205 protein-coding genes, 4 tRNA genes and 1 pseudogene (2 of these 210 running past the window's edge) are annotated in these 230,686 nt (G+C 57.2%); 93 read left to right on the forward strand and 117 right to left on the reverse strand.

The features are described from left to right. The 6 genes from HF945_RS07135 to HF945_RS07160 all read right to left on the reverse strand — a co-directional run. Window positions 1-1,538: the 5' portion of an acetoacetate--CoA ligase gene (locus tag HF945_RS07135; protein WP_290525054.1), read on the reverse strand. The gene continues 403 nt to the left of window position 1, outside the view; only the first 1,538 of its 1,941 coding nucleotides appear in the window; the start codon lies at window positions 1,536-1,538; the stop codon falls past the left edge of the window. Window positions 1,539-1,637: 99 nt separating this feature from the next. Then, on the reverse strand, window positions 1,638-3,599 hold the full coding sequence (locus tag HF945_RS07140; protein WP_290525055.1) for a biotin carboxylase N-terminal domain-containing protein: 1,962 nt from the start codon (window positions 3,597-3,599) through the stop codon (window positions 1,638-1,640). Window positions 3,600-3,764: 165 nt separating this feature from the next. Beyond that, entirely contained in the window at window positions 3,765-4,538 is a 774-nt protein-coding gene (locus HF945_RS07145) for an enoyl-CoA hydratase/isomerase family protein (protein ID WP_290525056.1), read from the reverse strand. Window positions 4,539-4,589: 51 nt separating this feature from the next. After that, window positions 4,590-6,197 (reverse strand): carboxyl transferase domain-containing protein, encoded by a 1,608-nt coding sequence (locus HF945_RS07150; RefSeq protein WP_290525057.1) that lies wholly within the window; start codon window positions 6,195-6,197, stop codon window positions 4,590-4,592. 74 nt (window positions 6,198-6,271) lie between these two features. Next, window positions 6,272-7,435: an isovaleryl-CoA dehydrogenase gene (locus tag HF945_RS07155; protein ID WP_290525058.1), complete on the reverse strand. Its 1,164-nt coding sequence runs from the start codon at window positions 7,433-7,435 to the stop codon at window positions 6,272-6,274. Beyond that, window positions 7,435-7,824: a MerR family DNA-binding transcriptional regulator gene (locus tag HF945_RS07160; protein ID WP_290525059.1), complete on the reverse strand. Its 390-nt coding sequence runs from the start codon at window positions 7,822-7,824 to the stop codon at window positions 7,435-7,437. Before HF945_RS07160 ends, HF945_RS07155 begins: the two co-directional genes overlap by 1 nt. 184 nt (window positions 7,825-8,008) lie before the next feature. Between HF945_RS07160 and HF945_RS07165 the strand changes: the two genes are divergently transcribed. Genes HF945_RS07165 through rraA form a run of 4 tightly spaced genes read left to right on the forward strand, consistent with a single transcriptional unit; the run spans window position 8,009 to window position 13,794 of the window. Next, entirely contained in the window at window positions 8,009-10,306 is a 2,298-nt protein-coding gene (locus HF945_RS07165) for an MMPL family transporter (RefSeq protein ID WP_290525060.1), read from the forward strand. Between the two features lie 60 nt (window positions 10,307-10,366). Next, a complete protein-coding gene (locus HF945_RS07170) occupies window positions 10,367-12,577 on the forward strand; it encodes a response regulator (RefSeq protein ID WP_290525061.1) in 2,211 nt (736 codons plus the stop codon). Further along, on the forward strand, window positions 12,577-13,269 hold the full coding sequence (locus tag HF945_RS07175) for an NAD(P)H-binding protein (protein ID WP_290525062.1): 693 nt from the start codon (window positions 12,577-12,579) through the stop codon (window positions 13,267-13,269). The genes HF945_RS07170 and HF945_RS07175 overlap by 1 nt, the downstream gene beginning before the upstream one ends. A 42-nt stretch (window positions 13,270-13,311) precedes the next feature. After that, window positions 13,312-13,794: a ribonuclease E activity regulator RraA gene (gene rraA, locus HF945_RS07180; RefSeq protein WP_290525063.1), complete on the forward strand. Its 483-nt coding sequence runs from the start codon at window positions 13,312-13,314 to the stop codon at window positions 13,792-13,794. A 22-nt stretch (window positions 13,795-13,816) separates the two neighbouring features. Here rraA and HF945_RS07185 read toward each other — a convergent pair whose 3' ends face one another. Then, window positions 13,817-14,032, reverse strand: a complete 216-nt coding sequence (locus HF945_RS07185; protein WP_290525064.1) for a DUF6316 family protein — start codon at window positions 14,030-14,032, stop codon at window positions 13,817-13,819. A 240-nt stretch (window positions 14,033-14,272) separates the two neighbouring features. Here HF945_RS07185 and HF945_RS07190 point away from each other — a divergent pair, with 240 nt between their 5' ends. Both HF945_RS07190 and HF945_RS07195 read left to right on the forward strand, forming a co-directional pair. Next, complete coding sequence (locus HF945_RS07190; protein ID WP_290525065.1) at window positions 14,273-14,680, forward strand: CBS domain-containing protein; 408 nt, start codon at window positions 14,273-14,275, stop codon at window positions 14,678-14,680. A gap of 50 nt (window positions 14,681-14,730) precedes the next feature. Continuing rightward, window positions 14,731-15,312: a DUF805 domain-containing protein gene (locus HF945_RS07195; protein WP_290525066.1), complete on the forward strand. Its 582-nt coding sequence runs from the start codon at window positions 14,731-14,733 to the stop codon at window positions 15,310-15,312. Window positions 15,313-15,423: 111 nt separating this feature from the next. Here HF945_RS07195 and HF945_RS07200 read toward each other — a convergent pair whose 3' ends face one another. Continuing rightward, window positions 15,424-16,404: a malate dehydrogenase gene (locus HF945_RS07200; protein WP_290525067.1), complete on the reverse strand. Its 981-nt coding sequence runs from the start codon at window positions 16,402-16,404 to the stop codon at window positions 15,424-15,426. Between the two features lie 138 nt (window positions 16,405-16,542). Here HF945_RS07200 and HF945_RS07205 point away from each other — a divergent pair, with 138 nt between their 5' ends. Then, a complete protein-coding gene (locus HF945_RS07205; RefSeq protein WP_290525068.1) occupies window positions 16,543-17,625 on the forward strand; it encodes a geranylgeranyl reductase family protein in 1,083 nt (360 codons plus the stop codon). A 54-nt stretch (window positions 17,626-17,679) separates the two neighbouring features. Here the strand turns inward: HF945_RS07205 and HF945_RS07210 are convergent, their stop codons facing one another. Further along, the gene (locus HF945_RS07210) at window positions 17,680-18,729 is read right to left on the reverse strand and encodes an AraC family transcriptional regulator (protein WP_290525069.1); all 1,050 of its coding nucleotides are present in this window, start codon (window positions 18,727-18,729) and stop codon (window positions 17,680-17,682) included. A 135-nt stretch (window positions 18,730-18,864) separates the two neighbouring features. Further along, window positions 18,865-19,224 (reverse strand): phasin family protein, encoded by a 360-nt coding sequence (locus tag HF945_RS07215; RefSeq protein WP_290525070.1) that lies wholly within the window; start codon window positions 19,222-19,224, stop codon window positions 18,865-18,867. A gap of 164 nt (window positions 19,225-19,388) precedes the next feature. On the opposite strand from HF945_RS07215, the gene HF945_RS07220 reads away from it, so the two are divergent. The 6 genes from HF945_RS07220 (at window position 19,389) to modC (ending at window position 24,895) form a co-directional block, all read left to right on the forward strand. Next, window positions 19,389-20,921: a carboxylesterase family protein gene (locus HF945_RS07220; protein WP_290525071.1), complete on the forward strand. Its 1,533-nt coding sequence runs from the start codon at window positions 19,389-19,391 to the stop codon at window positions 20,919-20,921. 95 nt (window positions 20,922-21,016) lie between these two features. Continuing rightward, entirely contained in the window at window positions 21,017-21,352 is a 336-nt protein-coding gene (locus tag HF945_RS07225) for a BolA/IbaG family iron-sulfur metabolism protein (protein WP_290525072.1), read from the forward strand. A 74-nt stretch (window positions 21,353-21,426) separates the two neighbouring features. Beyond that, the gene (locus HF945_RS07230; RefSeq protein ID WP_290525073.1) at window positions 21,427-22,392 is read left to right on the forward strand and encodes a rhodanese-related sulfurtransferase; all 966 of its coding nucleotides are present in this window, start codon (window positions 21,427-21,429) and stop codon (window positions 22,390-22,392) included. Between the two features lie 52 nt (window positions 22,393-22,444). Then, on the forward strand, window positions 22,445-23,170 hold the full coding sequence (modA, locus tag HF945_RS07235; RefSeq protein WP_290525074.1) for a molybdate ABC transporter substrate-binding protein: 726 nt from the start codon (window positions 22,445-22,447) through the stop codon (window positions 23,168-23,170). Further along, a complete protein-coding gene (gene modB / locus HF945_RS07240) occupies window positions 23,160-23,843 on the forward strand; it encodes a molybdate ABC transporter permease subunit (RefSeq protein WP_290525075.1) in 684 nt (227 codons plus the stop codon). Before modA ends, modB begins: the two co-directional genes overlap by 11 nt. A gap of 2 nt (window positions 23,844-23,845) precedes the next feature. Continuing rightward, window positions 23,846-24,895: a molybdenum ABC transporter ATP-binding protein gene (gene modC / locus HF945_RS07245; RefSeq protein ID WP_290525399.1), complete on the forward strand. Its 1,050-nt coding sequence runs from the start codon at window positions 23,846-23,848 to the stop codon at window positions 24,893-24,895. Between the two features lie 175 nt (window positions 24,896-25,070). Here the strand turns inward: modC and HF945_RS07250 are convergent, their stop codons facing one another. After that, the gene (locus HF945_RS07250; RefSeq protein ID WP_290525076.1) at window positions 25,071-26,180 is read right to left on the reverse strand and encodes a prolipoprotein diacylglyceryl transferase family protein; all 1,110 of its coding nucleotides are present in this window, start codon (window positions 26,178-26,180) and stop codon (window positions 25,071-25,073) included. Window positions 26,181-26,281: 101 nt separating this feature from the next. After that, window positions 26,282-26,539: a hypothetical protein gene (locus HF945_RS07255; protein WP_290525077.1), complete on the reverse strand. Its 258-nt coding sequence runs from the start codon at window positions 26,537-26,539 to the stop codon at window positions 26,282-26,284. Between the two features lie 160 nt (window positions 26,540-26,699). On the opposite strand from HF945_RS07255, the gene HF945_RS07260 reads away from it, so the two are divergent. After that, window positions 26,700-28,271 carry a GMC oxidoreductase gene (locus HF945_RS07260; protein WP_290525078.1) on the forward strand — a complete coding sequence of 524 codons (1,572 nt, stop codon included), beginning with the start codon at window positions 26,700-26,702 and terminating at the stop codon, window positions 28,269-28,271. Between the two features lie 47 nt (window positions 28,272-28,318). Then, entirely contained in the window at window positions 28,319-28,924 is a 606-nt protein-coding gene (locus HF945_RS07265; RefSeq protein WP_290525079.1) for a hypothetical protein, read from the forward strand. A 213-nt stretch (window positions 28,925-29,137) separates the two neighbouring features. Here HF945_RS07265 and HF945_RS07270 read toward each other — a convergent pair whose 3' ends face one another. After that, the gene (locus HF945_RS07270) at window positions 29,138-29,680 is read right to left on the reverse strand and encodes a YecA family protein (RefSeq protein WP_290525080.1); all 543 of its coding nucleotides are present in this window, start codon (window positions 29,678-29,680) and stop codon (window positions 29,138-29,140) included. Window positions 29,681-29,747: 67 nt separating this feature from the next. Further along, window positions 29,748-30,773, reverse strand: a complete 1,026-nt coding sequence (locus HF945_RS07275) for a GGDEF domain-containing protein (protein ID WP_290525081.1) — start codon at window positions 30,771-30,773, stop codon at window positions 29,748-29,750. A gap of 278 nt (window positions 30,774-31,051) precedes the next feature. Between HF945_RS07275 and HF945_RS07280 the strand changes: the two genes are divergently transcribed. From HF945_RS07280 to HF945_RS07300, 5 genes are all read left to right on the forward strand, one after another. Continuing rightward, window positions 31,052-32,146: an acyl-CoA dehydrogenase family protein gene (locus tag HF945_RS07280; protein WP_290525082.1), complete on the forward strand. Its 1,095-nt coding sequence runs from the start codon at window positions 31,052-31,054 to the stop codon at window positions 32,144-32,146. A gap of 16 nt (window positions 32,147-32,162) precedes the next feature. Continuing rightward, complete coding sequence (locus tag HF945_RS07285) at window positions 32,163-33,359, forward strand: acyl-CoA dehydrogenase family protein (protein WP_290525083.1); 1,197 nt, start codon at window positions 32,163-32,165, stop codon at window positions 33,357-33,359. A gap of 265 nt (window positions 33,360-33,624) precedes the next feature. After that, window positions 33,625-34,422, forward strand: coding sequence for an SDR family oxidoreductase (locus HF945_RS07290; protein WP_290525084.1), 798 nt, complete (start codon window positions 33,625-33,627; stop codon window positions 34,420-34,422). After that, entirely contained in the window at window positions 34,422-35,276 is an 855-nt protein-coding gene (gene ttcA, locus HF945_RS07295; RefSeq protein WP_290525085.1) for a tRNA 2-thiocytidine(32) synthetase TtcA, read from the forward strand. The genes HF945_RS07290 and ttcA overlap by 1 nt, the downstream gene beginning before the upstream one ends. Window positions 35,277-35,521: 245 nt before the next feature. Next, window positions 35,522-37,690, forward strand: coding sequence for a malate synthase G (locus HF945_RS07300; protein ID WP_290525086.1), 2,169 nt, complete (start codon window positions 35,522-35,524; stop codon window positions 37,688-37,690). 141 nt (window positions 37,691-37,831) lie between these two features. On the opposite strand, the gene HF945_RS07305 is transcribed toward HF945_RS07300, so the two are convergent. Next, a complete protein-coding gene (locus tag HF945_RS07305; RefSeq protein WP_290525087.1) occupies window positions 37,832-38,581 on the reverse strand; it encodes a hypothetical protein in 750 nt (249 codons plus the stop codon). Between the two features lie 83 nt (window positions 38,582-38,664). Here HF945_RS07305 and HF945_RS07310 point away from each other — a divergent pair, with 83 nt between their 5' ends. After that, window positions 38,665-39,396, forward strand: a complete 732-nt coding sequence (locus HF945_RS07310) for a methyltransferase domain-containing protein (RefSeq protein ID WP_290525088.1) — start codon at window positions 38,665-38,667, stop codon at window positions 39,394-39,396. Between the two features lie 641 nt (window positions 39,397-40,037). Here HF945_RS07310 and HF945_RS07315 read toward each other — a convergent pair. The 7 genes from HF945_RS07315 to HF945_RS07345 all read right to left on the reverse strand — a co-directional run bounded on the left by HF945_RS07315 (window position 40,038) and on the right by HF945_RS07345 (window position 46,161). Next, the gene (locus HF945_RS07315) at window positions 40,038-40,541 is read right to left on the reverse strand and encodes a hypothetical protein (RefSeq protein ID WP_290525089.1); all 504 of its coding nucleotides are present in this window, start codon (window positions 40,539-40,541) and stop codon (window positions 40,038-40,040) included. Between the two features lie 5 nt (window positions 40,542-40,546). Then, a complete protein-coding gene (locus tag HF945_RS07320; RefSeq protein ID WP_290525090.1) occupies window positions 40,547-40,972 on the reverse strand; it encodes a GNAT family N-acetyltransferase in 426 nt (141 codons plus the stop codon). 10 nt (window positions 40,973-40,982) lie between these two features. Then, window positions 40,983-42,110, reverse strand: a complete 1,128-nt coding sequence (locus HF945_RS07325; RefSeq protein ID WP_290525091.1) for a cupin domain-containing protein — start codon at window positions 42,108-42,110, stop codon at window positions 40,983-40,985. 52 nt (window positions 42,111-42,162) lie between these two features. Next, entirely contained in the window at window positions 42,163-43,533 is a 1,371-nt protein-coding gene (purB, locus tag HF945_RS07330) for an adenylosuccinate lyase (RefSeq protein WP_290525092.1), read from the reverse strand. Between the two features lie 398 nt (window positions 43,534-43,931). After that, the gene (hflD, locus tag HF945_RS07335) at window positions 43,932-44,564 is read right to left on the reverse strand and encodes a high frequency lysogenization protein HflD (RefSeq protein ID WP_290525093.1); all 633 of its coding nucleotides are present in this window, start codon (window positions 44,562-44,564) and stop codon (window positions 43,932-43,934) included. 17 nt (window positions 44,565-44,581) lie between these two features. Then, entirely contained in the window at window positions 44,582-45,676 is a 1,095-nt protein-coding gene (gene mnmA, locus HF945_RS07340) for a tRNA 2-thiouridine(34) synthase MnmA (RefSeq protein ID WP_290525094.1), read from the reverse strand. A gap of 17 nt (window positions 45,677-45,693) precedes the next feature. Beyond that, the gene (locus HF945_RS07345) at window positions 45,694-46,161 is read right to left on the reverse strand and encodes an NUDIX hydrolase (RefSeq protein WP_290525095.1); all 468 of its coding nucleotides are present in this window, start codon (window positions 46,159-46,161) and stop codon (window positions 45,694-45,696) included. Window positions 46,162-46,271: 110 nt separating this feature from the next. Here HF945_RS07345 and moaC point away from each other — a divergent pair, with 110 nt between their 5' ends. The 3 genes from moaC to HF945_RS07360 are packed head-to-tail and all read left to right on the forward strand — an operon-like array spanning window position 46,272 to window position 47,495. Continuing rightward, window positions 46,272-46,766 (forward strand): cyclic pyranopterin monophosphate synthase MoaC, encoded by a 495-nt coding sequence (gene moaC / locus HF945_RS07350; RefSeq protein WP_290525096.1) that lies wholly within the window; start codon window positions 46,272-46,274, stop codon window positions 46,764-46,766. A gap of 4 nt (window positions 46,767-46,770) precedes the next feature. Further along, window positions 46,771-47,025 (forward strand): molybdopterin converting factor subunit 1, encoded by a 255-nt coding sequence (moaD, locus tag HF945_RS07355; protein WP_290525097.1) that lies wholly within the window; start codon window positions 46,771-46,773, stop codon window positions 47,023-47,025. Further along, complete coding sequence (locus HF945_RS07360) at window positions 47,022-47,495, forward strand: molybdenum cofactor biosynthesis protein MoaE (protein ID WP_290525098.1); 474 nt, start codon at window positions 47,022-47,024, stop codon at window positions 47,493-47,495. The genes moaD and HF945_RS07360 overlap by 4 nt, the downstream gene beginning before the upstream one ends. Here the strand turns inward: HF945_RS07360 and HF945_RS07365 are convergent. Then, entirely contained in the window at window positions 47,398-48,021 is a 624-nt protein-coding gene (locus HF945_RS07365; RefSeq protein ID WP_290525099.1) for a pseudouridine synthase, read from the reverse strand. The genes HF945_RS07360 and HF945_RS07365 overlap by 98 nt on opposite strands. Before the next feature lie 215 nt (window positions 48,022-48,236). On the opposite strand from HF945_RS07365, the gene HF945_RS07370 reads away from it, so the two are divergent. Then, window positions 48,237-50,459, forward strand: a complete 2,223-nt coding sequence (locus HF945_RS07370) for an NADP-dependent isocitrate dehydrogenase (RefSeq protein WP_290525100.1) — start codon at window positions 48,237-48,239, stop codon at window positions 50,457-50,459. 275 nt (window positions 50,460-50,734) lie between these two features. Here the strand turns inward: HF945_RS07370 and HF945_RS07375 are convergent, their stop codons facing one another. Next, window positions 50,735-50,983 (reverse strand): cold-shock protein, encoded by a 249-nt coding sequence (locus HF945_RS07375; RefSeq protein WP_290525101.1) that lies wholly within the window; start codon window positions 50,981-50,983, stop codon window positions 50,735-50,737. Window positions 50,984-51,240: 257 nt separating this feature from the next. On the opposite strand from HF945_RS07375, the gene clpS reads away from it, so the two are divergent. Then, window positions 51,241-51,627: an ATP-dependent Clp protease adapter ClpS gene (gene clpS, locus HF945_RS07380; RefSeq protein WP_290525102.1), complete on the forward strand. Its 387-nt coding sequence runs from the start codon at window positions 51,241-51,243 to the stop codon at window positions 51,625-51,627. A 26-nt stretch (window positions 51,628-51,653) separates the two neighbouring features. Then, window positions 51,654-53,918 (forward strand): ATP-dependent Clp protease ATP-binding subunit ClpA, encoded by a 2,265-nt coding sequence (clpA, locus tag HF945_RS07385; protein WP_290525103.1) that lies wholly within the window; start codon window positions 51,654-51,656, stop codon window positions 53,916-53,918. A 133-nt stretch (window positions 53,919-54,051) separates the two neighbouring features. On the opposite strand, the gene infA is transcribed toward clpA, so the two are convergent. From infA to trxB, 4 genes are all read right to left on the reverse strand, one after another. Next, complete coding sequence (gene infA / locus HF945_RS07390; RefSeq protein WP_022984063.1) at window positions 54,052-54,270, reverse strand: translation initiation factor IF-1; 219 nt, start codon at window positions 54,268-54,270, stop codon at window positions 54,052-54,054. Between the two features lie 99 nt (window positions 54,271-54,369). Further along, window positions 54,370-55,089 (reverse strand): arginyltransferase, encoded by a 720-nt coding sequence (locus tag HF945_RS07395; RefSeq protein ID WP_290525104.1) that lies wholly within the window; start codon window positions 55,087-55,089, stop codon window positions 54,370-54,372. A gap of 53 nt (window positions 55,090-55,142) precedes the next feature. Further along, entirely contained in the window at window positions 55,143-55,871 is a 729-nt protein-coding gene (gene aat, locus HF945_RS07400) for a leucyl/phenylalanyl-tRNA--protein transferase (RefSeq protein WP_290525105.1), read from the reverse strand. A 22-nt stretch (window positions 55,872-55,893) separates the two neighbouring features. Further along, window positions 55,894-56,841, reverse strand: coding sequence for a thioredoxin-disulfide reductase (gene trxB, locus HF945_RS07405; RefSeq protein WP_290525106.1), 948 nt, complete (start codon window positions 56,839-56,841; stop codon window positions 55,894-55,896). Window positions 56,842-57,174: 333 nt separating this feature from the next. Between trxB and HF945_RS07410 the strand changes: the two genes are divergently transcribed. The 6 genes from HF945_RS07410 (at window position 57,175) to cysG (ending at window position 64,841) form a co-directional block, all read left to right on the forward strand. Beyond that, window positions 57,175-59,490, forward strand: coding sequence for a DNA translocase FtsK 4TM domain-containing protein (locus HF945_RS07410; RefSeq protein ID WP_290525107.1), 2,316 nt, complete (start codon window positions 57,175-57,177; stop codon window positions 59,488-59,490). A gap of 21 nt (window positions 59,491-59,511) precedes the next feature. Beyond that, entirely contained in the window at window positions 59,512-60,120 is a 609-nt protein-coding gene (gene lolA / locus HF945_RS07415; protein WP_290525108.1) for an outer membrane lipoprotein chaperone LolA, read from the forward strand. Further along, window positions 60,120-61,466 (forward strand): replication-associated recombination protein A, encoded by a 1,347-nt coding sequence (locus HF945_RS07420; RefSeq protein WP_290525109.1) that lies wholly within the window; start codon window positions 60,120-60,122, stop codon window positions 61,464-61,466. Before lolA ends, HF945_RS07420 begins: the two co-directional genes overlap by 1 nt. Next, the gene (locus HF945_RS07425; RefSeq protein WP_290525110.1) at window positions 61,459-61,851 is read left to right on the forward strand and encodes a CrcB family protein; all 393 of its coding nucleotides are present in this window, start codon (window positions 61,459-61,461) and stop codon (window positions 61,849-61,851) included. Before HF945_RS07420 ends, HF945_RS07425 begins: the two co-directional genes overlap by 8 nt. A gap of 192 nt (window positions 61,852-62,043) precedes the next feature. Further along, window positions 62,044-63,336 (forward strand): serine--tRNA ligase, encoded by a 1,293-nt coding sequence (serS, locus tag HF945_RS07430; RefSeq protein ID WP_290525111.1) that lies wholly within the window; start codon window positions 62,044-62,046, stop codon window positions 63,334-63,336. Between the two features lie 122 nt (window positions 63,337-63,458). After that, on the forward strand, window positions 63,459-64,841 hold the full coding sequence (cysG, locus tag HF945_RS07435) for a siroheme synthase CysG (RefSeq protein ID WP_290525112.1): 1,383 nt from the start codon (window positions 63,459-63,461) through the stop codon (window positions 64,839-64,841). 577 nt (window positions 64,842-65,418) lie between these two features. On the opposite strand, the gene HF945_RS07440 is transcribed toward cysG, so the two are convergent. The 5 genes from HF945_RS07440 to HF945_RS07460 are packed head-to-tail and all read right to left on the reverse strand — an operon-like array spanning window position 65,419 to window position 68,063. Next, window positions 65,419-66,408 carry a glycosyl transferase family protein gene (locus HF945_RS07440; protein ID WP_290525113.1) on the reverse strand — a complete coding sequence of 330 codons (990 nt, stop codon included), beginning with the start codon at window positions 66,406-66,408 and terminating at the stop codon, window positions 65,419-65,421. Between the two features lie 42 nt (window positions 66,409-66,450). Continuing rightward, the gene (locus tag HF945_RS07445; RefSeq protein WP_290525114.1) at window positions 66,451-66,705 is read right to left on the reverse strand and encodes a hypothetical protein; all 255 of its coding nucleotides are present in this window, start codon (window positions 66,703-66,705) and stop codon (window positions 66,451-66,453) included. Between the two features lies 1 nt (window position 66,706). Beyond that, window positions 66,707-67,015: a hypothetical protein gene (locus tag HF945_RS07450; RefSeq protein ID WP_290525115.1), complete on the reverse strand. Its 309-nt coding sequence runs from the start codon at window positions 67,013-67,015 to the stop codon at window positions 66,707-66,709. Next, window positions 67,008-67,379: a DsrE family protein gene (locus HF945_RS07455; protein ID WP_290525116.1), complete on the reverse strand. Its 372-nt coding sequence runs from the start codon at window positions 67,377-67,379 to the stop codon at window positions 67,008-67,010. The genes HF945_RS07450 and HF945_RS07455 overlap by 8 nt, the downstream gene beginning before the upstream one ends. Then, the gene (locus HF945_RS07460) at window positions 67,380-68,063 is read right to left on the reverse strand and encodes a Bax inhibitor-1/YccA family protein (RefSeq protein WP_290525117.1); all 684 of its coding nucleotides are present in this window, start codon (window positions 68,061-68,063) and stop codon (window positions 67,380-67,382) included. It lies immediately after the preceding gene. 208 nt (window positions 68,064-68,271) lie between these two features. Between HF945_RS07460 and HF945_RS07465 the strand changes: the two genes are divergently transcribed. Both HF945_RS07465 and HF945_RS07470 read left to right on the forward strand, forming a co-directional pair. Beyond that, complete coding sequence (locus HF945_RS07465) at window positions 68,272-68,937, forward strand: hypothetical protein (RefSeq protein ID WP_290525118.1); 666 nt, start codon at window positions 68,272-68,274, stop codon at window positions 68,935-68,937. A 96-nt stretch (window positions 68,938-69,033) separates the two neighbouring features. Then, a tRNA-Ser gene (locus HF945_RS07470) sits at window positions 69,034-69,121 on the forward strand. Between the two features lie 198 nt (window positions 69,122-69,319). Here the strand turns inward: HF945_RS07470 and HF945_RS07475 are convergent. The 3 genes from HF945_RS07475 to HF945_RS07485 are packed head-to-tail and all read right to left on the reverse strand — an operon-like array spanning window position 69,320 to window position 72,300. Next, window positions 69,320-70,339 (reverse strand): ArsA family ATPase, encoded by a 1,020-nt coding sequence (locus HF945_RS07475; RefSeq protein ID WP_290525119.1) that lies wholly within the window; start codon window positions 70,337-70,339, stop codon window positions 69,320-69,322. Window positions 70,340-70,354: 15 nt separating this feature from the next. After that, on the reverse strand, window positions 70,355-70,624 hold the full coding sequence (locus HF945_RS07480) for a cory-CC-star protein (RefSeq protein WP_290525120.1): 270 nt from the start codon (window positions 70,622-70,624) through the stop codon (window positions 70,355-70,357). Beyond that, window positions 70,624-72,300, reverse strand: a complete 1,677-nt coding sequence (locus HF945_RS07485) for a carbon starvation protein A (protein WP_290525121.1) — start codon at window positions 72,298-72,300, stop codon at window positions 70,624-70,626. The genes HF945_RS07480 and HF945_RS07485 overlap by 1 nt, the downstream gene beginning before the upstream one ends. Window positions 72,301-72,519: 219 nt before the next feature. On the opposite strand from HF945_RS07485, the gene uvrY reads away from it, so the two are divergent. The 21 genes from uvrY to HF945_RS07590 all read left to right on the forward strand — a co-directional run bounded on the left by uvrY (window position 72,520) and on the right by HF945_RS07590 (window position 92,066). Continuing rightward, complete coding sequence (gene uvrY, locus HF945_RS07490) at window positions 72,520-73,176, forward strand: UvrY/SirA/GacA family response regulator transcription factor (RefSeq protein ID WP_290525122.1); 657 nt, start codon at window positions 72,520-72,522, stop codon at window positions 73,174-73,176. A 69-nt stretch (window positions 73,177-73,245) separates the two neighbouring features. Further along, a complete protein-coding gene (gene uvrC, locus HF945_RS07495) occupies window positions 73,246-75,069 on the forward strand; it encodes an excinuclease ABC subunit UvrC (protein WP_290525123.1) in 1,824 nt (607 codons plus the stop codon). 130 nt (window positions 75,070-75,199) lie between these two features. Further along, the gene (pgsA, locus tag HF945_RS07500; RefSeq protein ID WP_290525124.1) at window positions 75,200-75,805 is read left to right on the forward strand and encodes a CDP-diacylglycerol--glycerol-3-phosphate 3-phosphatidyltransferase; all 606 of its coding nucleotides are present in this window, start codon (window positions 75,200-75,202) and stop codon (window positions 75,803-75,805) included. Between the two features lie 114 nt (window positions 75,806-75,919). Next, window positions 75,920-75,995 (forward strand) — tRNA-Gly (locus HF945_RS07505). A 53-nt stretch (window positions 75,996-76,048) separates the two neighbouring features. Continuing rightward, window positions 76,049-76,122: transfer RNA gene (locus HF945_RS07510), tRNA-Cys, on the forward strand. A gap of 22 nt (window positions 76,123-76,144) precedes the next feature. Beyond that, window positions 76,145-76,230 (forward strand) — tRNA-Leu (locus HF945_RS07515). Between the two features lie 184 nt (window positions 76,231-76,414). After that, window positions 76,415-80,089 (forward strand): response regulator, encoded by a 3,675-nt coding sequence (locus HF945_RS07520; protein WP_290525125.1) that lies wholly within the window; start codon window positions 76,415-76,417, stop codon window positions 80,087-80,089. A gap of 17 nt (window positions 80,090-80,106) precedes the next feature. Then, window positions 80,107-80,967, forward strand: coding sequence for a protein-glutamate O-methyltransferase CheR (locus tag HF945_RS07525; protein WP_290525126.1), 861 nt, complete (start codon window positions 80,107-80,109; stop codon window positions 80,965-80,967). 20 nt (window positions 80,968-80,987) lie between these two features. Then, window positions 80,988-81,470 carry a response regulator gene (locus HF945_RS07530; protein WP_290525127.1) on the forward strand — a complete coding sequence of 161 codons (483 nt, stop codon included), beginning with the start codon at window positions 80,988-80,990 and terminating at the stop codon, window positions 81,468-81,470. A 32-nt stretch (window positions 81,471-81,502) separates the two neighbouring features. Next, window positions 81,503-82,051: a chemotaxis protein CheB gene (locus HF945_RS07535; protein ID WP_290525128.1), complete on the forward strand. Its 549-nt coding sequence runs from the start codon at window positions 81,503-81,505 to the stop codon at window positions 82,049-82,051. A gap of 4 nt (window positions 82,052-82,055) precedes the next feature. Next, window positions 82,056-83,192, forward strand: a complete 1,137-nt coding sequence (locus HF945_RS07540; protein ID WP_290525129.1) for a response regulator — start codon at window positions 82,056-82,058, stop codon at window positions 83,190-83,192. A 2-nt stretch (window positions 83,193-83,194) separates the two neighbouring features. Further along, the gene (gene gspE / locus HF945_RS07545; RefSeq protein WP_290525130.1) at window positions 83,195-84,697 is read left to right on the forward strand and encodes a type II secretion system ATPase GspE; all 1,503 of its coding nucleotides are present in this window, start codon (window positions 83,195-83,197) and stop codon (window positions 84,695-84,697) included. Window positions 84,698-84,711: 14 nt separating this feature from the next. Beyond that, window positions 84,712-85,932 carry a type II secretion system inner membrane protein GspF gene (gene gspF / locus HF945_RS07550; RefSeq protein WP_290525131.1) on the forward strand — a complete coding sequence of 407 codons (1,221 nt, stop codon included), beginning with the start codon at window positions 84,712-84,714 and terminating at the stop codon, window positions 85,930-85,932. Window positions 85,933-85,934: 2 nt separating this feature from the next. Continuing rightward, window positions 85,935-86,369 (forward strand): type II secretion system major pseudopilin GspG, encoded by a 435-nt coding sequence (gene gspG, locus HF945_RS07555; RefSeq protein WP_290525132.1) that lies wholly within the window; start codon window positions 85,935-85,937, stop codon window positions 86,367-86,369. A 2-nt stretch (window positions 86,370-86,371) separates the two neighbouring features. Beyond that, entirely contained in the window at window positions 86,372-87,031 is a 660-nt protein-coding gene (locus HF945_RS07560; RefSeq protein WP_290525133.1) for a prepilin-type N-terminal cleavage/methylation domain-containing protein, read from the forward strand. Then, window positions 87,028-87,414, forward strand: a complete 387-nt coding sequence (gspI, locus tag HF945_RS07565) for a type II secretion system minor pseudopilin GspI (RefSeq protein ID WP_290525134.1) — start codon at window positions 87,028-87,030, stop codon at window positions 87,412-87,414. The genes HF945_RS07560 and gspI overlap by 4 nt, the downstream gene beginning before the upstream one ends. Next, on the forward strand, window positions 87,411-88,046 hold the full coding sequence (gene gspJ / locus HF945_RS07570) for a type II secretion system minor pseudopilin GspJ (RefSeq protein ID WP_290525135.1): 636 nt from the start codon (window positions 87,411-87,413) through the stop codon (window positions 88,044-88,046). The genes gspI and gspJ overlap by 4 nt, the downstream gene beginning before the upstream one ends. A 26-nt stretch (window positions 88,047-88,072) precedes the next feature. Beyond that, the gene (gene gspK, locus HF945_RS07575) at window positions 88,073-89,083 is read left to right on the forward strand and encodes a type II secretion system minor pseudopilin GspK (RefSeq protein ID WP_290525136.1); all 1,011 of its coding nucleotides are present in this window, start codon (window positions 88,073-88,075) and stop codon (window positions 89,081-89,083) included. A 42-nt stretch (window positions 89,084-89,125) separates the two neighbouring features. After that, complete coding sequence (gene gspL, locus HF945_RS07580) at window positions 89,126-90,268, forward strand: type II secretion system protein GspL (RefSeq protein WP_290525137.1); 1,143 nt, start codon at window positions 89,126-89,128, stop codon at window positions 90,266-90,268. Further along, window positions 90,265-90,774, forward strand: a complete 510-nt coding sequence (locus HF945_RS07585; RefSeq protein WP_290525138.1) for a type II secretion system protein M — start codon at window positions 90,265-90,267, stop codon at window positions 90,772-90,774. Before gspL ends, HF945_RS07585 begins: the two co-directional genes overlap by 4 nt. Before the next feature lie 98 nt (window positions 90,775-90,872). Continuing rightward, complete coding sequence (locus HF945_RS07590; protein WP_290525139.1) at window positions 90,873-92,066, forward strand: hypothetical protein; 1,194 nt, start codon at window positions 90,873-90,875, stop codon at window positions 92,064-92,066. A 297-nt stretch (window positions 92,067-92,363) separates the two neighbouring features. Here the strand turns inward: HF945_RS07590 and HF945_RS07595 are convergent, their stop codons facing one another. After that, window positions 92,364-94,121 carry a CocE/NonD family hydrolase gene (locus tag HF945_RS07595; RefSeq protein ID WP_290525140.1) on the reverse strand — a complete coding sequence of 586 codons (1,758 nt, stop codon included), beginning with the start codon at window positions 94,119-94,121 and terminating at the stop codon, window positions 92,364-92,366. A 47-nt stretch (window positions 94,122-94,168) separates the two neighbouring features. Here HF945_RS07595 and HF945_RS07600 point away from each other — a divergent pair, with 47 nt between their 5' ends. From HF945_RS07600 to HF945_RS07610, 3 genes are all read left to right on the forward strand, one after another. Continuing rightward, window positions 94,169-94,921: a DUF1461 domain-containing protein gene (locus HF945_RS07600; protein WP_290525141.1), complete on the forward strand. Its 753-nt coding sequence runs from the start codon at window positions 94,169-94,171 to the stop codon at window positions 94,919-94,921. Continuing rightward, window positions 94,918-96,918 (forward strand): PEP-utilizing enzyme, encoded by a 2,001-nt coding sequence (locus HF945_RS07605; protein WP_290525142.1) that lies wholly within the window; start codon window positions 94,918-94,920, stop codon window positions 96,916-96,918. The genes HF945_RS07600 and HF945_RS07605 overlap by 4 nt, the downstream gene beginning before the upstream one ends. Window positions 96,919-96,994: 76 nt before the next feature. Next, window positions 96,995-97,807: a DUF2189 domain-containing protein gene (locus HF945_RS07610; protein ID WP_290525143.1), complete on the forward strand. Its 813-nt coding sequence runs from the start codon at window positions 96,995-96,997 to the stop codon at window positions 97,805-97,807. Between the two features lie 143 nt (window positions 97,808-97,950). Here the strand turns inward: HF945_RS07610 and metH are convergent, their stop codons facing one another. Beyond that, window positions 97,951-101,652 (reverse strand): methionine synthase, encoded by a 3,702-nt coding sequence (metH, locus tag HF945_RS07615; RefSeq protein WP_290525144.1) that lies wholly within the window; start codon window positions 101,650-101,652, stop codon window positions 97,951-97,953. A 291-nt stretch (window positions 101,653-101,943) separates the two neighbouring features. Here metH and HF945_RS07620 point away from each other — a divergent pair, with 291 nt between their 5' ends. Both HF945_RS07620 and HF945_RS07625 read left to right on the forward strand, forming a co-directional pair. After that, window positions 101,944-102,762 carry a mechanosensitive ion channel domain-containing protein gene (locus tag HF945_RS07620; protein ID WP_290525145.1) on the forward strand — a complete coding sequence of 273 codons (819 nt, stop codon included), beginning with the start codon at window positions 101,944-101,946 and terminating at the stop codon, window positions 102,760-102,762. A gap of 10 nt (window positions 102,763-102,772) precedes the next feature. Then, window positions 102,773-103,543 (forward strand): DUF481 domain-containing protein, encoded by a 771-nt coding sequence (locus HF945_RS07625; protein ID WP_290525146.1) that lies wholly within the window; start codon window positions 102,773-102,775, stop codon window positions 103,541-103,543. 292 nt (window positions 103,544-103,835) lie between these two features. On the opposite strand, the gene HF945_RS07630 is transcribed toward HF945_RS07625, so the two are convergent. The 4 genes from HF945_RS07630 to HF945_RS07645 all read right to left on the reverse strand — a co-directional run bounded on the left by HF945_RS07630 (window position 103,836) and on the right by HF945_RS07645 (window position 108,478). After that, complete coding sequence (locus HF945_RS07630; RefSeq protein WP_290525147.1) at window positions 103,836-105,209, reverse strand: NAD(P)(+) transhydrogenase (Re/Si-specific) subunit beta; 1,374 nt, start codon at window positions 105,207-105,209, stop codon at window positions 103,836-103,838. A gap of 3 nt (window positions 105,210-105,212) precedes the next feature. After that, entirely contained in the window at window positions 105,213-105,488 is a 276-nt protein-coding gene (locus HF945_RS07635; RefSeq protein ID WP_035244439.1) for an NAD(P) transhydrogenase subunit alpha, read from the reverse strand. Then, the gene (locus HF945_RS07640) at window positions 105,488-106,705 is read right to left on the reverse strand and encodes a Re/Si-specific NAD(P)(+) transhydrogenase subunit alpha (protein ID WP_290525148.1); all 1,218 of its coding nucleotides are present in this window, start codon (window positions 106,703-106,705) and stop codon (window positions 105,488-105,490) included. The genes HF945_RS07635 and HF945_RS07640 overlap by 1 nt, the downstream gene beginning before the upstream one ends. Before the next feature lie 345 nt (window positions 106,706-107,050). Beyond that, window positions 107,051-108,478, reverse strand: a complete 1,428-nt coding sequence (locus HF945_RS07645) for an AarF/ABC1/UbiB kinase family protein (protein WP_290525149.1) — start codon at window positions 108,476-108,478, stop codon at window positions 107,051-107,053. A 124-nt stretch (window positions 108,479-108,602) separates the two neighbouring features. Here HF945_RS07645 and HF945_RS07650 point away from each other — a divergent pair, with 124 nt between their 5' ends. Together HF945_RS07650 and HF945_RS07655 are read left to right on the forward strand one after the other, a co-directional pair. Beyond that, window positions 108,603-109,373 (forward strand): alpha/beta hydrolase, encoded by a 771-nt coding sequence (locus HF945_RS07650; RefSeq protein WP_290525150.1) that lies wholly within the window; start codon window positions 108,603-108,605, stop codon window positions 109,371-109,373. A gap of 81 nt (window positions 109,374-109,454) precedes the next feature. Further along, window positions 109,455-110,597: an oxygenase MpaB family protein gene (locus HF945_RS07655; protein WP_290525151.1), complete on the forward strand. Its 1,143-nt coding sequence runs from the start codon at window positions 109,455-109,457 to the stop codon at window positions 110,595-110,597. A 213-nt stretch (window positions 110,598-110,810) separates the two neighbouring features. Here the strand turns inward: HF945_RS07655 and HF945_RS07660 are convergent, their stop codons facing one another. Further along, window positions 110,811-112,916: a carboxy terminal-processing peptidase gene (locus HF945_RS07660; RefSeq protein WP_290525152.1), complete on the reverse strand. Its 2,106-nt coding sequence runs from the start codon at window positions 112,914-112,916 to the stop codon at window positions 110,811-110,813. A gap of 173 nt (window positions 112,917-113,089) precedes the next feature. On the opposite strand from HF945_RS07660, the gene HF945_RS07665 reads away from it, so the two are divergent. Then, window positions 113,090-114,313, forward strand: coding sequence for a nucleoside recognition domain-containing protein (locus tag HF945_RS07665; RefSeq protein WP_290525153.1), 1,224 nt, complete (start codon window positions 113,090-113,092; stop codon window positions 114,311-114,313). Here HF945_RS07665 and HF945_RS07670 read toward each other — a convergent pair. Continuing rightward, window positions 114,295-114,921, reverse strand: coding sequence for an alpha-ketoglutarate-dependent dioxygenase AlkB (locus HF945_RS07670; RefSeq protein ID WP_290525154.1), 627 nt, complete (start codon window positions 114,919-114,921; stop codon window positions 114,295-114,297). The genes HF945_RS07665 and HF945_RS07670 overlap by 19 nt on opposite strands. A gap of 57 nt (window positions 114,922-114,978) precedes the next feature. On the opposite strand from HF945_RS07670, the gene corA reads away from it, so the two are divergent. Further along, complete coding sequence (gene corA, locus HF945_RS07675; protein ID WP_290525155.1) at window positions 114,979-115,935, forward strand: magnesium/cobalt transporter CorA; 957 nt, start codon at window positions 114,979-114,981, stop codon at window positions 115,933-115,935. A 252-nt stretch (window positions 115,936-116,187) separates the two neighbouring features. On the opposite strand, the gene HF945_RS07680 is transcribed toward corA, so the two are convergent. Both HF945_RS07680 and HF945_RS07685 read right to left on the reverse strand, forming a co-directional pair. Continuing rightward, the gene (locus HF945_RS07680; protein ID WP_290525156.1) at window positions 116,188-117,024 is read right to left on the reverse strand and encodes an MBL fold metallo-hydrolase; all 837 of its coding nucleotides are present in this window, start codon (window positions 117,022-117,024) and stop codon (window positions 116,188-116,190) included. A gap of 67 nt (window positions 117,025-117,091) precedes the next feature. After that, window positions 117,092-117,574 (reverse strand): hypothetical protein, encoded by a 483-nt coding sequence (locus HF945_RS07685; RefSeq protein ID WP_290525157.1) that lies wholly within the window; start codon window positions 117,572-117,574, stop codon window positions 117,092-117,094. A 74-nt stretch (window positions 117,575-117,648) separates the two neighbouring features. On the opposite strand from HF945_RS07685, the gene yaaA reads away from it, so the two are divergent. After that, complete coding sequence (yaaA, locus tag HF945_RS07690; protein WP_290525158.1) at window positions 117,649-118,422, forward strand: peroxide stress protein YaaA; 774 nt, start codon at window positions 117,649-117,651, stop codon at window positions 118,420-118,422. A 257-nt stretch (window positions 118,423-118,679) separates the two neighbouring features. On the opposite strand, the gene HF945_RS07695 is transcribed toward yaaA, so the two are convergent. The 25 genes and pseudogenes from HF945_RS07695 to HF945_RS07815 all read right to left on the reverse strand — a co-directional run bounded on the left by HF945_RS07695 (window position 118,680) and on the right by HF945_RS07815 (window position 150,520). Continuing rightward, the gene (locus HF945_RS07695; RefSeq protein WP_290525159.1) at window positions 118,680-118,982 is read right to left on the reverse strand and encodes a hypothetical protein; all 303 of its coding nucleotides are present in this window, start codon (window positions 118,980-118,982) and stop codon (window positions 118,680-118,682) included. Between the two features lie 18 nt (window positions 118,983-119,000). Beyond that, complete coding sequence (locus HF945_RS07700) at window positions 119,001-119,918, reverse strand: universal stress protein (RefSeq protein WP_290525160.1); 918 nt, start codon at window positions 119,916-119,918, stop codon at window positions 119,001-119,003. Further along, on the reverse strand, window positions 119,915-120,625 hold the full coding sequence (gene fnr / locus HF945_RS07705) for a fumarate/nitrate reduction transcriptional regulator Fnr (protein WP_290525161.1): 711 nt from the start codon (window positions 120,623-120,625) through the stop codon (window positions 119,915-119,917). Before fnr ends, HF945_RS07700 begins: the two co-directional genes overlap by 4 nt. 67 nt (window positions 120,626-120,692) lie before the next feature. Further along, a complete protein-coding gene (hemN, locus tag HF945_RS07710) occupies window positions 120,693-122,066 on the reverse strand; it encodes an oxygen-independent coproporphyrinogen III oxidase (RefSeq protein ID WP_290525162.1) in 1,374 nt (457 codons plus the stop codon). Window positions 122,067-122,131: 65 nt separating this feature from the next. Continuing rightward, a complete protein-coding gene (locus HF945_RS07715; RefSeq protein WP_290525163.1) occupies window positions 122,132-122,917 on the reverse strand; it encodes a sulfite exporter TauE/SafE family protein in 786 nt (261 codons plus the stop codon). Beyond that, window positions 122,907-123,107 (reverse strand): cbb3-type cytochrome oxidase assembly protein CcoS, encoded by a 201-nt coding sequence (gene ccoS, locus HF945_RS07720; protein ID WP_290525164.1) that lies wholly within the window; start codon window positions 123,105-123,107, stop codon window positions 122,907-122,909. The genes HF945_RS07715 and ccoS overlap by 11 nt, the downstream gene beginning before the upstream one ends. Then, the gene (locus HF945_RS07725) at window positions 123,086-125,461 is read right to left on the reverse strand and encodes a heavy metal translocating P-type ATPase (RefSeq protein ID WP_290525165.1); all 2,376 of its coding nucleotides are present in this window, start codon (window positions 125,459-125,461) and stop codon (window positions 123,086-123,088) included. The genes ccoS and HF945_RS07725 overlap by 22 nt, the downstream gene beginning before the upstream one ends. Next, window positions 125,458-125,976 (reverse strand): FixH family protein, encoded by a 519-nt coding sequence (locus HF945_RS07730; RefSeq protein WP_290525166.1) that lies wholly within the window; start codon window positions 125,974-125,976, stop codon window positions 125,458-125,460. Before HF945_RS07730 ends, HF945_RS07725 begins: the two co-directional genes overlap by 4 nt. After that, complete coding sequence (gene ccoG / locus HF945_RS07735) at window positions 125,945-127,354, reverse strand: cytochrome c oxidase accessory protein CcoG (RefSeq protein WP_290525167.1); 1,410 nt, start codon at window positions 127,352-127,354, stop codon at window positions 125,945-125,947. Before ccoG ends, HF945_RS07730 begins: the two co-directional genes overlap by 32 nt. An 80-nt stretch (window positions 127,355-127,434) precedes the next feature. After that, a complete protein-coding gene (gene ccoP / locus HF945_RS07740) occupies window positions 127,435-128,343 on the reverse strand; it encodes a cytochrome-c oxidase, cbb3-type subunit III (protein WP_290525168.1) in 909 nt (302 codons plus the stop codon). Further along, window positions 128,340-128,492: a cbb3-type cytochrome c oxidase subunit 3 gene (locus HF945_RS07745; protein ID WP_290525169.1), complete on the reverse strand. Its 153-nt coding sequence runs from the start codon at window positions 128,490-128,492 to the stop codon at window positions 128,340-128,342. Before HF945_RS07745 ends, ccoP begins: the two co-directional genes overlap by 4 nt. Beyond that, window positions 128,489-129,124, reverse strand: coding sequence for a cytochrome-c oxidase, cbb3-type subunit II (gene ccoO / locus HF945_RS07750; protein WP_290525170.1), 636 nt, complete (start codon window positions 129,122-129,124; stop codon window positions 128,489-128,491). Before ccoO ends, HF945_RS07745 begins: the two co-directional genes overlap by 4 nt. Before the next feature lie 10 nt (window positions 129,125-129,134). After that, window positions 129,135-130,565: a cytochrome-c oxidase, cbb3-type subunit I gene (gene ccoN / locus HF945_RS07755; protein ID WP_290525171.1), complete on the reverse strand. Its 1,431-nt coding sequence runs from the start codon at window positions 130,563-130,565 to the stop codon at window positions 129,135-129,137. A gap of 654 nt (window positions 130,566-131,219) precedes the next feature. Then, entirely contained in the window at window positions 131,220-134,330 is a 3,111-nt protein-coding gene (locus HF945_RS07760; RefSeq protein WP_290525172.1) for an efflux RND transporter permease subunit, read from the reverse strand. Then, entirely contained in the window at window positions 134,330-135,013 is a 684-nt protein-coding gene (locus HF945_RS07765) for an efflux RND transporter periplasmic adaptor subunit (protein ID WP_290525173.1), read from the reverse strand. The genes HF945_RS07760 and HF945_RS07765 overlap by 1 nt, the downstream gene beginning before the upstream one ends. A 29-nt stretch (window positions 135,014-135,042) precedes the next feature. Further along, window positions 135,043-135,300 carry a biotin/lipoyl-binding protein gene (locus HF945_RS07770; protein ID WP_290525174.1) on the reverse strand — a complete coding sequence of 86 codons (258 nt, stop codon included), beginning with the start codon at window positions 135,298-135,300 and terminating at the stop codon, window positions 135,043-135,045. A gap of 871 nt (window positions 135,301-136,171) precedes the next feature. Then, window positions 136,172-139,300, reverse strand: coding sequence for an efflux RND transporter permease subunit (locus HF945_RS07775; protein ID WP_290525175.1), 3,129 nt, complete (start codon window positions 139,298-139,300; stop codon window positions 136,172-136,174). Next, window positions 139,297-141,036, reverse strand: coding sequence for an efflux RND transporter periplasmic adaptor subunit (locus tag HF945_RS07780; protein ID WP_035246376.1), 1,740 nt, complete (start codon window positions 141,034-141,036; stop codon window positions 139,297-139,299). The genes HF945_RS07775 and HF945_RS07780 overlap by 4 nt, the downstream gene beginning before the upstream one ends. Further along, window positions 141,026-142,321: a TolC family protein gene (locus tag HF945_RS07785; protein ID WP_035246375.1), complete on the reverse strand. Its 1,296-nt coding sequence runs from the start codon at window positions 142,319-142,321 to the stop codon at window positions 141,026-141,028. The genes HF945_RS07780 and HF945_RS07785 overlap by 11 nt, the downstream gene beginning before the upstream one ends. A 725-nt stretch (window positions 142,322-143,046) precedes the next feature. After that, a pseudogene (locus HF945_RS07790) lies at window positions 143,047-143,181 on the reverse strand (Cd(II)/Pb(II)-responsive transcriptional regulator); the annotation flags it as partial. A 390-nt stretch (window positions 143,182-143,571) separates the two neighbouring features. Beyond that, window positions 143,572-145,881 (reverse strand): heavy metal translocating P-type ATPase, encoded by a 2,310-nt coding sequence (locus HF945_RS07795; protein WP_290525176.1) that lies wholly within the window; start codon window positions 145,879-145,881, stop codon window positions 143,572-143,574. A 30-nt stretch (window positions 145,882-145,911) separates the two neighbouring features. Beyond that, on the reverse strand, window positions 145,912-147,264 hold the full coding sequence (locus tag HF945_RS07800) for an APC family permease (protein WP_081737601.1): 1,353 nt from the start codon (window positions 147,262-147,264) through the stop codon (window positions 145,912-145,914). A gap of 130 nt (window positions 147,265-147,394) precedes the next feature. Continuing rightward, window positions 147,395-148,144, reverse strand: coding sequence for a copper resistance protein B (locus HF945_RS07805; RefSeq protein WP_035460407.1), 750 nt, complete (start codon window positions 148,142-148,144; stop codon window positions 147,395-147,397). Continuing rightward, window positions 148,141-149,898: a copper resistance system multicopper oxidase gene (locus HF945_RS07810; RefSeq protein WP_007150118.1), complete on the reverse strand. Its 1,758-nt coding sequence runs from the start codon at window positions 149,896-149,898 to the stop codon at window positions 148,141-148,143. The genes HF945_RS07805 and HF945_RS07810 overlap by 4 nt, the downstream gene beginning before the upstream one ends. Window positions 149,899-149,986: 88 nt before the next feature. Then, entirely contained in the window at window positions 149,987-150,520 is a 534-nt protein-coding gene (locus HF945_RS07815) for a plastocyanin/azurin family copper-binding protein (protein WP_039926258.1), read from the reverse strand. Window positions 150,521-150,723: 203 nt separating this feature from the next. On the opposite strand from HF945_RS07815, the gene HF945_RS07820 reads away from it, so the two are divergent. Both HF945_RS07820 and HF945_RS07825 read left to right on the forward strand, forming a co-directional pair. After that, window positions 150,724-151,392 carry a response regulator transcription factor gene (locus HF945_RS07820; RefSeq protein WP_007151491.1) on the forward strand — a complete coding sequence of 223 codons (669 nt, stop codon included), beginning with the start codon at window positions 150,724-150,726 and terminating at the stop codon, window positions 151,390-151,392. Window positions 151,393-151,498: 106 nt separating this feature from the next. Next, window positions 151,499-152,746 carry an ATP-binding protein gene (locus HF945_RS07825; RefSeq protein WP_290525177.1) on the forward strand — a complete coding sequence of 416 codons (1,248 nt, stop codon included), beginning with the start codon at window positions 151,499-151,501 and terminating at the stop codon, window positions 152,744-152,746. 466 nt (window positions 152,747-153,212) lie between these two features. Here HF945_RS07825 and cadR read toward each other — a convergent pair whose 3' ends face one another. Then, window positions 153,213-153,620: a Cd(II)/Pb(II)-responsive transcriptional regulator gene (cadR, locus tag HF945_RS07830; protein ID WP_290525178.1), complete on the reverse strand. Its 408-nt coding sequence runs from the start codon at window positions 153,618-153,620 to the stop codon at window positions 153,213-153,215. A 95-nt stretch (window positions 153,621-153,715) separates the two neighbouring features. Between cadR and HF945_RS07835 the strand changes: the two genes are divergently transcribed. Continuing rightward, on the forward strand, window positions 153,716-154,612 hold the full coding sequence (locus HF945_RS07835; RefSeq protein WP_011588649.1) for a cation transporter: 897 nt from the start codon (window positions 153,716-153,718) through the stop codon (window positions 154,610-154,612). A gap of 4 nt (window positions 154,613-154,616) precedes the next feature. Then, window positions 154,617-155,129, forward strand: coding sequence for a signal peptidase II (gene lspA, locus HF945_RS07840; RefSeq protein ID WP_290525179.1), 513 nt, complete (start codon window positions 154,617-154,619; stop codon window positions 155,127-155,129). 309 nt (window positions 155,130-155,438) lie between these two features. Here the strand turns inward: lspA and HF945_RS07845 are convergent, their stop codons facing one another. After that, window positions 155,439-155,654 carry a helix-turn-helix transcriptional regulator gene (locus tag HF945_RS07845; protein WP_011588651.1) on the reverse strand — a complete coding sequence of 72 codons (216 nt, stop codon included), beginning with the start codon at window positions 155,652-155,654 and terminating at the stop codon, window positions 155,439-155,441. 87 nt (window positions 155,655-155,741) lie between these two features. On the opposite strand from HF945_RS07845, the gene HF945_RS17380 reads away from it, so the two are divergent. The 3 genes from HF945_RS17380 to HF945_RS07855 all read left to right on the forward strand — a co-directional run bounded on the left by HF945_RS17380 (window position 155,742) and on the right by HF945_RS07855 (window position 157,149). Continuing rightward, window positions 155,742-156,104, forward strand: a complete 363-nt coding sequence (locus HF945_RS17380; protein ID WP_011588652.1) for an SEC-C metal-binding domain-containing protein — start codon at window positions 155,742-155,744, stop codon at window positions 156,102-156,104. Between the two features lie 74 nt (window positions 156,105-156,178). Further along, complete coding sequence (locus HF945_RS07850; protein WP_031226830.1) at window positions 156,179-156,430, forward strand: AbrB/MazE/SpoVT family DNA-binding domain-containing protein; 252 nt, start codon at window positions 156,179-156,181, stop codon at window positions 156,428-156,430. A 284-nt stretch (window positions 156,431-156,714) separates the two neighbouring features. Further along, window positions 156,715-157,149 carry a thioesterase family protein gene (locus HF945_RS07855; protein WP_290525180.1) on the forward strand — a complete coding sequence of 145 codons (435 nt, stop codon included), beginning with the start codon at window positions 156,715-156,717 and terminating at the stop codon, window positions 157,147-157,149. Between the two features lie 221 nt (window positions 157,150-157,370). On the opposite strand, the gene HF945_RS07860 is transcribed toward HF945_RS07855, so the two are convergent. Beyond that, the gene (locus tag HF945_RS07860) at window positions 157,371-158,567 is read right to left on the reverse strand and encodes a hypothetical protein (protein WP_290525181.1); all 1,197 of its coding nucleotides are present in this window, start codon (window positions 158,565-158,567) and stop codon (window positions 157,371-157,373) included. Window positions 158,568-158,892: 325 nt separating this feature from the next. On the opposite strand from HF945_RS07860, the gene HF945_RS07865 reads away from it, so the two are divergent. Next, entirely contained in the window at window positions 158,893-159,606 is a 714-nt protein-coding gene (locus HF945_RS07865; protein ID WP_290525182.1) for a hypothetical protein, read from the forward strand. Window positions 159,607-159,795: 189 nt separating this feature from the next. Here the strand turns inward: HF945_RS07865 and HF945_RS07870 are convergent, their stop codons facing one another. Together HF945_RS07870 and HF945_RS07875 are read right to left on the reverse strand one after the other, a co-directional pair. After that, window positions 159,796-160,974, reverse strand: coding sequence for a VWA domain-containing protein (locus HF945_RS07870; RefSeq protein ID WP_290525183.1), 1,179 nt, complete (start codon window positions 160,972-160,974; stop codon window positions 159,796-159,798). A 7-nt stretch (window positions 160,975-160,981) separates the two neighbouring features. Then, window positions 160,982-161,824: a MoxR family ATPase gene (locus HF945_RS07875; RefSeq protein WP_290525184.1), complete on the reverse strand. Its 843-nt coding sequence runs from the start codon at window positions 161,822-161,824 to the stop codon at window positions 160,982-160,984. Between the two features lie 127 nt (window positions 161,825-161,951). On the opposite strand from HF945_RS07875, the gene HF945_RS07880 reads away from it, so the two are divergent. Further along, complete coding sequence (locus HF945_RS07880) at window positions 161,952-162,668, forward strand: 16S rRNA (uracil(1498)-N(3))-methyltransferase (protein ID WP_290525185.1); 717 nt, start codon at window positions 161,952-161,954, stop codon at window positions 162,666-162,668. Window positions 162,669-162,995: 327 nt separating this feature from the next. On the opposite strand, the gene rluB is transcribed toward HF945_RS07880, so the two are convergent. The 6 genes from rluB to HF945_RS07910 form a co-directional block, all read right to left on the reverse strand. Beyond that, a complete protein-coding gene (rluB, locus tag HF945_RS07885) occupies window positions 162,996-163,841 on the reverse strand; it encodes a 23S rRNA pseudouridine(2605) synthase RluB (RefSeq protein WP_290525186.1) in 846 nt (281 codons plus the stop codon). After that, window positions 163,834-164,802, reverse strand: coding sequence for an SMC-Scp complex subunit ScpB (scpB, locus tag HF945_RS07890; protein WP_290525187.1), 969 nt, complete (start codon window positions 164,800-164,802; stop codon window positions 163,834-163,836). Before scpB ends, rluB begins: the two co-directional genes overlap by 8 nt. 2 nt (window positions 164,803-164,804) lie before the next feature. After that, a complete protein-coding gene (locus tag HF945_RS07895) occupies window positions 164,805-165,731 on the reverse strand; it encodes a ScpA family protein (RefSeq protein WP_366492822.1) in 927 nt (308 codons plus the stop codon). Window positions 165,732-165,749: 18 nt separating this feature from the next. Continuing rightward, on the reverse strand, window positions 165,750-166,964 hold the full coding sequence (locus HF945_RS07900) for a tryptophan--tRNA ligase (protein ID WP_290525188.1): 1,215 nt from the start codon (window positions 166,962-166,964) through the stop codon (window positions 165,750-165,752). A 273-nt stretch (window positions 166,965-167,237) separates the two neighbouring features. Continuing rightward, complete coding sequence (locus tag HF945_RS07905; RefSeq protein WP_290525189.1) at window positions 167,238-167,861, reverse strand: L-threonylcarbamoyladenylate synthase; 624 nt, start codon at window positions 167,859-167,861, stop codon at window positions 167,238-167,240. Between the two features lie 69 nt (window positions 167,862-167,930). Continuing rightward, a complete protein-coding gene (locus HF945_RS07910; protein ID WP_290525190.1) occupies window positions 167,931-168,782 on the reverse strand; it encodes a PHP domain-containing protein in 852 nt (283 codons plus the stop codon). A gap of 124 nt (window positions 168,783-168,906) precedes the next feature. Here HF945_RS07910 and HF945_RS07915 point away from each other — a divergent pair, with 124 nt between their 5' ends. From HF945_RS07915 to HF945_RS07925, 3 genes are all read left to right on the forward strand, one after another. Next, window positions 168,907-169,632, forward strand: coding sequence for a VC0807 family protein (locus HF945_RS07915; protein WP_290525191.1), 726 nt, complete (start codon window positions 168,907-168,909; stop codon window positions 169,630-169,632). 23 nt (window positions 169,633-169,655) lie between these two features. Continuing rightward, window positions 169,656-169,955: a YciI family protein gene (locus HF945_RS07920; RefSeq protein ID WP_290525192.1), complete on the forward strand. Its 300-nt coding sequence runs from the start codon at window positions 169,656-169,658 to the stop codon at window positions 169,953-169,955. A gap of 121 nt (window positions 169,956-170,076) precedes the next feature. Beyond that, window positions 170,077-170,739: a TIGR04211 family SH3 domain-containing protein gene (locus HF945_RS07925; RefSeq protein ID WP_290525193.1), complete on the forward strand. Its 663-nt coding sequence runs from the start codon at window positions 170,077-170,079 to the stop codon at window positions 170,737-170,739. 40 nt (window positions 170,740-170,779) lie between these two features. Here HF945_RS07925 and HF945_RS07930 read toward each other — a convergent pair whose 3' ends face one another. Further along, entirely contained in the window at window positions 170,780-171,805 is a 1,026-nt protein-coding gene (locus HF945_RS07930; protein ID WP_290525194.1) for a hypothetical protein, read from the reverse strand. Between the two features lie 118 nt (window positions 171,806-171,923). On the opposite strand from HF945_RS07930, the gene HF945_RS07935 reads away from it, so the two are divergent. Genes HF945_RS07935 through HF945_RS07945 form a run of 3 tightly spaced genes read left to right on the forward strand, consistent with a single transcriptional unit; the run spans window position 171,924 to window position 175,905 of the window. Then, window positions 171,924-172,823, forward strand: coding sequence for an acyltransferase (locus tag HF945_RS07935; protein ID WP_290525195.1), 900 nt, complete (start codon window positions 171,924-171,926; stop codon window positions 172,821-172,823). Between the two features lie 51 nt (window positions 172,824-172,874). Continuing rightward, entirely contained in the window at window positions 172,875-175,433 is a 2,559-nt protein-coding gene (locus HF945_RS07940; RefSeq protein ID WP_290525196.1) for a DUF349 domain-containing protein, read from the forward strand. After that, the gene (locus HF945_RS07945) at window positions 175,426-175,905 is read left to right on the forward strand and encodes a DUF4442 domain-containing protein (protein ID WP_290525197.1); all 480 of its coding nucleotides are present in this window, start codon (window positions 175,426-175,428) and stop codon (window positions 175,903-175,905) included. The genes HF945_RS07940 and HF945_RS07945 overlap by 8 nt, the downstream gene beginning before the upstream one ends. A gap of 5 nt (window positions 175,906-175,910) precedes the next feature. Here the strand turns inward: HF945_RS07945 and HF945_RS07950 are convergent, their stop codons facing one another. Both HF945_RS07950 and HF945_RS07955 read right to left on the reverse strand, forming a co-directional pair. Next, window positions 175,911-176,525 carry a DUF924 family protein gene (locus HF945_RS07950; protein ID WP_290525198.1) on the reverse strand — a complete coding sequence of 205 codons (615 nt, stop codon included), beginning with the start codon at window positions 176,523-176,525 and terminating at the stop codon, window positions 175,911-175,913. Then, window positions 176,518-177,201 carry an arylesterase gene (locus HF945_RS07955; protein WP_290525199.1) on the reverse strand — a complete coding sequence of 228 codons (684 nt, stop codon included), beginning with the start codon at window positions 177,199-177,201 and terminating at the stop codon, window positions 176,518-176,520. The genes HF945_RS07950 and HF945_RS07955 overlap by 8 nt, the downstream gene beginning before the upstream one ends. Between HF945_RS07955 and HF945_RS07960 the strand changes: the two genes are divergently transcribed. Together HF945_RS07960 and HF945_RS07965 are read left to right on the forward strand one after the other, a co-directional pair. Continuing rightward, a complete protein-coding gene (locus HF945_RS07960; RefSeq protein ID WP_290525200.1) occupies window positions 177,200-177,877 on the forward strand; it encodes an ABC transporter ATP-binding protein in 678 nt (225 codons plus the stop codon). The two genes, HF945_RS07955 and HF945_RS07960, sit on opposite strands and share 2 nt — an antisense overlap. After that, window positions 177,870-180,269: an FtsX-like permease family protein gene (locus HF945_RS07965; protein WP_290525201.1), complete on the forward strand. Its 2,400-nt coding sequence runs from the start codon at window positions 177,870-177,872 to the stop codon at window positions 180,267-180,269. The genes HF945_RS07960 and HF945_RS07965 overlap by 8 nt, the downstream gene beginning before the upstream one ends. On the opposite strand, the gene HF945_RS07970 is transcribed toward HF945_RS07965, so the two are convergent. Next, window positions 180,263-181,459: a multidrug effflux MFS transporter gene (locus tag HF945_RS07970; RefSeq protein ID WP_290525202.1), complete on the reverse strand. Its 1,197-nt coding sequence runs from the start codon at window positions 181,457-181,459 to the stop codon at window positions 180,263-180,265. The genes HF945_RS07965 and HF945_RS07970 overlap by 7 nt on opposite strands. Window positions 181,460-181,771: 312 nt before the next feature. On the opposite strand from HF945_RS07970, the gene HF945_RS07975 reads away from it, so the two are divergent. Further along, entirely contained in the window at window positions 181,772-183,658 is a 1,887-nt protein-coding gene (locus HF945_RS07975; RefSeq protein WP_290525203.1) for a sodium:proton antiporter, read from the forward strand. 25 nt (window positions 183,659-183,683) lie between these two features. Here HF945_RS07975 and HF945_RS07980 read toward each other — a convergent pair whose 3' ends face one another. From HF945_RS07980 to HF945_RS08005, 6 genes are all read right to left on the reverse strand, one after another. After that, window positions 183,684-184,106, reverse strand: a complete 423-nt coding sequence (locus HF945_RS07980; protein WP_290525204.1) for a MerR family DNA-binding protein — start codon at window positions 184,104-184,106, stop codon at window positions 183,684-183,686. 3 nt (window positions 184,107-184,109) lie between these two features. Beyond that, complete coding sequence (locus tag HF945_RS07985) at window positions 184,110-185,087, reverse strand: hypothetical protein (protein WP_290525205.1); 978 nt, start codon at window positions 185,085-185,087, stop codon at window positions 184,110-184,112. 97 nt (window positions 185,088-185,184) lie between these two features. Continuing rightward, window positions 185,185-186,744 (reverse strand): FGGY-family carbohydrate kinase, encoded by a 1,560-nt coding sequence (locus tag HF945_RS07990; RefSeq protein WP_290525206.1) that lies wholly within the window; start codon window positions 186,742-186,744, stop codon window positions 185,185-185,187. Then, window positions 186,744-188,246 carry a glycerol-3-phosphate dehydrogenase/oxidase gene (locus tag HF945_RS07995; RefSeq protein WP_290525207.1) on the reverse strand — a complete coding sequence of 501 codons (1,503 nt, stop codon included), beginning with the start codon at window positions 188,244-188,246 and terminating at the stop codon, window positions 186,744-186,746. The genes HF945_RS07990 and HF945_RS07995 overlap by 1 nt, the downstream gene beginning before the upstream one ends. 16 nt (window positions 188,247-188,262) lie before the next feature. Continuing rightward, window positions 188,263-189,861 carry an FAD-binding oxidoreductase gene (locus tag HF945_RS08000; RefSeq protein ID WP_290525208.1) on the reverse strand — a complete coding sequence of 533 codons (1,599 nt, stop codon included), beginning with the start codon at window positions 189,859-189,861 and terminating at the stop codon, window positions 188,263-188,265. A 92-nt stretch (window positions 189,862-189,953) separates the two neighbouring features. After that, the gene (locus HF945_RS08005; protein WP_366492832.1) at window positions 189,954-190,796 is read right to left on the reverse strand and encodes a lysophospholipid acyltransferase family protein; all 843 of its coding nucleotides are present in this window, start codon (window positions 190,794-190,796) and stop codon (window positions 189,954-189,956) included. Between the two features lie 132 nt (window positions 190,797-190,928). Here HF945_RS08005 and HF945_RS08010 point away from each other — a divergent pair, with 132 nt between their 5' ends. Then, window positions 190,929-191,594 (forward strand): OmpA family protein, encoded by a 666-nt coding sequence (locus HF945_RS08010; protein WP_290525210.1) that lies wholly within the window; start codon window positions 190,929-190,931, stop codon window positions 191,592-191,594. Window positions 191,595-191,870: 276 nt separating this feature from the next. Then, window positions 191,871-192,941, forward strand: coding sequence for a methylated-DNA--[protein]-cysteine S-methyltransferase (locus tag HF945_RS08015; protein WP_290525211.1), 1,071 nt, complete (start codon window positions 191,871-191,873; stop codon window positions 192,939-192,941). Window positions 192,942-192,982: 41 nt separating this feature from the next. Here HF945_RS08015 and HF945_RS08020 read toward each other — a convergent pair whose 3' ends face one another. Further along, a complete protein-coding gene (locus HF945_RS08020) occupies window positions 192,983-194,218 on the reverse strand; it encodes an MFS transporter (RefSeq protein WP_290525212.1) in 1,236 nt (411 codons plus the stop codon). 17 nt (window positions 194,219-194,235) lie between these two features. On the opposite strand from HF945_RS08020, the gene HF945_RS08025 reads away from it, so the two are divergent. Then, complete coding sequence (locus tag HF945_RS08025; RefSeq protein WP_290525213.1) at window positions 194,236-195,042, forward strand: patatin-like phospholipase family protein; 807 nt, start codon at window positions 194,236-194,238, stop codon at window positions 195,040-195,042. 53 nt (window positions 195,043-195,095) lie between these two features. Here HF945_RS08025 and HF945_RS08030 read toward each other — a convergent pair whose 3' ends face one another. The 4 genes from HF945_RS08030 to HF945_RS08045 all read right to left on the reverse strand — a co-directional run bounded on the left by HF945_RS08030 (window position 195,096) and on the right by HF945_RS08045 (window position 197,590). After that, window positions 195,096-195,818 carry a ferritin-like domain-containing protein gene (locus HF945_RS08030; RefSeq protein WP_290525214.1) on the reverse strand — a complete coding sequence of 241 codons (723 nt, stop codon included), beginning with the start codon at window positions 195,816-195,818 and terminating at the stop codon, window positions 195,096-195,098. A gap of 231 nt (window positions 195,819-196,049) precedes the next feature. Then, window positions 196,050-196,472 (reverse strand): hypothetical protein, encoded by a 423-nt coding sequence (locus HF945_RS08035; RefSeq protein ID WP_290525215.1) that lies wholly within the window; start codon window positions 196,470-196,472, stop codon window positions 196,050-196,052. Between the two features lie 201 nt (window positions 196,473-196,673). Then, window positions 196,674-197,123 (reverse strand): PaaI family thioesterase, encoded by a 450-nt coding sequence (locus tag HF945_RS08040; protein ID WP_290525216.1) that lies wholly within the window; start codon window positions 197,121-197,123, stop codon window positions 196,674-196,676. After that, window positions 197,120-197,590 carry a PaaI family thioesterase gene (locus HF945_RS08045; RefSeq protein ID WP_290525217.1) on the reverse strand — a complete coding sequence of 157 codons (471 nt, stop codon included), beginning with the start codon at window positions 197,588-197,590 and terminating at the stop codon, window positions 197,120-197,122. The genes HF945_RS08040 and HF945_RS08045 overlap by 4 nt, the downstream gene beginning before the upstream one ends. 173 nt (window positions 197,591-197,763) lie before the next feature. Here HF945_RS08045 and HF945_RS08050 point away from each other — a divergent pair, with 173 nt between their 5' ends. Then, entirely contained in the window at window positions 197,764-198,888 is a 1,125-nt protein-coding gene (locus HF945_RS08050) for an alpha/beta fold hydrolase (RefSeq protein ID WP_290525218.1), read from the forward strand. 1,094 nt (window positions 198,889-199,982) lie between these two features. On the opposite strand, the gene HF945_RS08055 is transcribed toward HF945_RS08050, so the two are convergent. The 5 genes from HF945_RS08055 to HF945_RS08075 form a co-directional block, all read right to left on the reverse strand. Continuing rightward, a complete protein-coding gene (locus tag HF945_RS08055; protein WP_290525219.1) occupies window positions 199,983-200,726 on the reverse strand; it encodes a hypothetical protein in 744 nt (247 codons plus the stop codon). 96 nt (window positions 200,727-200,822) lie between these two features. Then, window positions 200,823-201,617 (reverse strand): hypothetical protein, encoded by a 795-nt coding sequence (locus HF945_RS08060; protein ID WP_290525220.1) that lies wholly within the window; start codon window positions 201,615-201,617, stop codon window positions 200,823-200,825. Window positions 201,618-201,771: 154 nt separating this feature from the next. Next, a complete protein-coding gene (locus HF945_RS08065) occupies window positions 201,772-202,359 on the reverse strand; it encodes a DUF805 domain-containing protein (RefSeq protein WP_290525221.1) in 588 nt (195 codons plus the stop codon). Continuing rightward, a complete protein-coding gene (locus HF945_RS08070; RefSeq protein WP_290525222.1) occupies window positions 202,349-202,633 on the reverse strand; it encodes a YkvA family protein in 285 nt (94 codons plus the stop codon). The genes HF945_RS08065 and HF945_RS08070 overlap by 11 nt, the downstream gene beginning before the upstream one ends. Window positions 202,634-202,739: 106 nt before the next feature. Further along, window positions 202,740-203,519, reverse strand: coding sequence for a ParA family protein (locus HF945_RS08075; protein WP_290525223.1), 780 nt, complete (start codon window positions 203,517-203,519; stop codon window positions 202,740-202,742). Between the two features lie 399 nt (window positions 203,520-203,918). Between HF945_RS08075 and HF945_RS08080 the strand changes: the two genes are divergently transcribed. Then, on the forward strand, window positions 203,919-205,262 hold the full coding sequence (locus HF945_RS08080) for a cytochrome P450 (RefSeq protein WP_290525224.1): 1,344 nt from the start codon (window positions 203,919-203,921) through the stop codon (window positions 205,260-205,262). Between the two features lie 561 nt (window positions 205,263-205,823). Here HF945_RS08080 and gorA read toward each other — a convergent pair. Together gorA and HF945_RS08090 are read right to left on the reverse strand one after the other, a co-directional pair. Continuing rightward, a complete protein-coding gene (gorA, locus tag HF945_RS08085) occupies window positions 205,824-207,188 on the reverse strand; it encodes a glutathione-disulfide reductase (RefSeq protein ID WP_290525225.1) in 1,365 nt (454 codons plus the stop codon). Between the two features lie 50 nt (window positions 207,189-207,238). Then, entirely contained in the window at window positions 207,239-208,843 is a 1,605-nt protein-coding gene (locus HF945_RS08090; protein ID WP_290525226.1) for an FMN-binding glutamate synthase family protein, read from the reverse strand. 235 nt (window positions 208,844-209,078) lie between these two features. Between HF945_RS08090 and HF945_RS08095 the strand changes: the two genes are divergently transcribed. Beyond that, window positions 209,079-209,726: a transglycosylase SLT domain-containing protein gene (locus tag HF945_RS08095; RefSeq protein ID WP_290525227.1), complete on the forward strand. Its 648-nt coding sequence runs from the start codon at window positions 209,079-209,081 to the stop codon at window positions 209,724-209,726. A 167-nt stretch (window positions 209,727-209,893) separates the two neighbouring features. On the opposite strand, the gene HF945_RS08100 is transcribed toward HF945_RS08095, so the two are convergent. After that, a complete protein-coding gene (locus HF945_RS08100) occupies window positions 209,894-210,190 on the reverse strand; it encodes a Rieske 2Fe-2S domain-containing protein (RefSeq protein WP_290525228.1) in 297 nt (98 codons plus the stop codon). Between the two features lie 556 nt (window positions 210,191-210,746). Further along, the gene (ppsA, locus tag HF945_RS08105) at window positions 210,747-213,119 is read right to left on the reverse strand and encodes a phosphoenolpyruvate synthase (protein ID WP_290525229.1); all 2,373 of its coding nucleotides are present in this window, start codon (window positions 213,117-213,119) and stop codon (window positions 210,747-210,749) included. Between the two features lie 537 nt (window positions 213,120-213,656). Between ppsA and HF945_RS08110 the strand changes: the two genes are divergently transcribed. From HF945_RS08110 to HF945_RS08120, 3 genes are all read left to right on the forward strand, one after another. Continuing rightward, the gene (locus tag HF945_RS08110) at window positions 213,657-214,475 is read left to right on the forward strand and encodes a pyruvate, water dikinase regulatory protein (protein ID WP_161317645.1); all 819 of its coding nucleotides are present in this window, start codon (window positions 213,657-213,659) and stop codon (window positions 214,473-214,475) included. Window positions 214,476-214,913: 438 nt separating this feature from the next. Beyond that, window positions 214,914-216,200, forward strand: coding sequence for a HipA domain-containing protein (locus HF945_RS08115; protein WP_290525230.1), 1,287 nt, complete (start codon window positions 214,914-214,916; stop codon window positions 216,198-216,200). 3 nt (window positions 216,201-216,203) lie between these two features. Beyond that, on the forward strand, window positions 216,204-216,479 hold the full coding sequence (locus HF945_RS08120; RefSeq protein ID WP_290525231.1) for a helix-turn-helix transcriptional regulator: 276 nt from the start codon (window positions 216,204-216,206) through the stop codon (window positions 216,477-216,479). Window positions 216,480-216,840: 361 nt separating this feature from the next. On the opposite strand, the gene HF945_RS08125 is transcribed toward HF945_RS08120, so the two are convergent. The 11 genes from HF945_RS08125 to acnD form a co-directional block, all read right to left on the reverse strand. Further along, window positions 216,841-217,140 carry a HigA family addiction module antitoxin gene (locus HF945_RS08125; RefSeq protein WP_290525232.1) on the reverse strand — a complete coding sequence of 100 codons (300 nt, stop codon included), beginning with the start codon at window positions 217,138-217,140 and terminating at the stop codon, window positions 216,841-216,843. A gap of 22 nt (window positions 217,141-217,162) precedes the next feature. Next, window positions 217,163-217,441: a type II toxin-antitoxin system RelE/ParE family toxin gene (locus tag HF945_RS08130; protein WP_290525233.1), complete on the reverse strand. Its 279-nt coding sequence runs from the start codon at window positions 217,439-217,441 to the stop codon at window positions 217,163-217,165. Between the two features lie 83 nt (window positions 217,442-217,524). Then, entirely contained in the window at window positions 217,525-218,511 is a 987-nt protein-coding gene (locus tag HF945_RS08135) for a transposase (protein ID WP_290525234.1), read from the reverse strand. 287 nt (window positions 218,512-218,798) lie between these two features. Further along, a complete protein-coding gene (locus HF945_RS08140) occupies window positions 218,799-221,444 on the reverse strand; it encodes a DUF6160 family protein (protein ID WP_290525235.1) in 2,646 nt (881 codons plus the stop codon). A gap of 9 nt (window positions 221,445-221,453) precedes the next feature. Beyond that, complete coding sequence (locus HF945_RS08145; RefSeq protein ID WP_290525236.1) at window positions 221,454-222,953, reverse strand: hypothetical protein; 1,500 nt, start codon at window positions 222,951-222,953, stop codon at window positions 221,454-221,456. Between the two features lie 3 nt (window positions 222,954-222,956). Continuing rightward, window positions 222,957-223,856: a hypothetical protein gene (locus HF945_RS08150; protein WP_290525237.1), complete on the reverse strand. Its 900-nt coding sequence runs from the start codon at window positions 223,854-223,856 to the stop codon at window positions 222,957-222,959. Further along, window positions 223,853-225,457: a hypothetical protein gene (locus HF945_RS08155; protein WP_290525238.1), complete on the reverse strand. Its 1,605-nt coding sequence runs from the start codon at window positions 225,455-225,457 to the stop codon at window positions 223,853-223,855. Before HF945_RS08155 ends, HF945_RS08150 begins: the two co-directional genes overlap by 4 nt. Before the next feature lie 712 nt (window positions 225,458-226,169). Next, window positions 226,170-226,895 (reverse strand): nucleotidyl transferase AbiEii/AbiGii toxin family protein, encoded by a 726-nt coding sequence (locus HF945_RS08160; protein ID WP_290525239.1) that lies wholly within the window; start codon window positions 226,893-226,895, stop codon window positions 226,170-226,172. Further along, window positions 226,889-227,104, reverse strand: coding sequence for a hypothetical protein (locus HF945_RS08165; RefSeq protein WP_290525240.1), 216 nt, complete (start codon window positions 227,102-227,104; stop codon window positions 226,889-226,891). Before HF945_RS08165 ends, HF945_RS08160 begins: the two co-directional genes overlap by 7 nt. Window positions 227,105-227,550: 446 nt before the next feature. Beyond that, on the reverse strand, window positions 227,551-228,729 hold the full coding sequence (gene prpF, locus HF945_RS08170; protein WP_290525241.1) for a 2-methylaconitate cis-trans isomerase PrpF: 1,179 nt from the start codon (window positions 228,727-228,729) through the stop codon (window positions 227,551-227,553). A gap of 262 nt (window positions 228,730-228,991) precedes the next feature. Beyond that, window positions 228,992-230,686: the 3' portion of a Fe/S-dependent 2-methylisocitrate dehydratase AcnD gene (gene acnD / locus HF945_RS08175; protein WP_290525242.1), read on the reverse strand. Its footprint extends 897 nt past the window's final position; 1,695 of the gene's 2,592 nt are visible here — the last part of the coding sequence; the start codon falls outside the window, past its right edge — the gene reads right to left on this strand; the stop codon is at window positions 228,992-228,994.

Consider the following 230,686-nt stretch of genomic DNA (forward strand, 5'->3'; position numbering starts at 1 on the left):
TGGATGATCAGTCCATCATGGTGTTCATGGGCGACCCGCTCTGCATAATCACCGTGGGCCCAGATACCGTCAAAGCGCGAAAAATAAGCGTTATGAAACCGGTTACCGTCGGGGTCATTCCAGAATTTCACCGGGCAGGAGGGGAAAGGTTGCCGGCAGACCAGTTCGCCTTTTCCGGTGGCCACTGGTGCGCCCTGGTCATCAAACACGTCCACGTCCATCCCCAGGCCAAGGCACTGCAATTCACCCCGAAACACCGGCACTAGCGGGTTACCCAGTGCAAAGCAGGAAATGATGTCGGTGCCGCCGGAAATGGAACTGACCAACAGATCCTCCTTGACCTGCTGATAGAGGAAATCATAGCTCTCATGGAGCAAGGGCGAGCCAGTGGAAAACAGGACGCGCAGGCTCGCAAGGTTGTGACTGTCTGCCGGTTTCAGCCCGGACTTTTCCACCGCCTGGATAAATTTGGCACTGGTGCCGAAATGGGTGATGCCCTCCGCATCAATCAGGTCGAACAGCCGCGCTGTATCGGGATAGCCGGGATTGCCATCATAGAGCACCAGGGTGGCGCCAGTATGCAGGCCACAGATCAGCCAATTCCACATCATCCATCCGCAGGTGGTGAAATAGAACAGGGTGTCATCTTTACGGACATCTCCATGGAGCTGGAGCTCTTTGGTCTGTTGCAGCAGGGTGCCGCCGGCCCCGTGAACAATGCATTTGGGCTGGCCGGTGGTGCCTGACGAATAAAGAATGAACAACGGGTGATTAAAGGGCAGGGCGACAAATGCCGGGGCGGGCCCGGCTGCTTCCAGCCAGGCCTGCCAGATCAGAGCCTTCTGGACCCGGCTACTGTCCCCTTTGCCGGGCACCACGATCAGCAGTTCCGGGTTGAGAGAGGCATGCAACTCACTGATCCGCGGTTCCAGGTCGATCCACTTGCCGTTGTAGTGGTAACCATCACAGGCTACCAGCACACGGGGTTCAATCTGGCCGAACCGGTCAAGCACACCAGAGACCCCAAAGTCTGGTGAGCATGAAGACCAGACCGCCCCTATCCAGGTCGCGCCCAGCGCCGCGATCACGGTTTCGATACGATTGGGCATGTAACCGGCTACCCGGTCACCAGGCTGGATGCCTGCCGCCTTCAGCTGGGCGGCCACTTGGCCGGCCGCCACGCGTAACTGGGCATAGCTGATGACCTCACGACGGCCATCTTCCAGCACACTCACCAGAGCGGGATGGTGATCATCCCGCTGCAGCAGGTTTTCCGCGTAGTTAAGGCGTCCCTCTGGGAACCAGCGGGTATCCTGGAAACTGGGTTGCCGGTCCAGCACCGTGGCGCCGGGTTCACCCTGAATGCCACAAAAATCCCATACCTGTTGCCAGAAAGCCTGCGGGTCCTCGGTGGACCAGCGATGCAAGGCGCTATAGTCCGGCAGGGAACGGCCGCTGTTGTCGCGGGCCTGCTGCCAGAAGCTGGCCAGCTGACTGTGTTGTTGTTGTGGGCCGGGCTGCCAAAGAGGGGTCGCCATGGAGAACTCCTGTCTATGGCGGAAATGGGCTTTCGCCCATTTCCGCCCTACGGTGTTTGATTTCTATGCAGGACGGACATTCAAGCTGGAAATGCCCACTTACACTTCGCTGTCTGCTTCGAATTCCACCAGCAGGGTGCCTTCGCTGACGCTGTCACCTGCAGCAACATGGAAGTCATGCACCTGGCCACGGACAGTGGCGCGCAGGGTGTGCTCCATCTTCATGGCTTCCAGTGTAATCACCGCATCACCGGCTTCAACCTTGCTGCCGGGCTCTACATGCAGCGCCACAATGGAGCCACTCATGGGCGCCACAAAGCCGCCGTCATTGCTCTGCTCGCTGCTCTCCCGGGAGGGGTTGCGGGTAACACGGTGGGCAAGACCGTTCACGAATAGCAGCAGGGTATCTGCATCCTGCTGGGTGAAGCGTCCCTGCAGTGAAGAGGATCCCCAGTGAAGCCGGAATTCATGGGCGTTGATGGTCACCCGCAGAGAATGGGTTTGTTCGTCGATACTGGCTGCGCCGTCCTGTTCTCGCACTGTGAGAATGGCTTCCCCTACCTGCAACTGTGTGAGCTGGAAACGCTGTCCAAGCGGACGCCAGCCGGTCAGGGTCTGCCAGGGCGTGTGCTCCGTACGATTTGCCTCCCCAGACAGGAAAATACGACTGGCCGCCAGAGCCAGCAGTGCAGGATCAACGGGGGCGGCATCCATCAGGTGAGGACGATGCTCAAGCAGGCGGGTGTCCAGGTCCGCCTTTGCAAAGGCGTCGTCTTCAAGCACCCGCAACAGAAACGGGGCATTGTGGTGAATACCACTGAGTTCCAAATCCTGTAGCGCGGTGACCAGCTGTTGGCGAGCGCCATCCCGGTCTTCCCCGTAACAGATCAGTTTGGCGATCATTGGGTCGTAGTATTCTTCCACCCGGTCACCGGCCTCGTAACCCGCATCCACGCGGGCCCGTTCATGGGGCCAGCGAAGATGCTGCAAGCGACCCGAGGAGGGCAGAAAGCCCTGTTCCGGGTTTTCTGCATAGAGACGCACTTCCATGGCGTGCCCCTGGCGGTGAATGTCATGTTGCGCCCGAGGCAGGGGCTCACCGGCGGCCACGGCCAGTTGCCAGGCGACCAGATCTTCCCCTGTGATCATCTCAGTCACCGGGTGTTCGACCTGAAGACGTGTATTCATCTCCATGAAGAAAAACTCGCCGCTGGCCGGTGCGTACAGAAACTCAACGGTGCCGGCGCCGCGGTAATCGATGGCCTTTGCTGCCTGTACTGCGGCTTCACCAAAGGCGTGCCGGGTGGCCTCATCCAGTCCCGGCGCCGGTGCTTCCTCGATGATTTTCTGGTGACGGCGCTGCACGGAGCAATCCCGTTCGAAAAGGTGCACGGCGTTGCCATGATTATCCGCGAATACCTGTACTTCCACATGACGGGCTTCAGGCAGGTAGCGTTCAAGCAGAACCCGGTCATCGCCAAAGGCGCTGCGGGCTTCTCGGCGGGCAGAGGCCAGTGCTTCATTGAACTCTTCAGGCTTGTTGACCACCCGCATGCCTTTGCCGCCGCCACCAGCAACGGCCTTGATAAGCAATGGAAAACCCACCGCCGAGCTGGCCTTGATCAGGTCGTCGTCGCTGGCGCCTTCTTCATCGAATCCGGGCAACACCGGTACCTGGTTGGCAGCCATCAGCTGTCGTGCCGCGGCTTTGTCGCCCATGACGTCGATGGCGCGTGCATTGGGGCCCACAAACCGGATGCCGGCTTTTTCACAGGCGGCTGCTAGTTCGGTGTTCTCGGACAGAAAACCATAACCAGGATGGATGGCATCAGCGCCGGTTTCAGTGGCTGCAGCGATGATCTTGTCAATCACCAGATAGCTTTCCCGGGCCGGTGCCGGGCCCAGGCAGATAGCTTGATCCGCTTCCTTCACGTGGGGCAGGGCGACATCGACCTCCGAGTACACTGCCACGGTGGCTATGCCTTGCTGCCGGCAGGTACGAATAATACGACGGGCAATTTCCCCGCGGTTGGCAATCAGGAGTTTTTTTATCTTTGCCATGGTTTAGCTTCAAGCTGCAAGTGCAAGCTACAAGCTACAAGGCGTGCCGGCTTGTCATGTTTTGCATTCGCTGCCCGCGCAAAGCGGTATGGGCGCGTGACTTTAAATGCTGGCATGGGCACAGACCTGGACTCGCGTTGTAGCTTGCAGCTTGTCGCTTGTTGCTTACCTCCAGTTCGGTGTTCGTTTTTCCAGAAAGGCACTCAAGCCCTCCTGGCCTTCGCTGCCGGTGCGCAGGCGGGCGATGCGTTCAGCGGTGTCGTTGAGCATGGCCTGATCAATGGCACCGGTTTTGACCCGTTCGATCAGATTGCGCGCTTCGATCTGTGCCTGTGGTCCACCACTGAGCAGGGCACTGACCAGCTGATCTACGCTCTCGTCCAGCTGCGCTTCGGGGACCACTTCATGGGCAATGCCCAGTTGCATCGCTCGTTGCGCGGGAATGACTTCCGCCGTCATGAAATAACGGTTGGCCTGGCGCGGCCCCAGAGCTCTCACCACATAGGGGCTGATCACTGCCGGGATAATGCCGAGCTTCACTTCACTGAGACAGAAGCGGGCGTTGTCAGCCGCTACGGCCATGTCAGCAGCGCAGATCAGGCCGAGTGCGCCACCAAAGGCGGCACCCTGCACCCGGGCAATTACCGGTTTCGGACACTGGTCAATGCCCTGCATCAGGCGGGCAAGACGCAGGGCATCATCCTGGTTCTGTCGGGCATCCAGCTTGCCCATGGCTCGCATCCAGTTCAGATCCGCGCCAGCAGAAAAGTGTTTGCCGGCAGCCTGCAGCACCACCACGCGAACGCTGTCATCACTCCCAACCGTCTCAAATGCCTCGGTCAGCGAAGCAATAATGCGGTCATCAAACGCATTTCTCTTGTCCGGATTGTCCAGCGTAATGCGCGCCACTTTGGCATCTATCGTTGTCGTAACGCTCATGTTTTGATTCCTGTTTTTCGTCGGGCGTCTGGCATCATGCTTCCGGCGTGGTTACATCCTGAACACGCCATAACGTGTTTCTTCAATGGGAGCGTTCAGGCTGGCGGAAATGGCCAGGCCCAGTACATCCCGGGTATCCGCCGGGTCAATGACGCCGTCATCCCAGAGCCTTGCACTGGCATAGAATGGTTGCGCCATCTGTTCATACCGGGCCGTCATGTCAGACTGAAATTGTGCTGCCTCCTGCTCGCTCCATTGCTCGCCTTTCTTTTTCAGTGAGGCCTGTTTCACCTGTGTCAGTACGCTGGCCGCCTGCTCGCCGCCCATCACGGAGATACGGGCGTTTGGCCACATGAACATGAAGCGGGGATCGTAGGCACGGCCACACATGCCGTAGTTACCGGCACCAAAACTCCCGCCGGTGATCACCGTGAATTTGGGTACGGTGGCACAGGCAACGGCGTTGACCATCTTGGCACCGTGTTTGGCAATGCCTTCGGATTCGTATTTCTTGCCAACCATGAAGCCGGTGATGTTTTGCAGGAACAGCAGCGGTATCTTGCGTTGGTTGCACAGTTCGATGAAATGCGCGCCTTTCTGGGCGGACTCGGAGTAGAGCACGCCATCGTTGGCGAGGATGCCCACCGGGTAGCCATGAATATGGGCAAAGCCACAGACCAGTGTGGTGCCGTAGCGCGCCTTGAACTCATCCAGTTCAGAGCCATCCACTATCCGGGCGATCAATTCCCGTGCAGGCATGGGCTGGCGAGTCGTGGTGGGGATGATCCCATACAGTTCCTGCGGGTCGTAAGCCGGGGGGGTGACTGATTGGCGATTAACCTGGTCTGGCTTGTGCCAGTTGAGATGGGCAATACAATTACGCGCCAAAGCCAGTGCATGGGGTTCATCGTCTGCAAGATGGTCCGCCACACCTGATTGTTCACAGTGCAGGTTGGCGCCACCCAGTTCCTCGGCGGTGACCACTTCGCCGGTGGCGGCCTTCACCAGTGGCGGGCCTGCCAGGAAGATGGTGGCCTGTTCTTTAACCATGATGACTTCGTCGGCCATGGCAGGGACATAGGCGCCGCCGGCGGTGCAGGAGCCAAGCACAACACTGATTTGCGGGATGCCACGGGCGGACATGTTGGCCATGTTGAAGAAGATGCGCCCGAAATGTTCCCGGTCCGGGAAGACTTCATCCTGGCGAGGCAGGTTGGCGCCACCGGAGTCCACCAGATAAACACAGGGCAAACGGTTTTCGGCGGCGATGGCCTGGGCACGCAGGTGTTTCTTTACCGTGAGCGGATAATAGCTGCCGCCTTTTACGGTAGGGTCATTGGCAACGATCATGCACTCGACCCCCTGGATGTGGCCGATGCCTCCCACACAGCCAGCGGCAGGCACGTCCTCGCCATAAACCCCTTCGGCTGCCAGGGCGGAGATTTCCAGAAACGGTGAGCCCGGATCCAGCAGCAGGTTTATCCGCTCGCGCACCGGCAATTTGCCGCGCTCTCGCAGGCGCTGCTCCGCCGCTTCACCGCCACCATGGGCAATATGATTGAGTTTGTCCTGAAGTTGTTCTCGCAGGCCCAGGTTATGTTTCCGGTTGGCCTGAAATTCCGGACTGGCCGGGTTGATCTGACTGTTAATCTTCGGCATGGCATGTCTCGCTGGACGCCAGACGCCTAGCGTCTGACGCCCCATGGTTTTCGTCGGGCATCCTGCGTTTGGCGTCAAGCCGTCTCGTTAAATAACTCGCGGCCGATGAGCATGCGGCGGATTTCGCTGGTGCCGGCGCCGATTTCGTAGAGCTTGGCATCGCGAAGCAGGCGGCCAGTGGGGTACTCGTTGATGTAGCCGTTACCGCCCAGGGTCTGGATGGCTTCCAGTGCCATCTGGGTGGCATTCTCTGCGCAGTAGAGAATCACGCCGGCAGCATCCTTGCGATTGGTTTCGCCACGGTCACAGGCTTTGGCCACGTTGTAGAGATAGCTGCGACTGGCATTGAGGGTCACGTACATATCCGCCAGCTTGCCCTGCATGAGTTGGAATTCACCGATGGCCTGGCCGAACTGCTTGCGTTCATGCACGTAGGGAACTACCACGTCCATGCAGGCCTGCATGATTCCGGTGGCGCCTCCGGACAGTACGGTGCGCTCGTAGTCCAGACCACTCATGAGCACCTTTACGCCTTCATTTTCCTTGCCGAGAATATTTTCGGCAGGGACTTCACAATCTTCGAACACCAGCTCACAGGTGTTGGAGCCGCGCATGCCCAGTTTGTCCAGCTTCTGGGCACGAGAGAAACCAGGGAAATCCCGCTCGACGATAAAAGCGGTGATGCCTCTTGGGCCTGCGGAGGTATCGGTCTTGGCATAGATCACGTAGGTATGGGCGTCAGGACCATTGGTGATCCACATCTTGTTGCCGTTGAGCACGTACCGGTCGCCTTTTTTATCAGCGCGAAGGCTCATGCTGACCACGTCCGAACCGGCTCCCGGCTCGCTCATGGCCAGGGCACCAATGTGGTCGCCACTGACCAGCTTGGGGAGGTACTTGTCTTTCTGGGCGTCGGTGCCGTTCAGGTAGATCTGGTTAACACACAGGTTGGAGTGTGCGCCGTAGGAGAGGCCAATGGATGCAGACGCACGTGAAATCTCTTCCATGACCAGGGTGTGAGCCAGGTAACCCATGTCAGCGCCACCATATTCTTCGCTCACGGTCACACCCAGCACCCCCAGATCACCCAGTTTTTTCCACATGTCCAGGGGGAACTGGTTGCTCTGGTCCACCTCGGCAGCAATAGGGGCGATTTCCTTCTGGGCAAACTGGCGCACACTGTCACGCAGGGCCACCAGGGTCTCATCCAGATCAAAATTGAAGCTGCTGTTGAACATTACTTGGTCTCCAGATCTTTGAGTGATTCCACGCAACGCTGTTCAGCGTCATCCAGCTCTTGCTGGAGGGCATGGATATCCCGTAATTGTTGTTCGAGTTGTTCGCGCCGTTGGCGGATCTTTTCCTGCAAGGCCAGGAGTTGGTGGCGGTTGTCGCCCTGGGGCTGATACATACCTATCAGTTCTCTGGATTCCGCCAGAGAGAACCCCAGCCGCTTGCCCCGCAAGATCAGTTTCAGGGTGACTCTGTCGGCGGGTGAATAAACCCGCGTCTGTCCTCGGCGGCCGGGGGATACCAGACCCTGGTCTTCGTAGAAACGAATGGTCCGGGTGGTCACATCAAATTCCCGCGCCAGCTCGCCAATGCTGTACGTCTGCTTTTTGCTCATGGGTGAAGGGTAGGGGAAGTTTACGTTATCGTAAAGCAGTAAGTTTTTGCCGGTTTTTGGCCTTATCGGTCCGTGACACGCTGTTTACCCCTGAATAGACTTCAGTCTACTTATTGCCTTGTTTGGCCTGTAACAAGGTATGCATATAAGCGCGAAGTGCGTGATCGGTAATCAAGGGGAAGGCATGAAAGACGCTTGGAGTCGCTGGGTGGTCGCTCATCCGGTGTGGGTGTTGCTGGGGTGTATTGCGCTGACTGTGGGGTTGGCCAGTGGGCTGAGCAAGTTCCAGAACAATAATGATCCTCGTATCTTCTTTACAGAAGACAATCCGGATTTCAAACGCTTCATTTCCCTGGAAGACAGCTTCACTGCCAATGAGGTGGTGTTGTTCGTTATTCATCCCAAAGATGATGATCTCTTTACCAATAAAACCCTGACTGCTATCGAATCCCTTACCGAGGATGCCTGGCTGTTGCCCCATGCCACCCGGGTGGATTCGCTCTCCAATTTTCAGCACACCGAAGTGGAAGGGGATGAGCTTTATGTGGCGCCGTTGGTGGAATATGCCGATACGCTCTCCCAACAGGAGCTGACCCGGATCCGCGAGATCGCAGTGAACGAGCCCTCGTTGCTGGGCCGTTTGGTGTCTGAAGAGGGCCATGTGGCCGGGATCGCCGCCACCGTAACCATGGGGGAGGGGAAGACTGAAGCGCCGGAGATTACCGCTGCCGCAAGGGAAATGGCGCAGGAATACAATCAGCGCTACCCGGACATTGAATTCATGGTCACCGGTACCGTGGTGTTCAACCAGGCGTCTGCGGAAGCCACCGAGCAATCCATGTCCACGACCTTGCCGCTGGCTTTTGTGATCATGCTGGTGTGTTTGTGGCTGATCCTGCGTAGCGTGATGTTTGTGGTGGTGACCGTGTTCATCATCAACTTTTCGATTGCTTCTGCCATGGGCGTTGCCATGTGGCTGGGCATCGAATTTTCTCCCATCGTCGGCATGGCGCCGGCCATGATTCTTACCCTGGCAGTGGCGGACTCGGTGCATATCCTTGCCAGTTACCGGCACGAAAGGCTGGAGGGCAAGGAAAAGGCCGCCAGTATTATCGAAAGCCTGCGTATCAACATTCAGCCGGTTTGGCTAACCAGCCTGACCACTGCCATTGGCTTTGCCATCCTCAATTTCTCCGAATCACAGCCGTTCAGGGCGCTGGGTAATGTGGTGCTGATTGGCGTGCTGCTGGCGTTCTTCTTCTCGGTAGTACTGTTGCCTGCCCTGGTGATGATGATTCCCCACAAGATCGAACCGGGCAAACAGCGGGATTTCTCTCCCATGATGGGCGCGCTGGGAAGACACATCACACGGCGTTACCGCGCCTGGCTGATGGGTATGTCCGTGGTGGTGGTGGTGCTGATGGGCTGTATCGGTATGAACCGCATCAACGATGTGTTCAATGAATACTTCGATGAAACCTTCGAGGTAAGGCGGGTGAATGATTTTGCCATGGCCGAGCTCACCGGTATGCACCGGATCGATTATGCCGTGCCGTCGGCGGATTCCGGTGGTGCCATGGAGCCAGAGTATCTGCGTAACCTGGATAAACTGGTGACCTGGCTGGAGCAGCAGGAACACGTGGTCTATGCCACGTCCTATACCAATGTGATCAAGCGACTCAATCGTGACATGCATGGTGGGGATCCCGCGTACTACCGCATTCCCGAGTCCCGGGAACTGATTTCCCAGTACACCTTGCTTTATGAGCTGTCACTGCCCCAGGGGCTTGGTCTTGAAGACCAGTTGGATATCGACAAGTCCCAGGCACGTCTGGTGGTGATGCTGGAGAATATCGGTTCGCGTCCGGTGCTGGAATTCAATCAGAAAGTGGAAGACTGGATGGCGGCGAACTGGCCTGATTACATGCAGGCCAAAGGCACTGGCATGGATGTGCTGTTCGGTCATGTGACCATGCGCAATATCACGAGCATGTTGTCGGGGGCGTTGATTGCACTGATCAGTGTTTCGGTGCTGTTGATCCTGGCGCTGCGTTCCTTCCGCTATGGCATGTTGTCACTGATTCCAAACCTGCTGCCCGCTGGCATGGCATTCGGTCTTTGGGGATTGATCAATGGTGAAATCGGATTGGCCGTGTCGGTGGTGGCGTGTATGACGCTTGGGATCGTGGTAGATGATACTGTTCACTTTTTGAGCAAGTATGTGCGCGCAAAACGCGAGCTGGGTCTCAATACGGAAAAAGCGGTGGAATATGCCCTGCGCACCGTCGGGGTGGCACTGGTCGCCACCTCCGTTGTGCTGGTAGCAAACTTTGCGGTGATCGGGACCAGCCATTTCTACCCAAACGCCAGCATGGGGCTGTTGTCAGCGATCACCATTGCCATGGCATTGATCGTGGACTTCTTCTTTTTTGTTCCCTTGCTGGTGGCGCTGGACCGCCGCCGCAAGAGTGCCCGGGCCTAGCCAGCCCGGGAAAGCAGTGCTAACGTAGCGCCACATAACCGGTTCTACGGAACGGACACTGTGACGTACAAGAAAGATCGCAAAGTACTGAGAAAGGTCGACTACGGGGCCGCCAAGAATTCTCTGATGGGAGTCCTGGCGGCCCTGCTGGTTTATGCCCTGGTGTTTGCCTGGGGGCAGCTGTATCAAAGCCATGAACTGGAGGCGCTGGTCGGCGGTGGCGCTGTGTTGGTCGTCACGGCCTATCGGCTCTGGTTGTTTGCCCGCTTCGATGCGCTTTATGGTGCAGGCCCTGCACGCTGGCGCAAGTTGTTCGGTGTGGGGCTTTCCCTTCATGCATTACTCTGGGGGCTGATTCCCGCCTGGCTGGCCTGGCAGGTCGGCACCGGGTTCAATTTTTTCGCCATCCTGCTTTATAACGTGGGCGTTACCACGGCCTTGGGGTCATCCTGGATGGCAGGCCTGCGCGTTCGACAGGCCTATATTGTGCTCATGTTCCTGCCCACCTTGCTGGTACTGCTGGTCACCGGCGCCTTGCATGACTGGGTGATCGCTATTCTTATCGGCAGTTATGCCTTCTATCTTTTCCGTCTCTATCGCGGCCAGTACGAAACTTTCTGGCATGCGGTCACCCGGGAGCGTCGCAGCCGGGCAGAATTGGCCCAGCAACCCACCCGTACCAATACGGAAATCCAGCTCAGCCTGGTCTATCGGCTGGCCCATGAACTACGCACCCCCATGAATTCCCTGATGGGCATGATGTCCCTGCTGGAAGACACCCGTCTCAATGATGAGCAGAAGGATTACATGCAGGTCGCCGGACGTAGCGGGAAACTGCTACTGACGTTGATCGATGATGTGCTGGACTATTCGCGCATCCTGTCACGGCGGGTGACCCTGAACTCTGAATTTTTCGATTTTCGCAGCGCCATTGAGCAGGCTCTGGAAGCCTTCGGTCCCATGGCCCAAGCTAATGGTCTTGAGCTTACCTGTGTTATTGACCGCATGCTGCCCAAGCGGATCCGGGGGGATCGTGACCGCCTGATGCAGATCCTCAACAATCTGTTCAGCAACGCCATCAAGTTCAGCGACCGGGGCGAGATTCGTCTTGATGTGGATTTCACCGTGGAAAGCGAAGCGTCAGGCGTGCTGCGGGTACGTGTCAGTGATCAAGGCTCCGGCATGGACCCCGAAACCATACGCCACCTGTTTCTCGATCGTTTCATCGAAGATGGGCAGGACGCTTACAGCAGCCACCACACCGGTTTTGGGTTGCTGGTCTGCAAAGGGCTTGTGGATGCCATGGGCGGTCATATCAGTGCCGAAAGTGTCCCGGGTGAAGGCTCTACCTTCTGGTTTACGGTACCGGTGCAGATGCAGCCGGACATGCGCGAAGCCCAGGGGCTGATTCGAGCCCTGAACGGGGCACAGGCCGTGGTTGTTGGTGCGGCCGCAGGGACCGTGGCTTGCCTCCAGGAAGAACTGGAGGCGCTGGACTGTCAGTGCTCCTCTGCAGAAGGGTATGACCATGCGCTGCAGGCATTGCGGGCGGGCCACCGCGAACAAACTGATTTTGACCTGTTGTTTGTGGATACCTGTTCGCGGCCGGAACTGGCGCTGAACCTGTGTCGTAATGTGATGGAGGATCCTTCGCTGCGGCCGGTGCGACTGGTGTTGATGGCGACTATCGAAGAACGGGGTCTGCCGGCCATACAGAAAATGGTGGATAAGCACGATCTGGTGGTGCTGGTGCGTCCCGCGCATCGCTCCAGTATTCGTCAGGCCCTGTCCCGGATGATGGGGTTGCAGCGGCAAGTGCCGGTGGGCGATGCACCCATGCAGACACCGGAGGAACGCCAGCGACGCAAGCGCTTCCGCGTCATGCTGGTGGAGGACAATGAAGTCAATCAGTTGGTCACCCGGGGCATGATGAGCAAGCTCGGCTATCAGGTGAAGACTGTCAGTAATGGCGAAACGGCACTGGCATTACTGGAGCAAGAGCCCTTCGATCTGGTTTTGATGGATTGCATGATGCCAGAGATGGACGGTTTCGAAGCGACACGACAGCTGCGCGAGCTGGAAAAGACCCGTGCGCAAGAGAGGACCCCGGTGGTGGCGATTACGGCCAACACTGCAGAGGGTGTCCAGGCCCGTTGTCTTGCCGCCGGCATGGATGACTTTCTGGCCAAACCGGTTCATCTGGATGCCCTGGAAACCGTATTACGCCGCTGGCTGCCGGAGCAACCCGCGGAGAATGACGAGGACGAATAATGCCAAGAAAAGCCTTGTTGCTGGGGGCCACCGGGCTGGTCGGCCGGTTATGCCTCCAGCAGTTGCTGGATAACGATGCCTACGAAAGCGTGACCGTGCTGTCCCGCCGTGACGGGACACTGTCTCACCCCAAGCTGGATTGGCAGGTGGTCGATCTCGAAAAGATGGAATCCTGTCAAGCCCTTTTCCAGGTTGATGATGTGTTCTGTTGCCTCGGTACCACCATGAAGAAAGCTGGCTCGCGGCAGGCCTTTCGTCATGTGGATCATGATCTGGTGGTGCTCGCCGGCCAGCTGGCAAAGCGGGTAGGCGTGCAACGATTTCTGGTGGTTTCTGCCATCAATGCCAATGCCCGTTCTCCGTTCTTTTACTCGCGGGTAAAAGGACAGATGGAGAGGGCGCTGCAGGCGCTTGAATTACCCTTGCTGGTGCTGGTGCAGCCATCCTTGTTGCGCGGCCAGCGCGATGACAAGCGTCCGGCAGAAGACTGGGGTAACCTGCTTAATCGTGTCATTGAACCCCTGACTCGCTGGACCGATGCCCACTGGCTGCCGGTGGATGCCGAAAAGGTGGCAGAGGGAATGGTGGGGATGGCGCTTGAAGGTCCGGATTCCGGCCTCTACAAACTGCGTTATCGGGATTTCCTGGTGTACTCGGGCAAGTTGCACGAACGCCAGGCAAAGTCCGGTTGATGGATCCGCACCAAGGCGGATGAAAAACACCAAGGAGTAGATATGTCTTTTGTTACCTGCGACCTGTGTGACGACAACGCTGATATCGTATCGGTGGTGACAGGATTCAACTGGTTCAGTTATGGCGGCCGGAAAGCATTTGGTGGCGAAATCGTCACTGTTAAATGCTTTGAGGACAATAGTCGGGTGAAAGAGCACCTGGCCACCGATGGCAAGGGCAAGGTCTTGGTTGTGGATGGTGGAGCCAGTCTTCGCAATGCCCTGATCGGCGACATGATTGCCGAGAATGCCGTGAAGAACGGTTGGGAAGGGGTAATTATCTATGGGGCCTGTCGCGATGTGGATGCGCTGGCCCAACTGGACATCGGCGTAGTGACACTGGGTTGTGTGCCGATCAAGTCAGTGCGGCGCGATGAAGGTCAGCTCAATATCGATATAGCGTTTGGCGGAGTCACATTCCGGCCTGGTGAGTACGTCTATGCTGATAATAATGGCATTATCAGTGCGCCCAAGGCGCTGATCTGAACCTCCGGCTTCAGGATGCCGGTCAATCCGGCATCCTGGCAGGCTGAAGCCCATAGCTCTCCATGGCCTGCATGTCCCGCAAATAGAGCATCAAGCCAGTCTCTGCCTCGGTACGGCTGGCGAATGGGCCCTCCACCGTATTTTCCCGCGTGCTGAAGTACCAGTCGGGACCTTCATTGAAAAAGCGGTCACTCCTGAACCAGGTACGTGATACGTCATCATTACCTCTGCATTCCATGCGTCACCCCAGGTAAAGTTTTGTAAGTGAAATGTTATATTCACAAAATAGCACTACACATTTTCCGGGTGCCATGACCACCTGTCAGATTAGTACCTTAATACTAGTCAGGCCTGAACCTTGGGGTGAGCCGTCCAGGAATTTCAAAATGCGGGCTAATTTACTGGTTTAACAGGCGTTTTCTGCTATAAAGGAGCAAAGGAATAGTGGGCGGTGCCCATTCATCGGCAAGGAAGTGTCATGCTCAAATCAATGTTGGTGGCGGACTACATGAGCCGCCGTGTCATTACCCTTTCTCCTGAACAGTCGGTTCACGATGCCATCAGTGTTTTGCTGGAGCACAAGATATCCGGTGCGCCGGTGGTGGATGAGAACGGCCAGTTGAAGGGGATGTTCTCCGAATCCGATTGCCTGAAGGGGGCGCTCGAAGCCAGCTACCATGGCACCGAGATTGGGCCGGTAAGCGAATACATGACTCTGGACCTACAGACCGTGACCGGGCAGACCTCCATTCTTGATGCCGCAGAAATCTTCCTTGCGGACCATCGCCGGCGGCTGCCGGTGGTGGACGAAGGCAAACTGGTCGGCCAGATCAGTCGCCGTGATTTATTGCGGGCCATGGATGATTTCAGCCGCAATTCTTCCTGATCCACCTTTTTTCATTCTTAATCTACGTTCCAGTAATTTATGGGGGAAACATGAACCAGCCTTACCAGGCACCAGGTGCCGATGTTGCTGTCGCCGGTAACGAAACCTATCAACCAAAATTTATTTCACTCTCTGGTCGTATTGGCCGGATGCGTTACTTCGTTTATGCCACCGGGCTGACCATGCTGTTCTATCTGGTGGTGGGGGTGGTGGCAGCCATTTTGGTGCCCGCCTTTGCCAGCGGTGGAGAGGGGGCTATGGGTATGGTGGCCATTGTGCTGAGCACTGTGGCCCTTGCCGCTTTCGTGGGCATGTTGATCATGACCTGGGGTTATATGGTCCGCCGGCTCAACGATATCAACCTTAGCGGATGGATGAGTCTGCTGATGCTGGTGCCGCTGGCCAACCTGATTCTTGGCCTGGTCCTGATTTTCAAGAAAGGCTCCCAGGGCGGCAATGATTACGGCGCAGCGCCAGTGGCCAATTCCGGTGGTGTGAAGGCAGCGTTTGCGGTGCTGTTGCTGTTGCTCGTGGGTTACTTCGGCGTGTTGATGCCGATCACCCTGCAGCAATATGCCCAGTACGTACAACAGGCTGAGCAGTCCCAGATGCAGTTTGAAAACTTCCAGTGATGGAAGAATAGCTTTACGGTTTTCGCGTGTTGCGTTAAGCGTGATGCAGCCGCGAAGCGGCAAAAAAAAGGCCGATCAGATGATCGGCCTTCTTTGTTTCTGCGCTACGCCTTACGGCAGCAGGTGGGAAACAGCATCACGCTCTTCCGCCAGTTCCTGCTCGGTAGCCTGCATGCGAGCACGGGAGAAGTCGTTGACTTCCAGGTCCTGAACAATGGTCCAGTCGCCGTCCTTGCAGGTGCAGGGGTAGGAGTAGATCAGGCCTTCCTGGATACCGTAGGAGCCATCGCTGTAGATGCCCATGGAAACCCAGTCGCCTTCTTCGGTGCCCAGCGCCCAGGAGCGCATGTGGTCAACAGCAGCGTTCGCCGCGGAAGCGGCTGAAGAAGCACCGCGGGCCTTGATGATGGCGGCGCCACGCTGCTGTACTTCCGGAATGTAGGTGCCTTCGTACCAGTCCTGCTCAACCTGATCTACCGCTACCTTGCCGTCCACTTCGCAGTGGTGCAGGTCAGGGTACTGGGTGGAGGAGTGGTTACCCCAGATGGTCATCTTCTTGATGTCGTTGACGGTTTTGCCCAGTTTGGTGGCCAGTTGCGCCATGCCACGGTTGTGGTCAAGACGGGTCATGGCAGTAAACTGACGCGGGTTGATGTCCGGCGCATTGCGCTGGGCGATCAGGGCGTTGGTGTTGGCCGGGTTGCCGACAACCAGAACCTTGATGTCCTTGCTGGCATTGTCGTTGATGGCCTTGCCCTGGGCAGAGAAGATTGCTGCGTTGGCTTCGAGCAGGTCTTTACGCTCCATGCCCGGACCACGCGGACGTGCACCAACCAGCAGTGCGTAATCGGCGTCCTTGAAGGCCACGTTGGCGTCGTCGGTACCAGAGATGCCGGCAACCAGCGGGAATGCGCAGTCTTCCAGCTCCATGATAACGCCCTTCAGGGCTTCCAGAGCGGGGGTGATTTCGAGCAGCTGCAGGATAACGGGCTGGTCTTTACCGAGCATATCGCCGGAAGCGATACGGAACAGCAGGGAATAGCTGATTTGGCCAGCGGCGCCGGTGACGGCTACGCGTACGGGTGCTTTCATGAACAATCTCCTAGCTTTAATTCGGGAGAGGTGGCAGAACGATGAACCTCTGAACCATGCTGTGCATGGGTCAGAGGTCCGAACGGCGCGCATTATAAAGGAGCCGGCGACTAATCGCACGAACTCCTAAGGAGGAATATGAATACCTGGGATGTAATGGTAGTGGGGGCGGGCCAGGCAGGCTGTGCCGCTGCCTGGGATCTGGCCGCTGCTGGACTGCGTGTGCTGGTGCTGTCCCGGGCGGCGGGTGCGGGGAAACCCTGTGCCGGCGGCGTGACCATGAAGACGCTCAACCGTTACCGGTTTTCCATCGCGCCGGTGGCCCGTGAAACCATCGATACGTTGCACATCAGCCGTTACCCGCGGCAGCCAGGGGCCTTGAAAGCGCCCGATCCGTTTTGCGTGATGACAGAACGCAGCGAACTGGATGCCTACTGTTTGTCCCAGGCGCAAGAGCAGGGGGCTGAATTCAGACTTACCCGGGGTATCGAGCGTGTTCGTCAGGACCACACCGGGGTTTCGGTGACTACCCGTGAGGGGGAGAGCTACCAGGCCGATTACCTGATCGCGGCTGATGGCGCCAACAGTCGGGTTCGCCATCTTCTCGGTGAACGGGCCTGGCAAGGAGCCATGGCCATCGAGGGCCATATCAAGCGAGAGGATCTGACCCATTATCCCGGCATGACCCTGGATTTTCAGGCCATAAAGGGTGGCTACGGCTGGCTGTTTCCCAAGGGAGACCATGTGAATGTGGGGCTCTACATCTGGAAGCATGGTCTCGCAGCCACAGACCGCAAGGCACTGGATCAATACTGTCTGCAGAAACTGGGCGTGAAACCGCACAAGGTCTCCGGTTTCCCCCTGGGCACCTGGTTACCCGGGGTGCGTCTTATGCAGGCACGTATTCTGTTTGCTGGCGACGCGGCGGGTTGCACGGAGGCTTTGCTGGGAGAGGGGATCTACGGTGCGGTGTTGAGCGGTCAGCTTGCGGCCGAGGCAATTCTGTCCGGTTCGCCACAGGATTACCCGGGCTTGCTGGAAGAGTGGCGTGATGAGCTGGCAAGGGTGCGTCAGCTATCAGCGCTGTTCTATGGCTTGCTACCCCTCTCGGTGCCGATACTGAAAGGCTCGCTTGGGGAGACTCTGGTGGAGGGCTTTTCCCGTGGTTACACTCTGGGGCAGTGCAAGCGTCGTTGGCGCGGTGCTGCCAGTCTGGCCTGAGCGAGGGAGGCTTCCAGCACCTCTGTTACCCCACCCAGACTCAGGCTGTGGGCGTCATACCGGGGGTGGGGCGTCGCGCCCCTGTTCCCGATAATTGATGGGCGTAATCCCGAACCAGCGCTTGAAGGCACGGTTGAACGCACTTTGCTCGGAATAACCCAGATCCAGGGCAATCTGGTTCACTGAACGCTGGCTGTGTAGTAGCCAGTCACAGGCAAGGCGACGGCGCTCTTCCTCGAGCAAACTGGAAAAGTCCGTGTTCTCTGCCCGAAGCTGACGGCGTAATGTCCAGGGTTTAACGCCCAACTCATCGGCAATGGGTTCCAGTTGCGGGACCCCTTGCTGAAAGCATTTCTGTATTTCCAGGCGCACCTGATCAAGCAGGTTGTCACGGGCGTGATACTGGGTCACCGCCCGCTGCATGCGTGATCGCGCCAGCTTGTGCACATCCGGGTCCGCATCGCGCAGGGGCAGATCGAGGAGTTCGTTGCTCAGGACAATGGCGTTCTCGGGCTGCTCGAAGGTAACTGTGCAATTGAATATGCGCTCGTATTCGCCGGCATCGCCCTGGGGGGCATGGCGAAAGTGAATGGCTTCAGGATTGTAATTCTGGCCCAGAATCCAGCGCCCGAAAGTAATGGCGGCGGCGAAATTCGCATCGATACGCGTGGGGTAGGTGGGCAGGGATTCCATGTCGCTGTCCCAGATAAGCCACAGGTTGGTGTCCTGCCACTCAAAGCGCATGTTGGCATATTCAGTGGTTACCTTCATGAACGGAATCATCAGTTCAATGGCATCACGGAGGGTGGCGCTGGACATGCTGGCATAGCCCAGTTCACCCATGAAGCGTGGTCGAATGGCTTCGCCCATGTGCAAACCGAACAGGGGATCTTCGCTTTGTTTCAGGGCCAGCCGTATCAGCTGGTCTTCCACTGTCATGGTAATGCGCGATTGGGGGTTTTCCAGATCCTCATTGCTGACGCCCAGCTCGATCAGTGCGGCGCTCAGGTCGACGCCTGCGCGCAGGGCAGCATCCAGCAGGAATTCAAGCCAGAAGGGAGCGACGGTACGTTGTTGGAGAAGTGTTGAGTGACTGCGGGGCATGAGCTCGTGATTTGTTGTTATCCCGAGCAGTAGATAACGAGAGGAGAGCGCTCAAGTCAACCATTGTGTTGTGTTTATCAGCAGGAAGGCGGGGAGCAGAAGCTGCTCCCCACGCCAATCCTTGCCGAGCCGGACTTACTTCGCGTCCTTGGCCAGCTTGTTGACCTTGCGGGTCAGGGAGTTGAGCTTCTTGTTGAGTGCTTCCACGTCGCTCTGGGTCGGCAGGCCCAGCGCTTCAGCCAATTTGCCGCGAAGCTCGTCCAGGGTGGAGGTTTTGTCTGCCGCTTTTTTGGCTGTGGACTTGGTGGCCTTGGTCAGCGCTTTCTGGCGCTTCTCACCACTCTTGACCAGGGTGTCGAAAAATTCAGTGCCGGATTGTTCAACACGCTTGGCAGCGCCACGCAACGCGTTGCCTACTTTTTCAGCGGCTGCGCGGGTTTCGGTATTCAGTTGTTCGTAGCGCTCATTGAACTGTGAAATTACGGTGTTGCTCATTGAAGTATCCCTCCTTAGATTGATTGGCGTGCCACACAGTGGCGACGCAAGTGTAGGCCAGCTCACGGGGGTCAGATTTATTGTTGTCAAACAATAAAACATGAGCTGGATTCAGTTACGAATCAGTAACAAACGCTTAACCCATTTTCCTCTCAGGAGCATCCATGACCGCAGAGATTCGCCAAGGGCACTACGAAGGGCTTCACCACAAGGGTGTTATTGAATACCGGGGTATTCCCTATGCCCAGGCGCCCGTGGGAGAACGGCGTTTCAAGGCTCCGTTGCCGTTACCTGATAGCTGTGACCATTTTCGTGCCGATCAGTTTCCGCTTGCGTCTTTGCAGATGAATAACCCCATTATGGGCGTGAATGAATCCAGCCAGGACTGTCTGTACCTCAATATCTGGCGCCCGGAAGGCGAGGGTCCGTTTCCCGTCATGGTCTGGTTTCATGGCGGAGGTTACCTGTCCGGCTCTATTTCACAGGCGCTGTATAACGGCGCCGCTCTGGCGCGGAGTCAACAGGTTGTTGTGGTCAATGCGGCTTACCGTCTTGGCGCCCTGGGATTTGCTGATTTCAGCTCAGTGGCGCCGGATCTGGAGGCGGTCACCAATGCTGGTCTGCGCGATCAGGTGGCGGCACTGCGATGGGTGTCAGACAATATCGAGGCCTTTGCCGGTGACCCTGATGCAGTAACCGTGTTCGGCGAGTCTGCCGGTGGTTTCAGTGTGTGTTCCCTGCTTGCCTGTCCTGCGGCCAGCGATCTGTTCCATAGCGCCATTGTTCAGTCGGGCGCTGCCGATTTTGCGCTTTGCAGAGAAGAGGCCGCCAAGTTGGCCTCTGCCATGGTGGCGGCACTGCCCGGCGAGGGAAGTGCCCGGTCGCGTCTGCAAGATTGCAGTGACCGTGACTGGATCAGGGCGCAGAACGCCACCGTGAAAGTGTTGGTCAATAGGGGCTTGCGCAGCAGCACACCGCAGTTCGCCATGAATTTCCTGCCCGTGGTGGACGGGGAGCTGCTGCCGGAACTGCCCATCGACGCCATCGCGAAGAGGGCGGCCCGTGACAAGCGGTTACTGGCCGGGGTCTGTGCCGATGAATATACCTTTTTCCAGTATGGGGGGGTGCTGGCCGGGCAAACCACCATGGCGTCCCTGCGCGAGATTGATGAAGCAGAATTGTTACGTCGATTCGAACGGGGCTTGCCGGGGCAGGGGGAGGCCGCGAATACCTATTACCGGGAAACCGTCAGCCCGCATCCGCAACGGTGTGAGCTGGATCGACTGGCGGCGATGGAGTCTGATCGACTGTTCAGGGTGCCTACGCTTCGCCTGCTTGATGCACAAAGTGGGCAGAATGCTGCCTGCTGGGGGTTCCAGTTTACCTGGCCCAGTACCCCCTTCGGCTTGCCACTGGGCGCCTGCCATGTGGTGGATATTCCTTTCGTTTTCGGTGTGACCGATACGCCGGCGGGCGTGTATTTCACCGGTGGCGGTGATGAGGCCAGGGCGTTGTCCGAGCAGGTGATGGCCGTGTGGGGTCGGTTTGCCCACGGAGAGGATCCCGCATGGCCTCGCTGGCAAGACGCTCGTCAGGTACAGCAGTTCGGCCCCGGTGAGGCGCTCTCCCAGCTGCTTGACCCTGCAGGTGAGGCGCTCTGGGAGCGCATCATTCCGTTGCCGCCAGCCGTCGGCTGACATTCCTGTTAAGGCCGAAAAGGCGTAGAATACGCGCCCCGTCTGCTTGTGGCGGGGCGTTGTGGTTTTAATGTTCCAACCCCCAAGGTGAGTCCATGGCTGTCGCTGAGCAGATTGAGAGCAAGATCCGGGATGCTGTACCCGTGGCCCATTTATCCCTGGAAAATGAAAGTTACAAGCACAGTGTGCCGGCCAATTCAGAAACCCATTTCAAGTTGGTGCTGGTCAGTGATGCTTTTGCCGGCATGATGCCGGTGCGACGGCACCAGATGCTGTATCAGCTTCTGGCAGACGAACTGGCCGGCCCAGTGCATGCACTGGCGTTGCATACCCATACCCTGGATGAATGGAAAGCCCTGGGCGGCGAGGTGGCGCAGTCCCCGGATTGTCTGGGTGGTAGCAAGCACGACCCGGAATTTGGCCAACGCTGACGGCTACGCTGTGCCCCCCTGGCCGGTTGGTAATGTGATGATTTGTGATTTCAGATTCGGATTGGAGTTGGCAAGTGAGTAACCGTCATTCTGTGGAAACAGCAGACAGTATTGTCGTGGCAGCCCTGTACAAATTTGTCGGGCTGGACGATTACCAACAGCTCCGCGACCCCCTGCTCGCACTGATGATGAAAGAGGATGTGCGCGGCACCCTGTTGCTGGCCAGTGAGGGGATCAACGGCACGATTTCGGGCCCGCGCTCCGGTATCAACAGGGTTCTGGCGTGGCTGCGAGCAGACCCACGGCTGGCAAATCTGGAACACAAGGAATCTTTCCACGATGAACACCCCTTCCTGCGCACCAAGGTGAAGCTGAAGAAGGAGATCGTCACCATGGGCGTTGAGGGTATTGATCCCAACCGCACTGTCGGTACTTACCTGTCTCCGGAAGAATGGAATGCGGTGATCAGCGACCCGGACACCATCCTTATTGATACGCGCAATGATTATGAAGTGGAGGTGGGCACCTTCAAGGGGGCCATCAATCCCCATACGCAAACCTTTCGCGAGTTCCCGCAATACGTGAAGGACACCCTGGATCCAGCCAGACACAAGAAAGTGGCCATGTTCTGCACCGGTGGCATTCGCTGTGAAAAGTCCACGGCCTATCTCAAGGAGCAGGGTTTTGAAGAGGTCTATCACCTCAAGGGCGGGATCCTCAAGTACCTGGAAGAAACGCCGAAAGAAGCTTCATTGTGGGAGGGGGAGTGCTTCGTATTCGATGAGCGGGTCACTGTGGATCACGATCTCAATCCCGGTGAATACGATCAGTGCCATGCCTGCCGTCGCCCCATCAGCGAAGAAGACCAGCAATCCGATCAGTTTCAACTTGGCGTGTCCTGTCCCCATTGCTTTGATGAATCCAGCCCCGAACAAAAGGCCCGCTTTGCCGAGCGCCAGAAACAGATTGAATTGGCCCGTGCGAGAGGCCAGGCACACCGCGGGCAGAATCCGCGAGATGTGGAATCAGGAAAAGCCTGACACTGCCGGGTGTCTCACCTAGACTGAGCCGATCCGTTCGAGAGAGGTTCTGATGCGTCTGTTGTTGTGTCTTCTGCTGGCCAGCGTGAGCGGGGCCAGCCATGCCACCAGCATTCAGGTTGCGGTGGCAGCCAACTTTGTTCAGCCACTGCGAGCAATGGTCGCCCACTATCAGCAACGCCATCCTGAAACCGACATCGCCCTGACGGTGGCGTCCACCGGAAAACTGGCAGCGCAGATCCGGCAGGGGGCCCCCTATGATGTATTTCTGGCGGCTGATGCCCGTCGACCCCGTGAACTGGCTGAAGAGGCGTTCGGCATCGCCAGCAGTGTGAGAAGCTATGCCCGCGGGGTCCTGGTGCTGTGGTCGCCCCTTGCTGGTCAGGATCTAAGCGCGGCCTCGTTGCGCAGCGGCAAGGTTCAGCCGCTGGCACTGGCGAACCCGCGCACCGCGCCCTATGGGCTTGCTGCCCGTTATGTGCTGGATGAACTGGCACTCCCTGATTCGGTGCGCCTGGTGCAGGCTGAAAATGTTGGCCAGAGCTATCATTTTGCACACAGTGGCGCCGCCGCTGCCGCCTTTGTGGCCTACAGCCAGGTGCGCGAACAGTCTGGGGCACTGTGGCAGATTCCGGTGACGGATTATCCGGGCATCAACCAACAGGCCATTCAGCTCACTGACCATGAGCATGTTGCCCGTTTTTATCAGTTCCTGTTCAGCGAAGAGAGCAGGTCGATTATCAGACAACACGGTTATCTGGTGTCCGATGCTGAGTAATGCGGACTGGCTGGCGCTTTGGGTCAGTGTCCAACTGGCGCTGGTGACAGTGGTCATCCTGCTGCTGATCTGTACGCCGTTGGCCTGGTCCCTGGCCCGTCATCGCTGGCCGGGGCAGTCACTGGTTGAAGCATCCCTGGCACTGCCGCTGGTGCTGCCACCGTCGGTATTGGGATTCTATCTGTTGATCTTCCTTGGCCCCCATGGACCGGGCGGCTGGCTTGGCCAGCTGTCAGGGCTTCGTTCTCTGGCTTTCAGCTTTACAGGGCTGGTGATCGGTTCTGTGGTGTACTCACTGCCCTTTGTATTGCAGCCGTTGAAAAATGCCTTTGCGTCGCTGGACCAGGATCAGCTTTCCATGGCCGCTGTGTGTGGCGCCAGCCCCCGCGACCGGTTTTTCAGTCTGGTATTGCCCCAGGCCCGGCTTGGTTATCTGACGGCCGGGGTGCTCGGCTTTGCCCACACATTGGGAGAATTTGGCGTTGTGCTGATGATCGGCGGCAGTCTGCCCGGAGAAACCCGTGTGGCGTCGGTTGCACTGTATGAGCATGTTGAGGCCGGAGACTATGGCAATGCCCACCGCCTGGCGGGTGTCCTGCTAGTAGTATCCCTGTTGTTGCTGTGGTGGCTGTTTCGCTGGCAGCGGCGCCGTGCCGCAGGAGGCTGGCTGTGAGTATGGCGTTTCAGGTCACCGGCACAGCGGGCAACTTCGTTGTTCAAGCCGCAGGCCAGCTGCCCGCTACGGGTATCACTGTACTGTTCGGTCCCTCCGGTACCGGTAAAAGCACCTTGCTGAACATGCTGGCCGGGCTGACACCCTGTGAAGGGACGATCCGTTTCGACGGTCATTGCTGGCAGGAAGAGCCTGAGGGTCCCCGGGTGCCGGTGTGGCAGCGCCCGCTTGGCATGTTGCTACAACAGCCAACCCTGTTTTCCCATCTCAGCGTGCAGGGCAATCTGGATTATGTCCGCAGACGGCGGGGCGGGGCATCCGATTTGGATGCAATCATCAAGGAGACGCGTATTCAGACGCTGCTGGACCGACATGTGGACACCCTGTCCGGCGGAGAAGCACAGCGGGTTGCCCTGGCCAGGGCTCTGGCTGGTAATCCGGCCCTGTTGCTACTGGATGAGCCGCTTTCTGCGGTGGATCTTGCCCATCGGGAAAGTCTGTTGGCGATGATTCAGTCAGTGTCTCAAAACGTGCCCATTCTCTATGTGACGCACAGCCTGGACGAGCTGCTTTTACTGGCTGATCAGGTGTGGCTGATGGACCAGGGACGACTGGTGTTTCAGGGGCCTGTCAGTCAGGCGCTGTCATCATTAAATGGCCCGCTGGCCCAGCGTAGTGATGCCACTGCCTTGCTACTTGGCCAGTGCGGAGATTTTGATAGCGGAGACCATCTTCAGACTGTGCTGGTAGGGGAGACGGCGGTGTTGGTGCCCACAGCCCATCCCCGTCAATCCGGCAGTTCAGTGAGACTGCGTATAGCCGCCCGGGATGTCAGCCTGTGTCTCCAGCCACCGGGTGGAACCAGTATTCTCAATAGCCTGCCGGTTACCATTGAGGCCCTGAGCCCGTTGGGGGCGGGCCAGCATCTGGTACAGCTGTCCATGGCGTCACAGATCTTGCTGGCCCGGTTGTCTTCTCGCTCTGTGAGGGAACTGGAGCTGACGGTGGGGCAATCCCTGTTTGCACAGGTCAAAGCGGTGGCGTTGGTTTAAGTTCCAGTTATGAGCTGCGGGCTATGAGCTGTGAGATTCAAGCTACAAGTTGCAGCGCGGGTTAAGTGAGGGAGGATTGTGAAAGCGTGGAGGCCGCGCCCAGTCGATGTGCGCGGGTAGCTATGCTTGAACCCGGCAGATTATTGGACGCGTTGTAGCTTGAAGCTTGTTGCTTTCAGGCGGCGGCATTTTCTGTGTGTTTGCAGCTTTTCTCTTCACATCCCGCCTGGGTGCGCCAGTCCTCGGCCAGGCCAAAACGCAGCTCTCCCGTGGTAATGGTGCTGGTGCCGGAGAAGAAGAACATGATTAGTGTCACCAGCTGCAGACTGAGAATCACACCCGGGGACCAGAGGGCGTTCAGGCCGGTGGCCAGATCCGGTGTCAGATCGCCATGGGCCGGCATCATTAGCGTGATGGCAATGCCGTAGACGGCGGCGAACATTGCCATGGCCTGATAGGCAGAAAATACCTTGCTGCCACCACGATAATCTGCGCGCAGGGTTTCCGACCAGGCTCTCCACAGCTGGCTGCCAATCAGTGCCAGAGAAAAGGAAAGTCCAAATTCCCCATGAAAGAACAGCGCGGCGCTGACAAGCGCCAGTGCGGTGTAAACCACACAGGTGACTGCCTGAATGGGAATGACCCTGACGGCCTCCATCTCCCCGGCAAAGGCGATCTTCTTGGTCTTGCCGATAAACACATGGTGCAGGGTGGCAAACCATTGTCTGGCCCAGTGGGGAGATTGCGCCAGGGGTTTGCCATAACAGCAGCCGAAGCTGATACAGGCTAGCCTGCCGATACCTTCACCAATCACATAGGCAATGACCATGGCCGCCAGCATGGGCAATACCGGTAAGGCCAGGCCCCAGTAATGCTGGCACAGAAGGTCAGCAACCCAGAGAAACAGGGGTGCAATGAGAATGCCCACGAAGCTGGCACCGCCGACCGTAAAGCCATGACGGTTCTTTTCTACCACCGTTGCGATGATCTTGGCGGCTGGCAGGCAGATTGAAAGCACTCCGAGCGTGAGCAGGAGGGAGGTGGTCAAGGGTACCGACACGGATGCGGTAAGCAGAATAAAAGTCGCCACCCCGATGCCACCGGCAAGTCCGGTGAACAAGCCATAGAAGGTCAGATTCAGACCTCGCCAGGACCCGTCCGGGTTTTTCTTCAGAGGCAGTGACGCCACAAATTGCCAGCGTTCCTGTGGCAGGTGACGAAACAGAAACCGAAAACAGATAGCGGCAACTACCGCGCAGGCAAGCAGGAACAGATCGGCAGCCATATCGAACCTCCATGGACGATGTATGACCATGCTGCTGTCCCTCCGGTACGGGAAGGTGACAACGGGATGAAAGTGTTATGACGGCAGGATCCGCGGGAGAGTCAGTCGCGATTACGGAGGAAACTTTCTGCTGCCTGGACAATCAGTTCCGTGACGGAGCGGTCTTCCATCAAGGCCTGCATCTTCAGGCGTTTATGAAGGTCCGCAGGGATATCGGCGGTGAGACGGCGATAGCCTTCCCGGGCAGCGCCCTGTCGAGAGGCTTTGCCTGACGGTCCTGTTGCGACACTGACTTTGCTTGCAGCACGTTTACGCGGGCGTTCCTGTTCTTCAGCAGTGACAAAGTCGATCTGTTCCATGGGGCAGGGCAGTAGGCAGCAAGAAGGCGAAAAAATGTGACGCGAAGAGTACTGGAATGTTGCCAAAATAGACAGGATTGAGCGCAGATTTTATAGTGCAAATTGATGATTAAAATCGCTCGGCAATGAAGCGGGCGCAAATAATAAGTTCGGGGAAAACATGGAAAAAGTGGATGTCCTGGTAGTCGGCAGTGGCTTTGGCGGTGCAGTCATGGCCTGCCGACTGGCTGAGAAGGGAAGCAAGGTCGTGGTACTGGAACGGGGGCGACGCTGGTTGTCTTCCGAGTATCCTTCCGTGAGTCAGCAGCATTGGTTGTGGGATGAAAAAGAGCCGGAAAAGCAGAACGGCTGGATCGATTTTCGTTACTTTGGCGATATGAGTGTGGCAATGGGCGCCGGTGTTGGGGGCGGATCATTGATTTATGCCAATGTAAGCATCGAGGCCACCCCCGAGACGTTTGAGCACGGCTGGCCGGAAGCAATCAGCTACCAGGCACTCAAGCCCCATTACGATACTGCCGGTGTGATGATGAATGTGCAGCCGCTGCCGGATAACCAGTGGACCCCTCGCACACGGTTGATGAAAGAGGCAGCAGAAGCGCTGGGAGACGGTCATCGTTTCCGGATGGTTGACCAGGCTGTCACCTTTAATCCGGACTGGTCCACGGATATGGACGATGACCCCTACGATTACCGCCACAGCAAGAGTTGGGTCAATGCCCAGGGCAAGCAGCAGGGCACCTGCACCCATTGTGGCAATTGTGATCTGGGCTGTCCTGTTCAGGCCAAGAATACCCTGGATCTGAACTACCTGGCGGCGGCAGAAAGCGCCGGGGCAGAGATCCGCCCGCTGCATCATGTGCGCACTATCCGTCCGCTGGCCGGCGGGGGTTATGAGGTGCGGGCAAGGGATCTGGACGGTCATTGTTGGCGGGTTTTCCGTGCCGAAAAAGTGGTGGTTGCGGCCGGTTCAGTGGGTTCCACCGAGTTGTTGCTGCGCTGTCGTGACCAGTACCGGACGTTGCCAAAAATGAGTCGAAGGCTGGGTGAGAACTGGACCTGTAACGGGGACTTTGCCACACCGGCCAGCTACGAGGATCGGGTTATTTCTCCCACCCGTGGCCCCACCATTTCCAGCGCAATCGACTATCTGGATGGCAGCGACGGTGGCGCGCGCTATTTTGTGGAGGATGGAGGCATCCCCGATGTGCTTGGCAACTGGCTCGAGGCGATGGGCAAGAGTTCGGTCATTGCCCGGACCCGCCTGGGTAATGCCATGCTGCGGTATGGAGACAGGAGCGATCCGTTTGCCAACATCATGCCCTGGTTTGGTCAGGCCATGGATGAGCCCGGTGGTCGCTTTTATCTGGGCCGACGCTGGTATTGGCCATGGAAAAAGGACACGCTGAAACTGAATTGGGACTATCGGAAGGCGGAGAAGGCGGTACAGGGGCTGGCCGACCGACACCTGGCCCTGACCAAAGCCACCGGCGGGGACCCCACCACACCGGCCACCTGGAAACTGTTCAAGGACTTGATCACGCCGCATCCGCTTGGCGGCTGTAATATGGCCGATACTGTGGAACAGGGCGTTGTGAATTACCGGGGCGAGGTGTTCAACTATCCCAATCTGTTTGTCATTGATGGTGCCATGGTGCCCAGATCCCTGGGATTGAACCCGTCGCGAACCATCCTGGCATTGGCTGAATTCTCCGCCAGTCATATAAATTAATAACCCTGTGTGCCGGTCTTGCCGGCACTGAGTAGAAGGAATCCGTGATGAGCGAAGCCCGTTACCATGTTGTTTTTGCCGGCCAGCTGGTGAAAGGCGCTGACCCGGATACCGTCAAAGCCAATCTGGGGCGGCTGTTCAAAATGGATGCTGCACGCGTGGGGAAGCTGTTTTCCGGACAGCCAGTGGTACTGAAGAAAGATGCCGATCAGGCCACGGCCATGAAGTTCCGTGCCGCCCTGAAACAGGCTGGTGCGGAGTGTGTTCTCAAACCTCTGGGCGAGAATGCTCCATCGGCACCGGTTGCCCCGGCGCCACAAGCCCCTGAGGCACCTTCAGCTGCCCCCTCTGCTGGAAACGCTACAGCAGCAACTGCCGAGCCCACAGAGGCCGCTGGCAACACTGAAGGCGGTGATGATCTGGAAACCGTGGGCACCATTCGTACCGGTGGTACAGGCTTTTCAGGCCCTTACAGTGTGGCGGATGTGGGTGAGGATATGGATAACAGTGAGCATGCGCCACCGCCGCCCGCACCGGACGTGAGTCACCTTTCCATGGCAGGGGTAGGTGAGGATCTTGGTCAGAAGAAAAAGGAGGAGGAAGCCAAGGTGCCGGATATCAGCCACCTTTCCCTGAGTTCAGATAGTGAGTAACGCTGGATGCCTGATGCCTGACGATTAAAACCACAACAACAGGGGATCTCGTACGCTCTTGCTTTCCCGGTCCGTTATCGGGATAACCGTCTGTAGTAGTTCGCTTTGTTCCAGCATCAGGCATCTGGCGTCGAGTGTCTGGCGTGGAGACAGGGGGCTCACCAAGCGGGAAACCCCAAAGGGCGTTGTTTCCCCGCAATTCTGAGTAGCGTATTACTCTGCTTCGTCACCCTGGTCAGGGCCGTGAAACTGCAGGAAGAATTCCTCCAGCAAATCAGGAATGCTCAAGGCCATCTGTCTGACTACCTGGGTGTTCTGCCACAGTTCATCCAGGGCTTCATCATCATCAATGCCTGAAATCAGAATAAAGGGCAGCATCAGGTCCACGGTCTGCTCTTCGTCGTCCCCGTACCAGTCAGCCTCATTTTCGAAAACACCACTCATAAAGCCGGCGCACCAGCTGGCCAGGTCTTGGCCATCATCTTCCTGATAAGGGTCCAGCAGGCAGGGCAGATTGATGGGGTCACCAGACAGCAGCTGGGTGGTCAGCCGCTGACGCAGCTTCTCCATGGCCGTCGCCACGTCTTCAGGGACGTCCATTTCCAGCAGTTCGGCATAATCCACCTGTCTCACCGGACCCACCGCCAGAGCACAAAGTAGGCCGTGGATTTCGGTCCACGTGGGTGCGTCTTCCCCTTGCGATGCGAAGTGGCTGCGCACCGTGTTCTTCAGGCTGGGGTTGGTGATTTCTGACATTGGGCCCTCCTGGCGGGCAAACATATCGGCTGGTCGGCCGGCAGGGTACTGCTTCTGACCGCGTGCGTCAGCCCTTTACCACGCAATTCCTGCCATTAGACTTGGCCAGATACAGGGCTTCATCGGCACGGCGAGTAAAATCCCGGGCGGATTCGTTCTGATGATATTCAACCACACCGGCAGAGAAGGTGTTGCGCAGTGTCTCCGCGAAGGGATATTTCTGGGTGGCGAATTCTTCACGCAGGCGGTCCAGTGCTGCTACGCAGGCTTTACTGGAAACGTGGGGAAATAGCACCACGAACTCTTCGCCACCATAGCGCGCCAGAATATCGGAACGGCGCAGGCCCACGCTGGCAACCGCACTGAAACGGCGTATGACTTCGTCGCCAGCCGGGTGCCCGTAGGTATCGTTGACCTGTTTGAAGTGATCCAGGTCGATAATGGCCAGATGCAGACTGGAGCCACTCCTGGAGGCCAGGGACATTTCTTCTTCAAGACGACCGAGAAAGTATCGGCGGTTATACAGGCCTGTTAGCTCATCCCGCACGGCTATGGCAAAGAGCCGGTCATGCGCTTCGCGCAGATGCTCTCGCTGTTCCCGCACACGGCTCTGAAGATTGTGTATATAGCCGCCAACGTATACGAACGACGCCAGCACCAGCCCCAGGATGAACCAGTGCCCCAGTTGATAGGAGAAGATCACCTGTTGCGGTGCAAAGATGCCTTCACCGATCAGTAGCAGGGTAAAGCTGACCTGGATAAAAACGGCCATCCACAACAGCCGCCTGCGGTCCAGAGAAATGACCCCAAATGTCATGACCATCAGATAGATGCTAAGCATGGCACCACGCAGCTCACGGGAAAAATAGAGCACTGCGGTCACTGCCAAAATGCCGGTAATCATCTGGGCCACGGTCAGACTGGGATCGCGGAAGCGTTCACTATAACCCGTCCGCAGCAGTACATAGAAAACCACATTCACGCCAAACAGCAGACAGAAGATGCTCACATGGGGCGTCGCAGGGTCGAACGCGGTGAGCTCAACACCCATGAAGGTGCCGAACCAGAGCAGGCAGTAGGAATACAGCGCCATGAATTGTCGGCGGAGGCGGACAGCGCGGTCATGGGGTTGCTCTGGTATCAGGGTAAACACGAATGTTTTTTGCCTTGTTGATTTTTTGATAGAGGCATCAAGAGTCTATCTTAACTCCTTTATGAATTCAGTTCCTGACAGGGAGTAGTGACATCAGGTGACACAGTGTAGACATTTGATGATGATGAAGTGATGCTTCAAACAAACGTTTGATTGGTGGTCCGTCCGGTGATCCGGGGAGCGCGCCTACCGCAAGACAACTTCAGGAAGAGGGTGCCATGTCGACAGAGCTTTTTGACCTTACGCTGAATGAAGAACAACGCATTACCCGCGAGAACATGCAGCGCTTTATACGCGATTCGCTAATGCCACAGGCCAGAGAGGCTGATGACGCAGCCCGGTTGGAGCCCACGCTGGTCAATGCCATTCATGACTTCGGGCTGTCATTGATGCCTGTGCCAGAAGCGCTGGGTGGGGTGGGGTTGCCACGTTCCCCGCTCTCCAATGCATTGGCCTGTGAAGACCTGGGCAGTGGAGACCTGTCCCATGCGCTGGCGGCACTCCAGCCCATGGCCGTGGTCAATGCGCTGATGGATTTTGGCAATGAAGACCAGCAAGAGCAGTGGTTGCCCGGGCTGGCCGGTGAGCAATGGCAGGGGGCGGCCATCGCCCTGGTTGAGCCTCGGGCAACCTTTGAGCCGGGGCAGCTGGAAACGACCGCGAGTACCAAGGGGGACACCGTGGAAATTACCGGTGTGAAGAGTCTGGTGCCCGCCGGTCAATCTGCCCAATGTTTCCTTGTGATTGCCGGAACCGGGGAAGGGCCGGGTGCGTTCATGGTGCCTGCCGATACAGCGGGTGTGACCGTCAGTCCCGAGCCGACTATGGGCTTGCGCAGTGCAGGGCTTTGCACGCTGACTCTGGAAAACGTAATGGTACCTGCCTCCAGCCGTTTGCCCGGATTTGATCTGGGTCGATTACTTGGGTTGTCCTGGATCGGGCAATGCGCTCTGGCAGTGGGCTGCTGCCAGGCGGTGCTCGACTACGCCATCCCCTATGTGAAGGAGAGGAAGGCCTTCGGGGAACCCATTGCATGGCGGCAATCGGTGGCGTTCATGGTGGCAGATATCGCCATCGAGATTGAAGGGATGCGGCTGATGATGCTGCGCGCCGCCAGTCGCGCAGAACAAGGGCTTCCATTCTATCAGGAAGCCTATCTGGCCCATCTGCAGTGCATGGAAAAGGCCATGATCATCGGAACCAATGGTATCCAGCTGTTTGGTGGCGCGGGTTTTGTCCGCGATTACCCGCTGGAAATGTGGTACCGCAATCTGCGCAGCCTGGCTGTGCTCAACGGCAGCCTGATGGTGTAAGGAGAGGACTCGTATCATGATTAATCTGGAACTTCCGCAAAAACTGACCCAGGTCCAACAGATGGCACAACAGCTGGCCAGCGGCGTATTTCGTCCCATTTCCCGTAAATACGATGCCATTGAGCATTGTGATACTCCGGAAGAACTGAAACCGGTGGCACAGATGATGGCCTCCATGGGCCGCGGACCGAAAGACAAGGCCGGTGCCTCTGATGAGATACGCAACGGGGCAAACATGATGGGCATCATGGGCGTGGAAGCCATGTGTTGGGGCGATGTTGGCCTGATGCTCTCCATTCCCGGCAGTGGCCTGGGCAATGCGGCTGTGACAGCCGTTGGGACAGCTGAGCAGAAAGAAAAGTACGGCAAATTGTATTGCGCAATGGCAATCACCGAACCTGGCGCCGGCTCTGACTCTGCCGCCATTAGCACCACTGCACGTCTGGAAGGTGATGAGTGGGTGCTCAACGGGGAAAAAATCTACTGTACCGGCGGGCAACGTTGCGACGCCGTGGTGGTCTGGGCAACGCTGGACAAAAAACTGGGCAAGGCGGCAATCAAATCCTTCATTGTGCCTCGCGACAATCCGGGCATGGCGCTGGTACGTGTTGAGGACAAAATGGGGCTGCGGGTGTCGGATACCGCTGCGCTTTCCCTGAATGAGTGCCGCATTCCCAAGGATCATATCCTTGGCTCCCCGGACATTGCCGACAGCGAGGAGGCCCGCAAGAAAGCCTTTGGCGGGGTGATGCAGACTTTTGACAACACGCGCCCGCAGGTGGCGGCCATGGCGCTGGGTGTGGCTCGTGCTGCGCTGGAAATAACCCGGGAAATATATGAAAAAGAAGGGGTTAAGGCTGATTTCTCGAAACAGCCTTATAACTCCACCGCCCGGGAGTTGGAGCTCTATCGGCTGGAGGCCGAGCTGGAAGCGGCCCGTCTGATGACCCTGAAAGCGGCCTGGATGGCGGACAATGGCCAGCCCAATTCCAAAGAGGCATCCATGTGCAAGGCCAAGGCCGGACGCATGGGCAATGATGTCACACTCAAGTGTGTGGCCCTGTGCGGTGAGCTGGGCTATTCCGAGCGTACCTTGCTGGAAAAACTGGCCCGGGATTCCAAGATCATCGATATCTTCGAAGGGACACAGCAGATCCAGCAACTGATCATTGCGCGGCATCTGCTGGGGCTGTCGTCGCGGGAGCTCAAGTAACAAGCCCCCAAGGCTGTTTTAACCACAGAGGGCACAGAGTTCACGGAGAAGACCCGGGTGAAAGAGCCGTAGGAGCTTGCCAGCAAGCGATCATCGCCAGCAGGCTGGCTCCTACGGGAGCCAGTCTGCATTTCCTCAGTGAACCCTGTGTTCTCTGTGGAAAAACCGCCTTTGAACTTGGATTCGCGTGATCGGCTGCTAACCCTTTGATTCCCCCTGGATTCCCATTACTCTCTGCGATATTCGCAATCAGGGAGAGAGCAGCATGTCCAAGAGCCTGGCTGGCAACGTGGTCTGGATTACCGGTGCATCGTCCGGGATTGGTGAAGCTGTGGCGAAATCCTTTGCCCGGCGTGGGGCGCTGCTGGTGTTGTCCGCCCGACGTGAAGCGGAGCTGGAACGGGTCCGTGACGGGCTGGTGAATGCCACAGAGCACCTTATTCTGCCACTGGACCTGGTGGACAGTGAGGCCATGCCGGCAGCGGTGCAAGCCGTGCGGGAACGTTTCGGGCGGCTGGATCTGATGATCCATAATGGCGGTATCTCCCAGCGCTCTCTGGTGGCAGATACCGCTCTGGCAGTGGACCGGCGTATCATGGAAGTGAACTTCTTTGGCACTGTGGCTTTGACCAAGGCAGTGCTGCCCTGGATGAGAGAGCAGGGCGGAGGTCGTTTTGTGGTGATTACTTCCCTGGTGGGGGAGCTGCCGACGCCGCTGCGTAGCGTGTACAGCGCCAGCAAGCATGCTCTGCACGGTTTCTTCGAATCCCTGCGTGCAGAGGAGTTTGATAGCGGTATCCGTGTGACCCTGGTGATGCCCGGCTTTGTCCGAACCCAGGTCTCCGTGAATGCGCTCACAGCGGATGGCTCTGCTCAAGGCACCATGGATGACGCCCAGCAGAGTGCCATGCCGGCAGAGGAATGCGCTGAACGGTTGCTCAAGGCCGTGCAGCGGGGGCGTGATCAGGTTATCATCGCCGGCCGCGAAAAGGCTGGCATCTATCTAAAACGCTGGTCTCCCGCTCTGTACCGCCGACTGATCCGCAACATGAAGGTCACCTGATGTCTGACAGCGTCGAAGCCAAGAAAAAGACCCGTCTCAACAAGTTGCAGAAGAAATTGCGACGTGAAGTGGGGCGTGCCATTGCCGATTTCAACATGATCAGCGAGGGCGACAAGGTCATGGTGTGCCTGTCCGGTGGCAAGGATTCCTACACCATGCTGGAAATCCTTCGCAATCTGCAGCATTCGGCACCGGTGAACTTCGAGCTGGTTGCGGTGAACCTGGATCAGAAACAGCCCGGTTTCCCTGAGCATGTCCTGCCTGAGTATCTGGAAAGGGAAGGGGTGGCGTACCACATCCTTGAGAAAGATACCTATTCCATCGTCAAGGAGAAGGTGCCTGAGGGCAAGACCACCTGTGGCCTGTGTTCCCGCCTGCGGCGTGGCAGCCTGTATGGGTTTGCCGAGGAAATCGGTGCTACCAAGATAGCCCTGGGGCATCACCGCGATGACATCGTCGAAACCCTGTTCCTGAACATGTTCTATGGTGGCAAGATGAAAGCCATGCCACCAAAGCTGCGCAGCGATGACAACCGCAATATCGTTATTCGTCCACTGGCCTACTGCCGGGAAAAGGACATTATCGAATTCTCCGGGTTCAAGGATTTCCCCATTATTCCCTGCAACCTGTGTGGCTCCCAGGAGAACCTGCAGCGCCAGGTGATCAAGGACATGCTTCAGAAATGGGACCGTGAACAGCCGGGACGGATCGAGAATATCTTTGCGGCCGTGCAGAACATCGCGCCGTCCCAATTGGCTGATACCCGCCTGTTTGACTTCGAAAATCTGGAAGACGGCCAGCAACGTGGTGGGGAGCAGGCACACCGCCTGGATGTGGTCAACCTCTTTGGTTGATCAAAGACCACACAGTCACGCTAATTTTTGTCACTAAACATGATTCGTGGCCGCGTTTCGGCTAGAATACCCACCGTTTTTTTGCGAGCGACTGATCTCGGTCGTCTCGCCGCAGTCGTACTTCCCGGGCTTGATGTGATGGCTTGACCCGCTTTCTGATTGTGGGTCGCACGGCGGTTATAACCGCTCTCACGGACAGTGCCGATATACTGAAGACTTCTCTGGACCAGAAGGGTAGGAGCACCATGACCGATCGTATTCAGAAGGGTAGCCTCGAAATCGCTACCGAACTCCATGATCTGGTAGTCAACGAGATTGCGCCGGGTACCGGCGTGGACCCGGAGCACTTCTGGGCCGAGCTGGAAGCCATCCTCAAGGACCTGGCACCCAAGAACAAGGCACTGCTGGAAAAGCGTGAAGCAATCCAGGCGCAGCTGGACGAGTGGTACAAAGCGCGCAAGGGCCAGTCCATCGACATGGCTGAATACAAGCAGTTCCTGACCGAGATCGGTTACCTGCTGCCGGAAGGCGAAGACTTCAAAGTCACCACAGACAACGTGGACGAGGAAATCGGTCGCATTGCTGGTCCGCAGCTGGTAGTGCCGGTGAAGAATGCCCGTTTTGCCCTGAATGCGGCCAACGCCCGCTGGGGTAGCTTGTACGATGCCCTGTACGGCACCGACGTGATTTCCGACGAAGGCGGCGCCGAGAAAGGCGGTGCCTACAACCCGAAACGTGGCGCCAAGGTAATTGCCTGGGCTCGCGATTTCCTGGACAACTACTTCCCGCTGGCCAGCGGTTCCCACAAGGACAGCACCGGTTATGCCATCGTTGACGGCAAGTTGGAAGTGTCCCTGGGCGAAGAGAAGACCGGCCTCAAAGACGAATCCCAGCTGAAAGGCTACCTGGGCGATGCTGCGGCTCCCAGCGGTGTTCTGGTCAAGCACAACAACCTGCATGCTGAAATCCAGTTCGATGCCAGCCACCCAATCGGTGCCGACGACGCGGCCAACATGAAAGATGTGCTGCTGGAATCCGCCATTACCACCATCCAGGATTGTGAAGATTCCGTGGCTGCCGTGGATGCGGAAGACAAGGTAGAGGTTTACCGCAACTGGGCTGGCCTGATGAAGGGCGACCTGCAGGAAAGCTTCGAGAAGGGTGGCAAGACCATGACCCGTGCCATGAACGGTGACCGTGAGTACACCGCGCTGGACGGCTCCACCCTGACCCTGCACGGCCGCTCCCTGCTGCTGGTGCGTAACGTGGGTCACCTGATGACCAACCCGGCCATCCTCATGAACGGTGAGGAAACCCCGGAAGGCATCATGGACGGCATGGTCACCGTACTGGCGGCCATGCACGATCTGAAGAAGATCAACAAGCTCAGCAACAGCCGTACCGGCTCCGTGTACATTGTGAAGCCGAAGATGCATGGTCCGGAAGAAGTGGCCTTTGCCGTTGAGCTGTTCGGTCGCGTCGAGAAGGCCCTGGGCCTGGCAGACAAGACCCTTAAAATCGGCATCATGGATGAAGAGCGTCGCACCACCGTGAACCTGAAGGAGTGTATCCGTCAGGCCAGCGACCGGGTGATCTTCATCAACACCGGTTTCCTTGACCGTACCGGTGATGAGATGCACACCTCCATGGAAGCCGGTCCGTTCGCACGCAAGGGCGATATGAAAGGCATGGCCTGGATCAAGGCCTACGAAGACTGGAACGTGGATATTGGTCTGGAATGCGGCCTGCCGGGCCACGCCCAGATTGGTAAGGGCATGTGGGCCATGCCGGACGAAATGGCAGCCATGATGGCTAACAAGGCCGGTCACCCCAACGCGGGCGCCAACTGCGCCTGGGTACCGTCTCCGACCGCTGCCACCCTGCACGTGACCCACTACCACGAAGTGGATGTGGCCGCAGTACAGGCCAAGCTGGCCAGCCGTGAGCGAGCCTCACTGGACGATATCCTGACCCTGCCGCTTCTGGACCGTGAGCTGAGCGCTGACGAAATCCAGCAGGAGTTGGATAACAATGCCCAGGGTATCCTGGGTTACATGGTGCGCTGGATTGATCAGGGCGTGGGCTGTTCCAAGGTGCCGGACATCAACGATGTGGGCCTGATGGAAGACCGTGCCACCCTGCGTATTTCCAGCCAGCACGTGACCAACTGGCTGCACCACGGCATCACCAACAAAGACCAGGTGATGGAAACCCTGAAGCGCATGGCCGAAGTGGTAGATCGCCAGAACGCCAACGATCCGCTGTACACGCCCATGGCCAAGGACTTCGACGGCTCTGTTGCCTTCCAGGCTGCGGTTGAGCTGGTCTTTGAAGGCTGCTCCCAGCCGAGCGGCTACACCGAGCCGGTTCTGCACCGTCGTCGCCGAGAGCTGAAGAAGGCAATTAATAATTAATAGTTAATAATTAATAGCGGCGCGCTCGCGAGTCGCTAATTGCCCGAAAGCAAAGAGGCCGCGCCCAATTGTTGGGCGCGGCCTCTTGCGTTTGTAAAAACATGAAAGCTGCTCGCGTAGCTATTCATTATTCATTATTAACTATTCATTAACTTCCACCATCACCTCTATCGGCAACGTAACCGTCTGCCGTGCGCTCTGATAGCGGCCTATGCCTTGTTGTGTGGTCTGGTTGACGGTGTTGATCGTGCCCATCTGCTGCCACTGGCCGGGTTGCAGGCGCAGGGTGGAGGCGCTGTGTTGGGTGTCGGCAATTCCAGGGCCGCCGGGCTGGTCGTGGCGTTGCTGGATCTGCAGTGTCACGGTGCCGTCCATGTTGACCTGCGGGGTAACCTGAATACCCCGTTCCAGTGCGTGCAGATAAGTGCCGTTATCGCCACCGCTGAGTGCCAGCAGGGTGCCCTGGTTGATCCCTGCGGAATAGCCGCTCAGGGTTCTGACCTGATAATCGCTGTGTCGCTTGGCGTATCGTTGTTGCTGCTGTACCTGCACAGCGGCGTTGGTGCCGGAAAATGTCTTGCGGGACAGTTCTATATCCGCACCGAAACGTTGTTCATGGCTGCCACCCGCACGACGCAGAAAGACTGTCACGGCCTTGGGTTTACTGTTCAGTTCACCCAGTACCGACTGTAATTCCTGGAAGTTGCTGCTGGTGGTGCGGATGATGAGCTTGCCCTGATAGGCATTAACGGTACCGCCATCCGGGAGGAGAGGGCCAATTACCGGTACCAGGGCAGCAGCATCCGGTCGTGAGATGACATGCAGGCTCATGTCCTGTGCAGTGACAGAAAGGGAAAGCCCCAGTAACAAGATCGCGAGTATCCGTCTCATGGCGCTCCTTGCTGAAATCGGTGACTCGGGCGGTATCATTATTTCATCACTCTAACCTGCATCTGGTTGATCTGACAGGCATAATGGCCGCCTGGTTCAATCAGAGAGATTCCGTGCCCATGTTTGCCAACAGTCGAGCGGTCCAGTCCAACCAGGACGGTGTGCATCCTGATCTGGAAAAGGTGGTCCGCCGCCACCTGGATAGCGCCTGGCAGGCGCCCCTGGCTGACTTCGACCGTGCCGCATTTGCCCGGGCACAGGAATGGCGCAATCGGCAAGGTGAAACACGGCCCCTGATGCTGGACAGCGGCTGCGGTACAGGGCGCTCCTCGGTGCATCTGGCCAAGGCTAATCCGAAGGCTCTTGTGATCGGGGTGGATCAGTCAGAGGACCGGCTAGCCAGAGCGCAGCGTCGCTTCGCTCCTTTGCCGGAGAACCTTTTGCTATTACGTAGCGATTGTGCCGGGCTGTGGCGATTGATGGTAGAAGCCGGCTGGCAGCTGGCCCGTCATCAGATTCTCTATCCCAATCCCTGGCCCAAAAGCGCTCATCTTAAACGCCGCTGGCATGGCCATCCGGTGTGGCCCTCGGTGCTGGCCCTGGGTGGTGAACTGGAGCTGCGGAGCAACTGGCCTGTCTATCTGCAGGAAGTCCAGTCAGCCCTGCTGCTGAGCGGCCATTGCGCACAGATTGACCCATTGCCGGAAGGTCACGAGCCGGTGACAGACTTCGAGGAGAAGTATCAGGCCAGTGGGCAGGTGAATTGGCAACTGTTGGCGAGGCTGAGTGAGTCGTTAATAGTTAATAATGAATAGTTAATAGCGAAGCGGGATGGTGGAGCGGGTGCTGCCCGGCGGGTGGCCGCATTTTTTTTTCAGGGGAGATCCCTGACATTAAAGTCATTCAATGATTCCGGGAATGATTGGCTATTTGCAAGGAGCGGCGTTTGCTATGCCCTTCGGGGGCGGCCGCGACCCGCACGGCGCTTGTGTTTTTCGCACCGCGACTGGCGTTTCGACAAAACAGGAAGCCCTTTCCTTTGTGGGAGCTTGCCTGCAATTGGTGGGCGTCGCCGACCGTATTATCGTCTGCAGGCAGACTCCCACAGAACTAATCTCAAATTCCTCTGTGGGAGCGGTGGTTCCACCGCGAGGGTCTTGAGCTGAGCTTTTTGGGTCGCGGTCGGACGACCGCTCCTGCGACATACTCCCTCACACGGCTGTGGGAGCTTGCTTGCAAGCGAATCCCCCCGCCTCCTTCGCGTGCAGGCTCTCTCTCATTGCTATTGAGGGGGACGACAGTGCTTTATTGGTAACGTACAAGCAGCGCCTGAAGTGCTTGCCGAACGAAATGGGCTGGATTTGTCTGCCGAAACTCGCCCCCGAAACGCGCTTTGCGCGATTTAAGATACAGTCTGCGCTCCCGGATCAGATGTCTTCTCGCAGCGCGACGCTGTCTAAAGCCTCAACTCCCTGAGCTCGGGGCTCCCCGATGACCGTTCCCAGAGTGTCTGGAAATCCCGTGCCAGGCGTGGCGCGTGGGGCAGGCGATGGGCGCAGAGGTGAACTCTCGCCGGGCGTGGCCAGCCCTGTGCGTCAAGCAGGCCTGTCCCATCGCCAATGGCATGACAGGCCTGTGCATCACGGTCGTCAGGCTGGGTCTGGCGAAGGTGAATGCGCGAGGGCAGGCGCCGGGCCAGGTGGATCAGCCGATGGCCGTCGCGGACGGCGGCCTCCTGATCATCATAGAGGATCCGGATATCGACACGCTCACTGCTGATGGCGAGGGCCTTGATAGCATCACAGACCTGGCTGTGCGCAGTGAGTTCATCGAGCACCGGGACACGTATCCAGAGAGTGCGGCGACAAGCAGAAACCAGTAAGGCCAGCGCTTGGCTGGCCTCACTGGGCGACAGGCTGTGAAGCGTGTCATTTTTGCCGATTTCCAGCTCGATGGGCATGCCAGTCAGAGCAGGGGTTTGAACATCTGACGGTGGGGGATGTTGGCGTCCATGAAGATGCCCCCGGTTACGGAGAAACCGGCAGCTTCATAAAAGCTGGTGGCATGGGTCTGGGCATGCAGAAAGATTTCTTCCATGCCTTTGGCTCTGGCGGCTTCCTCGGCGGCCACCAGCAGGGAACTGCCAACACCGTTGTTGCGGTGTTCAGAGAGCACACACAGGCGACTGATCTGGCCAGTGGGTAGCAGGCGAATACAGCCAGCCGGTTGCTGATCGGCGTCCAGGGCCAGGAAATGGATGGCGTTATTGTCTTCGCCGTCCCATTCCAGCTCTTCCGGAACACGCTGTTCCTCGATGAATACCTTCTGACGCAGCGAGCGCAGTGCTGCTTCATGCTCGCCCCAGCGGGTTTCGATGATGCTGATAGCCATGGGGGTCTCGTTATAGCGGGGCGAAATAGCCCTGTTCAATCCATTCATGTAGCAATTCCTGGGCGGCCTCTGTCATGACCGCTTCCAGCTCGTTATGGGTGTAGCGACGTTGGCTGGCGAGAAGATGCACCAGAGGACGTTGTTTGTCTGTGAGCGAGTGCGCTTCTCCGTTAAGCCAGACCCGTTTTCCCTGCATCAGCAGGCGAGTGCTGCCATGACGAACCAGCTTGATCTGCGCATCGCGGGAGCGAATATGGTGGTCATCCACCGCAAATTCAAGCCCATCCTGCCGAGGGGTGGAGAGCCAGCGATAAACCGCATTTTCAATGGCCTCGGGGCGTAACAGATCCAGGGCGCCACGTACCAGCTGTTGACGATCGGCATCGGCAAGAACGGCGGGATTGTCGGTGGCCACCCGGTCAGGATCGCTGAACAGTTCGCTGTCCGCTTCTGCCAGGCACTCCCCCGCAATTTCCGCCATCAACATCTGATAATCCGGGGCCCTGAATCCCACTGACCAGGTGAGGCAGTCACTGTCTTCAGCCACCCCGTGATGTGCCACCCCGGGTGGCAGGTAAAGTACGTCCCCGGGACGGGCCACGAATTCTTCCCGCACGGACATGTCAGCCAGCAACTTCAAGTCCGGGTGGGGCTGACGAGGGCTGCTGTCATCACAGACATCGCCAATCTGCCAGCGGCGGGTCCCCGCGGCCTGGATCAGGAAGACGTCATAACGGTCAAAATGGGGCCCGACGCTGCCGCCTTTGGCCGCGTAGCTCATCATGATGTCTTCAAGCCGCCAGTTAGGCAGGAAGCTGAAGCTGTCCAGCAGCAGGGAGGTATCGGTGAGGAAGTGATCCACCGATTGCACCAGCAGGGTCCAGTTCTCTTCCCCCAACCGGTCAAACACGGATTCTTCCAGTGGCCCTTGCTGCAGCTGCCAGGGGCCATTGCCGGCACCTTGAATGATGCGTGCTTCAACCCCTTCTTCCAGCGCCAGTCCCGCCAGGGTGTCAGCGTCCGGGTTGTCCAGGCCTGTGGCGGCCCCCGGCATAAACAGCGGGGTCTTCTGCCAGTGTTTGCACAGAAAGTCGTCGGCAGGCAGGGGAAGCTGGAATCGGGGGAGGGAGGCGGTCATGGGCATTCCGGGGAATAACAGGAGCAGCCCGGCTGCTCCTGTCTGGGTCCAGTTAGATGCTGCGGGCCTGGGACGCGGCGGAGCCCACATAGCTGGCAGGAGTCATGGCCAGCAACAGTTCCTTGGCGTCATCGGGGATCGCCAGGTCGTTGATGAAGGCCGTCAGGGTTTCCTGGTTGATACCGTCTTTGCCGCGGGTCAGCGCCTTGAGTTTTTCGTAGGGCTTCTCGATGCCATAGCGACGCATCACCGTCTGAATGGGCTCGGCCAGCACTTCCCAGGCGGCATCCAGATCGGCATCCAGACGGGCCGGATTCACTTCCAGCTTGCCAATGCCTTTCAGGCTGGCTTCGAAGGCGATCAGGCTGTGTGCAAGCCCCACGCCCACGTTGCGCAGCACAGTGGAATCGGTCAGGTCGCGCTGCCAGCGGGAGATGGGCAGCTTGGCGGCCAGATGATCCATGATGGCATTGGCCAGGCCCAGGTTGCCTTCGGAGTTCTCGAAGTCGATGGGATTGACCTTGTGGGGCATGGTAGAAGAGCCTACTTCGCCTTCCACCGTTTTCTGTTTGAAGTACCCCAGCGAGATATAACCCCACACATCACGGTCAAAGTCCAGCAAGACGGTGTTGAAACGCATCAGGGCATGGAAGTATTCGGCTACGCAGTCATGGGGCTCGATCTGGGTAGTGAACGGGTTGAAGGTCAGCCCCAGGCTCTCCACGAAGCGACGGGCAAACGTTTCCCAGTCCACTTCCGGGTAGGCGGACAGGTGGGCGTTGTAGTTACCCACAGCACCATTGATTTTGCCCAGCAGTTCCACGGCGGCGAACTGGTCACGCTGACGCTGCAGGCGCGCTGCCACATTGGCCATTTCCTTGCCCACGGTGGTGGGAGAGGCGGACTGGCCGTGGGTACGTGACAACATGGGCTGATCGGCAAGGCTGTGCGCCTGACGGCGGATAGCACTGATTACTTGATCCATGGTTGGCAGCAGTACCTCGCGGGCTTCCTTCAGCATCAGGGAGTAGGAGAGGTTGTTGATGTCCTCGCTGGTGCAGGCAAAATGAACGAATTCACTCATGCCGGCCAGTTCCTCGTGCTCAGCCATCTGTTCCTTGATGAAGTATTCCACCGCCTTCACGTCATGATTGGTGGTGGCTTCGATCTCCTTGATGCGCTCCGCATGGCCGGTTTCAAAATCACGGGTGATACCGCGCAGGTGCCAGGCGGCCTGGCCGCTCATGAGCGGAACTTCGGGAATATTCTTGTCGTGGGCGAGTTGCTCCAGCCAGCTCACTTCCACATGCACGCGGAAGCGGATCAGACCGTATTCACTGGTGGTATTACGCAGGGCATCGACCTTGCCGGCATAGCGGCCGTCGACCGGTGAAATGGCGGTAAGTGTGTTCAGGCTGGACATGAGTCAGGCTCCGCAAATCATCCAATTAGGGTTTTAAAGCGGCGCAATGATACAGCAAAAAGGGCGCGGTTGCGTGTTTGATTATGGCGGGACATGGAGCGCTTTGTGCTTGTCCGGGAAAGCCGCTGTAGGAGCTCCCTTCCAGGGGCGAACCGTGCGCAGCACGGAATCGACAGAAGGGCGATCACGGCGTTTGCCGGCTTGATGTTGCGTATTTGAGAAGTAGGGTGGGCGGCAATCCTTGCCCTGGCCAAGGCCCGGGTTCGCACCTGGACAGGTGTTATTCGCTGCGATCACCCTTCGGGCCGTACTTCGTACGTTACTCCGCTTCGCTGCGTTTCTACAACGGCTTTGTAGAGATGCGCATGCGAATAAAGTACTTTAATAAATATCTTTAACTAGTTGATATTAATAGATTCAAGCGTGGCGAGAATTTGCTTTCGCTTGAACAGCAGGTGCCACCGCTTGCCTCCCAGCTGCTGCCAGAGGAAGGCTGCACGGACCCCGGAAAGAAACAGGGTGCGGATACGGGCAGCCTTATCCTCATCCTGCAGGTGTGAAGGGTCTCCCTTGACCTGGATGCGGAAACGGAAGGTGCCCAGGGTGTCCACATAGATGCTGGCAAGGCGGTGACAGAAGGCGTCATCCGCCATATCGCTGAAATGGGCCTGCTGGCCGTTCAGGGCCATCAACCGGTGGCGAAGGATATTGGTGGTATCGGTATTCCTGGCAAGTTTGGCCGCCAGGTGCAGCAGTGCCAGGCCATAATTCAACGGACGCAGGGCCGCGCCGCCGCTATTACGGTTCAGGCTCAACTTGAGTAGCGCAACGCCTTCACGAAACAGTTCGGGACGTGGGTAGATGCTGTCAAAATTGTCAGCATCCAGTGCCATGACCCCCTCTATCAGGGGGCGCAGGGCGCGGGGGTCGCAGTCGCCACGCAGGGCGATATCGTCAGCCAGCTGCGCAGCCTGAAACACGGCTGCAAGCGCCAGTACCTGCTGCTGTTCTGGCGTAAATCGTTCGCTCATAGGCTCTCCTGGCTCGCTCATGCAGTGTGCTGAATGGGGGCGCCGCCCAAGCAGACCGGACCATCATAGAACACCACCGATTGCCCGGGGGTCACGGCTCGCTGGGGTTGATCAAATACCACGTGGACACGTCCCTGCCCGGCATCGCTGACCGTACAGGCCTGATCCGGCTGGCGATAGCGGGTCTTGGCGGTCAGTCTGGTGGGCAGTTGTGGGGGCTGCAACGCTACCCATTGCATGGCCGCGCTGGTCAGCTCACGGCTGTAGAGCATGGGGTGCTCGGTACCCTGAACAGCCACCAGTACATTGCGATCCAGGTCCTTGCCGGCCACATACCAGGGGGCGTCACTGGCGTCAGCCCGGCCGCCGATACCGAGGCCCTGGCGTTGGCCAAGGGTGTAGTACATGAGCCCATCGTGATCGCCGATCACGTTGCCATGATCATCTTCGATCCTGCCGGGCTGCGCCGGCAGATACTGCTCGAGGAAATCCTTGAAACGACGCTCACCGATGAAGCAGATCCCGGTTGAGTCCTTCTTCTTGTGATTGGCAAAGCCTTTCTCTTCGGCAATGCGCCGCACGGCGGGCTTTTCCAGGTCCCCCAGTGGAAACAGGGTCTGGTCGAACTTGCGGTAATCCACCGCATGCAGGAAGTAGGTCTGGTCCTTGTTGGTGTCCACGGCACGGAGCAGACGGGCAGGGCCGTTGTGATCCACCTGGGCGTAATGGCCGGTGGCAATATAATCGGCTCCGAGGGTGACCGCATGATCAAGAAAGGCCTGAAACTTGATTTCCTTGTTGCAGAGGATATCGGGATTGGGTGTACGCCCGGCCCGGTATTCCTCAAGGAAATGTTCGAAAACCCGGTCCCAGTACTCGGCAGCGAAATTGGCGGTATGCAGCTCGATGCCCAGTACACCGGCGACTTGCATGGCGTCCAGCAGGTCTTCACGGGCCGTACAGTATTCAGTGCCGTCGTCCTCATTCCAGTTCTTCATGAACAGGCCTTCCACCTGGTAACCCGCATCAATCAGGCGGGCGGCGGCCACGGAAGAGTCCACACCGCCGGACATGCCGACGATGACTCGGGTATCTTGAGGGGCTTTCGTCATCTTGCTGCCTTTGACCATCAGCCGCGCTGTAGCGGCCAGGGATGCTGATAAATGGTGTCCAGTGGCAGGCGACGGCCGGACAGATAATCGTCCAGACAGCGCTCCACCAGGGCGCTGCGGTGGTGCTCGCGTTGCGCGCGCAGTTCCTCCGGGGTCAGCCAGAGAGCTTCCAGAATGCCGGTATCCAACTTCTGGCGGGGATCATGGCTCACCGGGCGGGCCACGAAACACGTACGATAATAGACCCCGCCACCTTTCTGCGGCTGGAAGATATACCAGCCCAGCAAATCTGTGATCTCAACCTGCCAGGCGGTCTCTTCCAGTGTTTCACGATAGGCGGCCTGCACCAGGGTTTCACCGAATTCAGCATGACCGGCTGGCTGGTTGAGTACTTCCTTGCCTTTGCTCATTTCGCGAACGAAGAGGAAGCGACCGTCTTGTTCCACCACGCAGGCCACAGTAATGTGCGGCTCGAAGCTGTTCATAGCGATTCTGCCAATACGGGTGCCGGATAATGCTCAATCAGGCACGATGCTGTATGGAAAGGCGGGAATGGTAGCGCAGCCAGCGCTTCGACAACAGGCCGGGAGTAACCATGTCAGAGCAACCCTTTACCCATCTCGATGCCCATGGGCAGGCGCAGATGGTGGATGTGACAGAAAAGGCGGTGACACAGCGAACTGCAGTGGCGCAGGCCCACGTGAGAATGCAGCCCGAGACCCTGGCCATGATCCTGGATCAGCGCCATCCCAAGGGCGACGTGCTTGCGACAGCTCGTATCGCCGGTATTCAGGCCGCGAAAAAGACCTGGGACCTGATTCCACTTTGTCACCCGTTGTTGCTGACCAAGGTCAATGTGCATATCGAAGCGGAAGGTGAGGACTGCCTCAGGATCGAGACACTTTGCCGCCTAAGCGGCACCACCGGGGTTGAGATGGAGGCGCTCACGGCTGCATCCGTGGCTGCCCTGACACTTTATGACATGTGCAAGGCTGTGGACCGCGGCATGGTAATTGAAAGTGTGTGTCTGCTCGAAAAGGCGGGAGGGCGCAGTGGTCACTTCCGCAGGGATCAATCCGGTAAAGGGTAACAGAATGATTCAGGTGCGATTGTTTGCCGCGTTGCGGGAACGGGCAGGGCAAGAGCTGCTGGAACTGGCGCTTCCCGATGGGGTGAGCACCGTGGCGCAACTTGTCGTCTGGCTGGAGAACAGCGATGAAACCCTGGCCAGGGCCTTTGCCGCAACGCCATGCCGCATGGTGGCAGTGAATGAGGTTCTGGCCAGCGATGAGTCAGATATCGAGGACGGCGATGTGATTGCCCTGTTCCCGCCGGTGACAGGCGGATGAAGCGGCATATCCATATCCAGGAGGCTGCGCTGGACAGTGCCGCGCCCCTTGCCTGGCTCCATGATCAGGGGCTGAGCGGCGCTATTGTGCAGTTTTCCGGCCATGTGCGGGATGAGGACGGCCGGGTAGAAGCGTTGCACCTGGAGCATTACCCCGGCATGACGGAGCGTCTGCTGGGCACCATTGTTGATCACAGTTTGTCAAAATGGCCCCTCAATGGTGCCTGGGTGGTGCACAGGGTTGGCACCATGACGCGCGGGGACGAAATCGTTCAGGTGGCGGTGAGCGCAGAACATCGCCAGGCGGCCTTCGAGGCGTGCAGCTACATCATGGATATCCTGAAGACCCGTGCCCCGTTCTGGAAAAAAGAGCTTATCGGCGGCCATTGGCACTGGGTCGAGGCCCGCGAGCGCGACGCCCTTGCGGCTTCTTCCTGGCTGGCCGACGGGCCGGAGCATGAACCTCGGTAGCCCGCCACTGGCCTGGCTCAAGCCCATCCAGCGTCCAGTCACCGATCTGCCAGCGCACCAGCCGCAGGGTAGGGCAGCCAATGGCGGCGGTCATGCGCCTTACCTGTCGGTTTCGACCTTCGTCTATGGTGAGTCTCAGCCAGCTATCCGCTACCGTTTTGCGTGAGCGTACCGGCGGGTTACGTGGCCACAGATTGGGCGCGGCGATGTGCTCAACCTGGGCAGGCCGCGTGGGCCCGTCCTTGAGCGTAATCCCCTGGCGTAATTTTTGCAGCTCCGGGGCCCCGGGTTTACCTTCAACCTGAACCAGATAGGTCTTGGGTAAATGAAACCGGGGGCTGCTGATTCTGGCCTGGAGGCTACCGTCATCGGTCAGCAACAACAGGCCTTCAGAATCCCAGTCCAGACGGCCTGCCGGGTAAACACCGGGGACTGGTATGAATTCACTCAGGGTCCGACGTCCCTGGTCGTCCTGAAACTGGGATAAAACCTGAAAGGGTTTGTTTAACAAGATCAATTTCGCCATGGGAAATGACAATCCTGATAGGGCTTATTGATAATTTGAGTCGTGTTGCTGGCCGGCCACGCTAACAAGGCTATACGGTCAGTGCTATACTCGCCAGCGCATGCGGAATACGATTTTTAAAGGATTCGTCCTTTTTAGACCCGCTGATCTGACGGTCAAAAGCCGGCTCGTGTCAGGCGGGAAGCTCTGCCAATACAATTGGGACCTGTAATTCTATGACCACGCCTAAAATTATTTATACGATGACAGACGAGGCGCCAGCCCTCGCGACCTACTCCTTTTTGCCTATTATTGAGAAATTTACTTCGATCGCCGGGATCGAAGTTGAAAGCAGCGACATCTCACTGGCTGCACGTATTCTGGCCTCCTTCCCTGACTATCTTTCCGACGACCAGAAGGTCAGCGACAACCTCGCCGAGCTGGGCGAACTGACCCAGAACCCCGAAGCGAATATCATCAAGCTTCCCAATATCAGTGCCTCCATTCCGCAGCTCCGAGCGGCCATCGCCGAGTTGAATGAACACGGTTACAAGGTTCCTGAATACCCGGATGAGCCCAGCAACGAGAAGGAAGAAGACATCCAGGCTCGCTATGCCAAGGTGCTTGGTTCCGCAGTGAATCCGGTGCTGCGTGAAGGTAACTCGGACCGTCGCGCGCCCCAGGCAGTAAAGAATTATGCCCGCAAGAACCCGCATAGCATGGGCTACTGGAGCCCGGCATCACGGACCCATGTGGCCCACATGCGGGGAGGCGACTTCTTCTCCCACGAGACCTCCACCACCATCGAAAAGGGCTGCAAGGTCCGTATCGAGTTTGTCGACAAGAACGGCAAGGTATCTCTCAAGAAGCCCGAATTGCCGCTGCTTGATGGCGAAGTCATCGATGCCATGTACATGAGCAAGAAGGCCCTGTGCCAGTTTTTTGACGAACAGATCGAAGACGCCAAGAACACGGGCATTCTGTTCTCATTGCACGTCAAAGCCACCATGATGAAGGTCTCCCACCCCATTGTGTTTGGTCACGCAGTTCGCTGTTTCTACAAGGAGCTGTTTGAAAAACATGGCGATGTTCTGGAAGAGATTGGCGCCAATCCCAACAATGGCCTGAGCAACATCTACCAGAAAATCGAGGAATTGCCGATCTCCCAGCGTCTGGAGATTGAATCCACCATCCGTGCCTGCTATCTGCACCGCCCGGAACTGGCCATGGTCGACTCTGACCGCGGCATCTCCAATCTGCATGTGCCGTCCGATGTGATCGTGGATGCGTCAATGCCAGCCATGATCCGTCAGGGTGGCAAGATGTATGGTGCCGACGGCAAGCTCAAGGACACCAAGGCGGTGATTCCGGAAAGCACTTACGCCACCATCTACCAGGAAGTGATCAACTTCTGCAAAACCCATGGTGCCTTTGACCCGGTTACCTGCGGTTCGGTCCCCAATGTGGGGCTGATGGCCCAGAAAGCTGAAGAATACGGCTCCCATGACAAGACCTTCGAAATGAAGGACGCGGGCACCATGCGGGTGGTCCGTGAGGATGGTGAGGTTCTACTCAGCCATGAGGTGGAAGAAGGCGATATCTGGCGCATGTGTCAGGCCAAGGATCTGCCTATCCGTGACTGGGTGAAGCTGGCCGTAGTCCGTGCCCGGCAGAGCAATACCCCGGCCATTTTCTGGTTGGACAAGGAACGCGCCCATGACGCGCAACTGATCCTCAAGGTCAAGAAATACCTCAAAGAGCATGACACCGAAGGCCTGGATATCCGCATCATGTCCCCGGTACAGGCCATTCGCTACACCATGGAGCGGATGATTCGAGGCAAGGATACGATTTCCGTTACCGGTAATGTGTTGCGTGATTATCTCACCGACCTGTTCCCGATCCTGGAGCTGGGCACCAGTGCCAAGATGCTGTCCATTGTGCCGCTGATGGCCGGTGGTGGCCTGTATGAAACCGGTGCCGGTGGATCTGCCCCCAAGCATGTGCAGCAATTCCTGGAGGAGAACCACCTGCGCTGGGATTCACTGGGTGAATTCCTTGCGCTGGCCGTATCCATTGAGGAGCTGGGCGAGAAATATGGAAATGAGACCGCCCGGGTGATTGCCGCCGCACTGGACAAGGCCAATGAGCGCTATCTGGAAGAGAACAAGGCGCCGTCACGAAAGGTGGGTGAACCGGATAACCGGGTAAGCCATTTCTACGTGGCCATGTACTGGGCCCAGGCATTGGCCGCCCAGGACGAGAATGCCGAACTGAAAGAGAAGTTCGCGCCTATTGCCTCGGCGTTGACGGAAAACGAGGAGAAGATTGTCGCTGAAATGATTGCCGTGCAGGGTTCGCCCACTGATATCGGCGGGTACTATAACCCGGACTTCAGCAAGGCCTCTGCCGCCATGCGCCCCAGTGCCACCTTCAACAAGATCATGGACAAGGTCTGAGTTGAGCGGTGAAACAGAAAAGCCGGCGCATGCCGGCTTTTTTGTGTCTGTCGATCTGCAGGGCCGGACAACGGTGAGTGCGCTGCCTGTTAGCGAGGCTGGCAGGGCAGAGAGGCAGAGAGGATCGAACTATCGCAGTCGATGCTTTTCCCGTCGAAACGGTGCGCTTGGGTAAAAGAGACAGGGGGGCATCAGACGTGCCGCAGGAGGCCGGATCGGAGACCCGGCTCCTTTAGCGGAGTTCAGAGGAGAGAAAACAGCCGTGACGATGAAGGTCAGTCGGTGCTGCTTTCCTCGTTGGTGGCTTCGTTGCTGGCCTCGCCATTGGCCCGCAGGTTAACGGCGTGGAACCCCTTGTTGGCGGGCTGGACTTCATACTCCACCGGCTGGCCTGCCTTGAGGCTTTTATAACCGTCCATCTGGATGTAGGAGTAATGAACGAACAGGTCCTCACCCCCTTCATCAGGCCTGACAAAACCGTACCCTTTGGCGTTGTTAAACCACTTTACTCTTCCCGTTGCCATGGTCCTTCCCTCTGCCTATCCAATGGCTTGAAAAGCCTGAAGGCTTTCCGTTTCTTTTTATTCAACGGTATCCGCTGCGTTACACTGTAGGCACCGGTATCGATACCGGTCACTATTGTGCAACTTTTAAACATGCGTCGCAGGGTGTCAACCCCGTGACAAATCCATGGGAATGGGGGGCTTGAAAAAAGGATGACCGCCCATCATTTCATCATTGCCTGTTGACGCCAGCAGGGTTACAACGGTTTAAACGACTTATGAATTGGCAATATCAGTGGCAACCGGAAATGAATGAGCTGAAAGGCGGGCCTGTGTACGGCCCCTCGGATTCACCCTCAGAACCGGACCGCCATGGAGACCTGGCCGTCGAAGAGGCCAAACCCAAGCTCAAGCCGCCGTCCATGTACAAGGTGTGGATGCTGAACGATGACTACACCCCGATGGATTTCGTGGTGGAGGTGCTTGAGGACTTCTTCAATATGGGGCGCGAGCAGGCCACCCGAGTCATGCTGGCGGTGCATACGGAAGGAAAGGCAGTGTGCGGGATTTACCCCCAGGACATCGCCGAAACCAAGGCCACTCAGGTGGTCGAATATGCCCGGGAAAATCAGCATCCGCTGATGTGTCAGGTGGATCAAGCCTGATCGGGTACTGGCAGTGAGGTAGCCTTATGCTCAGTAAAGAACTGGAAATCACGCTGAACGAAGCGTTCCGTCATGCACGCAGCCACCGTCATGAGTTCATGACCGTGGAACATCTGCTGCTGGCATTACTGGAAAACGAGGCAGCCGTAGAAGTGCTGCGCGCCTGTGGCGCGGATCTGGAAGACCTGCGGGATTCACTGAGCCAGTTTATCGAAGATTCTACGCCACTGTTGCCGGAGAGCGATCCTGACCGTGACACCCAGCCCACGCTGGGTTTCCAGCGAGTGCTGCAGCGCGCGGTATTCAGTGTCCAGTCTTCTGGCAAGAAAGAGGTGACCGGTGCCAATGTGCTGGTGGCCATTTTCAATGAACAGGAAAGTCAGGCGGTGTACTTCCTGAACTGTCAGGACATCCACCGCCTTGACGTGGTCAACTTCATTGCCCACGGCATTTCCCAGCTGCAGGACTCCACTCCGCCGCCGGAAATGGAGCAGGAAGCAGAAGGCGGCGAGACGGCCAGCCAGGCCTCAGCACTGGAAAACTACGCCTCTAACCTGAATGAGCTGGCCCGGGAAGATCGTATCGATCCGCTGGTCGGGCGCGCGTTCGAGATCGAACGGGCTGCCCAGATTCTCTGCCGCCGGCGCAAGAACAACCCCTTGCTGGTCGGGGAGCCCGGCGTGGGCAAGACAGCCATTGCCGAAGGTCTCGCTCGCATGATCGTGGAAGAGAAGGTGCCCGAGCCCTTGCTGGATGCCACGGTCTATTCGCTGGATCTGGGCGCCTTACTGGCGGGGACCAAGTACCGTGGCGACTTCGAGAAACGTCTGAAAACCCTGCTGGCTGACCTGAAGAAAGAGCCCAACGCGATTCTCTTCATCGATGAAATTCACACCATCATTGGTGCCGGGGCTGCGTCAGGCGGTGTCATGGATGCCTCTAACCTGCTCAAGCCGTTGTTGGCCAATGGCGAACTGAAATGCATGGGATCCACGACCTTCCAGGAATACCGGGGAGTATTCGAGAAGGACCGGGCTTTGTCCCGCCGCTTCCAGAAAATCGATGTGGTGGAGCCCTCAGTAGAAGACACCGTGGGTATTCTCAAGGGGCTCAAATCCCGCTTTGAGAAGCACCATGATGTGGAGTACAGCAACGCGGCCCTGAAAGCGGCGGCTGAGCTGAGCGCCCGTTATATCAACGATCGCTACCTGCCGGACAAGGCTATCGATGTGATTGACGAGGTGGGGGCCTGGCAACGGCTACGCCCTGAAGAGCAGCGCAAGCACACCATCGATGAGGGTGACGTGGAAGACATGGTCGCCAAGATCGCCCGGATTCCACCCAAGCAGGTCTCGTCTTCTGACAAGGAGCTGCTGCGGAATCTGGAGCGGGACCTGAAGATGACCGTTTTCGGCCAGGATGACGCCATCGACACCATTTCTGCTGCCATCAAATTGTCCCGGGCGGGTCTCAAGGGCGAAAACAAGCCGATCGGTAGCTTCATGTTTGCCGGCCCCACCGGGGTGGGCAAGACCGAAGTCAGCCGGCAGCTGGCCCGCGCCCTGGGTGTGGAGCTGGTGCGTTTCGATATGTCTGAATACATGGAGCGGCACACCGTTAGCCGATTGATCGGCGCACCTCCCGGGTATGTGGGTTACGACCAGGGCGGTCTGCTGACCGAGGCGATCACCAAGACGCCACATTGTGTACTGCTGCTGGATGAGATCGAGAAGGCTCATCCGGAGGTGTTCAACATCTTGCTGCAGGTGATGGATAACGCCACTCTCACGGATAACAATGGTCGCAAGGCGGATTTCCGCAACGTGATCCTGATCATGACCACCAATGCGGGTGCCGAGGTACTGAACAAACGTTCCATTGGCTTCACCGAACAGGACAACAGCACCGACGGCATGGAGATGCTCAAGAAGGTGTTCACTCCCGAGTTCCGCAATCGTCTGGATGGCATTGTCCAGTTCGCGCCGCTCAATACCGAGGTGATCCTGGGTGTGGTGGACAAGTTCCTGGTGGAGCTGCAGGCCCAGCTGGACGAAAAGGGTGTGGTCCTGCACGTGGACGATTCAGCCCGCCGCTGGCTGGCCGAGAAAGGCTACGACAAGGACATGGGCGCACGCCCGATGGCTCGCCTGATCCAGGAGCAGCTGAAGAAACCGCTGGCCGAAAAGCTGTTGTTTGGCGAACTGGCCGAGCAGGGTGGACAGGTGGATGTGGCCGAGAAAGACGGCAAACTCGACCTGACCATCAAATCCGCGGAGGCGGAGCCGGCGTGATTCAGTGAACAGTTAACAGTGAATAGTTAACAGCGATAAACCCTAAACAAAAATACCCCCGGCTCACAGAGGCGGGGGTATTTTTTTGCCTTTCTGCATGCAGCGTGGTGCGTGTTGCGTGCAGCGGCCTTTCTTATTTCATGCGGAAAGTGATTCGACCCTTGGTCAGGTCGTAGGGGGACATTTCCACCTTTACACGGTCACCGGTGAGGATGCGGATATAGAATTTGCGCATCTTTCCGGAGATGTGGGCCGTGATCACGTGACCGTTATCCAGCTTCACACGAAACATCGTGTTGGGCAGGGTTTCAACAATCACACCTTCAAGTTCAATCTGTTCTTCTTTCGCCATCCAACAAATACCTTGGGTTACCGGCTATGAGCGAGGGCGCAATTATGCCTACAAAGCGGGCCGGCTGCAAAACCTGTTGAACTTTGGTGGGACAAGGGGCTATTTGTCCCGCTCGGGGAGGTCCTTCCAGGCGCCGCTGCGCAATATTTCCAGGGGCTGGTACTGGTTTTTGTAGCTCATTTTCTGGCACTGATCGATCCAGTAACCCAGATACAGGTAGGGCAGGTTGAGGCGCTGGCATTGCTCAATCTGCCATAGCAGGGCCATAACGCCCAGGCTACGTTCATGACGATTGGGGTCGAAGAAGGTATAGACCGCGGAGAGGCCATCCTCCAGCTGGTCGGTGACGGCTACGGCCCGCAACTTGCCCTGTTCCCGAAAACAGTAGAAGTGGGTATCTGCCCAGTCACAGGTCAGGAAGTTGGTAAACTGCTCCTCGGAGGGCGGATACATGTCACCATCACCATGGCGCTGATTGATGTAATCGGCATACAGGCTGTACAGCTCACGGGTGAAGCGTGCCGGTTCACGGCTGACCACCAGATCCTGGTTGATTTTGCGGATACGGCGGTGCCGCCGTCGCGGCTGGAAATCGCTGACCCGCACCCTGGCCGGGATGCAGGCAGAGCAGTCTTCACAATGCGGGCGGTACAGGTAGTCGCCGCTACGACGAAACCCCAGCAGGCTCAGTTCGCTGTAGAGCGCCGGTGACATTGTGGCCTGGGGGTCCACAAACAGGGTTGAAGCCTGCCGGTCTTCCAGATAACTGCAGGCATGGGCCGGGGTCCGGAAAAAACGCAGGGTGGAAAGATCTGTCATGGCTTCAGTTTAGCCAACCCGTCGGGCACTGAAAATCCTTCCCTGATGACCGGTCAGGTAGGTTTTTTGTAATCCAGCAGTTCTGAGCCGTGCCAGTGGGTCTGGGGCCAGATGGACGGCTCCGGGGCAGCGGGGATCCAGTGCGCCAGATGCTGACGAAAGGTGTCCCGGTCAATCATGCTGGCACCCATGCGGGTCAGGTGGTCGTTTTCTACCTGGGCATCCAGCAGGGCGATGTCCAGGGTCGAGGCCAGCTGCTTCAGGGCTACCAGGGCCATTTTTGAGCCATTGAGCCGGGGGGACACCATGGACTCCCCAAAGAAGACCCGGCCAAGCTGGATACCATAGATCCCGCCAGCTATCTGGCCTTCTTGCCAGATTTCAAGGCTATGCGCATAGCCCATCTGATGAAGTCGCAGATAAGCACTGATCATTTCTGAACTGATCCAGGTACCGCCACCGTCACGGCGTGGCCCTGCACACAGGGTCATCACCGATGAAAACGCCTGATTCAGCGTTACGGTGAATTCTGTCTTGTTGATGTGCCGTTTCAGACTGCGGCTGACATGGATCTGGTCGGGATAGAAGACACAACGGGGGGCGGGGGACCACCACAGGATGGGCTGATAATCCGCATCATACCAGGGGAAGATGCCGGCAGAATAAGCCCGGATCAGCGTGCCTGGGCTCAGGTCCGCCCCGGCGGCCAACAGGCCGTCCGGGTCGGTGAGGGCGTCACGGGTATCGGGAAAGGGAGCTCCCGGTTCAAGCCATGGCACCATGGTCTACACCTGCAGTAGCTGATCAGCCTTTCAGGTTGTCGAGATAGCGTTCGGCGTCCAGCGCGGCCATACACCCGGAACCGGCAGAGGTCACAGCCTGACGGTAGATGTGATCAGCCACATCACCGGCAGCGAAGACACCCTCAATGCTTGTCTGGGTGGCGTTGCCTTCGGTACCGCTGTTGATCTTGATATAGCCATCTTTCATGTTCAGCTGGCCTGCGAAGATATCGGTATTGGGCTTGTGGCCAATCGCAATGAACACACCCTGCAACTCGACATCCTTGCTCCCTTCTCCTTTGGTGGATGTAATGCGCATGCCGGTCACGCCGCTATCATCACCCAGTACTTCTTCCAGGGTGTGATCCCACTCTACCGAGATATTGTCCTTGGCGAGGAGCTTGTCCTGCAGGATCTTCTCTGCACGGAGGCTGTCGCGGCGGTGCACCAGGGTGACGTGTTCGGCGATGTGTGAGAGGTACAGAGCCTCTTCTACAGCGGTGTTACCGCCACCAATCACTGCCACGCGCTGGCCCTTGTAGAAGAAACCGTCACAGGTGGCACAGGCAGACACGCCCTTGCCCATGAAGGCTTCCTCAGACTCCAGACCCAGGTACATAGCAGAGGCACCCGTGGCGATGATCAGGGCATCGCAGGTATAGGTGCCGGAATCGCCCTTGAGGGTGAAGGGGCGGTTGTTGAGATCCACCTCGTTGATGTGGTCGTACACCATCTCGGTGTCAAAACGCTCAGCATGTTGCTGCATACGGACCATCAGATCCGGCCCCTGCAGGCCTTCCACGTCCCCCGGCCAGTTATCCACTTCGGTGGTGGTGGTGAGCTGGCCACCGGGCTGGATACCAGTGATGACCACGGGTTTGAGGTTGGCACGTGCTGCGTAAACGGCGGCGGTATAACCCGCTGGGCCGGAACCAAGGATAATCAGTCGGTGGTGCTGCACGTCGCTCATCAGGGACTCCAGAGTCAAGAAAGTGGTTGGCAGTGAAAACGTTCCACGGCTTAGATAGGGGCGAAAAACGCCTTTTCAAGGCGAGAGAAACTACAGTAAAAGCCGGCCTCCGTGAAGCCTGTCAGTGCCATAGCCTGTGCTTATCTCCATGCCATGGCAGGCAGTGTCAGGCCGCTATGGTGGTCCATAATCTGTGATATTCTTCCTGCGCTGTCCCAAAGGGGTCTTCCGACGCTGGCCGGCACCGTGCTGTTTGACTACAATCGCAATAATTTCAATTTGTTATCGTCACTTTTTGATAAAGTGTCTTGAACATCATTATAGGGGCAAGGCGTGAGCAAAACCGTAGCCGGGCAAGGAGAGTCCGGGTTTACCCGTCATCTCAAGCGCGGATTGGTAGAAGGCATGGTCATTACCCTGATCGCTTTCTCTGCATATCTGTTGCTGGCTCTGGTTACCTTTGACAGTAAGGATCCGGGTTGGACCTTCGTTGGCAACGTGAACGCCGTGCAGAATGCGGCCGGGCGCGCCGGTGCTTTCAGCGCTGACTTGCTGCTGAGCCTGTTCGGTTTCATGGCGTACCTGTTTCCGGTGCTCGTTGGCTTCTGGGCCGGCAAGGTGCTCAAGGAGCGGCATGCCGGACTGCCCAACAGCTGGCCCCTTTTCAGCCTGCGGCTGGTGGGCTTCATCCTGACCATGCTGGCAGGAACCGCGCTTTCCTATATGCATTTCACGGTTGGCGCGCATCTGCCTGAGGGGGCGGGTGGTATTCTTGGCCATGGCATGGGGCAGGCCGCACTGGACGGCTTCAACCCGCTGGGCGGTACCTTGATCATGGTGGCCCTGTTTCTGATCGGGGTGACCATTTTTACCGATCTTTCCTGGATTGCGCTGGCAGAGGGGCTGGGTGGCCTGGTCCTGGCTGCCGTCGAGAAGGTGCCGGCCTGGTGGCGGGCCAGGAAGGAAAAGCGTGAGGCGCAGAAACAGAAGAAAGAAGCGCATGAGAAGCGCGCCAAGGTCATCAGTGAAGCAAAGAAGAAAGCGGAAACCCGCAAACCGGTGAAAATCGCCGAGCCCGCCAAGCCCGTTGAAAAAAGCGTACGGGTGCAGAAGGAAAAGCAGCAGAAACTGTTCACCACGGAAGTTACCGGCGAGCTGCCACCCATCGGGTTGCTGGATCAGGTCGAAGAATCCAAGGGCGGTTATTCGGAAGAGGCCCTGGAAGGCATGTCCCGACTTCTGGAGATCAAGCTCAAGGACTTCAATATCGAGGCAGAAGTGGTGGCGGTCCAGCCCGGTCCGGTGATCACCCGTTTCGAGATCCAGCCGGCGCCCGGCATCAAGGTTTCCAAGATCACCAACCTGGCCAAGGATCTTGCCCGTTCATTGGCGGTGATCAGTGTGCGTGTGGTGGAAGTGATTCCCGGCAAGACCACAGTGGGCATCGAAATTCCCAACGAACAGCGTGAAATGATTCGCTTTACCGAAGTGGTCGGCACGCAGATGTTCGACCAGTCCCCGTCACCGCTGACCATGGCGCTGGGCAAGGATATTTCCGGTAATCCCGTGATGGCGGATCTGGCCAAGATGCCCCACCTGCTGGTTGCCGGTACTACCGGTTCCGGTAAGTCCGTGGGCGTGAACGCCATGCTGCTGTCCATGTTGTTCAAATCCAACCCGGAAGATGTGCGCCTGATCCTCATCGATCCCAAGATGCTGGAACTGGCCGTCTATGACGGCATCCCCCACCTGCTGACCCCGGTGGTTACCGACATGAAGGAAGCGGCGGGTGCATTACGCTGGGGGGTAGGGGAGATGGAGCGTCGCTACCGCCTGATGGCCGCCATGGGGGTGCGTAACATCTCTGGCTACAACCGCAAGGTAGACGATGCCAAAAAGAAGGGCGAGCCATTGAAGGACCCTCTCTGGAAACCGGAAGACCCCATGAATCTGGAGGAAGAGGCGCCCCTGGCCGAGCATCTTCCCTATATCGTTATCGTGATTGATGAATTTGCCGACATGATGATGATCGTCGGCAAGAAGGTGGAAGAGCTGATTGCCCGGATTGCCCAGAAAGCAAGGGCTGCCGGGATTCACCTGATTCTGGCAACCCAGCGTCCTTCTGTGGATGTGATCACCGGCCTGATCAAGGCTAATGTGCCGTCGCGTATCGGCTTCCAGGTATCGTCCAAGATTGATTCCCGTACGGTGCTGGATCAGGGCGGCGCAGAACAGCTGCTGGGCCATGGCGACATGCTTTATTTGCCGGGCGGCACCAGTGTTCCGGAACGAGTCCACGGCGCCTTTGTCTCAGATGAAGAGGTGCACCGGGTTTGTGACGATTGGCGCAAGCGCGGCGAGCCGAATTATCTTGAAGAGATTCTCGATGGTGGAGCCGACCTCAGTGCTCCGATGCCAGGCATGGAAAGTGCTGGCGGCGGGGACGACGAAAACGATCCGCTCTACGATGAAGCGGTGGCCTATGTGACGCAATCCCGTCGCGCCTCCATTTCATCGGTACAGCGAAAACTGAAAATCGGCTACAACCGTGCCGCCAGAATGGTGGAAGCCATGGAGATGGCGGGTGTAGTGACCGAAGCGGGGAATAACGGCCAGCGTGAGGTGATTGCGCCTCCGCCGGTGGAATAAGCCCCGTAACAAGGAGTATCGATGCGTAAGTTGTTGATGGCTGCATTATTGGCCCCCTCCATGGTGTGGGCGGGGGCCACGGACGAACTACTGTCTCGTCTGCAGAAACTGGAATCGCTAAAGGGTGACTTCGAGCAGATGGTGCTCGACAAGGGTGGCACCCACATGCAACAGGCAGAGGGCACTTTTCAGGTGGCCCGTGGCAACCGTTTCTATTGGTCCACCACCAGCCCGTTTGCCCAGTTGGCTGTGTCTGATGGTGTCACGGTTTGGGTCTACGATGAGGATTTGGAACAGGTCGTCATTCGCCCTCTGAGCCAGGATCTGGGTGAAACGCCGGCGCTGTTGTTCAGTGGCAAGCCGTCCGATGTGGCTGCCGCCTTTACCATTGTGGAACAGGACCGCAATGGGGCGGAGGTGACCTATCGCCTGACCCCGCGGGGCGACGATCCGCTGTTCGACCAACTGGATGTGAGTTTCCAGGGAGATCTGCCCCTGTCCATGCGACTGCAGGATGCCCTGGGCCAGAAAACCATTATCGATTTTCGTGACTTGACCCTCAACAAGGGGATTGATGCTGCGCTGTTCCGGTTTGAACCGCCGGAAGGGACAGACATTATCCAGCAGTAATGAACGATCTGTTTGCCGCCGACAATGCCCAGCAAGCGCAGCCTCTGGCTGCGCGCCTGCGTCCTGCCAGTCTGGATGACTATGTCGGGCAGCAGCACCTTGTCGGCCCGGGCAAACCCTTGCGACAGGCTCTGGAGCGCGGCCAACTGCACTCCATGATTCTCTGGGGCCCACCGGGCACCGGCAAGACTACCCTGGCGCTGATTCTTGCCCAGGCGGTGGATGCCGCCTTTGTTACTCTCTCTGCCGTACTGTCCGGGGTAAAGGATATTCGCTCGGAAGTGGAGCAGGCGCAGATCCGACTTGCCCAGGGCCGCCGCACCGTCCTGTTCGTTGACGAAGTCCACCGTTTCAACAAGTCCCAGCAGGATGCTTTTCTGCCCCATGTTGAAGACGGCACCATCACCTTTATTGGCGCTACCACCGAGAATCCGTCCTTTGAACTTAACAACGCCCTGTTGTCACGGGCGCGGGTCTACCGGTTGCGTTCGCTGGCCGCGGAGGATCTCTCGGGGCTGCTTGCCCGGGCTCTCAAGGAGCCGCGCCTGAATGGCATGACGGTTCAGGAGGACGCAGCAGAGCTGTTACTGAATTACGCCGATGGGGATGCCCGCCGATTGCTGAACATGCTGGAAGTGGCGGCGGATCTGGCAGAAGGGGATTCCCCGGAAATCGATGCGGAGCTGATGCGCGAGGTACTGCGTGATGCGGTGCGGCGCTTCGACAAGGGCGGAGACCTGTTCTACGACCAGATCAGTGCCTTGCACAAATCCGTCAGAGGTTCGGACCCGGATGCGGCGTTGTACTGGTTCGCCCGCATGCTTGATGGCGGTTGCGATCCTCTTTACCTGGCGCGGCGGGTAGTGCGCATGGCCAGCGAGGATATTGGTAATGCCGACCCGCGAGCCTTGACGCTGTGCCTGCAAGCCTGGGATGTACAGGAGCGGCTGGGTAGTCCGGAAGGAGAGCTGGCCATCGCCCAGGCGATTGCCTATCTGGCCGTGGCACCCAAGAGCAATGCGGTCTACATGGCCTATAATCGAGCTCGTGCGCTGGTGAGGGAAAAACCCACCAATGAGGTGCCGCTTCATCTGCGTAATGCGCCTACCCAGCTAATGAAAGACGAAGGGTACGGGGCCGAGTATCATTACGCTCACGATTTCCCCGATGCATTCGTGGATGGTGAGAATTATTTTCCCGCCAGCCTGCGCGAGACCCGGCTCTACGAGCCCGTAAAGCGGGGGTTGGAGATCAAGGTGGCCGACAAGCTGGCGCGTTTGCGCCAGCGTAACGCCGACAGTGACTGGCACCGCTATCCATCGGCAGGGGGAGAGAGCGATGACTGAAGCAAGTCTGCTTCCCTGGCTTGCCGTGGCGGGCGGTGGAGCGCTGGGAGCCTGTCTGCGTTTTGGCACCACCTTGTGGCTGGGGGTGCCGACCATGCCGTCCTGGCCCTGGGCGACCTTCTCGGTGAATCTGCTGGGCAGTTTCCTGTTTGGGCTGCTCACGGTAGCGCTGGCGACCATGACCCAGAGCGAAACCTTGCGCCTTGCCATCATGACCGGCATGCTCGGCGCGCTGACCACCTTCTCTACCTTCTCCTTCGAGCTGGTGAGGATGGTAGAAGTCAAAGCACTGGGGCTGGCCGCGGGCTATGCGATAACGTCAGTGCTGGCCTGTCTGACTCTTGCGGGAGCCGGGCTGATGCTGGGACGGCTGATTTTTGAATAGTTAGAGAGAGTTGAAAGTTTAAAGTTAAAAGTTGAAACGCGATCTGGGATGGTTGTGTGCTTTACCGCCTCCGCCCGCGCGAAAATGTTATTTCGCGGGCAGGGCAATTCAAAACGGGAATCCTCCCCCGCGCTTTTGAACTTTAAACTTTAAACTTTCAACTCGCCTTTTTGATTTTGGAGTAAGTAAGACATGCTGGATATTCGTGCCCTGCGTCAGGATGGCGAGGCGATTAAGGCGGCATTGGCCAAACGTGGTTACGAACTGGACCTGGAGGCCTTTGCGGCGCTGGATGCCAAGCGCAAGCAGGCAGATGTCCGCTCCCAGGATCTGCAGGCTGAGCGCAAGAAGGCGTCCAAGCAGATTGGCCAGTTGATCCAGTCCGGCATGAATGTGGATGAGGCCAAGGCCCAGGTGGCGGAAACCCTGAAGACCCTTGATGCCGAGCTGGATCAGGAAGTCGCCAATGCCAAGGCTATCCATGATGAGATCACCGAATTTCTCATGGGGGTCCCTAACGTTCCCCAGGACGCGGTACCGGAAGGTGCTGACGAAGAGGATAACGTGGAAGTCAGCACCTGGGGCGAGCCCAAGACCTTCGACTTCGAACCCAGTGATCATGTGGATGTGGGTGAAGGGCTGGCCAGTGGTGCTCTGGATTTCGAGAACGCCGCCAAGCTGTCTGGCGCCCGTTTCGCAGTCATGAGCGGTGGTGTGGCTCGTCTTCATCGAGCGCTGGTGGATTTCATGCTTGATATCCATAGCAGCGAGCATGGCTATGAAGAGGTTTATGTTCCTTATCTGGTCGGACCGGAAGCCTTGCGTGGCACCGGTCAGCTTCCCAAGTTCGCGGAAGATCTGTTCAAGATGGAAGGTGAGCGCGAGCTCTACCTGATTCCCACTGCCGAAGTGCCGGTCACCAACCTGGTGGCCAACGAGATCCTGGAGGCAGAAAGCCTGCCCCGTCGCTTCACCTGCCACACCCCCTGTTTCCGTTCCGAAGCGGGTAGCCATGGCAAGGACACCCGCGGCCTGATCCGTCAGCACCAGTTCGAAAAGGTAGAGCTGGTTCAGATGGTGCGTCCGCAAGACTCCGATGAAGCGCTGGAGCAGCTCACCGGCCACGCTGAGGCCATTCTCCAGAAGCTGGTACTGCCTTACCGCAAGGTCATCCTGTGCGGCGGCGACCTGGGCTTCTCTTCCACCAAAACCTATGATCTGGAAGTGTGGTTGCCCAGCCAGAAGAAATACCGCGAAATCTCCTCCTGCTCCAATTTCCGGGACTATCAGGCGCGCCGTATGCAGGCTCGCTGGCGTAACCCGGAAACCGGCAAACCGGAATTGGTACATACCTTGAATGGGTCTGGTCTTGCAGTAGGGCGTACACTGGTAGCCATTCTTGAGAATTACCAGAATGCGGATGGCTCTGTCACAGTGCCGGAAGCATTGCGTCCTTATATGAGAGGTCTGGACACCCTGAAGTAGGCCCTTTTCTGCGCAACAGTCCAACTGCCGGCGTTCCGGCAGGAAGCTAAGCCTTTTGGCACTGCTGCTGTTCGCGTCAGGCTTGGGGCATCAGGCATCCAGCGATCACCCGGGGAGCAGTCATGGAATTCCTACCCATCAGTTGGCGACTGCAGGGCAAACAGGCTCTGTTAGTCGGCGGCGGTGAAGTGGCCTTGCGCAAAGGTCGTCTTTTGCACCGATCAGGTGCGTTATTGCGTGTTGTTGCTCCTGATGTGTGCGCCGAGCTGCGCCACATTGTGGCAGAAGGGACAGGGCAGCTTGTTGAGCGCAGCTTTGAAGCGGCGGATCTGGCAGGGGCAGCCATGGTGGTCTGTGCTACCGATGATTCAGCCCTCAACGCACGGATCGCCGAACTGGCCACACAGCAAAATATTCCTGTGAATGTGGTGGATAACCCCGCGCTGGGCGATTTTATCTTTCCCGCGATTGTGGATCGTTCGCCCGTTCTGATCAGTATCAGCTCCTCTGGCGCCTCACCGGTGCTGGCGCGAAAGCTGCGTAGCCAGATTGAATCCAGCTTGCCGGCCCGCTGGGGTCGCCTGGCTGATCTGATGGCCAAATTCCGTCAACCGCTCAAGCAGAAACTGGATAACGTGGGGGCCCGGCGCCTGTTCTGGGAGCAGACTCTGGACAGCCCTGTTGTGGAAAAGGTGTTGGCAGGCAAGGACAGTGAAGCAGAGTCCATGCTTGCAGAGGCTATTGCCAGCGCCGACAGTGAGCAGCTCAGTCAGGGTGAGGTGTATTTGGTGGGAGCCGGGCCCGGTGATCCGGATCTGCTCACCTTCCGAGCCTTGCGCTTGTTGCAGAAGGCGGATGTGGTGCTTTACGACCGTCTGGTAGGGAAGGGGATCGTGGATCTGGCCCGCCGTGATGCGGAACTGGTCTATGTGGGCAAGGCCCGCGACAAGCACGCCTTGCCCCAGGACAACATCAACGAGCTGTTGGTCCACTACGCAAAACAGGGCAAGAAAGTTTGCCGACTGAAAGGCGGAGACCCGTTTATTTTTGGACGTGGCGGGGAAGAGATCGACCTGATTGTCCAGCAAGGCATCAATTTCCAGGTGGTTCCCGGCATTACCGCGGCAAGCGGCTGTGCTGCCTACGGCGGTATTCCGCTGACGCACCGTGATCACGCCCAGTCTGTGCGCTTTGTTACCGGCCACCGTAAGGATGGCACGGTGACACTGGACTGGGAGCATCTGGTCAGTGAAACCGAGACGGTGGTGTTTTACATGGGGCTGGTGGGGCTACGGCAGATCTGCCAGCAGCTCATGGCCCATGGTCGCAAGGGGGATACCCCCATCGCACTGGTATCTCGGGGCACCACGAACCTTCAGGAAGTCATCACCGGCACACTGGACAGCCTGCCTGACGAAATCGAAGGGCGCGAGATCCATGCGCCGACCCTGATCATCGTTGGCAGCGTTGTCAGTTTGCATCCCAAGTTTGAATGGTTCAGATAGAGCAATTAACAGTTAATAATTAATAGTTAATAGCTAAAATCAAAAACGGGTAGTCACCGTAGTGGGGAAATGCCGAAGGCATCGCCACTGCTGCCCTGGATTTTTAGGCCCGTCTTTGGGGCAGGCCTACCTTCCCCTGTGGGGGCTTGCTTGCAAGCGAATTCGGCCCTTGCGAACAGGTCTTCGCCTGCAAGCTGACGCCAGCCCAGTAAGAAACTACACAAGTTGGGTGCGGCATCGGAAAATTGGCTTGTCGCCAATTCATGTCTTCATATCACAAAAGGCCGTGCCGGAATGTCAGCCCGCAGAGCCCAGTCAAGCAGATACAAACTGTAGGACATCAGTGAAGGCATCTCCGCTTTTTTGTGGCTCATCGCGCAATTGTGGGAAGTTGCTTCTACGGCATGGGTCGTGCTGCGAGCCATTCCCTTAAATCCGCGATGAACCTTTTTTGTGGGGCAGGGAGAACAGAGCAGGAAGACGCCGACGATAGTCTGGTCGCGGCCTTTTGCTTGCAGGGCGTGATGACGCATTCCGCGCCGTTATTAATTATTCATTATTAACTGTTCATTGCTCTCTACAGGCGCGCCGTATCCCGGTCCTGCCACAACGCTTTCGCCTGTTCCCGCGCTTCTTCCAGTGAAGCCGCCTTGTCCAGGCCCCAGAGTGCGACCGCTACGGTCTGGATGACGGCGTTTTCCCCATACTCATCCTGCTGTTCGCCTCGCCAAACGTGCTTGAGGGTGTCCGCATCAGGGGTGCCCGGCGGGGTGGCGCGGGGCATGAGATTATCCACTACCGCGCCTTCGAGGGGCTCGCCGTGACGAATCCCCATGATGCTGGTGCGGGCGTCAGGGCGAACCTCCAGCTCGCCCCCTTCGCCCTTGAACAGCAACAAATCCTGATCGCCACACAGTTCAGCGGCCCCCTGGTGCAGGGCGATGTAGGCCGGGTGGAACACGCTCTGCATGGATAGTGGCGCGCGGGCAGGATTGAGGCTGCGTGCCAGCGTATTGATCGGGGATCGCAGCCCCAGGTAATAACGGAGTGTGAGCAAGTCAGAAAGCGGGGCGCAGAACTGGTCGATGGGCAGGTAAGCCAGGCCCTGCTGTTCCAGGTGCTCTGCGGCTTCGCTGACACCGGTGGCCACCTTGAGACCAAGTTCGGCCAGCAGCGTATCCGTATAAACACGATGCGGGGTGTGTGCCGGACCGCCATGCAGCAAGGTGCGGATACCCATTCCTGCAAGAAGCACGGTTGCCAGCAGATACCAGGGATGATGTTTCTTCTTTCCGGCGTAACTTGGCCAGTCCAGATGCACCTTGGGAAAGTCTTTCAGGGCGTCATCACACTGCTTTCGGCATGCGTCCAGGAAGCCGGCCAACTCCTCCGGGGTTTCTTCCTTGACCCGCAAAAGCATAAGAAAGGCGCCAAGCTGTACCTCTTCCACCTTGCCATCCAGAATCAGCTGCATGGCATTTCGGGCTTCTTCCCGGGTCAGGCTGCGACGGGCTCGTTTTCCGCGTCCCAGTGTGCGCACGTATTCAGCAAAAACATGTTCGGTCATGGGTAAGATCTCTACCGGTCTTCCGGGTTGCGTGTTACGTAGCTAATACCAGCTGGTAGAGGGGCCATGTGTAGCCACCAGATCCAGAAGTGTTGAATGATCAATTGTCTCGAGATGGCTGGTTGGCACCTGAATGTGCGGGTGCTCCAGCAGGTAGGCTTGGCCATCCAGCGGCAGTGTGGATGCAAGCAGCAGGCCAGCATCCGTGAACACACAGATGTCTTCAGGCTGGTAAAGTGTGAAGAAATTATCGATGCCGTCCTGGTCGCCGGGCTTGAGTCCGATCAGATGAAGCATTTCAGAACACCAGTACCTGTTGGCTTTCGTGGCGCAGGCTTCGCAAGGCGTCCGCACTCAGGATTTCCAGCTGCAAATGCTCCTGAGCCATGCCTTCTTGGCTGCCCGCTACGCAACGAACACCGAAATCCGCCAGCTGTGAAAGGCTGTCGTTGACTGGTAAAGCGGACAGGACGCTCAGGCAGCCATCGGTAAGCCACAGGGTAGTGGGGAGGCCGAAAGCCGCTCCGGTCATGAGCATATCCAGCATTTCCTGGAACCGGTCACTGAGCGGGGCGTTGGCCGTGGCGATGAAGAATTGACTAGCCAAACTGTAGCACCCGTTCCGCATTGATCATGGCATCTGCCCATTGGCCAAGCCCGACCAGGCTGAATCCTTTAGCCAGAGTACTGCCGTGCTCGCCATCCATGATGCCGCGGCGTTGAGCTGCGCCCACGCAAACCTCTGCCGCAATACCGTTCTGCTGGACCCACTGCTGCCATTGCTGGGCGGTAGTGGCATTCTCGGCATCACCGCGCCAGGCATGACGATTGGCTAGCTGGACAGCGTCAGAATACAAGAAGAGGCGGTAGAGCTGATGGTCGGGGTGAGTATGGAGTGCCTTGACGGTGTTAAGTGCAGTCATTGCGGCGGGGGAATCCGCCGCCGCATTGACCAGAACCGCAAACTGCATTTAGTCGTTGCCGTTCAGTGCAGTGAGCAGGTTAAGCAGGGACAGGAACAGGTTGTAAAGAGACACAAACAGGGTCACGGTGGCGAGGATATAGTTGGTTTCACCGCCGTGAATGATGGCGCTGGTCTGCCACATGATCAACAGGGAGGACAGCATCACAAAGGCAGCGGAAACCGCCAGGTTGAGTGCCGGAATTTCCAGAAAGATATTGGCCAGGCTGGCAACGAACGCCACAAGGATGCCAATCATGATGAAATTGGTCATGAAGCTGAAGTCCTTGCGGGTCACCAGGGCGATGGCAGACATGGCCACAAAGATGAACGCAGTCCCGCCAAGTGCGGTGGTCACAATCTCCATGCCGCCGGGGACTTGGGCGTACATGTTAATGATTGGGCCTGTGGTGAAGCCCAGCCAACCTGTCAGGCCGAATACAGCCAGAATGCCCCAGGCGCTGTTACGCAGCATGTTGGTCGCCACCAGCAGGCCGATGTACACACCCAGGGTCAGGAAGACGTTGATGAAGCCGATGTTGTTGGCCATGGCAAACCAGGACGCACCGGTGGCCACGATCAGGGACAGCCCCAGCAGCATGTAGGTGTTCTTCAGTACCTGGGCTGCGCGCTCCCCGGTCACGGCCATACCGTGCTGCTGGGGGCTGGAATAGGGGTTGGTCTGGTTGTTCATAGTCTCGATCATCCTTTTGAATGGTACCTGTGATGATAAGGGCGCCCGCGCCAAAATCAAGGGAAACCGGTACAGCTAAGCCCCTGTTTTTCTAGGGGTAATGCTTTTGTTTGGTGGAACACCAAAATTAATGCTTTGTGACCCGAATCTCGGGACTGGAAACGGATATTTAATACTATATTCGTAGTCTTGAGGGGGCTAAATCACAATGACAACATTATCCATCGCTCCACGTGAGGAGCAGATAGAGCTGCAGGGGGTCTCCGGGACGCTGGACCCGGCACAATTTGTGGCCATTCCTGAAGAGGGCGACCGCAAGGTCGAATTCGTCTTTGCCCCTGGGCGTGGCGGGGCCTGCAGCCTGACCCTGTTTAATCATCGCTATGTGGAATACCGGCGGTCCGGCCGCAGGGGGCGCTGTGCAGTGTTTAATTTGGCCTTTGTTGATCCCCAGCCAGTCCATGACGTGAACCGGGCAGCCGTGCAGTGGTGTCTATGCATATTGGGGGTGATTGCAGTAGTTGCCGGAGCGGCCTACGGGATGTGGCCGGCTGCCGTTGCTGGAGCGGGGTTGGCAGTGGTATTCGCTGTGATAGCGCGTGGCCAACAGCACAATCGCTGGACCTATTACAGTCGTCACGGACGCATTGCCCTGTTCGAGCTGAATCAGACCCGGTCAGATGAAGACCGGTTGCAGAAGCTCATCGGCATTCTGGCCAGGCGTAGTCAACTGGCCTGGGGAAGCCTCCCTCCTGGGAAGGAAAGGCTGGCCGTCGAAGTGGCAGAGCATCGCCGCCTGATGGACAGTGCGACCATCAGCCAGGCACGTTATGAGCGCGCCAAGCGCAGAATATTCGGCCGCTACAAAGGTTGAACGGGGCCCGGTGATCAAGATTCCAGCAGTTATTGAACATCGGTACGTCGGGTCGTTGACTGGCCAACGTGCTCATGTATTATTGCTGGCCTGTCAGGAGGGGTGGCAGAGTGGCCGAATGCACCGGTCTTGAAAACCGGCGACGGGAGACCGTCCGTGGGTTCAAATCCCACCCCCTCCGCCATACAAAAAGCCCGCGCTCATTGAGCGCGGGTTTTTTTTGGCCGCTCTGCGGCCGCAGCATGCATCCCGCATCACGCATCACGCTAAAAGATGAAAGGCGTTGTTCACCACAGAGAGCACAGAGTTCACTGAGAAACCCCGCTTTCCTCGGTGCACTCTGTGCTCTCTGTGGTGAAACTGTTTTTGATCCTGCTTTAGCTTATGGCTGGGACAGCATTTTCGAGAATAGCCTGATCGCCGCCATCCCCTGAACATCATCTTCCTGCAAAGGGATCCTCAGGGTGTGAAAGCTGCTGAACAGGGTGTTGATTTCGTCAAGATGACGTTGTTGGGTTTTCAGTCGGGCGGCGAAGAAGGCGCCGTCTACGTGGTCGGGGAGTACCCGGTTGAGAATGATGCCCGAAACCGGAATGCCGGACTCCGTAAGGCTGTCCACGGCGCGGCGGGTTTCCAGTATGGGCAGTTTTTCCGGGGTCATCACAAACAGGAATCCGGTCTTGTCCGCATCGGATAACTGACGCCGGGCGCGATGGAACAGGCGCTGGCGCGCCAGCAGCGTATCGGCAATCTGCTGGCTTCTCGGATCCAGATCCTGGTTGGCATGTGTCGCTGGGTCTTGCAGGGGGCTGTCCAGATCCTTGCCGGGGCTGAGATGGTCCAGCACTTTGCCCAGTTGCTGTGCCTTGTGATTGTGCTTGAGCAGCCCGCTGGTCCAGGCGGCCATGACTTCCGGCAGGCTCAGTAGCCGCAGGGTATGGCCCGTGGGGGCAGTGTCGAAGATGACCAGGTCGTATTCCCGGGTTTCCTGATCAATTATCTGTGACAGCCGTTCCAGCAGGGCAGCTTCCTGGGCACCGGGTGACTGCCGGCTGAGCCTGAGCTGCTTCTCCAGTTCACGAAACTGGTCCGGACCGGCAAACCGCCGCATTTGGCTGCTTACCTTGTCCAGATAACGTTCCACTTCCTCATCAGGATCCAGCTCCATGGCATAGAGATTGGATTCCATGCAGCGCACCCGGTTACCAATGGAGCAACCGAAGGCATCACCAAGGCTGTGGGCGGGATCCGTTGAAACAAGCAGCACCTTACGGTCCATCTGCGCAGCGCGGCAGGCAATGGCGGCAGAAGTGGTGGTCTTGCCCACGCCGCCCTTGCCGCCCACCATCAACAGACGGTGGTTCTGTATCAGAGCATCGATATCAAGGGTGAGGGCGTTCATCGGCAGTATGGCCTGTTAACAGCAGCGGAAATGGTCAAGTGGCGAGCGTTCCATGCACATGCGGGTATGCCACTCATGGAACCGGTCCATGAGCAGCGGCTGTAATTCCAGCGTGCTCCATGCCGCCGGGTTGGGGATACCCATCATTTCCGAAAACACCAACAGCATGAACAGGTCTTCCTCGTCTCGCCGGGCACGGGCAATGGCCGCACGATAGGGCGCATTGTAGTACTGGGTGCCCAGCTCATTGAGCCGGCGCAACGCGCCCAGGATACGCCCGGCCATCAACCTTGCTCCGCTGGTTCCTGGCTGAAGGCTTTCCTGAGGGCAGCAGCACACTCCAGGGTAACCAGAAGGGCCGCTACCAGCACCACCAGATCCAGCCCCAGCAGGAACCAGTCCTGCTTGTCATAGAAGCTCTTGAGCTGAATCAGCAGCGCCAGCAGGGTCATTACAAGCAGGAAAACCAGTGGGCCCAGTGTATAAATGGCAGGGCGGCCACGGCGTACCAGCATGATGGTTATGACCAGCAGGGTAAGCCCGGCCAGCAGTTGGTTGGTGGTGCCAAATAATGGCCAGATCAGCAGGCCGCCGCTGCCATCGGCGCCGCCGGCACCGAAAGCCAGCAAAAGACAGGTGGCCACAGAAAGCAAGGTGGCGGGGAGCGGTCGGGTCAGCCATTTCTGCTGATAGATCTCGCCCCATTCCTGGAAAATATAGCGCTGCAGGCGCAGCCCGGTGTCCATGGTGGTCCCGGCGAACAGGGCAGCCATCACCGTGAGCAGGGTGGCTGCAACGCCTGCATCCATGCCCATACCGCCGGCAAGGATGGCCGCACCGCCATCCACAAAAGCGGTCAGGCTGCCCTGACCGAAAGCGGTGTAGACCGCCTGCCAGTCCGCCAGAGTGGCGAAACCGGCGGTGGCTGCAATGATGGCCGCCAGCGCCAGTGACCCTTCGCCCACCGCGCCGAAATAACCCACAAAGCGGGCATCGGTTTCCTGGTTAAGCTGTTTGGAGCTGGTGCCGGACGCGACCAGGCCATGAAAGCCGGAAATGGCACCGCAGGCGATGGTCACGAAGAGCAGAGGGAGCAGTGAGGGCGTGCCAGCCGGCACATCCACATTGATCATGGGGGCGACCACGGTGGGGTTGCCAATCAGCACGGCGCCATAAAGCAGAATCAGGCCCACGAACAGCTGCAGGCCGTTGATGTAGTCGCGGGGTTGAAGCAGTACCCAGACGGGCAGCAGGGAGGCAATGGCCGCGTAGGCGAATAACAGCAAAATCCAACTGGCACTGGCAGACAGCCCCATCACCTGATCAGGCAGTGCCACAGGTACCTGCGGACCGATGTAAATCAGGGAATAGAGGGCAAGCACCCCCACGACAGAAACCACACCCAGCCCGATGATTCGCCGATAGATAAGCTGACCGATTATCAGCGCCACAGCGATGGCTCCCCACACCGGCACTACAGCACCCGGGTTATTGATCAGCAAGTTCGCAATGACCACCCCGAACACGGCATTGACCATGAGCAAGACCAGGAATATCACGATCATGAAGATGGTGCGTGCGCGATGCCCCACGACTTCGCCAGTCAGGGCACCCACCGATTTTGCCCGGTTGCGGACGCTGGCCCAGAGGGCGCCACTGTCATGAACGCCGGCAAAAAAGATGGTGCCGAGCACGACCCAAACGAACGCCGGCAGCCAGCCCCAGATGACCGCGATGGCGGGTCCCACAATCGGAGCGGCCCCTGCTACGGAGGTAAAATGGTGCCCCCAGAGCACATACCGGTTTGTTGGCACAAAGTCCACGCCATCTTCATATTCGTGGGCTGGAGTTCGGAAATTTGGGTCAAGGCGGAAGATGCGATCGGCGATGAACCGGGAGTAGAATAGGTATCCGGCGGCCATGCCACCCAGCCCCAGCAGGAGCAAAACGATTGCGCTCATGGATGTTGCCCTTGGGTCGTTTCCTGTTTGGCTTTACGCTAAAGGATTAGTGTCTCACGCTTGAATCGCTGGTCAACGCGACCTAAGGCTAATATACAGTTTGCCGTGGTGATGACGATCAATGTTTACCGAAAATGTGCTATGAAACATTAAGGGTAATGCGTATGGTTGCCGCTTCTTTATGCATGGCGGGTAAAGGATCTACCCGGAGGTAAAAGAATGATCAAAGTACTGGTGGTGGATGACCATGATCTGGTCAGAACCGGCATCGCAAGGATGCTGGATGAAGTCGATGGCATCAGGGTGGTCGGCAAGGCCTGTTCCGGAGAAGAGGCGATACAGCTGACCCGGGACATGTCCCCGGATGTGGTCTTGATGGACATTAAAATGCCTGGCATTGGTGGATTGGAAGCCACCCGTAAATTGCTGCGAGTCGATGATGCACTGCGAGTGATCGCCGTGACCATGTGTGAGGAAGAGCCGTTCCCGTCCCGCCTGATGAAAGCCGGCGCTGCAGGCTACATGACCAAGGGCGCAGGCCTGGAAGAGATGGTCCGCGCCATCAAGATTGTGACCACTGGCCAGCGATACATCAGCCCCGAAATTGCCCAGGCCATGGCGCTCAAACCCTATGTGGGGGAAGAGGCCAATCAGCTGGACATGCTCTCCGAGAGGGAGTTGCAGATCATGATGATGATCGTCAACTGCCATAAGGTTCAGGATGTGGCTGACAAGTTGTGTCTTTCACCCAAAACCGTGAACACCTATCGATACCGGATCTTCGACAAGCTGGGGGTTTCCAGTGATGTGGAGATGGCTCTGCTGGCCGTTAGGCATGGCATGCTGGATGCGGTTGATCAACCGCTGCCGGGCTAGGCATGAGCGCCGGGTAAGGACGGTCTCTTTCGGCGCTGCTATAATGGGCGTAACACTGGAGACACCGAATTGCCTGAGTTTGACCACAAGCACTTTTTGGACCATTGCGCCCGTAAACCCGGCGTCTATCGCATGCTCAATGCGGACGGTGATGTGCTCTATGTGGGCAAGGCACGCAATCTTCAGGCCCGTCTGAGCAGTTACTTCCAGAAAAACGTTTCTAGCGTGAAGACCCGCGCCATGGTCGCCCGCATCGCAAACGTCCAGACCACGGTAACCAGCAGTGAGGCTGAGGCCTTGTTGCTGGAGCAATCCCTGATCAAGTCGCTTCGCCCGCCCTACAATATCCTGCTGCGCGACGACAAGAGCTACCCTTATATCCGTATCACCACCAGGGACACCTTCCCGCGTATTACCTTTCACCGGGGCACCCGCCGCAAGGGCAGTCATTACTTCGGGCCCTATCCTGGCGGCGGAGCCGTGCGCGAAGCTATTTCTCTGGTGGAGAAGGTCTTCCAGGTGCGCAATTGTAGCGACAGTTACTTTCGTAACCGGACCCGTCCCTGTCTTCAGCATCAAATCCAGCGCTGCACTGCACCCTGTGTGGGGCTGGTGTCAGAACAGGATTATGCCCAGCAAGTGAAGCTGGCCATGGATTTTCTCGATGGCAGAAGCCGGGATGTGGTTGAGCATCTCAGTGGCAAAATGGAGGAGGCGTCCCGCAATCTGGAATTTGAGGAAGCGGCCATACTGCGCGACAAACTGGCGGCTATCCAGTCGGTACAACAGAAACAATATGCCGAGACCGGACAGGGCGACTTGGATGTGGTCGCGGTAGAAGGGCGCCATGGTCTGGCAGTGGTAGATGTGTTGATGATTCGGGGAGGCCGGATTCTCGGTCACCGTACTTTCCGGCCCGATACTCGTGGTGAGGAAGATCCAGGCGAGATTCTCGAGGCCTTTGTGGGGCAATACTATCTCGGCGACCGTGAGGATCCGGTAGACCCGCCTGAAATTCTTCTCAGTCACGAGATCGGGGGCAGTGAGCCCTTGCAGCAGGCCCTGACGGAGAAGTGGAAGAAGAAGGTGAGAGTGGCCTGGCGGGTACGTGGAAACCGCGCCGCCTGGGTCACCATGGCGCAAACCAACGCCAGCCAGTCTCTGGCCACTGAGCTGGCGGCACGTGAACATATGGAAAAGCGCTTTGTGGCGCTGGAATCCATGCTGGAAAGCGACACCCCAGTCCGCTGGATCGAATGTTTCGATATCAGTCACACCCAGGGTGAGAAAGCCGTGGCGTCGTGCGTGGTATTCGACCAACAGGGGGCCCGCAAGCCGGATTACCGGCATTTCAACGTGACGCCAGCCAAAGCGGGTGATGACTATGCCGCCCTGGAAGAAGCCATACGCCGGCGCTATCAACGGGTATTGAACGAGGAGGGCAGGCTCCCGGATCTTCTGTTGATTGACGGTGGCAAAGGGCAGTTGCAAAGAGGCTGGGAGGTGATGGGAGAGCTTGGCCTGCAGGGGCGAATGCAAGTGATGGGTATCGGCAAGGGGCCCAGCCGGCGCCCGGGCTTCGAAGTGCTGTATCTTCCGGATGGCCGCGAGATTACCCCGGGACCGGCGCATTCAGCTTTGCATCTGTTGCAGCAGGTACGTGATGAGGCGCATCGCTTTGCGCTTACAGGACACCGTGCACGGCGAGGCAAGGCCCGCAAGACTTCCTCACTGGACGAGATTCCGGGTATTGGTCCAAAGCGGCGCAAGGCACTGTTGACCCACTTCGGTGGCCTCAAGCAACTCAAGAACGCCTCAGCAGCTGAACTGGCACGCGTTCCGGGCATCAATGCACAGATGGCAGAAACGCTCTACGACTGGTTTCATGAATAGTGCAGGGGCTGTACTTCCCGGGTTTCAGAGCGCCATTCTCTTCAATTTGTCAGGCTCCGGGCAAATTCGCCCATGAGTCCGGGCCTCATTTTCGCTATACTGGCCGCTTAACCAATGAGCGGTAGGCGTTATGCAGAAGAATCACCCGGTACTCAATTTGCCCAACATTCTTACCCTGATCCGGGTAGTGGCAATCCCTGTACTGGTGCTGGTTTTTTATCTGCCATTCAAGTGGAGTGACATGGTGGCTGCCGGTTTGTTTCTCGCCGCAGGTATCACCGATTGGCTCGACGGCTACCTGGCGCGCAAGCTGAATCAGACCAGTCCTTTTGGGGCCTTTCTCGACCCCGTTGCTGACAAACTGATTGTCGGTGTGGCATTGGTGGTATTGGTCCAGGTGCATGCCACCGCCTGGCTTGCTGTCCCTGCCATGGTGATCGTGTCCCGGGAAATCACGGTATCCGCCCTGCGGGAATGGATGGCGGAGCTGGGGCAGCGGGCAAAAGTGGCGGTGAGCCAGCTGGGCAAGATCAAGACGGTCACCCAGATGACCGCCATCACCTTGCTGCTGGCGCAGAAGCCCGAGTTTGATGCCCTGGGTGATATCATGATGACGCCATGGCTCTGGCTCAGTTATGGATTGCTTTACCTGGCGACGGCGCTCACGTTGTGGTCAATGATGTCGTATCTGCGTGCAGCGGCCCCCCAATTGCTCAAAAGTCAGTCAAAGTCCTGAAATATCAGAAAAAATGCTTTGCTGCGGGTTGACACCCAGAGGGTGATGAGTAGAATTCTTTCCCGCAACGAAGCACACTGACCACATAGTGGTGGTAACGCTTCTGGCAACAATGCGGGAATAGCTCAGTTGGTAGAGCACGACCTTGCCAAGGTCGGGGTCGCGAGTTCGAATCTCGTTTCCCGCTCCAGATTCAAAAAAAACCTCGGTTCAACCGAGGTTTTTTCTTGTAAGCAGTTTAAAGGCGCGGTGGCAGAGTGGTTATGCAGCGGACTGCAACTCCGTGTACGCCGGTTCGATTCCGACCCGCGCCTCCAATTACCGACCCGCACGGTCACCGCCCGGGTGGCGAAATTGGTAGACGCAACGGACTTAAAATCCGTTGACCTTTGGTCGTGCGGGTTCAAGTCCCGCCCCGGGCACCATCAGTTTCCCCCCCTTTCATCGCTCCCTTGTCATCAAAGATCAGTAAAATCAACAGGATGGTAAATCCTGTTAAGGCTGTTTATTGCCGTTCTGTGCGCCTTTCTGTTAGCCTCACACTTTAGTCTTAGTCCGTTTCAGCGGACATCAGAACAACAAGGCCGGCAAGGCTAGAGGGACATCAGAATGAACTGGTTTCAGAACCTCTCTGTCAGGTTGAAGATCCTGTCAGTGGCGGGGCTCGGTATTGCGCTTTTCGTGGTCTATGCAGCCTACAGCTACTACATCGCTGAAACGAATATTGATCACCTTGAACGCATCGAAGACCAGGACTTGCCTGTCCTGGAGCTGGTCAATGCCAATAATGTGGACTTTATCGCCATTGGAGAGTCGTTCATTGCGGCCATTACCCAGGCAGACCCCGACTTGCTCCAGGAGGCCCTTGACCGCGCCGACAAGTTCAGTGACCGACTGGAAGACATCCGTCGCACTGACCCGCAATTGTCCGCCGCAGTGGGTGAGCTAAAACAGAATTTTGAAGATTACATCGACGCGGCCAACAGTCTTGCCCGTGGGCTGATCAACGAAACCGCTGCCGATGAAGACCTGTATCAGCGCATTACCCATGTGCGGGAGCTGCAGAACAGCTATGAACAGGCCCAGAAGTCATTCGAGAATCAGCGCTACGAAGCCTTCCGGGAGACCCTCAACACGAGTCGCAGTGACAACCAGGGCACGCAAAAGATTGGTTTGTTCCTGGGATTGGTCGCGTTTTCAGCGCTTGCGCTAATTGCGCTACGTGTGACGCGAGCCATCACCCTGCCGCTGGAAGGGGCGGTCACCGCCGCAGACAACATTGCTGACGGCAAATGGGACACCCCCATCGAGTCCTCCGCCCGTGACGAAACCGGCAAGTTGCTGTTTGCCATTCGCAAGATGCGCGATGCGCTGGTGAAACGCCATCAGGAGGATCGCCGCCAGGAAACGGTCAAGAATCACCTGGCCGAACTCAACAGCCGCATGCGTGGCGACATGAACTACGAACAGCTGGGCAACAACATGCTCAGCTTCCTTGTGCCGGTACTGGACGCCCAGGTTGGGGCCTTCTACAGCTTCAATCCGGACACCCAGCGTCTTGCCCTGAGTAGCTCCTACGCCATGCAGCGTCGCAAACATCTGGGCAACGACTTTGGCCTGGGGGAATCTCTGGTCGGCCAGTGTGCGCTGGAGCGCAAGACCATTCTTCTTGAGCAAGTGCCTGAAGGCTATATCAGCATCAGCTCCGGTACAGGGGCCGGCGAGGCGCGCAATGTGGTGGTCATGCCAATCATCCACGAGGACGAACTAAAAGGAGTGCTGGAGATCGGCGCTTTCCGGCAGTTTGGCGATGAGGACCTGGCGTTCCTTGATCAGTGTTCTGAAGTGATTGCCATCTCCGTGAGTAGCGCCCTCAGCCGTATGCGTCTTGCCGAAATGCTTGAGCAGACCCGTGAACAGGCGCTGGAGCTCGAAAAGCAGAAAGAGGAAATGGCCCAGGTCAATAACGACCTGGAAGAACAAGCCATGGAGCTCTCGGCATCTGAATCCCGACTTCAGCAACAACAGGAAGAGCTCAAGGCAATCAATGAAGAGCTCGAGTCCCAGACACAGGCGCTGCGGGCCTCAGAGGAAAGCCTGCAGGCGCAGCAGGAAGAGCTGCGGGTTACCAATGAAGAATTGGAGGCACAGGCCCGCTTGCTCACCGAGCAGAAATCCGAGATGGCCCAGAAAAACGACGAGCTGGAGCTTCTCCATCATGAACTGGAGGACAAGATCCGCGAGCTGGAGCTGTCCTCCAAATACAAGTCAGAGTTCCTCTCTACCATGAGTCACGAGCTGCGGACGCCGCTCAATTCCATTCTTATCCTTTCCAATGCGCTGGGGCAGAACAAGAAGGGCAATCTGGAAGACAAGCAGGTCGAGCATGCTCAGGTGATTCATTCAGCCGGTTCGGATCTGCTCAGCCTGATCAACGATATCCTCGACATTTCCAAGATCGAGGAAGGCAAGATGGATGTGGTTATCGACGATTTGTCGCCGATGGAGCTGGGCGATCATTTCCGTCGACATTTCGCCCATGTGGCAGAAAACCGTGGGCTGGACTTCCACGTCAATGTGGGCGAAGACGTCCCTGCGCATTTCTACACCGACCGTCAGCGCCTGGAGCAGATCATCAAGAATCTGCTTTCCAATGCCCTGAAGTTTACCGACCAGGGCTCGGTCACCCTCAGCATCGTGCGGCCTGAGAGTAGCGATCCATTGCCTCGCCATCTCACCGCCGACAAGACGGTAAAATTGGCGGTTACCGATACAGGTGCCGGGATCCCCGCTGAAAAGCAGAAGCTGATCTTCGAAGCCTTCCAGCAGGCAGACGGCACTACCAGCCGCAAGTACGGCGGGACCGGCCTGGGACTGACCATTTCCCGGGAGCTTGCCCGTCTGCTCGGGGGCGAGATCGGCCTGCACAGTGATGGCGAAGGGCAGGGGGCCACGTTCTTCCTGTACCTGCCTGAAGGTAGCCCGGATGCCGTTGAAGTCGTCGAGCAGGATGGCAACGATGATGGTGACATCGGCATCAACGCCGAGGCACATACTGCCGCCATGGTGCCCGAGCAGGCCGGCGATGACGACTTCGTGGTCCGCGAAAAGACTGTGCTGATCGTGGAAGACGATGAAGAGTTTGGCGGCGTGCTAATGGAGCTGGCCGCGGACTACGGGCTTGAGGGGCATATCTGTCACGATGGCGAAGCAGGGCTGGAATACGCCAGCCATTACCGCCCCAGTGCCATCATCCTTGATATCGGCCTGCCCGGAATCGATGGCTGGGAAGTGATGGAAAAACTCAAGGCGGACCCGCGCACCAAGGATATTCCGGTTCACTTCCTGTCTGGCCGGGATGAGCGCAAGAAAGCGCTGGATCTCGGCGCTCTTGATCTGCTTACCAAACCGGTCAATCAACAGGATATCCTGGCGGCGTTTGCCAAGATTGAGGGGGCTATCGAGACCAATGTTCGACGTTTGCTGGTGGTGGAAGACAGTGAAATCCAGCACGAGAGCATCCGTGAGCTATTCGACCAGAAAGGCGTGGAAATCACCGCCGCCACCAGTGGCCAGGAAGCCCTGGAGGCACTGCGTGGCACGGTCTTCGATTGCATGATTCTTGATCTGACCCTGCCGGATATGAGTGGTTTCGAACTGCTTGAAGTGATCAACACCAGTGATGATTACGACAGCGTTCCAGTGGTGATCTACACGGGCAAGGATCTGACTCGGGACGAGGAAGCGAAACTGCGCAAGTACGCGGACCGCATCATTCTCAAGACCGAGCGCTCCCACGAGCGACTGTTGAACGAAGCTTCCCTGTTTCTGCACTGGCTGGAATCCACCCTGCCGGGCACTCGCACTGCGGCCCCCAAGGATGCGTCCATCGAGCACCGGGATGACATTTTCGAAGGCAAGCAGCTACTGCTGGTGGACGATGACATGCGCAACATTTATGCCTTGTCCGCACAACTGGAAGAACTGGGCTTCGAAATCACCATTGCCAATAACGGCAAGGAAGCGCTTTCCGCGCTGGATGAGAACCCGGCCATGGACATTGTCCTCATGGATATCATGATGCCCGAGATGGATGGTTATGAAGCCATGGGCTTAATACGCGAGCAAAGCCGGTTCAAGAAACTCCCCATGCTTGCCCTGACCGCCAAGGCCATGAAGGATGACAGAGCCAAGTGCATAGAAGCAGGCGCCAATGATTACTGCTCCAAACCCATTGATATGGCAAAGCTGACATCGCTGCTGCGCGTCTGGCTGCACAAATAAGAACCCGGAGAAGGTGAATGGCGGAGTCATTTCCGATTGATGATGATGAGATCGATGTGGAAGACATCGAGATCCGCTTGCTGTTGGAAGCGATTTTCCAGATGTACGGCTATGATTTCCGCTCCTACAGCAAGGCCTCCATCCGGCGAAGGATCATGCACCGCCTGGGCATGTCCAACTTTGCCAGCATCATGGAGATGACAGACAAGGTCCTCAGAGATCGCCGCTTTTTTGTGACCCTGCTCAACGACCTGACGGTGAACGTGACCGAGATGTACCGGGACCCGGAGTTCTACCGTGCGTTCCGTGAAGATGTGGTTCCCGTCCTCAAGACCTATCCATTCATCAAGATTTGGCATGCCGGGTGCTCCACCGGAGAAGAAATCTACTCCATGGCCATTCTTCTGGAAGAGGAGGGGTTGTACGATCGTGCAATGATTTATGCGACGGACATTGACAAGAATGTTCTCGCTGCAGCCAAGAAAGGCATTTACTCCATCGAAGCAGTGAAGCAATACGGCGACAATTACCGGCGGGCAGGCGGGAGGCACTCCCTATCTGACTATTTTACGGCCCGTTATGACAGCGTCATCATGGACCAGCGGCTCAAACGCAATATAGTGTTTGCGGATCATGATCTGGCCACGGACCAGGTATTTGGCGAGATGCACGTGATTCTCTGTCGCAATGTACTGATCTATTTTGACCGGGCACTGCAGGAACGCGTGATACGGCTATTTGTCGACAGTCTGGATATGGGGGGGTACCTCTGTCTTGGTACCAAGGAAAGTTTGAAGTTTACTGGCCAGGAAGAGGCCTTTGACATGATTAACCCGTCGCTGAGAATCTTCAGAAAGCGACAGATTCGACACTCCTGACGATTGATTAGAGAATTTTGATGATTGAGCAGAAGCTGCTGTTAGTCGACGATCAACCCGCGAATCTGGTTTCCCTTGAGGCGGTACTGGAAGGGGAGGGGCGTACCCTGATCAAGGCTCATTCTGGCCAGGAAGCACTGAAGGTGCTGCTCAAGGAAGACATTGCACTGGTATTGCTGGATGTGCAGATGCCGGGCATGGATGGCTTTGAAGTGGCTGAGCTGATGCGTCAGCGAAAAGATACCCAGACCATACCGATTATTTTTGTTACCGCCATCAGCAAGGAAAAGAAATACGTCTTCAAGGGTTATCAGGCGGGGGCGGTGGATTATCTTTTCAAACCCCTGGATCCGCTGATCCTGAAAAGCAAGGTGGATTTCTTCCTCGGGCTGGATCGTCAACGTCGCGAATTGCAGGAAAAGCTCAAGCAGGCACAAGCACACCGCGCTGCCTATGAAGCCGGTAAAGCAGGCCGTGACGGAGGTGAAGGCAGTAATTCGTGAGGGAAAACATGGGGCCAGTGAAGGCTGTTGTCATGGGAGCATCCTGGGGAGGGCTGAATGCCTATACCCAGATACTGGCGGCACTGCCAGCAGACTTCCCGGCGGCAGTGCTACTGGTCCAGCACCAACATGCCAGTTCAGAGAACCGGCTGCCCTGGTTGCTTGGCAGGTATTGCTCTCTCCCGGTGATCGCACCGGATGACAAGGAGCCCATTCTTGGCGGCCATGTCTATGTGGCTCCGCCGGGCTACCATATGCTGGTAGATCAGGGCGAAACAGTGGCATTCTCTGTCGCTCGGCCTGTACATTATTCACGGCCGTCGGTAGATGAACTTTTTTATTCTGCTGGCGTGGTTTATGGCGACCGTCTGGCCGCCGTGATTCTCACAGGGGCCAATGAAGATGGTGCCGCAGGAATGGAATATATCCATCGGCGCGGAGGCTTTACCATCGCTCAGTCTCCGGTCAGTTCAGAAGCACCCACGATGCCCGAAGCGGCAATAAAAACAGGTGCAATTTCAAAGGTCCTCGATCTGGAACAGATCGGTCCTTATTTGGCGGAAAGGTTGCAGGGTAGTTAATGCAATGAAGCAGAATATTCTGGTTGTGGATGACCATAGGGAAAACCTGATAGCGCTAGAAGCAATTCTGGAAGGGGATAGCCGTAATCTGGTCATGGCCCAGTCCGGTAATGAAGCCCTGAATCTTGCGCTCAAGCATGATTTTGCTCTGGCACTGCTGGATGTGCAGATGCCGGACATGGATGGTTTTGAAGTCGCAGAGCTGATGCGACAGAACAAGAAGACCCGCAATATCCCCATCATCTTCGTCACCGCTATTTCCAAGGAACAGAAATACGTGTTCCGGGGCTATGAGTGCGGGGCAGTGGATTACCTGTTCAAGCCCATTGACCAGAAAATCCTCGAAGCCAAGGTCAACGTTTTTCTTGAACTGGATATGCAACGCCGAAAGTTGCAGAAGGCTGTCGTCCAGATGAAGCGCCTCAAGGACGAAAACGAACGTCTTCTGCATGCTCTCGGCGAGGCCCTGGTGGGCGCCAATGCCCGGGGGCAGATTACTTTCTGTAACGAAGCGGCTTGCGCCTTGATCAATCGTGACCGTGACAGCCTGGTGGGCCAGGATATCTCTGCCTTGTTGTTCAATGATGATGCGGGCAAGCAACGCTGGCAGTGGAAGGACAATCCTCTGCGTCTTGCCTGCGAAAAAGGGGAAGGGTGGAAGAACGAACACTCCCTCTATGCAGATGATGGCAACGGTCTGGTCTCCCTAGCATTGCGTGCCAATGCTATCAACGATGACAACGGCGACTTTACCGGCGTCATTGTGGTGGTTCGGCAGGCTGAGGATGAGAACGACGTTCGGGACAGTCGCAAAGACCATCGCCGCCACCCACGCAAGAAATTGTTCCGGGAAATGGTGGTGTTCGATCGCAGCACCGGTGGTAATGTGGGCCGCCTGATGAATTTGAGCCCGGATGGTTTCAAGCTGTTTGCCCGTCGAGATATCAAACCCGGTGAACAGCTCCATCTGGGCATGGTGCTCCCTGACCAGATTGCCGGCGTTAACACAATCAGCTTTGATGCGAAGTCCGTCTGGTGTGAGAATCTGGACGCCCCCGGGGAATTTCAGGCCGGATTCCAGTTTGTGGACCTGAACCCGGTGACCCGGCAAGTGATTGAGAACCTGATGGACAAGTATTGAACATGACGGATCACGCGCAACACAATGAAGAACAAGCCCTGGCGCCGTATTTGTTGCCCTACGGCTTTGCCCGTCGCTTTGGCGTACTGCTGCGTGAACGTGAAGGCAGCCGGGAGCTTTGCTACCGGGATGATTTGCCGGTATCCGCCCTGAGTGAGGTGCAGCGGAAGATTGGCACCTTGCCAAAACTGGTAGCCATGGACGATGCCGGGTTTACCGCCGCCATGGCACTGGCCTATGAGCAGCAGCGGGGGGCCGCCGCTGAAGCCGCCGATGATCTTGAAGGCCTGGATCTGGCCAGCCTGGCCGATTCTCTGCCGGAAACCTCAGACTTGTTGGAGCAAGAGGATGATGCGCCCATCATTCGTCTGATTAACGCGCTGCTCCAGGAAGCTATTCGTGAGGATGCCTCTGATATCCACATTGAAACCTTCGAGCGCAAACTGGTAGTGCGTCTGCGCGTGGATGGGGTTCTCAGGGAGGTTCTTGCACCGAAACGGGAGCTGGCCCCCTTGCTGGTATCCCGAATCAAGGTAATGGCCCGCCTGGATATTGCCGAAAAACGGATTCCCCAGGATGGCCGTATTTCCCTGCGTATTGGCGGGCGGGATGTGGACGTGCGGGTTTCCACCATGCCGTCCAGTAACGGTGAGCGGGTAGTGCTGCGTCTGCTGGACAAGCAGGCAGGGCGCCTGGACCTTGCCCACCTGGGTATGGAAGAGCAGAACGACAAATTGATGCGTGAGCTGATCAGCAAGCCCCACGGCATCATTCTGGTCACCGGGCCTACTGGTTCGGGGAAGACCACCACACTGTATGCGTCGCTGACCGAGCTCAACGACAGTTCCCGCAATATTCTCACGGTGGAAGACCCCATCGAATACCAGCTGGAGGGTATTGGCCAGACCCAGGTAAACAGCAAGGTGGACATGACCTTTGCCCGAGGTCTGCGTGCCATCTTGCGCCAGGATCCTGATGTGGTAATGGTGGGTGAGATCCGCGATCTGGAAACCGCGGAAATTGCGGTTCAGGCCTCTCTGACCGGGCACCTGGTTCTGTCCACCCTGCATACCAACACCGCCGTTGGGGCGGTGACCCGTCTTCAGGATATGGGGATTGAGCCTTTCCTGCTGTCCAGCTCCTTGCTTGGGGCCCTGGCACAGCGTCTGGTGCGGGTTCTGTGTGATGATTGCAAAACGCCTTATCAAGCCTCTGCCAGTGAATTACGCATGATGGGCCTGCCTGAAGACCAGTCTCATACCCTGTATCACCCCAATGGTTGCGAACATTGTAATAACCAGGGGTACCGGGGCCGTACCGGTATCTACGAGCTGGTGTTGATTGATGAAACCATGCGGCAGCTGATTCACGATCAGGCAGGGGAACTGGCGCTTACCCGTCATGCCCGCAGCCTGACCGGCAGCATTCGTGAAGATGGCTGGCGCAAGGTACTGGCAGGTCACACCAGTGTGGAAGAAGTGCTGCGCGTAACCCGCGAAGACTGACGGGACAACTCCTTATGCCAGCTTTTGAGTATCGCTCCCTCGACCACAAGGGCAAGATCCGCAAGGGAACCCTGGAGGCTGACAGTGCCCGGCTGGTGCGCCAGCAGCTCCGCGACAAGGGCTGGGTGCCCATCGAGGTGAATGAAACCCGGGATACCGATACGGAAGGCGGTATCCGGCTGTTTTCTGCTTCAGGCAAGCTGAAGGGCGCTGAACAGGCCCTGGTGACCCGTCAGCTTGCCACACTGCTCAAATCCGGCTTGCCGGTGGAGCAGGCGCTTTCTGCGGTAGCCAAGCAGGCGGCCAACGACCGCATCGAACGGATCATGCTTGCCGTTCGCGCCAAGGTCCGTGAGGGCTACAGTCTGGCGAAAAGCTTCGAATCCTTTCCCCGAGCCTTCCCGGAGATGTACCGGGCGACGGTCTCTGCCGGCGAACAGAGCGGACACCTGGAGCAGGTTCTGGAGCAATTGGCGGATTATCTCGAGACCCGCCACGATACCGGCCGCTCGGTGGCCCAGGCGATGATATACCCGGTGTTCATCATGGTGTTTGCCTCGGTTGTGATCGGGCTGATGATGACCTTCGTGGTGCCCAAACTGGTGGAGGTCTTTGAAGGTGGCAGTCAGGAATTGCCACTGTTGACCCGAATCGTCATGGTGCTCAGTGATTTCACCCGGGACTGGGGCTGGTTGGTGGTACTGGTGGTTATTCTGGCGATTATTGCCTTTGGCCGTGCCATGCAGGTTCCGATGTTCCGCATGAGGGTGCACCGCCGCCTGGCTGCAATGCCCCTGGTGGGCACCATGTTGCGCGCTTCCGACAGTGCGCGGTTGGCCAGTACACTGGGCATTCTTGGCCGTTCAGGGGTCCCCTTGGTGGATGCCCTGTTTATTGCGGCACAGGTGGTAGGCAACCTGGCCATTCGCGATGCGGTGAAGCATGCTGCGGTGAAAGTTCGCGAAGGCGGCAATCTCAGTCGTGCCCTGGATGCCAGCGGCTATTTTCCCCCCATGCTGGTACAGATGATTGCCAGTGGCGAGGCCAGTGGCGAACTTGATCACATGCTGACTCGGGCGGCGGACTATCAGGAACGGGAACTCACCAGCACGGTCAATACCATGGTGGGCCTGCTTGGCCCGATCATGCTGCTGGTGATGGCGGGAATCGTGGTTTTAATCGTGCTTTCGGTGATGATGCCGATCATGCAAATGAACAACATGTTAGGTGGATAACAATGAAGACCCTGAAACATCGCAAGGCTATGACAGGTTTTACCCTGCTGGAAATCATGGTGGTGGTTGCCATTATTGGCCTGCTGGCCGCGGTGATCGTTCCCAATGTGATCGGCCAGGGCGAAGCGGCCAAGGTGGACCTCACCAAGGCCAACATGGGCAAAATTGTTCAACAGCTGGACCTGTACAAGTTCAATAACGGCAGCTACCCGACCACCGAAGAGGGGCTCAATGGGCTGGTTGAGCGTCCCGCCTCCGCCACCAAGTGGCCTGATGGTGGCTATTTGCCGAAGGTTCCCCAGGACCCGTGGAACAATGACTACATCTATCTGAGCCCGGGTGTGGATGGCCCCTTCGATCTCCTTTCCCTGGGCGCAGATGGTGCTGAAGGCGGTGAGGGCAGCGACGCCGACATCAACTGGCGTGACGTCCAGTAATCATGCCTTTCCGGCTCCGTCAGGCAGGCTTCACACTGCTGGAAATTCTGGTGGTGGTAATGCTGATCGGCCTGCTCACTGCGGTGATTGCCAGTCAGGGTAACTGGACGCTCAGTGAGGACGGGCTGGACGAGGAGGCCGCACGGCTTTATGACACCCTGGAGCTGCTCAACGAGCGAAGTCTGTTTTCGGGTCAACTATTGGCCTTGCGGCTGAAAAGCAATGGCTGGGTCCCTCTGGCCTATGATCGCAATGAGCGTGACTTTCTTCCCATTGACGATGCTTCCCTCAAATCCCGCGCATTGGCAGCCAATCTGTCACTGGAATGGCAGGTGGATTCGCTGGAGGGTGATCAGGTTTCCCTGTCCGATGTGGCCGAGAATCTGGTCAAGAAAGACGTGATGGCTGCACCAGAAGGGCTCAGTGATCAAGCCGATGAGGACGGAAGTGAAACCCGCAGCGAGGATGAACGAGACGACCCCTTGCCCCAGGTATTCTTCTTTCCCAGTGGCGAAGTCACCCCCGTGACCCTGTCCATGCTCTCCAATGATGATCTGGATCGCTTTCAGCGTTGGCAGATCAGTGCCCTGGGGCAGGTGTCTGACCCGGACAACGCTGACCAGGAAGACAACGAGGGCAGTGTCTTCGAGGAGGCGCGGTGAACGGGCTGCAACGTAACCGCGGCTTCACTCTTCTGGAGGTGCTGGTCGCTGTATCCGTGCTGGCTCTGGTGATGGTGACCCTGGGCCAGACCCTGGGCGCCAGTGCACGCGCCTATACCAATATCCACGATACCCATCTTGGCTTCCTGGTGGCCTCAGACAAGCTGGTGGAGATGCAGGTCTACCAGCAATGGCCTCCCACCGGGCAGTCTGATACCGAGGTGACCCGTAATGGGCGCGATTGGTGGGTGGAAACCATTGTGTCCGAAGGGCCTTACGGGGATACCCGTCGTGTGGATATCAACGTGGGGCCATTGCGGGGGGACGTCAAGGAAGGGCTTACCTATCACCTGGCCAGTCTGATCGGGAAACCGGCCTCATGAGTGTATTCCGCCGGGTTCACGGTTTTACGCTGCTGGAAATGCTGGTGACCATCGCCATTTTCGCCTTTATCTATGTGTGGGCGTCGTCTTTTCTCAGCAGTGCACTCAGTGGTCGGGAGCAGCTCACCGAACGCGCCGACAAGATGGAGCGCAGCCAGCGGGCCATGACGTTCCTGACCCTGGACTTCGAGCAATTGGTCAGCCGTCCGGTGCGGGATCCTTACGGTGACCCGCAGCCTGCCATTGTCGGGCGGGACAACTACGTGGAATTTACCCGCCTGGGTTGGTCCAACCCCTTTGGCTTGCGCAAACGCAGTGAGATGCAGCGGGTTATCTATACCCTGGAAAACGGAGACCTTTACCGTCGTTACTGGCCGGTCCTCGATACCACCGTGGCCACCCGCTATCAGCAGGATGTGCTGTTGGAAAATGTGGCCCGCTTCACTGTGCGCTATCTGGATCTTACTCCGCAGGGGGACTGGCAATGGCTTGAGTTATGGCCTGACGCTGCCCTCGCTGCTCAGCCTGTCTGGTCGCAACGCCTGCCCAAGAGCATCGAGATAGAGATCGAACTGGACAACGGCGACATCATTCATCGTTTCTATCGCACGGTGGTGAACCCGTGGGCATAAGGAGAATCCGTGGCAAGCAAGGGGGAATGGCGTTGATTATCGTGCTGATGCTGTTTGCCATCCTTTCTGTTCTGATGACAGAGATCCAGTTCAGACAGAACCGCTTCCTCAAGCGGGCAGACAACCTGCTGCAATGGGACAAGCGCCACCAATACGCCATGGCGGCGGAGGTAGTCGCCCAGCAAGGTCTCATTGATGACCTACAAGATGACATTAAAAACAACGCACAACTTGATGATTGTGTTGAAGAACAGTGGGCGGTTCAGTTGCCACCTACGCCCTATGAAGACGCCTTTCTGAGCGCCAGTGTTCAGGACCTTCAGGGGCGATACAACCTCAACTGGCTAATCTCGCCAGAGGCCGAAGGCTTTGTTCGCCAACCTGACAGAATCAGGGAGCTGGAACAGCTACTGACGGAGATATTACCGGATCAGAGCAATCCGGGGCGTCTCGCCTATGAAATGGCCGATTGGCTGGACAGCAACAACATTGTCGATGATGCACAGGGGGCTGAAGACCCCGAGTACCGCGACCGACGCACCCCGAACATGCCGGCGGCCCACGAAAGTGAGCTGCGCGCACTGCTGGGGTTTCAGGCCACTGACATGCCGGAAGACCCCATGAGCTGGGGACTGCTGACGGCATTGCCGCCGGGCACCACCCTAAATGTCAATACCGCGCCGCAACAGGTGCTCAATGCTGTGGTAGGCTCATTGGCTGGGCAGGAAGGGGTACAGGCGATTATGGATACTCGCAAAGAAGAGCCCATTTCCGATATCGGAACGCTGCTGGCCATGCCAGCCTTTTCCGAACTTGAAGAAGAGGATCAGGATCTTCTTCGCAGCCGCCTTGGGGTGGGCAGTGAGTATTTCCAGGTGATGGTGGATGTGGAAGTGGATGGCCAGCTCAGCCGTCTGGTAACCCGTTTATTCCGTGGGGGAGGCGAGGGCGAGTCCACTGCCGTGATCAGTCGCCAGGTCAGCCCGTTGCTGACACCCCTCGAGCCAGCCTGTAATCCTTTCTACAAGGTGGAATAACGGCTATTGTGGCCAACAATAACGAATGAAGGATCGGATTCAGTGTCTCAAGCTCCATTGATCTATCTCTACGACATTGATGCGCTGCCCCTGACCGCATCCAGTCAGGTGCTATACCAGGCGGATGCAGGGGAATCAGTGGCTTCCCTGAGCCTTCAGGAAGCCTGTGCGGCTGCGAGTGAATCAGGCTCTCTGCGAGTGGTGTTGTGTGCCGCCATGGTGCGCCTTACGCAGGTGTCACTGAGTCGCAAGCAGGCCCGTCATCTGGATCGGGTGATGCCCTATCTGCTGGAAGAGCATCTGCTGGACGCCCCGGAAACACTGTTTTTTTCGACCCGCAAGGGCGACGGTGAGGAGTATCTTGTTACCGCACTGGACCAGGGCCTGCTAGCCTCTCTCCGCCATATCGCCACCGAGGCAGGGGCCCACCTGCAGTCGGTTGAAGTCGATATCGAATGTCTTGCCAGCAACCTTCCTGTTGTTATCAATCTCCCCGATGATCGGTGTCTGGTTGCCAGCGGGCGTGACGCCTATCTGGTGGTGGATCATAGCGAGCGGGATGCTCTCGCTCCCCTGTTCGGGGTGTCGCTGCTGGATGCCATGGAGATTGATGCCGACAACAGCCTGTTTGAACTGCTGCGTCAGCACCCCGGCCAACAGTTGCTCACCGGTGCCCATGCTCCCCGCAAGAAACAGGGTGAGCCGGGGCTGCTGGCTGAATGGCGTCCACTGCTGATACTGGCAGCATCTGTGCTGGTGCTGGCCGTAATCGGGCTGCGTGTTCAGGAGTGGCGGTATAATCAGGCGGCCCAGGCCGCTCTGGCCGATGCCAAAGGGCAATACGAGCAACTTTTCCCGGGCGACAAGGCTACGTCGGCACTGATTCGCCAGTTTCAGGGGCGTCTGGCACGGTTGTCTTCCGGTGGCGGAGGCAGCGGCGGGGCCTTTTTCCCCATGTTGGTGCCGGTGGCTGAGGTGCTGAAGAAAAGCGAAGTGGAGCCCAAGCGGCTGCAATATGACCAGCGACAGAACAGTCTGCTGCTGGATGTGGGGGCCAAGGATTACGCACAGCTTGAAGCCTTACAGAACGCCTTGCGAAAACAAGGGGCCAAGGCGTCCATCGCCAATTACCGCAATGCCGCTCAGGGCGTGAATGCCAGAATCAAAGTGGAGCAGCCAGGATGAGTCGTGCCAGCTATCAAAAACAGATTCAGCAGCGGCTGGCACCGGTGGTGGAGTGGTATCAGACCAGAGAACCCCGTGAGCAGAAGGTTCTTCAGTTACTGGCCGCCGTCTTTGTTGCGGTACTGATTTACTGGCTGGTGTGGGCGCCATCGGTCAATGCCCGCAATCAGGCGGTACAGCGCTATGTGTCGAACATGCAGACCCTTGAGTGGATTTCCACCAACGCAGCGGCGGTGAAGGCGGCGTCACGGGGTAAAACGAGCTCCTTGCCGCGCAACTGGGTGGGGGAAGTGAGCCGGAGCGCCAATGCTTTCGGCCTGACGCTGAAGAACTTTACACCGGACGGCAATACCTCGGTGCGGATTCAAATGGAAGAACAGCCAGCAGGGCAAAGTATTCTCTGGCTACAATCCCTTCAGGAAAAAGGGGTGCAAATCACCAATCTGGAAATGACACCCGGTGATAAATCAGGGACAGCCACCGTTCGTGCTACCTTGCAACAATAATGACAACAAACAACATCCTGTCTTTTTTAACACTGTTGCTGTTGAGCGCCGGCAGCACTGCGCAATGCCTGTTTGATCCCCTTGATCAAGGCAAAGTCATGCAATTGTCGGCCTCCCAGCTCGATGCTGCCAGGGGGCTGCCCCTGGCAGACCTGTCGCTGATGCGGGTGGAGCAGGGGATGCTGGTACCGGTGGCCTACCAGTTCGACGAGATGTCTGATCACGAGATGGTCTGGTTCGAAGAATCAGGCTTTGATCGTCTTGGCGAGCCCAACGTGCTGGACGGCGAGGATCGGCTGCTGGCCATGCTCACCGATGCCGGCCCGAAAAAACCGGCAACACTCACACCTGCAGAAGGCAAAGTCCTCGCCGAACTGGAAGTGGCCAATGAGTGCCACTTCTATCTGGTGAAGGGCAACCGCCAGCGCAGCAAGAATTATTATGTGTCCCATGACACCGCTACTGGGCAAACCCGCACGGCCCTATACCAACTGGATGTGGATCCAGACAACGAGCTCAACTGGCGATACCTGGGCTATCGCACCTACCAGGGTAACGGTTCCATCATCGATACCCTGAAGATGCGCATGAGCGCAGGAGTGCTGTCCAGATTCACCCGCATGACCCTGGACAATCATAACCTTCGTCCCCAGATGGTGGGCCACCGGGTCGGTCCTATCCGGTCAGTCATGCATCTTCGTACCCGGGTGGTTCTGGCGGGAATTCCGGTCATGACCATTCAGGTTCAGGCCATGCGCTATGCCGCCCACTACGAAGCTCATACCTATGCCAAGGTACCCGAGCTTTACCGCGCCACGCTGAAGGAACCGGAAGTCTCCGTTACTGTGGACGGCAACAACCAGCAAGGCGCCACTGTCTACACCCATAATTTCGCCACTGACCCTGTAACCGTCAACGGTGTGCCGGATGATGCATCTTTCGCCGGACAGCCCATCAGCATGGCCGAGAACTGGATACTGTTTGACAGCAACAAGGACTTTACTCTGCTCACTGAGCTCACGGTCCCCCCGGCATTGATGTCGGTGCCGCTACAGCTGATATATGAGGATGATCGTGAGCGGGTAGTGGAACCGGAACAGTTCCAAGGCCAGTTGCCGAATCTTGGCTATATGCTCAAGGGGTGGCCGGAGCAACGAGAGTTGCGTTTTACCGTAAGCCTGTACTTCGATAGTGGTATGCGCGGCTTCCCGGCAGACCGCTACGCCGATGAGAGGGCCCGGGACGTGAAAATCCAGGTCCACCCCTACAGACTGCGCCCTGAGAATACCTGACGAGCTCAGCGTGTCCTGAACCTTCAGCTGTGACGGGGGATTCCCTTTCCAGGACGAAAGCGCCGCAGATGTCAGCTTGAGGGCGCTTCCCTTCGGATCTTCCTGGCAGCCTTTCACTGGTTGTTTCGCATTCGTTAAAGAGCGGGGCGAGGTACACGCTTCACAAATGAGTGACTGCCTACCTTGTGAGCCTGGTAAGGCCCAGGCTAAGAGACGGTCTGCGTCAGTATTATTATGAGGCTTACCGGGACTGGGCGCTGCCGTTAATTCGGCAGCGCAGCGTGGAAGGCCATCAGATCAGAACGGCCGTTCCGGGGCCAGAGCCACATCCTCTTCCCGGGCAAGCGGCAACCACACATTGCCTTTCACCGTGGCATTACGCGCCAGAAAGGCAGAATTGAGCGGGAACTGGGCCGTGTAGCCATAAACCACCACACCCACCCGGTCGCCCGGCTTCAGGGGCTGACTGACAGCGGCCAATTCCTGGCGATGGATCCCTTTTTCAGTGATCGGCGTCAGCTGCTCGCTGGCAACCCGCACACGGCGGCGGTTGGCATGTTGCACGCCAATACCCACAAACATGGGCATGCTGTCGCCACTGCTTGAGCCGGCGATACGCAGGTCAATGCGGGGCTTGCCCAACAAGAGCTCATCGTCCCCACGGGCGATGTAAAGCGGAATAAACTTGGGGCGTCCAAATCCACCATCCGGCTCCAGATCCCGCAGATCAGCACCGGGCCACATGGCTCGTAGCATGTCCGTCCCCGCATCCACAGGCACCATCAACCATTCAAAGGCACCTGCCAGCGGCACCGTGACTTTCTCGCGAGGTACGGCGAACTGGTTAGCCGGTGGCAGTTCGTCATTGATGGCCAGACCGCGGTCTTCAGTGATATTCACACAATAGGGCGGCACCGTGGCTTCGGCCCCGCGCAGTTTCTCGTCCCACCAGCCGAGCACGGTGTCCACTGTCGTTTCCTTGTATTCGCCACAATGGACCATGTCATCGGTATGGAAAAACGGCAGCCCCCCACGCATTTTCTGTACCGGCCAGGGCATGGCGTGGCCGCTTTGCAGGCCGATCACCCGGGCATCCCGGCCCGCATTGCGCCAGCATTCATAGTTTTTCTCTGCTTCCTGAAAAGGGAAAATGGTGTCTGAAAAGCCCTGGATGAAGAGGGCGTCGGCATGGGGTGCCAATCCCTTGTCACAGAAACTGGCCGGGCTGCGCTCATACATCAGGGTAGACATATCCGAACTGATGGTGCCGTCGAATGCGCTGTTCCAGGGGGAGGCAAACATTTCGCCCACATCAAACCCGCTGGTAATGCCCCCGGCACTCAGCAGGACCGCGCCCCAGGCCGTCCGGAATTCACCATTGGGTGCAAGGCTGTTCAAGTCGTGCCAGCTGGCCAGCGGAACAATGGCTTTAAGCCTCGGCTCATTGAACGACGCAATACTCTGCAAGCCGCCGCCATAGGACTCACCAATCATGCCGATGGCCGGGCTGCCATCCTCCAGCCGCGAGATCCCGGGGAGGTGTGACAGAGACCAGTCGATCACATTACTGAGATCGGCCACCTCGAACTCCGGATCCATCATGTGAACTTTGCCCTGGGATTGGCCCCAGCCGCGCTGATCGTAGAATACGACCCAATAGCCGGCCTTCCAGGCAGCAATCGCGGCTTCACCGGTGAGCATGGCCTGACCGTAAATGGAAAGGGGCCGTTTTGCGCGGAAGCCGCCAAACCCGTGAGTAGCAATAATCAGCGGCGCGCTCTGTCCGGCTTGCAACTCGGGCTGATAGACCGTGGCAGCCAGTTTCTTGCCATCCCGGGTGAGAATGCGCACCTGAAAATAGTCTGCCTCCTGCGCAGCCGTGGTGAGCCGGGCGTCGGTGACCGGCAGCTGGGTGGTCGAACAACCGGTGAGTGCCAGGGAGGCAGACAGGATCAGTAGAGACAGAAGATGCAATACCGGATTGAACGATAAGGACGAAGACGGAGTATGTCGATTGACACAAATGATGCCACAGTTATTGGAGAGCGTTCGCATGACGCAACATCCTCTTTTATTATTCTGTTCGTATTCGAGGGGGTGAAATGACAAACACGGCAATCAAGCGCCAGCGTCCGGCCACTTTAGTGTGGTTTGCATATGCTGTCATCTCCGTATTGCTCGCTGTACTGACCAGTTGGGCCTTGTACAGCAAGGCTGATTATGGCTATCCGTTCTGGTACCAGCAGCTCGCCATTGGCGAGCATATACAGCAATACGGCCCACAGAATCGCTTTAAATCCGGACTTGAGCTATTGCCTCCCGAACAGCACTGGCAGGCGTTTGAGCAAATACGCGATGCGGTTCATGACCATGGCCAGGGCCTGGACACCATTCTTTACCAGCCACCGGGTTCCAGCCCCCGTAAACTGCTGCATGCTGCGGAGGTGCAACATCTTCAGGATGTGGCCGACCTGATTAACCGGGGCAGGGTGCTTTTCTGGGTTCTGCTGGCGCTCTGGCTTCCCGCTGCTTATGCGACCTGTCTGCTGGGCCGGCCTTCCGTGCGGCATCGCCTGCTGGTGTCTGTCATCGCCACGGGCGCTGTGTTAGCGTGGCTTGGCATTGCAGGTCCCACCGAGGTGTTTTACCAGTTTCATTTGTGGTTATTCCCGGCAGATCACCAATGGTTTTTCTATTGGCAGGACTCCCTGATGAGCACCCTGATGAAAGCGCCGATGCTGTTTGGGGGCATCGCTGTGGTCATTGCCGCGGGGGCACTGGCACTGCTGCCGGCCTTTTACTTCCTGGGCCTGTATACAGCGACGACACTACAACGATATAAGAAACATTCATGAGCATAGAAGTACTGACGGCAGACGAGCAGGGCACCGAGAACCTGCAACGCTGGGCCGCGATGGGGCTGCCTGTGCCTCCCAGCTGGCGCCTGCACCGTGATGATGTGCTGGAACTGGACACCGAAGAGCTTGTTCAGAAATTGCGCGCGTTGCCTCGCATGTTTGGTGAAGACCGCTACTGGGTTCTTCAACAGGGCCCAATGAACCCGGCCTCCTGCCGTGAAAGCTTGCTGAATCTGGATTCTGATAACGCCTTGGCGGCAGCCTTGCAGACCATATTTCGCCGCGAGCAGGCCCCCAATCAACTGATCATTCAGGCGTTGCCCCGGCAGTGTGCCGCGGGAGTGCTGTTTACCCGACATCCGTTACGGCAAGATCTTCCGCATTTGGTGGTGGAAGGGGTGGCCGATGGCAACAGCGAACGCCAACGGATTATCTTTGATGACCAGGGACGCCTGGTTCATGCCAGTCATGCCAGTCACTCATTGGCCGACTCCGTGGGGCATGACCAGATTCTCGCCCTTCATCAACTCCTGAAGACAAATTTTGACCGCCCCCAGGCGGGTGAATGGGTGTATGACGGCGACCAATTGTGGCTGCTGCAAACACTCCCCGTGGGTTCCTTGCCTGCACCCAGGGAAGCCTGGACCCGGCGTGCCGGCACGGGCCTGTTTGTGCAGGCAGAAAGCCCGCTGTGGTACACCCTGGCCGCGCGTTGGTTCAAATCGTCGTTCTGGGAGCCGCTGGTTGCCAGGCATGGCTGGGACAAGCTGAACAAGGTGGAGCCCTACCGGCGCCAGCACAGCCACATCTATACCAACTGTGCCTACTTCATGGCCCTGCAGGACAGTCACCCGGGCACGTTCCGTCGAGTGCCGCCCGCCTGGCAACGGCTGCAGCCCGCTGAACATGTGCCTCCCTACAGCAAGCTGCAGCACGCACGGGATGCCATGGCGCTGTCTCGCATTGCCCAGGAAATCCGTGGCTGGAAAACACCACAGGCTACTCAGGAAGGCCTCTGGCACAGCTTCATGCACCTGGACGGGCTGGGCGAGCGCCTTAGCAAGATCGAAGGGCGGTTGTCCTATCTGGTGGTGCCGGACGAGCTAAACTGCGAGCAGGCACCACTACCACTTCAGGCCCTTACCACCGGCACTGAGCTTGACTTGATTCTGGACCTGGCCGCCGGCAGCACCACACTTGCAGAGCAGTCTCCGCTGCGCCCCGGCAGCGATCCGGTCCATGCCGGCCTCACCGAAAAGCCAGCCCAGGCGGGCAGTCTGCGTGCCGCGCCACGTCAGCGTCGTGAGCTGGCCGGCAACAGGGAGGTGAGCGCGCCGGTGGCGCTGCTTCGCCAGGCGCGGGCGTTGCGCATAGCTCTGGGCAACCGGTTCAGGGTTCTGCTACGCGATATGGGCGCGCTGGTCGTCAATGATGGGCTATTGCAGCATCCTGACGATATCTATTTCCTGTATTTCGATGAGCTCTGGCAGCTGTGGATGGGCCTGCGTTTGCCAGCCAGCGCCAGCCACGATGTGATTGCTGATCGTAAGCTGCGTTATCTGGATGACAGCCTGCAAGGGGCCCCGGACTGGAAGATGGACCAGATCGGCTATGGCTTTGGTGGGGGGCAGCGTGTCAGCCCGTTGTTACGCGGTCAGTCGCTGGTCAGTGGCAACGCGGAAGGCCCCATACGGCGGGTCTGCAGCGCCTGGACCCTGAACCGGATCACTCCCGGGGACATTGTGATAGTAGACCAGGTGGACCCGTCCTGGTTGCCCTGGCTGCTGCAGGCGGGCGGCATCGTGATCAGTGAGCAGGATCCTTCCAACGGCGCTGCCAGCCTGGCGGTGGAGTTCGGTATTCCCGCCATCTGGGCGGCCAGCGATGTGATGCACGGCGTGCAGGACGATCGCCAGGCCGTACTGGACGCAGGGCAGGGCACGCTGGAAGTTCTCCCTGTTGTTGAAGATGAAGACGGGGACGCAGGCTCCTAGGCCGGAGCTGTTACAATGATGGGCGAAAAGCTGATCTGGATCAGTGTGTCGTTTGCTGGCTGGGCGAGAATGCATCATGGACGAGAAACCCCCACGCACCAAGGCTAACGGGCTGCCGGAAGATACCCGCCCGTTTGTCGCTCCCTGTCGGCCCATTTCCAGCACGGCCCCCCTGCGCTGGTTGCAAAAGGGGTGGCATGATTTCCGCGCGGCCCCTCGTGTGAGCCTGATCTATGGCGTGATCATGGTCGTCCTGAGCTATCTCATCACCGCCGCCGCTTGGGCATTTGGCAATATGGGGCTCTATCTGTCGCTGATATCCGGTTTTGTCTTCCTGGGGCCCATTCTTGCCCTGAATCTCTATGGCATCAGTATTCAATTGCAGCAGGGCAAAACCCCGTCATTGCGGGTCAGCCTCAATCAGGTAAAGGCCTGTATCGGGGATGCACTGACATTCACGGTGATCATGGTGGTGGTGTTTCTGGTCTGGGCCCGTGCCGCCAACCTGATCTACATCTTTTACCCGGTGAATGAGTGGCGAATGGAGGATATGTTGCTGTTCTTTGGAGTGGGCAGCAGTGTGGGAGCCTTGTTCTGTGCCATTGTCTTTACTGCCAGTGCCTTCTCGCTGCCCATGATCATGGACCGCGAAACTGACATGGTTACTGGCGTCATCACCAGTGCCAATGCGGTGTTGCGAAACAAGATGGCGTTGTTTGTCTGGGCCTGCCTGATCGGCATCTCCCTGCTGATAGGCCTCCTCACTGCCTACCTGGGGCTGGTGATATTGCTACCTGTCCTTGGCTTTGCCACCTGGCATGCCTATCGGGAATCCATCGACGCGTCGGAGTGGGATGGGCGGTTCGAGTTGCCACCGGAAGACAGTTAACAGTGAATAGTTAACAGTGCGCGTGAGCGCTCTGGTTGTTTCCTAAACGCAAGAGGCCGCGTCCATCTTCCGGGCGCGGCCTCTTGCGTTTCAGATCAATACAATGCGCTTGCGCGCACTGTTCACTGTTAACTGTTACTTGTTCACTGCTCCTCAACGTACCCCAGCAAATGCGGCACCATCCGCTCGATTTCCTTGCGAGTCATGCCTTTGCGGGCGGCGTAGTCGTCCATCTGATCCTTGGCCAGCTTGCCGGTGCCGAAGTACTTGGCCTCCGGGTGGGAGAAATACCAGCCGGACACGGCGGCGGCGGGAAGCATGGCGTAGCTTTCGGTAATCGACATACCGGCGTTTTTCTCCGGCTCCAGCAACTCCCACAACAATGCCTTCTCGGTGTGGTCGGGGCAGGCAGGATAACCAGGGGCAGGGCGGATGCCCCGGTACTTCTCGCTGATCATGTCCTGATTACTGAGCGCTTCATCGTTGGCGTAGCCCCAGTATTCCTTGCGCACCTTCTCATGCATGCGCTCGGCGAAGGCTTCAGCCAGGCGGTCGGCCAGGGCCTTCAGCATGATGGCGGAGTAATCATCGTGGTCAGCTTCGAAGCGAGCCACATGCTCATCGATGCCGATGCCAGCCGTGACGGCAAAACCGCCAAGCCAATCAGTGAGGCCGGTTTCTTTCGGGGCGATGAAGTCGCTCAGGCAGTAGTCGGGCTTGTCATTCTTGCTCCGATCCAGCTGCTGGCGCAGGTGATGGAGGGTCATGAAGGCCTCTTTGTCACCCGGGTTCCGGTATAGCTCGATGTCGTCCATGTTGGAGTTGGCCGGCCAAAAACCGATTACCCCACGGGCACTTAGCCACTTTTCTTCAACTATTTTCTCGAGCATGGCCTGGGCGTCACGGTAAAGCCGCGTGGCCTCTTTGCCCACCACCTTATCATCCAGGATGTTGGGAAATTTGCCCGCCAGCTCCCAGGAGCGGAAGAACGGCGTCCAGTCGATGCGCTGTACCAGGTCCTCAAGCGGGTAGTTATCAAAAACCTTGAGCCCTTTCACCTTCGGTTCCGGCGGCGTGTAGCCGCTCCAGTCCGGCTGGAAGCGGTGCTCGCGAGCCTGCTCGATAGAAATCAGGCTGCGGTCAACTTGCTGCTGCTGACGACGCACACGCAGGCCGTCGTAGGTGTCTTTCAGCTCGGCCACATAATCGCCCCTGGATTCTTTGGAAAGCAGTTTGGAGGCGACCCCAACCGCACGGGAGGCATCGGCCACATGCACGACGGCATGCTCATAGGCGGGGTCGATCTTTACGGCGGTGTGGATCCGGCTGGTGGTCGCACCACCGATCATCAAGGGAAGGTCCATGCCGAGGCGCTGCATCTCGCTGGCCACATGGACCATCTCATCCAGGGACGGGGTAATCAGGCCTGACAGGCCGATGATATCCACGTTTTCCTTCCTGGCGGTGTCCAGAATGGTTTCGCAGGGCACCATCACCCCCAGGTCGATAACCTCATAGCCGTTACATTGCAGCACCACGCCCACAATGTTCTTGCCGATATCGTGCACATCGCCTTTCACCGTGGCCATGAGGATTTTGCCATTGGACTCATCCTGGGTGCCCAGCTCTTCTTTCTCCTTCTCCATGAAGGGCATCAGGTAGGCGACGGCTTTCTTCATTACCCGCGCAGATTTGACCACCTGAGGCAGGAACATCTTGCCTTCACCAAAGAGGTCGCCCACCACGTTCATGCCGTCCATCAGCGGCCCTTCGATCACGTGTAGCGGACGGGCGGCATTCTGGCGGGCCAGTTCGGTATCTTCTTCAACATAATCGGCAATGCCCTTTACCAGCGCATGCTCGAGGCGCTTTTCCACCGGCCATTCCCGCCAGGCGAGATCTTCTTTCTTGCTCTTCTCTGCACCGGAGCCCCGGTATTTCTCAGCCAGCTCCAGCAATACCTCGGTGCCTTCCTCGTGCCGGTTGAGCACCACGTCTTCCACCGCATTGCGCAGCTCTTCGGGAATGTCCGAGTAGACCGCCAGCATGGAAGGATTAACGATGCCCATGTCCATGCCGTTCTTGATGGCGTAGTAGAGAAACACCGCATGAATGGCTTCACGAACCGGGTCGTTTCCCCGGAACGAGAAGCTCACGTTGGACACACCGCCGGAAATCATGGCGTGGGGCAGGGTGCGCTTGATATCCGCCACAGCCTCGATGAAATCCACGGCGTAGTTGTTGTGCTCTTCGATACCGGTGGCGATGGCAAAGATGTTGGGGTCGAAGATGATGTCTTCCGGCGGGAAGCCCACTTCTTCGGTGAGCAACTTGTATGCCCGGGTACAGATCTCCACCTTGCGCTCACGGGTCTCTGCCTGGCCCACCTCATCGAATGCCATCACGATCACAGCGGCCCCATAGCGACGCAGCAGGCGTGCCTGGTGGAGAAAGGCCTCTTCCCCCTCCTTCATGGAGATGGAATTGACCACCCCCTTGCCCTGGATGCACTTAAGGCCAGCCTCGATCACCTCCCATTTGGAGGAATCGATCATGATAGGCACCTTGGCAATCTCTGGCTCAGAGGCCACCAGATTGAGGAACTTGACCATGCACTCGGCAGATTCAAGCATCCCCTCGTCCATGTTGATGTCGATGATCTGCGCCCCGTTTTCCACCTGGTCACGAGCCACATCCAGCGCCGCATCGTAGTCCTGTTCCTTGATCAGGCGCAGGAAACGCTTGGAACCGGTCACGTTGGTACGCTCGCCCACATTCACGAACAGGGAGTCCTTGTCGATGGTGCAGGGCTCCAGGCCGGAAAGGCGGCAGGCCACCTCAATCTCTGGGAGGCGGCGTGGTGCCAGGTCCTCTACAGCTTCGGCCATGGCTGCGATGTGCTCCGGGGTGGTGCCACAGCAGCCGCCGATGATATTGAGGAAGCCCTTTTCGGCCCAACCACGGATTTCTTTGGCCATGGTGTCCGGATCCAGATCATATTCACCCATCTCGTTGGGCAGCCCAGCGTTGGGGTGTGCGGACACAAAGGTTTCTGAAATCCGCGACAATTCTTCGATATAAGGGCGCAGTTCCATCGGCCCGAGGGCGCAATTGAGACCGAAGCTGAGAGGGCGGGCATGACGCAGGGAATTGTAGAAGGCTTCGGTGGTCTGGCCGGTGAGGGTGCGGCCAGATGCATCCGTAATGGTGCCGGAAATCATCACCGGCAAATCCAGATTGTTCTCGTAGCAATATTGGTCAACCGCAAAGACGGCCGCCTTGGCGTTCAGGGTGTCGAAGATGGTTTCGACCAGGATCATGTCGATACCGCCTTCCACCAGGCCGTCCAGCGCCTCCAGGTAGGCCTCCACCAGGGTGTCGAAATTGGTGTTGCGGTAGCCGGGATCATTCACATCCGGGCTGATGCTGGCCGTACGGTTGGTGGGGCCAAGAACCCCGGCCACATAGCGGGGCTTGTCTGGCGTTGATGCCTCGTCAGCCGCTTCCCGGGCCACACGGGCAGCGGCCACATTGATCTCCCGCGCCAGATCCTGCATGTCGTAATCAGCCATGGCGATGGACGTGGCATTGAAGGAGTTGGTCTCGATAATGTCGGCACCGGCATCCAGGTAGCCCTTGTGCAGGGCCTTGATGCGCTCTGGCTGTGTGATGCAGAGCAGGTCGTTGTTCCCTTTCAGATCTGAAGGCCAGTCTGCATATTGGCTGCCCCGATAGTCTTCCTCGCTGAATTTGCAGCGCTGAATCATGGTACCCATGCCACCATCCAGGATCAGGATGCGTTCTTGCAGCTTGGCAGTGAGCGAGGCGCGCAGGGTTGACGTCATGGAAGGCTCCGACAGGGACAACAAAAAGTAAGGGCAGGCATTATACCGATGACGCCATGAGATACCCAACAATGGGTGGAATAAGTGTTATAAATCGGTGATTTAGCCGCAGATATACTGGCCAACACAGGAGGAACAACGCATCATGGTGCGGCAATCGGGCTTGGGAGGCCCGATCTGACTCGCTGAAGTGAAACATTTGTAAAATCCACGGCCATAGCCCGACCTGGCCCGTTCGGATTACCGCAAATCGAGGCATAATCCGCGCTCACAGGAAGAGGAGTACGTTAAATGGATCAATATCTGGATCAGATTCAGACCTTTGCCAATGAAAACCTGATGCCCTACGCATGGAACATCGTGGCGGCGCTGGTGATCTTCATCATCGGTAAATGGATTGTCTCAAAAGTCGCCCAGGGCGTTAACCGCATGATGGACAAGCGAATTGACCATACGGTGGCCAAATTCGTCGGCAACATTGTCCACATTGTGCTGTTTGCCTTTGTGATCATTGCCGCACTGGACCAGCTGGGCGTTGAAACCACCTCTCTTGTCGCCATTCTGGGTGCCGCCGGCCTGGCTGTGGGTCTGGCATTGAAGGATTCTCTCGGCAACTTCGCTGCTGGCGTCATGCTGATCATGTTCAAGCCTTTCCGCGTTGGCCATTATGTGGAAGCGGGCGGTACAGCTGGCACTGTCAAGGAGATCAAGATCTTTGCCACCATCATGGGCACCCCCGATAACAAGGTGATTACGGTACCCAATGGGGCGATCATGGGCGGAAATATCGTCAATTATTCCGAAATGCCCACTCGGCGAGTGGACATGAAGTTTGGCGTTTCCTACGATTCCGACCTGTCTGAGGTCAAACGAGTTCTTGAAGAGATCCTCGCTGCTGATGAGCGTGTTCTCAAGGATCCTGCGCCGGTCATTGCCGTTGCAGAACTGGCTGACAGCTCAGTGAACCTGCTGTGCCGCCCCTGGGTAAACAGCGCCGATTACTGGGCAGTACTGTGGGATACCACCGAAACCGTGAAACGTCGTTTCGATGACGCCGGCATTGGTATTCCGTTCCCGCAGATGGACGTACATCTGGACAAGAGTGAGTAAGGAGAGATTCATGCGCAGCAAGTATTTGGCTGCCATGCTGATTGCTGCCGGCCTGCCGGCAGTATCAGCAGCCGCTGAAGAAGCAGAGGGGGCCACCAAGTGGTCTGGAGATATCGGGGTAGGGCTGCTGTTCAAACGCGGTAATACCAACTCTGACTCCACCAACGCCAACGCCAACATGTCCCGTGAGAGCAGCAAGTGGCGCCATACATTCAAGGCGGATGCGAACAACGAACAGGAAGAAGATCCGGTTACGGAAGACTATGTTCGTACCGATGAGAACTACTTTGCGTCTTACAAGCTCGACCGCAAACTGGGCGAAGGATCAAAGAATTATCTCTTTAATGTATTGACCTACCAGAAAGACAACTTTTCTGGATACCACTATGAGGCCAGCTATGCGATCGGTCTTGGTCGGCGCTGGGTTTCCACTGATCGCCAGACCCTGGATGCTGAATTCGGTCCGGGTTATCGCGTCAAGTGTCTTGATCCCCAAGACACCTATTTCAGCTGCGGAGATTCTGAAGAAGACGCCATTGCCCGTGTTGGTATCAAGTATGAGCTGAAAGTCAGTGAGAACACCGTCTTCCGCGAAGATTTCTCCACAGAAGTGGGCGATGAAGGCGCTGATACCCGTGCAGAGACATCGCTGACCACGGCGATCAACTCCAAGTTCTCCCTGCGTCTTCGCCACCTTCTGGAGCACGATTCCAAGGCACCGGACGGCACAAGCGAATCCGACCACACCTTCTCGGTTGGTGTGGTTTATACCCTGAAGTAAGCTATTCAGGCATCCCAAAAGCCCCGGCTCGAGAGAGACCGGGGCTTTTTTGTGCCGCTTCGCAGCGGCATCACGCTTCATGCAACATGCTGCACGTAGAGATCAAAAGGCGTTACACCACAGAGATCACTGAAGAAAGACGGTTTGTCTCTGTGAACTCTGTGCCCTCTGTGGTGAAAGAGGGGTTGGTTTCAGCTCTTAGCGTCAAGCGTCAGGCATCCAGCGTCTGGCGGCCGCGAAGCGGCCAAAAAAAAGGCGCCCCATGTGGGGCGCCTTTTTTTCAGGCCAGCAATCAGCCTTCTTTCAGGGCAGTGGTAATGTCCAGCACTGCACCCTTACCGTCACCGAACAACATCAGGGTGTTGTCCTTGGCAAACAGCGGGTTGGGCAGCCCGGCAAAACCGGCGCTCAGGGAGCGCTTGACGACGACAACGGTCTTGGCCTTGTCCACGTTGAGGATCGGCATACCGTAGATCGGGCTGCCTTTATCTTCACGTGCCATGGGGTTGGTTACGTCGTTGGCACCCAGAACAATTGCCACATCGGTCTGCTCGAAGGTGGGGTTGATCGCATCCATATCCTTGAGCTGGTCATAGGGTACTTCGGCTTCCGCCAGCAGTACGTTCATGTGGCCAGGCATACGACCCGCAACCGGGTGAATGGCGTATGCCACTTCGATGCCAGCGGCTTCCAGGGTATCAGCCAGGTCACGGACAGCGTGCTGCGCTTGTGCCATGGCCAGACCGAAACCGGGAACGATCACCACGCGCTGAGCAGTTTCCAGCAGCATGGCCACTTCGTCAGCAGAGGTGGATTTCACCTTGCCGGCGTAGACTTCGTCTTCGTCCATGGCTTCGCCAGCTTCCGCCATTACACCGAACAGTACGTTGGTGAGTGAGCGGTTCATGGCTTTACACATGATGCTGGTCAGGATCAGACCAGAGGCGCCTACCAGGGAACCGGTAATAATCAGCGCGCTGTTGCCCATCACAAAACCGGCAGCAGAGGCCGCCACACCGGAATAAGAGTTCAGCAGAGCGATAACCACCGGCATGTCCGCACCACCAATCGGCAGCACCAGGAACAGACCGAGAACGGCTGCAGCCGCAACCAGAGCCCAGAATACGGTTTCGTTGCCCGGATTCATGACCAGGTAGCCGATACCGGCCAGGGAACCGACAAACAGAACGGCGTTAACCAGTTTCATGCCCGGGAAGCCCATGGGCTTCCCGTCAATCAGTTCCTGCAGCTTGGCAAACGCGACCAGGGAACCTGTGAGGGTCACCGCGCCGATCAGTACAGCCGCACCGGTAGCAATAATGGACACCACATCTGTGGCCTGACCGCGGAAAAACTCCGCTGCAGCAACAGAGAAGGAGGCACCGCCACCAAAACCGTTGAGCAGAGCGATCATCTGCGGCATGGCCGTCATCTGTACCTTCTTGGCCATAACAGCACCAATCAGGCCACCGACAACAACACCGGCGATGATGATCTCATAGGTGACAATATGCTCGTTGAGCAGGGTCACAACAGCCGCTACACCCATACCGGTAGCAGCCAGCAGGTTGCCGCGCACAGCGGTCTTAGGCTTGGTCAGCCCCTTGATGCCCACCACAAAGAGGCAGGCGGCGATCAAGTAGGCGATATCAATCCAGTTCTGCATGAATTACTTCCTCTTGAACATCGCCAGCATTCGATTGGTGACCATAAAGCCGCCAATCACGTTGATGGTCGCCAGTACCACCGCGATAAAGCCCAGCACATTGATCAGCATGCCGGAATCAGAGCCGGCTGCGATAAGTGCACCCACCACGGTAATCCCGGAAATGGCATTGGAACCGGACATCAGCGGGGTGTGCAGGGTCGGCGGAACCTTGGTGATCAGTTCAACACCGAGGAAAATCGCCAGCACGAACAGGGTCAGTTGAGCTACGAAATCCATTATTTTTCCTCCTTGCTGTCGTCCGCTTCCTCAGTAGCCGGCGCTTCTGGCTTGGCCAGAGCGGGCAGGCCGAGAATGTCACGCAGGCGAGCCTGGGGCACATCGCCATCGTGACTGATCACGGTTTCAGCAACGATCTCGTCTTCAAAGTCCAGCTGCAGGTCGCCATTGTCGTCGAGCAGCAGGTTGAGGAGGTTTTCCATGTTCTTGCCGAACATCTGGCTGGCATGGAAAGCCACGGAAGAGGGCACGTTCTCGGGACCAATGATGGTCACACCGTGCTGGACAACGGTCTTGCCAGCTTCAGTGAGATCACAGTTGCCGCCACGCTCTGCGGCCAGATCCACGATGATGGAACCGGGCTTCATGGCCTTGACCATATCTTCGGTAACCAGGATCGGGCTCTTGGCGCCGGGTACGGCAGCAGTGGTGATAATCACGTCCATGTCCTTGACGACTTCAGTCATCAATTCACGCTGACGCTTGAGGAAATCTTCACCCTGGGCCTTGGCGTAACCGCCGGAGCCTTCAGCTTCACCGGTGTCCAGATCCAGTTCGACCGGCTTGGCACCCACAGACAGGATCTGTTCACGTGCAGCTGGACGCACGTCATAGGCTTCCACTACTGCGCCGAGACGCTTGGCCGTGGCACAGGCCTGGAGGCCAGCAACACCGGCACCCATGACGAAAACACGGGAAGCGTTGAGAGTGCCCGCTGCGGTCATGTTCATGGGGAACATGCGCTGGGATTCAGTGGCAGCCAGCAGCACGCACTTGTAACCGGCGATCATGGCCATGGAAGACAGTACATCCATGGCCTGGGCGCGGGTAATACGCGGTACCAGTTCCAGTGCCAGACCAGACACCTTCTTCTCGGCCAGGGTCTGGGCAAACTGCGGATTGGCCAGCGGGTCGGTCATGCCAACCAGAATCTGTCCTTCATTCAGCTTGTCCAGGTCTTCGTTGCCATTGGCAGTGTTGCTACCGGGCGTCTGTACCTGAAGAACAACCTGGGAAGAAGAGAAAATCTCGTCACGATCAACCAGTTTGGCTCCGGCCGCTTCAAAAGCGCTGTCCGGGTAACCGGCAATATCACCGGCGCCACGCTCGACCTTGATCTCGACACCTTGTTTTTTCAGCAATGCGCTGACATTGGCAGGCGTCAAAGCAACGCGCTGCTCGCCAGGGCAGATTTCTTTGGGAACACCGATAATCACCTGCGTTACCCCCGTCTGTGGTTCGCAAATAATCGACTTCCGGAGGGGAATGAAGGGCAACCCAATTCCCTGAAAGCCGCGTAAAGTAAGGCCTGCAGATTGCTGACAAGCTTGTCAGACAAGGATGCAGGGCCTCAGCAGGGTGCTAACCATATTGCGCGTCTACCAGCTTGGCAAATGACAAATGGTTATCGTACCGATAAGCGCTTAACGAACGGATAACGTCCGGTCACGCATTATGGGTTCTGTTGCTGGCCTGTAATGACCGCAATGGCACCGGCTCCGGGGGTTTAATCACTATCCGGGAGGCGGTGCCGGCCATCCTGAGGCCGGGGTCTGTCAGCGTCAATCCACCGGACTGATGGTTTTCTGGTCGACCAGCAGGATATCTTCCTGCTCCTGCATACTGATAAAGGGGTCCAGAATGTGATTCCCGCGCACTTCCGCGTCGATCACGTGCAGGAAAGTGTAGGCTCCCAGCAGTTTTCGGAACAAAAAGATAAATTCCTTCGGTGGTACATCAAAATGGACCGAAAGGGCGTTCTTGCCGGCCTTGTTCATGATCCGGGAAGGCAGATTGCTTTTCCCCCAGCGATATTCCAGCTGGTCATTGAGCAGATCAGCGGGTGGAGGAAAGCGCTCGGGATCCTGCAACACTTCCACGGCTTCAAAACATAACGCCGCGAAATCATCCAGAATTCGCCTCGGGGTTCCCCGTGCAAGGAAATCCAGAGCGTTGAGGGCTCGAACCAGGCGATCAGCGTCATGATGGTAGGAGGCACGGATCATTTCGCGGCCGGGACCAAGTACATCATTGCCGAAATCACGGATAGCGCCAAAATCCAACAGTACGATCTGGTCTTGTTCAGGCTCGGCACCAATTCTGAGCAGATAATTGCCAAAATTGGGGTCGGTCTGCATCTTGTTCCACTCAAAGACTTCCCGACAGCACAGCTCCATGATGGCGCGGCCAATAAAGTTGCGGCGAGTCTGTGATAATTCCAGGACGGCTGGATCCGTTACACCGATGCCTTCTTCAAAAGTCATGCACATGATGTTGTGGCTGGAGAACTCCGGGATGATTTCCGGCACCACGAAGCGGGGATCATCCGCCAGAATCTGGCGGAAATGTCGGGTGGTGTGAGCTTCAAGATCGTAATCCACCTCACGGCGCAACATTTCCCGCACTTCGTCCAGCCACATGTTGAACTGTTCAGTAATCGGTACCAGGCGGCTGAGCTTGAGCAGGCGGACCAGGGCGCGCATGTCGGAATCGATGGCATCCGCCACACCGGGGTACTGAATCTTGAGTACCAGCTGGCGTCCGTCGGATTTGCGGGTTGCACGGTGCACTTGCGCCAGTGACGCCGCGCCCAGCGGGGTAGGGTCCACGTCCAGTTCGGCCAGTTTTACTTCACCCAGCTGACGCTGCAGATGCTTTTCTATGGAGGACCATTCGAGGGCCGTGGTCTGGTTTTCCAGGGTATGCAGAGCAGTGGTCACTTCTTCAGGCAGGAAGTGCTCTCCGAAGAGCGCCATCATCTGACCAATCTTGACCACGGACCCTTTGAGTTTGCCCAGTTCTTCCACCAGCTCCTGGGCACGGGCAGTCAGAATTTCCTTGCGACGCTCTTCGCGCTTGTCCTTGTTGGTAAAAAACGTACCGGCACTGGCGGTCGCATACTTGGCACCCGCCATAAAACCGGCTTTGGCCATGGAAAAGCGACGCTCAACAGAGCCTGTTTTTACTCGTTTTACCGTTTTTCGTGTCATCGGCGAGGAAACTCCATTTGCCATCCAGAATGCCGGTGGCATTCTAGCGGGTAAACCCGGGCGGGTCATTGTCCAAACCGCCGGGGTTACCGTCGGGAAACCACAACGCAAAGGATAACAGCGAATGGCAAGAACCTGGGTGTTACTCAGAGGCCTGGTCCGTGAAAAGAAGCATTGGGAAGATTTTCCGGCCAAAATGCAGGCCGCGCTACCACAGGACCGGGTCATTACTCTGGATCTGCCCGGCAACGGTGAGTTCTTTAATGATCCCAGCCCCACACGAATTGGTGGCATGGTTGTTCATGCCCGACATCAATTGAAACAGATGGGGCTGGAAGGGCCGTATCACCTTGTGGCGCTATCACTTGGCGCCATGACGGCGGTGCAATGGCTCTCCCAGGCTCCGAAGGAGGTTGCCTTCGCCGCCCTGATCAACACCTCTTCCAGCCGCTTCAGCCCGTTCTGGAAACGCCTGAGACCCGCCAATTATGTACGCCTGATCCGCGACGGCATTCTTAACCGGGACAAGGTGAGCAAAGAGCAGGCCATCCTGGAGATCACCTCCAACCTCCACGGCCGGGAATACCTGCACCAGCTAGCCGAAAAATGGGCGGAATATGCCCGGATGCAGCCCGTCTCCGTAGCCAACAGCCTTCGGCAATTGCTGGCTGCAATGCGCTTTCACGCTCCGGCGTCACTGCCGGCCAGTGTGCCGGCCCTGATCATCAATGGAGGCGGCGACAGGCTGGTGAGCCCGGATTGCTCACAGCGCATGGCGGATGCCTGGCAATTACCCATCAAGGTTCACCCCCAGGCGGGCCATGATCTGCCTCTGGACGCCCCCCAGTGGCTGATCAACAGTCTGATTGAGGGGGTAACAGAAAGCGGCAAATAGTGTATTGACCCTCTTCTCACGTGGCCTTACCTTTGAGTCAGAACTCACTGGTTCTGAAAACAATAATACAGAGAGGTATCTATGGCCACGCCCCAGGAGCTTGCCCGTTACCAGAAGGGGCCACAGAGCCCGCAGGAGCGGATCTGGTGGGACCGCTACTCCCACGACAACCTGAATCGCTGGCGCCAGATCCAGGACCCGCTGGCAGATCGCTGTGCGGCCCAGATCAAGTTCAGCCGCCCTTCCGGGCTGCTGGATGAGGTGGAACGGCGGGCGAAAGAGGAGGGCGGGGATTTCCAGGCCTTCCTGGACCATTGCCATACCGTGCCCTCATGGGTGGACTTCGAGGAGATGGAGCTGGGGCGCCGCATGTACCGGCGTAATGGTGCGCTGCAGGGGCTGGTGTTGATGTGTTCCAGCCTGGTTGAAGGCTATGCACATAACAAACCCTCCCAGGTATTGGTTGCCACAGGGCGGTTACAGAAGGACGTCTCACGCCGGATCTACGAAACCGGGCAGATGCTGCACAACATTGTTGGCGATGATGGCCTGAAGCCTGGCGGATTGGGGCATCGCACTCTGATGGAAGTCCGGTTGCTCCATGCCGCAGTGCGCCAGTTCCTGCGTAACAACCCCCGCTGGGATGTGGAAAAGTACGATATGCCCATCAATCAGGAAGACATGGCGGGCACGATTCTGGAATTCGACTTCATGGTAGTGCGCGGGCTGAAGCGACTGGGGGTCAATATCAACCGCCGCGAACATGAATCCATGCACTATTTCTGGCGCTATGCCGGCTACCTGCTCGGTGTGGATGAAGCCTTACTGACTACCACCCTGGAAGAGCAGGAAATCCTGGCTCTTCAGCTTACTTCGCACCTTTATGATCCGACCCCAGACAGTGAGTCCTTGGCCAAGGCGCTGCTCAAGGACATGTCTGGCAAACCACCGTTCAATCTGCCCTATGATGTGCTACTTGCCTTCAGTCGATATCTGATAGGGGACAGGGTGGCTGATGATCTGAACATTTACAGCTCGGTGCCTGCCAGCTCCGCAGTGCATATCGTCAAGACCGCCATTCGTGCCGCCAGTATCAGCATGCGCATCCTGCCAGACCCTGCCAAGCGCCTGGTGGAAGGCTTCAATCACAATCTGGGCCGCCGCACACTGCAGCTGGGGCTGGGAGACAACCCCGCACGCTGGGGGTTCAAGTCGTTGGCGTAGGGCGGCTTGATGCTCGAACCCTGAGGGACCTTCTCGTGCAAGCACGCTCCCATGGGACAGGCATCTGCGAGAGTCAAAATGCGGCGGTGAAATCCTGTTCCCCTAAACAGAGAAACCCGCCGGCTTGCCAGCCTGACGGGTTTCGGACTTCGCTAAATCAAACTGTGGGATAGCTGTGGCGTGTCGCCGGCTTTGTGAGAGCGAGAGAATCTTTCAGCCTTTGCGTGCCACCTGGTTGTCACGAATCAGGTCGATGAGATCCACCAGGATTTCCCCGGTTTCGCGCACGTAAGGGTCCTCGTCCATGGCTTCCTCATGACTTTGCGGGTCCAGGGCCCGCTGCTCCTCAAGGTCGCGCAGGGCCTTGATATCGGCAAGAGGCTCTTCATCCCGGGCTTCACGGCGAGCATTCTCGATGGCCAGCCGCTGGGCATCAAAATCTTCCTGCATGGACGCCCGCTGCTCCATGTTCAGCGAGAGCTCATCCCGGTTGCGGTTATGGTCGAGCAGGGTGCGCAGTGATTCCACGTAGACAAATTCCGGGTCTTTCTCGATGCGGCTGTCGTGGCGCTCTCTCAGCATGGGCAGGTAGGGCACCATGTCACTGACGCGTTGATAGTTGGCCGACTCGATCTCATCCCAGGGCATGGCGTTGGGCAGAGAGCTTTCTCCCACATCCCCCTTGTCGATCAGCGAGGGCATATCCACATCCGGGACAATGCCGAGGTTCTGGTTACTGGATCCAGATACTCGATAGAACTTGGCATTGGTCATTTTCAATTTGCCGTGGTTCAGATCCAGCAGGGTCTGCACGGTGCCTTTGCCGTAAGTCTGATCACCAACGATCAGGGCCCGGCCATAATCCTGCATGGCTCCGGCGAAAATTTCGGAGGCGGAAGCGCTGTAGCGGTTTACGATCACCGCCATGGGGCCGGCGTAGAGCACCCCGGGAAACTTGTCCGCTTCTACACTGACCCGACCACTGGATTCACGCACCTGGACCGTGGGGCCGCGGTTGATGAACAGGCTAACCAGCTTGTTCACTTCCAGCAGGGAGCCGCCGCCGTTGTTGCGCAGGTCGATGACGAGACCATCGATATTTTCCTTGCGCAGCTCTACCAGGAGCTTGGCCACATCGCTGGTGGTGCTGGTGTAATCCGGGTCGCCACGGTGGAAAGCGGCAAAGTCCAGATAGAATGCCGGAATCTCGATCACGCCCAGCTTGCGGGTTTCGCCCTCACGCTGGATTTCGATAATGTCTTTCTTCGCCGCTTGTTCCTCAAGCACCACTTTATTACGAATGATGCTGATCACACGGGTGTCGTGCTCGCTGTTGGTGCCGGCCGGGATGATTTCCAGATTGACCTTGGTGCCCTTGGGGCCACGAATCTGATCCACCACCTCGTCAAGACGCAGACCGATCACCGGGACAGGGGAGGCGTCCTCCTGTGAAACGCCCACGATACGATCTGCCGGCTTCAATTGACCGCTCTTGGCCGCCGGACCGCCGGGCACCAGACGCACCACCTTGGTATAGCCGTCTTCGTACTGCAGTACAGCCCCGATGCCTTCCAGGGATCGGCTCATGCTGATATCGAAGTTCTCGGAGTTGTGCGGGGTAAAGTAGGTGGTGTGTGGATCGAACGTCTGGGTCAGGGCATTGATGTAGACCTGAAACACGTCCTCAGGGGTGTTTTGCTTGATACGCTTTAGCTGGCTCTCGTAGCGGCGGGTCAGGCGTGTCTTGATGTCCTCATCAGCAGTGCCATTGAGACGCATGGTCAAGACCGCATTCTTGAACTGGCGCTCCCAGATGTCGGCGAGGGCGGCTTCGTCTTTGGCCCAGTCGGCCTCTTCCCGATCCACACGAACGGTGTCAGCGCCATCGAACGTCAGTTCTGACAGGTCGCCATTGACCATTTCCAGCATGGCATCGAGGCGCTCCTCGATACGGCTCTGGAAACGGTTGAAGATGGTATAGCCTGCTTCGAGCTCGCCATCCTTGAGTTGATCATCCAGCACTTTGCGGTAACGCTCGAATTCGTCGATATCGCTGGCCACAAAGTAGAGACGGTTGGGATCCAGATCCTTCAGATACTGGTCCAGTACGCGGCTGGAAAGCGCATCATTGAAGTCCAGCTTGCGGTAGTGGTACTTGAGCTTGTCCGAAATTTCCTCGGCTGCATCCCTTTGCTCGCTGGTCGGTTTCAGGGCGCCTTCAATCTCTGGCGCAGCACGCAGGCTGCCAGTGACTTGAAGTGTGCCGCCCAGAAGCAGCACCGCCAGACCGACTGGAAACATTTTACGGACTAATGACATGCGTTTTCTCAATGGTTTACCTTGTTTGTGACCGGAAAGCGGCTGACCATATTCAAGCCGGCTATATTGCTAGACCCGATCAGCTCTTTGGTGTTCCCGTGGACGCAATATGGCAACACCAACTACCAGAATTTCATACACTTAGATGTAAACCCTAGCGCAAGGGGGAAGGTTTGCACAGACTCTTCAGCCTGTTTTTCCTCGCGGGCGTCGCCGGCGCCTGTATTCAGTTGCTTATGGGGGATATGGAGGCTCCCGGGCGATTAGTCAATGCGCTGTGGGCCGCCGCGGACCTGGCCGTGGAGGTGTCCCTTGGACTGATCGGCGTACTTGCGCTGTGGAGTGGCCTGTTCCGGCTGGCCGAAGCCAGTCGTCTGGCAGACCGGCTTTCAGCCTGGTTAACACCGCTGCTGGGCAAGCTGATGCCAGGCCTGCAAAACAACCGGGCCGCCACTGCACCGGTCACCATGAACCTGGCCGCCAATATGCTGGGCCTGGACAACGCCGCCACCCCATTGGGACTCAAGGCCATGGAGGCGCTTCAGGCCAATAATCCCAGGCCAAAGGTGGCCACAGACAGCCAGATCATGTTTCTGGTATTGAATACGTCCTCTGTCACGCTGGTGCCCGTCACCGTGCTGCTTTTTCGCGCCCAGCAGGGCGCAGAAGATCCTGCAGCCATTTACTTGCCGTTGCTGATGGCCACCACCGTATCCACATTTGTGGGGGTATGGGTCACCAGCCGGGTGCAGAGAATTTCCCTGTTTCAGCCCCTGCTTTTGCTGGTGGCAGGCTTGTGGCTGGCGCTGCTGGGCGCACTGGGGCTGCTGGTCTGGTTTGCACCGACAGACGCGGCCAATACCTTGTCCAGCTTGCTGGGCAACGGGATCCTGCTGGTGGTACTCGCTGCATTCTTCATTGCCGCGTGGCGTACCCGTCTGGACAGTTATGATGTCTTCGTTGAGGGGGCCAAGGAGGGCTTTACCACGGCTGTTCGCATTATCCCTTATCTGGTTGCCATGCTGGCGGCCATCGCCATGCTCAGGGCGGGCGGGGTACTGGAATTATTTCTCGGCGGGCTTCACTGGCTTGCTGCCGCCATGGGCATGGATACCCGTTTTGTGGAAGCCCTGCCAGTGGCGCTCATGAAGCCTCTCAGTGGTTCTGGTGCCCGGGCTGCCATGATCGATGTAATGCAGACCCAGGGAGTGGATTCCCTTGCCGGTCGGATGGCGGCAGTGATGCAGGGCTCCACGGAAACCACGTTCTATGTACTGGCGGTGTATTTTGGCAGCGTGGGCATTCGTGATTTCCGCTATGCCCTGTGGTGCGGCCTTGCGGCAGATGCGGCCGGGTTGCTGGCCGCCATACTGATCAGTTATGCGTTCTGGGGCTGAATGATCTTTCTGAAGGTAAGGTTGATCCGGCCTTCATGAACCCGGGCGCGGCGGGGCAGAGCGTGCTGAAAACGTGCCTGGACAGCCGGACTCATCAACAACAGGGAATTGTGTCTCAATTCCAGGCTGGCGCACTGCTTGCGGTTGCCATAGCGTGGACGGAAAACAAAATCCCGACTGACGCCGAGGCTGAGTGACGCGATCCAGGGCGTGGTGCCCAGCTCCGGTTCGTCATCACTGTGATAGCCCATACAGTCGTTACCGTCCCGGTAGAGGTTACCCAGCACACTGTTGAAGCGTTGCCCGGTGAGTGATTCCACATGCTCGAGAACCGGGCGCAGTACATCAGGCCAGCCGCTGGCGCGTTCTGTCAATCCGGAATATCGGTAGCTCACCCCCTGTTCACCTTCCCAGACTGTCAGTCTTGGTGTGGAGTAAGACCTGCCAAACACCGTCACTTGAGGCTGATGCCAGTCAAGTGCCTGTTCAAGCCGGCCATACAGGTTTCGCTCCACACCGTCGGGCAACGCCGTCTGCCACAGCCACAGTCTGGCCTCGTCGTCGAGCGTAACAATTTCAGGTTGGCAAGCACCGGGGTTGGCGGTCATGATCAGCTTCTATGGCAATGGGTGCCGAAGTAACAATTCGCGATACAAGGACGCATCATGCTGCATCTTTTCAACATTGAAAACGGTGTACTTCGAGAAAAAGACAGCGCCTCTCATCCTGCTGACGGCGCCCTGATTGGCCAGGCCAGCTGGCTGGACGTGGTTGAACCGGACGATGCCGAGCGGGGACTGGTGCAATCGTTCTTCGAGGACGCCTTGCCCTCGGACGACAAGGAAGAGATCGAATCCTCTGCCCGTTATTTCAGTGATGAGCACGGGCTGCATGTCCACTCCCTGTTTCTGATGCAATCCGATGGCCGCTCCCGGACCTCCTCGGTGGCGTTTGTGGTGCAGGATGACCGGCTGATTTCCTTCCGTGATGATACCCGCATGGCGGATTTCCGCCTGATGCGCATGCGTATACGCCGGGGCTGGGTAAAGGCCTCCCAGCCAATGGACATTCTGCTCAGCATTCTGGATCAAAAGGTGGAAAATCTGGCGGACGCCATTGAGGACGTGCACCGTGATCTGGAACAGGTGGGCTACAGTGTACTGGAAGAAGAAAATGGCGAGCTGGACCAGGACATCGAACGTCTTGCACGGCTTGAGGACACCAACGGCAAAATCCGATTGTGTCTGATGGACACCCAGCGCTCCATTTCCTTTATTCAGCGCTATGTGCGCTCAGACAAGTCCCGCCGCCGGACCTGCTCCGAAATCCAGCATGACCTGGATACCCTGATGTCGCACACCACATTTCTGTTCGACAAGATCAACTTCCTGATGGATGCCGCCCAGGGGTTCATCAACATCCAGCAGAACCAGATCATCAAGATTTTTTCCATAGCCGCGGTGGTGTTTCTGCCCCCCACCATGATCGCCAGTATTTACGGCATGAATTTCCGGGTCATGCCGGAATTGGCACTGGAATTTGGTTACCCCATGGCGATTGGTTTGATGATCCTGTCGGGAATCGCGCCGTACTGGTATTTCAAGCGCAAGGGGTGGCTGTGAAGAGCAGTTAATAGTTAACAGTTAACAGTTAATAGCTAAGTCAAAAGCAAAGACTGCGACGCTGCGGCGAGTTGGAATTTTACTGTAGGAGCACCACTTGAGGTGCGAACCTTGCGCAGCAAGGGCCGGCATTAACCGGCGATTGGAGGGTGATTAAATACGAAAACCCCGCCGCTGCGGTTTTTTTTGGTTTTCGTAACTCGTAACTCGTAACTCGTAACTCGTAACTCGTAACTCGCTTCTCATCCGTCGTTACTCGTTTCTGCGCCATCCGCCTTCAGATTCTTCCGCCTTGCCATCCTCGGCCAGCTTGATCAGGTGGGCGAGCAGGGAGAATTCGGCGACGCCGTGGAGGAAGGCGGGGACGTCGTTGTAGACGCTTTTTACCAGCTGGTTCACCGGTGCTGCTTCTGGCAAGAGGCAATCGAGCACCTTGTCTTCCCGTTTCTGTCGATGGGCGAGGGTATGGCTGAGCGCGGTTTCAGGGTCGTCGATCACGTCTCCGTGGCCCGGTGCCATCATGGTAATGCCGCGTCCCTGGAGCTTTCGCAGCGAGGCGAAATAGGCACCCATGGAACCGGAAGGCGGGGCGATTACCACGGTAGAGCCCTGGATCAGGTGATCACCAGTAAACAGCAGACCGCTGTCACTGAGAAAACACAGATGATTGGAGACATGGCCCGGTGTCTCTATCACTTCCAGCGTTGTACCGCCGCAATCAATCTGATCACCTTCCGCAAGCAGGGTATCTGCCTGCCAGCTCTCATCCTGCAGGCCATCATCGGGCACAAAGGGGCCAAGACATCGCGCGCCCGTTGCCGCAACCAGAGCCAGAGCCCCCGGGGAATGATCCCGGTGGGTGTGGGTGACAATCACCTGGGAAATGGGCTTGCCCAGGTCTTTCGCTGCATGGAGCAGCGCCTGCAAGTGGTCATGATCCTCCGGGCCGGGATCAATAACAGTGAGGCTATCCTTGCCATACAGGTAACTGTTGGTGCCAGGGCCGGTCATCATACCCGGGTTGCGTGCCAGCACTCGCCACGCATTTGGACCGATGGGCGTGGCCTGGCCTGGGATCAAGGACGCCATAGAGACTCCAGGGTGTCAGGAACGCGAATTGTGACCATTATCACCCCATCTTGCCAGTCCAGTCCGCTCAGGGCGAAGGGTAGGCGAGTCTGGATACCGGCGACACCTCCCATTTATCTGCCTGTTTATTCCCTGGTGGGTGGCGGGTCACCATTGCAAACGGGTAATGCCGGCCAGCGGGAATAAACAGCAACAAGGTGTCTTCCTGCTGGTCCAGAATGACGCAATCCGCCTGACTGTCCGGGCAGGAGAGCGCTGTAGCGCGCAGTGTCACCCCGGCCAGATCTAGCTCACTGTCGTTGAAAAGCGTCCCGGTGAAGCGCACACCGGATTCAGAGCGCACTGGTTCGTCAACCTGTATCCGCAGCTGCTCCGGTGGCAGGGTGACCTGGTCATTCTTGCCCTGTTTGATGACACCGTAAGCGAGAATGGCCACTGCAACTGCCGTGACTGTGGCAGTGACGGCAAAAACCCGCTTTCCTCTTTGCCAGCTGGCCATAAGCAGGGCAATTACCGCGATAACCACAGTCAATATCAGCAATAGGCGCATTTCACCTCCTCTTTTGCAGACCTGCGCTGCTTAGATTCTTATAATTCCGCCAGAGACATGTAAAGGAGAACATCATGCTGATCGTGGTATCCCCGGCGAAAACGCTGGATTATGAAAGCCCGCTCCCCCCGCTGAAGACCACCCAACCCCGTCTTCTTGATGACAGCGAGGTACTGATTGAGCGTGCCCGGCAGCTTTCCCCGGCGGATGTGGGCAGCCTGATGAAAGTCAGCGACAAGATCGCTCATCTCAACGTTGAGCGTTTTGCCCAATGGCAGCGCCCGTTCAACAAGACCAATGCCCGTCCGGCTGCGTTTGCCTTCAAGGGCGACGTCTATACCGGCCTGGAAATCGCGTCCTTTACCGACAAACAACTGGAGCGGGCACAGCAGGAATTTCGCATGTTGTCAGGACTCTACGGTGTATTGCGACCGCTGGACCTGATGCAACCCTACCGGCTCGAAATGGGCACAAAGCTGGACAACGAGCGCGGCAAGGACCTCTATGCCTTCTGGGGCCATACCATCACGGATCAGCTGAATGCCGATATGAAAGCACAAAAAACGGATGTGCTGATCAATCTGGCGTCTAACGAGTATTTCAAGTCCGTCAAGAAAAAGGACATCAACGGCCGTATCATCGAACCGGTTTTCCAGGACGAAAAGAACGGCAAATACAAGGTAATCAGCTTCTACGCGAAGAAAGCGCGAGGACTGATGGCTGCATGGATTTTGAAAAAGGGCATCAAGGATCCAGACAAATTGGTCAATTTCGATGTGGCAGGCTATCGCTACTGTGAATCAGAATCCACCGCTGACAAGCCGGTGTTTCGTCGCGAAGAGCAGTAAAAGGCGGGTTTACCACAGAGGCCACAGAGTTCACTGAGGAAAACAAGGTTTTTGCCGTGTCTTGGCGGGTTCTGTGGTGAAAGTAGAGAAAGGTTTCTTTGCGAGCACCCTTTGACCGATGTTTCAGGAAGGGATGTCACCGAACTGCCGGGTAATTCCGTTCGTTGGTCATCGCGGCAGTTGCCCAGAGGCACAGAGCGAGCCGAGTGAAAGGTTTTTACTCAGTGAACTCTGTGACCTCTGTGGTGAAACCGCGTTTAATCTTTTTTCTTGTCTTCGAACTCGCTGCGTGCTGCCAGCAGGCCAGTCTTCAGGCCGTCCCAGGCGAGCTCAATACCATCCTTGATGTCTTGCCAGGCGTCTTCGCTGCGCGATTCCAGCACGTCCAGTTTGGCTTCCAGGTCCTTGCGCTGTTCCTTGAAGTCAGCCAGCTTTTCTTCGGCTTCTTCACGCCATTCATGGCTGAGATCATCAATGCGTGCAACCAGGCGATCACGCTGATAATCCCAGTCTTCCAGTTTCTGGCGAACCGATTCAACAAAATCCTTTTTCTCTGACATGGGTTTGCTTCTCCGAAATCAGGATTTCCAGGAGGTCTGGAAATCATCGGGTTTTACCACCAGCACATCACAGCTGGCACGGGTAATAACGGCCTCGGCAGTGGCGCCCAGCAACAGCCGCTCTGGCAGCTTGCGATGCACCGTACCGACAATCAGTAAATCTACGTCGTTATCCTTGCAGTAATGGGACAGAGTAGGGGCGACAGGTCCCTCCAGTAGCACCACCTGATCTGCAGACAGCCCTTCACGGCTGGCAAACCGTTTGAATGACGTCTTCTGGGTTTCCTTGATGTCATTGAGGCTGCCACTGAAATCCGACAGCGTTTCTCCCATCAACAGCACCAGGCTGTCATCCACCGCGTCCATCACGTGACAGGCCTTCAGCGAACCCTGCACCTGCTCCGACAGTGTTCTGGCCATGCCGGTTACCTTAACGGACAGGTCATCAGAACCGTCATTACCGGTATCAGGGTCAACCGCCAGCAACAGGGAGGGCGGGGTGTGCCAAGGTTGGCTGTGGATACACATCACATCGCAGGGCGCCTTGCGAATCAGTTGCCAGTCCCGAGGGGTAAACAGGTGGCGCTTCAAACCACTGTCCGAGCTGGTGTGTACAACCACCATGGATGGCTTGTAGTCCAGAATGATTTTTTGCAGCGCATCGATTTCACGCTTCTCCCACAGCACATGGGCACTGCAAGTCATCCCGCTGGCCAGAGAGGCAATACGTTGCTCCCAGGCATGGCGAATCTGAGTAGTGGCGGCTTCCAGTCTCTGCTTGTCATAGCCCACGGCACGGACCATGGGGGAGGAATAGCCGTTTACCGCCACGACCAGAGAGGTATTCCGAGCGACGGCCAGTTGTTTGGCCTTTTCGAATGCTGGCTGCGGCGCCTTGAGGACCGGATCCAACACAACCATGACGGGCGGTTTCACAACGAATCCTCCAGCGCATCGTTACCACATAATTTCTGACGATCCAGTATTTCCACTTCACGGCCTTCGGCGCGTATCCAGCCGTTTTGCTGAAACCGGGTAAAAATCCGGCTCACGGTTTCCACCGCCAGCCCCAGGTAATTGGCGATATCATAGCGGGACATGGGCAAGCGGAATGACCGGTGACTCAGCCCACGGCGTTGATGACGCGCAGACAAGGAAAGCAGCAGTGATGCTACCCGGTCATCCGCATTCTTCTTGCTAAGCAGCATGTGTAATTCACGGTCAGCACGGATTTCATTACTCATCAGGCTGAAGAAATGGTGCTGAAGGGACGGAATCTTTTGGGAGAGGCCTTCAAGCTGGGAGAAGGGGATCTCACAGACGGTGGCCGTTTCCAGTGCCTTGGCATTGGAAATGTGGTGTGCAGTACTGATGCCATCCATGCCCAGTACTTCACCGGGCAGATAGAAACCGGTGACTTGCTCATCGCCCTGATCGCTAAGCACATAGGTCTTGATGGCACCGGAACGCACCGCATAGACCGATTCGAAATCATCCGAGGCTCGAAACAGATGCTCACCGCGTTTCAGCGGGCGACCACGGTGGATGATATTGTCCAGTTGGTCGAGCTGGGCGGGGGCTACTGCCAGCGGCAGACAAACCGGGCTCAGGCTGCATTCGCTACAGGAAACATGCTGTGACACGGGGAACTCCCATATTTATCGCTGCGTATCGACTCTACCAGTGGAGAGCCAGAACACCGGAACTGGCCTACAGAATTCGGCTATATTTTACCGCTGTCTGTTGGGCCATGTAACGGTCAAAAGGTTGCACCAGGGCCCGGCTGACAAGGCGACCCTGTTCGGTGATTTGTAAATGCTCCGCAGAGAGGGTCACCAGGCCCTGATCGGCGAAAAAGTGCCAACGCTCAAGTGCATCAGCAAAAGTCTGGGCAAAATTTACGCCCCAACGCTGCTCAAAGCTGGGGATCTCCAGGTGCAGGTCACAGAGCAGGCGCATGATAAGCTCCTTGCGCATCTGATCGTCCTGGCTTAGCAGATAGCCTTTATCTATAGGGATCTGGTCACTCTCAATTCTGGCCTGCCACTGCTGGATATTTTTTTCATTCTGGACATAGAGATTACCAATCTCGCTGATGGCGCTCACACCCATGGCGATCAGGTCGGCATCACCATGCAGGCTGTAGCCCTGAAAATTACGATGCAACAGACCGTTCTTCTGGGCGACCGCCATTTCATCACTTTCCAGCGCAAAATGATCCATGCCGATGAAACGGTAACCGGCACTTTGCAACATCTCGCCGGCGCGGGCATACATGCGCACTTTCTCCTCGGGGGAGGGCAGGTCCGCGCTGTTGATCTGCCGCTGAACCTTGAAGCGATCCGGTAGATGGGCGTAGTTGTACAGCGAGATCCGTTCCGGCTTCAGCGGAATGATCTTTTCCAGCGTGCGCATCATGGATGCTTCGGACTGGCGCGGCAGGCCGCTGATCAGGTCCAGATTGATGGAGCGGAAACCGAAATCCCGGGCCCAGTGCATGGTGTCGCGAATCATTTCCCAGGACTGGATCCGGTTAACCGCTTCCTGGACGTCATGGTCCAGATCCTGCACTCCGAGACTGACCCGGTTGAACCCCAGACCCCGTAACAATCCCAGTCGGGACCGATCCACCGTGCGAGGGTCGATCTCGATAGCGTAATCACCCCGATCATCCTCACGCAGATTGAAATGCCGAGCCATGTCATAGACCAGCTCGGTCATCTGCGCGTCGCTCAGATAGGTGGGGGTGCCGCCACCCCAGTGGATCTGGGTGACCTGACGGCGATCATCGATCATGGCCGCACGCATACGGATTTCATGCTTGAGGTGCTTGAGGTATTCCGCCGCCCGCGAGCGATTGGCAGTGATAATGCGGTTACAGCCACAGTAATAGCAGACTGAGCTGCAGAACGGGATATGGAAGTACAGCGACAGGGGGCGGCGGGCCGCATTTCCTTCCTCCATCGCGGCAAGCAGGTCATCCTGAGTGATTCCAGCATGGAAATTGGGCGCCGTAGGGTAGGAGGTATAGCGCGGACCCGGTCCACCATATTGATGGATCAGTGTTTCATTCCATTCGACCACAACAGTTCCTCCCAAACAGACAGGCGTATTATCACGGCCATGCCTGTCTGCTTTCTTGATGTGGATCAATGGTGTTGGTGATGCTGGTGGGTTTGCTGCATGTTCTCCCGCATCTCGGCGGCGGGTGTGGAACCATGCTGATGACTACCATGGCCTTTACCGGATGCCATTTGCCAGGCCATGACCAGGAAACCCAGCGCCAGCAGCAGGGTCAGCAATACCGCCAACTTGCGCGCCCGGGGGCTGCGAAATCCCTGCAGTTGCGATGCAACCACCCCGGTGGTGGCCACGGGGATCACCGTAATGGCACCAAACACAGCCATGATCAGCCCACCTGAGAGCGCCTGCCCGCTGGTGGCAGCCAGTGCCAGAGCGGTGTACACCAGTCCACAGGGGAGAAACCCCCACAGTATTCCCAGTGCGTAGGCCTTGATCGGGTGATCCAGTGGCAGCAGCTTTTTGGTTAGCGGTTGAAGCTTGCGCCACAGGCCCTGACCGATGCGCTCCAGGTGGGCCAGCATCCCCCCCTTGCCGGCCAGATGCAGGGCGAGCAGCAACATCAGCACGCCGGACAACGCGAGGCCCAGTGCCATGGCGGGGCCGGGCAGCAGGTTGAGGAGTCGCTCACCGAGAGCACCGGCCAACAGTCCCAGCAAGGCATAGGTGCTGACACGGCCCAAGCCGAGCACGGCTTGCCACAACCACAGGGATTTACCCTTGCGCTGTTGCTCGGGGATGGTAAAGGTCAGGGCACTGCTGATGCCGCCACACATCCCGACACAGTGGATGCTGCCCGTGGCGGCGAGCAGGGCACTGCTGGCCAGCAACGCGAGCAGGGATTCAGGCGTCATCGTTGTCGTTCTCCTTTGCCTCACCTTGGGGATTTTTCTCCCTGCGTTGCTCGCGATCATCAAACACCACCCGCCAGGAGGCATTGTCCAGATCATCGAACTGGTCCTTGCGCAGGGCCCAGAACAAAAAGGCGATGGCGCCGGCCAGAAAGATCAGGGCCAGGGGGATCAGGAGGATGACAATTTCCATCGGCTTATCCGTGAGGCGTTAAAGGTAACCAGCAAGGAGCTGGCAGACATGCCGATTGCGGCCGCCCAGGGCGGAATCAGGCCGGCCACGGCGAAGGGCACGGCAACCACATTATAGAGCAGGGCCCAGGTCAGATTCTGGTGGATAAGGCGCCGGCAGAAGCACGCCAGGGCAGGCAGTTCGGGTACCGCATCCAGTTTGTCCTGGAGGAGATAGAGACCTGCTGCGCGCTGGGTCAGGCTGGTGGCATTGGCCGTGGCTACAGACACCGAGGCGGTCAGCATAGCGTTGGCGTCATTGATGCCATCGCCAACAATCATCTGCGGGGAAACCTGCTCCAGTTCGGCCACCCATTGCTGTTTTTCCTCAGCCGTCATGCCCGCGTGCCATTCTGTAATGCCGGTGGCGACGGCCACCTTGCTGGCGGCTTCCGTATTGTCACCCGTGGCCATGCGGCTGCTGATACCCTGATCACGAAGACGCTCGACGACATGGGCAGATTCCGGTCGCGGGCCATCCTCCAGCCACAGCCGCAATCGCAGTTGTTCTTCGCAATAGAGCGCCAGGCAAGTCATGCCGTCACGGGCGCTCGCGGGGTCGCCACCGATGCGCCATTGCTGGCCGTTGCGTTTGCCCTGTACGCCGTGCCGGGAGGGCTGAATCTCGCTGAGTGCAGGGTCCCGGGCCATCATCTGGAATGGCCGCGCCAACGGGTGCGGGTTCTGCCACTCCAGCGCTGCAGCAATAGCCAGCAGTGCATCTGCGTCCAGCACACCGTCTTCTGTTACTGGCATCTCACGTTCGACGATACGGAACTGCCCGGTGGTCAGGGTGCCCGTCTTGTCGAAAATGACGCCGGCTATTCGCGGCAGGCGCAACAGTTGCCGCGGTGAGGCCACCAGCACGCCGTTGTTCAGGGCAGAGCCCAGCGTGGCGGAGAGTGTCAGCGGTACCGCCAGCGCCAGCGCACAGGGGCAGGTCACGACCAGTACCGCGAGCATATGCTCAAAGGCCACAGCAGGCCCGGAAGACCAGTGCCATGCCAGAGTGACAGTAGCGAGGATCAGCACGCCGACAGTGAACAGGGGTGCCACTTGCTGCCAGTCGCGAACCACCTCGACCCGCTCCTGTTGGGCCCGGTCCACCTGCTCACCGATCTGTGCCATCAGGCTGCTGGCAACGGTGCTGGTGGATTCGATCACCAGGTTGCCTTCTGCCACCCGGGTGCCGGCATGGACTGACTCGCCGATCTGGCGCTGGACGGGTAGTGACTCCCCGGTAAAGGCGGATTCATCCAGGGCAGCCTCGCCGTCACGGATCAAGCCATCCACCGGCACGGTATCCCCCTGAATCAACTGTAGATGATGCCCGGCCGTAACCTGGCGGACACTGATCCACTGTGGCTGGTTGTCAGTATCAAGACGGCGTACCGCCTGTGGCAAGGTCTCGCCCAGATGCTGATAGCTTTCATGGATTGCGCGGCGCTGGCGTTGTTCCAGCCAGCGACTGGTGAGCAGGAAGAACACGAACATGGCAGCGGAATCGAAATACACATGGCGTCCGCCGGTAGCCATGACCATGATGCTGCCACCCCAGGCTAATAAAAGGGCCAGGGCAATGGGGACATCCATGGTCAGGCGGGCTTTTTTCAGACCGCGCCAGGCACCCTGAAAGAAAGGCCAGCCGGAATAGAACACCACCGGTGTCGCCACCACCAGACTGGCAATACGGAATACCCACTCGTAAACCGCATCCTTGCCTTCAAAGGCGCCAATGTAGAGAGCGGTGGAGTACATCATCGCCTGCATGGCACCGAGTCCGGCCAGGGCCAGCCTACCCACCAGTCGGCGCTGTTCCCGGCGTTGCTCTTCATTGCTCGCTGGATCACCGGGCAAGGTGACGCTGTAGCCCAGTCGCAACACCCTGTTGGCAGTGTCTTCGGCACTGGCCGGGCCATCATAGTCCACCAGCAGGGTCATGCCGGCCAGATTCACTGATGCGGAAGTGACGTGCGGCTGCTCGCGGACCGCCTTTTCAATCAGCCAGCTACAGGCGGCGCAAGTGAGTCCGCCCAGTTGCAATTTCAGCCTCTGCCCTCCGGGGATATCGGTGATGTGTGGGGCTACCAGCTCAGGCACCCGGAACAGGGCCCGGTTGAGGGCGGTGCGGGTTTCATCCGGCATCGGCGCCTGGCTTTCCCGGACGGTGTAATAATCATCCAGGCCAAGGCCATAAATGGTTTCTATGGCGGCAGCACAACCTGGACAACAGGCATCACGGGGGCCTTCGGGAGTGCGCGCCTGAAACGCCCCGGCGGGCGCCGGGTTACCACAATGCCAGCAAGATTCGGTCATGAAGCAGGGATGGCTCCCAGCTGCAGAACATCCTTGCTGGTCATGACAGTCTGGTACAAGCGCCAATGACTGCCTTGCGACGTCACCGTGACATTGCGACGGCCATCATCGGGTAGCACGCCATCACCGCGGTAATGGTTGCCATCCAGATTGACCAGTTCGATGACCACGTCACGGTCTGCCAGAGTGGGGTGACGCAGGGCCACGGTGATACGGGCCGGCATGGGAATCGCTGTGGCCGCCAACAGGCGCGCCTGTACGCCGGCGCCCACCTGGGATAACTCCAGCCCGATACCTAATCGTTGCGCCAATTGCTCCTGCTCGGCAGAACGATTGATCGACTTGCCTTCCTTATACCATTCATCCACAACCGGATCGTCGGCATTCACAATGGCGATGTAGAGCGTAATAAGGCCAGCGACAACCGCCGATGCCGGTAACAGTATGGCCAGCCACAGGAACGGGTGGCGGTACCAGGCCTTTTCAGCGTCCGGGTGCAATGAATCGTGATTCATGACGCTTCTCCAGATCAGGGTTATCCAGCGACCTGACAGTAAACCAGATCGTGGAGGAGGGCACTTCCACTTCATAGGGGTCGTAGCTGACCGTGACAGGCAGGCTCAGCGTCTGCCCGCCCTGAAGGGTGAATTGCTCGCGACTCTCCATTGAAAGCCCCTCCGGGCCTTCCAGTTTCAGTTCGTAACGTTCCGCATCCTGGCTCTTGTTGAGGATCACCAGACGGTAAATGTTTTCGATTTCTCCGCTGCTGGTGGTTCGATAGAGCTGGTTCCGATCACGGATCACATCGACCTGCAGTGGCACACGACCATAGAGGCTGGCCATGAACAGGGTAGCCATGACGAGCAGTGCAGCCCCATAGCCGATAAGTCGTGGGCGAATCACGCTGGAGGCTTTGTGCTCAAGGGCATTTTCGGTGGTATAGCGTACCAGCCCCTTGGGTTTGCCAATATGCTCCATGACATCGTCGCAGGCATCGATACAGGCGGCACAGGTGATGCACTCGTACTGCAAGCCATCACGGATATCGATACCGGTGGGGCAGACCTGTACACACAGGCCGCAATCGATGCAGTCGCCCAGTGGATTATCGGTATCCGCCTTTTTCTTTTTTGCCCCCTTGCCACGGGGTTCACCGCGCTCTTCATCGTAGGAAACGATCAGTGTGTTGCGATCGAACATGACGCTCTGGAAACGGGCATAGGGACACATGTAGAGGCACACCTGCTCACGCATGAAACCGGCGTTGCCGTAGGTGGCCACCGTGAAGAACCCCACCCAGAACATTTCCCAGCCGCCCCAGCCCAGGCTGAAAATCCGCGCGGTGAGATCCGTGATCGGGGAGAAGTAGCCAACAAAAGTGAGGCCGGTCATGAACGCCAGAAACAGCCATAAAACATGCTTGCTGCCGCGGCGCAGCAGTTTGCTCGCCGTCCAGGGCGCGTTGTCCATCTTTATGCGGCTGTGGCGGTCACCTTCAAGCCATTGCTCGATCCACTGGAAGAAACGAGTCCAGGTCGTCTGCGGACAGACATAACCGCAATACACCCGGCCGGCCAGCACAGTGAAAAAGAACAACGCAAAGGCCGCAATAATCAATGACCAGGAAAGGAACAGAAAATCCTGTGGCCAGAAGGTCAGTCCAAAGATGCGGAATTGGCGACCGGGCAGGTCAAACAACACCGCTTGCTGTCCGTCCCAGCGGACCCAGGGGAGCAACAGATAGAGGCCCATGGTGCCAAGGATGGTGATATTGCGAATGGTCTGGAAACGGCCGGCAATGGATTTAACTTGAATGCGCTCGCGTTTGCTGTAAAGACTGACAGCACCATCGGGGCTGGCGTCATTGACCTCGATGCGTCGAGGATCTGACATGGCTGACCTCCTGTAGTTACCCCTCAAGTCTGCCGCAGTGCAGCCTGGCTGACACTGCGACAGATTGTCCTACCCGCCAGTTAGTTAGCCGGCTGAGAGAGGCTGTACACGTAGGCGGCAAGCACATGAATGCGCTCAGGAGAAAGCAGCGATTCATGCGCCGGCATATTGCCGCTGCGGCCCTGCTTGATGGTGTGCTCGATATCCTCGATGCGGGGCCCATACAGCCAGACGGCGTCGGTGAGGTTGGGTGCCCCCAGCATCTGGTTACCACTGCCGTCCGGGCCGTGACAGGCCGCGCAGACCATGAATTTGGGTTTGGCACGCTCGATAGCGGCGGCCTTGCCGGCATCCTTCGCCAGGTCCGGGCGACTCAGGCTCTGTACGTAGATAGCCATATCCCGCACGGCCTCATCCGTGTTGCCGATGGCGGCGGCCATGGGAGGCATCATGCCTTTGCGGCCAGCTGAAATGCTGGTCACGATCTGCTCGGGCGTGCCGCCATACAGCCAGCTTTCGTCGGTCAGATTCGGGTAGCCCTTGGCGCCGCGTGCATCAGAGCCATGGCAAATGGCGCAGTTATTGGCAAACAGCCGACCGCCCACCGCCAACGCCTCCGGGTAGGCCACCAATTCCTCAATGGGCACCTGGGCATACTGTTCGAACAGCGGTCCGGTCTGACGCTCAACCAGCGCCACTTCCTTTTCATACTGATTGCTGCTGGTCCAGCCCAGCACACCATCAAACTTGCCCAGGCCCGGATAGAGCACAAGGTAGACACAGGCAAAAATCAGGGTGCCGATGAACAGGCCCAGCCACCAGCGGGGCAGGGGTGAATTACGCTCGACAATGCCGTCAAAGGTGTGGCCTGTGGTTTCCTTTGCTGCCTCTTCCGGAGAAATGGACTTGTTCCACAACAACAGACCGGCGCAACCAAGCAGGTTGAAGACAACAATTACGATAATGAACCAACTCCAGAAATCGCTCATTGTTCACCCCCTTGGTGATTGCGATCCTTTTCCAGTGCAATCTCACCCAGTTTTTCATAATCCTGCTTGCGGCCGGGACGGTATACCCAGCCTACCATGACGATGAACGCCACAAAGAACACCAGAGTCAGTAACGCGTGATAGCTCATTGGGTGATCTCCTTGCGTTCCTGCCCCAGGGAAAGCAGATAGGCTACCAATGCATCTTCTTCGGTAGCGTCAGCCCACTCGCCCTCAATTTTGGCCAGTTGCTCGTTCAGGTCATCCTCGCTGTAGGGCACACCGAACATATCCTTGAAAACACGCAGCTTGCGCTCGGTGTGCTTCCAGTTGACGGGGGTGGTTTCCAGCCAGGGATAAGCAGGCATGTTGGATTCCGGGACCACCTGACGGGGGGCACGCAGGTGTTCGCGATGCCATTGTTCGGTAATCGGGCGGATCCCCACCCGTGCCAGATCCGGACCGGTACGCTTGGAGCCCCACAGGAAGGGATGCTCCCAGACATCTTCACCGGCCACAGAATAGGCACCGTAACGCTCGGTTTCTGCACGCAGTGGCCGCACCATCTGGGTGTGGCAGACATGGCAGCCCTCGCGGATGTAGATATCCCGGCCCTCAAGCTCGAGTGCGGAATAGGGGCGCAGGGTTTCCAGCGGCTCGGTGGTCGCTTTCTGCCAGAACAGGGGAACGATTTCCGCCAGACCCCCGAAACTCACTGCAATCAGTGTCAGCACGATCATGAGGCCGACATTCTTTTCCACTTTTTCATGTGCGTTGGACATGTCGCTCTCCTCAGGCAGCCTGCATTACATTATCGGCGCCGCTCACATCGCGGTTGCCAAGGATGGTCTTGTAGACATTGACTGCCATCAACACCATGCCGGCCAGGAAGATCACACCGCCCAGCAAACGGATGATGTAGAAGGGCTGACGCTCTACCAGTTCCTGCACGAAGTTGTAGGTCAACGTGCCGTCGGTATTCACCGCGCGCCACATCAGGCCCTGCATGATGCCGGACACCCACATGGAAGCGATATAAAGCACCGTACCGATGGTACTCAACCAGAAGTGCGCGTTGATCCAGCCCACGGAGTACATCTGCTTGCGATCAAACAGCCGCGGAATCATCACATAGATTGCACCGATGGTGATCATGGCAACCCAGCCCAGGGCACCGGAGTGCACGTGGCCGATGGTCCAATCGGTGTTATGGCTGAGCGCATTTACGGTCTTGATGGACATCATCGGCCCTTCAAACGTACTCATGCCATAGAAGGAAAGCGCCACAATCATGAAGCGAATGATTGGGTCTGTTCGCAGTTTGTGCCACGCACCTGAGAGCGTCATCATCCCGTTGATCATGCCGCCCCAGCTGGGTGCCAACAGCACAATGGAAAACACCATGCCCACGGATTGCGCCCAGTCGGGCAGGGAAGAGTAGTGCAGGTGGTGCGGACCCGCCCACATGTAAACGGCAATCAGTGCCCAGAAATGCACGATGGAAAGCCGATAGGAATATACCGGCCGCTGGGCCTGGACCGGGATGTAGTAATACATCATCCCCAGGAAACCAGCGGTGAGGAAAAAGCCCACCGCATTGTGGCCGTACCACCACTGCACCATGGCGTCGATAGCCCCGGAATACACCGAATAGGACTTCATGGCCGACACCGGGATTTCCAGGTTATTCACCACATGCAGCAAGGCAATGGCAATGATAAAGGCGCCATAGAACCAGTTTGCCACATAGATATGTGCCTGGGTGCGCCGGGCAATCGTGGCAAAGAAAACAATGGCGTAGGCCACCCAGACCAGAGTGATCAGGATGTCGATGGGCCATTCCAGCTCGGCATATTCCTTGGCGCTGGTAAAACCCAGCGGCAGGGAAATGGCTGCGGCCACGATGACCGCCTGCCAGCCCCAGAAGGTAAAAGCCGCCAGCTTAGGGAACGCCAACACGGTCCCACAGGTGCGCTGAACCACATAATAGGAGGTCCCCATCAGGGCGCAGCCGCCGAAGGCGAAAATCACCGCGTTGGTGTGCAACGGTCGCAGGCGCCCAAAGGTGAGCCAGGGCACTTCAAAGTTCAGGGCAGGCCAGGCCAGCTGGGCGGCAATCAGCACCCCCACCAGCATGCCGACAATCCCCCACACCACCGACATGATGGTGAACTGTCGGACTACCCTGTAATTGTAGGGTGGCGAAGCAACAGCGTTTTCCATTTGCGTTTCCTTCCGGTTGATTCTGCCCGCGACTCTAGCAGGCACTTCTCTGGCTCTTTTTGATACAGATCAAGGGTTTTTGTGAGCTGTTCGCCCCTTGATCATTATTCGCCCCTCCAGGACACCCAAGGCTAGCGGGACCATGTGAACATATCGCTATACTATTTTGCTATAAGCCCAAAGGCGATAGTAAATACACAGATATTGCATGGACATTTTGTCCCGGTGCAGCCATATGGAGAGCGCTGATGCCCAGCGTGGCACTGTTTTATCCGTCAATCTGTGCAGCATGCACGGCAGCAGCCATCCGCCCGGGAAGAAAGATAAAGGCCCGGATCGAAAAAGGGGCCGCGACCGATATAGGGTATATAGAAGAAGGGGTAGGCAATCCCTGGGCTGGGCCGCCTGAGACTCATTGGGCACGGTGGCTGTGCGATAGCCGGACACCGGGGAATAGCGGTTTGCTCTCAAAACCTGTCTGGTCACAAGGGCACAGGGCCGGCCGGCATAGCCGGTGGCCTGTCTGAAACCCTTTACCTTCAATCTGGATTCGCCCCTGACCGGCATATCCCACCCCTGGTGATGCCATTGAAGATGCTATTGATACTGCCACAGGCACCCGCCAAGGGTGAAGGTTACCCGCACACTAAATCATCAGGTTGCGACGGACGCCTTTTGTGACGTCCTCAGCACCAGCGCCGTCAGGGCGGCAAGGAAGGTTACTGTTACAATCGCGCTCCCCAACAGGCCAAACAATACGATCGCACCCACACCCCGATAGAGCTCTGTGCCCTCACCAGGTATCAATACCAGCGGGGCAAGCCCGCACACAGTGGTGATGGTGGTCATGGCAATGGGCCGCAAACGGGTGGCCACCGCATCACTTACGGCCTGGGCCGGTGCGCTGCCAGCGCGCAGATTCTCCGTGGATTGGTGAACAATAAGGATCGGGTTGTTGACCACCGTGCCCATCAGGATCAGGAAGCCCAGCATGGTGATCATGTCGAAGGGCTGACTGATGCCGGCCGCATTCATCAGTGCCAGGCCCAGCAAGCCACTGGCGATCCCCAGTGGAATGGTAGTCATGATCAGCAGGGGATAGCCCCAGTGACGAAAGATCGCCACCAGCAACAGATAGACCAGCAACAAGGCAACCACGTAATTGCCACTGAGTGACTGCTGGGTGGCCTGCAACTGATCACTGGCGCCGGACAGTGAAATGCTGATGCTGTCCGGGATGGCCCCCTGGTCACGCAGCCGCTGCACCATGGCCCGCACTTCCTGCACGCCGGTTTCCAGCGCCACAGCACGCGGCGGGATGATATTCAGCGTCACCGTACGGCGCCCGTTGACCCGTCGGACCACACTGGTATCCACCGTTTCTTGCAGATCTGCCAGTGAAGAAAGGGGTACCGTAGCGCCAATGGGCGTGTGTACCGGCAGGCCGGGGAGGGCGGTCAGGTTGGGAGCCGTACCGGATTGCTGGCTATAGGCATAGATGTCGATCTTGTCGTCACCCATGAAGAACTCATCCAGAAAGGCACCATCGGTCAGGGCCGCCACGGTGTAGCCCAGGTCCTGGGTAGTGAACCTGACTTCTGCCGCGCGCGCCCAATCCGGGCGAATTTCCAACAATGGTTGTGCCAGAGACAGACTGGCCGGCTGTGACTGGATGCGCGGGTTTTCGAAGACCGTTTCCGCTTCACGATACAGGGTTCTTGCCACCTCATAGATCTGTGCCAGGTCTGCACCGGCAATATCCAGGGTCACACTGCGGGTGCCGCCATCATTGCTGGAGATGATCGACCCCCGGGCCGCAAAGGCACGCATGCCGGGATACTGCCGGTACACCCGGGTCAGCCCATCCATTAACGGCTCCATGTGAGCAGGATCCAGCGGTTCGGCGATGATGCGCATGTTCTCGGCACTGACCCCCATATTGATGTACTTCATGGGCGGGATGGCCAGCTCACCGCGTTCGAAGGCCTCAGGATCCGCACCGACCAGAGGCAGTAGTTGCGCCTCCACCTCGGTCGCAATCTTCGTCATGGTTTCCAGGTTATAGCCGGGCGGCGCATTCATGCTGGCAAAGGTTTTGGGCTCCTCCCCCTCGGGCAGATATTCCGCCGGTGGGGTAAGAAACACCACGATTGCCGCAGCGGACAACAGTGTGACCAAGAGCGTGGCGCTTTGTCGTTGACGATTGGCAGAAAGCCAGGATGCCCCTTTGTGAATAACCGCCATCCAGCGACTATGGCCGCCGTCGTGATCCATGACCGCTGAAAAATCCAGACGGGCAGAGAGGGTGGGGATCACTGTCATGGCAACCAGCATGGACACCAGAATGGACGCCGACACGGCAATGGCAATATCCGAGTACAGCTGGCCAGCTTCTTCCTGAATGAACACCACCGGCAAGAACACCAGCACCGTGGTCATGGTTGACGCAAAGACCGCAGGCCAGACCTTCTGGATCCCGTTTACTGCAGCCTTGATGCGATCCAGCCCTCGGCGCCGCTCCATTTCGATGCTTTCCAGAACCACAATGGAATTGTCCAGGGTCATGCCAATGGCAAAGGCGATGCCGGCCATGGAAATGGCATTGATGGTGCGCCCGGCAATCAGCAGGCCCAGGAAAGCCGCAATGGTACAGATGGGAATCCCGATCACCCCTACGGCGGTGATACGCACCGAACGCAGAAACAGGAACATGACCAGGGTGGCAAATGCCGCGCCGATAGCGAGGTTTGTCCACACATTGGCCACCGACGCTTCCACGTAGCGAACATCATCGGAAATAAGTGACAGGGTCATCCCGGCAGGTTTCAGCACCTCTTCACGAATCAGCTCGACCTGATCGAGCATGGCATACTTGATGTCGATCACATTGGAGCCGGTCTCCCTGCGCACCGCCAGGGTAATCACCGGGTTACCATTGAAACGGGATATCTGACGCACAGGGGAGTGGTCCAGGGTCACAGAAGCCACATCCTCAAGCCTGACAACAGAATCCCCCTGGCGCAGCAGGATCAGGTTGTTGAGTTCTTCCAGTGTGCCAAACCGACCCACCGTGCGAAGCAGATAACGCCGCTTGCCACTATCCAGTTCGCCCCCGGAGACATCCCGGTTGCGTGCCCGCAAGGCGTCACGGACATCCACCACCGTCAGCCCGAACTGGGCCAGCGACTGGGCATCCAGGTGCACCTGGATCTGCCGTTGCGCGCCACCGCGCATCTGCACCATGGAGACACCAGGCACACTTTCCATGCGCGCTCGTACTTCGTCATCAATAAAGTCGCGCATCATATCCATGTCCAGACCGCGAGGGTTGCCGGGCAGGGGATAGACGCTGAAATACATGAAGGAGTTACTGGAGAACGAGGTGGAAAGAATCTGCGGCTGATCCACCGTGTCGGGGTAGGAGGGCGCCTGGCTGAGCGCATTATTTACGCGGATCAGTGCATCCGTGATATCCACCCCAAAGGGAAATTCCAGCTCGATTTCCGCCTCACCACTGTAGGCCGTGGCCGTGAGCCTGCGGAGATTCGGAAGATTGCGCAGAAACTCCTCCTGCTCAATGAGAATTTCCTTTTCCACATCCTGCGGCGTTGCCCCGGGCCACTGCGTCAGCACAGTGATGGTGCGAACTTCCAGATCGGGAATCATCTGCACAGGAATGCGCAGAGCCGCCAGGATGCCGAGCAGGGTGATGATCAGCACAATCACCGTCATCAGGGTGCCGTTACGAACGATACGCTCAAACATTAGCGAGCCACCTGAATCAGATCGCCGTCACGAAGGCTCTCGTTTCCTCTTATTACAACCCTGTCACCGGCGCTCAGGCCGTCAGTGACAATCACAGGATCAGACTGCCCTGGGCGGATCCGGATAACCTTGCGCCGCGCGACCAAGCCCTCGTCAGCCTCTTCAGCCACCCACACGGAGACATTCCCCTGGGCATTCCGTAGCAGTGAGTCACGGGGGATCACCGGTTGCTTTTCCGATGATTGAATAGCGAGGGAACCGAACACGGCCATGCCCGGCGTCAGGCCTTTGGCTGGCACGCTGGCGCGAATCACGAACGTTCTGGCTGAAGGGTCGCTCACAGGGACGATGGTAGTGATATCGGCGGCAATAGCACTATTTTGCAAGCTATTGGTGGGGCTGTTCTCTACCCGTATTGTCAGTGGCGTTGCCAGAGAGAGCTGTGAAAAATAACGTTGTGGGACGGCGAAATCGGCATGCAGATCCGTACTGCCCACCAGCTCGAAAACGGCCATCCCCGGGCTGACCCATTCACCGGCCTCGGTGAGTTTGGCGCTGATCACGCCAGCAAACGGCGCGTTCAGGGTATGGCGCTCCAGTAATGCCTGCTGTCGACCCACGTCAGCATGACTGGCTGCGAGGGCGGCCTTGGCAGCTTCAACCTCGGACTCCAGACTGCGCACTTCACTGGCAGCGATACTGCGGCGGGCAATCAGGCTGCTGGCTCCTCAAGCCGGCGCTGGGCGTCGTTTAATGCTGATTGTTGTTGCCGACGGGTGGCCTGTGCCTGCTGCAAGGCAAGGCGGTTCAATTCCGGATCCAGCTCAAGCAAGACATCGCCTGTATCCACCACATCACCGATATCAACACGAACCCGGCTGACCAGGCCGGCAACAGCCGCAGACAGGCGGGCAGACTGATCGGCCGACAAGGTCCCGTTGATCATCAGCTCGCGCACAGGCTGCTGCATTTCAACCTTTGCGAGACTAACCGGCGTGGCGGCGTTCACCAAAGCAGGCAGCAGCGATGAAAGAGTCAAGATGATGATGCGGAAGGCGAACATAGACAGAGCCGTCTCCAGGGAAGCGTGAATGGAACCCGATGGGAGGATTTAACGTTTATGTACAATTGGATGCAAATCCGAATCGTTCATAGTTACGGGTTTTACGAAGCAGAGTGTTTAAGCTGTCCGACCCAGGCAAGGAACAATCATAGATCCGCATAATGTATATTATGTTAAATACAGTATTTGAGATAATTCAGTGGGTCATGTCAGCTGGCCGACCAACTAAAGATCTAAACTATTTCAAGACAAGGGCTAAACTTACAACTGAAGGCCTAAAGTCGTCGTAACATCCACGTAAAGCCCTAAAGTCGTCACACTGCTCTGGGGGCTCTTCTCCTGCCCTCTGTTCTAATGAGCCCTGACCAAGGCCCGATGACATAAGGCTTTGCTTGCCCTACTTGCCCTTGGAATGCGGAACGAGAACCTCGGCAGAACCGAAGCCTACATTACCGTTTTCGTCCGTTGCACGATAAGTGATTGTGTAAACTCGTCCATCTCCGCCGCCACTTCGTTCAGCCCGGAGGTAAATGGTGCCATCTTGAGGGTTGGCAGACAAACGTGCAAAATCCCCCAAAAACATCGTAACCTATTGTTCTATAGAGAAATAAGTTATTACCCCTGTGACTCTCTACCACAACCAGCCATCCATAGGGCATCTGGACATGACTATTCGTTTCGGGGGGGGGTATCGCAGCCCCCCCTCAATTATCAGTGCCGGATCAGCAGCTGATCCGGCGCCAAGACTAGGAGATTACCACCCAAGCTTTAAGCTTGGTCAATCCGGATTCCTATCACGTCGTTGCATCAGCAGATAGGCTGCGGGCAGTACGAAAAGTGATAACAAAGGTGCTGTTACCATCCCTCCTACCATGGGCGCAGCAATGCGGCTCATGATCTCGCTACCTGTACCTCCCCCCCAGAAAATCGGAAGAAGGCCGGCAATAATAACAGCTACAGTCATCGCCTTAGGTCGAACACGTAATACCGCGCCATCACGGATAGCACCCATCAAGGCAGCTTCACCCTTTTGGCCCTGCTCCTGTCTCTCCTGCCACGCCTGCTTTAGGTACAGCAACATGATTACGCCAAACTCGGCAGCGACACCCGCCAGGGCGATGAAGCCGACACCAGTAGCCACCGACAAGTTGTAGTCCAGCAGATACAAGAACCAGATACCGCCGGTCACCGCAAACGGTAACGTCGCCATAATCAGCAAGGCTTCACCTACACGGCGAAAGGTCAGGAATAACAGTACGAAAATGATCAGCAAGGTCGCCGGCACCACCACTTTCAGTCTCGCATTGGCCCGCTCCAGGAACTCAAACTGACCGGCAAAGGACAAGCTGACCCCCTCTGGCAGCCTGACTCCATCATTCACTGAGACACGTAGATCATCCACTACCGAGGCCAGGTCACGCCCCCGCACATCGATATACACCCACCCAGACAGTCGGCCATTCTCACTTTTTAACATCGGTGGCCCATCGGTAATCTTGATATCCGCCACAGTTCCTAGGGTAATTTGTTTTCCTTCGGGAGTGACTATGGGCAAATCGCGTAAGCGATGCACCGTGTCGCGCCACTCGCGAGGATAACGAAGGCTGATCGGGTAACGCTCCAGCCCTTCCACTGTCTCACCGATGTTTTCACCACCAATCAAACCACTGACCACCGACTGAATATCCGCGATGTTGAGGCCATACTGAGCCGCAATGCCACGCCGAATATCGATATCCACATAACGACCACCAGTCAACCGTTCAGCCAATGCTGAGGAGACACCGGGTACTTGTTTGGCTACCTGTTCGATTTGACGGCTCACCTGGTCAATGATCTCTAGGTCATTACCCGCTACTTTGATGCCAATTGGGCTCTTGATGCCAGTGGCAAGCATGTCGATACGATTGCGTATCGGAGGAATCCAGATATTTGCCAGTCCAGGCACGCGTACAATACGGTCCAGCTCTTCGACAAGCTTCTCCGTTGTCATGCCTTCACGCCATTGGTCCTTGGGCTTGAAACGGATGGTGGTTTCAAACATCGTCAATGGTGCAGGGTCAGTCGCTGTCCGCGCACGCCCCGCCTTGCCGAACACCTGCTCCACCTCAGGCACCGTTTTGATCAACCGATCGGTCTGCTGTAGAAGCTCGGTAGCTTTTTGTGCTGACAAGCCTGGTAAGGCACTTGGCATATACAGCAAATCGCCCTCATCCAGCGGTGGCAAAAATTCACCACCAAGCTGACTTAGCGGCCAAAAGGCGGTAACAAAAACTAAACCGGCAACCAGCAAGGTGGTTTTCGGCCACGCCAAGACTCGCTCTAGTACGGGTTGATAACAACTAATCAAAAAGCGACTGATTGGATTACTTTCCTCGGAAGGTATCTTTCCCCGAATCCAGTACCCCATTAACAGTGGAACCAATGTCACCGATAGGCCGGCTGCCGCCGCCATAGCCCAGGTTTTGGTAAATGCCAGTGGGCCAAATAGCCGCCCTTCCTGTGCTTCCAAGGTAAAGACAGGAATAAACGACAAGGTAATAATTAGCAACGAGAAGAACAGCGCCGGCCCCACTTCGACAGCTGCTTGCTCTATGACTCGCCAATGCGCATTACCAGTCAGAGATTGCCCTGGGTTATCCCGATGCCAAATCTCAATTTTCTTGTGGGCGTTCTCGATTAACACCACTGCTGCATCCACCATCGCGCCGATAGCGATAGCAATGCCGCCAAGCGACATGATATTGGCATTGATGCCCTGGTAACGCATCACAATAAAGGCAGCAAGGATTCCCAGCGGTAGGGAAATGATGGCCACCAGTGACGAACGCAAATGGCCAAGAAACAATACGCACACCAGTGCGACTACAATGAACTCTTCAATCAATTTGTAACTTAGGTTTGTGACTGCTCGATCAATCAGCTCACTTCGATCATAGGTAGTGACGATTTCAACCCCTTCCGGCAAGCTTTCCCGCAGTGTCTCAAGTCGCTCATGCACGGCAGATAGCACAGCGCGGGCGTTCTTGCCCGAACGCAGAATGACGACCCCGCCGACGACTTCCCCTTCTCCGTCCAGCTCGGCAATACCACGCCGCATCTCCGGACCAAGGCGAATCTGCGCTACATCTCCAAGTTGTACTGGCACCCCATCAACCAGTTTTAGTGGGATTTTTCGGAAATCTTCGAGTGATTGAAGGTAGCCACTGGAGCGCACCATGAACTCCGCTTCGCCCAGCGTCAGCACTGCTCCCCCGGTTTCTTGGTTAGCTTGTTCTATCGCCTTGCGTACTTGTTGATGACTAATCCCATGGCTGGCGAGTTTGACCGGGTCAGGGACTACCTGATATTCACGTACCATGCCACCGATGGTTGCCACTTCTGCAACGTCAGGCAGAGTCTGCAGCTCGTATTTTAGAAACCAGTCCTGTATCGAGGTTAGCTGCGATTGATCATGCTGGCCGGTGCGATCGATCAATGCGTACTGATAAATCCAGCCGACACCGGTAGCGTCTGGCCCAAGTGATGGTCGTGCTGTACGCGGCAATTCAGACTGGACCTGACTAAGGTATTCCAACACCCGTGAGCGTGCCCAATACAAGTCGGTACCATCTTCAAACAACACGTAAACATAACTATCACCGAAGAACGAGTAACCACGTACTGTGCGCGCACCTGGCACGGCCAGCATGGTGGTGGCAAGTGGATAGGTAACCTGTTTTTCCACCAGCTGCGGTGCCTGACCTGGGTAACTGGTGCGGATAATCACCTGTACATCGGACAGATCCGGTAAAGCATCTACGGGGGTATTGTTGATAGACCAGATTCCCCACGCACTCATGAACAGCGTCGCCAGCAGCACCAAAAATCGGTTAGCCAACGACCAGCGAATCAGGGTAGCGATCATGGTGCAACCTCCTGTTTGTCGAGAGACACCACAGTCAAGCCATTATCGGTATCTTTGACGCCGACGCGCACACGATCGCCCACTGCTATATCGCTGGCCACCTGTTCGCTGGCAAGACGAAAGCGCATGGTCATGCCAGGCATACCGAGCGTCTTAAAAGGACCGTGTTTAAGCTTGACCTTGCCGTCGGATAGCCCCTCGATAACCCCCTCGGCGTAATGCAACGAATTCACTTGGGTGTCTTTTTGTTCCGCCACCTGCTTTTCTAGGCGCTCCACAATCAACCCTTTGTCTGTATCACGAATGCCAATGCGCACGCGATCACCTACCGATATCCCTTTGCCTACTTGTTCATTCGCCAGGTTAAAACGCATGGTCATGGCAGGCATGGACAAGCTCTTGAAAGGGCCATGGTCCAGCATTATTTTGCTGCCATTCAGTTGCTCGACAACACCTTCGGCATAGTGCAGTGCGTTCATCATTTCCGTCTCATCTGACATAGCCAGCTCCTGAACGGCAATGCCTTGCAGGCTGGCTTCGGAATCGAGCAGGAACTGACCACTGACAACCACCTTCTGGTCTTCCTTCAGCCCTGCCAGGATCAGCGTTTGGTCTCCCAGCTCGCCCCCCGGCAACACTGCCTGCGGACGATATCGGCCCTCCCCCTCATCAAGCATCACCAGGCTGCGCTTTCCTGTATGCAATAAGGCTGCGGTTGGTACGGCCAATGCTTTCTGTGTGGCTTCGCCATGAATGCGTACCTGAGCGCTCATGCCCGGACGCAGATCACCCTCGTCATTGGACAAGGTCACTCGCACCGGCACAGTTCGGCTGGACTGATCCACCAGAGGCAGAATGTCGGCAACTTGCCCCTCACGCAGTGCTGGCTTCACTCCTTGAACGGTCACGTCAACAGCGTTACCACTACTGACTTGCCCCAATTGGCGTTCCGGGACTGCTATCTCCACCCACACGGGGTTGAGTGACTGAATCTCCGCCACGGGAGCACCGGCCGACAGCGTCATGCCAGCACGAGCATTGAGACTGCGTATCACGCCATCATGCGGAGCTGTCACCGTCCAGGTTTCCAGCGGTTTACGTTGGCGTTCAATACTTCGGATCAGGGATGCAGGCATGCCCAATGACAACAGGCGCTCCCGCCCGGCGACGATCAGTTCGTTGTTGCCGCTGCCGAGCACGGCCAGCCATTCATGCTGAGCTCCAGTCCAGGCCGGAACTCTCAATTGCATCAGCGGCTGACCACTGGAGATAGTGTCGCCCTCAGCCAGAGGCCAGACCTTGTCTACGAAGGAAGGCGCGGGGCTTTGCAGGCGTGTCAGGGCGCGGTCGTTGTAAGCAATCAACCCCGTGACATCAAGCTGAGATTGTGACTGAGCCACGACCACCGAGGCACTGCGAATTCCCAGATTTTGTACCATGGCTGCATCAATACGGACCGTTGGCTGATCGCTATCATCACCACCATTGGCATAACGGGGCACCAACTCCATATCCATGAAAGGTGAGGGCCCGGGCTCGTCAAAGTGCTGCTGGGGATACATAGGGTCATACCAGTACAGCACTTCCTTTTCATCCGCTTTGCTGTTGGTTTCACCGCTGTCCATCGCCATCGATATACTGCTCTGCGAAGGGGTGACGTAACGGCCCAAATATATTCCGGCTAGCAACAACAGCGAGGCAGCCAAACCGATCAAGGCATTGCGTTTAATGTTCATTATCTTGCTCCTCGCCCACCATGCCGTGGTGGTCGTAGGTAAAATGGAGGGCGGCTGCCTGCTGGTCATACTGCCCGCTGAGATCAATCTCCTTCAGTTTGGCGTCCAGCCATTCGCTACGTGCCCGTACAAGATCGGCCAAACTGCCATCACCGCCGCGCCAAGCGGCCCTAGCCAATCCCACTTTCTCTTTTGCCAGAGGCACCAGTCGCTCCCGTTGCCGGGCAAGCGTGCGTTCCTGGCGTTCATATTCGGCCAGATCGCTCTGCAGCATCGCTTCATGTTCGCGACGTACCGCCTCTGCACGAGATTCCAGTGCTTGCCACTCAGCTTCCGCCGAGGCAATGCGAGGCCCCTGGCGCGACCGGCTGAACAATGGCAGGTCCACATTGACCTGTAGCATCGCCATGTCACTGAATTCTTCACGATTCATATAAGCCAGAGTTAAAGCCCAGTCCGGCTTCTTGGCGGCACGAGCCTCGTCCGCGTTAGCCTGGGCGACAGAAGCCTGACGCGACGCTATCTCAAGTTCAGGGTGCTTATGCAGGCTATTCAGTAACTGTTCAGCATTGATGGCGAAATCAGGTGCTTGGCCAGCCGGTGATTGCCGGCCGGCTTCCCCCAGCCAGCGTATTAAACGAGCCTTAGCCTGGCGTTGCCTGGCCAGAAGAGCATCTCGCCGATCCAGTAATGTCACGGCTTCCTGCCTGGGTGCCACGCTATCAATAGCCTTTCCTTGACCCGATGAAAGCCGGGCACGCACTGCCTTGTCGAACAAACGATTTTCAGCAATGAGTTCTTCCAGCAGGACTAGTTGACGGTCCAGAGTGTGGAGCTCAATCCAGGCTTGAGCGGTCTGACGCAGCACGGCCAGACGAGTGGCCTCTTTCGTGGCCTCCGTTAAGCCGATTTGCTGTCTGGCACCTTCTGCCCTTGCTGTGCGTTTGCTGCGATTGGGGAAACGCTGGGTTACACCAATACGCTGCATGGTCATGAAATCACTCGACAGGCTGTAACGATCGGCGCCATCCACAGGTACATTGTCGAGGCCAAGAATCAGGGTGGGATCGGGCAAAGCATCGGCAGGCCCTTCTGCCTGCTGAGCGGCCTCGACGCGGGCCGATTCCGCCCGCAATTCCGGTGATTGACGTAAGGCGAGCTGTAGCGCCTGATTAAAAGTCAGGCCTTCTGCCCCAAACGCCTGGACACTAGCTAGCAGCAGGGAGGGCGCTAGCCAGCCGAGTGCGCGCCGATACCGGCCGGCGCTCAGAAATATCCAATACATGTGTCACTCCAACACGGATCATGGCGCGCAACGCGCCCTCAGTGGGCCCAGACCAGGCCGGACCCCGAAAAGATCAGTGAGAAAGTGCTAGAGGCGGTCGCCAGATGGTAGATAAGGCAAGGGGGAGATAGAGAGGGTTAGAAAAATGAGGGGTAGCCGGATTTGCTGCCTGAAAAGAAACCGCCGGAGCCGTATTCATGATCGAGAGCTGCCCAGCATGGCACTCCTGGCCAGGCTTGCAAACCGGGCCGCTGTGCGTGTTGGATTCACCATCCAGACAACAATCGTTTTGTGGCATGGCGGACATCATGCTGCAACGGTCATCCATGTCTGCCTGCATCATGGTTTGTTCCATGGGGCAAGGCTGCGCCAATTGCACCGCTGCCATCCCCTGCAAGGAGATGCTAAGCAGAAATAGGCAACTAATGAAAAACCGAGCAATAAACATATGGTGTCAGCATAGTCCGAAGCAATGTGCTATTAACAACATAAACCTTGGGGTAGCCCCCATGTCAATGTTTAATATTGAGCTATGTAACTATTGATCGCCAGCTCTGCTCCCTCTGGCATGCTCTTCTGCTACGCCACAGCCTTCAATAGCATTACTTGATGAAGCGTGAAAGTGTCTCTCGATGCCATTCCAGGCGCCTGTTGGCATGCTGGGTACCGAGGCTTATGTCGACAGGTGGCGGCGTGGTTAAGAACTATAAAATCGACACTTTGATCTATTGCGGTTGTACGATGCCTTCGCTGATGCCTGCAAGAACCCCGCAAGCATCAACTTCACGGCCATCGTTGCACCTCGCTCTCAGGGAAACGAGTTGCTTCTCAAGCGATTGCAAAGCCGTTATCTGCGACCGCGCATCAGCAGACTTCCTGTTATAAGCAACCTGTTGGCTTTACACACCTAGAGAGTTAATCACAATGAGTTGGATTAAAGTTGAACGGGCTGAGCAAACCCCGTGGAACTTGATCACGGTCAACAGATCACGGATGAAGTCGCTTAAGGCGCCAGCTATGGCAAAATAGCCCCTACTCGAGGCTCCACGCCGATGGCCTAGGATTGCATGCCCAAAGATCCGGTAGGCAGGTATTTCCGTGCCCAGCTTCTCCTTCATCGTGGTTTTGACGTCGATTTCGATCAGCACCCCGAAGCAGTTATCCGTGAGAGACTGACGCGCTCGTTTGTCAATCGCCTCAAAATCAGCATCTTCTATGGTTCGATCAATAGTGTACGGCACCAGCGATTATTACTTAGGGCCAAGCTTGATAACTCGCAGGCGCAATGCATTCACAATCACGCTGAAAGACGACAGCGACATTGCAGCAGCCGCGAAGATCGGTGAAAGCAGTATCCCGAAGAACGGGTACAAAACCCCCGCCGCAATCGGAACGCCCGCGGAGTTGTACACAAAAGCAAAGAACAGGTTCTGTCGGATATTGCGCATGGTCGCCAGCGACAGACGACGCGCTTCTACAATACCCATCAAGTCGCCGCGCAGCAGCGTAATGCCCGCGCTTTCGATGGCCACATCTGTGCCGGTGCCCATGGCCACCCCCACGTCCGCCGTTGCTAATGCAGGCGCGTCGTTAACGCCATCACCCGCCATCACGACAACACCCCCTTCATCTTTCAGACGCTGGACGATCTTGCCCTTATCTTCCGGCAGTACCTCCGCTTCCACTTCATCGATATGCAATTTGCGAGCAACCGCCTCGGCCGAGGTGTAGTTATCGCCAGTCAGCATGACCACTCGAATGCCGTCTTTTTGCAGCGCGACAATAGCAGCGTGGGTCGTTCTCTTGATGGGATCGGAGATGGCCAACAGCCCAGCGATTTTTCCATCGACGGCGGCAAAAATCACGGTAGCACCATCTTTGCGATGCTCGTCGGCATCGCTGTCAAATCTAGTGGTGTCGACATTCTCCGACTCCATGAGAAGACGATTACCAAGCAGCACCCGCTTGCCGTCGATTTTTCCTGTTACCCCTTTACCGTTGGGAGAATCGAAGTCTTCCGCATCCGGCAGCTTCAGCTCCATGTCCTTGGCTTTGTCCAGAATGGCGTGGGCCAGTGGATGCTCACTGCCTTTCTCGAGTCCGCCCGCAAAACGCATCAAAGCATCGTCATCGTACCCATTCGCTGTAACAATTCGGGTGATTTGTGGCTGCCCCTCTGTCAACGTGCCGGTCTTATCCACTACCACCGTATCTACCTTTTCCATGCGTTCAAGGGCTTCCGCATCGCGGATCAGCACACCACTTTGGGCGCCGCGGCCAACACCTACCATGATCGACATCGGCGTTGCCAGACCCAGTGCGCAAGGGCAGGCAATGATCAGAACACTGACCGCCGCAATCAGCCCGAACGCCATGGGCGGTGTCGGCCCAAGGAATGACCAGGCTATAAAGGCAACAATGGCAATTAGGATCACGGTGGGCACAAACCAGCTCGCCACCTTATCGGCAAGCCCCTGGATCGGTGCGCGGCTGCGTTGGGCGCTGGCCACCATCTGCACGATTTGGGAAAGCATGGTGTCCCGGCCAACCTTGTCGGCCCGCATGATAAAGCTGCCCTGTTGGTTAATACTGCCGCCAATCACTTGGTCGCCAGACTTTTTGCTGACTGCAAGAGGCTCACCGGTCACCATGGACTCATCCACGTTGGAGCTGCCTTCAAGTAACTCACCGTCCAGCGGCACCTTGTCCCCCGGGCGCACTCGCAGGCGATCACCCACCTTGACCTGATCCAGCGACACATCGGACTCGTCGCCCTGGTCATCCAGCTTTCGGGCCGTCGCCGGTGCCAGATCCAGCAGCGCCTTGATCGCGCCCGAGGTTTTCTCCCGGGCCCGCAGTTCAAGCACCTGGCCTAACAGAACCAGCACCACGATGACCGCAGCCGCCTCGAAGTAGACGGCGACAGAACCGTCTTCCTGCCGAAAGGCGTCGGGGAAAATCTGGGGCGCCAGTGTCGCCACCAGGCTGTAGATCAGCGCCACGCCAGTACCAATGGCAATGAGCGTGAACATGTTCAGATTGCGGCTGACGACGGACTTCCAGCCTCTGACAAAGAAAGGCCAGCCACACCAGGCCACTACTGGCGTCGCCAACACCAGTTGAATCCAGTTGGACATTTGTGGGGCAACGATCTGGTCAAGGCCGGTGAGATGTCCGCCCATTTCCAGCACCAATACCGGCAGGGCCAGCACCAGGCCAATCCAAAATCGACGGGTCATGTCTTTGAGCTCTGCCGAGGGCCCGTCATCCAGACTTACCTGCTCGGGCTCCAGGGCCATACCACAGATAGGGCAATCTCCGGGGCCCTGCTGGCGAATTTCCGGATGCATCGGGCAGGTGTACATGGTGCCCGGAGCCACGGGTTCGTCCTGTTTCTGTTCTCCACTGAGGTAGTGTCCCGGGTCGCCGTCAAACTTCGATTTGCACCCCGAAGAACAGAAATACCAGGTTTTCCCGCCATGCTCGCTGCGATGTTCCGCCGAGTGTGGATTCACCGACATGCCGCAAACAGGATCTTTGACCGTGTGCTCAGCCGTCATGGCCGATCCCTCCCTATCGAGTTCTGGTGATTAGTGATGATGAGCATGAGATTCTTTGTGTCCCGCTTCTTCGGCTTCTGTGGCCTTTTTCAGGAACAGTTGCTCGGCCACTGCGATAACAATCATGGTGACAACCGCCACGCCAATAACAAACAGGTCAGTATTCAGTTTGACCCAAACGAAGCCACCAAGAGCGAGCAAATCCAGAACAATTGCCACCGTGGGCACCCACACATTCGCCTTCACATCCTCCCGTAAATAGCGCAGAACGCCCCAATGGATAGCAATGTCCATGATCAGGTAAAAAATGATGCCCAGCGCTGCAATTCGGGACAGGTCGAAGAAGGCCGTGAGGATAAGCCCAAGCACCACGGTATAAACCAGCGTGTGCTTCTGGATGCTACCGGGCATGCCGAAATGACTGTGGGGGACCAGCTTCATTTCAGTCAGCATGGCCAACATGCGTGAGACGGCGAAAATACTGGCCAGAATGCCACCGGCGGTGGCCATCATCGCAATGGCGACGGTAAACCAGACGCCGTAGTCGCCCAATGCGGGACGCGCAGCGGCCGCCAGAGAGTAGTCCTGCGTTTTGATGATTTCCGCCAGGGACAGGTTACTGGCAACGGCGAAACCGACCAGGGTGTAGATCACCACGCAGGCTGCGATGGAAATAATAATCGCTCGCCCCACGTTTCTCTTGGGGTCTATGACTTCCGAGCCGCTGTTGGTGATGGTGGTAAAACCTTTGAAGGCCAGAATGCCAAGGGCCGTTGCCCCCAGGAAATTGCCAAAGGTTCCAGCCTCACCGGGGCTAGAGAAATCAACAGAAACACTGTCGGCAATCCAGATACCCACCAGCCCGAAAACCAGAATGCCTCCGATCTTCAGGATACCTATAAAGGAAGCCACGCCCTGAATCATTCGGTTGCCCAACAGATTGATCAGAAACGCGGCCAGAATTAGTGAGACGCCAAGAATGGGCACCATGCGGCCACTTTCATCGCCATCGAACAGTTGCATGGTGTAAGAACCGAAGGTTCGCGCAAGAAAGCTCTGGGCAATCACCATCGAGAAATACATCAGCAAAGCATTGAAAGCCGTCGGTAACCGATTGCCATAGGCTTTGTGCAGGTACATGCCTATGCCCCCGGCTGACGGGTAGGCATTGGAAATTTTGATGTAGGAATAGGCACTGAAGCTTACGATTACCGCCGCGGCCAGAAACGCCAACGGGAAAAGAACGCCAGTCATCTGCGCCATCTGCCCGGTAAGGGCGAAGATACCGGCGCCAATCATGACACCGGTGCCCAGCATAACAGTTCCCGGAAGTGTAAGACTGCCTTTCTGATAGCGCGTGGTTCTGTCGTGCGTGCTGCTCATACAACCTCCTGTTGTTTTGAACGGCGTTTGATACTCAATAAATAGCCAATGCTGGCTTGGGTAGATCTCACATTGCATCAATGTCGAGAAAAACGGGCCAAAGAAATATCTTTAGCCCCTAAGTACCTGATCAGAGTGCGATGCGCGCTCCAATCACAGCAAACCAATCTGCTGTACTGCCGCCGTCCGCTTCGGCAAAGTCGGCACTATCGCCGTATTTGCGCTCATGCACCACGCCCACATAAGGCGAGAACGCACGGTCGATCAGATCATAGCTCAACCTGAGTCCGGTTTCGGTAGAAACCAGTCCTTTACCAACGCCAATTTCCCGGTCCTCGCTAAACGCAACCGTGGCATCCAGCGTTGCCGCCAGAATCCAGTAGTTGGTGAGAAGCAGCTCGTACTCTGCATCCAGTTCGGCTGACGTATCGCCATCCTTACTGACATACAGGTTTGCATCGATCTCAAACCATTGGGGAGCCAGCCCGGCTACACCGAGAACGGCATATGTACGGTCCGGCCCCTCGGGCGTATCGAAACGTACGCCCGCTTTGGCGTCGAAGAACTTGGAGATGGGGATCTGGCCGACCAGCTGGTTTTCCAGTGTTTCGTAGGCCTGCTCCTCTATCTCGTACTCCCCGGTTGTGAGCAACCGGACTTTGAACTCGTCGGTGCCATAGAAAGCATCCGCATTCCAGACGCCCAGTTCCTCGTCATCGTCGCTGTAGCGGTATTCAAACTCCTCGAATTGAACACCCCAGGTTGTGAGCGGCTGTTTACGAGCGGTGGTGTCGGAGATCATTTCCTGAGCTGTCACCGCCGTTGAGAATCCGATAGAGGCAAAGAAACTGACCGCAACAAGTGATCGAATACAACTCATGCCTCACCTCCTTCTTCAGCAGCCGCGTCTGTTTTGGCCTGCGTCGACTCTGGCCCACCTTCAACAATCACCTTACGGAACATACCAGCGGCCGCGTGGTAAGAGAGGTGGCAGTGGAACGCCCATTGGCCTGGCTCGTCGACTTCGGTTTCCATGTAAACGGTGGTGCCGGGCTGCACACTGACCGTGTGTTTGATCGGATTCCACTGGTCTGCGCCAACATCTAGAATGGACCACATACCGTGCAAGTGCATGGGGTGAGTCATCATGGTTTCGTTGACAAACTTGAAGCGGACCCGCTCACCATATTTCAGGCGGATCGGATCGGCATCTTCGTACTTAACGCCATTGATACTCCAGGTGTACCGCTCCATATTGCCGGTCAAACGAAGCTCTATTTCTCGAGTCGGTTCGCGGTCTTCATACAGTGGATCTTGGGCCTTGAGGTCAGCGTAGGACAGGAACTTGCCGCCATTGGCTGCCGTGGGGACGAGGCCACTTCCCTTCGCATAGAAGGGGTCGCTTGGACCTTCTTTTCCCATCGCCATGGAACCATGGTCCATGCCGGACGTGCCCGAATGATCCATTCCTTTCATATTTGAGTGGTCCATGTTGCTCATGTTTGCGTGATCCATTCCCTCCATCGAAGAATGATCCATTCCGGACATCCCTTCTGAGCTATTCATATCCATGTCGCCATGGTCCATACCGGACATACCGCCCATATCAGCCATAGTCAGGCGGGCCGGTTCACGCAGTTGCGGCACGAACGCTTCCATACCCTCTTCTGGGGCCAGTGTCGCTCTGGCATAGCCCGAACGCCCCATGGATTCGGCGAAGATGGTGTAGGCCTGCTCACCTTTCGGGCGGACGATCACATCGTAGGTTTCCGCCACACCGATCCGGAACTCGTCCACACTAACCGGCTGAACGTTGTTGCCATCAGCCTGCACAACGGTCATGTCCAGACCGGGGATCCGGATATCAAAGTAAGTCATCGCCGAGGAGTTGATGAAACGCAGCCGAATGCGTTCGCCCGGCTCAAAAAGCCCAGTCCAGTTCTGATCCGGCCCTTTACCGTTGATCAGCCCTGTAAAACCCTGCAAGTCCTCGACATCCGCTTTCATCATCCGCATGCCACCCCAGGCCATACGGTCCCGAACGGTGTTCATCAGGCCGTTCTCGGACACGTCAGAGAAAAACTCTCCGACAGTCTGCTGCTCGCGGTTGTAGTAGTCCGGCATCATCTTCAGGTTACGCATGATGCGATCACCGGAGTGCGGGTGCTTATCGGTTAGCTGAACTACGTATTCGCGATCGTAGCGGAACGGTTCACGTCCCTCAGGTTCGATAACGATGGAACCGTAGGCGCCATCCGGCTCCTGAAAACCGGAGTGGCTGTGAAACCAATAAGTACCAGCCTGCTGGATGGGAAATTCGTAGGTGAAGGTTTCACCCGGCTTGATGCCTGGAAAGCTGATACCAGGCACACCGTCCTGATCAAAAGGAAGGATCAGGCCGTGCCAGTGAATGGAAGTCATCTCATCCAGGTTGTTGGTCACGTTGATCTTGACGTTTTCGCCTTCCTTGAAGCGCATCACCGGCCCGGGAGATGCACCGTTATAACCGATGCCGTCTTTCACGAAATCGCCGGTGTCAATTTCGACCCGATCAACCGTGAGATTATATTCGCCAGCCATGACCGATGCAGACATCAGCAGGCTTAACAACACTGAACCTAAACGGCTGTTCATACTTTTTGCTCCAAATCGCTCTTCACTAAGAACCCTCAAAATAAATACCTACAAGCCCACTGGATCAACGCCCCATTAGTGAACTCAGTTACTGGACCTTGACGTCACCGTACATCCCTGCCTGGTAATGACCCGGCACGTTGCAGGCGAACTCGATATTGCTGTTATCGGAAAACTTCCAAATAACTTCCTGCCTCTGGCCCGGTTCCAGCAGGACGCTGTTAGGGTCGTCGTGTTTCATGGACTGGCCGTTCCCCATGTCCATTTCCATCATGTCGTGGTTGAGCTTTCCGCCCTGGATGACGCCATGTTCGACCATCATCATCATTTCCTCCTGATGCCCCTCATGCATCTCAGGTGTGCCGATGTTGAACTCGTGAACGAGGTTCCCCTTGTTCTCCACCACGAACCGCACCGTTTCCCCGGGGCTTACGATGATTGATCCCGGTTCATAGTAATTGTCGTACATTTCGACTGTTATGGTTCGGCTGGCCTCTGAGGCTTTGCCGGGCTCACCACTCGCAGCGCCGTGATCATGTCCTCCACCATGGGTTCCAGCGGCAAAGGTGGTCGCCGACAATAAGATAGTTGCGGCAGCAACGAGGAATTTTGATACGGTCATATATCTTCTCCTTTGAACAGCTTTGGCCCTGAGGGCCGGGTTGTCTCACTCAAAACTTGAGCAATATCCAGAAGCGGTTGCTACCATCGCTCAGCAACCTGAATCCAGGCTGAAAATCGGAATTATTTTTTGTTCTGGCACAATTCAGCTTGGGCAGCGACACTGACGGACTCTGATGCTCAATTTAGAAAGGCAGTTCAGGAATGAGATTACTTCTGGTGGAAGATGACTACCTGCTGACAAATGGGCTAAGCGCCCAACTGGAAAAGGCCGGTTTCAGCGTGGATACCGCCCGTACAGCGCGGGAAGCCCGGCACCTCGGGCAGCAGGAAAGTTACCGCGCCGGTATTCTTGACCTGGGCCTGCCCGACGGCAACGGCCTGGACGTACTGAAACAGTGGCGGACGCATAAGGTCAGTTTCCCGGTGTTGATCCTGACCGCCAGGGGAGACTGGCAGGACAAGGTCAATGGCTTGAAGGCCGGCGCCGATGATTACCTCGCGAAGCCTTTCCAGACCGAAGAGCTGATTGCCCGACTTCACGCCATCGTCCGGCGAAGCGAAGGCAGAATAATGGATACCCTGACAGCGGGCCGGTTCGAGCTGGACGAAAATCGCCAGACGTTAAGGGCCGGTGACGAGACCGAACATAGCCTGACCGGTACGGAGTTCCGTTTGCTCCGATGTCTGATGAGTCGTCCCGGGCAGGTTTTCTCGAAAGAACAGCTTCTCGACCAGCTATACAGCATCGACGACATACCCAGCGAGAACGTGATCGAAGCGTATGTGCGGCGGCTCAGGAAGCTGGTGGGACCGGACACCATCAAGACCCGACGTGGTCAAGGGTACCTGTTCGATGCCGATAGCCGCTAGACCTCGCTCAGTCAGGGGGATGCTCCTGATTCTGCTACTTCCGGCCGGTATTGGTCTGATGGCACTGGCTTGGATCATCCATGGGGCCTTGCTGGAGAGGATGACCATGGACTTAGTAGAACGCCGCTTGAAAGATGAGGTAGCTTTTCTGGAACACCAGATCCGCCAATCCGGTGGCCAGATTGATACACTCCAGACCGGCGACTATTTTCAGGAAGTGCTCCTCCACGCCTTCGCCATCGCCATCGCTTCTCCGTCTGGGCAGTCCATCTCACCGGAGACCTGGACTCCGATTCTGAGGCCGTTGCTCACCTCCGGGCAGGAGGGAGCCGTGAGAGCCAGGGATGCTGAGGTACCATCTGCGCCTTCCCAAATGCTTGGGTATCGCCGTGCCTTCACGGTCGACGGAAACCCCTTCGTGATCATTGTTGCCGAGGATATGGAGGCGCTTCATCGGAGCCAGGCCAAACTCCATATCTGGACTGCCGTCGTCTCGGTTTTACTGGTCATTCTGATGATCGGGAGCATATGGCTGGGAATCACTCTGGCCCTGCGGTCAATAGCGGGCCTTCAGATGAACCTGAAAAAACTTCAGTCAGGCGAGCTCTCCCGTATTAACGCAGACGGCCCGGAGGAGTTCCAGCCCCTCGTCCGGCAACTCAATCGACTGCTGGATTCACTGGATGACCGGCTGGAACGCTCCCGTGACGCACTTGCCAACCTTTCCCACAGCGTGAAAACCCCCATAGCGGCTGTCAGACAGATCCTGGAAGACACCAGTCGCCCGCTCGATGAGAAGCTGAGATGGGAAATGGCGGCGCGCCTCGACGACATAGATGCTCAGCTTGAGGCCGAAATGCGGCGAAGCCGGTTTGCGGGTCCACAGGTCGGCCAAAGTGTATGTCCGATCAAACAGGCCCGGGATCTGCTGTGGATGCTTGGCCGCCTCTACCCCGATAAATCTTTTGAATTGTCAACGGATCTGCCTGAAAACCATCGCTGGCCTGTCGAGGAGCATGATCTGAACGAAATCCTTGGCAACTTGCTGGATAACGCAGGCAAATGGTCATCCCGCTGGGTGGAGCTCACGCTGAGTGAAGATCAAGAGCAGTTAAAAATTATCATCAGCGACGACGGAGCGGGCGTATCAGAAACAGCCCACTCACAATTGGGCAAGCGAGGATTGAGGCTGGACGAGCAAACACCCGGTCATGGATTGGGGCTGGCTATTGTCCACGCAATAGTTGAGCGTTATCAGGGACAGGTTCATTACACGTCCAGTAAGGTAGGAGGCCTTACTGCAGTTGTTGTAATCCCTGGTTCTGATCGATTCGGCGACCTGTCAGACAACTGACACCTTCACCCTCCATTCTCTATGCTTCAAGTCAAATTCATCAATAGTTGGGATGATGATTTGGAGTCTCGTCCAGCCTGTTCAATCTCGACCGCTCTATAATGAGCTTTTCCTGAAGGATACTGAATCTACACCCACTAACACTACTTGCTCTACTTGCAACCCAAAACAGCAAACCGATGCTTTTGATCATGAATTTTACACTCCCCCCCCCTTTCACTGCATGCCAGAGCCCGCCTTGTGCGGGCTTTTTCATGCCGTTTTGGAGTTTCTATGGATATTCGAGCGAGCTGGGCCTGTACCACGTACAGGGCTACGTTAAGCCTGAGGAGATTATCAGTACGGCGGCCACCATTTTGTATGGCTGAAAGGTGTCTAGCAAACCGGTGGCGATTCAGTTGATCTTACCTTTGCATGAGAGTGAGACAGACCGGCATCTCATCGAATTATCTGGTTGATGCTTCACCTACTGCTGGTGCATGTTTCCTTCGTTAATTCCAGCAAGAACCCCACACGCCTCAACTTCCCGGTCATCGTTGCAACTCGCTCTCAGTGAAACGAGTTGTTTCTCAAGCGCTTGCAGAGCGGTTATCTGCGACCGCACATGAGAGATGTGATCATCGAGCAAGGCGTTGACGGCGGTACAAGGCTGATGAGGGTCGTCCTGATAGCTCTGTAGTTCGTGAATCTCAGCCAGTGACAGGCCCAGGATTCTGCAGCGACGGATGAAGGCCAGCCCCTCACCATGCTTCTCGGTATAGACACGGTAACCGTTGTCCTGCCGATCAGGCGGCGGCAACAAGCCCTGCTGTTCATAGAAGCGGATCGTCTGTGTTTCGACCCCTACCAACTGCGCCAACTGACCAATGCGCATCAGCCTCCTCCCCAACGGATTCTTTACTCTATTGACCTTATAGTAGCTTTATAGTTTTAAATGGTACCACAACATTGTTCAAGTGGAGTCGTATCATGAGCAAATCCTGTGGTGGCGCCTGTGGCGGTGATGCAACGTCCGCAGCGGATACCGATATACAGGCCTCCTCCGAGGCGCCAGGGAGATGGGTCAGTGTTTATGCCGTGCCGAAGATGGACTGTCCATCAGAAGAACGAATGATTCGCCTAGCCCTGAACGGCTTTGAGGAGATTCGGGCGCTGTCCTTCGACTTGTCGAACCGCCGGCTGAAGGTCGTGCATGACGGCGAGGTCGAGCCCGTCACCTCGAAACTGAAGACCTTGGGGCTAGGCGCCTCGCTTCAGGAAACCGTCGCTGCAAATCCGGAGACCATCAAGGCCGCCGAGTTTTCGGCAGCTTCTGCTAAGCAAGAATCCGGGACCCTGCGCTGGTTGCTCGGCATCAATGCACTTCTGTTCGTGGTGGAAATGACTGCCGGTCTGATCGCCCAGTCCACCGGCCTGATTGGAGAATCCCTGGACAATTTTGCCGATGCGGCGGTGTACGGGCTTGCCCTTTATGCGGTTGGACATAGCGTGAAAATGCAGGTACGTGCCGCGCATCTTGCTGGTGTACTGCAACTGATCTTGGCTGTGGGCGTGCTCGTAGAGGTGGTGAGACGCTTTGTATTCGGTAGTGAGCCTGAATCGCTGGTGATGATGGCTATCGCATTCGTCGCATTGATTGCCAATACCAGTTGTCTGCTGCTCATATCCAAACATCGGGAAGGCGGGGCGCACATGAAGGCAAGCTGGATATTCTCGGCCAACGACGTGGTGATCAACCTGGGGGTCATCACCGCCGGCGCCCTGGTCGCGTGGACCGGGTCCAATTATCCGGATCTGATTATCGGCACCATATCGGGAGTCATTGTACTTAACGGGGCCAGGCGTATTCTGGCGTTGAAGGGTTAAATAATTGCTCATTATTGGCAACAAGCACTCGTCGTATGCCCTGTTTTCCATATCGAGCCTGCTGGCAGCGTCAGATCAGGCTGCAAAGTGGCTGGTGCAGCAATCAATGGCCTATGGCGAGTCTATTTCAGTGACCCCGTTCTTTAACTGGGTGCACGTATGGAACACCGGTGCCGCATTCAGTCTTTTTGCGAATGGCGGAGGCTGGCAGCGCTATTTTTTAATCGGAATCGCGGTGGTGGTCTCGGTTTTCCTGATCAAGCTGATTCTTGAAAATCGTCATAAAGGAGAAGCCTTCGCTTACAGTCTTATCCTCGGTGGCGCCATGGGCAACCTGATTGACCGAATATTTCGCGGCTACGTTGTGGATTCCTTTGATTTCTATTGGCGGGACTGGCACTGGCCGGCCTTTAATCTGGCTGATATTGCTATTGTCACCGGTGCCTTGCTTTTCTTTTCCGGCAGTTTGTTGGGCGAAAAAACAAACACCAATACAAACCCAGATAGGCAAGGCTGACGTTACAGCTATGAACGCCATTGGGAAGAATGTGCGGTTCGCTAAGCGTGGGCTTCTTATCGTGTTTTGCTCAGACCCGGCAAGCGGGTCATCCTGTAGATAGTCCATCGCAAGTTCATTTGCCAGGTCTAAAACCTTGAAGGCAAGCGATCGGAGAATGCGGAGGCCTTCCGTATCGCGCAGCGGCTAGATGAGTTCTTGGAGAATGAATTCAACCTCCCCTCCCCCCTACAACTTCCTGACGACACAAAACCGCTTGAACGAAAATAGTGAATTAAAGCCTGATACCGGTTCTACATGATAGGAATATCATTCATCGGTTAGAAAAATAGCAGCAGGAAGCGAGAGAGCGTCGCTAATCTGGTAGATTTTGAGCAGAGTAATGTTCTTTTCGCCACGCTCAATGTGACCCATATAGCTGCGGTCCAAGCCTGCTAAACTTGCAAGCTCCTCTTGGGATAGGCCTTTCTGCTTTCGCATTGCTCTAACCTTTGCGCCAAATGCCTGAAGACGAGCATTGCTCATGGAAGTCTCACCTAAAAGTGAGAACTATCATTTTTTGATGCCTGAGCATCCACGGACTATAATACCCATTTTCCGTTTGGGTGGAGAATGTCTCACCTGCAAAGAAATGCGCCATGCCCATGTGGTAGCGGGGTTAAATACAAGAAGTGCTGCTTGCCAAGGCAGGAAGCAGAGCTGCACGCCACGAACCAAGGGCAGGTATATGCGTTATTGAACCAGATTATTCCAGACACAATTGGCTCGCCCGACGAAAACAGCAAGGAGTTCCAGCGACTTGAGGAGTGGGCTAATCGCTATTTATCAGGGATTGATCGCCGGCACCCTCTATTTGAGCCTCTGTCCGATCATTTGTGCACACACAGTGAAATCATTGCAATCGCCAAACAACAGAAGATCCATAGTTATTTGTCCGTGGCCGAACCTCTATATATTGCATGGCTAAATTCTTGACCATCACTACCACATGGTTGTTACGGGTGATTTATCTATTTAAATTGAGGTTACACCCAATGTGTGAGGTGCTTATGAAATTGAAAGTGCAGAAAATTAGTAATGGCGCAGGACTTCGAGTCCCTAAAACTGTCTTGCAGCATCTTGGTCTTGATGTGGGAAGTATCGTTGATATGGAACTGACTGATGAGCAGTTGATCATTCGCCCAAAGCCCATGCCGACCTTGGAAGAGATGTTGGCAGCTTGTACACCAGAGAATACCGCACTGAGCGAGGAAGACCGCGAGTGGCTTAGCGATGGTCCGGTCGGTAAAGAGATTTTGTGATCCCCTGCCCGGCGCCACCAATAATGTAACAGGGATGCAGCGGTTGCGTCGCGCACAGTTGACACGGCATTCGTGCTACCCGATTGATTATCATAATAAAATACACCACTTGGTGTGCATACATGTTAAATTGAGTATTTGAGATGATTCAGTGAGTCATGCCAGCGGACAATATGTGGATCCCCTCCTGTATCATCACACCCGCCTGGCCACATATTGGCGTACGCCTGTGGCTACACGAGTATTAAACAACACTTTTCCCGCAACCCAGCCCGAGAACCGGCATGCGAGTGAATATCCAGTTTCCTGACAATCCGATCTTTCACTACAGCATGGTCATCAGCAAAGACCACGAGAACATTGCCGGCCACCTCGCCCACGACAAGGTGGTCACCATCATTGGTGATTGCCGCGACGCCTGGTTTGCTAGCCTGGGCTTTCCGGGATGCGTGGTGGATGGCATCAGCATCGTCAATTCCGACCTGATGCTGATGTATATTGCCGAAGCCTTTCATGGTGACGAACTGAACCTGGAGCTCGCCATGGCGGATATCAATAAATATGGCGGTGACATGCTGCTGCGGGCTACCCGGCAGCAGGATGGTTCTGAGGTCTTTCGTGCCAAATCGGGGTTTGTGTTTTTTGACTACTCAACACGCAAGGTGACTCCCAGGCCTAAAGGATTCGATGCCAGCCTGGGACTCGATGATACTGAATAGCTGGGGGCTCGGTCAGACGCCCTTGTGTGGATAGTATTGGTGCGTGGATGGTTCTGATCAGCTCCAGTATCGCCAGCAGGCTGACTCCTACGGTGGCTGGATTATTCTCTTCTGCGGGAGTCTGCCTGCAGACGATGGTGCGGTTTGAGATACCTCATCGCGTGCAGGCACGCTCCCACAAGTGTGTTTGAGCGGTGTCTTGGTCCTGGGACCGGCACTGATCAGTTGCGATTCTCGTGCAGGAACCGGTAGGTGAAGTTGAGCTGAACACGGGGAACCTCCGCCCGCTTTCCTGCCTGATTGTCACGCATGCCATAGGAAGCTTCCGCACCATAACTCAGCCTTGGGGTGTGCTGGTACACCAGTGACAACGTGCCATAGCGGGTACGGCGCATAGCTTCATCTGGCAGGCGATCATCGGATTCAATGTCGATCTGCCCAGCCACGGAGGCCAGTGTCCAGTCCTGGGCCATCTGCCATTCTGCACCGAGATAGCCGCCGGCGGTTTCCAGGGCTTCCAGGCCATCAGCAAAGACATAGCCGTCCATGCCGCCATCACCGAATCCGGACAGGTCATTGTAGTAATGGGCAAAGCCCTTGCCGGCACTTGCGCTGGCCAGCAGTCGGACGTTTTCGGCGGCGCTCAGTGAGCCACTCAGCACCGCCCCGCCCGCCTGAGCGAACTCCTGATCACCGTTGGCGAATTCCACACCGATCTCTCGGCTGACCATTCCCAGCCGGACATGACCGGCTGACATGGCCTGTTGCCAGCCCACGATTACATCGGGACGACGGCCCGCGGCACTGCTCAGGTTTTGCGGGTCATAGACTTCGCTATTGGGATCTTCAACGGCAACAAACACATTGTCGCCCTGCCAGCTGACACCCGCCTGACGGGCAAAGATGGCGCTATTGGGGCCCTGTGCATCAAGAGTGAGCGGCCAGGCAGCGCCATCAAGCAATTTTGTGAAGCCATAACCAGCCTGAAAGCCGCCCTGCTTGAAGTAAAAATCCCGGATTCGCAACTCGTATCTATCAATGCTGCCGAAAAGATCAGCAGCAAACACCATGTGCGGACCGTTCTTCTCCCCTACCCGCACGCCCAGTTGGCTGTTCTTGCCATGGAGCACGAAGTTCTGCTGGTCATTATCGCCAGTGGGGATGGTACTGGGGATGAGCAATTCATCGAGACCTGCATTACGGTCATCGTAGATGGCATCAACACTGACCTTGCCGAAGACCGCCAGCGAAGGCAGAGAGAGGCGACGGGCAGACTCGCTAGCTGTGGCGGCCTTGAGTGAGTTGATTTGTTCCTGAAGACGACGGATTTCGGCCTGGGTATTGTCAGCCAGGGCCGGTGTGGCCACGCATGCCACTGTCAGTGCCGCCATCCAGAAGGTGGATTGCACCCTGGACATTGCATTCTCCTGGTCGCTGCCGGATTACGGCAGAGTTGGGGAGCTCCGCTATCCCTGATGTGTCGTTATTGGTTGCCTTGTGGGCGTTTATTCATGCCTGCGGAGCGCGAAAGGCGCGCACTATAATGATGCAGGGGTAAACAGGCCATGGGAGAACCAGAACAAGGTTCAGAAGTGTTGTTAAAGACGACGAACGGTGCGCAAAAGAGCGAATTCAATTGTCACAACGCAACATTCGGGAATATTTTGCGTCATTGTCTCACTGTATACCTGCTGCCTATGCTTCCTGCATAGCCGTTTCTTTTACAGACCCCGAGGGACAACCATGACACAGCCATTTGTGGCCTTCCCCTGCTCCGCCGAACTGCGCAGTGAAACCGAGAAGTTAATCATCAACCTGCACATGGGTGTGTCCGAGCCGCAGAACAAACTGGCCATGTCCACCATCGAGCTGCTGATTGAGGACCTGCTGGATGGCTTCCTGCTCAAGCTGATTGATGTGCTGGAAATGCAGAATTTCATGGCCAAAATGGTTCGCAGCACCGCAGGCACCATCAACAAGGCGGGCTCCTCCATTGCCAGCGCCTCCCTGAAAAAGATGGACAACAAGCAACTCCGCCCCATGGGAGAGCACGTTGCCGGCCTGATGCTGGATGTTGAGGTTGAAGGTGAGATTCAGCCCTGGATGGGGGTGCCGGTTACCGATGACCTGTCCAGCGATATTGATGGTCTGCTGGTGGGCTTGCGTGGTGATAACCCGAAGGAATATGTTCCGGTGGCCATGGACGTGCTGGACAAGCTCACTGACCAGGCTGTTGAGGTCTACATCAATGAGTCCGTGCGACTGCTGCAGGTAGGCATCGTACTGCGCAAGATGGCCAGCGCGGCGACGTCCGCCGTGAAAGGCGCCATGCGCCTGATGCTGAAGAAAACCCTGCCGGACCTGGACGACAACCAGCTTCGCGCCCTCGCCGACTATATTGATCACCTGCATATCACCGATGGTGAGCCAGTGAAGATCATCGACAACGCGGCGTGAATGTATGCCGGATGCCGGACGCTTGATGCCGGACGGAAAAAGCAAAAAGGCCGGACATTTGTCCGGCCTTTTGGTTTTTGGCGATGTTACTCATCAAACCGCTGTGGGAGCGTGCTTGCACGCGAATGACGGATACCAAACCCTTCGCGTGCAAGCACGCTCCCACAAGGTGTGGCATCAGGAGCAAGTTCACTTGCTCAAGTGCCTCATGGCCTTTTCCAGGCCTTCCAGGGTCAGCGGGAACATATTGTGTTCCACCAGCTGCTTGATCCACTGGGTTGAGGTGGTCATCTGCCAGGCGCGCTCGGGTTCCGGGTTCAACCACACCACCTTCTCGTAGGTCTCCATGATGCGCTGGAACCAGACCGCCCCGGCCTCATCGTTCCAGTGCTCCACGCTGCCGCCCACAGAATTCACCTCGTAGGGGCTCATGGCGGCATCGCCCACAAAGATCACCTTGTAGTCGCTGCCGTACTTGTGGAGCACGTCCCAGGTGGACATCTTCTCGTCCCAGCGACGGCGATTATCCTTCCACACGTATTCGTAGACGAAGTTATGGAAGTAGAAGTACTCCATGTGCTTGAACTCTACCCGGGCGGCAGAGAACAGCTCTTCGCAGATCTTGATGAAGGGATCCATGGAACCGCCCACATCGAAGAACAGCAGCACCTTGGCGCGGTTCTCCTGCTCGCGACGCATCTTGATGTCGAGCAGGCCGGCATTGGCGGCGGTGGAGCGGATGGTGTCGTCCAGATCCAGTTCTTCCTGGTTGCTGGTGCGGGCAAACTTGCGCAGACGCCGCAGGGCCAGCTTGATGTTACGGGTACCCAGCTCCACGGAGTCATCCAGATTACGGAATTCCCGCTTCTCCCAAACCTTCACCGCCTTCTTGTTCCGGGAAGGGCCGGTCATGCGAACCCCTTCCGGGTTGGCACCATGGCCACCAAAGGGGCTGGTACCGCCGGTACCCACCCACTTGTTACCACCCTGATGGCGCTTTTCCTGCTCTTCCAGGCGCTTGCGCAGTTCGTCGAGGATCTTTTCCAGGCTACCCAGCCCTTGCAGTTTCTCTAACTCTTCCTGGCTCAGGTTCTTTTCCAGTTCCTTGCGCAGCCATTCGTCCGGAATCACCTTGCTGAGCCAGTCCGGTTCCAGTTCTTCCAGCCCTTCAAAGTAACTGGCGAAGGCTTGATCGAAGCGGTCATAGAACTTCTCATCCTTGACCATCACCGCCCGGCTGAGCATGTAGAAATCTTCTACAGAGCCAAACGCCACATGGGCCTGCAGGGCTGAACAGAGATCCAGCAACTCACGCAGCGTTACCGGAACCCGGTAGCGGCGCAGATTTTCAAAGAAACCAATCAGCATGGAGTTATCAGCTTTCGCGACGATTCATGAAGGCCAACCGCTCAAGCAGCTGCACGTCCGATTCGTTCTTGAGCAGTGCGCCGTACAGCGGCGGCACCGCGCTCTTGGTATCCCGGTTGCGCAGCACGTCTTCCGGAATATCGTCGGCCATCAACAACTTCAGCCAGTCGATCAGCTCACTGGTGGACGGCTTCTTCTTCAGGCCCGGCACCTTGCGCAGGTCGAAGAAGATCTGTAGGGCTTCAGTGACCAGGTTCTTCTTGATCTCGGGATAATGCACATCAACGATGGCCTGCATGGTCTCGGCATCAGGGAAGTTGATGTAGTGGAAGAAGCAGCGACGCAGGAAGGCGTCCGGCAGCTCCTTCTCGTTGTTGGAGGTGATGATCACAATGGGGCGCTGCTTGGCCTTGATCAGCTCACCGGTTTCATAGACGAAGAACTCCATGCGATCCAGCTCCTGGAGCAGATCGTTGGGGAATTCGATGTCGGCCTTGTCGATCTCGTCGATCAGCAATACCACCTGCCCTTCGTGGGTGAAGGCCTCCCACAGCTTGCCTTTCTTCAGGTAGTTGGACACGTCTTCCACACCCTCTGCACCCAGCTGGGAATCACGCAGGCGGGAGACCGCATCGTACTCATACAAGCCCTGCTGGGCCTTGGTGGTAGATTTCACATTCCAGGAAAGCAGGGGCAAGCCCAGGGATTCGGCCACCTGTTCGGCGAGCAAGGTCTTGCCGGTGCCGGGTTCGCCCTTGATCAGCAAGGGGCGCTTTAGCGCGATGGCGGCGTTGACCGCCATTTTGAGGTCATCAGTGGCGACGTATTGGTCGGTACCCTGAAACTGCATGAATTTCTCCACTCTTTGGTGCTTCCGAGACAAGTGTGCAACTCTAACAATCTGATTTCCGGGCGCAAAGGGCCGTTTGAGCCAAGGAAACAGTGATTTACGTCAGGGCTGTGCCATAATCCGCGCCATGAATCTGCTACTTCTCACACCAGAACAGCACCTTGCAGGGGCCCGATGGCGGCTGACACCCCGACAGGCGCAGCATGTCCTGACAGTCCTCAATGGGGTGCCGGGTCAGCAAATACGCGCAGGACTACTGAATGGTGACGTGGGATTAGCCACAATAGAAACCATTAAAAACAGTGAGATAGAGGTATTTTTTAAAGCAGATTCGCAGCCCGTGTCTCCTCCGGGACTCTCCCTGTTGCTCGCCCTTCCCCGCCCGAAGATGCTCAAACGCCTGCTCATCGACGCCACCAGCCTGGGGATTAAACAGATTGTGCTGATCAACAGCTGGAAGGTGGACAAGAGCTACTGGCAGACCCCCAATCTCAAGGCTGATCTGCTTCGTGAAAAGATGTTGCTGGGGCTTGAGCAGGCTCGCGATACGGTGCTCCCGACCCTGACCCTGGCCCCCCGCTTTCGACCGTTTGTGGAAGATAACCTGGATAGCTGGGCGGGCAACAGCCAACGCATTCTTGCCCACCCCGGCGACCATCCCCCCATGCCGCACAGCCAGACCTCACCAACCACCCTGGCCATTGGCCCCGAAGGCGGTTGGACCGATTATGAGGTGGAGATGCTGCAGAAGCAGGGATTCAGCTGTTTCAGCTTCGGCTCGCGCATATTACGGGTAGAAACTGCCCTGCCCGCCCTGGTGGGACGGTTAATGCAACTGCCCTGAAAGCCTTGTTTTACCACAGAGATCACGGCGTTCACTGAGCAAAACATAGTCAGCGTTAACGCATGCTTGGGCTGTAGGAGCGCCACTTGGGGCGCGAATCGAGCGCCAGCGAGTAACGCAAAGCGAAAGGCTATAACACCGCCAAACACGAGTGTTTTGCTCTTCGTAACACGCTTCTCGCAACGCTCATACAAGCTGTTCGCGGCTCGAGCGCCGCTCCTACGGTAAGGCTGTGCAACCAAGGAGCACAGAGATCACTGCTTCACCAAGGCATTTCCTCAGTAAACGCTGTGATCGCTGTGGTGGTAAAAACCGTCTTACAGGATTTTAACGACGGTAGGGTCCGCGGCGGGCTTTGCGGGGGGGCTTGCTGCCTTTCTGGTGGCGCAGGCGGGCTCGACCGTACAGGCCGGTATATTTTTTACCCTTCAGCTCAACCTTGTCGATCAGGCCCTGAATCTGCTGGGGCTCCAGCTCCATCCAGCGCCCCTGACGGAGCTGCGGAGGAAGACGCAGATCGCCAAAACGAATCCGCATCAAGCGCGCCACATCCAGGTCCTGTGACTGAAACAGGCGCCGGACTTCACGGTATTTACCGCCTACCAGCGTGACCTTGTACCAGTGGTTGGCACCCTCTTCCGCACCACCGGCATCCTCGATGGTCTCGAATTTGGACACCCCGTCTTCCAGCAGCACACCGTCCAGCATGGCTTGCCGTTTTTCCGCGGTGAGCTCACCACGCACACGCACGGCATATTCGCGCACGAAGCCATTGGAGGGATGCATCAGGCGGTGAGCCAGCTCCCCATCCGTAGTGAACAGCAGCAGGCCGGTGGTACTGATATCAAGACGCCCCACCTGTACCCAGCGCAGGCCATTCAAACGCGGCAGATTATCAAACACCGTGGGTCGACCTTCCGGGTCGTTGCGTGAACACACCTCGCCCGGAGGCTTGTGGTACATGATCACACGCTGTTCGATGTCTTCTTCTGGCTTCACTTTGATTGTCCTGCCATCCACTCGGAGCACATCTTCAGGGCCAACCCGGTCACCCAGAGTGGCGATATTGCCATTGACGGAAACCCGACCTGCCTCGATCCAGGTTTCCAGTTCCCGGCGTGAACCCAGGCCCGCCCGGGCCAGGACCTTCTGCAATTTTTCCGTTTCACTCATGACGATTCGGGCTGTCCTCGGTATTGGCAGCCTCAGCGGCTGTCACGTCAGCGAAGTGCTCTTCACTGCTCTCATTACGGTCTTCACTGTTGCCCTGTTCGTCCTCGACGGGCGCTTGATCCCTGTTTTCTTCTGCAGTGCCTTGTGATGTGTCTTCGCCATCATTGTCTGCCTGCCGAGCAGGCTTGCGGCGGAATTCATCCTCGAAACTGGCCAGCACGGCATCCACGTTATCCATGCTCATCAGGTCCGCTTCATCCACATCCGGTTCTTGCTCCAGCCCCGGGAAGCTCTCCTGGTCGCTGGGCAGCCGGGCTTCGTGCTCCTCTTCCAGCAACCCCTGACCATCTTCACCTTGCGGCGCTTCATCATGGTCACCGGGGGCGGCGTTTACCGGGGGAACATCGGTGAGTTCAAGTTCTTCGTTGACCTTGTCCAGATCACGGATTTCCGAGAGCGGCGGCAAATCCTCAAGACTTTTCAGGTCGAAATAATCCAGGAACTGCCGTGTGGTGGCGAACATGGCAGGTCGGCCAGGCACATCGCGATGCCCCACCACACGCACCCAGTTTCGCTCCAGCAAACTTTTGACGATATGCGAGCTTACCGAAACGCCACGAATCTCTTCGATTTCGCCACGGGTAATGGGCTGGCGATAAGCGATCAGGGCCAGGGTTTCCAAAATGGCCCGGCTGTAGCGGGGCGGTTTTTCCTGCCACAGCCGGCTGACCCACTGCCCCAGCTCGGGACGTGCCTGAAAGCGGAACCCGGACGCCACCTCGCGCAGATAAATACCGCGATCGGCATAGTCTTCCGCCAGTGACTCCAGCAGCTTGGCCAACTCCGGTTTGCTGGGCTGATCTTCTTCGTCGAACAGCATCAGCATGGCATCGCGATCCAGCGGCCCTTCAGCAACCAGGATAGCGGCTTCAATCACTTTCTTGATCTTGTCAGCGTCCACGCTTACCCCTCGGTACCGTCATGGGCGTCATTCTCCGTTTCCGGCTCGTCTTCCAGCTCCAGCTGGGCAAGCACGTCTGATTCTTCCATCACCAGGGTCTTGGCCTTTACATGGATCGGCGCAAAGGGTTCGTTTTGAACCAGTTCGATCAGGGCCCCCTTGACCAGTTCCAGTACGGCCAGAAAGCTCACTACCACCCCAAGCCTGCCCTCTTCCGGGTTGAACAGCTCGATGAAGGGAACGAATTCTCGACCCTTGAGCTTGTCGAGCACATTGGCCATGCGCTCACGGGTGGACAGCTTCTCGCGGGAGACCTGGTGACTTTCGAACATGTCTGCCCGGTGCATGACCTCCTTGAGGGCCAGCAACAGTTCGCGCATGTCCACATCCGGCTGGGCTTTCTCCCGGGTGTATTCTGGACGTTTGGCTGCCGCCGGGAACACGTCCCGTTCCAGCCGTGGCAGCTCGTCGATGTCTTCGGCCGCCTTCTTGAAGCGTTCATATTCCTGGAGACGACGAATCAACTCAGCGCGCGGATCTTCGCCTTCCTCGTCATCGTCTTCGGACTGGCGCGGAAGCAGCATGCGCGACTTGATCTCGCCCAGCATGGCGGCCATGACCAGATACTCCGCCGCCAGCTCGAAGTTCATGGCCTTCATCAGCTCCACATACTCCATGTACTGCACGGTGATGGTGGCCACCGGCACATCGAGGATGTCCAGATTCTGGCGTTTGATCAGGTAAAGCAACAGATCCAGCGGTCCCTCGAACGCTTCCAGGAACACTTCCAGTGCATCCGGCGGGATGTACAGATCATCCGGCAGCTTGGTAATTGCCTTGCCGTAGACCAGCCCGAACGGCATCTCCGCCTGCTGGGCGTGCTGCCCATCAGGGGGGGGCTGCGTTGTCGGTTCTGCCGTTTCCGTCATCGTCGTTCCCTGGCCGCGTTAGCGGTAGTTCAGGCCCATGCTGACACGCACTTCTTCCAGCGTGGCGCGTGCGGCTTCACGAGCCTCTTCACAGCCCTCTGCCACAATGGTGCGCACCAGATCCGGGTTACGCAAATGCTCCTCGGCACGCTTGCGAATGGGCTCCAACTCTTCCTGAACTGCCTCGATAATCGGTTTTTTGCAATCCAGGCAACCGATACCCGCGCTGGTGCAACCGTCACGCACCCAGTCCCGGGTGGGTTCGTCGGAATACACCATGTGGAACTGCCACACCGGACAGTTATCAGGATTGCCCGCATCGGTGCGACGAACCCTGGCGGGATCGGTGGGCATACGGCGGATCTTGCTTTCCACTTCCGCCGGCTCTTCACGCATGCTGATAAAATTGCCGTAGGACTTGGACATCTTCTGCCCATCCAGCCCGGGCATTTTGGACGCCGGCGTTAACAATGCCTGGGGCTCCGGCAGGATGACCTTGCCGCCCCCTTCCAGATCGCCCAGCAGGCGCTCCTTGTCACCCAGAGTGATGTTCTGTTGGGCGTCGACCAGTGCGCGCGCGGTTTCCAACGCGGTTTCGTCGCCTTTTTCCTGATACTGACGACGATGATTCACATAGATCTTCGACTGTTTCTTGCCCATTTTCTTGATGGCCGCTTCCACCGCTTCCTCGAAGCCCGGCTCGCGCCCGTACAGGTGATTGAAACGGCGGGCCACTTCGCGGGTCAATTCCACATGGGCAACCTGATCGGCACCCACCGGCACCTGACCGGCCCGGTAGGCAAGAATGTCGGCGGATTGCAGCAGCGGATAGCCCAGGAAACCGTAAGTGCTGAGATCTTTTTCGCGCAGTTTTTCCTGCTGATCCTTGTAGGTGGGAACCCGCTCCAGCCAGGACAAGGGTGTCATCATCGACAGCAGCAGATGCAACTCCGCATGCTCGGGCACCTGGCTCTGGATAAACAGGGTGGCGGAGCCCGGGTTGACCCCGGCGGCCAGCCAGTCGATGACCAGATCCCACACATGGCGCTCGATATTCTGGGGATTTTCGTATTCCGTGGTCAGCCCATGCCAGTCAGCCACAAAGAAAAAGCATTCGAATTCATGCTGCAGACGCACCCAGTTCTTGAGCACGCCATGGTAGTGCCCCAGGTGCAGGCGGCCAGTGGCTCGCATGCCGGAAACAACGCGCTGGGAAGAAACCACGGAACTCAAAATCAACTCCTTATGCCCGATCAGTGCCACCACCCTCGATCAGGCGCCAGCAAAGCAAGCGATTATACGGTGAACAAGGGGATCAGGGACAGCATAATGCCGTCCCGACGGGCGTCACTGGCTAAATCTTCGCCAATGGACCAAATAAATGGTTAACCGCAAAGCTGACTGAACATCAGGGTCAGCAAACATTGCTCCGATTCTCACATCAAAACCGAAATCACCTCCGTCCACTCCTGGAAAGATGTGTTATGCCGCAATTCCGCGATAAACCTAATAAATGCTGTCGAGGGGGCCAGCACCTTCACGAATCACCTCTGGTCCCCCGCCATCTACCAGGGAGATCACCGTGGTCTCCTGAACCCCGCCAAAGCCTCCATCGATGACCAGATCCACCTGCCCCTGCAGGAAATCACGGACGTCCTGAGGGTCGGTCAACGGAAACTCGTCATCCGGCAAGTGGCAGGTGGAGGTCATGATCGGCTGGCCATGCTCAGCCAGCAGCGCCTGACAGATGGGATGGTCCGGCACACGGATACCGATGGTGCGCTTCTTGGCATCCATCAGCCGGCGCGGCACTTCAGTGGTGCCATTGAGGATAAAGGTATAGGGCCCAGGGGTATGCGCCTTGATCAGGCGATAATCCGGGTTTTCCACCTTGGCATAGGTCGCCAGTGCAGAGAGGTCCTCGCACAACAGGGTAAACTGGTGCTTCTTGTCGAGACGGCGCAGCCGGATCAGTCGATTGAGGGCATTCTTTTCCCCGATACAGCAGCCCAGTGCATAAGTAGTGTCCGTCGGGTAGGCAATCAGCCCGCCTTTGCGGATCACGTCCACCGCCTGACGTATCAGCCGCGGCTGGGGTGTTTCCGGATGAATATAGAGCACTTCAGTCATGCTGATTCCGCTTTCGTTCTGTCTCTTGAATGATATGCAGCTTTAACTTTGAGCTTCAACATTTTGTTTTTATTGATTAAAGCTCTGCCAAACCGGTGTGGCTCCACGGGGGATATCTGGAAGACGGCCCAATGCCAGCCACTTCTGTTCTGGCGAGTGGAAGTCGGAGCCCGCGGACACCTTCAAGTCAAAATGCTGCCAGCATTCATTAAGCAGTTCCTGCTGCTGACGGGTGAGACCGGGCATGGCCACCTCCAATCCGTCCCCCCCCTGCGCCTTGAATGCGGTGAGTAATTGCCTCAGTTTCTTGCGGGTAAGGCCGTAGCCATGGGGATGCGCCACTACCGCCTGTCCGCCCGCTGCGTGTATATCCTCGATGGCCTCTTCCATGCTGCACCAGGGGGTGGCCACAAAGGCAGACTGGCCCTGCTTGAGAAACCGGTTGAACGCATGACGGCCGTTGCGAACCCGCCCAGCCTGCTCCAGGTATTTGGCAAACCAGGGGCGACCTGGTGCCTGGCTGTCAGCCAATTCGCAGGTGCGCTCATAGCTGTTCGCCAGTCCTGCCGCCTTGTCCAGGCGTCGGCCAATTTCACGGGCGCGGTTCACCCGGGCCTGTTGCTGACTGGCCACCCGCTCACACAACTGGGGATTGTCGCTATCCAGCCCCAGGCCGAGTATGTGGTATTCCCGATTGTCATGTCGCACCGAGAACTCGATCCCGTTGATCAACCGGATACCACGCTCTTTCGCAGCCTGGCGAGCTTCAGGCAAGCCCGCCAGGGTGTCGTGATCCGTCAACGCCAGGGCAGTTACGCCATAGTCAGCCGCCCGATTCACCAGGTCCGCAGGCGACAGCGCACCGTCCGAGGCCAGACTGTGGCTATGCAGATCGAAACACTCTGAATGCTGAATTGACATGGAACCGGGCACCTTTAACAAGGTCGACAACCTATCATATTGCAGGGTGAATTGCTGCGCCGATGTGGTTAACATCTGCGCCTGCGCTGCCCTTATTCACAAGCCAAGGTAAAATTCGTCCCGCATGACCAACTCAACCGACACAGAACGCGCCAGCGCACCGCCTGCGAAGAAAGAAAGCCTGCTCGCCAATCTGCTGCTGAACATCATCATTCCCACCCTGATTCTCAGCAAGCTGTCCAGCGACGAGTACCTGGGCACCAAGCTGGCCATTGTGGTCGCACTGGCGTTTCCCTTTGCCTACGGCCTCAAGGACCTGATCGGCAACGGCAAGGTCAACTTCTATTCAGCACTGGGCATTGTCAGCATCATGCTCACCGGCGGGATCGGGCTGCTGGAACTGGATGCCGAATACATGGCCATCAAGGAAGCGACCATCCCCGGCATTCTGGGTATCGCCACGGTAGGGTCGCTCTACACCCGCTGGCCGTTGGTGCGCACCTTTGTCTATAACGACAAGATCTTTGCCACCGAAAAAATCGCGGCAGGCCTGGCTTTCAAGGGCACCGAGACTGATTTCGAGCGCACACTGACCACCGCTTCGTGGATGATTGCGGGCTCGTTCTTTGTATCATCAGTCCTGAATTACGTTCTGGCCAAGGTGATTCTGCAAAGCCCGCCCGGCACGGTGGCCTTCAACGAAGAACTGGCCAAAATGACCGCATTGAGCTATCCGGTCATCGTCATACCGTCCATGATCATTTTCGCAGCCGCCCTGTTCTATCTAATACGCCGACTTACCCGGCTCACCGGGCTGAGCTTTGAAGAAATGCTGGAACAACACAAGTAATTACCACCTGAAAGGATTCTGACATGCTGTACGCCATCATCAGCCAGGACGTTGCGGATTCACTGCCGTTACGCAAACAAGCCCGCGCTGACCACCTTGCCCGATTGGAATCCCTGCGTGACCAGGGGCGTCTGGTGCTGGCTGGCCCCCACCCAGCCATCGACAGTGACGACCCCGGGGAAGCGGGCTTTACCGGTTCTCTGGTCGTGGCAGAATTCGACTCCCTGGAAGCCGCGCAGCAATGGGCAGACGCCGACCCCTATATCGCGGCCGGCGTTTACGCCGGGGTGGTGGTCAAACCGTTCAAGAAAGTGCTGCCCTGACACATCGCTTTGCGATTTTTTACAAAGCCAACAGGGTAAGCCACCCGAATTGTGATTATTGTTGCGCCGTAGCCTGCTCCCGTGCAGTAGACTGCGCCGCTTGAACAAAGGAGCCCCTCCAATGCTTAAACGTCTGACTCTCGCGTTGTTCCTGGCTGCCAGCTGGGGCAACACCCATGCTGCGGCGGCCTGGGTAGACGACAGTATCTATGTGCCCATTCGGGCAGCGGCCAATCCTGGTGGGCGCATTGTTCACCGCGGTATCAAAAGCGGTACCCGGGTCGAGTTTTTCGGTTTCGATGGCGACTGGGCCAAGATTCAGTATGGCGATATCGAGGGGTATATCGGCAAGCAGTACCTGAGCCAGTCTCCCACTGCCGCCATTCTGCTGGAGCGGGCCCGCAGTGACAGTGAGGCAGCCAAGGCCGAAGCCGCCAAGCTGCGCACCCAACTTGCCGAGATCAAGGGCGAGCGGGATGCCCTGGCCGAACAGTCCCAGACGCTAAAGGATTCACTGACCTCCCGGAGCGATGAACTGGAACAGCTCCAGGAAGTGGCCTCTGACCCCATTCGTCTCGACCAGGCAAACCGTCGCCTCAATGAAGAGCTGAGCCTGCTGCGTTCTGAACTGGATCAGGTTAAGGCTGAAAACGTGATGCTGCGCAGCAGTAATCGCTATCGCGAGTGGCTCACAGGCCTGGCCATCCTCGGTGCCGGCCTGGTGATCGGCTTGATCATGCGCTCCCGCTCAGGTCGTCGCCGCACCAGCGGCTGGGCGAACTAGTTCGTCTGCTCCCGGGCATGCAGGCCATGCCCGGGCGCCATCAGTGGTAAGGAAGGCCGGCCTGAACCTCGAGCCGCAACACCACCCCGGAAACACCCTTGTAATTCTCTTCCCTGGGCCAGAATACATAGGGCTCGACCTCATAGAAGAACCATGGTCGCCAGACACTGCGACGGAATCGCACGCTGGTTCGCCAGGTCTTTACCGCAGAAACCGGGCTGGTGAAACCATCAAAGCCGGCACTGGCGCCAATACCACTCTGATCGCCAAGACGAAAATAGACACTGGCGGACTGATTGAAATACCAGCCCCGCTCCATTTCGTTGAACTCTTCACTGATCTCCCATTCGCTGGCCAGGCGCACCGTGGAGCGTTCGGTGAATGGCCGGTCAATCTCGAACAGGCTGTTGGCCCCGAATCCATCCGGGTCTTCCCAGTACATTTTCTCCGTAAAACGAAAGGTGGCCAGGGTATTACCTACCGGGGTCGTGAAGCGGTAGCGTCCCCTGACAAAAGCCGTGAGCTCTGAGCGGACGCCGGCATCCAGATCCACATCCATGCGGTCAGGCATATTGACCATCCAGCGAAGGGCAGCACGATACCCGGTATTGTTTTCCCCCACTTCCTCTGGCCGGCTGTCCAGATCGTTGCGCAATTCGTCACTGGTGTCGTCATCATTGCGGAACATCAAGCTGAGGCGGTGCTGTGCATTGGGCAATTCCACACGGGCGCGCACCTTCAATTCGCTCTCGTCACCATCATGCTCCTGGAAACGGGACGCTCCGATTACGCGCAGCTGGGTGCCGGGCTCTTCGCTGTAGACCTCGTTGGGACCACCAAAAAAACCATCGACCCAGCGACTTGGTCCGCAGACCGTCCGGGACATCCAGCTATGGGTGCGATCTACCCAGCCATTGCGGTCACTATGGTGGGTACAGGGATGCGCACTCTTCCCCACCACTTCAGCCGGTGCCGGATCGGTGTCTTGTTCTGTTTCTGCATACACCCCGGGCACCAGGAAAATCCCCGCAACAAGCCAGAAAGACTGGCAAAACTTCCTGTTCATTGTCACAGAATAGCCCTACCGTAAAGCCTTCTACCAACAGTTTTTGACCGAAACCGAATGGGACTTATGAGCGGTCATTGGGTAGCATTCCCGAAGGCATTTAGATTAAGACTCGACTATGAATAACTGGCATAAAATTCGTGGCATCGCCGCTCTCATCGGCATCGTCATCAACACCCTTATCCTCTGCCCTGTCCTTTACCTGTTTGTGCTGCTTCGATTGGTACTGCGTTTTGAAAAGGCCCAAGTCATGCTCTCCAGGGTGCTTGTCGCCATTGCAGAGACCTGGATTGCCATCAATAACCTGATCGTTGCCGGCACCAGCCGGATCAAATGGCAGGTTTCCGGAATGGATCGTCTGGACCGGGACCAGTGGTATCTGGTCACCTGCAATCACCAGAGCTGGGCAGACATTCTGGTTCTCCAGCGTATTTCCAACCGCCGGATTCCGTTCCTCAAATTCTTTCTCAAGCAGGAGCTGATCAAGGTGCCGGTTCTGGGGCTGGCATGGTGGGGGCTGGATTTCCCCTTTATGAAGCGCTACACCAAAGAGGAAATTGCGAAGAACCCGGAACTCAAGGGCAAGGATCTGGAAACCACACGCAAGGCCTGTGAGAAGTTTGCCTACTTCCCTACCTCGGTGATGAACTTTTTTGAAGGTACCCGCTTCACCCAGGCCAAACATGATCAACAGCAGTCCCCCTACCAGTACTTGCTCAAACCCAAGGCCGGTGGCGCCGCGTTCACCCTGGGGGCCATGTCCGGGCATTTGCGAAATCTGCTTGATGTGACCATTATTTACCCCCCGGAAGCCCCCCGCTCCCTGCTTGCCTATCTGGGTGGCGCCATGGAGAACGTTGAGGTAGTTGTGACCCAACGTGTGATTCCGGCTTGGGCTTCAGAGGGTAACTATGAAGCCGATCCTGCCTTCCGGGAACGATTTCAACAATGGATTGCTGAACTCTGGGAAGAAAAGGACACCCTTATTGCATCAAGACTGGAGCAGCAGCAACGCTGACAGACTCCATTACAGAACAGGATGCCCGGCAAAGACCGGGCCTGGAATTCTATGTTTGGTCGATTTCTCAAACCGCGCTGGCAACACACCAACCCCGACATACGCCTGAAGGCCATCGAAAGGATGTCCGCTGTTGCAGAAGGCGACGCTCTTGCCCAGCTGGCACGTGGCGACGCCAGTGATCTGGTCAGGGCGGCAGCAACCACCAGAATCACCGATTTAAACCTGCTCGACGACATCCTGAATCAGGATAGCGCCCCTTCCGTGCGGGAATCCGCCTCCATGCGAATCATGGCGCTACTGGCCGGCACCTGCGAGGAAGCCCCGCCCCATGACACCCGTCTGCGCCTGGTTCGACTGACCAACAACCCGGATGTCCTTGCCCATGTGGCCAGACACAGCCCTGACGAACGCTGCCAGCAGGCAGCCATTGAACGCCTCGATAACCCGGCGTTGCTGATGACGCTGGCCGTGGATGGCCCCAGTGAACCCGTGCGCGTCAGTGCCGCCCAGCGCATTAACACACTGCCCGATCTGAAACGCCTGGCACGGGAAGGCCGAGACAAGCGGGTTGTGCGAATCGCCCGTGATGCCGCCAAGGCATTACAGGAACAACAACAGCAACAGAACGCGGAATCAGCGCGGGTTATCCAGCTGGCTGATCGTTTTGAGCAGCATGCCCGCCGCCGTGTGGATGCCCTCTACGGGCCACGCCTTGAGCAACTGGAGCAGCAATGGCAGGAGTCTGCCAGTGTGGCCACTCCAGAGCTTGCCTCCCGGGTTAATCAGGCGCTCAATCGCTGTCGCTCTCAACTGGCAGAATTGCAGGAAGAACACCGCCGAAAAGCCCTGGCTGAAACGGCTGAAATGGAAAGAAATGCAGCGTGCCGAACACTCTATCAGTTGCTGGGTGAAGCCAGTGGCGAGACCTGGGAACATCAGCTGGGAGAGTTGCGTTCTGCGCTTGCCACCCAACAGCGGCGCTGGCAGGGGGCCAGCCAGCAAAGCGAACCGGCCACTCATGAACGGGATGCCTTCGATAACCTGACAGCGGCCTTCCAGGCCATGCTGGACCTGGCGGCAGAGGCCAACGACAACCGGGACAACCCGGAAAAACTGGCCAGCCTGGCACAGCAATGGCCGGCGGAATACGCCCGCCCTCCTCTGCTCGATGCCATTGTCGAGAGCACCGGAAAGGAACCGGCCCCGGACAAGAAAACCACCAACCCGCACCGGGGGCTACTGATCGCCCTGAAACGGGAACTGAGCAAAGGCAACCTGCGGCATGCCAACCGGCTATGGCACAAGGCCGAAGCCGTAATCGCCGAAGGGGACGCCCCGCAACTGGCCCGCGAGCTTGAAAAGCTCACCCCCAGACGCGCCGAACTACAGGACTGGCACCGTTTTGCAGCCGAACCCAAGAAAGTGGAACTGTGCGAGAAGATGGAATTGCTCGCAGACAGCACCATGGATGCGCCACAACTGGCCAGCGCCATACAGGCACTGCATGAGGAATGGCGCAGCCTGATGAGCTCGGATCAAGATGAAGATCAGGCCTTGTGGGATCGCTTCAAGGCCGCCACCGACGTGGCTTACGAACCCTGCAAGGCCCACTTTGCTGAACAGGATGCCCAACGCAAGGCCAACCTGGCGAAACGGATTGAACTCCTTGAACAGCTGGAAGGCTTTATCAATCTGCAAGACTGGAGCAAGGCCGACTGGGAGGGGATCTGGCAGATTCGCCAGCAGGCCCCGAGAGACTGGCAGCGTCATCACCCGGTACGCTTTACCGATGCCCGTGATGCCCAGAAACGGTTTTCTGCCGCGTTATCCACCCTTGATGAGCAACTGGAAGCGCATAGCAAGGAAGCAGAGAACGAGCGCAACGCATTGATCGCCAATGCGGAGAAAATCTCACTGGACGGTGACGATCTGCGCAATGCCATCCAGCAGGCCCTGGATATCCAGAAACAGTGGCGCAACACCGCCTGGCTACCGCCCGCACGCCACCGCCCACTGCAAAAAAAGTTTCGCAAAGCGATTGACCGCGTTTTCAAGGCCAGAGACAAGCAAAAAGAGGCAGAGAAGACCGCCCAGTCTCAACGCCAGGCGGTGATTGGCGAGCACCTGGACGCACTGGAGCAGGCACTGGTTGCCGAATTTTCAGACGCCAATGCCGCCACGCTGAAACACACCCTGTCAGAGCTCGATGCGGCCAGTGATGGCCGGCTACCTGCCGGACTCAACAAGAAAGTGCAGCAATTGCGTCGCCGCGCCCAGGAGCGCCTTGCCCGACTGGACGACTGGCAGGACTGGCATCGCCTCCAGGAGCAGGTCCTGGCTCTGCCCGCTGAAGACGCCAGTAACGACGCCATGCTGGTGATGGCCGTGGCGTTTGAAGCCCTTGCAGGGGTGCCCTCACCGGAGGCCGAGCGGCAACGTCGCCTGGCGTGGCAGCTGGAAACGCTCCCCTCTGCAATGAAGAAGCAGGGCTTTGCGGTGATGGATGAAATGCGCAAGCTGCTCAAGGAGCATGTTGGCGGTATCAGCGAAACCGAGCGCAAGCGGCTGCTTGATGCTCTGGCAGTGTTGGAGCCTGGCAATGCGTAAGTTACTCGGTCGTTTTGCCCGCAGCCCTGCGGGGTTGCGCTGGTTTCTCAATCTTTATGGCCCCTATCTGGGGGCCGGCGTCCGGGTGGATTACCTGGCGGAAGACTTCCGTGAACTCAAGGTTTCCATGGGCCTGCACTGGTACAACCGCAATTATGTGGGCACGCATTTTGGCGGCAGCCTGTACTCCATGATCGACCCGTTCTACATGCTGATGGTCATGAATGTGCTTGGGCCAGACTATGTTGTCTGGGACAAGTCAGCCAGCATAGACTTCATTCGACCCGGCAAGGGCCGCGTGTGCGCCCACTTCCATCTCTCGGATGAAACCATCGACCGGATCAGAAAGCACACAGCGTCAGGGGATAAATATCTCCCTCAATGGGATATCGACATTGTCGATGAACAGGGTCAGTGCGTGGCCCGGGTCAGCAAGACGCTGTATATCCGCCGTAAGCCCAGCCAGTCCTGAAAACGTTATTGCCCAAAACGCCCACTCTCATCCAGAAAGCTCAGCTCCTCCCTGGTGCTTTCCCGCCCCAGCACCTTGTTACGGTGCGGGAAACGCTGAAAACGGCGAATGATTTCGGCGTGGTGTCGAGCAGATGCCAAGTGCAGTTTCACATGACTGGCAGCAAAGTCGGGGGCCTGTTTTTCCACGTCCATCAGCGTCTGGATACACAGGTCCTGTAGATCAGGATCCTCGGCGTGCATTAACGGCATCACGAAAAACACCTGCCCGCACACCGGCAGCTGTGTATTCATGCGCCGTGACAGCCCTTCCACAGCCAGTGTGGCAGCACGGTGATCGCCGGCAAAGGCATTGGCGCTTCCGCGATAGATATGGCGAGTGAACTGATCGAGAAGCAGAATCAGGGCCAGCCTTGATTCAGGGTGCCGCTCCCACTCCACCAGCTCCTGCTGCAGGGCCGCGCTGACCGCATCACCAAAGCGGTGTTCGATTTCAGCATCATCGCCCTTGGTCGCTCGAAACCACTTGCGGGTGGCGGGATCACTGGGCCAGCCACGGCTCATGCCGTCCTCGAACCAATAATCCAGAATACTTTCCCAGGGCGACATGAGATCAAACATGTTCATCCCCCTGATCAACCCCTTCGTTCCCGGCATAGCAATCGGGAAGCACTGGCCCGAGTACGGATTCTGCATTGCGCAACAACAGTGATTGCGCCTCTACCGTGGGGTGAATGCCATCCTCCTGAAAGCCTCCGTTGTCGAGAATCCCTTCCAGAAAGAAAGGCAGGAAGGCAACCCCCTGCTGACTGGCAACCTGGCGAAACTGTTGCTCGAACAAGCGAGTGTACTGTGGCCCGTAATTGGGCGGAATCCGCATGCCCAACAGTACCGGGGTGGCACCACTGTCACGACTCAGGGCAATCATGGCTTCCAGGTTGTTGCGCATGGCAATGGGGGACAGCCCACGCAAACCATCGTTGCCACCCAGCTCAATCACCACGATGTCCGGCTTGTGGGTACCCAGCAATTCAGGCAGCCGGGATTTTCCACCGGCGGTGGTTTCCCCGCTTACTGACGCATTGATCACCCGTGCATTGCTGCAATAGGGTTTCAGCTTCTGTTCGAACATATGTACCCAGCCCTGGGACTTTTCCATCCCGTAGGCGGCACTGATACTATCGCCAAGAATCAATACAGACTGTGCCTGGACAGAACCCGAGACCAGAATTGCGGTCACAAACATCAGCACAGCCATTACCTGACGACGCTGCAACATGAGTAGCCTGACAAACATGAATGACACTTCTCCGGTATTAAGCGCACAGCACCTTGGTAAAGAGGTTAACGGCCCGGAAGGGAACCTGAAACTCCTGCAGAATATCACGTTCGACGTCTTCCCCGGAGATAGCGTTGCCATTACCGGGCCTTCAGGCTCTGGCAAGTCCACATTGCTATCGTTGCTGGCAGGCCTGGATACCCCCACTTCCGGTTTAGTCACTCTCAAGGGCGAATCGTTCAGTGATCTGAATGAAGACCAGCGTGCACGCCGCAGGGGACAACACTGTGGCTTCGTTTTTCAGCAATTCCAGTTGGTGGCCGATTTGACGGCCATTGAGAATGTGATGTTGCCCCTGGAGATTCTTGGCCGTTCAGGCCCACGGAAGACTGCACAGCAGTGGCTCGAGCAGGTGGGACTGGGCAAACGCCAACATCACTATCCTGCCCAGCTATCCGGCGGGGAACAGCAACGCGTTGCGCTGGCCAGGGCATTTGCCGTCTCCCCTGCCCTGCTGTTTGCTGACGAGCCCACCGGCAGTCTGGATTATGCCAACGGCCAGCACGTGGCAGATCTGCTTTTCCAGCTGAACAAGGAACAAGGTACTGCGCTGGTGCTGGTGACCCATGACCCGGCGCTGGCCGAACGGTGTCAGCACGCGTTCACGCTGAATGAGGGGCAGCTCAGTGATTAAAGCCTGGCGCTCCAACGCATTCCGGTTACAGGCACTGGCTATTTTCATCGCCGCGCTGGCGATGACCACCATGCTGGTACTGCGTAACAGTGTTGATGATCGCTTTAACCAGCGCACCGCAGTGGCACTTGGGGGTGACCTGGTTCTGGAAGGTACCCGTCTTCCTGAACCCGAACAGCGAGAATTATTGTTGTCGCTGCCTCACACTGAAACCGCCAACTTCGCCAGCGTACTCATGCATGACGAGCAGTTCCTGCTGGCCAGCGTGCGAGCTGTCTCACAGAGCTACCCGCTCTACGGTGATCTGCAAATCAGTAACGACCGATTTTCTTCCCCTTACATCGCCCCGTCCGGGCCAACCTCTGGCCATATCTGGCTGGCAGGTCAGGCGCTGGACCGCTTGCAGCTTTCTGTGGGAGATACGCTTTCTCTGGGTGAGCGCGAGTTGGTGATTGAGCGGGTAATTATTCAGGAGCCTGATCAGCAATCCGGTTTCTACAGTATGAACCCGCGGGCCCTGATCGCCCTGTCCGATCTGGAGAGCACTGGCGTGCTTGGCGCGGGCAGTCGCTATCGCCATCATCTGCTGGTTGCCGCAGACGACACTCAACGGGAATCCCTCCAGGCCGCATTGCAACCCACCCTGCGCCCCGACCAGGAAGTGGAGACCGTTGCCAACACGCAGTTGCGGGAACGGGGCCCCATCCAGCAGCTGTTCCTGTGGTCGCAGCTGGCCATCATGCTGGTGGTACTACTTTGCGCTGCCGCCATTTTTCTCACCTCCCGCTACCGGGCTCGCCAACAACAGACGCTTTGTGCCGTCATGAAAACGGTGGGCGCCTCTCAACGACAAATAGCACAACGGCTACTGGGTAGTGATGCGCTTGCCCTGCTGGTCCCGGCAATACTGGGCGTGGCAGTAGCATCCCTACTGGGCGCATTCATTGCCGAACGGCTCGACAGCCACATCGGTAACCAGTGGCCGGCGGCGTTTCAGGGCCTGACCGGGCCGGTCCTGCTTTGGCTGGGGTTTGCAGCCCCCACCCTGTGGCAACAACTGTCATTGTCTCCCCTTTCCTTACTGCGCAGCGCGGACGAACAGGCATCCAGAGCCCCCCTGGTAATTGCCCTGCTGACCCCCATCCCACTGGCGTTGTTGCTCACCGGCTCCCTCACCACCCTTTGGCCTCTGCTTCTGCTCACCTGTGCCGTGGCTATCGGCCTGCCGGCGCTGCTCTGGCCACTGGTCATGCTGGTGGACCGGCTGCTACGAAACAGTTCGCTGCCAGTAAGGCTGGCATTCCGTCGGCTCAGTCGTCGCAAGGCCACCACCCTGCCCCTGTTGGCCGCACTGATTATTTCCTTGTCCGTCCTGGCCATGTCCATGCAGGCGGGTCGACAATTGCTGGATGACTGGCAGAGCACCTTGCCTGAGCAGGCGCCTAACTATTTCGTGATCAACCTGTTCGACCAGGACCTGGACGGATTCAGAAAATGGCTGGACCAGCATGGCAGCGAATCCCAGCCCCTCTACCCTGTAGTGCGTGCCCGTCTCACCGCCATCAACGGCGAATCCGTACGGGACGCTGTGACAAAGGAAGAAGATCGCGCTGAAAGAGCACTCAACCGTGACCTGTCTCTGACCGAAAGTAATAGCCTGCCGGACAGCAACGTGATGAGCGAAGGCCATCTTGCCGGGCAGCCCGGTGAAGTCACTGTGGAAACCAAGCTGGCCGAATCACTGGGGCTGGCCCTGGGTGACGAGCTCACCTTCACCGGATCAGCCACGCCGATCACGGCCACCGTCACCGGGTTGCGGGAGGTTGACTGGGAAAGCTTCGCGCCCAACTTCTATTTCATGTTTGCCGAAGGGACCCTGGATTCACAGAATCGGACCTGGATTACGAGCTTCTACATGCCCGTGGAAAACAGTGCGGAGCTGGGCGAGCTTGTCGCGCTTTATCCGCAAATCAGCCTGCTTGATGTGAATGCCATTCTTGAGAATCTGCAGGAGATTGTGGCCCAGGCCAGCCAGGCTGCGTTTATGGTCGGCGCCTTGCTGATGATCGCAGCCCTGCTGGTGCTGGGGGCGGCATTGCTGACCACCGCTGAACAATTGCGTCGTGACAACCGTCTGTTGGTAACGTTGGGCGCAGACAACCGCTTGCTTCGCAAGACGGCCGCTTTTCAGGCGCTGTTCATGGCGGGCGGAGCCGCTCTGCTGGCCACCCTGATTCACGCTGTTGCCCTGTGGCCCCTGGGTGAGCGGCTATTTGATGGTGAACTGCCGCTAAGCGCCTGGCTTGCCCTGCCCTGGCTGTTACCCCTGGTATTGACGTTGCTGGCGATCGCCCTGCCTCCCTTGAAGGAGAAACAGCACAACCGTCAGTGACGTGGCGCGCTGTGTTTTTCAGGCGTCAACAACAGGAACAATGCCAGCGCAGCGACGCTGGCAATCACCATCAACAGGGTCATGGGCAGCGGTGTGCCATTGTGCAAGGTCCCCAGCACGGTCCCCACAATGCCTGCCAGCAGAAATTGCAGTGCGCCATTGAGCCCTGTGGCCGCCCCGCTGTCACGCTCAAACAAGCTCAGGAAGCAGGCAATGCCGTTGGGCATCACCAGTGCCATCATTCCGCACACCACCATGATCAGCGGAATAACCATCCACAGCGTCAAGAATCCGGTCACGGCCAGCGCCAGCAGGATCACTGCGGCGCTGCTCTGAATCATCAGCCCCACCCGCATGATTGCTGCCGTGTCGTAGTACCTCAGCAACACCACATTCAGCCGGTTCATTGCCAGCATGGTGACCACATTGGCGCCAAACGCGATGGGAAACTGTGCGGCACTGAGCCCGAAGTAGTCCATATACAGAAAGGCTGCATCGGTAATGAAAGTGAACATGGCACTAAAAGACAGACCGTTGGCCAGAATAAAGCCCATGGCCCGACGCTGGCGGATTACCCGGCCATAGGACGTGAACAGCCTTTTGCGAAGGGGCTCCTCGCCGCCCTGTGAGGGCACCTTTGGCAACAGAAACGCGACCACCAGCGCCAGTAGCAGGCCGTACAGTGCCAGCATGAAGAAAATACTTTCCCAGCCCGCCAGATGCAGTAGAAAGGAGCCAATCGCCGGGGCCAAAAGAGGCGCAAGCAGCATCACAAGGCCAATGGAAGTGAGTACCCTGGCGGCCTCCTTGCCGGAGAAGTGATCACGCACAGAGGCCGCGGCGATGACCGCTGTGGCGCCCCCGCCCAGGGCCTGAAGGAAACGTAGCAGGTAGAGTTGTTCCACATCCGAAGCAAAGGGAATCAGCAGACTGCCCGCCACAAACATGACCAGTCCGATATAGGCAACCGGCTTGCGGCCAAACTGGTCGGAGAAGGGACCGCCCAACCACTGCCCTGCAGCCACGCCGAGCACATAGACGCTCACGGAAATCTCCACATCATGGATCGGTACCTGAAAATGGCCGGCCATGGTCACCAGTGCAGGTAGATAGGTGTCAATCGCCAGGGGCCCCAATGCGATCAGGGTGCCAAGAATGATGGCAAGACGTCCGGGGCTGATGGTTGGCATAAATCACTTCCGTCAGGAGAAAAGAGCGGCAAGTCTAGCCCAGCCAAACCGCCGCTTCACCAAGATTTGAACCGGATTCATGAATTGATCATGAAGCAAGCACCTGAACCCCTCAAAACGTAAAAGGGCCCAGAAAGCAGTTGCCAGTGGCTGAACAGGCTGTGACTATTAGCCCGAACCATTATGAGTGTACTGCATGCTTTCTGCGTCAACCGAATGGCGCGCCGGCGATGTCTGCCCGGCTGCCACCTTTTTCTGCCTGATCCCCGCCCAATCCTGTTCCCAGACACCTGACCGTTACCGGGGGGATGTATGGATCTAGATATCGCGTTTCAGTTGGCCATCATCACGGTTGTCGCCTTTGCCTGCCAGTGGCTGGCGTGGCGTATCAAACTGCCAGCCATTCTTCCCTTGCTGCTCACCGGGCTGGCGCTGGGCCCTCTCACCGGCATCGTTGATCCCCAGGGCCTGTTTGGCGACCTGCTGCTACCCGGGGTCTCGCTGGCGGTTTCCATCATTCTTTTTGAAGGGGCAATGACGCTCCGCTTCGACGAAATCCGGGGTCTTGAAAAGACGGTCCGGCGACTGGTGACCTGGGGTGCCCTGATTACCTGGTCCGTGGTAACCCTGTCCGCCTGGTGGCTGCTGGAACTGCCACTGGGCCTGGCATTGCTGTTTGGCGCCCTGGTGGTGGTCACCGGCCCCACCGTTATCGTTCCGCTGTTGCGAAGTGTCCGCCCGGTTAGCAGCGTATCTCGCCTGCTGCGCTGGGAAGGCATCGTGATTGATCCCATCGGTGCCATCCTCGCCGTACTGGCCTACGAGCTGGTGGTGGCCACCGGTCAGGACGGAGCGGTTCTTCATTCCCTGTGGTTATTCGTCCAGGCCCTCCTGGTGGGTGGCGTGATTGGTACCGTGGTGGCGCTGGGCCTTGCGGAACTGCTGCGGCGCCATTTGATTCCGGAATATCTCCGTAGCTTCCTGGTACTTTCTCTGGTGATAGGCGAATTTGTGCTCGCCAACGGCCTGAGTGAAGAATCCGGTCTGGTCGCGGTCACCGCCACGGGCATTGTGCTGGCCAACCGCAAGGGGGTGCGCACCGATGACATTCTCCACTTCAAGGAGAATCTGTCGGTCATGTTGATCTCGGTGCTCTTTATTGTGCTGGCCGCCCGGCTGGAAATGGAAGAGCTGAGCCAGCTGAGTGCCACCGCACTGGCGGTACTGGTGATTATCCAGCTGGTAGCGCGACCGCTGTCGGTGCTGGTTTCCACCATGGGGTCCACCCTCAACTGGCGGGAAAAATCCCTGCTGGCCTGGATTGCCCCGCGGGGGATTGTGGCTGCAGCGATCTCTGCCCTGTTTGCAGAACGGCTCCAGCAAAATGGGGTAGAAGGGGCAGAGATGCTGGTCCCCCTCACCTTCATGGTGATCATCGGCACGGTAGCACTGCAGAGCCTTACCGCCCGCCCACTGGCCCGATTGCTTAAAGTCGCCGAACCGGCCCCGCGTGGCTTCCTGATTATTGGCGCCAACCCGGTTGCCCGCGCCATCGGGGCGGCGCTGCAAAAGAACCAGTTTCCGGTCACGGTGACAGATTCCAGCTGGGAATCCATTCGCGCAGCTCGCATGGAAGGCCTGGGAACCTTCTACGGTAACCCGGTTTCGCAACATGCTGACCAATACCTGGACCTTATCGGTTTGGGCAAGCTACTGGGCCTGAGCCCACGTCGTGAGCTGAACACCATGTCCACCATGCGTTACCGGATTGAATTTGGTGAACAGAACATATTCAGCCTGCCCACGCAGAAAAGCGAAAAGGAAGTCAAACACGAGGTTGCCCCGGAACACCGCGGGGCCACACTGTTTGGACCAGACATGAGTTATGCGCGACTGGCCAGCTTGCTCAGCCAGGGTGCAGAGATTCGCAAGACCCGTCTCACCGAGGAATTCGACTTCGAGGCCTATCGCAATACAGCCGGGCGCCAGGTGTGGCCTCTATTCGCCATTGATCCCCGCGACCGGGTGCAGGTGTTTACGGCTGAAACGCAACCGGAGCCCAAGGCCGGCTGGCATGTGCTGGGGCTGGTGAAGGAAGATGTGGCCAAGGAAGAAGCCAAGGCGGAAGCACGGGCAGAAGCGGCGGCTGAAAAAGTGGCTGCCGATAAAGACAAGGAAAAGACCAAGAACCCGAAATAAAGGGTCCCTGCGACGAAGCCGGCGTTCAACGTCCGGCTTCGTCCTCCCCCACCACCGCATCTATCAGACCGCATACACGCCCGTCATCCAGATGGCAGTCCGGCTTGCCTTGCCAGTCGTTCATGGCAGAGCGCATACGCTGGCTCAAGGCCTGCAATTCTTCGATACGTGCTTCCACCTCTGCCAGACGTACTTCGATCAGATTCCGGACCTGCCCGCAGGGAGTCTCACCCTGTTCTGAGGCTGCTGCCAGCGCCAGAATATCCGCCAGGGTAAAGCCCAGTGACCGTGCCTTGAGGGCAAAGCGGAGCAGACGCAGATCAGCAAGATCATAATGCCGATAGCCATTTCCCGGATCCCTCCGGGGTTTGAGCAAGCCGATATCCGTGTAGTGACGTACGGTTTCGCCGGTGGTGTCAGCCTGCCGTGCCATATCGGAAACGCGCATGGTTTACTCCTTTCTGGAGGCCGCGGTCCATGCCTGTAGCGCGGCAGGCTGCGGATGTGGATACTGCCGGTAATATTCGGAAATTGCCCGTGCCAGGTTGTCCCGGCCTATCTGCTGTGACAGCCGTTGCATAAAAGCAGTTCCCTGATCATCGAGCTCCTGCTGCTCAGGATCAAGAGTAGCCAGGGTGCACTGTAACGTCGTGTCTGCCAGCGGTGTGTTGTCCGGATGTTCCATCCAGCCGCGCTGCATCTCATCCAGAACCCACTGACAATGCCCGTACTGGTGGGCCTGTAGCCCCAGGGTACGCCACAGCCAGGGGTCATCGCCCAGCGCCCGATGCAGTTCAACGATGCTATCGGCAACCTGCTCCTGATCCCCTGCCATAAAGCCTCGCTGCACGTGCGAAAACGCAGGACTATCGGTCGGTATCTGGGCGGTCAGAGCCGTGTTTTCACAGGGCCGGCCCATGCATTGCGCCAGCCACAATGCCAGCGCTGCCGGTCTACCCCGGGCAAGCGGCGCCAGAGCCGTGTTATCCGGTTGTTGAGACAGCATGGCAAGGAAGGCCTTGCCCTCCCCTGACAGCAACCATGCCTTTTCTGCTTCCAGTGCCGCCAGATCGAGGCCGCTGGCGTAATCGTGAAACTGGTCAATTCGGTAGCTGGATCCAGGCGTGCCGCTCACCCGAATAAAGGTCACAGTCGGCAAGGCATCTTCATGATCATCACTGATCAAATGCAGGCGAATCCGTGCCGCAAAGCGTTGCCCGTTTTCATTGAATCCGGTCACTGCAAAGGAACGGAACGGGCTGTCTGCCAGCCATTGCTCCTGTAATGCATCAGGGATCTCAATGATACGCTGGCGGTCCAGCAAGGGGCGTAAAGACCCGCTCGACAAATCAGCGCGCAGAGCCGTCAGTGTGGCCGAATCTTCAGCCTGAACTGACAGCGCAGGCAGCAAGGCCAAGAGGCTGGTCATCAAGGTGACTCGCAGACGCATCAACCATTCTCACAACAAAACGGTGAGCCTACCACAGGCGTGCCGGCCACAGGTCACGATCGTCAAAGAGTGCCCGTCAACGAGCGGGATAGCCGGTAATTTCACGGATGGAGCGGTATAGCGGCGCCAATCGGGGGTACAACCGCTGGTAAACCTGACGGTATAGCCGGTCATACGTGGTGTTGTATTCCTGTCGCGGCATGAAACGCGCCCCGGGCCGGGTCATGGCAGACACCGCCATTTCATGGTCGGCATGGACGCCCATGGTCACGGCGATATTGATGGCCGCGCCCAGCCCGGACGTTTCCGTGGTATGCGGGCGCTCCGCCGGCAGGCCAAAGATATCCGCGGTAATCTGCATGATGGCATCACTCTGAGAGCCACCCCCTGAAACTTTCAGATGTGTGATCGGCACACCATTGCGCTTTTCAAGCCGCTCCTTGCCTTCACGCAAGGCGTAGGCGATGCCTTCGATGATGGCGCGGTAAAGGTGTGCACGGGTATGAACATCCCCAAAGCCGACGATCGCCCCCTTGGCTTCCGGTCCCGGAATACGAACACCGGGATTCCAGAACGGTTGCAAGGTAAGCCCCATCGCCCCCGGCGGAGTCTGCTCCAAAAATGCCTCAAACAGTGATTCGGCAGGCACCCCCAGTTGTTCAGCCCGATCCATTTCCTCACGGGCAAACTCCCGCTTGAACCAGTTCACCATCCAGTAGCCCCGCTGAACGATGATCTCGGAGTTGTACCGGTTTGGTATCGCAGCTCCGTAGGCAGGAACAAAGGGAATCGGCTCCACATAGCGAGCATTGCAGGTGTTGAAGGTGGCCGTGGTGCCGTAACTCAGGTTACCCACCTCCGGGGAAAAGGCACCGGCGCCCAGCACTTCGCAGGCCTTGTCTGCCCCACTGGCGATCACAGGCAGGCCTTCAGGGATCCCGGTATGCCGACTGGCAGCTGCACTCACCTTGCCCAGGGTTTCACCCGGCGCCACCAGCTCAGGCAGCTGCTTGCGATTAACCCGCAGCGCTTTCCACTTGAGATCGTGACCGGCTGCCCATTGGTGGCGTTTATAATCGTAAGGGATATAGCCCACCTGGGAAGCGGTACAGTCACGCAGTTCCCCGGTAAGACGGTAATTGAGATAACCGGACAGCAGCAGAAAGTGCGCGGTGCGCGACCACAGCTCCGGCTCATCATCAGCCAGCCAGTTGCATTCTGCCTTGGCTTTGAACTGTCTCAGGGTTTCCCCCTGCCCCAGCAGCTTGACCGGTGCAGCGAGCCAGAATGGCAGCGCGGGCGGCGTGGCAGTACGTCGCTGGTCCAGCCAGATAATAGCCGGTCGCAACGGTTTCATGCGTGTATCCAGACACACCACCGAGGCACGTTGAGTCGTGAGCGACATGCCGATAACACGGGACTTCAGCTCGGGATGATCCAGCCAGAGAGACTGGCAAGCCTGCCCCAGCTCTTCCCAGAAATAATCTGCATCCTGTTCCGCCCAGCCGGGTTGAGGGGCCACATAGGGCTCGATATGCCGCTGGGATTTGGCGACCAGCTCACCGGCCTCATCAAACAGCATGGCTCGGGCGCTCTGGGTACCCTGATCCAGAGCCAGTAACAAAGGGCCTGACATCAGCTGGCCCTGCGTGTGGCAGTAAGCTCCGCCGGCACACCGTAATACTGCTGGTGAATCTGCAGATAACGTGTCATTTCTTCCTGCCAGCGAGAATCATCCCAATCGAGGGCCTGCTGGATCTGCTCACGTCGGCGCGTGAGCACCGCTTCGCCGGCATTGGGTCGTGTAAGCCCCAGTCGGGTGCGGCGCAGCATCAGATCATCCAGATGGACCACTGCTTCCTCCTCCAGCAGCCATTGGATGAAGGCCTCGTCATCCTGTTCGGCATGGAGAAAATCCTCCACCGGGGCTGGCGCCGCAGCCAGTGACTGGTACATGGGCTCGCGGGTTTTCTGGCCGCGACGATGCGCCGCCTCATCAATCAGTCCGGTCGCCAGCAGCGCATCCAGTGCAATCAGACGGAAGGTGGTGAGCTTGCCACCACTCACGGTGACGACGCCATTATCTCCCCAGACGGCGTGGTCACGACGTTCTTTGGATGGATCCACGCCCTTGCCGGAGGCGATCACAGGCCGCACACCTGCGATGGTGGCAAAAATATCCTCTCGGGTAATGTCCCGCCCGGGGAATTGACTGTTGATGAGCGTTAACAGGTAATCCACTTCCTTGCTTGAGGCACTGGCTTCGATATCCATGTCCTGGGGATGGTCCAGATCCGTTGTACCCACGCAGGTGACGCCCTCCCAGGGAAAAACGAAGACCGGACGACCGTCATCCGGGTGCATGACTGTCAGGCAGTCCGTGGCGGGCAAGCGCTGGGGATCCACGAAAAGGTGACTGCCTCGCAAGGGGCGCACCCGGGACTCGCTGCCAGAGAAACGGTCTGCCCAGGCACCGGTGGCATTGATAACCTGGCTCGCCTTGATGGTGCCCTGCTGGTCGTTGACCTGATCATGAAGAGTAACCGCGAACCCGCTTCCCTGATTGTCCACACCGGTGACCTTGAGATAGTTGCAAGCCACACCGCCATGGCGGCCCGCTTCCAGCAAAGTGCGCATGACCAGGCGGCAATCGTCTGTCAGGGCATCGGTGTAACTCATGGCACCGGTTAGCCCTTCGGTGTTCAACGCGGGGGCCCGCTCCTTGACCTGCTGCAATGAGAGATAGCGATGATCACGAATACCGGCAAGAAAGTCATAAAGCCACAGCACCGCTTTCATGGGCCAGCGCCCGGGAAACACCCCTTTCCTGAGTGGGAACAAGTAGGTTGCGCGCTCTACCAGGCCAGGCAATTCTTTTAACAGACGCTCACGCTCCAGCAGGGAGTGGCGTGTCAGTTTCACATCACCCTGGGCAATGTAACGCAAACCACCATGGACCATCTTGGAAGAGCGACTGGAGGTACCCCAGGCGTAATCGCGCTGCTCCACGAGCAAAACGTTGAGCCCGCGGCGGGCAGCCTCAAGCAGCACCCCTGCACCGGTAATGCCGCCACCAATGACCAGCAAATCCCACTGCTGATCCCCCAGTTCCTTGATCTCTTGCCGTTTGCCTAGCATCACTCTTTCCCTGTTCTCAGTCCTGGTCCCGGATCAGACAGCCCGGATTGAGCTGCTGATGTGGGTCCATGGCATGGATCAGCTCGCTGAGGATCTGCATTCCCTGTTCACCTTTCTCATGGTGAAGCCAGGGGGCATGATCACGGCCAACGCCATGCTGGTGGCTGACAGTCCCGCCATGGGCAACAATCGCTTCACTGGCGGCGTTTTTCATGGCTTGCCAGCGTTGCAAGGTCTTGTCGTAGCTGTCCGAGCAACGGAACACATACGTGGTATAGATACTGGAACCTTGCGGATAAAGGTGTGACAAATGGGTAAATACATGCACCTGCTCACCATCACCCGCATGATCCCTGACAGCCTGCTCCATGGCGGTCATGGCACCGGTTACCCGGTTCCAGTTCACTGCAGTCTCAAACGTATCCACCACATAACCATGTTCCCACAGGCCATGACGAAGGTACGGTGACCGGAAGCGGGACTCTTCCCACTTTTTTCCCAGTAGTTCGCCCACCATCACACCACCCGCGTCCTTGATGCGACGTTTGCAGGTGGCAAGTACATGGCGGGTTTGCGCCTTCTCGCCGGTAACACCAAAGGTGATCATGCACTTCTGGTCACCACAGCCTCGCAGTGAAAGATAGCGATGCAACAGGGATACCAGTTTTTCATGACCGGCCAACATCAGGTGGGTGCGCGTCTCTTCCGCATTGGACACACGCAACATGGATAACGGCAGGCGGGACTGTGTCAGCCCCCTCACCAGTTCCACCGCAACATCCCAATTCGGGGCAAACGCTACCTGAAAGGTTTCGGTTTCCGGTAATGGCGTGACTCTGACCTTAACTTCGGTAATGACACCCAGTCGCCCTTCGGAGCCAAGCACAATTTCCCTGATATCCGGCCCGGCTGAAGACGCCGGAATGGCCGGGATGTCCAGGCTGCCTCGGGGCGTCTCGATACGGCCGCCGGCGAACATTTGCTCGATACGACCATAGCGCATGGATTGCTGCCCACTGGAACGACTGGCCACCCAGCCTCCCACCGTGGACAGCTCCCAGGATTGCGGGAAATGCCCAAGGGTATAGCCCTGGGCCTTGAGCTGTTGCTCAACCAGAGGCCCCGGTGTTCCTGCCCCGAAGGTAGCGATCTGGCTCTCTCGATCCAGTTCGAGCAGGCGATTCATCCGCGCAAGGGAAAGGGTCAGGATGGGTTTATCGCTGGGCTGCGGATTAATGTGTCCAGCCACGGAGGTGCCGCCACCATAGGGAATCACGGTCACACCGTTGCTGGCCGCCCAGTCCAGCAATTCTCTCACCTGATCAGAGGTTTCCGGTTCAGCCACCCCATCGGGGAAATGGCCAAAATCGCCTGAACGCATGGCGAGCCAGTCAGGCAGGCTTTGTCCACGGGCATGGCGTACGCGGATTTCTGCAGAGGTATCCAGCAGGGGGTGGTGATCAAGCCGGCTTGGCGGCACCTGGGCAAGTACCGTGGCCAGCTCGGCATCCTGCAGCGGGGTGGCACTGCCCAGACGGGACTGCAGAAACTGTAATCCGGACGATTTGAGGGGGTACTCGTTGGCGCTATCGCCCCAGCCATTCCAGCGTCGCATGGAAATTCTCCTGATTTTTTCGCATGTTAGCGCTGAATCAGGGGACTTTCACTGGCGTTGCGGGACAGCGAATGGACTTATTCGGACACGGCTCAGCGGCCGTCCCTGTCCTTCAGCAACCACTTGCGCCACCCCTTTTTCCGCGCAGCGGCCCGGTCCTTCTCCAGCCCTGCCAACATGCTCTCAATAGAGGATGCCACCTCCTCGCGTAACGCCCAGCATGCCTCCTTGTCATCAGCACGGCCAGCCCACCGTTGCGTGGTAATGGGCTTGCCAATCTCGAACCAGAGAGGCTCGGGCCTGGGTAGCAACGTAGGTCCCACCCCACGAGATACCGGCATGAACAAGTCGCCATCGCGCAAAACGCGATTCACCTTCGCATTGTTCAGCACCCGTTTACCCAGGCGGGAATGCTTGAAACCCTCACCGTCAAAAAGAATGTCATAGGTGTAATCACAGCCTGCAGAGGCAAAGGGAATGATGTCATAGCCATGAGAAATGGCCATGCGGGCGAACCCGGTACGCTTTTTCCACACCAGCTTGTGTGCCTCATCCTTGCGCATGGCCACCTCCCGGGCGCCGCCGGGGAAAACCAGAACATGTTGGCCGCTTTCCATCAGCGCCTTGCAGTTTTCCGGCGTGCCATCCACGGCGCCAAAACGGGTCAGCAGGGGCCCCCAACCCGGCACCTGAAAATGAAAGTGATCGCCCAACGCCCTGGGATACACGCCGGTCTCACGATACAGTTCAGCCATGAAAAGCGGTGAATCAATCAGCCCGTAGAGTCCATGATTACCGACAAACAGCGCAGGACGTTGTGGATCCACGTTCCCGGCACCTCGCAACCTTGGCGCAAAATACCAGCGCGACACGCGCAGGCGTTTGTCCAGTGCCTTGAGGGGGGGCGGTGTAAACGTCGAACTTATCACTGTCACTGCGGTCCTTTATGGGTAAGGTTGGCAAATTATGGTGGCGGGACTTTACCAGCTTTTACACCGTCGCTATGGTTAAAACGTGCCTAAACCATTAAAAAAACCAAATACATTTTTATCCTCCAAGGAGCTTCAATGAAACGTTTTGCGGGTTCTCTGGTGCTTGCCAGTGCTGTGGTCATCACCGGCTGCAGCACCATCAATCCCTACACCGGGGAGAAACAAACCTCCAAAGCCACTTCCGGTGCGGCCATTGGTGCGGTTGCTGGTGCACTGATCGGTATCGCCACCTCTGACAGCGCCAAGGAACGTAAAGAACGCGCGCTCGCCGGTGCCGGCATTGGCGCTGTCACAGGCGGTGGTGTGGGTTACTACATGGACGTTCAGGAAGCCAAGCTGCGCCAGAAAATGGAAGGCGCCGGCGTGTCTGTTACCCGTGATGGTGAGAATATCATTCTCAATATGCCGGGCAACCTGACCTTTGATACGGACAGCAGCTCCGTGAAGCCCAGCTTCACCCCCGTGCTGGACGCAGTTGCCGAAGTGCTCAACGAGTATGAATCCACCATGATCCAGGTGGCGGGCCATACTGACAGCACCGGTGGCGATCGCTACAACCTGCTGCTTTCCCAGCAACGCGCCCAGTCTGTTGCCAACAAGCTTGGCGGCTTTGGCGTGCAGCAAGTGCGTATGGACGTGGTAGGTTTCGGTGAAACCCAGCCTATTGCCAGCAACGGTACCGCCAGCGGCCGTGAGCAGAACCGCCGGGTTGAACTGACACTGATGCCCTACACCAAATAATCTTTCCCGGGTTAATCCTCTCCGGGTGAATGGAACGGCAGGCTTCGGCCTGCCGTTTTTGTTTAACCAGACGCTTCACCCGCTCTCTGCTGCTTTCCCGTTCTCCCTGCCTCGACAATAGAGCGTTCTATGCTGCCCGAGGTCCAACGATGCGGACTAGGCCCGCTCCCCTCCTCACCCCCTCGCCCCCTGTTTCCTGAATGTGATCACAGGATCCCGGATGCAGTGATCACGGGATGAAGGCATGATTAGAGCGAGTAATCAGTGAGTACGGTGATGAGAACACAGCACGCCCATGCCCCCCAACAGGACAGCCTGCGATGGCAGCTACTCTGTGCCCGACAACCCCAGGCACAGTCGCCATTCTTCTACGGCGTCATCACCACCGGTATTGTCTGCAAGCCAGGCTGCCCCTCGCGTTTGCCCAAGCGGGAAAATGTGCGTTTCTTCAATTGCTGTAACGAGGCCCTGAGACAGGGTTATCGCCCGTGCAAACGCTGCCGCCCTCTCGACAAAGTCCCTCAGGCCCCGTCTTTGGTGGCACGGATCTGTGAATGGATAGCCGAGCACCCGGACAACTCGAGTCTTGAGGCCATGGCCAGTGCCATGCAGTACTCCATCGCCCATTTGCAGAAAACGTTCACCCGTATCACTGGCATAACGCCATTTGAATACGCCAAGGCATTACGGCAGCAACGCCTCTATCCCGCCCTGGCGACCAGTCGCACCGCCAGCGAAGCCATGGAAAAAACCGGATACCGGTCCAGCAGCCAGTTCTATGAAGAATTCCGACAATTCAGCAGCCTGCCCCCCGGCAGTCACCGGCAAGCCGGCCGTGGCGAGGTAATTACTTTTGCCGTGGCAGCAACCGCCCTCGGCGCCATGGTCGTGGCGGCAACCAGTAAGGGACTTTGCTGGATCTCGTTAGGCGAAGATGCAGAAGCCCAACTGGAGGACCTTCAGCGCCATTTTTCCCGTGCCGAGCTCTGCCCGCCGGATGCTGACTTCAATATCTGGGTCAGTCAGGTGATTGGTCTTGTTGATAATCCATCCCAATCCCTGGATCTGCCACTGGATATCCGCGGGACCGTGTTTCAACAGCAGGTCTGGGAAGCCCTGCGCCACATCCCGGTGGGGAGCACCCTGGATTACCAGGCGCTGGCGGAGCAGCTTGGCAAGCGGGGCGGGGCTCGGGCCGTGGCAGGCGCCTGTGCAGCCAATGTGCTCGCCCTTGCGGTGCCTTGCCACCGGATCATCCGTCGCGATGGAAGCCTCTCCGGCTATCGCTGGGGGGTGGAGCGCAAGGCCGCCCTGCTGGCAAGGGAGAAGGCTTCAATCACCCGCTAAATGCACCCGTCTATCGTTATCGCGAGGTAACACGGATCGTGTTACTCCACCGGGGTTGCGGAACTTCTCACCAGCCGCCAGGCGAGCAGGGACAGAGGCAGCAACAACACCATGACCAGCAGATAGGGCCAGCGGTGATCCAGCGTGTAGAGACCGGTGCCCACCAGGGGGCCCAGGATAAAGCCCAGCGCAGGACAGGCACTGGCCAGCCCGGCCACCCTGCCCTGTTCTTCATGCCCCACCCGCAGACTGGCCAGCGACATGATGGCAGGCATGCCGAAGCCCAGCCCCAGTCCCACCAGCAGCACAGCCGCACTCATCACCAGCTGAGATTGGGCCAACCACAGCAGCAGCGCCCCGCCCCCAATGGCAGGCACCGCCATGGCGATGAGCAGCGTGGCGGGTGCCCGCAACCACTGAACCACGATGATCTGCCCGGACAGGGAGGTAATGGCGGCAGCCATCATGGTCATGCCAAGCGTGCGCGCAGCAGCCTGGGGAGACATGTGAAAATGATCCTGGAACAGGAAGCCGAGGGTCTGCTGAATCAGCGCGAAGCTCATGAACAGCATGACCCCGGTCATCAACAGATCCCGCAGACGAGGGTCCGCATAGGCCCCCAGTCCTTTTTTGAGTGTTTGCACCAGCCCCAGGGTATGACGGGTTCTCACCTGGGGTGAAGGCGGCAGAAAAATGGCGGTACCCACCGCCATCAGTGCAGTGAGCACGGACACCGCATAAAGCGGAAACACCAGTGTCACCGCCGCCAGGATGCCGCCGGACACGGGCCCCACCACGGTGCCCAGATTATTGGCCGCCCCGATTCGCCCCATACCCTGGGTTCGCTGCGCCGGGGTGGTGATATCGGCGGTATAGGCCGCCGCTGCCGCGGGGGTGGCTGCCATGATGGCCGCCTGCAACATGCGACTGAGCACCAGCCCGGCGAGCAACAAGCCGCCAGTCATCCAACCCTTCAGCCCGGCCTGAAAGACCAGAGCAAACATGAGCGTGCCTAGTGAGTAACCTGTCAGGCCAATCACCAATACCGTTTTTCGGCCCAGTGATTCACTCATTGTGCCCCACACCGGGCTGGCAAGAGCAAAGATCAGGGCGGAGCAGCTGATAATCAGCCCCACTTCCATCTCCGCCATCCCGGTGGCCCTGCCCAGGGACGGCAACAGGGTGAAAACCAGTGTCTGGCCCAGCGCGGTGGCAGCAACGGCCATCAGCAAGATTGAGTGTTGCAGGGTGCTCGCGGTACGCTTGCTACTGTTCATTCCTAAGGATTCGCCTTGTGTCACTGCCTGCCCCGCTTTTCATGGACTGGCTCGCCAGCCGCCCATTCACCCTGGGGATGTCGTCCGGCTTTTTTGGTTTCTTTGCCCACTTTGGGGTTGTCAAAGCCCTGCATGAGAACGGCATTACGCCTGCGCGTTTTACCGGTTCCAGTGCCGGCGCCCTGGTAGGAGCCTGTGTCGCCGCCGGTTGCCCGCTGGACCGTCTTGAAGCGCGGCTATTGTCGCTGACAAAACAGGATTTCTGGGACCCTTCCCCGGGTATGGGGCTGCTCAGAGGCGCTCATTTTCGCGCCATGCTGGCATCATTACTGCCCATATCGGATCTGTCCCAGGCCCCCACCCCGGTTGCGGTGTCTGCCTGGCACGGGCGCACCCGACGCACCAGAGTGTTACGCAGTGGCGCTGCCGTGGAAGCCATCTACGCCTCCTGCGCCGTGCCCGGTCTGTTCCAGCCAGCAAGCATCGACGGCCAGCGTTACTGGGATGGCGGCATCGCCGACCGTCATGGGCTGGCAAGTAGCTGGCCCGGAGAGCGGGTACTGTATCATCACCTGCAGTCCCGCTCCCCGTGGCGATCACGCCAAAGTGCAGCGCTGGAGCCGCCGCAACGTACCAATCTGGTCACACTGACGATCGATGGACTGCCCCGCAGTGGCCCCAACCGTCTCGAACAGGGCTATCAAGCCTTGGAGCATGCCTACCTGGCCACACAACAGGCACTGGCGCAGCCTGTTACTGTGGGCCGCGTACACGTATTTGCCAATGACAAGTTGGGTGCTGGATGCCAGATGCCTGACGCCTGACGCTCTACAGACACCAGGCTTTAGGTTTTTCAGCCTTTCTGGCAGATCTTTGTTCACGATGACTCATAGAGAGGCCGAGACAGCTCTGCCCAGTCCACCTCTCCGTCATCCACCAGATTTTCGAACTGCAGCAGTCCCAGGGATTCGAAACGGGGACGCACGGATTCAGTAAGCAGACCAATCCGCTTCAGGTTAGGCATGATGCGGGTGAACAACAGGTTGCGGAACTGGCCCATGATCGTCGATGAGAGTACCTGTTCACGGGCAGCGTCCACGTCCCAGCCGAAATGCTCGAACACTTCGGTACTGATCAAACGCTCGCGCATGACCACGCATGCCTCATAGGCAAAGTGCGCCCGGTCCTCCCTTTCCTCATGAGAAAGTGATTTAACAAAGTCCTCCAAGTAATTGACACCAAAGGTTACATGACGAGCCTCGTCGCGAATCACCAGATGCACCAACTGCTTGAGAAGCGGGTCTTTCGCGGTCATCTTCAGCGTATTGAAAGCAGCCAGTGCCAGCCCCTCAATGATGATCTGCATGCCAATGAATTTCAGATCCCAGCGAGGGTCAGAAAGGATCTTGTCCAGCAGTGACTTGAGGTTGGGATTGACTGGATACAGGATCCCCACTTTTTCCTGCAGGTAACGAGTGAAAGCCTCAACATGGCGCGCCTCATCAAAGGTCTGGCTGGCGGCATACAGTTTGGCATCATAGGTAGGAGCACAACTGGCCAATTGTGATGCCACCAGCAAGGCACCCTGTTCTCCATGCATGAACTGGGAAGGGAGCCTCTTAATAACGCCTTGCGTGCTCAGCGTGGCCTGAAGCGTGCAGCTGTTGTGTCTTGTCTCGCTGGTCAGGGTGTTTCCCTTTCCGAGAGGCAAGGCACAACAGATGGGCGCTTCAGGCCTCGCCCTCCGGGTCTTCCAGGCTGATCCACACTCGTTGTTGCACTTTCTCGACAGGCAACCAGCATGCCTTCAAAAGTGCGCCTAGATTGTGAATCAGTCTGAAAGACTGAGCATGCAAGGCGTTATTAAGAGGCTCCCAGGCATCCAGGCCAGGTTGTGCCAACCGAACCGCAGTTTTTCATCGTCGCCCATTGCCTCGAACGGGGCCCAGCCGTTGAAGGGATTGAACGATTCATCCATGGGGATTTCACTGCGGGGAAAATCCTGGCTCCAGTCCAGATCCAGGTCCGCATTCCAGTTCAGCGCCTTGCCAAGCCGATACAGCTTGCGGATGCGACCATCAGCGGAGGCATAATCCCAGTTGTAATGTCCTGTCAGTGGTGTCTGAAAGATCTCCACCACATCCTCGACATGTTGTGGCGAAAGCTTCTCCTCTATGTCCTCGGCGCCGGGACCATCCCAGTTATGGTAGATGCTGATATGGGTAGGCGGGGTGGTCACTCTGGTTATTTTCATTCGGACACCTGCTCGCGTTGTTATGGGTATCTCTCCACGCTAACGCTGACACAAGGTCTGGGAAATGGGTTTGAGTGACATTCGGTCGGATTCATGGCGCGAAAGCACAATTGCACGCCGGATGCTTGACGCCGAACGCCCGACGCTAATAACAGTCCCCGGGATCTGTAGCGTCAGGCGTCAGGCGTCAGGCGTCGGGCATCAGGCGTTATCTTCTGAAAGCAGGAAATGGGCGCGGGCGATGGTGATGGGTTCCTGGCGGTTCTTTTGCCAGGCACTGATGTGCACATTGGCTATTCGCCGCCCCAGCCGGGTGACGCTGCACTCGGCGTAGGTATCGCGGAAATGGCCAGCACGCAGATAATCGATGGTGAAATCGATGGTTTTGGGCACCCTGGGCTCGCCCATCTGCAACAGAATGAAGATAATGGCAGCCTGCTCCATGAACCCGGCCACGGCCCCACCATGCAAGGCGGGCAAGGTAGGGTTACCAATCACGTTGTCATGCTTGGGAAGCACGAAAGTAAGCTCGTCCCCCTGGGCGATAACCTTGATGCCCAGAAACCGGGCGTAGGGAACTCGATCGACCAGTTCCTGATAATCTGTTTCACCACTGCGGCATTCTTCAATCAGGTTCTTCAGTGCTTTCATTGGCCCACCACCTTGCCCGCAGTATCGATCTTGAGTCGTGTATAGGTTGCCAGCCCGGTTGCGATGGGCTCGTCCTCATTACCCTCTTCCCAGCTGGTCAGGCGCACGAACGCCACGTGGTCAGTCAATCGATAGCAGCTGGCCTCGCAGATCACCGATGCCCCTTTGGCCGGACCGCGAAGATGATCCAGTCTGAAGTCGATAGTGGGGGTGATTTCGAAGGTCGGAAAAGTACGACATGTCACCGCCATTCCTCCGGCCTGGTCCATCATGGCGAAAATGGCACCACCATGCATGACCCCGTTTTCCGGGTTGCCGACAAGGTCTTCGCGCCACGGCAATACGGTGCGGACCGCATATTCTTCGGCGCTGAGCACCTCCATGCCAAGTACCTTCGAATGACGCACGGAATCCAGGAATCGGTTACAGATATCCAGGCGAGTAAACGGGGAAGCGCTTTCTGTCACGGCGGCCAATGCCTCCTTAACGGTGATAACGGTACATTCCGGCCTGAGTGCCTGCCGGGTCGGTAATTATACCGATTTGCGCCCATCATAGGCGGGGCACTGTTACTTTTTTACTCTGGCATTACGCTGGCCATGGAATACTCTGGCCTTTAACGCATCAGGGAGATGTCCCGTTGGCAACGTCATCAAAACTCCAGACAGGTCTGCGTGCCGTTGGCCACATTGTGGAACGGCGCCGACACCCGCAGCGTTTCATTCAGGTGGACAAGACCCCCTGGGATGAAATCTACCGGGACGGCATTATGGCTGTGCGCCACTATAGCCTGCCACCCGGTGACAGCATCCCGGTGAATGATGAAACCCTGCCCGTAGAACGCGATCGTCACCGTATCCCCCTGCTGCTGATACCCGCGCTGGGGATACATTGCTGGACTTACGACCTGATGCCCCACCGCTCCATGGTGCTCTACCTCATGGCCCGCGGCTATGATGTGTACCTGGTGGACTGGGGCAAGCCCTCCCAGGCGGAGCGTGGACTTGACCTGGACACCTACGTGAACCGCTGGCTCCCCAATGCAGTGACGGCAGTCACCGCCCATGCGGAAGCTGATCAGGTCAATCTGATGGGGTATTGCATGGGGGGGCTGCTGTCCTTGATGTATCTGGGCGGTCACCCGGATGCACCAGTTCGCAGCCTGATCACCATTGCCAGCCCGGTGAACTTCCACAAGAGCGGCCCCTTTGGCAAGGTAGCAGGCTTGGCGGCCATTCCGGCCATGAAGGTGCATGACTGGTTCAAGGTGCGTCTCTCGCCACTGGACGACAAACTCTTCCACATTCCGGCCAGCCTGCTCACATTCGGTTTCAAGATGACCAATCCCCCCGGCGTGGTTCAGGCGTACATGGACCTGATACGCAACCTGGCGGACCGGGAATATGTCACCGATTACATGACCATGGGGCAGTGGTTCAACGATATGGTGGACTACCCCGGGGCCGTGGTACGGGAAGTGATCGAGAAAATGATTTTTGCCAACAGTCTGGCCCAGGGGCGTATCCGGATTGGTGGCCGGGAAGTGGACTTTGCGTCCATCAAACAGGACTTGCTGGCCTTTGCCGGCACCACTGACAACATTGTCAGCCTTCGCGCCGCGCGGGACATCATGAAACTGGTGGGTAGCCAGGACAAGCGCTTCGAAGAAGTGCCAGGAGGACACGCCGGGGTCTTTTCAGGTTCCAAGGCACCGGGTCATGCCTGGCGGATCAGTGCGGACTGGCTCTCTACTCGTTCGGATTGAAGTACCACAAGTCAACCGATGATCGCTTTGCCGGAAACAGGGGCTTCTTCACCCTCTGCCTCGTAGGGCGGAAACTGGCGTAAGCCAGTCTCCGCCATCCGCACCAACAAAAAGGCGGAGATCGGCCATGCCGATTTTCCGCCCTACGTTCCGCAGCCACAACAACCCCGGACTTTACCTCCCACGCCCTGTAGGAGTGGTCCTTCGACCACGAAAGCCTTACGCGGTGGAACCACCGCTCCTACACAGCCACAGCCTGGCATGGGCGCCAAACCACCAGCTCCCGTGCTCACCGTGATCTCTGAGAGAAAAACCCTGCCTGCACCAACCCGACTCGTAGGGCGGAAATTGGCGAAAGCCAATCTCCGCCATCCGTACCAACAAAAAGGCGGAGATCGGCCACGCCGATTTCCGCCCTACGTTCCGAAGCCACAACAGCCCCGGACTTTACCTCCCACGCTCTGTAGGAGTGGTCGTTCGACCACGAAAGCCTTTCGCGGTGGAACCACCGCTCCTACACAGCCACAGCCTGGCATGGGCGCCAAACCACCAGCTCCCGTGCTCACCGTGATCTCTGAGAGAAAAACCCTGCCTGCACCAACCCGACTCGTAGGGCGGAAATTGGCGAAAGCCAATCTCCGCCATCCGTACCAACAAAAAGGCGGAGATCGGCCACGCCGATTTCCGCCCTACGTTCCGAAGCCACAACAGCCCCGGACTTTACCTCCCACGCTCTGTAGGAGTGGTCGTTCGACCACGAAAGCCTTTCGCGGTGGAACCACCGCTCCTACACAGCCACAGCCTGGCATGGGCGCCAAACCACCAGCTCCCCTGCTCACCGTGATCTCTGAGACAAAAACCCTGCCTGCACCAACCCGACTCGTAGGGCGGAAATTGGCGAAAGCCAATCTCCGCCATCCGCACCAACAAAAAGGCGGAGATCGGCCATGCCGATTTCCGCCCTACGTTCCGAAGCCACAACAACCCCGGACTTTACCTCCCACGCCCTGTAGGAGTGGTCCTTCGACCACGAAAGCCTTTCGCGGTGGAAACACCACTCCTACAGCCGGTACTGGCTGTAGCTATTTATATAACTACTGCCCTGCCACCAGTGCTTCCACCCGCTCAGCCACCTGGGTGGCATAGCGATAGAACAGATACGGAACCTTGCTGCTGTCCGCATCATTCATCTTGGGTACGCTACCGCGTACGAACGCCCAGCGTTGACCGACAAACGCCAGCACCTCGCTGGCAGGAGTGTCGCCCTGATATTTCTTTTTGAGGGCCGCAAGACTGTCATCGATCTGCTTGGCTTCCATGGCGAAATCCATGGGCTCAAGACCGGTACCAGTAGGCAGTCCGGCGGAAGGAAAGGCTGCCAGAGCCACGTACTCACTGGCAACACGCTGCATGGCAACGGAAAGGTCCACGATATCCAGGTAGTCCGACGAGGCACTCTGTCCAGTTTCCGCCAGCTCGACCACATGCAGCGTGGTGGTGTTCATTTCACTCATGGCTTCGTAATCGGCATAGCCCAGTGAGGCCAGAGGGTTATCCAGCGCTCTCGCAGAAAGGGCCTGCCAGGCCGATTCCAGATCCGCAGCGGTTTTCTCCTGTTTGGGGTCCGCGTCACTTTTCAGTGCTGCGGTCTCCTGCCCCCCTTCCGCCAACAGCACACGCAACGCTTCCCGGTCTTCCGGGTTGTCACCACGAATGGCCAGCAGGTGGAACCCCATTCTCGCCCGCCACGCGTTCGCTTCGACAACCGCCAGTTCCGTGGCGCTGATTGCAGCATGGCCGCTGGTCACCAACGCCAGAAGCCCCCCCGTGATTGTCATCCATAACGATCTTTTCACCCGATACCCCTGTTTTCTCTTTTGCTAACAAAAACCCCCGCCGGAAGCGGGGGCATCAGTACCTGTTTCGGACCAGTATTACTCCACCGGGCCGAATGTCGGCATCTCCACTTCGGTGGAGGCCAGGTTAATGGCTTGATCCATGGTGTCTACCATCTGCTTGGTATAGCGGTACACCAGGAAAGGCACCGCATTTTCATAGAATTTGACCATGGATTCACGGATGAAGGTCCACTTGAGGGAAACCTGCCCCAGGGCACGACTCATGGCCTCATCATCACCATGATTCTTGCGGGCTTTCTCCAGCATGGATTCAAACTTGGGGACCGCATCCTTGAATTCCAGACGGCCTTCATCGGTACCGGTTGCCATGCCCCCCATGGGGTCTGCGGCCAGATTCAGGTATTCAGACGACATACGCTGCAGGAAAGCAGACAATTCTCGAACATCGTCGTATTGTCCCTCCACACCACCTTCAAATGCCTCCATCCGCTCAAGCATCATGGCAGGCATCACGTTTACATCCTGGATGGTGTAGGTATCGGTGTAACCCTGCTCAGCCATGGTGTTGCCGCTGGCTGCTTCAGCAAAGACCTTCCAGTCACGAGAAAGCTCTGTGACCAGTGCACGCTCTTCGCTGCCTTCCGCATCCGATTCCAGTCGCTTCATGGCACGGCGAGCCCGGTCGATGGATTTGTCCAGATCCGAGGCGTACTTGTCACCACCGGTCATGATGGTAAGCATGTGGAAATCAGAACGGACCTGCCACAGTCCCAGTTCAAACTCTTCCAGATCGGCATTGGTAATGGCAGCCATGCCGCTCAGTGGAAAGATGGCGAGTGCCACAAGGCTCCCCAGCAAACGCTTTGCCATCAGCTTCTCCCTTTTCCGTCGTCTTTTTCTTTGTGGAACCCTGGCAGGCTCCCGAGTTTATTGTTAGTGCTTCGCCAAAAAGCATACCGGGCGAATCAATAAGCAAACACTATCACAAAAAACCTCAAAATGAGGAATACGGCACAGCGATCTGTTACCTCACCACCGGCCATGGCTCTGAAGGCACGTTGAACGGCACCGATTGCATGATTTCCTGTAGCTGTTCCGGGAATTGCCATGCCATCAGCATCAGCGTCAGTCCGAACAGCAAACCGACTACATTTACCGTCCAGAAAAGACCTCCGGCAAACAGCACCAGCGGCCCGGGGGGCGGATTCGGGGTGCCGTAACGGTTCACATAACAGCTGCCTGCCCCGAGCAACAGATACAGCATCAGTAGCAGGTTGACAGCAGGTATCAGGCTCGCAAGTGCCCACCAGCCGCTGTTATCCATGTCATGGAGGCGACGAACCATCAAACCCACCAGATAAATGGAAAGCATAATGATGACTATCCCACTACCAATCTGCCCTGCCAGGGGCGGTATCATGCGTTGTGCCAGCAACATGATCAGTGCCAGCATCAGCATGGCAATCAGGTTGGCTATAAGCTGATAACAGGCAAAGCGCAATCGTCCCAGGCGCTGGGTCAGGCTGAGCGCAGACAAGGGCTCATAGACAATGGTGCCCTTGCCCAGGTAGCCGGGCCGCAACGATTCAGCCTGATCGCGTTCATTGACCACCGTCGGCCCCCTCATTGTTACGCCGCCAGGCTTCATACTGCAGGATATCCGCCCGGCACTGCTGCCAGACCCTGGCCAACACCCCCAGATCATCCATCAGGCCCAGCGCGAGAATGGGATCCGGAATGGCATCCAGCGGCATCATGAAGTACACCAGCGCGCCGGCAACGGAAAGGAGCGTGGCACCGGGTAAATCCGGATAGCGTCCAGTGGCCCAGTCGTACAGCATGGCTGCCAGCAGCTTGAGCTGCGCGGCCCCTTCTCCCAGCCGCACGGAAAGCTTTTCACTGCGACGTCCGGCCAGCGTTGCAAGCCAGCGAGTGGCCGAAACAGAGCGGACGATGCGCCCTGCCCTTGCCAGTGCCTGCCTGCGGAAAGGATTAATGTGACAGCTCCTGGAACAGCGCCCGGTACTCCTCTGTGAGTTTGTGACGAGGCTGCAGGTTCACCAACGGGGTGGCGCGCTCATGGGATTCGCGCATGACCACACTGGAAGACAGTTTGCTTTCCAGAATAGGCAGCCCCTCTTCCTGCAGCGACGCCACCAGCTCCTGGGGTAACCGTGCACGGGGCTGATACTGGTTAACAATGATGCCTTCCACTTTCAGTTCATCATTGTGATCTTCCCGTGCTTCCTGGATGTTTTCCAGAAGCGTGTAGAGAGCCTTGCGGGAAAAGGCGTCACAATCGAACGGAATCAGCACCCGGTCAGCCGCTATCAGTGCAGACAAGGTATAAAAATTGTAGGCGGGAGGAGTATCCACAAAGATGGTGTCGAAGTCCCGTGACAGGGTCTTCAGCAAGCCACGCAGTTTGTAGATCTTGTGCTTGGACTCCAGCATGTGCTCGATTTCGCCCAGCTCACCATCGGATGGCAAAACGTACAGGTTCTCGAAAGGCGTGGCGTGCACATAGTCACGAGGCTCTTTCTCCTTGAGTCTGAAGGAGAGCGTCTGGGCAAAGAAGGTACCGATATTGGGCTTGGGTCCTTCCCCATGGCTGTAGGCATCCATTCCCAGCAAGTACTGGCTGGCGTTACACTGCGGATCCAGATCCACCACCAGGGTCCGGTTACCCTCGGCAGCACTGATAGCCGCCAGATTCACCGTGATACTCGACTTGCCTACCCCCCCTTTCTGGTTAAACACCACACGACGCATTCCTTGTTCTCCTTAAACAGCTCGGATGAGGGCCGCGGCCTGGCCGCAACAGACCGCAGGCGCAGTGCTGCACAGGCAGCAAACAGATGCTGAATCATACACAGCTCCCCAGCTGACTCACAGTGCCCACAAGGACACCCGTTATTCACAGAAGCTGTGGATAACCCACTTGATAACCTCTTGAAGAGTCGCCAAAGCGCGGGCCTGACTGTCGCCGGGCAAAACTGCTCAAAAATCGCTCCGCCACTGCCGGTTTTTCACGCGTTTCACGTTCTTGGTGATCATATCAGGCCGTTTTTGCGCCGTGAGTAAACACATATTCAAATTTCATCTCGGCACTATTGCCTGGACCGGGAATACAGCGCTAATAGTAAACACAGTGTTGACCGGAGAATAACAATGTTGCAGCCCTACAGCAGTGTGCCCGCCACCAGTCACCTCAAGGCCATTCCCGGTAATCGCGGCTGGCCCGTTGTCGGCTCCACCCTGGCGTTAATGAAAGACCCCATTGGTATCATGCGTCGTCGCTACCAGCGCTACGGCCCTATCTCCTGGACCAGTGCCTTTGGACTGCGCATGGTCTACATGATGGGCCCTGAGGCAAACCAGTTCGTGATGCTTAATCGGGGCGAGTTGTTCTCCAATCACGATGGTTGGGACTACTTCATCGGTAAATTCTTCCATCGCGGCATCATGCTACTGGACTTCGATGAGCACAAATGGCATCGCAAGATCATGCAGCAGGCATTCAACCGGGATGTGCTCAAAGGCTACCTTGAGCGCATGGGACCGCACATTCAATCCGGCATCGAAGACTGGCATACCGTACCGGACTTTCATGTGCTCAATGCGGTGAAACAGTTGACCCTGGATCTGGCCACAGATGTGTTCATGGGCTATGAGCTGGGCCCCGAGGCGGACTCCATCAACACCGCATTCATAGATACGGTGCGGGCAGGCACCGCGCTGGTTCGCGCCAATGTACCCGGCGGACGCTGGTCAAAAGGTCTCAAGGGACGCAAGGTGCTGGAAAAATTCTTCCGCAAGGAACTGCCAGCCAAGCGCGCCAGCAAGGATTCAGATCTGTTCAGTGTGCTATGCCATGCCAGCACCGAAGACGGTCAACAGTTCTCTGACGATGATGTGGTCAACCACATGATTTTCCTGATGATGGCGGCCCATGATACCTCCACCATCACCCTCTCTACCCTGTTCTACTACCTGGCCAAAAACCCGCAATGGCAGGAACGCCTGCGGGAAGAAAGCCGGGCATTGAACAAGACCTGTATCGACTACGAGGACCTGGCCAGCCTGACGGGGATCGGTATGGCCATGAAGGAAGCGCTGCGACTTTGCGCGCCTGTTCCTTCCATGCCCAGGCGGACAGTGAAAGATGTGGAATTTCAGGGCTATCTGATCCCCAAGGGCAGCTTCATTACTATCAGCCCTTACTTTACCCATTACATGGAAGAACTGTGGCCGGAACCGGAGAAATTCGACCCGGAGCGCTTCAGTGAAGAACGCCGGGAGGACAAGGTGCATCCCTATGCCTGGGTGCCCTTTGGCGGCGGAGCCCACAAATGTATCGGGCTGCATTTTGCGGAAATGCAGGTAAAGGCCATCCTGCACCAGGTGCTGTTGAAATACCGTTGGAGCGTACCCGCTGGCTACGAAATGCCGGTAGACCTGACCAGCCTGCCCGTGCCCGGCGATGGGCTTCCGGTGAAGCTGGAAAGGATTTGAGAGTTGAAAGTTGAAAAGATCAAAAGGCTAAACACCGGTAGACTTCAAGGTATGCCTTTCGAAACTCGCTTCTCGTGACTCGCCACTTTTCCATTGCCCTGACAGATCGCTTGCAGGCATACCCTGAGGGCACACAGGGTTCCTACCGCGCTAGCGATCTAACAGGCCCTTGCCTCACCCCAACGCGTAGGGCGGAAATTGGCGAGGGCCAATCTCCGCCATCCGTACCAACAAAAAGGCGGAGATCGGCTATCGCCGATTTCCGCCCTACGTTTCACAGTGATAGGCGCCTGCAGGAGTGGTCCTTGGACCACGAAAGCGCTTCGCAGTGGAGCCACCGCTCCTGCAAGTGCGTGTATCTCGTCATTTGGCGACAGCCGGTTTCTGTCTTACCGGCCAATCACAGGCTCTCTTGTGAGAAGAAATTCTGTGGGAGCTTGCTTGCAAGCGAATCTACCCCATCGCGTGCAGGCCCGCTCCCACAACAATACATTCCATCATTGGTGTGAACCGTTTTTCCCTCTGTGCTCTCCGTGACCTCTGTGGTGAAACAGGCGTTGATCACACGGTAATCCGTTCGCCCTGCCGCAGGGTCACCAGTTCTTCCGCCGCCGTGGGATGAATCCCCACGGTGGCGTCGAAGTCCGCCTTGGTAGCGCCCATCTTGATGGCGACCGCAAAACCCTGGGTGATTTCAGCTGCGTCTTCACCGGCCATGTGCAACCCAACGACCCGGTCGGAGGCATCATCCACGATGAGTTTCAGCATGGAACGCACCTGCCGGTCGCCAAGGGTATAGCGCATGGGACGGAAGCTACTCTTGTACACCCGGACGGCACCGGAGTGAGCCAGCGCTTCTTCCTGTGTCATCCCCACCGTACCGATGTTGGGGTGACTGAACACGGCCGTCGCCACATTGCGATAATCCAGCGGCGCCAGGGGCTTGTCTTTGCCATACAGGTACGCCGCCAGCCACATGCCCTCGGCCAGGGCCACCGGAGTAAGCTGAAGGCGATCAATCACGTCACCCAGCGCAAACACCCCTTTGATACTGGTCTCATAGTGCTCATCCACCATAATCGCCCCGCCAGGGGTTAACGCCGGCATGGCTGAATCGGCAAAAAGATTGTCCAGCAAGGGTATCCGCCCGGTGGCGTAGAACACCTCATCAAATATCAGCTGCTCACCACTGTCCGTAAAGACCTGCTTGCCTCCCGGTCCCGGCTCAATGCGGACCACATCGGTGTTGAAACGCAGCGTAGTGCCATGTTCCGCCATCTGTTCGGCAACAAACTCACGGATGTCAGTATCAAAGCCGCGCAGGAAAAGCTCTCCACGGTAAATCTGGGTTACCTGGCAACCCAGCCCCTGAAGAATCCCGGCAAACTCTGTGGCGATGTAGCCGCCCCCCACCACGGCCACGCGTTTGGGTAGCTGCTCCAGATAGAAGAGGTCATCGGAGATGCGCACATGCTCCCTGCCGGGAAAGTCCGGCACGAAGGGCTTGCCACCCACGGCCACCAGAATCTTGTCCGTGCGGATCAACCGGTCGCCCACGGAAACCGTTCCCGGGCCTTCTATTCGGCCATGGCCTTCTATAATGGTGACACCCGCCTGATCAAGGATGCGCTTGTAGATACTGTTCAGCCGTTCGATTTCGCGGGTCTTGTTGTTGCGCAGAGTATTCCAGTCGAACGTCCAGTCAGAAACGCGATATCCGAAATCTTCCGCCAGTGCGAACTCATCCGGAAAGTGGGCACCGTAGGAGAACAGTTTCTTGGGCACACAGCCCACATTCACACAGGTACCGCCAAAAAAACGCTCTTCCACAATGGCGACCCGGGCACCGTGGCCGGCGGCCATACGCGCAGCCCGTACCCCTCCAGAGCCTGCACCAATTACCACCAGATCGAATTCGCTAGTCACTCGCTACTCCCTGAATACTCGTGTTAATAATGACTGGCCAATAGCCATCCCTATGGACGTTCATTGGATGCCGTTGAGGCGGATACGTTACGCATTCCTGTCTGCCAACGCACCTGTACAGGCTGTTCACTGGGTCGACCATGTTCCAGGTGGTGCCCTGGCGCGACCCCGGGCCAGAGATAATCCAGCGGGATGGATTCACCATTACTGCTCAGCATGCGCGCATGGTGGCGTTGCAACTGGCGAGGTTCGGAGACACCACAGGAATGGGCGATGGTTTCCACCTCCTTGACCAAATTGTCATGGAAGTACGCCACCCGCTGGGCCTTATCCTCCGGCACCAGTCCCCGCTGTAGCCGTGGATTATGGGTGGTCACCCCCGTCGGACAGGTATTGCGATTGCACTGCAGGGCCTGAATGCAACCCAGCGCAAACATGTAGCCACGGGCAGAAACACAGAAATCGGCGCCTGCCGCAATCGCCCAGGCCACCATGCTGGGGTTGATCAACTTACCGGAAGCAATGATGCGAATGCGGTCCTTGAGCCCGTAGCCGTCGCGAAGATCCACCACCAGCGGCAGGGATTCAGCCAGGTAAAGCCCAACATCATCCATCAACGACATGGGCGCCGCGCCGGTACCGCCATCACCGCTGTCGATGGTCATGAAATCCGGCGCGGACTCAGGGCCGCGCTCATGGATGGCCAAAAACAGCTCCTCCAGCCACGCCCAGGCGCCCAAAACGAACTTGATGCCTGTGGGCTTGCCAGTCACCTGTCGGACGTGATCGATCAGATCCAGTAGCGAGTGGGCATCATGCACCGACGGCTGGGCATTCGGGCTGATGGAGGCCTCGCCAGCCGCAATGCCTCGAATCGCAGCAATTTCGTCAGTGACCTTGTCAGCCGGCAGAATACCGCCTTTACCGGGCTTAGCGCCCTGGCTGAGTTTGATCTCGAACATCTTCACCTGCTGATGAGAGGCCACCTCTCGCAGCTTGTCATCATCCAGGTTGCCATCCTTGTCCCGCACGCCATAACGGGCCGTGCCAATCTGCATGACGATGTCACAGCCACCCTCCAGATGGTATGGCGACAGCCCCCCTTCGCCGGTGTTCATCCAGCAATTGGCCATGGCAGCCCCTCGCGACAATGCCTGCACCGCCGGACGGGAAAGCGCCCCGTAACTCATTCCTGAAATATTGAAGATGCTGCGCGCCACATAGGGCTGATCACAATGGGGGCCGATCATGGTCGGCAGGGTTTCGGCCGCATTGCGCTCCAGGGTGGGATACGGGCAGTTCATGAAGATCACCCGCCCAGCCCCGATCTGCTTGGTGGACCCGAACGCCGAGGTGTTGCTGAGATTCTTTGCGGCCCGGTATACCCAGCTCCGTTGAGCCCGGTTGAACGGTAGCTCCTCACGGTCCATGGCAAAGAAATACTGGCGGAAGAATTCCCCCATATGCTCGAAGAAATAGCGAAAACGCCCCACCAGCGGGAAGTTACGCCTGATCGCATGGGTCTTCTGAAAGTACCGGTCCTGCACCCATAACCCCAGAGCAATCAGGCTGAGCACCAACACCAACACCAGAAATCCCAGCGCCAGCCAGGCGATGATTCCTGCCAGCCAGGGTTGCAGTTGTTCCGGAAACATACACGCTCCTTGTGAGATCACAGTGGTGAAAAAATGATCACCGGTATTGGGCCCTGAGCACCAGGGTTGTATGATGGTAGGCCGTCTTCATGAACGTTGAGTCAGCTATCTTGCCATTCTATCGGGCAAGACTGGGCCATCAATATCAGGAAGACCACAATAAGGGGGCTCGTCCGCTTGTCACGGGCGAAATATAACGAAAGGCTTCGGCCGAAAAAAACCGGGTACGGGAATAATGAGAAAAGGCGCTATGCTGGCATTGTGTGTCAGCGGCACTCTCTGTCTGTCCAGTCTGGCAGGCACTGTCTACGCCAGCGATATCTACAAATATCGTGCAGCTGACGGCACCATCCTGTTCACTGACCAACCCCAGGAGCGGGTAGGCAGTGGTCATACCCTGTTGTCCGTTCGCAAGGGCTGGAGCTACACTCCTCGCGCCCTCACCGCCACCGAGCGGGACCGTTACGACAGCCTGATCTCCCTCGCGGCCACCCGGTTCGATGTTGAGCCGGCATTGGTCAAGGCTGTTATTCATGCAGAATCCCTGTTTGATCCCCAGGCCGTCTCCCGGGTGGGCGCCCAGGGCCTGATGCAGCTGATGCCGGAAACCGCCAACTACCTGGAAGTCAGCAACCCCTTTGACGCTCGCCAGAATATCCTCGGCGGCACGCGCTTTCTCGCCTATCTGAAAGGCAAATTCAGCGAACTGGATAATATTCTGGCCGCCTACAACGCCGGCGAAGGCAACGTACGGCGCTACGGCGGCATCCCACCGTTCAAGGAAACCCAGGCCTATGTCCGCAAGGTGAAGCAGCTGAAGCAACGCTATGCCGGCCACTTCTCGAAAGGCATGGGTGAAGAAGAAGTCGTCGCGGCTCGGTAAACCCAGTTTAAAGTTGAAAGTTCAAAGTTTAAAAGCGCGGCCAAACTACTCGTGCTCTGCTGTCCCGTGCCCGCGATTTTTGGATTTCAACCGCGAGGCACCTAAACATGAAACGCTGCAAGCCTTTCACGCGTTTCAACTTTGAACTTTCAACTTTAAACTCGTTCCTAGGCTTCCACCCCCAACCAGGGCCCATCATAATCAATCCGATACTGCTCAAGCCGGTAATTGGCGGTCATGCACTGCCCTGTTCGCAGGGAGAATTCCATGCCGTGGCCTGGGCAGCGCAGCTGGCTGCCGGTGACCGTGCAACGATCAAGGGGGAAGTCCGCATGGGGGCAACGGCGCTGTACCAGCCAGGTCTGGCCGTCTTCGTGAATCAGCAATAGCTCCTCACGCCCTAACCGCACCGGCATGCGCAAACCGTCATACAGATCCATGGTTCTTACCAGACGATGAAACATGCACACCCTCCCGTAAATGGAATTAGCTTCGAGTCGATTTGCAGCCCCGCGCCATTCGCTTACTGGCAAGTCCGCCCCGCAACAACGTCAGACCCGTGCTGTAGGAGCTCCCTTCCAGGGGGCGAAACTCGCTTCTCGTGACTCCCCACTATCCCATTACCCTTTAAGATCGCTTGCAGGCATACCCTGAAGGGCACAGAGAGCTCCTACAGCATCCTGCCACAACGTAAAAAGCCCGCTTATGCGGGCTTTTTACTGTGCGATGAAGCACTGGACGGGTCAAGCCAGGGAGCCTCTGAATAACTCCTTGCATGCTCAGTCTTTCAGGCTGGTTTGCAATCTAGGCGCGCTTTTGAAGGTGTATGTCCATCCATCAAAAAAGCGCAACAACGAGTGCGGGCCAGCATGAAAGACCCGGAGGGCGCGGCCTGGAGCGCACATCTGCTGCGCCTTGTCTCTCGGAAAGGGAACCACCCTGACCATCGAGACAAGACACAACAGCTGTACGCTCCAGACCACGCTGAGTACGCAAGGAGTTGTTCAAAGGCTCCCTAGGTTATTCGCCGTGCTTTTCCGCCAGGTAGAACCAGGTATCGAGCACCGAGTCCGGGTTCAGGGACACAGAGGAAATACCCTGCTCCATGAGCCACTTGGCCAGATCCGGGTGATCAGAGGGGCCCTGACCACAGATACCGATGTACTTGCCCTGCGCATTACAGGCATCGATGGCCATCTTCAGCAGCTTCTTCACCGCCGGGTCACGCTCATCGAACAGGTGGCTCACGATACCGGAGTCACGGTCCAGGCCCAGGGTCAGCTGGGTCAGATCGTTGGAACCGATAGAGAAGCCGTCAAAGTTCTCCAGGAACTCGTCCGCCAACAGGGCGTTGGTGGGCAGCTCACACATCATGATCACACGCAGTTCGTTCTCGCCACGCTTCAGGCCGTTCTTGCCGAGGAGCTCAATCACCTGCTCTGCTTCGCCAACGGTACGCACGAAGGGCACCATCAGTTCCACGTTGGTGAAGCCCATCTCGTCGCGCACTTTCTTCATGGCGCGACATTCCAGCTCAAAGCAGTCGCGGAAGTTTTCGCTGATGTAGCGGCTGGCACCGCGGAAGCCCAGCATGGGGTTTTCTTCTTCCGGCTCGTAGTGCTTGCCACCGATCAGGTTGGCATATTCGTTGGACTTGAAGTCGGACAAACGAACGATGACCTTCTCCGGGTAGAACGCGGCGGCCAGGGTAGAGACCCCCTCCACCAACTTCTCTACATAGAAGTCCACCGGATCGCCGTAGCCAGCGACACGCTTGTCGATGTTCTGCTTGATGTCCTGGGGCATGGTGTCGTAGTTCAACAGCGCCTTCGGATGCACACCGATCATGCGGTTGATGATGAACTCAAGACGCGCCAGGCCCACACCCTGGTTCGGCAGGCCAGCGAAATCGAAGGCCCGGTCCGGGTTGCCCACGTTCATCATGATCTTGAACGGCAGTTTGGGCATGGACTCGATGGAGTTGCGCTGTACATCAAAGTCCAGCTTGCCTTCATAGATGTTGCCGGTGTCACCTTCCGCACAGGACGCGGTCACTTCCATACCGTCCTTGAGGACATCGGTGGCATCGCCACAACCCACAATCGCAGGCACACCCAGCTCGCGGGCGATAATCGCAGCGTGACAGGTACGACCACCGCGGTTGGTGACGATGGCAGCCGCACGCTTCATGACCGGCTCCCAATCCGGGTCGGTCATGTCGGTAACCAACACATCACCAGGCTGGACCTTGTCCATTTCCTTGATGCTGTGCACGACACGGACCACACCGGCACCGATACGCTGACCGATAGAGCGACCTTCCACCAGCACCTTGCCGGTTTGCTTGAGCAGGTAACGCTCCATCACGTTGGCATCGGAACGACTTTTCACGGTTTCCGGACGGGCCTGTACGATGTACAACTTGCCATCGTCACCGTCCAGCGCCCACTCGATATCCATGGGCATGCCATAGTGCTTCTCAATCTCGATGGCCTGACGAGCCAGGTTCTCTACCTGCTCGTCAGTGAGGCAGAAGGTCATGCGATCATCACGATCCACATCAACGATCTCCACAGACTTGCCGGCAGTGGCTTCCGCGCCGTAGATCATCTTCTGCATCTTGCTGCCCAGGTTGCGACGCAGCACGGCAGGCTTGTTGTTCACCAGAGTGTTCTTGTGAACATAGAATTCGTCCGGGTTAACCGCACCCTGAACCACCATTTCACCCAGACCGTAGGACGCGGTAATGAAGACCACATCACGGAAGCCGGATTCGGTATCCATGGAGAACATCACGCCGGCGGCACCGGTTTCAGAGCGAACCATGCGCTGAATACCCGCAGACAGAGCAACCAGCTTGTGGTCAAAGCCCTGGTGTACCCGGTAGCTGATGGCACGGTCATTGAACAGGGAGGCGAACACCTCTTTGACGGCGATCATTACGCTATCGATACCACGGATGTTCAGGAAGGTTTCCTGCTGGCCAGCAAAGGAAGCATCCGGCAGATCTTCTGCGGTCGCAGAGGAACGTACCGCCACCGGCAGGTCGGCATTGCCTTCGCCGATCTGCACGTAGGCCTCACGGATCGCCTCTTCCAGCGCAGGCTGGAACGGTGCATCGATGACCCACTGGCGAATTTCCTCACCGGTCTTGGCCAGGGCATTCACGTCCTCGACATCCAGCGCGGTCAACGCGTCGTTGATACGCTGTGTCAGGTTGTTGTGCTCGAGGAACTCACGGAAGGCTTCAGCAGTGGTCGCGAAGCCGCCGGGAACGGAGACACCCGCTGCCGACAGATTGCTGATCATTTCGCCCAGGGAGGCATTCTTGCCGCCAACGTGCTCTACGTCGTCCTTCCCCAGATCCTGAAACCAGACTACATATTCCGCCAAGGTCGTCTCCTTAAATACGTTATACCGGGTAAATCCTGATGGCGCGGAAGCTGCCGAATCCGCACTGCCCAAGGCGTTCAGCGCCTTATTCGGGCTTGCTACACGGCAATGACCGGCGTTGCCGGATCAAATCGAGCCGACATTCTACTCAAAACCGTCACGCTTTGCCTGCCCTTCACGCGAAAATGCACCCGACTTTCGGCCAGCAATGGCCCTTTCATACTGGCCAGTCACTTTAAACGCCCTATCCCATTGAATTTACAAGGATAATAGTCAGGTTACGGAAGGTCGCGGAGTGTAAAGCCATCCCCCCGCCAGGACAACGGCCAATTTCCTCAAAATGACCGTCATTTCGGTGGCATACGTCGTGCGGAGACACTAGACTGCCATGACAAAACAACGACTTAGCCTCGCACCTGGCCTGACCAATGCCCCTGTGGGAGCTTGCCTGCAAGCGATTCGCCTGAAACTCGTGGGTCAATGTCACGCCATCCCAAGGCCAAGTCGCCATAAAAGACAGACCACAGCGAACCCATCATGACCCGAACAGCCTTCTATCTTTCCGACGGTACCGGCATCACCGCAGAAACCCTGGGCCACAGCATGCTCAGCCAGTTTGGCGGTATCGATTTCCTGCAAGTCACCCTGCCCTTCGTGCAGTCAGATCAGCAAACCCGGGAAGCCGTAGAGAAGATCAACAAGGCCTTCGACCAGGATGGCGCCAAGCCCATTGTGTTCTCAACCCTGGTCAACAGCGAACACCGCGAGATTCTGCACGGCTGCAAAGGCATGGTGCTGGACCTGTTCGGCGCCTTCCTGAACCCGCTGGAAGCAGAACTGGGCATGCGCTCCAGCCACAAGATCAACCAGAGTCACGCCATTCGCGATGCCGAGTCCTACCGGATTCGCATCAACGCCGTCCACTTTGCGCTGGATAACGATGATGGCGCACGCACCCGCCATTATGACCAGGCCGATATCATCATGATCGGCGTATCCCGCTCCGGAAAAACGCCCACCAGCCTTTACCTGGCCCTGCAATTCGGCCTTTTTGCCGCCAACTACCCGCTCACAGAAGATGATTTCGACGATCTTCGCCTGCCCAAGGCGTTGCAGGAGCACAAGAGCAAACTGTTCGGCCTCACCATCAACGCCGAACGCCTCAGCGCCATCCGCAGCGAACGCAAGGCCAACAGCCGCTATGCCTCACTGCGCCAGTGCGACATGGAGCTGCGGGCCCTGGAGGCCATGTACAACAAGCACAATATTCCATACCTGGATGCGACCGAGCTGTCGATTGAGGAGATCAGTACCCGGGTGTTGGCGATGAAGGGGTTGAAGCGGCGGCTTCAATAAACCGGCTTCTGCGGAGCGATGGTTCACAGGGATTGCCATTGGGACTCCCCCCTTTTGCAGTGCAATCATGGCCCCTGCAAACCGGGTGTCAGGCCTAGTCGATCCATCTTCAAATGGGAAATGGGAGACCAGGCCCCGGGGCAACCATACTTTAGCCCAAGATCTCTGTGTGAGCGTGCTTGCACGCGAATGAGGCACATCAGAATTACGGCTTCGCGTGCAAGCACGCTCACACAATAGACCATAACCACGGCATATTAGAACATCATCGCCCCTCCCTTGCGCCGCATTCGTTCACAAGCAAAGTTGCACAACAAATCATGTGGCTGGCGCTTCATTGTCTAATTCGCTTTTGACCCACACCAACAGCCACACTTTTTACCTATAAAGCAAAAATAATGCCTACCAAGCCCGTGACTTTTGTATTATGGTGCATAAATGATCAATTATTGTACCATTCAGCTATTCATCGCCAACCAATGGCGCGACGCCGCCACGGTCACACTGACTGGCGATGATCAGCAGGGTTGGAAGGCCGCCACCCACTCGGGCTATACACTCGACCACGTCCTTGGGTTTCAAGGGCGTCGGGACGCTCACGCCTGCACCGTCTGCTGGCCGGTGAGCATGGACCTCCTCATACACGATAGCTGGCCGCCGTTCTTGCTGGACATGCTACCCCAGGGGTTTGGTCGGCAGGAATTGCTCCGCCAACTAGGCTTACCAGAAACCGCCACTTTCTCTGCTGACTGGCCACTACTTCTAGCGGGTGCCGGAAACCCCATCGGCAACCTCAGAATCAAGGAAGCGGCGGAATACCTCGACAACATCAACACGCCAACAACCGGCTTTCGTTATCAAGATGTGGCCAATCGCCACGAAGACTTTATTGAATACCTGGCCGGGCACGGCCTGTTCGTGGCTGGCTCATCCGGTGTTCAGGGGGAATGGCCCAAAATCCTGCTGACAGAAGCGGATGATGGCTTGCTCTACCTGGACCACACCCTGCCCGATGAGCGAGCCAGCAAACACTGGCTGGTCAAATTTGAGCGTCACCACCAAAGCGATCTGAAACTGATTCTGGAATGTGAGAGCCACTACATGACGCTGGCGGAACATCTGGGCTTGCGCGTTCATGGCCAGCTGGAAACGCACAATGGCGCCCTGTTCATTCCTCGCTTTGATCGCCAAAGCACCGACGGCAAGGTCATTCGCCTCGCCCAGGAAAGTGTTGCATCACTCTGCCAGAAGGCCGGCTTTGGGCTACGCATGACCCATAACGAAGTCTGCAAGGCACTGGCAGCGGTCTGCACCGAGCCAGAAAAGGAAATTGCTGAGTATCTGAAACGAGACATCGCCAATATTATCCTTGGCAACAAGGACAACCACGCCCGAAACACGGCGATCACCCGCACCTCAGATAACCGCATTGCCCTCACACCATTGTACGACTTCGCCCCCATGTACCTTTACCCAGAGGGAATAGCCCGAACTACCCGCTGGGAGCAGGATGACAATGGCCAACCAGAATGGGGCAGCGTCATCGCTCAGGCAGCCCAGGCCAGCGGCCTCACCGCTTCCAGCCTTGCACACAGCATCAAGGAACTGGTGGCACCACTAACCACGCTTGTTGAAGAAATGTACAGGCTAGGCCTGCCCACCAACCTTATCGCTCGCACCGAGCGGCTGACACAAGGCGTCCTGAACACCCTCAGAGAGCTATAAATCATGGATAAACGCCACACAGAGCTATCCCCCCAAGAGCAAATAGCCCGCAGAGAGTCACTCTATCAATTCATTGCCGAACACCCCGGCCTGCCGCTGGCCGAAGTCATCGCCCGAACCAGAAAAGAGCTGCTACTCACATTAGAAGAAATGAGCAGACTGACCGGTGTATCGGTGCGGGTGATCCATAGCATCGAAAACCAGCAGGCCAACCCAACTCTCGCCACAGCTGAGAAGTTATTAAAACCGTTTGGGCTGCGTATGGGCGTATTTCGATAGCTCCGGCCGTTTAGATCACCGTGGATTGGGGATGCAGACACTTCCCTTGGGTGTTGCAGTGGAACCATCGCTCAGGATGAGAAGAATGGGTGATTTTTTGTGGGAGCGTGCTTGCACGCGAAGGTTTTTGGGGCGAGGTTGGGAAAAGCTTCGTTTGCAAGCCACCCACACAGTAGATCAATAATTGGGAAATGGGAGACCGGCCCCGGTATGTTGGTGTCCCCACTTCCCGGATTCGCCTCCCTGTTGTAGGAGCATGATTGCAAGCGAATGGTCAAAGGCGGTTCGCCTGCAAGCAGCCTCCTACAGGGTCAAACGAGGGAGATTCTGGGTGTCCTAGATTAGGCCTTGCTTGCACGCGCTACGCCATCACCGCTGGCTGGACGCTGGGCTCCGGCGTTTGTCTGGCCTGCCACAAGTCATATTCCAACTGCTGGCGCAACCAGCTATCCGCACTGGGACCATTCGCAGCCCCCCCCAACCACTTTTCCAGCCGCCGAGCCAGATCCACGGACACCGCAGCATGGCCATGCAACACCCGACTCAACGTAATCCGTGACACACCAAGCTGGATAGCCGCCTGCGTCACGGTCAACCCCAGCTCAGGCAAGACATCCTCTCGCAGTGTTTCCCCTGGGTGCGGGGGATTGAACATTACCATGGTGATCTCCTCGGCTTTCACCTTAATGATAGTCCTGATAATCCACCAGCACGGCATCGCCGTCCTCAAAGGTAAAGGTAAGCCGCCAATTGCCGCTCACCTTCACCGACCAATGATTCTCGAGCGAGCCTTGCAACGCGTGTAAATCCCAGCCCGGGATACCCATATCCAAGGGACTGGCAGCCACTTCCAAGCGAGCCAATTGTCGGCGGAGCTTCGGTGCATGGCTAGCCTGGATGCCTCTTGTGGTGCCCTTCTCATAAAACCGTCTCAGGCCTTTATGCCGAAAGCTCTTGATCATGCTGCCCACTCCTTGGCAACCATAGAACAACTGTATCGTGTAGCGCCACGCGATACAACCCGGATTCCTGGTAATCGATCATCTCAACCCAAAACACAAGCCGCTCTTTGACCGGCGATCCAGCGCCGCCCTGTTGCCTCGGCAAAGGCTCTGACCTTCGCCAAAGAACCGACCGCCAGAGGGGCGCGCTGCTTTCTGGGTGCCATGTGCTGCAGCCAGACCTTTTGGTCCAGCCCCAGGCGATCAAGGATGTCCGCCGCAGAACCATCTATTGCGCCACGCTTGTCCGAACGCAAAGCTCTACCTGTGGCGCCCACCAGCTCCAGATAATCAATCAACCGCATACGGCAAATCGTCGAGTTAGTATCGCTTTCGATATGTCCCGCATCCACTAATGGCAGAAGCGTTGGGACTTTCTCAGCAGAGGATTTATTCTGGACAGCGCAGCTGCGCTGCTGAACAGAGGTGTAATCAGAGGTTTCCGGGGTGGCTGCCATGCCAGCTCGCACCGGGTTCAGGTCCACATAGGCCATACAACTGAGCAAGGCCTTTTCATCCAGTAGCGCCTGACTTTTGTATCGCCCCTCCCAGAAACGGCCCTTGCAGCCGTCTTCCTCGTTGGCCTTGCGGGCCAAGTGCTCATTCAGGCAGCGCATGAACCAGCCCAGGTCATACAAACGGGAACGCCATTCTTCCACAATATCCAGCGCCTTCAGGGTTTCTGCCTCACCCGTTTCATCACGAAACCAGCGCTGCACCAATAACGGCCCGGAGAACAGCCGCATCCAGTGTTCCGCCACCTCCCGCTGCGTCCAACTTTCGGCCCGAGACCGATCCACTCTCAGCACCACATGGTAGTGATTGGACATCACCGCATACGCGCACAGATCAATGGCAAAGACATCCACCAGCGTCGCCAGGCGTTCTACCACCCATTGACGACGATGTTCATAGTCCTGACCGGAATAATGATCACGGCCACACAGAAAGGCCCTGCGCACGCAGCGGCAGATACAGTGATAAAACGGTGTCTCAGATAGGGATACTTGCTGGTATCGGGCTCGGGTCATGGTTGCCTCCTTGCATATCCATGACCTCATTATACTGTCCTTACGGGCAGCCCTCTGTCATCCAAGGCTGACTAATGTTGCAGGATATCTGCCAATGTTTGGGTGTCCTGTTGTTGTCTGTCCTGTTGTTGTCTGTTCTGTTGTTGTCTGTTGTTGTTGCTGCTGTTGTTGCTGCTGTTGTTGCTGTTGTTGATGTTTCCACCAAATGGCCGATTTTTGTGGGAGCTTGCTTGCAAGCGAATGGGCCGCCCAGAGGAGAGCTGGGCGGCCCAGTTAATATGCAGATATTACTGAGGTGTCAGCGTAATAGAGGAATACACTTGAGCAGAAGGAATAACCGCTGTACCAAGTGTCTGATCACCGAGCATCATATTGGTCGTTAGCTCACGACCAGTAGGCCCGGAGTAGGAATGAGTGGCCGGAATCGTCATATCCCCAAACCCATCCGTGGTTCTACCCGCAGCGGCGTAGCCAATTAGCATATTATTGGCAAGCACCATCTTGGGTTTCAAATCTGCATCTTCATTGGTGCCGCGAACATCAATCATGCCATTAGTGAACGCAATATCTCCATTCACATTGGCAAACCGCCATGCCACTTCCTTTCGGCTCGGCTCAGCAAGTGACAGATAGGTGCCGTACTGGCCACTGCTGGCATTGCCACCAATGCCTTCAGCATTGTTTGGCAAGGTCCCCAAACGTAGCGCAGCGCTGTACCCGAGATAGTTGCGTGAGGTGTTATAGATGCCCGTGTATTGACCCGAGGCATCCCATGTATCTGCCGGGTTAGATGGCGAAAAACGAATATTGGCAGCCCCTTCGAGATTCACGTCGAGGAAGGCACCTTTCACGATGCTCGGACCGACGCCATAAGAGCCACCATTGTCGGGGAGCACGCCCCCCCCGAAGGTGGCCTTGTAATGGAACCGAGCCACTGGCGAGGTTAAATCTATACCCCCCTCATAATAATCCGAGGCGTTCCAGTGATTTTTTAGCATGATACGCGTGTCATTCGCTGCCAGCAGAAAGCTGGAGCTGGCAAAGCCAATACCCAGGCTGTCACGGGTTTCGCCAGTGATGTCGTCACCGTCCATATCGGTGTCGGCGATAAGCAAGTGGGTACCGTGATCCCAGTTAAAACCCTGTTGAAGCGGGTTAGTTTCATCAAAGGTCTGCGACATCAGCGTAATATCAGCGATCACCCCGTAATTCCTGCTACCCCCAGCAGTATCACCAGAGTTCCCGCCCGGATACAGATAGAAACTGCCATCGACATTAGCCAGCGCATAGATCAAGCCCCAGTTAAAATCTCTGCCTGGCGAACCGTTGCCGTCAAGATCCGGGGTCTGCATTGAAGCATTACGCTCAAGCAAGCGAATACTTCTGGAATACGTCTGAAGTTGGCCATCGCGGATATGAATCGCCAAACCGCCCGCATCATCAGCGTGCCGAAGCTCAGCAGGATAAGACGATCCAATGTTTCCAGGCTGCACATTGATAAACTGGCTATTGTTAGCTGAGCAGGTTGCCGAAGGGCCGTTGTAAGCAAAACCCCAACATAGCCCCGCCGCCCCTTGCCCCGCACCATTGATGACATCAATGGCAATCAACGGGAAATGGGAAGCCGCGGGTTTGGTATGCAGGCCATTGCCATAGTCATAGGAGCCATTGAGGTTGTCCTCACTGGTGCGTTTGCCCCAAATTACCCAGTCACGGAGTTCGAAATTGACGCGGGACGCATCCTGCCCGGGAGCACAAATGCCGCCAGGGCACACATCCGAAGTTTCCCCCAGCTGCCAGCGAAACTCTTTACTGGCGTCTGCCAAGTCATTAATTGCCTGCGATTGAGTGACATAATCCCATGTCGCACTGAGATTCAAACCACCCGATTTATTGCTGACATCATAGATATCGCCAATGCTCCCAGGACCAGCAGTCAAACCGTACCAGGTTCCACCGGGCCGCCATTTCAGCTCAACATCCCTGAGGCTTCCCAGCCACCCAAAGTGCATCAAGCCACGATCATTGGATGTGACAACAAAATCTTCGCCGGCTCCCCCGCTATAATGCACAGGGAATTTGTATAGATATTCGAAATCAAAGGCGATATTAATCAAATCCGATTCAGATATCGTTCTGCCACTGTCATTCGCAGGGTTGTCCCAGTCCCCTGCGTAACCGGTTTTCCAGAGAATGCCTTCATCGTTAATACCCAGGGTACCGCTGGGCATTTCCCACTTGGCATAAAAGTTATGCATCGTCATATACGAGTGCGCATGCCAGGCCTGACGGTAAAACAGGTTGGCATACTCCAAGACTTCGCCCGTCTCCGGATTACTACGGCCTACCTCACCACGCACATAGGCTTTGTCATAGGTGGTGCTGAATAAACCGTGATTACGGATGGTCATGGACAAGGGGGCATCCAGCGCCCATTTACCGAAGGAGCGGTCTTCCACGGCAGGCTGAGAGGTAATACGCTGGTTGTCGCTTTGCAGACGCACACGATTGGTTGCGATGTGATAGTTAAGCAAGGGCAGTCCGGATACATCTTCCGCGCCGACATCAAGGGTCTGTAAAATTTGTACTGGTGCAGCCCCGACAACAGCGCCGGACGCATCAACACTCCGGGCAGAAACGCCATCAAACTGCAGAGTCGACGCAAACCCCTCTTCTGCAGTATTGATTCCACCAGAGCCATCAACGTCGAAACCGTCAGGATCCACATCCCAGGCCATGGATTGGGCAGTGATTTGCGGGGCTGAAATATTTAGCGTCAGACCATCCTGACCGGAAACGCCGGACAAGGCAGCATCGTTCATGGGCTGCAGGGCCCACAATGGCGAGGCAGGCAAACAGGCGAGATACACGATAGCACGAAGCTTTTTAGCCAGTGGGGCTGTATTTTTTTTATTTAACATCAAGCTTGGCATAGGATTACCTCAGCAGAAACGACTGCTGCCCCAGCAGTTTCGGTAGGGGGCTTCCAGGCCCGTAATATTACCTTCCCGTGCAGCGGAGCTACCAAGAATATTAGCCATGAGTTCCGTTGTTGGCTGGTCTATACTGAGAGTGAATGCATCTGGCGAATACATACTCCAACCAGTTAACATTGCTGTCGTGTACCCTGGGTAACGCACAGCTTCCTTCTGGAAAGACAAGCCAAAGTCGTCTGAAGTAACATCAACCTGATGCACATTGGACACGTTATATGGTAACTGATAGCTGTTCAGGTCAGCGTGGATTGCCCCATCGCCTTTAGAATTAATTGTGGCTTGGTTTATCGCCGCATCATCATTATAAATGCGCAGACCCTGAGCAAGCTGGCGCTTGATCTGATCCGCAATACCGCCTCGCAATAAAGGTAACAATGCATTCCCTAAAAGACCTACCAGCCCGCCCGCATCGCTATCGGCTAACACGAGGGGGTTACTCCCTACAGACTCAGAACCGTCATTATTGCCATAGACGATTGAGTTAATCACGCCGCCAAGGTTAATGCCAGATACAAGTGCCTGGCTCTCTCTATTGCCTGACAACTCAACCGCATTACCATTGCGAACGACATCCTGATAATCGACCAAGGCCTCCTGGAAACGGATGGAGGCGATACCTATATCCAAAATCATATCGTCCCCCAAGTTCAGGTATCCACCCGGAGCGACGGGAAGTCCCGCTCGGTTACAACCCAAAAAACCGCAATCAGCGCCAGGTGAACCCCAGCTGCTCGCCCCTTGATTGTACATACCGCTTGTATTGGCCCCAGGTGCAACGCAAGGCCTGTCCGCATACTGACAGGTAACCGCCACGTCATTGCCACCACGCATTGCCAAATTGAGCTGACCACTCATACGGCCACTAAACGAATTCAAAGACCCAAAGCTTAGGGGGCCGCTCACCTTCTCCCCTCCCAGACGAATCCCAACCACTTCACGCATTGTTTTGCTTTGATCGTTCTTGATTGCGAACTGAAAAAAGGGCCGTTGGATAGAGAAATCTTTCATGGCACTTTGCGGCCCTTCATTCACCGCACCGGGCTTCTGGTTGCTCCCGGCCGCAGGCGACAGAGAGATACAATTTCCCGCTCCATTGGTGATGCAGCCCAGTGAGAAATGATCGATATCAAGGTCACACCCTACGCCGTTCACCCCGCCACAACCCAATTGCAGCTTTTCAATGTTCAGGTTGAGGTCCAGCATCACATCGAGGCCAGCGGTATAAAAGGTGAAGCCATCATTGCCGTTGGCGACATCACCGACAATCTTGTTCATCTGCATCAAGGCCTGGCCGGTGACATTGGCCAGCTGTTCATCTTTCATCTCCACCATGGCCCAGGCGTGCTGAGCCAGCATCAGGGAAATTGCCAACATGACCACGGCTTTATTGAATAGCAGCCGTGCTAACTGAAGCATTTTCAACAGCGCTGTTATTAGAATTCTCATGCCTTAAAACCCGTAAAGATAAAAGTCACCACCAAAGGCAATACCCGCCTGATGGCCGTTGTTGTCTGCGATGGTCAGGCTTGTGAAAGCACCGCCATTATTCAGCAGCCAGCCTGGCTGGCCACCCGTGTCATACTCAGCAGACAACCCTGAAACATGAAGGCCAAAGCGTGCGTCGTTGTAGCCTACACTGGCCTTGTCCGCATCCACATACCCACCCGATGTACCGGGATACCGAGTACGCAGTGCTGGCATTTTCTTGAGATAAGCGACGGTACACTCTTCGAGAAGACAGTTACCGTCCGGATCAACAAAACTCCCTTTGTCCTTACCGGGCTCTGTTGGGTTGATGGTGTTGAAAGCAAACCAGCTTTCATAGGCTGCCTCGGTAAGTCCCTCCACTGGAGTACCCAGTGCTGAGCCAGAGCCATCTATCATCTGAATAGCCAATCCACTTGAAGATCCAGCCTGCCGGCTGCCCTCGCCCAGGAATGAACCATCCAGCAGCAGATTGTTCACCGATAACGACGCCCATCCGCCCTTCCAGACAAGCCATTCACCGGCATGAGTGTTGCCATCCGCATCGACCCAGGACCCTGCGGCGTTAGGGTTACTTGCCGCCCCACCACGATTGGCAAGCTGCCATGAAAGACGGCAATCGGTGTCAGCAAGCGCACCGCCATCAGTACAGCTTGCCAAGCCATGGCCCGCGCCTGTAGTTGCAGGAGAAGCCGGATTGAAGGGCTGATCGGTTTTCACCGAGTTATAGTAATAATCCAGTGAGACCATAATGCCTTCACGGCCGGATACCTGGCCCATCTCCTTGTCGTTCAGCGCTTCAAGAGCCACTGCACTGTTAACCGGAAGTGCGCTAGCCATCATGCAAAGCAGATACTTGTTCATGAGCCAGCTCCAAGTGAAGTAATCTTCATGTGCTGGATTTGCATGCCTTCAAGGCGTGAGATCCCCAGATTGACAACGGCGTTCTGCGTCTGCGCCCCTTGCGGATTGGAACCAATAAAATAAATACCATTCCCGGTATTACCCGGATTGGAAGGCGACCAACCCGTACTGATGGTGTTGGTCGGCAAATCATATTCACCTGTTCCCAAGTAGGCAGCATCGTAAGGGTCAATGGTGTCGTCGCAATCAGCATCCGCGCACCAGTTACCCCAACGAACATAGCCGTGGGTGTTACGGTTGACCTGCTTCAGGAAGCCATCCCCGTTATCATTGAGTTCGCAACTACCATTAGTGCTTCCGCAGTACTGATACGAGTACACGTTGGCGATGTTGGGGATCCGGGTCATTTCGATGGTAAAATTACCGTTTTGAATGGGCTCGGGCTCTTTGTTGATGGAGCCATCCGCCGCGACACTGTAATCTGAAGTCCCACTGAACGTAATTGCCTGGTAATGCCAGGTGCCGGGTATATAGGCATCCACATTACGGAAGTAGAGCCCTTCCGTTCGGTGGAACCGGGGAACATAATGAAGCTGATCATCACTGGCGTTGATTTGTCTGACAGAAAAGCGGAAATCACCTGACAATGCACTGGTATAGCTGACACCAAAAGTAGGGTCGGCATCATTCAGGGTTTTTGTCCATCGCTGCACTGTCCGCAAATGTCCGGGCGATTCTGTGTAGCCCTGGTCAGTGCGCGGAGTATTGGGGTCATTATCATCGTCTGTTGTACCGCGCCATACGTGCCCGATGGCATAGGGGTTGCCGAAAATAATGGTCTGGCTTTGAAGGAAATCCGCGCCGTTGCTGCAACCGGAAGCTGAGTTGTTACACGCCCCCATATTGGGATTGTTGCCAGTTGGGTTGGTAACTGGATCAAGTCGGTTTATCTCAAGCTCACCCCAAAACGCCCAACGCCAGGGGTCAGTATGAATGGGGCCGCGAAACTCAAGCATGGTAGGCATATCGAGCGTAGCGGTTCCGCTGCCGCTTGGATGCGTGTAATCGCCAGGCGCATCACCACGCCATACCCCTTGGTAGTCGAACCCTTCGTATTCAAAAACACGCAACATGTAAGGATCATAGGGGGACGAAAAACCGGGGACGCCAAAATCACCATCTCCGATTCCCAAAGGGCACTGGAGGTTGGGCTGGCCGCCCGTAGCAATGGCGAAGGAACCACAGCCTCCACCTGAGGCATTACTATTCCACCAAGTGGTACCCCGCCCGGCAACACCTTGTGGCCCACCTGAGACACCCAGAGGCCCATAGCCACTTGTCATTGAAATGCCGTAGTAACGGGCATCGCCGCGTTCCCACCCCGCTGCTGCCGCCGCATCTGAGGGCGCTGAGCCGGTCAGTTCTGCAAAACTGGTAGGCGCCATTCGGAAGCTGAAATCATCCAGCACAAACGCCAGCCCCGCCCCCTGCACATCCGACAGAGAGTCATCGCTGAGTTCTTTGAGAGCCTGTACCTGGGAAGCACCCAATGTGAGGGTCGCTGCCAACAACAGGTTGGAAGTGAAAGGGTTGCGGCGCACTTTTGACCTCGGTGTTTTTTGTTATCTGCATGGCAGGAAACATTCCCTGACTGGCAGTTTTGGTCATCTCTATTAGCAAGATTACACAGCCGGCCAACCCATCGCAACACTTGTTAACACAAGCACTACACAGTGTAGAGATTGGTTATCCTTTATATTCATGCACTTATGGCATATATACAGAGGGTATACTTTTTTGTGGACAAGCGTACTCATGATCACGATTAACGGGTTGTTACCTTTGTGCACACTGGGAGCCTGTATGTATATGACTGAAAGGTCACGCGGGTGATGGACAAAATGGTCGGATTAGGGTTGAGCTGAACGCTTTCGCCTGTTGGCAGGCTTCTGCGGGGAGAAGGTTGTCCTTGAGGGATGAGGTTTTCCCTTGCAGGCAAGCTCCCACATGAGGGGGCTTGGTTGGGGAGTTTCGCGGCTCGAGCGCCGCTCCTACAAATCACCCTCAGGTTGCACGGGGATTGGGGGCTTTGGGGTGTTTTGTGGGTTTGGGGTGAAAATCCTTTCTTCTGCTTGTGAGGGTAAGGATCAGAAATTCGTCTGCAAGCAGACTCCTACAGGTAAAGCATTGATGGGTTTTGTGGGAGTTTGCTTGCAAACGAAGGGGTTACAGCTCTCGGCAGGCGTGGCTTTCGCGTGCAGGCACGCTCCTACACGATTTCAACTATCTCGGTAGACTCGATGGGGAGCAAGACTACGCGCCGGCTAATCGGCTGGAGTCCAGCCACGTTGCCGGCATTGTTGTTGTCAACCTTTCGGCCAGTTCCCGAGAAACGCTCATCTGCTCAGGCAGGGCTTTCTGCAATGCGGCTTGATCGCTGACAAGATTTGTTAGTGCAGCTTTCAAGCTTTGCAGGATCACCCGTTGACCATACTGTTGAAATGCGGCCTGCCAGGACGCCTCCGCTGCATCGCCCCACTTTTCTCTCATCATCAGAAGATCAATAACATCTTTCTGGCTGTAGTGATGTCGGTCTGCATTTGCCAACAGCTTTGTGGTGAAGCAGCTTTCGGGCGACACGACAGGCACCGGGAACAGTGGATCGCGGACATCCCTGGTGATGTCATTGCTATCGAAATGGATGATCTCGAGCTTTATTGGTCGCCCTGCACCATCGAGCATACTGCGTATGGCATCCCGGTCCGCACGGATTTCCCGCCCCTTGTACAAAGGCGGCTCACAATCTGGACGAAACAATGGCCCGAAACTGTTCTGGGTAATCGAGGACCGTGCGGCCCTGTAGGCATCCCTTCCCACACAGAACAAGTCGATATCCACAGATTCGCGGTATTCATCCAGCTCCAGCGCGATGCGGGTTCCACCACCGAATAGAATGTTGTTTTGGGCCAGAAAAGCCTGATCAAAACCTGCCAGGATTTTCCAGATGACCTGATGATGAGGTCGGGTTGGTGTCAGCATGCGGCCAGCATCACTCCATGACCATGTTTCTGCTTGAGCTGGTCGATGAGGTGCTTTTCATTTTTTTCGAGCCGCGTCTGATCCACAAAGCGCCAGCGGGTTTCATAGAGGGCAAACGCTTTCTCAGGGGTAATAAAGCGCCCTGCGTGATCCCACATGATGAGATCAAGCTCAGGATAGTGCTTTCTGTCGATCATCGTGCCAGCCATGTGGCTGTCCCTGATTCGCGTTTGATTAGGTCATTTTATCAGCAGAGGTTCGTTAGCAGCAAACCTTGCCGCGATAGGAACATGGGGCCCTTGTGGAGGGTTACTTCCAGGCGAAGGCTTCTCCTTATTGCAGGGGTGAGGCTTTCGCGTGCAGGCACGCTCCTACGGGGGAAGGTTGTCCTTCTTGGGAGGTGAGATTTTCGCTTGTAAGCAAGCTCCCACAGGGGATTGGAGATGGAGGCTTTGGGGTGGTTCTGTGGGTTTGGGGGTGAAAAGCCTTTCTTCTGCTTGTAAGGGTAAGGATCAGGAATTCGTCTGCAAGCAGACTCCTACAGGTAAAGCATTGATGGGTTTTGTGGGAGTTTGCTTGCAAACGAAGGGGTCTTCATTCCTGGCAGATGATGTTTTCGCGTGCAAGCACGCTCCCACAAGGTGGGAGCGGGTTTTCAGAAGCTATCGCCAGGGATGCGGACGTTGCCTTCCATGAGGACACGTGCGCTGCGGCTCATGCTGGCTTTGGTGGCGGTCCACTGGCCATTCTCTTCCTTGGCGCCGGCGCCGACGCGCAGGGTGCCGGAGGGGTGGCCGAAGGTGACGCTGTCACGCTCGCCGCCGCCGGCAGCCAGGTTCACCAAGGTGCCCGGTACCGCTGAGGCGCTGGCGATGGCGACAGCTGCGGTGCCCATCATGGCGTGGTGCAGTTTGCCCATGGACAAGGCACGTACCAACAAGTCGATATCCCCTTCTCCAATCTGCTTGCCGCTGGAGGCTGCGTAGGCTTTCGGCTTGGAGACGAAGGCCACTTTCGGGGTGTGCTGGCGGGCTTCCGCTTCTTCGATGTTCTCGATCAGGCCCATGCGCTTGGCGCCGTAGGCACGGATGGTCTCAAACATGGCCAGAGCGTCCTTGTTTTCGTTGATGTCGCCCTGCAGCTCGGTACCGGTGTAGCCGATATCTTCTGCGTTAACGAAAACGGTGGGAATGCCGGCATTGATCATGGTGGCCGGGAAGGTGCCCACGCCGGGGACTTCCAGTTCATCAACCACATTGCCAGTGGGGAACATGGCGCCCTCCCCGTCTGCCGGGTCCATGAAGTCCACCTGCACTTCTGCCGCCGGGAAGGTCACGCCATCCAGCTCGAAGTCGCCGGTTTCCTGCACCTCACCGTTGGTCATCGGTACGTGGGCCACGATGGTTTTCTGGATGTTGACCTGCCAGATGCGGACCACGGCAATGCCGTTATCCGGAATACGATCGGCAGCGACCAGGCCATTGCTGATGGCGAAGGAACCGACGGCCGCGGTCAGGTTGCCGCAGTTGCCGCTCCAGTCCACGAACGGCTTGTCGATAGAAACCTGACCGAACAGGTAGTCCACGTCGTGGTCGGCTTTCTCACTCTTGGCCAGGATCACGGTCTTGCTGGTGCTGGACGTCGCGCCGCCCATACCGTCAGTTTGCTTGCCGTAGGGATCGGGGCTGCCGATCACCCGCAGCAGAATCTTGTCACGGGCTTCGCCGGGCACCTGGGCCACTTCGGGCAGATCGGTGACGCTGAAGAAAACACCCTTGCTGGTGCCGCCACGCATGTAGGTAGCGGGGATTTTAATCTGTGGTGCATGAGCCATGATATTGCTCCTTTAAAAAAACCCCGGCGGTGGTACCGGCGGGGTTGGATATACAGAGGGCTTATGTGGGAGCTTGCCTGCAAAACAAAAGATCGCCTGCAGGCAGGCTCCTACGGAAGTCTTTGGTGGGAGCGGCTGTCGTTTGTGGGAGCGTGCTTGCACGCGAATATTCGTTTGCAAGCAAACTCCCACAGTGACCTTTGCTTTAGTCCACCCTCCCACAGGGACCGGTGATTTAAGCCAGTCCCACAAGGACTTCGCCTTAGCCCGCTTCCGCCATGAACTCTTTGGCGAATTTCTGCAGGATGCCGCCGTTGGTATACACGGACACTTCTTCCGCGGTATCCAGACGACAGATCATCGGTACGCGCTCCACGTCGCCGTTCTGGCGAGTGATCACCAGAGTCATGGTGGCACGGGGTGCCAGCTCACCTTCCACGTCGTAGATCTCGGTACCGTCCAGGTTCAAGGTCTTGCGGGTGGTGCCTTCCTCGAACTGCAGGGGCATCACGCCCATACCGATCAGGTTGGTACGGTGAATGCGCTCGAAACCTTCAGCGGCAATCACTTCCACACCGGCAAGGGCAACGCCCTTGGCAGCCCAGTCACGGGAAGAACCCTGACCATAGTCCGCGCCGGCCACGATGATCAGCGGCTGCTTGCGCTCCATGTAGGTCTCGATGGCTTCCCACATACGCATCTGCTGGCCTTCCGGCTCAACACGCGCCAGGGACCCCTGGATCACTTCACCGTTCTCGTCACGGCACATCTCGTTGAACAGTTTCGGGTTCGCGAGCGTGGCACGCTGGGCAGTCAGGTGGTCACCACGGTGGGTCGCGTAGGAGTTGAAGTCCTCCTGCGGCAGGCCCATCTTGTCCAGGTAGGCACCGGCGGCGCTGTCCAGCAGGATGGCGTTGGACGGTGACAGGTGGTCGGTGGTGATGTTGTCCGGCAGGATCGCCAGCGGGCGCATGCCTTTCATTTCACGCTGACCGGCCATGTTGCCTTCCCAGTAGGGAGGACGACGGATGTAGGTGGACTGCGGACGCCAGTCGTACAGCGGGCTGGCTGCGCGCTCACCGTCACCCTTCTTCTCGAACATGGGGATGTAGGTCTTGCGGAACTGTTCCGGCTTCACTGCAGACTTCACGATGGCATCGATCTCTTCATCAGAAGGCCAGATGTCCTTCAGGTAGATCGGGTTGCCGTCCTGGTCCTTGCCCAGCGCATCTTTTTCGATATCGAAACGCATGGTGCCGGCGATGGCGTAGGCCACAACCAGCGGCGGAGACGCCAGGAACGCCTGCTTGGCGTAGGGGTGGATACGTCCGTCGAAATTACGGTTACCGGACAGTACCGCCGTAGCGTACAGGTCACGCTCGATCACTTCTTTCTGGATCTTGGGATCCAGGGCGCCGGACATGCCGTTACAGGTAGTACAGGCGAAGGCCACCACATCGAAGCCCAGTTCCTGCAGCTCAGGCAGCAGACCGGATTCTTCCAGGTACATCTTCACAGTCTTGGAACCCGGCGCCAGGGAGCTCTTCACCCACGGCTTGCGAACCAGACCCAGCTTGTTGGCGTTACGGGCCAGCAGGCCAGCGCCAATGATGTTGCGCGGGTTGGAGGTGTTGGTACAGCTGGTGATGGCCGCGATGATCACCGCGCCATCGGGCATCAAGCCCTCCTCTTCTTCCCACTCCTTGGCAATGCCACGGCTACCCAGTTCGGATACCGGCAGCAGTGCGTGCGGGTTGGACGGGCCCGCCAGGTTACGCTCAACCTTGGACAGATCGAAGTGCAGTACGCGCTCGTACTCGGCACCTTTCAGGCTGTCCGCCCACAGGCCGGTTTCCTTGGCAAACTTCTCTACCAGGGCCACCTGCTCGTCTTCACGGCCGGTCAGCTTCAGGTAGTCGATGGTCTGGCCATCGATGAAGAACATGCCAGCGGTAGC

Source organism: Alcanivorax sp., assembly GCF_017794965.1.
Classification (GTDB): Bacteria; Pseudomonadota; Gammaproteobacteria; order Pseudomonadales; family Alcanivoracaceae; genus Alcanivorax.

Excerpts from the sequence above, each read along its gene's own strand:
- HF945_RS07140 (WP_290525055.1), bottom strand. The coding sequence starts at position 3,599 with ATGGCAAAGATAAAAAAACTCCTGATTGCCAACCGCGGGGAAATTGCC.
- HF945_RS07145 (WP_290525056.1), bottom strand. The coding sequence starts at position 4,538 with ATGAGCGTTACGACAACGATAGATGCCAAAGTGGCGCGCATTACGCTG.
- HF945_RS07150 (WP_290525057.1), bottom strand. The coding sequence starts at position 6,197 with ATGCCGAAGATTAACAGTCAGATCAACCCGGCCAGTCCGGAATTTCAG.
- HF945_RS07155 (WP_290525058.1), bottom strand. The coding sequence starts at position 7,435 with ATGTTCAACAGCAGCTTCAATTTTGATCTGGATGAGACCCTGGTGGCC.
- HF945_RS07160 (WP_290525059.1), bottom strand. The coding sequence starts at position 7,824 with ATGAGCAAAAAGCAGACGTACAGCATTGGCGAGCTGGCGCGGGAATTT.
- HF945_RS07165 (WP_290525060.1), top strand. The coding sequence starts at position 8,009 with ATGAAAGACGCTTGGAGTCGCTGGGTGGTCGCTCATCCGGTGTGGGTG.
- HF945_RS07175 (WP_290525062.1), top strand. The coding sequence starts at position 12,577 with ATGCCAAGAAAAGCCTTGTTGCTGGGGGCCACCGGGCTGGTCGGCCGG.
- rraA (WP_290525063.1), top strand. The coding sequence starts at position 13,312 with ATGTCTTTTGTTACCTGCGACCTGTGTGACGACAACGCTGATATCGTA.
- HF945_RS07185 (WP_290525064.1), bottom strand. The coding sequence starts at position 14,032 with ATGGAATGCAGAGGTAATGATGACGTATCACGTACCTGGTTCAGGAGT.
- HF945_RS07190 (WP_290525065.1), top strand. The coding sequence starts at position 14,273 with ATGCTCAAATCAATGTTGGTGGCGGACTACATGAGCCGCCGTGTCATT.
- HF945_RS07195 (WP_290525066.1), top strand. The coding sequence starts at position 14,731 with ATGAACCAGCCTTACCAGGCACCAGGTGCCGATGTTGCTGTCGCCGGT.
- HF945_RS07200 (WP_290525067.1), bottom strand. The coding sequence starts at position 16,404 with ATGAAAGCACCCGTACGCGTAGCCGTCACCGGCGCCGCTGGCCAAATC.
- HF945_RS07205 (WP_290525068.1), top strand. The coding sequence starts at position 16,543 with ATGAATACCTGGGATGTAATGGTAGTGGGGGCGGGCCAGGCAGGCTGT.
- HF945_RS07210 (WP_290525069.1), bottom strand. The coding sequence starts at position 18,729 with ATGCCCCGCAGTCACTCAACACTTCTCCAACAACGTACCGTCGCTCCC.
- HF945_RS07215 (WP_290525070.1), bottom strand. The coding sequence starts at position 19,224 with ATGAGCAACACCGTAATTTCACAGTTCAATGAGCGCTACGAACAACTG.
- HF945_RS07220 (WP_290525071.1), top strand. The coding sequence starts at position 19,389 with ATGACCGCAGAGATTCGCCAAGGGCACTACGAAGGGCTTCACCACAAG.
- HF945_RS07225 (WP_290525072.1), top strand. The coding sequence starts at position 21,017 with ATGGCTGTCGCTGAGCAGATTGAGAGCAAGATCCGGGATGCTGTACCC.
- modA (WP_290525074.1), top strand. The coding sequence starts at position 22,445 with ATGCGTCTGTTGTTGTGTCTTCTGCTGGCCAGCGTGAGCGGGGCCAGC.
- modB (WP_290525075.1), top strand. The coding sequence starts at position 23,160 with ATGCTGAGTAATGCGGACTGGCTGGCGCTTTGGGTCAGTGTCCAACTG.
- modC (WP_290525399.1), top strand. The coding sequence starts at position 23,846 with ATGGCGTTTCAGGTCACCGGCACAGCGGGCAACTTCGTTGTTCAAGCC.
- HF945_RS07250 (WP_290525076.1), bottom strand. The coding sequence starts at position 26,180 with ATGGCTGCCGATCTGTTCCTGCTTGCCTGCGCGGTAGTTGCCGCTATC.
- HF945_RS07255 (WP_290525077.1), bottom strand. The coding sequence starts at position 26,539 with ATGGAACAGATCGACTTTGTCACTGCTGAAGAACAGGAACGCCCGCGT.
- HF945_RS07260 (WP_290525078.1), top strand. The coding sequence starts at position 26,700 with ATGGAAAAAGTGGATGTCCTGGTAGTCGGCAGTGGCTTTGGCGGTGCA.
- HF945_RS07265 (WP_290525079.1), top strand. The coding sequence starts at position 28,319 with ATGAGCGAAGCCCGTTACCATGTTGTTTTTGCCGGCCAGCTGGTGAAA.
- HF945_RS07270 (WP_290525080.1), bottom strand. The coding sequence starts at position 29,680 with ATGTCAGAAATCACCAACCCCAGCCTGAAGAACACGGTGCGCAGCCAC.
- HF945_RS07275 (WP_290525081.1), bottom strand. The coding sequence starts at position 30,773 with ATGGCGCTGTATTCCTACTGCCTGCTCTGGTTCGGCACCTTCATGGGT.
- HF945_RS07280 (WP_290525082.1), top strand. The coding sequence starts at position 31,052 with ATGTCGACAGAGCTTTTTGACCTTACGCTGAATGAAGAACAACGCATT.
- HF945_RS07285 (WP_290525083.1), top strand. The coding sequence starts at position 32,163 with ATGATTAATCTGGAACTTCCGCAAAAACTGACCCAGGTCCAACAGATG.
- HF945_RS07290 (WP_290525084.1), top strand. The coding sequence starts at position 33,625 with ATGTCCAAGAGCCTGGCTGGCAACGTGGTCTGGATTACCGGTGCATCG.
- ttcA (WP_290525085.1), top strand. The coding sequence starts at position 34,422 with ATGTCTGACAGCGTCGAAGCCAAGAAAAAGACCCGTCTCAACAAGTTG.
- HF945_RS07300 (WP_290525086.1), top strand. The coding sequence starts at position 35,522 with ATGACCGATCGTATTCAGAAGGGTAGCCTCGAAATCGCTACCGAACTC.
- HF945_RS07305 (WP_290525087.1), bottom strand. The coding sequence starts at position 38,581 with ATGAGACGGATACTCGCGATCTTGTTACTGGGGCTTTCCCTTTCTGTC.
- HF945_RS07310 (WP_290525088.1), top strand. The coding sequence starts at position 38,665 with ATGGCCGCCTGGTTCAATCAGAGAGATTCCGTGCCCATGTTTGCCAAC.
- HF945_RS07315 (WP_290525089.1), bottom strand. The coding sequence starts at position 40,541 with ATGCCCATCGAGCTGGAAATCGGCAAAAATGACACGCTTCACAGCCTG.
- HF945_RS07320 (WP_290525090.1), bottom strand. The coding sequence starts at position 40,972 with ATGGCTATCAGCATCATCGAAACCCGCTGGGGCGAGCATGAAGCAGCA.
- HF945_RS07325 (WP_290525091.1), bottom strand. The coding sequence starts at position 42,110 with ATGACCGCCTCCCTCCCCCGATTCCAGCTTCCCCTGCCTGCCGACGAC.
- purB (WP_290525092.1), bottom strand. The coding sequence starts at position 43,533 with ATGTCCAGCCTGAACACACTTACCGCCATTTCACCGGTCGACGGCCGC.
- hflD (WP_290525093.1), bottom strand. The coding sequence starts at position 44,564 with ATGAGCGAACGATTTACGCCAGAACAGCAGCAGGTACTGGCGCTTGCA.
- mnmA (WP_290525094.1), bottom strand. The coding sequence starts at position 45,676 with ATGACGAAAGCCCCTCAAGATACCCGAGTCATCGTCGGCATGTCCGGC.
- HF945_RS07345 (WP_290525095.1), bottom strand. The coding sequence starts at position 46,161 with ATGAACAGCTTCGAGCCGCACATTACTGTGGCCTGCGTGGTGGAACAA.
- moaC (WP_290525096.1), top strand. The coding sequence starts at position 46,272 with ATGTCAGAGCAACCCTTTACCCATCTCGATGCCCATGGGCAGGCGCAG.
- moaD (WP_290525097.1), top strand. The coding sequence starts at position 46,771 with ATGATTCAGGTGCGATTGTTTGCCGCGTTGCGGGAACGGGCAGGGCAA.
- HF945_RS07360 (WP_290525098.1), top strand. The coding sequence starts at position 47,022 with ATGAAGCGGCATATCCATATCCAGGAGGCTGCGCTGGACAGTGCCGCG.
- HF945_RS07365 (WP_290525099.1), bottom strand. The coding sequence starts at position 48,021 with ATGGCGAAATTGATCTTGTTAAACAAACCCTTTCAGGTTTTATCCCAG.
- HF945_RS07370 (WP_290525100.1), top strand. The coding sequence starts at position 48,237 with ATGACCACGCCTAAAATTATTTATACGATGACAGACGAGGCGCCAGCC.
- HF945_RS07375 (WP_290525101.1), bottom strand. The coding sequence starts at position 50,983 with ATGGCAACGGGAAGAGTAAAGTGGTTTAACAACGCCAAAGGGTACGGT.
- clpS (WP_290525102.1), top strand. The coding sequence starts at position 51,241 with ATGAATTGGCAATATCAGTGGCAACCGGAAATGAATGAGCTGAAAGGC.
- clpA (WP_290525103.1), top strand. The coding sequence starts at position 51,654 with ATGCTCAGTAAAGAACTGGAAATCACGCTGAACGAAGCGTTCCGTCAT.
- infA (WP_022984063.1), bottom strand. The coding sequence starts at position 54,270 with ATGGCGAAAGAAGAACAGATTGAACTTGAAGGTGTGATTGTTGAAACC.
- HF945_RS07395 (WP_290525104.1), bottom strand. The coding sequence starts at position 55,089 with ATGACAGATCTTTCCACCCTGCGTTTTTTCCGGACCCCGGCCCATGCC.
- aat (WP_290525105.1), bottom strand. The coding sequence starts at position 55,871 with ATGGTGCCATGGCTTGAACCGGGAGCTCCCTTTCCCGATACCCGTGAC.
- trxB (WP_290525106.1), bottom strand. The coding sequence starts at position 56,841 with ATGAGCGACGTGCAGCACCACCGACTGATTATCCTTGGTTCCGGCCCA.
- lolA (WP_290525108.1), top strand. The coding sequence starts at position 59,512 with ATGCGTAAGTTGTTGATGGCTGCATTATTGGCCCCCTCCATGGTGTGG.
- HF945_RS07420 (WP_290525109.1), top strand. The coding sequence starts at position 60,120 with ATGAACGATCTGTTTGCCGCCGACAATGCCCAGCAAGCGCAGCCTCTG.
- HF945_RS07425 (WP_290525110.1), top strand. The coding sequence starts at position 61,459 with ATGACTGAAGCAAGTCTGCTTCCCTGGCTTGCCGTGGCGGGCGGTGGA.
- serS (WP_290525111.1), top strand. The coding sequence starts at position 62,044 with ATGCTGGATATTCGTGCCCTGCGTCAGGATGGCGAGGCGATTAAGGCG.
- cysG (WP_290525112.1), top strand. The coding sequence starts at position 63,459 with ATGGAATTCCTACCCATCAGTTGGCGACTGCAGGGCAAACAGGCTCTG.
- HF945_RS07440 (WP_290525113.1), bottom strand. The coding sequence starts at position 66,408 with ATGACCGAACATGTTTTTGCTGAATACGTGCGCACACTGGGACGCGGA.
- HF945_RS07445 (WP_290525114.1), bottom strand. The coding sequence starts at position 66,705 with ATGCTTCATCTGATCGGACTCAAGCCCGGCGACCAGGACGGCATCGAT.
- HF945_RS07455 (WP_290525116.1), bottom strand. The coding sequence starts at position 67,379 with ATGCAGTTTGCGGTTCTGGTCAATGCGGCGGCGGATTCCCCCGCCGCA.
- HF945_RS07460 (WP_290525117.1), bottom strand. The coding sequence starts at position 68,063 with ATGAACAACCAGACCAACCCCTATTCCAGCCCCCAGCAGCACGGTATG.
- HF945_RS07465 (WP_290525118.1), top strand. The coding sequence starts at position 68,272 with ATGACAACATTATCCATCGCTCCACGTGAGGAGCAGATAGAGCTGCAG.
- HF945_RS07475 (WP_290525119.1), bottom strand. The coding sequence starts at position 70,339 with ATGAACGCCCTCACCCTTGATATCGATGCTCTGATACAGAACCACCGT.
- HF945_RS07480 (WP_290525120.1), bottom strand. The coding sequence starts at position 70,624 with ATGGCCGGGCGTATCCTGGGCGCGTTGCGCCGGCTCAATGAGCTGGGC.
- HF945_RS07485 (WP_290525121.1), bottom strand. The coding sequence starts at position 72,300 with ATGAGCGCAATCGTTTTGCTCCTGCTGGGGCTGGGTGGCATGGCCGCC.
- uvrY (WP_290525122.1), top strand. The coding sequence starts at position 72,520 with ATGATCAAAGTACTGGTGGTGGATGACCATGATCTGGTCAGAACCGGC.
- pgsA (WP_290525124.1), top strand. The coding sequence starts at position 75,200 with ATGCAGAAGAATCACCCGGTACTCAATTTGCCCAACATTCTTACCCTG.
- HF945_RS07520 (WP_290525125.1), top strand. The coding sequence starts at position 76,415 with ATGAACTGGTTTCAGAACCTCTCTGTCAGGTTGAAGATCCTGTCAGTG.
- HF945_RS07525 (WP_290525126.1), top strand. The coding sequence starts at position 80,107 with ATGGCGGAGTCATTTCCGATTGATGATGATGAGATCGATGTGGAAGAC.
- HF945_RS07530 (WP_290525127.1), top strand. The coding sequence starts at position 80,988 with ATGATTGAGCAGAAGCTGCTGTTAGTCGACGATCAACCCGCGAATCTG.
- HF945_RS07535 (WP_290525128.1), top strand. The coding sequence starts at position 81,503 with ATGGGAGCATCCTGGGGAGGGCTGAATGCCTATACCCAGATACTGGCG.
- HF945_RS07540 (WP_290525129.1), top strand. The coding sequence starts at position 82,056 with ATGAAGCAGAATATTCTGGTTGTGGATGACCATAGGGAAAACCTGATA.
- gspE (WP_290525130.1), top strand. The coding sequence starts at position 83,195 with ATGACGGATCACGCGCAACACAATGAAGAACAAGCCCTGGCGCCGTAT.
- gspF (WP_290525131.1), top strand. The coding sequence starts at position 84,712 with ATGCCAGCTTTTGAGTATCGCTCCCTCGACCACAAGGGCAAGATCCGC.
- gspG (WP_290525132.1), top strand. The coding sequence starts at position 85,935 with ATGAAGACCCTGAAACATCGCAAGGCTATGACAGGTTTTACCCTGCTG.
- HF945_RS07560 (WP_290525133.1), top strand. The coding sequence starts at position 86,372 with ATGCCTTTCCGGCTCCGTCAGGCAGGCTTCACACTGCTGGAAATTCTG.
- gspJ (WP_290525135.1), top strand. The coding sequence starts at position 87,411 with ATGAGTGTATTCCGCCGGGTTCACGGTTTTACGCTGCTGGAAATGCTG.
- gspK (WP_290525136.1), top strand. The coding sequence starts at position 88,073 with ATGGCGTTGATTATCGTGCTGATGCTGTTTGCCATCCTTTCTGTTCTG.
- HF945_RS07585 (WP_290525138.1), top strand. The coding sequence starts at position 90,265 with ATGAGTCGTGCCAGCTATCAAAAACAGATTCAGCAGCGGCTGGCACCG.
- HF945_RS07590 (WP_290525139.1), top strand. The coding sequence starts at position 90,873 with ATGCAATTGTCGGCCTCCCAGCTCGATGCTGCCAGGGGGCTGCCCCTG.
- HF945_RS07595 (WP_290525140.1), bottom strand. The coding sequence starts at position 94,121 with ATGCGAACGCTCTCCAATAACTGTGGCATCATTTGTGTCAATCGACAT.
- HF945_RS07600 (WP_290525141.1), top strand. The coding sequence starts at position 94,169 with ATGACAAACACGGCAATCAAGCGCCAGCGTCCGGCCACTTTAGTGTGG.
- HF945_RS07605 (WP_290525142.1), top strand. The coding sequence starts at position 94,918 with ATGAGCATAGAAGTACTGACGGCAGACGAGCAGGGCACCGAGAACCTG.
- HF945_RS07610 (WP_290525143.1), top strand. The coding sequence starts at position 96,995 with ATGGACGAGAAACCCCCACGCACCAAGGCTAACGGGCTGCCGGAAGAT.
- metH (WP_290525144.1), bottom strand. The coding sequence starts at position 101,652 with ATGACGTCAACCCTGCGCGCCTCGCTCACTGCCAAGCTGCAAGAACGC.
- HF945_RS07620 (WP_290525145.1), top strand. The coding sequence starts at position 101,944 with ATGGATCAATATCTGGATCAGATTCAGACCTTTGCCAATGAAAACCTG.
- HF945_RS07625 (WP_290525146.1), top strand. The coding sequence starts at position 102,773 with ATGCGCAGCAAGTATTTGGCTGCCATGCTGATTGCTGCCGGCCTGCCG.
- HF945_RS07630 (WP_290525147.1), bottom strand. The coding sequence starts at position 105,209 with ATGCAGAACTGGATTGATATCGCCTACTTGATCGCCGCCTGCCTCTTT.
- HF945_RS07635 (WP_035244439.1), bottom strand. The coding sequence starts at position 105,488 with ATGGATTTCGTAGCTCAACTGACCCTGTTCGTGCTGGCGATTTTCCTC.
- HF945_RS07645 (WP_290525149.1), bottom strand. The coding sequence starts at position 108,478 with ATGACACGAAAAACGGTAAAACGAGTAAAAACAGGCTCTGTTGAGCGT.
- HF945_RS07650 (WP_290525150.1), top strand. The coding sequence starts at position 108,603 with ATGGCAAGAACCTGGGTGTTACTCAGAGGCCTGGTCCGTGAAAAGAAG.
- HF945_RS07655 (WP_290525151.1), top strand. The coding sequence starts at position 109,455 with ATGGCCACGCCCCAGGAGCTTGCCCGTTACCAGAAGGGGCCACAGAGC.
- HF945_RS07660 (WP_290525152.1), bottom strand. The coding sequence starts at position 112,916 with ATGTCATTAGTCCGTAAAATGTTTCCAGTCGGTCTGGCGGTGCTGCTT.
- HF945_RS07670 (WP_290525154.1), bottom strand. The coding sequence starts at position 114,921 with ATGACCGCCAACCCCGGTGCTTGCCAACCTGAAATTGTTACGCTCGAC.
- corA (WP_290525155.1), top strand. The coding sequence starts at position 114,979 with ATGCTGCATCTTTTCAACATTGAAAACGGTGTACTTCGAGAAAAAGAC.
- HF945_RS07680 (WP_290525156.1), bottom strand. The coding sequence starts at position 117,024 with ATGGCGTCCTTGATCCCAGGCCAGGCCACGCCCATCGGTCCAAATGCG.
- HF945_RS07685 (WP_290525157.1), bottom strand. The coding sequence starts at position 117,574 with ATGCGCCTATTGCTGATATTGACTGTGGTTATCGCGGTAATTGCCCTG.
- yaaA (WP_290525158.1), top strand. The coding sequence starts at position 117,649 with ATGCTGATCGTGGTATCCCCGGCGAAAACGCTGGATTATGAAAGCCCG.
- HF945_RS07695 (WP_290525159.1), bottom strand. The coding sequence starts at position 118,982 with ATGTCAGAGAAAAAGGATTTTGTTGAATCGGTTCGCCAGAAACTGGAA.
- HF945_RS07715 (WP_290525163.1), bottom strand. The coding sequence starts at position 122,917 with ATGACGCCTGAATCCCTGCTCGCGTTGCTGGCCAGCAGTGCCCTGCTC.
- ccoS (WP_290525164.1), bottom strand. The coding sequence starts at position 123,107 with ATGGAAATTGTCATCCTCCTGATCCCCCTGGCCCTGATCTTTCTGGCC.
- HF945_RS07725 (WP_290525165.1), bottom strand. The coding sequence starts at position 125,461 with ATGACCGAATCTTGCTGGCATTGTGGTAACCCGGCGCCCGCCGGGGCG.
- HF945_RS07730 (WP_290525166.1), bottom strand. The coding sequence starts at position 125,976 with ATGAATCACGATTCATTGCACCCGGACGCTGAAAAGGCCTGGTACCGC.
- ccoG (WP_290525167.1), bottom strand. The coding sequence starts at position 127,354 with ATGTCAGATCCTCGACGCATCGAGGTCAATGACGCCAGCCCCGATGGT.
- ccoP (WP_290525168.1), bottom strand. The coding sequence starts at position 128,343 with ATGAGCGATTTCTGGAGTTGGTTCATTATCGTAATTGTTGTCTTCAAC.
- HF945_RS07745 (WP_290525169.1), bottom strand. The coding sequence starts at position 128,492 with ATGAGCTATCACGCGTTACTGACTCTGGTGTTCTTTGTGGCGTTCATC.
- ccoO (WP_290525170.1), bottom strand. The coding sequence starts at position 129,124 with ATGTCCAACGCACATGAAAAAGTGGAAAAGAATGTCGGCCTCATGATC.
- ccoN (WP_290525171.1), bottom strand. The coding sequence starts at position 130,565 with ATGGAAAACGCTGTTGCTTCGCCACCCTACAATTACAGGGTAGTCCGA.
- HF945_RS07760 (WP_290525172.1), bottom strand. The coding sequence starts at position 134,330 with ATGTTTGAGCGTATCGTTCGTAACGGCACCCTGATGACGGTGATTGTG.
- HF945_RS07770 (WP_290525174.1), bottom strand. The coding sequence starts at position 135,300 with ATGCAGCAGCCTGTGCGCGAGCTGATGATCAACGGGACCTTGTCGGCC.
- HF945_RS07775 (WP_290525175.1), bottom strand. The coding sequence starts at position 139,300 with ATGATCGCTACCCTGATTCGCTGGTCGTTGGCTAACCGATTTTTGGTG.
- HF945_RS07780 (WP_035246376.1), bottom strand. The coding sequence starts at position 141,036 with ATGAACATTAAACGCAATGCCTTGATCGGTTTGGCTGCCTCGCTGTTG.
- HF945_RS07785 (WP_035246375.1), bottom strand. The coding sequence starts at position 142,321 with ATGTATTGGATATTTCTGAGCGCCGGCCGGTATCGGCGCGCACTCGGC.
- HF945_RS07795 (WP_290525176.1), bottom strand. The coding sequence starts at position 145,881 with ATGACGGCTGAGCACACGGTCAAAGATCCTGTTTGCGGCATGTCGGTG.
- HF945_RS07800 (WP_081737601.1), bottom strand. The coding sequence starts at position 147,264 with ATGAGCAGCACGCACGACAGAACCACGCGCTATCAGAAAGGCAGTCTT.
- HF945_RS07805 (WP_035460407.1), bottom strand. The coding sequence starts at position 148,144 with ATGAGTTGTATTCGATCACTTGTTGCGGTCAGTTTCTTTGCCTCTATC.
- HF945_RS07810 (WP_007150118.1), bottom strand. The coding sequence starts at position 149,898 with ATGAACAGCCGTTTAGGTTCAGTGTTGTTAAGCCTGCTGATGTCTGCA.
- HF945_RS07815 (WP_039926258.1), bottom strand. The coding sequence starts at position 150,520 with ATGACCGTATCAAAATTCCTCGTTGCTGCCGCAACTATCTTATTGTCG.
- HF945_RS07820 (WP_007151491.1), top strand. The coding sequence starts at position 150,724 with ATGAGATTACTTCTGGTGGAAGATGACTACCTGCTGACAAATGGGCTA.
- HF945_RS07825 (WP_290525177.1), top strand. The coding sequence starts at position 151,499 with ATGGACTTAGTAGAACGCCGCTTGAAAGATGAGGTAGCTTTTCTGGAA.
- cadR (WP_290525178.1), bottom strand. The coding sequence starts at position 153,620 with ATGCGCATTGGTCAGTTGGCGCAGTTGGTAGGGGTCGAAACACAGACG.
- HF945_RS07835 (WP_011588649.1), top strand. The coding sequence starts at position 153,716 with ATGAGCAAATCCTGTGGTGGCGCCTGTGGCGGTGATGCAACGTCCGCA.
- HF945_RS07845 (WP_011588651.1), bottom strand. The coding sequence starts at position 155,654 with ATGAGCAATGCTCGTCTTCAGGCATTTGGCGCAAAGGTTAGAGCAATG.
- HF945_RS17380 (WP_011588652.1), top strand. The coding sequence starts at position 155,742 with ATGTCTCACCTGCAAAGAAATGCGCCATGCCCATGTGGTAGCGGGGTT.
- HF945_RS07850 (WP_031226830.1), top strand. The coding sequence starts at position 156,179 with ATGAAATTGAAAGTGCAGAAAATTAGTAATGGCGCAGGACTTCGAGTC.
- HF945_RS07855 (WP_290525180.1), top strand. The coding sequence starts at position 156,715 with ATGCGAGTGAATATCCAGTTTCCTGACAATCCGATCTTTCACTACAGC.
- HF945_RS07860 (WP_290525181.1), bottom strand. The coding sequence starts at position 158,567 with ATGTCCAGGGTGCAATCCACCTTCTGGATGGCGGCACTGACAGTGGCA.
- HF945_RS07865 (WP_290525182.1), top strand. The coding sequence starts at position 158,893 with ATGACACAGCCATTTGTGGCCTTCCCCTGCTCCGCCGAACTGCGCAGT.
- HF945_RS07870 (WP_290525183.1), bottom strand. The coding sequence starts at position 160,974 with ATGCTGATTGGTTTCTTTGAAAATCTGCGCCGCTACCGGGTTCCGGTA.
- HF945_RS07875 (WP_290525184.1), bottom strand. The coding sequence starts at position 161,824 with ATGCAGTTTCAGGGTACCGACCAATACGTCGCCACTGATGACCTCAAA.
- HF945_RS07880 (WP_290525185.1), top strand. The coding sequence starts at position 161,952 with ATGAATCTGCTACTTCTCACACCAGAACAGCACCTTGCAGGGGCCCGA.
- rluB (WP_290525186.1), bottom strand. The coding sequence starts at position 163,841 with ATGAGTGAAACGGAAAAATTGCAGAAGGTCCTGGCCCGGGCGGGCCTG.
- HF945_RS07895 (WP_366492822.1), bottom strand. The coding sequence starts at position 165,731 with ATGACGGAAACGGCAGAACCGACAACGCAGCCCCCCCCTGATGGGCAG.
- HF945_RS07905 (WP_290525189.1), bottom strand. The coding sequence starts at position 167,861 with ATGACTGAAGTGCTCTATATTCATCCGGAAACACCCCAGCCGCGGCTG.
- HF945_RS07910 (WP_290525190.1), bottom strand. The coding sequence starts at position 168,782 with ATGTCAATTCAGCATTCAGAGTGTTTCGATCTGCATAGCCACAGTCTG.
- HF945_RS07915 (WP_290525191.1), top strand. The coding sequence starts at position 168,907 with ATGACCAACTCAACCGACACAGAACGCGCCAGCGCACCGCCTGCGAAG.
- HF945_RS07920 (WP_290525192.1), top strand. The coding sequence starts at position 169,656 with ATGCTGTACGCCATCATCAGCCAGGACGTTGCGGATTCACTGCCGTTA.
- HF945_RS07925 (WP_290525193.1), top strand. The coding sequence starts at position 170,077 with ATGCTTAAACGTCTGACTCTCGCGTTGTTCCTGGCTGCCAGCTGGGGC.
- HF945_RS07930 (WP_290525194.1), bottom strand. The coding sequence starts at position 171,805 with ATGAACAGGAAGTTTTGCCAGTCTTTCTGGCTTGTTGCGGGGATTTTC.
- HF945_RS07935 (WP_290525195.1), top strand. The coding sequence starts at position 171,924 with ATGAATAACTGGCATAAAATTCGTGGCATCGCCGCTCTCATCGGCATC.
- HF945_RS07940 (WP_290525196.1), top strand. The coding sequence starts at position 172,875 with ATGTTTGGTCGATTTCTCAAACCGCGCTGGCAACACACCAACCCCGAC.
- HF945_RS07945 (WP_290525197.1), top strand. The coding sequence starts at position 175,426 with ATGCGTAAGTTACTCGGTCGTTTTGCCCGCAGCCCTGCGGGGTTGCGC.
- HF945_RS07950 (WP_290525198.1), bottom strand. The coding sequence starts at position 176,525 with ATGTTTGATCTCATGTCGCCCTGGGAAAGTATTCTGGATTATTGGTTC.
- HF945_RS07960 (WP_290525200.1), top strand. The coding sequence starts at position 177,200 with ATGAATGACACTTCTCCGGTATTAAGCGCACAGCACCTTGGTAAAGAG.
- HF945_RS07955 (WP_290525199.1), bottom strand. The coding sequence starts at position 177,201 with ATGTTTGTCAGGCTACTCATGTTGCAGCGTCGTCAGGTAATGGCTGTG.
- HF945_RS07970 (WP_290525202.1), bottom strand. The coding sequence starts at position 181,459 with ATGCCAACCATCAGCCCCGGACGTCTTGCCATCATTCTTGGCACCCTG.
- HF945_RS07975 (WP_290525203.1), top strand. The coding sequence starts at position 181,772 with ATGGATCTAGATATCGCGTTTCAGTTGGCCATCATCACGGTTGTCGCC.
- HF945_RS07980 (WP_290525204.1), bottom strand. The coding sequence starts at position 184,106 with ATGCGCGTTTCCGATATGGCACGGCAGGCTGACACCACCGGCGAAACC.
- HF945_RS07985 (WP_290525205.1), bottom strand. The coding sequence starts at position 185,087 with ATGACCAGCCTCTTGGCCTTGCTGCCTGCGCTGTCAGTTCAGGCTGAA.
- HF945_RS07990 (WP_290525206.1), bottom strand. The coding sequence starts at position 186,744 with ATGTCAGGCCCTTTGTTACTGGCTCTGGATCAGGGTACCCAGAGCGCC.
- HF945_RS07995 (WP_290525207.1), bottom strand. The coding sequence starts at position 188,246 with ATGCTAGGCAAACGGCAAGAGATCAAGGAACTGGGGGATCAGCAGTGG.
- HF945_RS08000 (WP_290525208.1), bottom strand. The coding sequence starts at position 189,861 with ATGCGACGCTGGAATGGCTGGGGCGATAGCGCCAACGAGTACCCCCTC.
- HF945_RS08010 (WP_290525210.1), top strand. The coding sequence starts at position 190,929 with ATGAAACGTTTTGCGGGTTCTCTGGTGCTTGCCAGTGCTGTGGTCATC.
- HF945_RS08015 (WP_290525211.1), top strand. The coding sequence starts at position 191,871 with ATGAGAACACAGCACGCCCATGCCCCCCAACAGGACAGCCTGCGATGG.
- HF945_RS08020 (WP_290525212.1), bottom strand. The coding sequence starts at position 194,218 with ATGAACAGTAGCAAGCGTACCGCGAGCACCCTGCAACACTCAATCTTG.
- HF945_RS08030 (WP_290525214.1), bottom strand. The coding sequence starts at position 195,818 with ATGCATGGAGAACAGGGTGCCTTGCTGGTGGCATCACAATTGGCCAGT.
- HF945_RS08035 (WP_290525215.1), bottom strand. The coding sequence starts at position 196,472 with ATGAAAATAACCAGAGTGACCACCCCGCCTACCCATATCAGCATCTAC.
- HF945_RS08040 (WP_290525216.1), bottom strand. The coding sequence starts at position 197,123 with ATGAAAGCACTGAAGAACCTGATTGAAGAATGCCGCAGTGGTGAAACA.
- HF945_RS08055 (WP_290525219.1), bottom strand. The coding sequence starts at position 200,726 with ATGACAATCACGGGGGGGCTTCTGGCGTTGGTGACCAGCGGCCATGCT.
- HF945_RS08060 (WP_290525220.1), bottom strand. The coding sequence starts at position 201,617 with ATGGCAAAGCGTTTGCTGGGGAGCCTTGTGGCACTCGCCATCTTTCCA.
- HF945_RS08075 (WP_290525223.1), bottom strand. The coding sequence starts at position 203,519 with ATGCGTCGTGTGGTGTTTAACCAGAAAGGGGGGGTAGGCAAGTCGAGT.
- HF945_RS08080 (WP_290525224.1), top strand. The coding sequence starts at position 203,919 with ATGTTGCAGCCCTACAGCAGTGTGCCCGCCACCAGTCACCTCAAGGCC.
- HF945_RS08090 (WP_290525226.1), bottom strand. The coding sequence starts at position 208,843 with ATGTTTCCGGAACAACTGCAACCCTGGCTGGCAGGAATCATCGCCTGG.
- HF945_RS08095 (WP_290525227.1), top strand. The coding sequence starts at position 209,079 with ATGAGAAAAGGCGCTATGCTGGCATTGTGTGTCAGCGGCACTCTCTGT.
- HF945_RS08100 (WP_290525228.1), bottom strand. The coding sequence starts at position 210,190 with ATGTTTCATCGTCTGGTAAGAACCATGGATCTGTATGACGGTTTGCGC.
- HF945_RS08110 (WP_161317645.1), top strand. The coding sequence starts at position 213,657 with ATGACCCGAACAGCCTTCTATCTTTCCGACGGTACCGGCATCACCGCA.
- HF945_RS08115 (WP_290525230.1), top strand. The coding sequence starts at position 214,914 with ATGATCAATTATTGTACCATTCAGCTATTCATCGCCAACCAATGGCGC.
- HF945_RS08120 (WP_290525231.1), top strand. The coding sequence starts at position 216,204 with ATGGATAAACGCCACACAGAGCTATCCCCCCAAGAGCAAATAGCCCGC.
- HF945_RS08125 (WP_290525232.1), bottom strand. The coding sequence starts at position 217,140 with ATGGTAATGTTCAATCCCCCGCACCCAGGGGAAACACTGCGAGAGGAT.
- HF945_RS08130 (WP_290525233.1), bottom strand. The coding sequence starts at position 217,441 with ATGATCAAGAGCTTTCGGCATAAAGGCCTGAGACGGTTTTATGAGAAG.
- HF945_RS08135 (WP_290525234.1), bottom strand. The coding sequence starts at position 218,511 with ATGACCCGAGCCCGATACCAGCAAGTATCCCTATCTGAGACACCGTTT.
- HF945_RS08140 (WP_290525235.1), bottom strand. The coding sequence starts at position 221,444 with ATGCCAAGCTTGATGTTAAATAAAAAAAATACAGCCCCACTGGCTAAA.
- HF945_RS08145 (WP_290525236.1), bottom strand. The coding sequence starts at position 222,953 with ATGAGAATTCTAATAACAGCGCTGTTGAAAATGCTTCAGTTAGCACGG.
- HF945_RS08150 (WP_290525237.1), bottom strand. The coding sequence starts at position 223,856 with ATGAACAAGTATCTGCTTTGCATGATGGCTAGCGCACTTCCGGTTAAC.
- HF945_RS08160 (WP_290525239.1), bottom strand. The coding sequence starts at position 226,895 with ATGCTGACACCAACCCGACCTCATCATCAGGTCATCTGGAAAATCCTG.
- HF945_RS08165 (WP_290525240.1), bottom strand. The coding sequence starts at position 227,104 with ATGGCTGGCACGATGATCGACAGAAAGCACTATCCTGAGCTTGATCTC.
- prpF (WP_290525241.1), bottom strand. The coding sequence starts at position 228,729 with ATGGCTCATGCACCACAGATTAAAATCCCCGCTACCTACATGCGTGGC.